The sequence below is a fragment of the Pseudoalteromonas espejiana DSM 9414 genome (assembly GCF_002221525.1).
GTDB lineage: Bacteria > Pseudomonadota > Gammaproteobacteria > Enterobacterales > Alteromonadaceae > Pseudoalteromonas > Pseudoalteromonas espejiana.
Map to the genome: position 1 here is coordinate 2,730,214 of NZ_CP011028.1, position 230,686 is coordinate 2,960,899.

Consider the following 230,686-nt stretch of genomic DNA (forward strand, 5'->3'; position numbering starts at 1 on the left):
AGCTCTGCACGTTGGGCGTTAATTTCTTCCGCTGCTTGGTCGCTAATATCAATTGCGGCTTGTGCCCCCGCTTGCGTAGAGATATTAATAGTTGAGATTACTGATGCAAAACTACCATCTGAAGGCGTGGTTGTTTGTGTGGTATTGGCATCAGGCCCTACTTGAAACGACACCGGCTGACCATCAAATAAAGGCTTACCGCCAAAAGACGCGTTTTCAAACGTCTCTGTGATTTGACTTTGTAGCTGAACTACCTCTTCTTGCAATGCTGCACGGTCACTATCATTAAGGGCTCCGTTGCCCGCTTGAATAGAAAGCTCACGGATACGTGATACCGCATCATTGACACCGGACAAACTTGAATCAGTGACTTGAGAGTATGAAATACCATCGTAAGCATTTCGTACAGCTTGGCCATAACCATCTTGTTGTGAGGTTAAACGGTCTATAATTTGCAAAGCTGCGGCATCATCCGCCGCAGAATTAACTTTTTTACCTGTCGCAAGTTGCTCAGCAAGCTTATTGGACGTTTGTTGATTTTGACTAAGTAAACTAGTGTTTGGTGATTGAATTTTCATGGCAGCCTCCGACAAACTAATCGTATAAATTATAGCTTAATTTGCCAATTTTTACACTTTGTACCATGTTTAAGCTAAATTAACTTGGCATCGAGCTTGCTAACATACTTAATAAGTATGTAAAGTATTGGAAATTGTGTCAAAATTCTCACAATGCGTACTTCATTTTATATACAGCTACGCCAATGATAAATAGCTTGGATAATCTTATGTTCGATAACAAAACAATTTTAATCACCGGTGGTACCGGATCATTCGGTAAAAAGTACGTAAAGACATTGCTTGAGCGATATAACCCTAAAAAAATCATTATATTTTCTCGGGATGAACTAAAGCAATTTGAAATGCAACAGGAGTTCGATCAACCCTGTATGCGCTATTTTATCGGTGATGTACGCGATAAAGACAGGTTACGGCGTGCAATGCGTGAGGTTAACTATGTAATTCATGCAGCTGCTTTAAAGCAAGTGCCTGCGGCTGAATACAACCCTATGGAATGTATAAAAACCAATATTAATGGTGCAGAAAACGTAATTGATGCAGCACTGGACAACAATGTTGAAAAAGTCATTGCACTATCAACTGACAAAGCGGCAAACCCTATTAATTTGTATGGTGCTACTAAGTTAGCATCTGACAAACTCTTTGTTGCGGCTAACAATATTGCCGGTGGTAATCGCACCACATTTTCAGTTGTTCGTTACGGTAATGTAGTGTGCTCACGCGGTTCAGTAGTGCCCATTTTCCAAAAATTTATTGACCAAGGCCGCGACCATATCCCTATTACCCATGAAGAAATGACCCGCTTTTGGATAAGCCTCCAGCAAGGTGTTGATTTTGTTCTAACAAACTTTGAGCGTATGCTTGGTGGTGAAATTTTTGTTCCTAAAATCCCCTCAATCCGTATTACAGATTTAGCCAAAGCAATGGCTCCTGATTTACCTATCAAAGTTATTGGTATTCGCCCTGGAGAAAAGCTTCATGAAGTAATGTGTCCGCAAGATTTATGCTTTGAAACTTATGAATATCAAGATCATTTTTTGATAGCTCCTGGAATTAAATTTAGTAGCCGCAGTAATGATTTCACTGTTAATGCATTGGGTGAAAAAGGCAAAAAAGTAAAACAAGGTTTTGAATATAACTCTTTAAGCAACCCACAGTATATGACGCTTGAAGAAATAAAAGACTTTAATGTGCAAGCATTGTTGTAAATACTGCTATGAAAAATAAAGTAATTCCTTACGGTAAGCAAAGTATTTCACAAGATGATATAGATGCCGTTGTTAATGTATTAAAGTCTGACTGGCTTACACAAGGCCCTAAAGTACCCGCTTTTGAGCACGCAACTGCTAATTACTGTGGTGCAAAATTTGCCTGTGCAACCAATAGCGCTACATCAGCATTGCATATTGCTTGCTTAGCGTTAGGCGTTGGCGAGGGTGACACCGTTTGGACATCCCCAATTTCATTTGTTGCCTCTGCTAATTGTGCTTTGTATTGTGGGGCAAAAGTAGATTTTGTCGATATAGACCTCGAAACAGGGAATATGTCTCCATTGGCTTTGGAGCAGAAATTATTAGAAGCAGAAAAAACAAACTCTTTACCGAAAGTTGTAATTCCTGTTCACCTTGCGGGTCAATCATGTGATATGCAGGCCATTGCAAATCTAGCCAAAAAGTACAACTTCAAAATAATTGAAGACGCATCTCATGCTATTGGTGCTAAATATCACAATAAACCTGTTGGCTGTTGCGACTACTCAGATATCACTGTATTTAGCTTTCACCCAGTTAAAATTATTACCTCAGCTGAAGGTGGTATGGCAGTATCCAACAGCGAAGAAATCGATAACAAGTTGAAGCGCTTGCGCAGTCATGGAATTACTAATAATCCTGATGAAATGACAGAACCAAGCCACGGACCTTGGTATTATCAACAAATTGAACTTGGCTTTAATTATCGAATGACAGAATTACAAGCCGCACTTGGGTTAAGCCAGCTAAATCAACTCGACAACTTTGTTAAGGTACGAAATCTAATTGCAAAACAATTCGATGTATTTTTTACTGAGCAAAGCATGCAATCGCTGTTAGTCACTGAAGAATGTTACAGTAGTTATCATTTGTATATTTTGCGCTTAGAGTTTAGCAATCAAGCGCTGCAAGCTATGATGATCAAACAACTTAGAGCTCAGGGCATACAAGCTCATTTGCACTATATTCCAATCTTTTTGCAGCCTTTCTATCAACAGCTGGGCTTTGCTAAATCAACCTTCCCAAATGCGATGAAATACTATTCTCAAGCTATTACTATACCTTTACACCCTGCACTTACAGAGCAAGAAATTAGCACGGTTAAAAGTACAGTTAAGAGTCTTTATCAACAACTTAGTTCTTCGAGTAAATCCACACCATCCCAATAATGATAAAATGTGAGCGCTTGCCCTAAAGAAACAGTTCTAATGGCAACAGCTGCAAGTTGATTTTGCTCACTGGCGTTTAATCCAAAACAACTAATAGTTTGTAATTTATCCGTTTTATTTAATTCTAAACGCTGCAGTTGATAAGACAAAATCAAACCATCACCTTGGTGATGTAATAGCATATCTGGTAAAAATGTCAGTAATTCACAACGCATAAATTCAGAGTATTTATCAATAGCTTGTATATTAATATTCGCAAGTAGAATTAACTGCTGTAAATGATATAAACGATTGGCTTTTGCGGTTTGGCTAAACTGTGATTCATCTTTACTAAGAGCTAAGCGAAGTGCCTGCCAAAATAACTGCTGTAACTCTAAGGATGTCTGATACCACAAGATAGCTTTGGGTGAAGAACAAGCTTGTTGAGAGAAAGCATTAAAGTCACGAATAAAACGTGTCACAGCAAGGTCAACATCGAGATTTGTCGAAAGACGAATGACAGCTAACGAGTATCGATCAGGGAAGCATACTTGGTGTTGAACATTGGCTTGTTGATTGATTTTTTCTATTGCATCATCGCCACCCCAGATGATCCGCATATCGCAATGCTCACTAAAATGCTCGGTGATAACCTGCGCATTACTTGGATAAGATACAATGGCACACAATGAGTTTAATACCGAGTATGGATGCAAGGATAAAAATTCATTCAGTAAAGCTATCAACTGATAAGTTTGCTCGCCACTGCGATCACTGATCCTCACAATATTACAGTTACCGCAGAGCATACTCAGTAGTAAACTATAAAAATACACTGTATCTACATTAGCCGGAGTAATATGAAACACCAATCCTCTTGGCTGACTATGATTTAACGCCATGTAGTGTTTTTTCATAGCAAGTATATTTGCCTTTCGACACCAAAACCCCAGTGCTGATATTGCATTCGATTGCTGCTTTTTCAACAAGAACTGTGAGAAAGCAGCAATATCAGCAACAGTATCATCTTGAAACGGCGCTGCCTGCGGTGATAACTGCGTAAAATTCCCCTGCAATTGCTGTAATGAGGTATGTTTAAATAAAGGTGTCACTACAGCCCCTAACTTGTGATTTAGCTAACCGCCCTTGTACCGTAAAGTATTTACCCAGTCGGCCGCATTGGCAATTATCTTCACCATGCAAAGTGCCTAAATCCTCGGTTAATAAACGGTGTCCTGGGTAGCTTTTAGCAAGCACTGACTCAACTTGGATCACCCCTTGCGTATTAGTAGGTAAAGGCTGCTGTGTGGCAGCATCAACAATACTAATATCAGACCAAGCTGGTGTATGTAAAAAACCATGCTCACATTCAATGTAAATTGTGCCCGTCTGTTCTACCATGCCATAGTAATCATGCACCTTAATAGCACCTAGTTGCTCAGCTACGGCTTGTTTAAATGCCTTATTGCTCACTGCGTGTTGTTGCATTTTTTTCCAGCCACCACCATGCAATAAGACCCCTTTTTCAAATTTCATGTTTTTATCGCATTTAGTCAATGCCTGAATAAATTGCTGCCAAACAATAAAAGTAAAACCAAACATAAACACTGGCGTTGCCCTGTACTTTTCAAAAAAAGCATCAATGACAGGCATGTTTAAAGTCATATCATCATTTAGGGCAAAATGCGGATCACGACCAAAAAACAACATGCCTTGTATGCCTGCTGCACGTGCTGACATTGTTGTTTTTTTTCGTATCGTCTGTTTCGCATCAATAATCAACATAGGTAAACGTTGTTTACCTAACCAATGCTGCAATGTTTTTGTCAGAATTTTACTTTGTAACTGCGCAGTCTGTGCATCTAATGATATCTTAGATACCGCGCCGCTGGTACCCGACGAAGTTAACAAACGATGTTGTTGATCTGCATTTATGCTGGATAATAAAAATTGCTTAAATAATGGTACAGCTAATGGCATTGTGTCTGCAAATGATTGCTGCAAACGCTGATAAGGCGCACAATGTTTCTTATGATGACTATCTAAAAAGGTAAGTTGGCTATGTAAAAAAGCTTGCTTTTCATTATTCGCTAAACCATATACGGGTAATTCTAGTAACTGTTCATCAGTTAAGTGCATGATAGTCTACCTTGCCGTTGCTAAGCCTAGGGATAGTTTGCAAGTAAATGACACTAATTAAACGACTGTGACATTTGAGCTTGTCGGCGAGCATTTTTTTTACATCAACATCCGTGCGTTCAGTGACATATACATTAAACGCATCTTCACTTCCTGTACAAATAACTTCTGATGCAAGCTCTGTGCTGATCCAGGCTTGTACTTCATCAAGATTAATACGCTTACCCGTAAGTTTACAAATACGTTTAGAGCGCCCTACTATTTGATAAAAACCATTCTCTAGACGCTGTGCAATATCACCTGTTTTTAAGGGTAAATTTTGCGTGAATGTATTCAGTTCAGCCACAGAGGTGGCATAACCCCCAAATACGTTATCGCCAACCACACACAACTCTCCAGGCGTATTACAGGCAGTAATTTCTTGCTCAACTCCATCAATGAGAGACAACTTTGTATTGGGAATAGCTTGACCTATTACCCCTGTATTTTCAGTAAAATTCTCGGCGGGCAAATAAGCAATTCGTGCAGTGGCTTCTGTTTGTCCATACATAGTATAAAACTCGACATCAGTAGCCTCTGTGAAATTAGCAAGGGTTTGCCACTGTTTCTCAAGCAGCTTTCCACCAGCTTGCGCCATGTAGCGAATTTGCTGTAAAGGTAGTTTGTCTAAACCCAGTCGCACCAACAACTGAAAACTAAATGGCACACCGTAAAAGCTATTTACTTTAAATTTTTGGAACTGCTGCCAAAAACTTGCTGACATTGGGCTCTCATTTTGTATAACTATCGAGGCGCCACACGCCAAGTGACTGTGCAAAATAGACAACCCGAATGAATATGAAAGCGGCAAAAATGTCATTGTTACATCGCTACTTTTTATCGGTAAAAACTCACAGATTGAAGCACAATTAGCCGCAATATTTGCTTTACTTAACTTCACCAGCTTTGGCGAACCAGTTGAACCGCTGGTAGATAAAAGCACACTGAGTTCAGCTGCAAGTTTATGTTTTATCTTGCTAAATGGCTGAATAGTTTGCTCTATAATTATAGAGTTAACTTGATAATGTTCGTATAAAACGTGTTTTTCGGTGTCACTTAATGATGGGTCAATTAAAAGGATAGCATGTTGCGTTCTTAATAATGCTAAATAATAAACTATAAAATTAAGTGAAGAATTTGCAACAAGAGCGATTAATTCGCGCTCAATTGGTAATACACTTTGGACACTGCTTACTTGCTGTTCAAGTTCTATGTAATCAATTGACTGAGTACCATAAAAAAGCCGTCCTTGAGAATTTTTTGCTGTTAGTTGCCAGAACATTCCAGCCATATTACAACCTTAATCCGCCATCAACCGCAATTGTTTGACCCGTAATATAAGCCGCTTGACTGCTTAACAAAAATGCCGCTACATTAGCGATATCTTCACCTTCTCCTAAACGTTTAAGTGCGGTACGTTGACTGAGTTGCTGTTTCTTTGCATCATCAAAATGAGCGGTTAACGGTGTTGCTATAACCCCTGGAGCTAAAGCATTTACACGAATATTATAACTTCCTAGTTCCTGCGCTAAACTTGTCACTAACCCTTTAATAGCGGCTTTCATACTTGCATAGACAACTTGACCGCTACTACCTTGCTCTGCAACAACTGAACTAACTAACACGATACTACCGCACTTTTTACGAAGCATCAGTTTACTAGCGCCTTGACAAAGTAATAGAGCTGCTTTTAAATGTATTTGATATTGTTGATCAATCTGCACATCACGGCTCATCATCAAAGGAGCTTCAAGCATGTCACCAGCACAATGCACGACCCCTTCAAGATTAATCTTCTGCTGAGAAATAGAACTAAACAGTTGTTTTATATCTGCACTATCACCTAAATCAGTAATCTCTGTGAGTATATTTGCCATGGGATAACTTAATAGTAATTGCTCGCGCGCCATGTTTAATTTTTCAGCATTTCGAGCAACCAAAATCACAGCTTTGTGTTGCGCCACAAGGTTACTCGCAGTGGCATACCCTATGCCGCTGTTAGCACCTGTGATCAACGTATAAGTTGCGGTCTTATTCAAATGACACTCCGTACTTAGCTAAGATTTTCTGGGCTTTTAAAAATGAGCTCATATCTATAATATCATCCGTATCAAGCATAATATCAAATTCGCCTTCGAGCTCTGCAATCAACATCATATGGCTCATTGAATCCCATTTAGGATGCTCAGAATAACTAAGTTCATTGCACACCTCTTCTGGTGTGATCTCTAATACGTTAACAAATGCAGTGGTGAGCTTTTCTAATGACACATTAACCTCGATTTAAAAAGTGCTTTATTTTAGTTGTTGCTTGCTCAAACTCTGATTGGTTGAGTGAAATGCTGAGCATATGATTATCACTTGGGTGTTCTTTGAGCTGATAGCCAAGTTGTTGATTATAGCGAATTGCAGCCTGATTCTCCCGCCTTACTTCTGAGTGTAAATATAACATATTCAAATCATTAAACGCATAATCCAGCATAACTAAAGACGGCGCAAAGGCCACTATATTATTTAGGTATTGTGTATCAGAAATATAAATACCAATACTCGCCGACTCGGCAATTTCAAGGTTGTGCTCTGCGTGAATATTAATTACACCAATTGCTGTGGCTTTATAATGAATAATAAAGTGCTGCTGCTTATCATCTACAAGCATCGAATTAAACCATTGTTGATGATGCTGCCACTCTATAGCACCCCTATTCTTCATTTGGGTTCGAACATGCTCAAGGTTTCGCCATTGCCAAACGCGCTCACAATCACTTTCTTTAACTTCCCTTAGCTGTACCGCATAACTTGCTAATCGAGAAAGACGCACGTTATTCTCCTAACTTTTTTTGTTTTACATCTTGATTGAGTAAAGCTATTTCAGGGTGGTGTTTTAAAAAATCTAAAATATCAATGTACTTAGCTACGCTAATATCTCTGGGATAAGCCGTCACTAATTGTGTAAACATCTGCAAATCTCTTGGCTCATCAATACATAATCGCGTATAGCCTTGATAATCACATGGTGCTTTATATTGACTAACTTTAAATTGCTTTGGATGCTGATACAAATAAGGCGTTACATGCTCTTTTTGATAATCTTCCACAGCATTTTTTGCAGCCATTTTTAACGCCTTAACCGACATTATCTCTGCATCAAAACCACGGATATGCTCGCCGATGTACAGGCTCGAATAATCGTCGCCTCGCTCAAGATGATAAGCGATTAATTGATCAACAAGTTGAGCATCTACTAACGGGCAATCAGCAGTCAAACGTACAATACGATCATCATCATCCAAACCAAGCACCCGCACAACATCAGTAAAGCGTTGCAACACATTAAGCTTACTCCCGCGAAAAACCCTGACTCCTAGTTTTAAACAATGCACAGCAACATCATCGTCATTATTATGATCACTCGTTGCAATTACATGTTCGGTAATATTTTTTGCCGATTTAAGACGTGTTATATGGTATTGCAACAACGATTGATCATTAACAGTTTGTAGCACTTTTCCTGGTAGCCTTTTGGAATCATACCGAGCTTGTGAGCAAGCAATCACTTTCATTTCTGAACATACTCCAGCTTCATCGCGCTACCTTTATTCAATGCTTTACTAGCAGGCTTACCTAGCATTGAGTTTAAATAACGTGGATGTAAACCAAGGCCGGGTCTAACTGAGCGTAAATTTGTTTCAGTAAATAACTCACCCTGTTTAATATCTTGCGCTATATACAAAGAACGTCTAAATGCGACATTATCTTGCTCGCTTTTCGCTAAGCGAAAGCTAGGCTCACCAAGCGCATAATACGCTGCAGTTGTTGCATCAACCATCGCTTTAAAACCACTAGGGTTTAATGAAAACGCAGCATCAACACTTGTTGTATCATCTTCTAATTTAAAATGTTTTTCTATAATACTCGCCCCCAGTGCAACTGATGCTATCGCAGCAGTATCGGCTAGGCTATGGTCACTTAAACCAACAGGAAGTGCTAAGTGTTGTTTTAAATAAGCAAGTGTTGATAAATTACAGTCATTGATTGGTGTAGGGTAACCGCTGACACAGTGTAAAACTGCCAACTGTTTACCACCAACTTCTTTTACCGCAGTCACAGCTTCTTCAATTTCATCAAGGGTAGCCATGCCAGTAGACATAATGATTGGCTTACCTGTTTGAGCCGCGTATTGAATCAAACCTATATCTGTAATTTCGAACGAAGCAATTTTATATGCAGGGCAATTTAAGTCTTCTAACAGATCAATTGCAGTTTTGTCGAATGGCGAAGAAAAAAGTGTAATACCATGTTGCTTTGCTCGTGCGAATAACGCTTCATGCCAATCCCACGGAGTATGTGCTTCTTCATATAAATCATATAAAGTACGGCCTTTCCAAAGTTTATCTTTAACAACAAACTCTGGCCCATCATGGTTAAGTGTAATCGTATCTGGGCGGTAAGTTTGTATTTTAATTGCACTTGCCCCCGTTTTAGCAGCAGCATCAATTAATTCAAGTGCTTTATTAATATCGCCACCGTGATTTCCAGAAAGCTCTGCAATAGTATAAGGCTGACAACCCTCACCAATTTTAATACCATCAATAATGATGCACTTCTGTAACTGCCCAACATCAAATTTTTTCATTATATTGCTTCGACCATTATTTGATTTAATTTAGCGCTTCAATTATGCGCTCTACTGCCAAACCATCAACTGCCTGCTGGCCAAGTAGTGACAACTTTTTCTTCATATCGGCTGATTTAAGCAAAAATAGGGCCTGTTGTCCCACATTAGTTAAGTCAGCGTGCTCATTTCTAAAATCAATGCATTGATAAGCACTATTATTTAGTGAAGAGTCTAATGCTTGAGATTGGTTATCAACTAAGACTAAAGCAATTGTTGGTACGCCTAGATACATCAATTCAAACAAGCTCCCCCCCGCGGACGTAATAGCAATATCAGCTTCACTCATTAATCTAGCTAGATTTGGGTGGTTAATGTGTAATTCAAATTTATCATTTTGCTGTAAACTGTTCAGCAAAGTCAGCGTTTTTTCTGAACAACCGCTACTTACTGCAACAACGAGCTTTGCAATATCACTGCTAGTAACAAATTGCTTGCACAGCTCTGGAGTCAACATTTTGACATCCGTACCACCTAAACTAATGAAGACACTCTTATCAATAACGCTTTCGCGAGTTCTATGCGATTTAAACTCACTTCTTATTAGCCGATAGGCTGGCCCTTGTAACACTTTAGAAGCTTTATGGATTGTCTCAACTACATCGCTAGGGTTCACGATTAAATCAAATTCTAATGGATTCAGATATGCACCATCATCAAAGAAAACCATTTTTTTTACAGTCAAATTTAACTTACTTAGTGTGTTTTCTGATAGTGCATAATCATCAACAATTAAAATATCGGTACTTGATAGCATGGTTACAAGAGCTGCTTCATCTACAACAAACTTTAGATCCACCCCCATATTGGTGAGTTTGCAATGCAATAGAGGAGCTAAATCACGGTAAAAAAGTGTGACTTCATGCTGTTTGCTAAGCAAAACTTCGATCAACGCGATTTGTCGCATTACATGCCCATAGCCAGTTTTCTGGCTTGCATTGGCATATATTGCTACATTTTTCCTATAGGTCACGGGGAACTACCTTTGAATAAAAAGCGACAAAGTCCCCATAATAAGATAGACAAAAAATAGTTCTTAGAAAAGCTATCATGTAGATATCTTAAACGAAAGCTTGTTATGTAACACAACAAAGAGACTTAGTATTAAAAATCCTATTCTAAGGATTTAATTTCTATAAAAAATTACATTACACATTCCTTTAAAATAGCCTTCTTTGAGAGTATCTTTTTGTACCTGCGCTTCACTATAAGAAAAACCATAACTCTTCAAAAAATCTATGATCTGACAATGCTCTTCAAGATTTAAATTTAGTTCGCAAAGGATACCTTTCAAACGCATATCATTCAAATGCTCTCCAAACCCTAAGATCACGAGATCTTCAAACCCATCTACATCAATTTTTACATAATTTGGAAATAATATTTCATGCTCATTAAGCAATGACTCCGCTTTAAAAGCAACTGCTCCCTGTATTATGTTGCTCTCTCTCTCATTAAGAAAAGGATCTAAATTTCTTCCATAAGAATTGCATGCCCACCCTTCATAGTCCCTAGCAAGGTGCAAACAGGAAATGCCATCTTTATCCATTAAAGCAAATGGATATGCAACAACAGTTTCAGATAAATCATTTAGTCGAATATTTTTATTTAGCTGATAGAAATTAGAGGATTCAGGTTCAAAAGAAATTACTCGAACTTCCTTAGTAAGTGAAGCATAAAGGGAAAAGACACCAATATTTGCACCTATATCCCAAAAGACTGCCGATTCATCAAACGAATCAATCCAAGCGATAGTTTCTGGTTCTTCTATGTCAAACGATTCAAACCTATTTCTTGATAGCTCATTTAATTCAATATAATTAATTTCAAACACATCTTTCTTTATAACTGAATTAGTATTCATATAATAACCTACTCATTAAAACAATTAAGGATTCTGTTTCTTTTTGATTCCACATTTAAATAAAATGTAACCCCATACCTAGGAGTTGACTTAACTTGACTTCCACTATGGATTACTCGTGAATTAAATATAGCAATTTCATCTCTATTAAGGGTTAAATGTTCAAAAGTTGCTCCCTTAGATAAAGCTTGAACAATATAGCTTTCTAGATGATTTAAAACTGATGTTTTATCATTGACTAATGAGAAGATGTTCATTATTTTTGACTTCATTTCTAACGGAAGAGTTTCAAATAGCTCTGTATTAGGGAAGAACACCATAGCCCCCTCCTCAGCTTTAACATCATGAAATGGCACAAAAACCTTAATTTGATCTTTTAAGTTATCAATATGCCAATTAAAAGAACTCCCTGTATAGCTATAACTAGGTAATACAACTTCAAAAAGCAGTTTTTCTAACTTAAATTTAAATGGAAAACTCAGATTATGAGCTAGCTTCTGCCAAAATATCTTTACTACTTGCTCATTCTCATTCAGCTGATCAAGCGAATTTAAAAATTCTCTTTCTCGTCGCTCTAATCTGTCTATAGAAGTAGCTGATAATAGTCTTGAACGATTAATCTGTTCAAAAACCTCTAACTCTACTTTAGTTAATGGATTTTTTATCTTAGCTATACTTGGGTAGTGAAGTGAGTACTGCTCAAGAGATTCGAAAAATGCATTAAATACAGCCAAGTTAGATGACATCAAAGTACGAAGAGACATTGCTCTTGACTTAACAATATCTTGTTCGTTAATGCAAAGTCTAATCAGCTCGTCAGCAAATTGACTCGGGCGGCTTAAAAAAATCGAGTCTTTAATAAGTGTATCAATTGCATTACCCACTATAGTTCCTTATATGATAGAGTTCTAATATTTTCTATTAATTGAAGTTACTCATTATTGAGCTGTGAAGAGCTGTCGAAGGTTCTTTATCACAAATAATAGCTGAGTTATATGCACGTTTAAATAATTATTTTTCATTACTGGTGTGGTACTAATAAACAAACCTATGAACTTACTTTATAATGAAAATATAAAGCAAAAAAACGACCTAAATCTTGCTACTTTAAATTTGAAAGCAACAAATAGGCATACTTTGTGCTTATTTATTTCAAAATACGCTAAAAAAAGAGAGAATTATGCTCAACGAAGCGACCAAAAGTAACCTTAGAAGAAAATCTTCTTATATCGACGATGTTCAATTTATTGATGATGTGCCTCTTTTTAGCTGGTTAGATATTAATATTACTGAGCTTTGCAATAGAAAATGTGAATTTTGCCCAAGAATTGATGATTCAATCTACCCGAATCAAAACCTACATATGTCCGTTGAAATAGCAAGAAAAATTGGGCAAGAGCTACTAGAGTTAAACTATAAAGGTGTTGTTGTATTTTCAGGGTACTCTGAGCCTACTTTATGTCCGCACTTTGACGAAATCATAGCCGCTTTTCCTAAAGAAATTCGCCTTGAAATGGTTACAAATGGCGATAAGTTAAAGCCTCGTTACATACAAAAACTAAAAGAGGCTGGGCTAAATTATTTCGTTGTAAGTATGTATGATGGCCCAGAGCAAATTGAACATCTTAAAAGTCTTTTTGCTGAATCAGGTTTATCTGAGAATGACTATATATTAAGAGACAGGTGGCATACTGGTGAGGATGACTTTGGTTTGAAGCTAACAAATAGAGCCGGCACGATTCAAACAGGAGATCAACCTGAAATAATCCCCAATCATCCATGCTATTACACGGCTTACTCAATGACAATCGACTGGAATGGAGATGTATTACTCTGCATGCAAGATTGGAATAAGAAAGTTAAATTTGGAAATGTTGCCGGTCAAAGTTTATTAGATGTTTGGCAAGGGCAAGCTTTCAATAACTATCGAAAGAAACTTCTAAAAGGATCAAGAACATGTGACCCATGCCATAAGTGCAACACGGACGGTACCCTTCACGGGTACAACCATAAAAAGCATTGGGAACTTAAACTATGACAAAAGAGCTTTCAAATAACATAACTTTTGACCAAGTTCACACCAAAAAAAAGCAAATAAAGTTAAAAGAAATGATGAGTCAGATTGCTGAGAGGATTTTAAATCAAACGAAAAATTCAGAGTCTATAAATTGCTGTCCTGTTTGTAACAGCAAAAATTTAGTTCATTTCACTGAGAAATTTGGCTTTAATCTTGATAAGTGCTCTAAGTGCTCGCATATTTTTTGTAATCCTATGCCTAGCGAAGAGCAACTAGAGATTTATTACAATAGTGAAATGAAGGAGTTCGAAAATGAATTTTTTGAAGAGTCTTTCGAAAATAGAGTTCCGATATTCACCAAACGTATTGAAAAAATTAAAAACTATATCTCGTCAGGTAAATTGTTAGATGTTGGGAGTGCAATTGGTATTTTTATTGAAGCCTTAAAAAGAAATGCTTCGCCCTTCCATATAACGTGTTGCGATCCCAGCGTAGACGCATGTAATAAATTAAAATCTCGCTATCCCGATATCGAGATATACACCACTCTAATAGAGAACTTGAATAACCCTCAGGCTTTTGATTTAGTTACAATGTGGGATACAATTGAGCATATACGTGATCCTATAGCTCTATCTGAAAGTATCAGTGAAGTACTTAGAGATGATGGCTTTTGGTTTTTTTCAACTCCAAATACTTCAAGTTTCGAGTGGCAAATTGCAGATACTAAGCATGTACAAATTTTGCCACCAGGACATATAAACCTATTCAATCTTGACTCTATTAATGTCTTACTTGAAAAATCAGGGTTTAAACTAGTCGATTACTTTACATTAAATGGCTCTTTAGATGTTTCATACGTACAAAAGTTTCTGTTAGAAAACTCCAGCAACTCTATTGGGGAGTTTCTACAAACCCAAATTTATAATGAACAATTTGCGTCAGGCTTTTCTCAGTTACTAAGTGACTGCAAGTTAGCTGGTAATATTTTTGTTATAGCTCAGAAAGTAAGATGATTATGAATTACACCCTTAGACACGCTGGCTATGAGTCAAACGAAGATTCAAATCAAATTGTAAAAGCTGAAGGTGCATACCTTTATACTAAAAGAGGGCAAAAACTACTTGATTTATGTATGGCTGCAGGTTCTCAACTTCTAGGTCATTCTAACCCTGAAATTGTATCTGCAATACAAAGTCAGGTGAGTAAAGGCACTATTTACCTTGCAAACAATCAATATATACATGAGACTTGTGAACTCCTATCACAAGTAGTTCCCTCTGAATATTCAGACTATATATTTAGTAATAGTGGAACTGAAGCAACTCAAAAAGCGATAAGAATTTCTAGGTTAGCTTCAGGCAAGTCATTAATCGCCTCATTTGAAGGCGGCTGGCATGGTTCAAATGAATGGACATTACATGATTCAGGGTCACGATTTGATTTAGATAAGCAAGCATTAAACTTTGGTATACCTACATCAATTAATAAAGATAGATTAATTGTTCCTTATAATTGTGATGAAACTTTCGAAATCCTAGAAAGGCACAAAGAAAAGTTAGCTGCAATTATTATAGAACCGATACAAGGCTCTAATCCACAAAGCAATATTTCAGGGTTTCTTAAAAAGTTAACAGCCTTTTGTTATCAACATAACATCTTAATAATTGCGGATGAGATCATTTCAGGTTTTAGAGTTTCACTCTCTGGAGCATCGCCTAAATTAGGCTTGAAACCAGACATTATTACATATGGAAAATCTTTCGCAGGAGGTTTACCGGTTGGGCTTACTGTTATAAATGAAAAAGTATCTCAAATGAGTTTTGGGAATCCTGAAAACGCAGTGATTACAGGTGGAACATATTCTGCAAACCCTTTGATGGCTGTAGCTGCAACGGCAACATTAAAGCAGCTAATACAAAAAAATTATACTTCTTTTAATACTGAATCGGATACCTTCAAAAACACTATAAATTCCGAGTTACTAAACAAAAACTTACCATTCAAAATAATTTCCAATGGCCCATTCTTGAGACTTGCATTCACAGATAAACCTTTTAAGTCTCGAGCTGAGAGAGATAAGCTTGAAATGCCAGCTACTTTACAAAAAACGTTTAGGGACATAATTAAAAAAAAGGAGATTTCCTGGCCAACAAACGGAATTGTTCTTCCTTCTTTTGAGCATAGAGAACCCGAACTCAGGTTAGCTAGAGAGGCCATAATATCAAGTTGTATTGAAACATCTGAGTTTTTGTAAAATGAAGAGCCTATCTTTCAAAACTAAGACATATCGAAAGTATGCACCTTTTTTATTTAAATCATATGGTGTGTTGTCAAAATTAAGCCTACTATTAGGTCAATATAAAAACATTAGTCATAAGCAGTTACAAGAAATCAAGTGGGATAGATTTCTTTCGAGAATGTTCTTAAAGGAGTCTAGGATTTTAAAAGGCGAAGAATTTAAGGATTTTGATAATATTACAAGCAAAGGCGATATTGCATATATACTTGGGTGTGGCGCAAGTATAAATGAGTTATCGGATAAAAATTGGTCACAAATAAAAGAAAACTATTCAATCGGTGTAAATTATTTCTATAACCACCATTTTAGCCCTGACATACATATGGTAGAACTAGGTAAATCTAGTGAAGCTTTCCGCTTAATTGAAAGCAAACTTATAAATAATTCTAAAAGGCACAATGAATCTGTGCTTGTCCATATACGCCACCTGCTACAGAACCAAAATAGCTTAGAGCCGAATAATGTCTCTAAAATAAAGTTCTATTCCCCTTTGGTGCTCAAATCTAGAGAAGAAAAATTTATAGAATCCTATTTAAAAAGACACTTCTTAGATAATAATCACCCGTTGATTCATCATGCTTCTAATTTAGACTGCGCTATACATTTTGCCTGTAAATTGGGATATAAAGACATTCGACTTTTGGGTGTAGATCTTGGGAATAGCGACTATTTTTGGAATCAACAAGATGACAAAGAGGACATATACTCAGACGTAAGAGAGGCTGTTCGCAGAGACTATGAAATAGCACAATGGAATCAAAATGTATCAAACATCCATGCCAGTGCTGATAGAAAGATCACTGAGAAGTTAAATTGCTTAGATATAGTTACATATATCAATCTTATCGATAGAGTGGTGTTAAAGCCAAATGGGATAAAATTAAGTGTTTGTAATGAACAATCACTTTTATCAGATTACCTCGCTACATCTTCAATTGAAAGTTAGGAAAATTATGGCTGATTCAAAGGATTACATTTTCAAAAATACTAATGGCAAACTAGACTTTATTGGTGATTTTGAAGGTTTTTATCAAGCAGATGAAGATCCTTGGTGCCAAAGTGGCCAAGGTGATATGGCAAGATACTACCAAAAATCAAGACAGAGAATTCTCAATAAAATTGATAATAAAGAAGAAAAAAGCTTTATTATAGAAGTTGGCTGTGGTTTAGGACATTTTACAGAGCAAATAAAAGTTCACCACCCTACATCAGAAGTCTTTGGTGTAGACTTAAGTCAAACAGCTATTACTAAAGCTAAAAAGTTATTTGCTGAACCTAACTTTTTCGTTTGCAACGCAAAGGAATTGTCTTCACAGTTTTCTATAAAATCTGTGGATGTTGTAATTTTGAACCAGTTATTGTGGTATATAGTCGACGATATAGAAGAAGCTTTAGCTTCTATTAGAGCAGTTCTTAAGCAAAATGGCTTACTTATTATCTCAAACGCCTTCGCTAGAGAACAGAAGTATGGGCTCGAAAAATTACCATATTTTGATGGAACTCAACGCTTCTTAACAAATATGAATGAATGGCAACTGATAAGCGCAGAGTATTATGATGATAATGAAACTCACACTGACGGCCATTTCCAAATGAGACCTTTGCATGGATAAAATTAATGGGCCTCATTTTTAGCTTAGGTCGCGTATATAACATTAATAACAGCGATATACCATCACAACTTTGCATGTAAAATGTTGGAAGAATTAGGCTTTACCTATGACAAAAACATCTTCTATATCCCATAAGTATACAATTGTAATATGTACAAGAAATAGGGTTAAGTATCTATCAAAAACGATAGAACAGTTACTAACATTAATTAACCAATCTAATGAATCTAAACTATTAATAGTCGATAATAACTCAACAGATAACACGGCTTCATATATAAAGTTTATTAGTGATAAAAATGAAAAAATTGATTCTATAAATTGTACTGAGGTTGGTTTAGGCAATGCAAGAAATGCTGCTATAAGTCATTGTGACACAGAATGGATTGTCTACCTAGATGATGATGCTCTGGTAGCTGATGATTGGCTTATTCAACTTAATCGCATTGCAAGTTCTTATCCGTTTGATGCTTTTGGGGGCTTATACACTCCTTGGTATGCCGAAGGAAAAAAAGTATGGTTTTATGATGAATTTGAAACCAACGTACACATGTTTCCAAAAGATGAGTCTGAAGGTATATTAAAAACTTCATATTTTTCTGGTGGTATTGCAGCTTACAAACTTTTACCTTTGAAGTCTGTTGGTGGCTTTCCTACTGACATAGGTATGAGCAACAATAAAATTAGCTATGGTGAAGAAGTACATGCCCAAAGAAATTTAGCTATGGCTGGATATAAACTTGGGTTTAGTAAGCTATGGAAAATGATACATCTTACACCTTTGAAAAAACAGTCTATAGTATGGTCATGGAAAAAACAGTTTGCCTTGGGAAGAGATTTCTGGGAAATATACAATAAGAAAAAAGATTATGAAAACTTAAAGAGATATTCTATTCAAAAATTACATAAACTCTCTCCTTGCGAGGATTTTAAAAAGTTTAGAAGCTGTAATGCATGTGTTTATAAAATGGCAAGTATTTCATTTGTATTTGGATTATTTTTTGGCTACATAAGGAAATAATATATTAGTTAAATTTAGAAATACTCTAATCTAGTTTTTGGCTGATAACTGCGAACATCAGCCGCCATACTTTCATGGTAAAGATCAGTTACAGTAATTACACATTGAACATCTTTAACTAAGTCAGTATTTAAAACATCATACCCTAATACATTTACTGAATTATGTGAGGATATGCGCTTATATTTATCAATAACACACACGACTTCTATCCCACTTTTTACCATCTGCTGTTCAATGTATCGGCTATAGCTATTCCAACCAACTAAAATTACTTTATTAAAATCATTCTTTTTACAAAGCCTTAGTATTCTAGAGTATCTTTTCCTAAACAAATAATGAGCTCTAAACTCAGAGATAAATTCAAATGGATAAAGAAAAAAAGCCAAAATTTCATATTTATTGATATATATCAAGGATTCATCTGAAAACATTTTTTTAGGTAAAAGAATATTAAGCGCATATGCAGCCATAGCCTTAATGCTAAAATAATTTTCTAGTTTTTTAATAAGTGAGCAGGAGAAATCATAAGCTAGACTGGTAGACACCTTACCTTCTTCAGAACCATCTACATGCCTTAAAGTTAGGGCTTCTTCTATAAATAAAACTTCATCACAGTTACTTAAAGCACGAATGGCAAAATCCCAATCTTGATGTCCTTTCAGGCTATCATTGAATCTTATAAGCTTTGCTAAATTACTTTTTATACAAATACAGCTAGATTGGATACCAGACTTTCCTCGATTACTAATGAAAGTATATTCAGCTACAGACTGATTCTTACAAATTCCTTTCACAGGCAAAGGTTGTTGAGCTTTGCCTGCTATGACATTTCGATATTGGTTATAAAAAAATTCACATCGAGGGTTATTTACATGTAATAACCTTATTTTATCGAGTTTATCTATTTCCCATTCATCATCAGAGTCCAAAAAGCAAATAAATTCAGCCTTAGCGTTATCAATACCTACGTTGCGCGCATATGCACCATTAACATTGTTTGGGTAAGATATCAGTCTAACATTTATCTCAGCATAGTTTTTTATTAAACACTTTATCTTTTTAGTATATTGCAGTTCAGAGCCATCATTTATGATTATTACCTCTTCAGGTTTATATGTTTGAGAAGCAACTGAATTTAAGGCCCTCTCAAGCTCTAAAACCCTATTAAATACTGGAATCACAACAGAGAATAGCATACTTACCTATGATTCCATTTTTCGACCAAGTAATAAAGAGAATACTCCACTATTACCTCTTTCTATTTTTCCGGTCTTGTTATCAAGCTGCATAAACTCATCGATAACTTCAAAGCCACAAGATGAAACAAGGCCACAGATTTCTTCGCTTGTGTAATGCTTTACATGGAAAGGAAACGTATGCTTATCAAAAGGCATGTATGTCTCATTGGGTGTTGAAACAATTAGTAGCCCACCAGGCCTTAAAAGTTGAAAGTATCTATTTAATAACCATTTATCAAAAGTGATATGTTCAATTGTTTCAAAAGATACAATTACATCAAAACTTTCATTGTCTACTTCTGACCACGTTTTGACATCTTCACATAAATACTTAATTTTCTCATGCTGATAATATTCTTTTGCATAGTCAATAGCTCCAGAATCTACATCTACAGATGTTACACTTGCATCTAGCGAGTTTGCCAAAATCCAAGAGCCGTAACCGATTCCACATGCTAAATCAAGAATATTTAGCATTGCATTTTTTTTAAGCAACAACTTGTTCTTCAGAAAGTCAGCTGCAAATTCATATCTATTGAGGTGGTCAGGTCTAATATTATCCAATGAGGTTGATATTTGACGCTCACCTTTATTCATTGTTTTATTAGCAATAGCGTTCAAGCAGCCAGCATTAGAAGTAACTTGCACATCAGTAAAGCCAACCCTCTCTAACAAAAACTTCAATCTTGCTTTAGAATAGCAAGAGTGAAAGCTATCCAACAATTTGTTGTCATAATTTTCTAGCATAGGATTAGTGTTAGGCTGCTCTCCAAAAATCCCTTTAATGCTGCTACTTGCTGCAGAATGTGGATTACGGATTTCGGCTTCCTTCCAAGTAGCCTCCAGCCATAAGCTGACTACATAATCAAAATCAGGGACATTTAACTCTAAAGTACCACCAATATTCAGTGCATTATGGAGATCATTTAGACACGAATCAGCTTCCATGTTAGTTAAATATTGTAAATGATTATCACTTATTACTCTCCCACAATTTGAGATATTTTTCGACACATGCCATGCTAGTGTTGTGAACAATTCAGTAGATTCATTTTTTATAATTGTAACCTTATTTCTTGAAGCATATTGTATAGTGATTGAATTCATTTTTAGCTCAACGTATTTCAGTAAAATTTGTAAACCTATCTAAATACTCAGCAGTGAATCGAGCATCTTTTATGTTTTTTTGTCTGCTTAGCATAGCAGCTACAACATCCTCCATCGTTGCAGATTTATGATTTAATAAACACTCGCCCTCAACAATTACCTTCTTTCCAAAAAGCACTGCTTCGAATAAGACCCCTGAGTTAATTCCATGTACAAAAGAAGAGTTTACGATTAATTCCTTTGTATCTAAATTAGAAAGGGTTCCATGGTTAAAACGATACTTATTTTTATACATATCTCTTGGGTGAGCTTTAAAAATCAATTTTTTTTGTGGATAAAGCTTTTCTATAAAATCTATAAATTCTTGCATTCCTGATTTAAATCTAGAGTAATTTTGTAGGTTAGAGTCTGACTCGATTTGCAATGGCACAAAAACATAGTCTTCATTATTGCCTTTATAACCCTTAAAAAAATGTTCACGCACAGTTTTCATAACTTTATAATCATGCTTATCAACCCAACTTAAATCATCATTTAATAATTGTGAGTTATAGTTAACGCCTCTTTTATCAAAATAGTAATTTTCATGTTGAGGAAAGTGACCGCATTCTGAATATGTAACCAATAAGCCTAGGCTGCTAATTTTAGACTTTAAACTTAAAAAATGAGGAGTTTCACCATTCCATAGAATAATAGCCTTAGCACTTTTTAATTCTTCTTCAGAAACGTACTCCATTGGATGCCTTGAAACTAAATGCACACCCTGAATATTTAACCATTGATAAAAGTTTCCCAGCCACTTTGTTAAAGGAAATTTAGAACCAACTGAAAAAAACAAAGCATAATCAGATGTAATTTTTCTCTCATGATTAAAACAATGTGTTTTGTTATTGAAAACCTGAACATCATTAGAAACATCTATAAAACTCACAAGAGTATTAAAGTGTGCATTAAATTTATCTATTAACTGAATCTGATAAACGTCAGATCCTAAAACTATATTTTTTGAAAGGTTGGAATCAAACTGCTCAAAACCTAAAACAGAAACACCATACTGTTTATCATGACGATGAGGTGTATTGAGGTCTAAAATTACATGTGGGCGAGGTAACGTCGTATTTTCTAATAACTTTAAAAAACACTCAGTAAACCCTCCAGTACCTACAAGTACATAGCTATCTGGAAGGTCATTAATACTAATTGATGTTAAGTACATCAGAGCTTCTCCTTCAGTATGCTAAATGTATCTAGAGAGTTCTTTACCGCATCATCCATATTAAAATATTTGTACTGAGCTAAGCGCCCTACTAACGTTAAATTTTTATACTTTTTTAATTTTTTCAAATACTTTTTATGCAAAAGCTCATTTTCGTCATTAAAAATAGGGTAATAAGGAATATTTTTACTAGGATTTTCTCTGCTATAGTCTTGCGGGTATTCTTTGACAATTGTGCTGCCAACGCTCAGATTCGTTTGCTCTTCTGGCATTATATGCTTAAATTCAGTTATTCTGGTAAACGCCTCGTCATTAGGGTAGTTTACGGTAGTAGTTGGTTGAAATTTTTCACAACTATGATGTTCAAACTTAAATTTGAGAGAGCGATAAGGAAGCTCCCCTAAAGTAAAATCAAAAAGCTCATCTAACATTCCAGTATAAATAATTGGGTCATTAAAGGGCTTACCATCAAATATAATAGTATTTTCACTAAATTTTAGCGAGAGAAGGTTTGTAGCATCTACACTGTTATCTACTTTAATATTTCCATGTGCCAATAGGTTTTCAACTAATCCAGTATAACCATTTGAAGGGACTGCTTGGTATTTATCGTGAAAGTACCTATTATCTCTTGAAATTACAACAGGCACTCTTGCTGTTACTTCTGGAGAGATTTCGTCAGGATTACAGCCCCATTGTTTACATGTATAATTTAAAAATAGCTTGTTATATATAAATTCAGATAGTTTTTTTAATTCTAAGTCATCTGTCCTTAATAACTCTAAAATTGGTACTTTTGCTCCAAACTCATACCTTTCTAGCAAACGGCTAATAAGCTCTTTAGCGTGACTTTCTGGAAAGAAGGCATCTATTGAGTTTAGGTTAAATGGAACGGGAGCTAATTTTCCATCAATAAAACCTAGAACTTGATGCTCATATGGGTGCCATTCAGTAAATTTATTTAAGTAGCTCCAAACATCTTCATGGCTAGTATGAAATAAATGTGGTCCATATTGGTGAATTCTAATGCCATTTCCATCTAATTTATCGTAACAATTCCCACCAATATGAGCTCTTTTTTCAAGAACTAAAACACGAAACCCTTTTTGTGAAGCGAACCTTTCAGCCATTACAGCACCAGAAAAGCCAGCGCCAATAACTAATACATCATACTCTCTGCCTTTCCAACTAAACATTACTATCACACATCAGTTCGGGGAATAATTTTTGTAAAACTAGTTCAGGATACTCTCTGTTAGCGAAAGCAAAAATATGTCTTTCATCAAAAAATATTGCTTGCTGACCTACTGGTCCTACATATTTTTGAAAACACACAAAATCATGAAGCTTTAAAAAATACAACGCTGCTGCAAACTGATGATGTGCAATACCTTTATCAATTACTTCTTGAGCAACTCCAAATTTCCTCGCGTTTTTGACGGCTAAGATTTGATCATTCATAGATTGAACCCTTCTCTCTGGGTTTCTTCTTGTTTGACCACCAAAACTTTGATTGTGAATTCTATATCGCCCATAAACTTCATCTATAAAATCTACTGAGCCACCGATATATAGTACGTTTAATATATGCCATGGATAATCTAAGATAATTTTACAGCTCTCTTCAATAGCATTTAACAAGCTTCCATGCCGGCGGAAAATAATTGAGCTTGCATTTGCAAAACAACCAAACTTTATGAAGTGCTCTACCGTCGCACGTTGAGGCACGTATTTAGCATTGTAAAAGCCTTTTGAATATAAGCCTAATGTATCACCAGTATCTGAATCAAATACCTCAGCTTCATGGTATGCCAATGCACATGAAGTGTTATCATCCATATAGTCAACTAATCCTTGTAGTTTTCCTGGTAATGCAACATCGTCACCATCTAGGTAAGCTATATATTCACCAGTTACAAGTTGAAGTAGCTCTTTTTGAGTTTTTGCTAACCCCAAATTTGAGCTATTTTTTATGACTTTTAAGTTTGTGTATTCTTTAGAATGCTTTTCTAATAGTCCCCATGTCCCATCACTTGAACAGTCATCTATACAAATAACTTCAAATGAAAATGAAGTAACCTGTTCTAGCACTCCGAACAAACACTCACTTATATATTTTTCAAGATTATACGCAGGTATAATAACACTTAATTTCAAAAAGCTATTCTCCAATAAACCTTACCATTATAAGCTTTAAATTTAAAAAATTTACTTGATAAAAAATAGCAAGGTATGACTTAAAAGATAAAAATATCTTTATGATTACTATAGTAAAGTTATCAACATTTCAAAAGGCATATTAATAATATCAGATTTTCACTGATTTATTTCCTCATATGATCATAAAAAGCCCAGTCACACTTCGCCATAGGTTCAGTCTTTAAATGCTCAATGATTTCGGATAAATACGCTTTCCAAAGCTCATTAACTTGCGCATATACACCTAGGCAATCAACTTCACTTTTGTACTTATACAATACAGTAACCATCGGGCAGTGATAATAAAGTAAACTACCTTTAAATATTTGAAAAATATGGCTGTATATGCTTCCTCTAAAAGAGTAAAGATATCTCTGTTGTCTTTTAATTAATTCGTTAGCTTCTTCGATTGTTGAAAAATCAGATTTTGCCAACCCAAGAAGCTCTTCCCCAACTTCTATGGCTTTATCGATAAGTACATCACTCTCTTTAATATTTTTTATAGGCAGTAACTTAAATTTTTCCTTGATTTCATTGATGTACTTCTCTTTCTCCAAATCACCGTGTAGCTCCATAAGATCTTCGACATATGTTTCATTAGCTCCTTTGATAACAGCTCCATTACCAACATTGTATATGGAAGCACCTGGTTTATACTCTATAAGATCTTCGAGTTGCTTCACTGAAGTAGCGTAAATGCTGTTACTGTTAACTGTTTTATTAAAGTTACCTGGAAGAACATGTTCACCTACTTTTGTTGGAAAGTATCTAAACTCAGTCTTTTTTTCGTAATTGTAGATACTGTATTTCGAATGATGCTCAGTTTCTACAACACCATTATCAACACCAAAGAGATATATATCTTTGAAGCCAAAGCATAAGGCAAAAGATAGTCCTGCATTTGCAACATTTGGATTCGAAAATGGAGCCGTCATATAGCTACCTAATCCATGTAATGCTAGCATTATATTTATAAAATCAGTTGCAGCCTCATTCCCTTTCAATGCAAGACCAGCCCATTTATACAAATCGACTGTATCAGGGTATACAGTATTCAGTGCCAATAAGTTTAGTTCTTTGAAAACATTTAAACTAGCCATATCAAGTACAGCTTGATAGTTTCTATATGGGCGTTCAACTAATATATGAAAATCAGCTTTAATACCCATACTGGTTAATGAGCCAAGAGCCGTACCACAGGCAAAAATAATTGCCTTCTTATGATTGTTTTTTAAAAACTCTTCTGCTTCATCAAGTGAAGGTCCATTACCTACAATAAACACGGGGATTTTTTTTAATGAATCAATTTTTGTTGCTTGAGCATCAAAGAATGATGTATTTTTTTTCAATAACTGAAATGAATGCGCTAAACCAGTAATTGCGTCGTTGTAGAAACCGAATCCAAATTGGAAGCGGAAATAATCTGAATAAAACTTCGCCATTAAAGCTGATAAAGTTTCATCCTTGTAATGTTGGAAACAAAAACTACGTACGATAGAATACGCACCAACATCTTCGACAATTGAATTTAAATCATTTATTAGCTCTTGTTCTGTAGAGCCTATATGCAAAAACAAACAATTTCGATTTTCATCAACTTTTTGAATAATAGAAAACCAATCTATGCAATAAAGGCTAGCATAAAAGACTTCAAAATCAGGCTCTACAATGAACATATAATCAAACGTCGTATGCTCCATTAGCAACTCAATTTGATAACCTAAACCAAGCCCAAATAGTAATGCTGTTGGAAATGTACTCGGTAAACTTTCCAATAATTCAGGCTCGCCTTCAACCTTCATCTCGTGCATAAGCTTTCCTAAGCTTTGCATATATCTAATATGCAACCTCAAGTCTGTATTATTTGGGTTGTACTTAGTGTACTCAGTCAAAGTAAAAACTGGATTCTTTATTTCTTCTGACACCTGCTTCCGAACCTGCTCGATTGGGTCATCCCCATACAAAGGAGCTTCTTTATCCCGCGGCACAAAATTGCCGTGTCCAGACTTGGTGACATGAATACAAAAATCTTCGCGAGGTTGAAACTCTTGAAGAGCTTTAAAAACGTCTGGGTAATAATGTTCAAATGCAGCTAAGTTTTTTGTAAAGCGCTCATTCGCCTCTATAGCAAATTGCTGTTCTCTCAACTCATGGGCTTGCGCCTCAGAAAGCTTTTGTTCTATATCGTTTATTTGCTCTTGAAAATTCGGAGGAAGAGTCATTGATAGCCTACTTAAGCTGGTTATATAATCCAACTTTCTTTTTGTTTTTCATTAGATTAGAAAGGTTACTTTTACTTGAGTCTTTTGCGCCTTGAAGCTGTTGACACAGTGTAATAAGTTGTTGGTTCATCTCTTGTAATCGCACTTGCTCTAGCTGATTAAGTTTATGAGGCTGACTAAATACATCTTTTAATGAATTAAGAAAAAGCTCAAGCTGAGCCGTTGACTTTTCTATTTTCTGTTCAGTTACTTGTCGCTTTAATAAATTTAATTGGCCTTCTAATTGCTCTAGCTTAGCTTGCATGAGCACTGTTTTCAGCAAATGTTTGGTTGCGTACTTCGGCAGGAATGGCATCCCACGCTGATTTGATTTCTTTCAACAGATTAGATACTTCATCTACAATTTTCACATCATTGTGAATACTAGCATCAATTAAGCGCTCAATCATGTAAGAATATAGTGAAAATAAGTTTTCGGTTACTTCACCACCAACTTCAAAATCTAAACAATCACGTAATGCAGCAAGAATTGCAGATGCCTTTGATAGATGTTCACTTTTGGCCTCTAGATGTTTTTTATCAATCGCCACTTTTGCAAGTACCATTTTTTCAATAGCTCCCGCCATCAACATTTGAATAATTTCATAGCGATCAGCCCCTGCCACACGTGTTTTGAGGGCTTCTTTTTGATAATTTTTTACTCTCGCGTTATACATGAGTCACCTATTTTGCGTGTTAAATATAATTAAAAAAGGTAGTTAAGAGGATTTAGTAAATCCTGGCAAACTTGATAATTGTGCACTTAAATAGCTTTGTGTTGATTGCATTTGAGCTAGCAGTACATCTAAGCCCGCATACTGCTCACGTAAACGAGCTTCAAGTGATTCCATTCGATACTCATGATTAATCACATCATCTTCTAATTCATCTAATTGCTCGTTTAAACTATTTTCACGCTGCTTCATAATCCCATCTGAATCAACATAATTACTCAGCAAAGCTTCAAACTTAGTTGCCAGACCATTTTCACCTGCAAAAGCCTTACCAATATCATCGAAGTTTTCATCCATAGCTTCACTTAAACTACGAACTAAAGATGATTTTTCCAAGTATCCATCTTTATCAATACCTAAGCCGATATCAAAAATACTTGAAAAAGGACCAGCATCCGTTAATTCGGTAGAAAGAGTTCCTACTAATTGAGCATCAAATGAACGTATCGTTGAATCTCCATTGAGAGGTTTATCAACACGGGTCTGCAAACCTATTTGCCCTATTAGGTTATTGTAATTTGTAACTAACTCATCAACGAGTGTAGTGACACTACTTTTATCGTATTCAACTGACAGTTTTGCTGTTTCATTATCCGCACTTTTGCGTTTAGCAACAATTGTCATGTCCTGAACTGCATCTTTAAATGTATTCGTATCATTTGTAATAGATAAACCATCGACTTTGATAACTGCACTGGTTGCTTCATCACCTGTTGCAATTACGATTCCGCCAGCTCCGCCGCCATTTGCAACTGTGGAAATATTATCGAGTTCAGCGTTATCATTAGTGATAACTAAATCGTTCCCTGCGCCACTTACGTTTGAGGTAAGTACAAGCTTTGCTTCAGTACCTGTATTAATAATATTAGCTGTAACACCAAAGTTATCATCAGAATCATTAATTGCATCTCGTAAATCAGCAAGTGTTGCTCCTGCATCTAGGGTCAAGTCAAAGCTTTCATCTCCTGCTGCAAAGGATAATGTACCACCTGAAGCCGAAACCACATCATCTGTAGAAGAAAATAAACTGTCATTAGAAACTGCTCGACTTCCTTGAGCCAAAGCAACTACTTCGACATTGAAGTTTCCTGGTGTTATTTTTGATGTCGGAGTTACAGAGATCAGGTCACCGTTATCACCAGAGGGTTGAGTGATATTCGCAATTCGCTTATCAAAGTTGTCTGGGTCTGCTAACTTCTCAATTGTTTCTTGAAGTTTTGACATGGCTGATTTTACTTCACCCAAAGACGATAATTCAACATTTAGCGACTCTTCTTTTGTGGCAAAAGCATTCATTTTAGGGGTATTTTCTGCAGCAACTGACGCCGAAATAATACTTTCTAAATCTAAACCAGAACCTATACCTGCAGATGTAATAAGTGGCATAACAATACTCCTAGTATATTAAATACTTTAAGCCGTTTTATTAAACAATAAACCTTTATTGGTAAGTTTATCGGCAAATTCATCTAAAGCTTTAGCTACTTCACGAAACTCTTTAGTAGGGATCTCACGTATTACTTCATTACTTTGTTTATCTAGTACTTTAATAATTGGCGGATCACCCAACTCATCAAATTCAAATATCAAATTTGTTGCAGTAACTGGAATAAAGTCACTGAGTTTTTCTAAGTTCTCTTTAACTTCAGCAATTAAATCTTTTTTATCCTGCTGCTCTTCTTTTCTAGTCTTATCGACATCTATCGCCTCCTTACCTGCAATTTCCGTGCCTTTATTCCGTTTATCTTCTTCTATTAGAGCTTTTACTTGGCCGGGTGCACTAGAAGAAGTAATGCCATCATTAGCCTTTTGCGTAGAATTAAAATCAATCATCACAATCCCCTTGGTTATAAGCTTGAGTATAAGCCACTATGAGAAAATTTCCTGCTTCGCTTAGTGGCTTATAAAACATTACTAAATTACCCTAGTAATGATAACGCAACTTGAGGACGTTGATTCGCTTGACTCAAGATTGACTGACTCGCCTGTTGCAAGATTTGCATCTTCGTTAAGTTTGCAGTTTCTTGAGCAAAATCAGTATCCTGAATACGTGAACGAGCTGCTGATAAGTTTTCAGAGATATTCGATTGATTACGGATCGTTGATTGGAAGCGGTTTTGAATTGCACCCAACTCCGCACGTTTTTTATCAACTACTGCTATCAACGAATCCATGCCAGCTAATACAGCTTGAGCTTTAGCTTGAGTTGATACACTGATATCACCGGCTGTAAACGTAGTGGCAAAATCTAACGACGCGGCTGTCGTTGTACCATCGATAGCACTGATACCTTCAGCTAATTCTGCTAGCGTATTACCAGTAACGCCCGCAGCTATACCTGCAATACCTGATAACGTAAAACCACCATTCGCTTCTACAGAATTCGTAGTTGCACCAACTGTTTGCATGCTGAAGTTAATTGTTTGTACTGCATCAGCACCTACTTGAAACTTAGCATCATAGGTACCGTCTAATAGATTTTGACCACCAAAGGTTGTATCCGCAGCAACTCGATTAACTTCTTCAGATAACGAACGAATTTCTTCTTGAACCGCTAATCGATCTTCATCCGTATTAGAACCATTTGAAGCTTGTTGAGCAAGAGTACGAATACGTTGAAACATTGATGTTACTTCATCAAGAGCGCCTTCAGCAGTTTGCGCTAATGAAATGCCATCGTTTGCATTTCGGTTACCCTGATTCAAGCCATTAACTTGGCTGGTTAAACGGTTTGCGATTTGCATACCTGCTGCATCATCTTTCGCACTATTAATACGAAAACCTGATGATAGGCGTTGGAATGAAGTATCGAGTGAATTACTCGATTTGCTTAGCTGTCTTTGTGCGTTCAATGAACTCACATTGGTATTTACATATAAAGCCATATTAGCCTCCGCTTTATCATTTTAATAGTAATACGGCGGGATACCCCTACCCTGCCATACTACCTGACTTAGAGTCCTAGATTTGTAGTTCTCTAAGTCTGTTATCGCCCGATAAAGTGAAAGCTTTAGTTTTATTTGTAAAACTTTTAGTTTTTAACCTTGTAGTAAACTCAATGCTGCTTGTGGCCGTTGATTTGCTTGCCCTAAGATCGTTTGGCTCGCTTGTTGTAATATTTGGTTTTTCGTTAAGTTAGCTGTCTCCGCTGCAAAATCAGCATCTTTAATACGTGATTTCGCTGCTGATAAATTCTCTGAAATATTTGCTTGGTTACGAATTGTTGATTGAAAACGATTTTGTACTGCACCGAGCTCTGCACGCTTTTTATCTACCACTGCGATTAATGAGTCCATACCAGCAAGAACAGCTTGTGCATTTGCTTGAGTTGACACACTGATACCAGAAGCCGTAAATGTTGTTGAAAAATCCAAAGAAGCAGCAGTAACTGAACTGTCGACAGAACTAATACCTGCGGCAAGCTCTTCTAGCGTATTCCCCGCTACAGCAGCTGCGATACCAGCTATACCAGAAATAGTAAAACCTCCATTAGCTGCTATTGAGTTTGTTGTTAAACCCACTGATTGCATACTGAAACCAATGACTTGCACTGCATCTGCACCGACTTGGAAACTTGCTGAATAGCTACCATCTAGTAAATTTTGACCACCGAATGTTGTATCAGAAGCAATCCGGTTAACTTCTGCTGATAACTGACGAATTTCTTCTTGAATGGCTAAGCGATCCTCATCTGTGTTAGAGCCATTTGCAGCTTGCTGTGACAGCGTTCTAATACGTTGAAAGCTAGACGTAATTTCATCAAGCGCCCCCTCCGCTGTTTGTGCCAGTGAAATACCATCATTTGCGTTTCGATTACCTTGATCTAGGCCCAATATTTGTGACTGGAGTCGATCTGATATTTGTAAACCTGCAGCGTCGTCTGCTGCACTATTAATACGTAACCCTGATGATAAGCGCTTAAAGGAAGTATCTAAATCATTACCAGTGTTTGTTAGCTGACGTTGTGCATTAAGTGCACTCACATTAGTATTTACGTATAAAGCCATAATAAACTCTCTTTTTATCTGTCAAATTAAAACCATGTTATAAACATGGGTGTTTGACAAAGTGACTCGTTACAGCGGCAAACTAAGTTGTCCGGGGCAAAAAACTGCCACTTTGCAAGTAATAAAAAACTTATTACCTAACCAGCAATCTTTGGGCCAATATTTTCTAAAACGAGAAAAGGCCCCTAAAAGGAGCCTTCGAAAGATAAGTTTGAGAGTGGGTTTCAAAGCATTAACTGTTGGCACAGTTAATGCTTTGAAATATATGTTCTTACAAATGTTAGAGCATTATAGGATTTTTAAGCTACTCCGCTTTATCAATCCGTTTCAGCGCCTTTGTTAATACCCCATTAGACAAAGGCGCTTTCATTATCAGTCAATAAATTGACTCTTCCTAAAGATTAACCTAAAAGACTTAGTGCAGCCTGTGGACGCTGATTTGCCTGGCTAAGAATTGTTTGGCTTGCCTGTTGTAAAATCTGCATCTTAGTTAAGTTAGCCGTTTCTTGAGCAAAGTCGGTGTCTTTAATACGAGATTGCGCAGCACTTAAGTTCTCTGAGATATTCGATTGGTTACGTATGGTAGATTGAAAACGATTTTGTACCGCACCTAGCTCTGCGCGTTTCTTATCAACTACAGCTATCAAAGAATCCATGCCTGCTAGCACAGCTTGTGCATTAACCTGTGTTGAAACACTGATCTCACCCGCAGTAAACGTAGTAGCAAAATCTAACGATGCAGCTGTCGTTGTGCCGTCAATAGCACTAATACCTTCAGCAAGCTCTGCTAGTGTATTCCCTGTTACACCCGCAGCAACACCAGCAATACCTGATAACGTAAAACCACCATTAGCTTCTAAAGAATTAGTGGTTGCTCCCACTGTTTGCATGCTGAAGTCAATTGTTTGTACCGCATCAGCACCTACTTGGAATTTCGCATCGTAAGTTCCATCAAGCAAATTTTGACCACCGAAAGTCGTATCACCCGCAACACGGTTTACTTCAGCCGATAGTGAACGCATTTCTTCTTGAATTGCTAGGCGATCTTCATCCGTATTAGAACCATTTGATGCTTGTTGAGCAAGTGTACGCATACGTTGGAACATTGATGTTACTTCATCAAGTGCGCCCTCAGCCGTTTGAGCTAATGAAATACCATCATTAGCGTTACGGTTACCTTGATCAAGGCCATTAATTTGTGACGTTAAACGGTCTGAAATTTGTAGACCCGCTGCGTCATCTTTCGCACTATTAATACGAAAACCTGACGATAAACGTTGGAATGATGTATCTAGTGAATTACCTGAATTCATTAATTGTCTTTGTGCGTTTAATGAACTAACATTTGTATTTACATATAAAGCCATGATTATCTCTCCCGAAGTAAACTTATCATTTACTCTCAAACTTACTTAAATTAAGCAGTGGCTGTTATTTACAACGCTTTGCTGGTTAATTAAGTTATCGGTCTAACCCAAAAATCCTTTAGCTTTTTTTTAAAAAAAACAACTAAATTTAGCTAAGCCATTGAAAATAAGACTCTTAAATTTAAAAAGCTATTGTTTTTTTTTCACAAAATATAAAAGCTAATGAGCTACTTGTTAACACGTAAATCATTATTAACTTTTAGAACAAGCTTATATAAATCAGTGAGATAGGCATGAAAAAGGTAAGTGTAAGCAGAGTTAGGCAAGGCTTTGCCTTACTCTGGGGTTATTTATAAGTAATCAAATAAGGAAAGATTAGCCAGTCGGCCAAAAGTTGCCTGTGATGCCTGTAAGGCCGTTTCTTGCTTTGTTAGCTCTGTAATGGCTTCAGCCATATCTAGTTCGACTAAATCAGCACGTGCAGCTTTATTGCTTATATCCAAATCTGCATTTGACTGTGAAATTTTATCTGCAGCATTAATTCGCCCACCTAGGCCAGCTTGCGTTAACGATACTTTGTTTTTCCCATTATCTAATTGCACTAAACCATCAGCAATGACTTGCTCAAAAGCATCTTGATCTAGGCTTGTATCTGTTAAACCCGCAATTAAATTGCTCATAGTATTGAGTACATTCTCTTTTTGAGGTGCCCCTAGAGTGAAATCCACTTGCCCCGTAGCGACAGGTGAAATACTTATTTCGAGCCCGTTAAATTTAATAAGTCCATCAGATAGATTACCACTGGCTAAAACATTCCCTCCTTGCTCAACTGTATAAGTTGCAGGGGACCCTGCTGTTGTTATCACATTGTAGGTATTATTAGCGCCTGAAGGATCATATTCAGCACTATGAAAGCTCTCAAACTGTCCTTGCTCTTTAACGTAAACTTTAGAGTCGAGTACTCCACCTGATACTACACCATCATTTGAGCTTACATTTAACCTAGCTTGTACTTTTTCAAAAACATCAAATCCATTATCACTTGATTTTATATCGATACCTTCGGCTATTTTTATTTTGTGCAGTCCTTGATCTCCACCATATTCATACTTCTGATGCGCGCTGTTATAACTATAAGCAGGTGTATTATCTTGATATCCAGAAAAAAGATATTTACCATCTTCTGTTTTAGCATTCATTAAATCGAGTACTGTCGATTGTATCGACTTTAGTTCTTCTGCGATTCCTTCACGGTCAACATCGGAATAAGCTCCATTACCAGCTTGGATAGTTAATGTATGCGCTCTCTCTAATGAGCTTTTTATATTATCAAGTACGGTTTCTTCATTAGTTAAGCGACTAGAAAGCATGGTTATGTTTTTTTCATACTGCTCATTTATTTGTATTTTATCAGAATAAAGTGATGCTTGAGACATAGCTGATGGATCGTCAGACGCTGTTAGGATCCGCTTCTGTGTATTTACTTGTTCTTGTGCTTTATTAACTCCTTGTTGGTTTTGAAGTATTTTATTAATATTGTTTTGATACATTAAGTTATTTGATAAACGCATAATTACCTCGCCGCACTTAATAAGGTGTTAAAAACTTCTTGAGCAGCAGCTAACACTTGAGCTGATGCTGAATATGATTGCTGAAAACGCAGTAAGTTGGCAGCCTCTTCATCTAGGTTTACACCCGAGAGCGACTCATACCACGCTTCTGATTGCTGAGCAAGCGCATCAAATGCACTTGCACTGGTAATGGCTTGGCCGGTTACTACGCCAATATCACTCACTAAGCCTGAATAGGCTTGATTAAATGTGTCGTGATTGTCGGCAGTGGATGTAGTTACTACATTTTTACGAACTAATTCGCCATTTTGTAAATCAGCTAGCTTTAAACCATTACGGTTATCATCAAAGCCGCCTTTATTAAATTCAAGAGTAAAAGTGTCGCCTGTTGCTGGTGTACCTTCTATATCAAAATCAAAACCATAATCGCTGTATGGCGTTCCTGCTTGAGATATAACATTATTACCTGGCGGTGGAATAATAATTGTTGTTGCCGCGTTATTCTCATCTGAAATTTGATATTCGTTTGCAGTGCCTGTTTTAACTAGGGTAATACTGCCATTGGTCAAACCAGGAGCTGTGCTAAAACCACCCGATGTTACACTTGTTACTTCTCCCGCTGAAATAGTAGCAGTACCTGTATTATTTATACTATTTGCTGTACGAATAGGCGATGCCAGTGCTAAGTCTTCTGCGCGCCCTGTTGCAAGCTTCAAGCTTGTTGATGCTTGAGAGTTAAGTTTGACCATAAATCGATCATCAACACTAGGTAGCTTAGCAATATCGAGCGTAATTTCTAATCCAAACAAATCTAAACCATCATTTGCCGGACTGTTGTCTTTTAAATTGACTTTACCTGTTGCTGTATCAACAGCTGCAGTAGTAAAAATTTCGTTGCCGCTGGCATCTTTAATCTTCTCACCTTTATTATCAATGGGGTAAATTTCAACTTCATTCGTGTCACTGTACTTTACAATAAAGTCACTAGCGGGTAGCTCACTGCCTTTACCGGCCTCAAGAGTGGCTGTTAAACTGGCACCGCCGGTATTAGCTTGGTACGCATAACCACCCACGGTAGGTATATTAAATATATCACCGCCTAGCTCGCCATTAGCATCCATACCGAGTTTATTTTGCTCGTTAAACGCATCGGCAATTGCTAACCCCATTTGGCCTATTTGATTTTGTGCCGGTACAAGCATGTCGTCTCTAAACGCCAATAAGCCGCCAATTTTGCCTTTAAGTTTGCTCGCATCTATTTCAAGCGGCACAGCTTTGCCGCCATTCACATCAAGTGTGAGTTCTTTAAAATTAGGATCGGGATCGCCCGACAGTGAAAACAAGTTAAAGGTCCCATTTTCCATAACTAACGACTCGCCAGTGCCCATAAAAACAAGCTTTTCGCCATTAGGGCCATCAAGAGTTTCTATATCAACGAGCTCTGATAGTTCACGAATTGCTAAATCTCGCTGATTGTAAATAGAGCTTGCGTCTGATGCGTTGTTTGTTCCGTTAACAACGGCTATTTCTTGGTTTAGCGTATTAATGTTTTGTATGAGCGAATTGGCTTCTTCAGAAAAAATCTCAAGTTGTTCGTTCACTATGCTTTGCTGTTCAAGCACAATCCCTGAAAGCCTATCCATTTGATCAACTAGGCTTTGCGCATCGGTCATTACTAATGAGCGAGCAACCGATGAAGAAGGCTGATTTAAAGCCTCTTGTACGTTGTTAAAAAGCGAATTGATACCGGTTGATAAATTATTAGACTCTTCAGAAAAAATGGTATCTACTCGATTTGCCTCTGTAACAAACTGATCAAAAAATGATTTATTAGAGGTGTCGCGATTTAATTGCGATTGGGCAAACTCGTTCAAAAGCCTATATGTTTCGCCCCGCCCTACTTGATTATCAACCATAGTGGTAAATTCAGTTCGCTCACGTACGTAGCCCTCTGTATTTACATTGGTGATGTTTTTACTGGTCGTTTGTAAAAGCTCAGAGCTTGAACGTACCCCAGCACTGGCAATATTTAATAAACTAAACGACATATTACTTCACTCCTTGGGCAAACGCGCTTGTTGCAATATTTTTAAGCTCACTGCTATTTAGCACTTTTTTTATTTTACTCGCGTAATTAGGATCGGTTGCGTAGCCTGCTTTTTGTAATGAGTCTAAAAACTCATGCGGCTTTGCGGTATTTTGAAGGGCCTCTTCGTAGCGTGGGTTTTGCATTAAAAAGTCAACAAAGTCGTTTACGCTTTCTTTAATTGAATCGTAAGCTCTAAAGCTTGCTTGCTTTTTAACAGGCGTACCTTGTTCAAATTCAAGCGTTACTTTACTGGCTTTATCACCATCCCAGCTTTTATCAGATTTAATATTAAATAAGTTATTTGAACTGCCGCCATCACTTTTACTAATAATGTGCTTGCCCCAGCCAGTCTCAAGTGCTGCTTGGGCAACCATAACGGCAGGGTTTAAACCTATTTTTTCGGCCGCTGTTTTAGCATGCTCCCACACTGTGCTTACAAATTCTTCGGCACTGTTAAATGCAGGTGCTTGCTCTGTAGGGGCTTTATTATTTGATACAACAGTACTTACTTTTGATTCGTCTGTATTAACTACAGTAGCACTTGATGCTTTTTCGTAAGGGAGCTCTGAGCCTGCGCGTTTATCACTGATAAAATCGCTCGTGGTTCTAAGTACCGAACCTGGCATAAAGTTTTCTGCCTCTGGTGAGAGCTGCTGAACAATTAAATCAGCCAACCCTAAAGACCCATTTGAAGAAAGCTCAGAAGAAAGTTGCTGGTCGTGCATTTCTTCAAAAAACTTTACACCACTTGAATTAAATGGGCTGTCTTCGTCTTCAAAGGCTTCGTTGGCTTTTCGCATCCCTTTTAGCAGCATTTGCGTAAAAATTGCTTCAAATTGTGCCGCTGCTTTTTTAAGCGCCGCTTTTGAGGCATCAGTAGATGCATCACCGCTATTTAAAGCGTCTTGACGTAAAGTATTTAGATTACTTAAATCAAAAAAGTTTTGCTTATCGAGGTGATTTGTTTCCATCAGCTTTTTGACACAACAATGAATAATACTTGATGAAATGCAAAAACTAAGCCAAAGGTATTTTAAAGGAGGGTTTTATTAAAAAGCTCGGCTACATTACTGTAATACCGAGCTTTTAATAATTTTAGATAACTACGAGCTGCCCGTTAATAGCGCCAGCCTCTTTAAGGGCTTCTAGAATAGCCATTAAATCACCAGGTGCTGCGCCTACTTCATTAATGGCCCTAACCAAATCATCAAGACTAACGCCCGGGTTAAAAACAAACGCACGAGAGTCATCTTGGTTTACATCTATAATGCTTTGCTGAGTTACCACAGTATCACCCTCAGCTAATGGGTTTGGTTGAGATACATTTAATTGCTCTGCAATAGTAACTGTTAGCCCACCATGAGTGATTGCCGCAGGTTGTAACTTTACGTTTTTACCAATAACAATGGTCCCTGTTCGCGAATTAACAATAATTTTGGCAGAGGTGTCAGCAGGTTTAAATTCTAGGTTTTCTAGGGTCGATAAATAAGACACTCTTTGTGATGCATCACGCGGTGCAATAACACGTACCGATGCGGCGTCAATAGCTTGTGCACTACTTGGGCCAACTAAATCGTTAATGGTTTTTTCTAACCGCTTGGCGGTTGTAAAGTCTGGGCGGTTTAAGTTAAACGTAATGTAGTCACCCTGCATAAAAGGGCTCTTAACTTCTCGCTCTACGGTTGCGCCATTTGGTACACGCCCTACCGTAGGTGTATTAATAACCACTTTACTGCCATCAAGTCCTTGGGCGCCTAAGCCACCTACAATTAAGCTACCTTGTGCAATTGCGTACACGTTACCATCAACCCCTTTTAAGAAGGTTTGCAACAATGTACCACCACGTAAACTGCCTGCGCTACCAATTGAAGAAACCGTAATATCGATTGTTTGACCAGGTTTTCTAAAAGGTGGTAGCTCTGCATGTACCGCAACAGCGGCTACATTTTTAATTTTAGGGCTTTGTGTTGAAGGTAACGTAATACCAAAGCTGTTTAACATGCCTCTAAAGCTTTGTTGCGTATATGAGTTTTGCTCTCCTGTGCCAGGTAAGCCCACGACTAACCCATACCCTACGAGTTGGTTAGCACGTACGCCTTCAACCATAGATACATCTTTAATACGCTCTGCACTGGCAGAAAATTGCCAGCCTAGCAGTATGATCAAAATAATTGCTTTAATGCTATTCATACTACTGTCCTCTAAAACGGAAATAATGAGCTACTAAAGAAGCGCGTTAACCAACCTGGGCTTTGTGCTTCTTGTGTTTGCCCTTTACCAGAATATTGAATTCGGGCATTTGCTATTCGGTTTGATTCTACCGTGTTGTCTGCACTTACATCTTGTGGGCGCACTAAGCCTTCAAGCCTAATAAATTCTTCACCGGTATTAAGTGTGAGCCATTTTTCACCGCGTATAACTAAGTTACCGTTTGGTAAAACACGCATAACGTTTACCGAAATATCACCCACTAAACTATTTGATTGATTAGATTTAGAATCACCCGTAAACGATGAATCACTACCAATACCAAATTGAATGCTATCGCCACCAATATTTACAGGTAAACCGCCTAAGCCAATAACGGGGTCGAGACTAGCGTCAGTTTCTTTGTCGGTTTCGGTTTTAGCGGCTTTTGTAGCTTGAGTTGACTCTTCAAGCTTAACGGTAATTATATCGCCGGTTCTGAGTGCTTTTTTATCTGAATACAAATCATTAAATGTATTAGTGTTAAACAGTGACCCTGTTGCAACAACAGGCTCTGCTACAGGCTCTGGGTACATAGGTGCGTAATAAGGATCGTCTTGAACCACCTCACTATTTTGAGTAGACACACAACCACTTAAAAATAAGGTGCCTGCTGCAAATAAAATAATATTACGCATAAATATCCCCTTGTATTCGGTTATAACTGCTGATTGATGTAACTCATCATTTCATCAACGGCTGAAATTACTTTTGAGTTCATCTCGTAAACACGCTGTGTTTCTATTAGGTTTACCAGCTCTTCGGTCACATTTACGTTTGATGTTTCAAGCGACCCCTGAATAATTGTGCCCAAGCCTTCAACTCCTGGATTACCTTGTACCGGCGCACCACTAACAGCGGTTTCGGTGTAAAGATTTTGTCCAATTGGCTCAAGACCCGATGGATTGATAAAGTCACTAATTGTAAGCTGACCAATTACCACGTTGTCGGCTTGCCCTGCTACACGCACCGACACTTCACCATCTTGAGAAACAGTGATTGACTGCGCATCATCTGGTACGTTCATTTCTGGTTGCACAACAAAACCAGCACCAGAGGTGACAATGCGGCCGTCTTCATCGGTGGTAAATTGCCCGTTTCGGGAGTAGGCAATATTGCCGTCAGGTTGTAATACTTCAAAAAAACCTTCGCCGGAGATCATCCAATCTAATGAGTTTTCGGTGGTAAGCATATTACCTTGTGTAAACTCTTTTTGGTTGGCAACGACTTTTGCACCGGCACCTAGCATTAAACCCGACGGCATCTCAGTATCTTGTGATGAACGGCCACCAGGTTGGTTAATATTTTGGTACAGTAAGTCTTCAAAAATAGCGCGGCTTTTTTTGTAACCTACTGTGCTGGCATTCGCCAAGTTATTTGAAATAACTGAAATATCAGTTTGTTGAGCGTCTAGCCCTGTTTTACTTATCCACAATGCAGGATTCATAATTATGCCCTCATTTTAAAGTTAAACTATGCGCATCAACTGATCTTGACGTTCGTCAATCTCTTCAGCTGTTTTCATTAGTTTTACTTGTAACTCAAATTGACGTTGGTGGTTGATCATATCGACCATTTCGTGAACTGGATTAACGTTAGACATCTCCAGTGCACCACTTAAAACTTTTACATTTGCTGAGGTATCGACGGTTTGCCCTGGTACAGGCCTAAATAGACCATCGTTGCCTTTTTCGAGCTGCCTGCTATTACCTTCAACAACGCGCAGCGTGTCTACTTCCTCTAAAAAATTTGCTGGTGCGCCTTGCGGGCGAACTTGTATGGCGCCATCTTCACTAAAGCCTATTTTTTCAATAGGGACTGGTAAAATAACAGGTCCACCTTCGCCAATTACTTGACGACCATGACTTGTTACCAACATACCTTGCGCAGTAATGTTGAGCGTGCCTACTTTTGTATATGCTTCGTTACCTGAGTCATCCTGAACGGCAAGCCATGCGTTATCGCTCATTGCAATATCTAAATCACGACCAGTTTCGATAATGCCGCCAGATGTCATATTTGAACCTGGGCGCTCTTGCATTGAAAACACACGCGTTGGCAACCCTTCGCCAAACGCTTGCATTGAACGCGCTTGTGCAAAGTCGGCTTTAAAACCAGTGGTGTTTGCGTTTGCCAAATTATTGGCTTTAAGGGCTAGCCCCTGCAGGCTTTGCTTAGCGCCAGAGGCCGCAATGTAGACCATTTTGTCCATAACATCGACTCACATAAAAAATCTCTAGACTAACAAATGCAAAATAGATGCCAGATTAAATTTGACGCAATTTATGAAGAATATTGAAAGGACTCAGCTACGATAAAAATAGCGGCATAGGCATAAAAAAGGCTGCAAAAATGCAGCCTAATAAAGTAAGTGAAAATTTGTTTAACTTATCGAATCTGCAATATACTTTGCTGGATTGTTGAGTTAACTTCAAGCGCTCGTGAGTTAGCTTGGTAATTACGTTGGGCAGTGATTAAATCAACTAACTCGTTTGTTAGATTAGTATTTGATTGCTCAAGCGCAGATGAATTAATACTACCAAAAGTACCTGAACCGGCTTCACCTGCTACTGGCTCACCAGAGTCAATGCTTTGTTTCCAGCTGGTATCGCCTACTTGTGAAAGGCCTTGAGAGTTTGGAAAACGCACCATAGCAACTTGGCCTAAGTACGTTGAGTCACCGTTGCTGTACGAGGCAACAATTTTCCCGTCTGTACCAATATCAATACCCGCTAAACGACCCACTGTTGAACCATCTTGATCAAGTGCTTTTACTTCAAAACCACTAGAATACTGTGTTGGTATTCTTCCTGCCGTGTTGTTTTCATCACGCCAGTTTAGTTCAATCCCTGGACTTGGGAATGTAGCTCCGTTATCAAGCATTGACGATAAACCAGTACCTGCACCTGCCGGTAAACTAACTTCATTAAATGTTGATGTAGTATTCACATCGACGCCTGTCGTTGCTGGTAAACCGCTTGAGTCAAATCCAAGTGTGGTAATAGGGTTATATGGTGTAGTTGTTTGCTCTGCACCAGATGTACCGTCTACCACTTTACCATCAAGCGTAGCGTATACTTCCCAGCTGTTGTCTGTACCACCTGCAGCTGCATCTTCTTTTTTAACAAAAAAGTACTGAAGAATGTGTGGCTCACCTAGTGAGTCATATACCGTTGTTGACGTAGATGAGTTATACGTACCGCTAGATGTAGGATCAAAAGCAAGGCCCGTAGCATCAGCTGTCGCATCTAAGTTAAACGATAAAAATACGTTCTCTGTAGCGCGAGGTGAACCTGATGAGTCCGGAATTTGAATCGGGTTTGTAGTACTTAAACTAACCGATGTGGTATCACCTGTAGACTCGTCGACTGGAAAAGCTTGTAAATAATTGCCTTTAGCGTCAACCATAAAGTTATCTTGGTTAAGCTTAAATGCACCTGCACGTGTGTAAGTTAAATCTTGTGACGAAATATCGTCGGTCATTGCAAAATAACCTTCACCGGTAATCGCTAAATCTAACGAGTTGTTAGTAAATTGCAGTGACCCTTGGTGAAATTGCTGCGCAACCATGGTTGTTTGCACACCATCACCGTTTTTAGTTTTGCCTGCGCTAAAAACAGATGCTGCATATACGTCTGCAAACTCAGCACGTGATTCTTTAAAGCCTGTGGTATTAACGTTGGCAATGTTATTTGCCGTTACGTCTAAATCTTTTTGTGCGGCTGCTAGGCCTGTAAGTGCAATATTAAAGCTCATAATTCACCTCTAACGTTTTAATCTAATAGCCTGCTAGCAGGCGAAATACTTTTAATTGGTTATGCGATCTCTGCGACATCCGTCAACCTAACCGCACCTTCTTTAGTGTTAATAATAATGCCGCTTGAGCCGTTAATATTAACGCTTTCAATATTCTTGAATGTTGCCACCGGTAAGCTTGAAAACTCGCCGTTGGTACTACCCTCTGCAGTAATGGTGTATTCACCCTCAGGTAAACGTTCGCCAGCCTCGTTATTGCCATCCCAGCTAAAACGAACAGCTCCTGCAGCTTGTGTGCCCATGTCGATAGTTCTAACTAATTGACCTGAAGCATCAGTGACTTTAATAGTAAGGTTATCTACTGCCTCTTCGGCAACTGCAGACCCTTTTGCCTCACCAGATTCACCTAATTCAAGCGTATTTGACTCTAACAGCGCTTGCTTGCCTACGAGCGTTGATGCTTGCAGGGCTGAGTTTGAAGTCATAGAAGATGCAAGCGATTCAAAGTTAGTATTTAAATCGGTGATCCCTTGGGCCATGGTAAAATTGGTCATTTGCGCAATCATCTGATCGTTATCAGCCGGATTACTCGGGTCTTGATACGATAATTGCTGAGTTAGCAAAGAGAAGAAGTCTTCTTGCGTTAACGCATCACTTTCTTCTTCCGTTGTTGCTACTTGGGTGTCTTGCCAAGTAATAGAGTCCAAATAGGATGAACTGGTACTAATATCGTTACTCATAACCTACCCTCGGTTATCGCTGCCCAAGTAACAGCGTTTTGCTTAACATTTGCTTCGCTGCATCGGCAACTTGCACGTTTGTTTGGTAAGAGCGAGAGGCTGAGATCATATTTGCCATCTCCTCAACAACATTAACGTTGGGTTTATAGATATAGCCATTTTCATCCGCACTCGGGTGATTAGGGTTATATTCAATTTGTAGTGGTTTGTTGCTCTCAACAATGCCCAACACTTTAACACCAACTGCGGAGCCCTGTGGGTTGCTAGCTGAGGCAGACGCTTTTGTAAGCTCAGCAGCAAATACAGGTTGGCGTGCTCGGTATGTTTTGTCTTGAGATGAACTAATTGTATTAGCATTCGAAATATTACTTGCAGTTGTATTTAAACGCACATTTTGCGCACTCATACCACTGCCTGAAATATCGAAAACGTTATATAAACTCATAATTATTATCCTTGACTACCGAGAGCTTTATTCAGGCCTTTAAACCTACTACTTAAAAATTGCAGACTGGCCTGATACTCCATCGCATTCTGTGTATACAAGTTCCGTTCCACCTGTATATCTACAGAGTTACCATCGCCTGTATCTCCTTGATTTGGAGTACGAAATAGTTCAGAGCCACCTACACTTCGGGTACCACCGGCAATGTGGTTTTCATTGGTTGTAACCATAGTATTGCCGCTTTGCTGCGTTGACCTTGCCGCTTTAAACGCTGAAGCAAAGTCGATATCTTTTGCTTTATAGCCAGGCGTATCAGCATTCGCTATATTTGTGGCAAGTACTTCTGCCCGCTGTGAACGGATCAACATTGCATGCGGGTGCACGCCTAATGCTTTATCAAAACTGATAGCCATAACTTTCTCCAAAAAATTGACTTACGTTAGTTAAAGCAATTAGTAAGCCATTAGTGTGGTATTAAAGTTATTTTTTATAAAGGTATGTATATTAATAAAAAAACGACGTAATGGACGCCGTTTTTAGTAGGAAGGAAGTGCTGTTATTTTTTTTGGTAGATAATTCCTGGGTTACAACGAACCATATCAAACTCGTTGCTTAATCCTGTCATTGATTCCGATGCACCTAAAAATAAGTACCCTTTAGGATTTAGCGCCTGCGCAAATTGACCTATTATTTTTGCTTTCACCTCTGGCGAAAAATAAATAAGTACATTACGGCAAAAAATGATATCAAATTTGCCCATTAACGCATAAGAATCAAGCAGGTTTAAGTGCCTAAAATTAACTTGTTTTCTAACTGAGTCGACAACTTTTGCCATACCATTGCCGCTATCCATAAAATATTTTTTACGACGTTCAGCAGATAAACCGCGCGCTAGCGCTAGTGCATCGTAATCTGCGTTTTTACACATATCGAGCATGGTATTTGAGATGTCAGTGCCTGTTATTTGAGCGCCCATGCGCAGCACACCTGGCTGATTTGCCTGAAACTCTGCTACCGACATAGCTATAGAATAAGGTTCTTGCCCTGATGAACTGGCGGCAGACCAAATTTTTAGTGGTCTGCGTAAGTCTTTAAACTCAGGAAATAACTTATTTTTTAAAAGCTCAAACGGGTATTGATCTCTAAACCAGAGTGTTTCGTTTGTGGTCATTGCATCGACAACGGCAGCTCTTAATTGACGCTCATGAGGCCCAAGCGTTTTACTCACCAACTGTGATAAAGATTCAACATTAAAGCGAGTCATCAGCGGGGCAAGTCTGCTTTTTACTAAATACTGCTTATTTTCGCCTAGTACAATGCCGCATTGCTGCTCTAAAAAAGAGCGAAATTGGTCGTATTCACTTTGCTGCAAATCTTTATTATTCAAGTTAATAACACCTATTTTGGTTTAATCACAATGAACCCATTTTTTTACTGCAGTTGCGAGCTCATCTGGGTTAAATTTTGCTATAAAGTCGTCTGCGCCTACTTTTTCTATCATTGCTTGGTTAAAAACACCACTGAGTGATGTATGCAAAATAACATGTAGTGGCGCTAATTTAGGATCCGCTTTTATCTCTGCTGTTAATGTATAGCCGTCCATCTCAGGCATTTCAACATCAGAAATAAGTAAGCCAACACGTTCGGTAATATCGTTTTGACAATCAAGCTCTGCAATTTCTTTTAATCTTATTAGGGCTTCTTTACCGTTTTTAGCCAGTTCTGTTTGTACACCAAGTGGTTCAAGAGCACGTTTTACTTGGTTACGAGCAACGGCAGAGTCATCGGCAATAAATACGATGCGCTCACCTAAATCTTTTTGTATTTCAGTATCGGCGGCTAAATCTGCGCTTACCTCAGTATTTACTGGGCAAATTTCATTCAATATTTTTTCAACATCGAGAATTTCAACAAGTTCGTTTTCTATTTCGGTTACGGCTGTTAAATATGAGTAACGCCCTGCACCTGACGGTGGCGGCATTATTTTTTCCCAGTTCATGTTAACAATTCGCTCAACACCGCCAACTAAAAAACCCTGCACTGAACGGTTATATTCAGCAATAATAATGAAGCTGTCTTTTACGTTTTCGATGGGGCGGCCACCTACAGCCATTGATAAATCAATAACAGAGATAGTTTGACCACGAATATGGGCAACACCACGTATGTACGTATTAGATTTGGGCATGCTAGTAAGTGGCGGACATTGCAACACCTCTCTTACTTTAAATACGTTTATACCAAAACGCTGACGCCCTCTGAGCTTAAATAAAAGTAATTCTAGGCGGTTCTGCCCAACCAACTGGGTGCGTTGGTTTACTGAGTCTAAAATGCCTGCCATTCAAATCTCCTAAAGAAAACAAGTAATGCGGAACGATAATTGCTTTCTGTTTATAAAGCATCATAACATCACGGGAGCGTCTACTTTTTGACGCAAAATATTTATACCCTGTTTGAAACCATAAGCATAGTCGAAACATTATGAGTTTGTTAAAAAAAGTCAGAAGATACAGTGTTTTTTATTTTCTTGCCAGCCTCTGCTTAGCAACACCTTTGCATGCAAAAGTGTTTAGCAAAGATTTATTGCAGGAAATTGCTATTTCTCATATTGAAGAACTCGTAACTGTACCATTAGAAAAAAATGTCGAAATAACAGCACTTCCTCTAGACAGTCGAATTCCAGATAGAGTATGTAAAAACGAGCCTGAGTTAATAGTACCTAACGAACCTCCATTTACGCGCCAAGTGACTGTGCAAATAAAATGTAATGATTCACAAAGTTGGACGCAGTACGTTCATGTCAGGATAGTCAAAATGGCACCTGTTGTTGTAGCTAATGCAAACTTAGCGCGCGGTGAAGTTATTACTAAGTCTCATTTGAGCGTGAAAATGAAGCCTTCGCAATTTGTAAGAGTGCAATATTTAGATGACCCTTTGATGCTAATTGGTAGTCGCAGTAAACGAAATATACGCAGCGGTATGCCCGTTTTGCTCAATCAAATTTGCATGGTTTGTAAGGGTGATGCTGTAAATATTTATGCTAGTATTAAAGGACTTAGGATTAAAACCACAGGTATTGCGCTTGAAGATGGCACTTTAGGTGAGCAAGTACAAATTAAGAATAAAAAATCAGGGAAAATTTTGAATGCACGGGTAGATGGTGTAGAGTCTGTGCAAGTAAATATTTAATTTCGATTTATACTAAAGTATCCTATGTATATGCCGATAACTTGGCATAAGTTGGGTAATATACAGGTTTATTATTATGGTTAATCAAGTTAATGGTAGTAATCAGCAAGCTAATGCGCTTTCAAACGCAAAACAGCAACACGTTGATATAAAAAAAGATACCGCTGCAAATACGCAAGCAGCTCAAACACCTTCGCCAAAAGCGGCGAGCGATTCTGTAAGCTTAACGCCTCAAGCACAGCAATTAAAAACACTGCAAGATAAAGCCCAACAATCGTCTGGCTTTGACAGCGAAAAAGTTGCTGAGCTTAAAAAAGCGATTACTGAAGGCAAATACCAAATTGACGCAGAAAAGCTGACTAAAAACCTAGCTGATTTTGAGTTTAACGTTTATGGCTGATCATAACGGTTTAATTAGCGTAAAATTGAATGAGCAAGTGAATTGCTTAGGCTCATTACAGGCGCTATTAAACGAAGAGCTTACCGTTATCGCCTCTCGCAGAGGTGAAGGTTTAAAAGAACTTGCCCAACAAAAAATGTCTTTTTTAACCAAGTTAACTAAGCTCGATAAAGAGTTGAATAAACTTTTTGTTGCTAATGATGAGAACTCTGCTGAAGTGAATGAGCTTGTTGCCCAAGTTAAAACAGAGTTAGCGCAGTGCCAAAAACAAAATAAAGTAAACTCTCATGCAGCTCGCCAAGCTCATTTAAGTGTTAAACAACTTAAAGAGATTTTAATTGGTGCACCAACTAGCATGACATACGACCAAGGTGGCAGCGTGGTAAATACAGATAACAAGTTAGTACGCAACTTGAAAGCCTAGCCTTACTTTATTCAAATTTTTTTATAGAAAAGCCCTTATTGAATGTTCAATAAGGGCTTTTTTGTTGATAGTTAATAAAGCATACTCTGGGTAATAAACCGCTTTTAAGTAATTACCTCTTGCGCTAATCGAGTTTACTTAATTGTAATAGCCTCAAGTACGCTAGTAGCACTACTTAAAATGTAAGTAAAATTTTGCTGCCCACTGCAATGTATAATTGCAGTGGGCCCTTTATTTAAATATCGGTTTGGTTATTACCGCTCTCTATTAAGTGCTTAATCATTTCCTCTGATTGATTTTGAACATCAACGGCTGGTGCAGCTTCATCGGCACTTCCGCCACTTTGTGCTGGGCTATAAGCAATTGCAGAGCCTTCTTCATCAAGTAAGTTATTTAATGCAAGCAATTGCTCTGTTTCAGAGTCAATAATTACATCGTTTATATTAAGTGGCTCTGTTTCGCTCACTTGTACAACTTGCTCTGATGAACTAGCCATGGCCCCTGCGTTTGCTAAGTTGATGGTTTCGGTGCTCAACAGACCTTCACCTTGCGTATCACCCAATGCTGACTCTTCACTAAATGACGCAGGCATAGTGTCACCAGCACCTGAGCTAGATTGTGAGGTATACATATTGCCGGACTGCTCTACCTCGTTACCCGTATTTTTGATTAAGTAGTTTCCTGCTTCATCAACAGTAACAAAATAATATTGCTCCCCTCCACCAATGTTTAGGTTGGCTAAGTTTAATACCCCTCCCCAATCTCCATTGCTATCTGAAGTAAAGCTGCTTGAAAGTTCTAATACATCTAAATCTAGACCGAGTAAGTCAACGCCCAACAGCGAAGAGCCAATAATGTATACTTCAGTATCTGGCTCTGTTGTCCCTTCAACTGATGGTAATAAAACGTTTAATATTCCTGGATCAAAATCTATAACCTCAAAACCTATTGGCGTGGTATCTATAATCAATCCAGATACGCTACCGCTTGACGTTGTATTTCCTGATGCATCAGTTGCTACTGCTGTTACAGTATAAGCACCATCCGCTAACCCCGTATCCGGTGAGGCACTCCATGCACCCGATGCATTAACAGTTTCTATTAATACAATACTTTCAGTTGGGCCACTAAAGGTAACAGTTACAGACTCGCCAGGAGCGGCAGTGCCTGTTACGACTGGACTTTGATCTGCTGTTAGTACTAACCCCGAGTCAATTGTAACACCTGAGTCAACTGTGCTACTTGTGGATTGCGTACCGATATTACCGGGACCATCAGCAATGCTTACATCTACAGTGTAATTACCTTCACTAAGCACCTCTTCAGCCTTAACACTCCAGGTTCCATCATCACCAACTGTTTTTTCAACACTGTGCGAAGCACCAGCTGAATCTGTAAACATGACTATAACCGCTGCACCCGCAAAGCTTCCAGTTACAGAGCCCGTAATGGTTGGTGTTGTTTCTTGACCAACTGCGATAGCATCTATAAATACAATAGGTGCTGTGTAGTCTGTGCTTGACACCATAGTATCGCTAGAAGAGTTACCCGCAGTATCACTTATGGATGCTGTAGCACTAAAGCTACCTTCACTTAATGGGGTGGTCGCTATTACTGACCATGTACCATTGCCTGCAACTTGGGCAGTAATAGTTTGTGAATCGTTATTAGCATCTGTAATAACCACGCTTAGCGTTGTACCTGCTGGTGCATCACTTGTACCTGTAATAGTTGGTAGTGGATTGTTAGTAACTGCTAACTGGTCAACTTCAATTGTTGGCGGTGTTAAATCAACAATACCACCTAGGCTTGTAGAACTGGTAAGTCCTAAGTTTTCGACCGTAGCATCTACTGTAAAGGCGCCTTCAGCTAATGGAACGCTAGGTATTAACGTCCACACTCCCGAAATAGCCTGTGTGTTGTAAGTAGTTGCTGTACCGCTACTATCGGTTATTACAACTTCTACATCGCCATTTAACACATCGGTAGTACCGCTAATGGTAGGGGTTGTATCGCTTGTATCTATTATTGGGTTGATTAATAGGCCCGGTAAAGTAGTGCTAACGGTGCCCGTTTGTGTCACTGTTGCTATATTTCCTGCATCATCAATACTAATTGCCTCAACGGTTAAATCACCTTCAGCTAGAACCGGAGTAACAATAAGCCATGTTCCATCTCCTAGTACCGTTGTGGTAACTTCATAAAGCGTGTTTGTAGAGTCGGTAATTTTAACCGTAATTAAGCTACCGGTTTCTTCGTCACTAGTGCCAGTAATAGTAGGCGTTAATGTATTAAGTACACCAAAGGCGTCTATTTCTAACGATGGCGGTATGGTATCGATGGTCACTTGCTCAGTAACAGACTGGCCTACGTTGCCTGCAGCATCAGTAATGCCTGCGAATACACTATATATACCATCAGGTAAGCTAGTTGTTAATAACGACCACGTGCCATCACTTCCTACAAGCGCATCAAATACTGTTTCATTGCCGTTACTACCAATTACAGTTACATCAATCTCTGTACCTGGTGCTTCTTCTGATGTACCTGAAATAGTTAGTATGTCAGTATTGCTGATGCTCAACGGTAAAATATCTACCACAGGCACTAGCGTATCAACTACAAACTCAAGCGTTTGTGTTACTACGTTGCCCGAATCATCTGTAATACTAACATTAGCAACGTGTTGCCCTTCAGATAATGCATCTAGCTGTAGCGTGAACAACCCTAGAGCATCGACAGTAGTCGTTAGTACAGTCCCGCCATCTAGTTGTATTTCTACTACACCATTAATTAAATCACTGACGCCTTGAATTATTGGCGATGAATCTGATGTTGTCCCAATAACATCTAAGACCAACGTTGGCGATATGGTATCTACAACATCTGTGATTAATTGTGTTGCAGTAATACCAACCTCACTAAGCACATTAACGGTTACACTAAATAAGCCTTCTGCAAGAGACTGAGGCACTTGTACAGACCATGATTGATCGGCTTGTACTATTGCAACTAGTTCTTGTACTACGTTATCGCTATCAATCACTTCAACTAGCACTTCAGTACCTGGTGCTTGGTCTGTTGACCCACTAATTATTGGTAAGTCGCCCTCGCCAGTTACAAAGTTAACCACCGCATTTAGTAATGGGGTTGAGGCATCTACATCAGCCGTAGTTATAGTGGTTGTATTACCAGCATCGTCAGTTGCAGAAGCTTCAACAACCGATAAGCCTACTACGTTCACAGCTAAACCCACTAACTCCCAATCACCATTTGCATCTGTAGTTACATCGTATGTTAAATCAAGTAAATCACCTGCAAGCTCTAGAGTAACCGTAACGGTTTTACCTTCGCCCAAATCGGATGTACCAGATAATGTAACTAACTGACCTAATAAGAACGTAGGCACAATTGTTAGTTCTGGTCCTACAGTATCAACCTCGCCACCCGTTTTACTGTCAGTAGAAATATTGCCTGCAGCATCGCTAATAGTTGCGCTTACACTGTAAACACCGTCAGCCAAAATATTATCAGCAGCCGCTTGCCAATCACCATTAGCATCGGTTTGAACTGTCATTTGATGAGAAGCCCCAGTAGAATCAGTAAAGGTAACAATCACATTAGTGTTGGCCTCGTTTGATGTGCCCGAAATCAGAGGTGTGTTGTCTTGTGTTAGTTCCAGTGAGCTTTGATCAATACTAATCTCTGGTGCGATAGTATCTATGGTCGCGCTTACAAGTGCATCACCGGTATTTCCTGCATTATCGGTAATAAACACCTCAACAGAATAACCTCCTTGTGAAAGGCTGTTAGTGGCCTCTACTGTCCATGTGCCACCGGCTTGCACGTTTGTGTTTACAGAGTGCTCGTTACCTTGTGCATCAATAAATACGACAACAACGCTATCACCTACTGTTGCTCCAGTAACAGTACCTGAAACACTTGGTGTTAAATCGATACTTCCAACAATATCGTTAATAGTTACTATTGGTGCTGTTATATCAAGCGTACCTGTTGCGCTCGTACTTACAGGGTTGCCTGCGGTATCTGTTGTTGATGCATTTACACTAAATACCCCTTCACTAAGCGCACTAGGTGCAGCAACTGACCAAGTGCCATTGGCTCCCACTGTGGCATTAACTGTTTGCTCAGCCCCTAAGCTATCAGTAATTAAAATTACAACTATTGCGCCTTGCGGTGCCGTTGTTGTGCCCGAAATAGTAGGGGTTGTATCGTTGGCTGTAATAAGCGTATTGATACTTAGTGCTGGTGCTGTTAAATCGATAACACCACTACTCGTAGCGTTACTTGTTAAGCCATCTTCAGTAACACTTGCAGTAACAGTAAACTCTCCCTCAGGAAGTATATCTGTCGCATCTACACTCCAAGCACCGCTTAGCACAGTAGTAGTAACTGTGTGTGAAACATTATCAATATCCGTTATAACTACTGTAATTTCAGTGCCATCAGCCGCACTGCTTGTACCCGAAAGTGTTGGGGTTTGATCGTTCGTATCAACAATGGTGTTTATATTAATAGTAGGCGCATTAGTATTAAGCGTTGCAGTCGCCTCTGCTGATGAAGTGTTTCCTGCCGTATCAGTAATACTTGCTGAAACTGTCACTTGTCCATCAGTTAGTGGGATCGTTACATCAAGGCTCCATCCTCCGTTGGCAGCAACTGTTGTTGTATATGTATCGACGCTATCACCATCAGTAATTGTGACGGTGATTGTAGTACCTTCAACCTCATTAGATGTACCTGAAATAGTAGGCGTACTGTTATTAATTGTACCTAAGGCATCAATAGTAATATTAGGCGCTTGGGTATCAACAAAACTTGACGCTGAATCTGAGCCTGTATTGCCAGCATCATCAGTAATACTTACTACAACATCGTAATTACCATCAGGTAAACTCGGTGCCGTAGCTTGCCAGTTTCCACTTGCATCAACCGTTGCTAATAGCGTGTGGGTATCACCATTACTATCTGTAATAACAATATCTACATTTGTGCCAGTAGGCTCTGTTGATGTGCCGCTTATAATTAGGGTATCTGTATTAAATACTGTGATATCAGCGAGTACTACAACCGGGACTTGCGTATCAATAGTTAAATCTATTGTTGTGTTAGTGATGTTATTAGCTTCATCGGCAACATTTATTTGCGCTGTATAGCTCCCATCAGTAAGTGCCGTAGGTACTTCTACTTGCCAGTTCCCCTCTGCACCAACTACAGCAAAGAACGTTTGCCCATCAATACTAATAATTACATCAGCACCAATTGCATCACTGGTGCCTGAAATAATTGGCGTCGTATCTGCTGTAGTATCAATAGGGTTAACACTAAGGGTTGGTGCAATACTGTCTATTTCACCTTGTGCTTGCTCAGTAGTTAAATTACCAACTTCATCTCTTACCTCAGCAGTTACAGTGTACTGACCTTGCGAAAGCTCGGTTGGAACTTCAACAGACCAACCCCCATTTGCTTGAACAATAGCCGTAAACTCTTGACTCTGCCCTGCACTATCTACAACGGTAAGTTTTACCTCTGTACCCGCTTCCATATCAGTGACACCTGAAATTACAGGCGTAGCATCGTTCGATAAGGCATCAACAGTCACAGTGAGCGCAGGTGCTTCGTTATCAAAATCAAGCGAGTTAACAGTAACAGCGTTACCAGCGGCATCACTTGCACTGGCTGTAACATAGGCAAGGTTAAGTAGAGGTACTGTTATATTTGCAACAACCCACGAGCCATCTGCATCAGTCGTCGCAGTGTACGTAGCTCCTAAAAGTCCACCTACTAAATGCTCTGTGATAGTAACCACTGACCCTTCAGGCAAATCAGATGTACCTGATAAAGAAACCAAATTACCGGTTGCGAATGCTGGAATAATTCTCAGATCTGGTGGGGTCACATCCACTTCGCCTGTATCACTACCTGTACCGGTGTTGCCCGCCGCATCGGTGATGCTGGCGCTAACACTGTAGTTCCCTTCTGCTAAGTCTGTCGCTGGGGTGGCACTCCAGTTACCGTTGATATCGGTTTGTACATCAATGGTTTGAACTGCATTGGCCGCATCCGTAAAGGTAACGGTGAGGGTGCTGTTTGGTGCATCACTGGTGCCTGTCACCGTTGGGGTGCTGTCGTTAGTGAGTACAGGCGCATCCACACTCACACTTGGTGCGGTGGTATCAATGTTACCGCTGGCGGTAATATCGTTGCTGTTGCCCGCTGCATCGCTAATAGTCGCTTCGATGCTGTAAGGGCCTTCGGCCAATGCGTTTGGCACTTCGACTGAGAAGTTGCCGCTGACATCCACGGTGGTGGTAAAGGTTTGCTCGACTCCTAAATCATCTGTAACAGTAAAGGTGATCACGGTGCCTTCTACCGCATCACTGGTGCCACTTAAGGTTGGGGTGACGTCGTTACTTGAACCTGGGCTGGTTAGCTCAAGCGTTGGGGCTATGGTGTCGACTTCCCCTGCGCCTGTGGCAGTCGCGGCGTTACCCGCTGTATCGCTTACGCTTGCACTTACTGTATAACTGCCTTCAGCAAGTACTTGTGAGGCGGCCACACTCCAGGTGCCATTAGCCCCAAGCGTAGTTGTAACCGTATGAGTGACGTTATTACTATCGGTGATTTCAACCGTCACGGTGCTGCCTTGCGGTGCATTCGCGGTGCCGGTGATAGTTGGTGTGGTGTCGTTTGTTACGCTCAGCGTATCAACTTCAATCGCTGGCATGGTGGTATCAATAATACCGGTTTCGGTCGCGCTGCCAATATTCCCTAGGCCATCGCCTACTTCGGCGGTGACCGTGTATTCGCCTTCAGGTAAATCACTCGGGGCATCAACACTCCATACACCACCCGTTACGGTCGTATCAACAGTCGTAATATTTCCTGCACTGTCTACAAACGTTAAGCTAATGGTGGTGCCATCGGCTGCATCGCTTGTCCCGTTAATGGTTGGCGTGGTGTCGTTGGTATCCACCAAGGCATTAATGCTAATACTTGGCGCAGTGGTATTCAGTGTCGCGGTTTCACTTAATGTGGTGGTGTTACCAGCGCTGTCGCTCACGCTTGCTTCAATGGTGAGCTCACCATCGCTTAAAGCGTTCGGTACATCCGCTGACCAGCTGCCATCAGCTTGTACTGTGGCGGTGAAGGTTTCGGTTGTGGTGCCATCGCTGACGCTGATACTAATCACCGTGCCCGCTGGCGCATTGCTGCTTCCGCTGATTGTCGGGGTGCTGTCGTTGGTCGCGCCTACGGTATCAAGCACAAGTGTTGGTGCTAAGGTATCAAGGGTGCCCACTTGCACGGCGCCCCCGGTATTGCCTGCTGCATCGGTAATGCTGGCTTGCACACTGTAACTGCCGTCTGGTAATTCAGGGCTGGTTGCTTGCCAGTTGCCGTCGGCATCGACGGTGGCGGTAATCGGTGTTTCATCGCCATTACTGTCGGTGATGACAATGTTTACAACGGTGCCTTCAGGCTCTGTTGAGGTACCACTAATAACTGGCGTACTGTCGTTGCCAAGGCCCAGTGCATCCACGCTCACAATCGGGGTGATGGTATCTACATTACCGCTGCTGTTTGCGGTGGTGTCATTGCCTGCGGCATCGGTAATACTGGCGCTCACAGTAAAGTCACCTTGTGCGAGCGCACTTGGCACTTCAATGTCCCAGTGGCCATCACTGCCAACGGTGGTAGTGATGGTTTGCACGGCGCCGTCGCTGTCGGTGACGGTGAGTGTGACCGTGCCACCAATTTCGTTACTGGTGCCTTGCAGTATTGGTGTTAAGTCGTTTACATCACCTACATTTTGTATCGTAAGCGTTGGTGCTTGCGTGTCGATAATGGTGGTTTCACTCACAGTGGTTTCGTTGCCCACGCTGTCGCGTACGCTCACTTCAATGGTGCTTTCCCCTTCGCTGAGTGGTGTACTTGGTGTCGCACTCCAATCACCATTTGCATCCACAAGCGCAGTGATGGTTTGTAGGTTGCCATCGCTGTCGGTCACCACAATGGTTACTTGTGCGCCTTCGCCCGCATCACTTGTGCCACTAATAACAGGGGTGTTGCTGTCGCTTTGTGCGTCAACCTCAACCGTCAGCGTTGGTGGGGTGTTATCAAAGTCATCTGAGCTTATTGTGCGTGTATTACCCGCTGCATCGGTGGCTGTGGCGATCACAGAGCCCACATCCAGCAAAGAAATATCTAAGCCAATAAGTGACCAATTACCATCGGCATCAGTTGTGGTGGTGTAGGTGGCACCAATACCACCGCCAACCAGTTGCTCGGTAATGGTGATTTCACTGCCTGCTGGCAAGTCAGAGGTACCACTTAAGGTAACTAATAAACCAAGCTCAAAGGTCGGCGTAAAGGCAAGCGCCGGTGGCGTTACATCCACTTCGCCCGTATCGCTGCCTATGCCGGTGTTGCCCGCCGCATCGGTGATACTGGCGCTAACACTGTAGTTCCCTTCTGCTAAGTCTGTCGCTGGAGTGGCACTCCAGTTACCGTTGATATCGGTTTGCACATCAATGGTTTGAACTGCGTTGGCCGCATCCGTAAAGGTAACGGTGAGGGTGCTGTTTGGTGCATCACTGGTGCCTGTCACCGTTGGGGTGCTGTCGTTAGTGAGTATTGGCGCATCCACACTCACACTGGGCGCGGTGGTATCAATGTTACCGCTGGCGGTAATATCGTTGCTGTTGCCCGCTGCATCGCTAATAGTCGCTTCGATGCTGTAAGGGCCTTCGGCCAATGCGTTTGGCACTTCGACTGAGAAGTTGCCGCTGACATCCACGGTGGTGGTAAAGGTTTGCTCGACTCCTAAATCATCTGTAACAGTAAAGGTGATCACGGTGCCTTCTACCGCATCACTGGTGCCACTTAAGGTTGGGGTGACGTCGTTACTTGAACCTGGGCTGGTTAGCTCAAGCGTTGGGGCAATGGTGTCCACTTCCCCTGAGCCAGTTGCTGTTGCTTCATTGCCAGCGGCATCGCTTACGCTTGCACTTACTGTATAACTACCTTCAGCAAGGGCTGTTGTAACAGGCACTGACCACGTGCCACTTGCGCCCACTGTGGCGGTAATGGTTTGCGCTGCACCGGCACTGTCTGTCACAACAATTGTGACTTCGCTGCCTTGTGGTGCATCGCTTGTGCCCGAGATAGTCGGTGTTGTGTCATTCCCCACGCCGTTATCTGTAATAGCAAGGCTTGGTGCGGTTAAGTCAATCTCACCGGTTTCGCTCGCGCTGCCAATATTCCCTAGGCCATCGCCTACTTCGGCGGTGACCGTGTATTCGCCTTCAGGTAAATCACTCGGGGCATCAACACTCCATACACCACCCGTTACGGTCGTATCAACAGTCGTAATATTTCCTGCACTGTCTACAAACGTTAAGCTAATGGTGGTGCCATCGGCTGCATCGCTTGTCCCGTTAATGGTTGGCGTGGTGTCGTTGGTATCCACCAAGGCATTAATGCTAATACTTGGCGCAGTGGTATTCAGTGTCGCGGTTTCACTTAATGTGGTGGTGTTACCAGCGCTGTCGCTCACGCTTGCTTCAATGGTGAGCTCACCATCGCTTAAGGCGTTCGGTACATCCGCTGACCAGCTGCCATCGGCTTGTACCGTGGCGGTGAAGGTTTCGGTTGTGGTGCCATCGCTGACGCTGATACTAATCACCGTGCCCGCTGGCGCATTGCTGCTTCCGCTGATTGTCGGGGTGCTGTCGTTGGTCGCGCCTACGGTATCAAGCACAAGTGTTGGTGCTAAGGTATCAAGGGTGCCCACTTGCACGGCGCCCCCGGTATTGCCTGCTGCATCGGTAATGCTGGCTTGCACACTGTAACTGCCGTCTGGTAATTCAGGGCTGGTTGCTTGCCAGTTGCCGTCGGCATCGACGGTGGCGGTAATCGGTGTTTCATCGCCATTACTGTCGGTGATGACAATGTTTACAACGGTGCCTTCAGGCTCTGTTGAGGTACCACTAATAACTGGCGTACTGTCGTTGCCAAGGCCCAGTGCATCCACGCTCACAATCGGGGTGATGGTATCTACATTACCGCTGCTGTTTGCGGTGGTGTCATTGCCTGCGGCATCGGTAATACTGGCGCTCACAGTAAAGTCACCTTGTGCGAGCGCACTTGGCACTTCAATGTCCCAGTGGCCATCACTGCCAACGGTGGTAGTGATGGTTTGCACGGCGCCGTCGCTGTCGGTGACGGTGAGTGTGACCGTGCCACCAATTTCGTTACTGGTGCCTTGCAGTATTGGTGTTAAGTCGTTTACATCACCTACATTTTGTATCGTAAGCGTTGGTGCTTGCGTGTCGATAATGGTGGTTTCACTCACAGTGGTTTCGTTGCCCACGCTGTCGCGTACGCTCACTTCAATGGTGCTTTCCCCTTCGCTGAGTGGTGTACTTGGTGTCGCACTCCAATCACCATTTGCATCCACAAGCGCAGTGATGGTTTGTAGGTTGCCATCGCTGTCGGTCACCACAATGGTTACTTGTGCGCCTTCGCCCGCATCACTTGTGCCACTAATAACAGGGGTGTTGCTGTCGCTTTGTGCGTCAACCTCAACCGTCAGCGTTGGTGGGGTGTTATCAAAGTCATCTGAGCTTATTGTGCGTGTATTACCCGCTGCATCGGTGGCTGTGGCGATCACAGAGCCCACATCCAGCAAAGAAATATCTAAGCCAATAAGTGACCAATTACCATCGGCATCAGTTGTGGTGGTGTAGGTGGCACCAATACCACCGCCAACCAGTTGCTCGGTAATGGTGATTTCACTGCCTGCTGGCAAGTCAGAGGTACCACTTAAGGTAACTAATAAACCAAGCTCAAAGGTCGGCGTAAAGGCAAGCGCCGGTGGCGTTACATCCACTTCGCCCGTATCGCTGCCTATGCCGGTGTTGCCCGCCGCATCGGTGATACTGGCGCTAACACTGTAGTTCCCTTCTGCTAAGTCTGTCGCTGGAGTGGCACTCCAGTTACCGTTGATATCGGTTTGCACATCAATGGTTTGAACTGCGTTGGCCGCATCCGTAAAGGTAACGGTGAGGGTGCTGTTTGGTGCATCACTGGTGCCTGTCACCGTTGGGGTGCTGTCGTTAGTGAGTATTGGCGCATCCACACTCACACTGGGCGCGGTGGTATCAATGTTACCGCTGGCGGTAATATCGTTGCTGTTGCCCGCTGCATCGCTAATAGTCGCTTCGATGCTGTAAGGGCCTTCGGCCAATGCGTTTGGCACTTCGACTGAGAAGTTGCCGCTGACATCCACGGTGGTGGTAAAGGTTTGCTCGACTCCTAAATCATCTGTAACAGTAAAGGTGATCACGGTGCCTTCTACCGCATCACTGGTGCCACTTAAGGTTGGGGTGACGTCGTTACTTGAACCTGGGCTGGTTAGCTCAAGCGTTGGGGCAATGGTGTCCACTTCCCCTGAGCCAGTTGCTGTTGCTTCATTGCCAGCGGCATCGCTTACGCTTGCACTTACTGTATAACTACCTTCAGCAAGGGCTGTTGTAACAGGCACTGACCACGTGCCACTTGCGCCCACTGTGGCGGTAATGGTTTGCGCTGCACCGGCACTGTCTGTCACAACAATTGTGACTTCGCTGCCTTGTGGTGCATCGCTTGTGCCCGAGATAGTCGGTGTTGTGTCATTCCCCACGCCGTTATCTGTAATAGCAAGGCTTGGTGCGGTTAAGTCAATCTCACCGGTTTCGCTCGCGCTGCCAATATTCCCTAGGCCATCGCCTACTTCGGCGGTGACCGTGTATTCGCCTTCAGCTAAATCACTCGGGGCATCAACACTCCATACACCACCCGTTACGGTCGTATCAACAGTCGTAATATTTCCTGCACTGTCTACAAACGTTAAGCTAATGGTGGTGCCATCGGCTGCATCGCTTGTCCCGTTAATGGTTGGCGTGGTGTCGTTGGTATCCACCAAGGCATTAATGCTAATACTTGGCGCAGTGGTATTCAGTGTCGCGGTTTCACTTAATGTGGTGGTGTTACCAGCGCTGTCGCTCACGCTTGCTTCAATGGTGAGCTCACCATCGCTTAAAGCGTTCGGTACATCCGCTGACCAGCTGCCATCAGCTTGTACTGTGGCGGTGAAGGTTTCGGTTGTGGTGCCATCGCTGACGCTGATACTAATCACCGTGCCCGCTGGCGCATTGCTGCTTCCGCTGATTGTCGGGGTGCTGTCGTTGGTCGCGCCTACGGTATCAAGCACAAGTGTTGGTGCTAAGGTATCAAGGGTGCCCACTTGCACGGCGCCCCCGGTATTGCCTGCTGCATCGGTAATGCTGGCTTGCACACTGTAACTGCCGTCTGGTAATTCAGGGCTGGTTGCTTGCCAGTTGCCGTCGGCATCGACGGTGGCGGTAATCGGTGTTTCATCGCCATTACTGTCGGTGATGACAATGTTTACAACGGTGCCTTCAGGCTCTGTTGAGGTACCACTAATAACTGGCGTACTGTCGTTGCCAAGGCCCAGTGCATCCACGCTCACAATCGGGGTGATGGTATCTACATTACCGCTGCTGTTTGCGGTGGTGTCATTGCCTGCGGCATCGGTAATACTGGCGCTCACAGTAAAGTCACCTTGTGCGAGCGCACTTGGCACTTCAATGTCCCAGTGGCCATCACTGCCAACGGTGGTAGTGATGGTTTGCACGGCGCCGTCGCTGTCGGTGACGGTGAGTGTGACCGTGCCACCAATTTCGTTACTGGTGCCTTGCAGTATTGGTGTTAAGTCGTTTACATCACCTACATTTTGTATCGTAAGCGTTGGTGCTTGCGTGTCGATAATGGTGGTTTCACTCACAGTGGTTTCGTTGCCCACGCTGTCGCGTACGCTCACTTCAATGGTGCTTTCCCCTTCGCTGAGTGGTGTACTTGGTGTCGCACTCCAATCACCATTTGCATCCACAAGCGCAGTGATGGTTTGTAGGTTGCCATCGCTGTCGGTCACCACAATGGTTACTTGTGCGCCTTCGCCCGCATCACTTGTGCCACTAATAACAGGGGTGTTGCTGTCGCTTTGTGCGTCAACCTCAACCGTCAGCGTTGGTGGGGTGTTATCAAAGTCATCTGAGCTTATTGTGCGTGTATTACCCGCTGCATCGGTGGCTGTGGCGATCACAGAGCCCACATCCAGCAAAGAAATATCTAAGCCAATAAGTGACCAATTACCATCGGCATCAGTTGTGGTGGTGTAGGTGGCACCAATACCACCGCCAACCAGTTGCTCGGTAATGGTGATTTCACTGCCTGCTGGCAAGTCAGAGGTACCACTTAAGGTAACTAATAAACCAAGCTCAAAGGTCGGCGTAAAGGCAAGCGCCGGTGGCGTTACATCCACTTCGCCCGTATCGCTGCCTATGCCGGTGTTGCCCGCCGCATCGGTGATACTGGCGCTAACACTGTAGTTCCCTTCTGCTAAGTCTGTCGCTGGAGTGGCACTCCAGTTACCGTTGATATCGGTTTGCACATCAATGGTTTGAACTGCGTTGGCCGCATCCGTAAAGGTAACGGTGAGGGTGCTGTTTGGTGCATCACTGGTGCCTGTCACCGTTGGGGTGCTGTCGTTAGTGAGTATTGGCGCATCCACACTCACACTGGGCGCGGTGGTATCAATGTTACCGCTGGCGGTAATATCGTTGCTGTTGCCCGCTGCATCGCTAATAGTCGCTTCGATGCTGTAAGGGCCTTCGGCCAATGCGTTTGGCACTTCGACTGAGAAGTTGCCGCTGACATCCACGGTGGTGGTAAAGGTTTGCTCGACTCCTAAATCATCTGTAACAGTAAAGGTGATCACGGTGCCTTCTACCGCATCACTGGTGCCACTTAAGGTTGGGGTGACGTCGTTACTTGAACCTGGGCTGGTTAGCTCAAGCGTTGGGGCAATGGTGTCCACTTCCCCTGAGCCAGTTGCTGTTGCTTCATTGCCAGCGGCATCGCTTACGCTTGCACTTACTGTATAACTACCTTCAGCAAGGGCTGTTGTAACAGGCACTGACCACGTGCCACTTGCGCCCACTGTGGCGGTAATGGTTTGCGCTGCACCGGCACTGTCTGTCACAACAATTGTGACTTCGCTGCCTTGTGGTGCATCGCTTGTGCCCGAGATAGTCGGTGTTGTGTCATTCCCCACGCCGTTATCTGTAATAGCAAGGCTTGGTGCGGTTAAGTCAATCTCACCGGTTTCGCTCGCGCTGCCAATATTCCCTAGGCCATCGCCTACTTCGGCGGTGACCGTGTATTCGCCTTCAGCTAAATCACTCGGGGCATCAACACTCCATACACCACCCGTTACGGTCGTATCAACAGTCGTAATATTTCCTGCACTGTCTACAAACGTTAAGCTAATGGTGGTGCCATCGGCTGCATCGCTTGTCCCGTTAATGGTTGGCGTGGTGTCGTTGGTATCCACCAAGGCATTAATGCTAATACTTGGCGCAGTGGTATTCAGTGTCGCGGTTTCACTTAATGTGGTGGTGTTACCAGCGCTGTCGCTCACGCTTGCTTCAATGGTGAGCTCACCATCGCTTAAGGCGTTCGGTACATCCGCTGACCAGCTGCCATCAGCTTGTACTGTGGCGGTGAAGGTTTCGGTTGTGGTGCCATCGCTGACGCTGATACTAATCACCGTGCCCGCTGGCGCATTGCTGCTTCCGCTGATTGTCGGGGTGCTGTCGTTGGTCGCGCCTACGGTATCAAGCACAAGTGTTGGTGCTAAGGTATCAAGGGTGCCCACTTGCACGGCGCCCCCGGTATTGCCTGCTGCATCGGTAATGCTGGCTTGCACACTGTAACTGCCGTCTGGTAATTCAGGGCTGGTTGCTTGCCAGTTGCCGTCGGCATCGACGGTGGCGGTAATCGGTGTTTCATCGCCATTACTGTCGGTGATGACAATGTTTACAACGGTGCCTTCAGGCTCTGTTGAGGTACCACTAATAACTGGCGTACTGTCGTTGCCAAGGCCCAGTGCATCCACGCTCACAATCGGGGTGATGGTATCTACATTACCGCTGCTGTTTGCGGTGGTGTCATTGCCTGCGGCATCGGTAATACTGGCGCTCACAGTAAAGTCACCTTGTGCGAGCGCACTTGGCACTTCAATGTCCCAGTGGCCATCACTGCCAACGGTGGTAGTGATGGTTTGCACGGCGCCGTCGCTGTCGGTGACGGTGAGTGTGACCGTGCCACCAATTTCGTTACTGGTGCCTTGCAGTATTGGTGTTAAGTCGTTTACATCACCTACATTTTGTATCGTAAGCGTTGGTGCTTGCGTGTCGATAATGGTGGTTTCACTCACAGTGGTTTCGTTGCCCACGCTGTCGCGTACGCTCACTTCAATGGTGCTTTCCCCTTCGCTGAGTGGTGTACTTGGTGTCGCACTCCAATCACCATTTGCATCCACAAGCGCAGTGATGGTTTGTAGGTTGCCATCGCTGTCGGTCACCACAATGGTTACTTGTGCGCCTTCGCCCGCATCACTTGTGCCACTAATAACAGGGGTGTTGCTGTCGCTTTGTGCGTCAACCTCAACCGTCAGCGTTGGTGGGGTGTTATCAAAGTCATCTGAGCTTATTGTGCGTGTATTACCCGCTGCATCGGTGGCTGTGGCGATCACAGAGCCCACATCCAGCAAAGAAATATCTAAGCCAATAAGTGACCAATTACCATCGGCATCAGTTGTGGTGGTGTAGGTGGCACCAATACCACCGCCAACCAGTTGCTCGGTAATGGTGATTTCACTGCCTGCTGGCAAGTCAGAGGTACCACTTAAGGTAACTAATAAACCAAGCTCAAAGGTCGGCGTAAAGGCAAGCGCCGGTGGCGTTACATCCACTTCGCCCGTATCGCTGCCTATGCCGGTGTTGCCCGCCGCATCGGTGATACTGGCGCTAACACTGTAGTTCCCTTCTGCTAAGTCTGTCGCTGGAGTGGCACTCCAGTTACCGTTGATATCGGTTTGCACATCAATGGTTTGAACTGCGTTGGCCGCATCCGTAAAGGTAACGGTGAGGGTGCTGTTTGGTGCATCACTGGTGCCTGTCACCGTTGGGGTGCTGTCGTTAGTGAGTATTGGCGCATCCACACTCACACTGGGCGCGGTGGTATCAATGTTACCGCTGGCGGTAATATCGTTGCTGTTGCCCGCTGCATCGCTAATAGTCGCTTCGATGCTGTAAGGGCCTTCGGCCAATGCGTTTGGCACTTCGACTGAGAAGTTGCCGCTGACATCCACGGTGGTGGTAAAGGTTTGCTCGACTCCTAAATCATCTGTAACAGTAAAGGTGATCACGGTGCCTTCTACCGCATCACTGGTGCCACTTAAGGTTGGGGTGACGTCGTTACTTGAACCTGGGCTGGTTAGCTCAAGCGTTGGGGCAATGGTGTCCACTTCCCCTGAGCCAGTTGCTGTTGCTTCATTGCCAGCGGCATCGCTTACGCTTGCACTTACTGTATAACTACCTTCAGCAAGGGCTGTTGTAACAGGCACTGACCACGTGCCACTTGCGCCCACTGTGGCGGTAATGGTTTGCGCTGCACCGGCACTGTCTGTCACAACAATTGTGACTTCGCTGCCTTGTGGTGCATCGCTTGTGCCCGAGATAGTCGGTGTTGTGTCATTCCCCACGCCGTTATCTGTAATAGCAAGGCTTGGTGCGGTTAAGTCAATCTCACCGGTTTCGCTCGCGCTGCCAATATTCCCTAGGCCATCGCCTACTTCGGCGGTGACCGTGTATTCGCCTTCAGCTAAATCACTCGGGGCATCAACACTCCATACACCACCCGTTACGGTCGTATCAACAGTCGTAATATTTCCTGCACTGTCTACAAACGTTAAGCTAATGGTGGTGCCATCGGCTGCATCGCTTGTCCCGTTAATGGTTGGCGTGGTGTCGTTGGTATCCACCAAGGCATTAATGCTAATACTTGGCGCAGTGGTATTCAGTGTCGCGGTTTCACTTAATGTGGTGGTGTTACCAGCGCTGTCGCTCACGCTTGCTTCAATGGTGAGCTCACCATCGCTTAAAGCGTTCGGTACATCCGCTGACCAGCTGCCATCAGCTTGTACTGTGGCGGTGAAGGTTTCGGTTGTGGTGCCATCGCTGACGCTGATACTAATCACCGTGCCCGCTGGCGCATTGCTGCTTCCGCTGATTGTCGGGGTGCTGTCGTTGGTCGCGCCTACGGTATCAAGCACAAGTGTTGGTGCTAAGGTATCAAGGGTGCCCACTTGCACGGCGCCCCCGGTATTGCCTGCTGCATCGGTAATGCTGGCTTGCACACTGTAACTGCCGTCTGGTAATTCAGGGCTGGTTGCTTGCCAGTTGCCGTCGGCATCGACGGTGGCGGTAATCGGTGTTTCATCGCCATTACTGTCGGTGATGACAATGTTTACAACGGTGCCTTCAGGCTCTGTTGAGGTACCACTAATAACTGGCGTACTGTCGTTGCCAAGGCCCAGTGCATCCACGCTCACAATCGGGGTGATGGTATCTACATTACCGCTGCTGTTTGCGGTGGTGTCATTGCCTGCGGCATCGGTAATACTGGCGCTCACAGTAAAGTCACCTTGTGCGAGCGCACTTGGCACTTCAATGTCCCAGTGGCCATCACTGCCAACGGTGGTAGTGATGGTTTGCACGGCGCCGTCGCTGTCGGTGACGGTGAGTGTGACCGTGCCACCAATTTCGTTACTGGTGCCTTGCAGTATTGGTGTTAAGTCGTTTACATCACCTACATTTTGTATCGTAAGCGTTGGTGCTTGCGTGTCGATAATGGTGGTTTCACTCACAGTGGTTTCGTTGCCCACGCTGTCGCGTACGCTCACTTCAATGGTGCTTTCCCCTTCGCTGAGTGGTGTACTTGGTGTCGCACTCCAATCACCATTTGCATCCACAAGCGCAGTGATGGTTTGTAGGTTGCCATCGCTGTCGGTCACCACAATGGTTACTTGTGCGCCTTCGCCCGCATCACTTGTGCCACTAATAACAGGGGTGTTGCTGTCGCTTTGTGCGTCAACCTCAACCGTCAGCGTTGGTGGGGTGTTATCAAAGTCATCTGAGCTTATTGTGCGTGTATTACCCGCTGCATCGGTGGCTGTGGCGATCACAGAGCCCACATCCAGCAAAGAAATATCTAAGCCAATAAGTGACCAATTACCATCGGCATCAGTTGTGGTGGTGTAGGTGGCACCAATACCACCGCCAACCAGTTGCTCGGTAATGGTGATTTCACTGCCTGCTGGCAAGTCAGAGGTACCACTTAAGGTAACCAATAAACCAAGCTCAAAGGTCGGTGTAAAGGCAAGCGCCGGTGGCGTTACATCCACTTCGCCCGTATCGCTGCCTATGCCGGTGTTGCCCGCCGCATCGGTGATGCTGGCGCTAACACTGTAGTTCCCTTCTGCTAAGTCTGTCGCTGGAGTGGCACTCCAGTTACCGTTGATATCGGTTTGTACATCAATGGTTTGAACTGCATTGGCCGCATCCGTAAAGGTAACGGTGAGGGTGCTGTTTGGTGCATCACTGGTGCCTGTCACCGTTGGGGTGCTGTCGTTAGTGAGTATTGGCGCATCCACACTCACACTGGGCGCGGTGGTATCAATGTTACCGCTGGCGGTAATATCGTTGCTGTTGCCCGCTGCATCGCTAATAGTCGCTTCGATGCTGTAAGGGCCTTCGGCCAATGCGTTTGGCACTTCGACTGAGAAGTTGCCGCTGACATCCACGGTGGTGGTAAAGGTTTGCTCGACTCCTAAATCATCTGTAACAGTAAAGGTGATCACGGTGCCTTCTACCGCATCACTGGTGCCACTTAAGGTTGGGGTGACGTCGTTACTTGAACCTGGGCTGGTTAGCTCAAGCGTTGGGGCAATGGTGTCCACTTCCCCTGAGCCAGTTGCTGTTGCTTCATTGCCAGCGGCATCGCTTACGCTTGCACTTACTGTATAACTGCCTTCAGCAAGTACTTGTGAGGCGGCCACACTCCAGGTGCCATTAGCCCCAAGCGTAGTTGTAACCGTATGAGTGACGTTATTACTATCGGTGATTTCAACCGTCACGGTGCTGCCTTGCGGTGCATTCGCGGTGCCGGTGATAGTTGGTGTGGTGTCGTTTGTTACGCTCAGCGTATCAACTTCAATCGCTGGCATGGTGGTATCAATAATACCGGTTTCGGTCGCGCTGCCAATATTCCCTAGGCCATCGCCTACTTCGGCGGTGACCGTGTATTCGCCTTCAGCTAAATCACTCGGGGCATCAACACTCCATACACCACCCGTTACGGTCGTATCAACAGTCGTAATATTTCCTGCACTGTCTACAAACGTTAAGCTAATGGTGGTGCCATCGGCTGCATCGCTTGTCCCGTTAATGGTTGGCGTGGTGTCGTTGGTATCCACCAAGGCATTAATACTAATGCTTGGCGCAGTGGTATTCAGTGTCGCGGTTTCACTTAATGTGGTGGTGTTACCAGCGCTGTCGCTCACGCTTGCTTCAATGGTGAGCTCACCATCGCTTAAAGCGTTCGGTACATCCGCTGACCAGCTGCCATCAGCTTGTACTGTGGCGGTGAAGGTTTCGGTTGTGGTGCCATCGCTGACGCTGATACTAATCACCGTGCCCGCTGGCGCATTGCTGCTTCCGCTGATTGTCGGGGTGCTGTCGTTGGTCGCGCCTACGGTATCAAGCACAAGTGTTGGTGCTAAGGTATCAAGGGTGCCCACTTGCACGGCGCCCCCGGTATTGCCTGCTGCATCGGTAATGCTGGCTTGCACACTGTAACTGCCGTCTGGTAATTCAGGGCTGGTTGCTTGCCAGTTGCCGTCGGCATCGACGGTGGCGGTAATCGGTGTTTCATCGCCATTACTGTCGGTGATGACAATGTTTACAACGGTGCCTTCAGGCTCTGTTGAGGTACCACTAATAACTGGCGTACTGTCGTTGCCAAGGCCCAGTGCATCCACGCTCACAATCGGGGTGATGGTATCTACATTACCGCTGCTGTTTGCGGTGGTGTCATTGCCTGCGGCATCGGTAATACTGGCGCTCACAGTAAAGTCACCTTGTGCGAGCGCACTTGGCACTTCAATGTCCCAGTGGCCATCACTGCCAACGGTGGTAGTGATGGTTTGCACGGCGCCGTCGCTGTCGGTGACGGTGAGTGTGACCGTGCCACCAATTTCGTTACTGGTGCCTTGCAGTATTGGTGTTAAGTCGTTTACATCACCTACATTTTGTATCGTAAGCGTTGGTGCTTGCGTGTCGATAATGGTGGTTTCACTCACAGTGGTTTCGTTGCCCACGCTGTCGCGTACGCTCACTTCAATGGTGCTTTCCCCTTCGCTGAGTGGTGTACTTGGTGTCGCACTCCAATCACCATTTGCATCCACAAGCGCAGTGATGGTTTGTAGGTTGCCATCGCTGTCGGTCACCACAATGGTTACTTGTGCGCCTTCGCCCGCATCACTTGTGCCACTAATAACAGGGGTGTTGCTGTCGCTTTGTGCGTCAACCTCAACCGTCAGCGTTGGTGGGGTGTTATCAAAGTCATCTGAGCTTATTGTGCGTGTATTACCCGCTGCATCGGTGGCTGTGGCGATCACAGAGCCCACATCCAGCAAAGAAATATCTAAGCCAATAAGTGACCAATTACCATCGGCATCAGTTGTGGTGGTGTAGGTGGCACCAATACCACCGCCAACCAGTTGCTCGGTAATGGTGATTTCACTGCCTGCTGGCAAGTCAGAGGTACCACTTAAGGTAACTAATAAACCAAGCTCAAAGGTCGGCGTAAAGGCAAGCGCCGGTGGCGTTACATCCACTTCGCCCGTATCGCTGCCTATGCCGGTGTTGCCCGCCGCATCGGTGATACTGGCGCTAACACTGTAGTTCCCTTCTGCTAAGTCTGTCGCTGGAGTGGCACTCCAGTTACCGTTGATATCGGTTTGCACATCAATGGTTTGAACTGCGTTGGCCGCATCCGTAAAGGTAACGGTGAGGGTGCTGTTTGGTGCATCACTGGTGCCTGTCACCGTTGGGGTGCTGTCGTTAGTGAGTATTGGCGCATCCACACTCACACTGGGCGCGGTGGTATCAATGTTACCGCTGGCGGTAATATCGTTGCTGTTGCCCGCTGCATCGCTAATAGTCGCTTCGATGCTGTAAGGGCCTTCGGCCAATGCGTTTGGCACTTCGACTGAGAAGTTGCCGCTGACATCCACGGTGGTGGTAAAGGTTTGCTCGACTCCTAAATCATCTGTAACAGTAAAGGTGATCACGGTGCCTTCTACCGCATCACTGGTGCCACTTAAGGTTGGGGTGACGTCGTTACTTGAACCTGGGCTGGTTAGCTCAAGCGTTGGGGCAATGGTGTCCACTTCCCCTGAGCCAGTTGCTGTTGCTTCATTGCCAGCGGCATCGCTTACGCTTGCACTTACTGTATAACTACCTTCAGCAAGGGCTGTTGTAACAGGCACTGACCACGTGCCACTTGCGCCCACTGTGGCGGTAATGGTTTGCGCTGCACCGGCACTGTCTGTCACAACAATTGTGACTTCGCTGCCTTGTGGTGCATCGCTTGTGCCCGAGATAGTCGGTGTTGTGTCATTCCCCACGCCGTTATCTGTAATAGCAAGGCTTGGTGCGGTTAAGTCAATCTCACCGGTTTCGCTCGCGCTGCCAATATTCCCTAGGCCATCGCCTACTTCGGCGGTGACCGTGTATTCGCCTTCAGCTAAATCACTCGGGGCATCAACACTCCATACACCACCCGTTACGGTCGTATCAACAGTCGTAATATTTCCTGCACTGTCTACAAACGTTAAGCTAATGGTGGTGCCATCGGCTGCATCGCTTGTCCCGTTAATGGTTGGCGTGGTGTCGTTGGTATCCACCAAGGCATTAATGCTAATACTTGGCGCAGTGGTATTCAGTGTCGCGGTTTCACTTAATGTGGTGGTGTTACCAGCGCTGTCGCTCACGCTTGCTTCAATGGTGAGCTCACCATCGCTTAAAGCGTTCGGTACATCCGCTGACCAGCTGCCATCAGCTTGTACTGTGGCGGTGAAGGTTTCGGTTGTGGTGCCATCGCTGACGCTGATACTAATCACCGTGCCCGCTGGCGCATTGCTGCTTCCGCTGATTGTCGGGGTGCTGTCGTTGGTCGCGCCTACGGTATCAAGCACAAGTGTTGGTGCTAAGGTATCAAGGGTGCCCACTTGCACGGCGCCCCCGGTATTGCCTGCTGCATCGGTAATGCTGGCTTGCACACTGTAACTGCCGTCTGGTAATTCAGGGCTGGTTGCTTGCCAGTTGCCGTCGGCATCGACGGTGGCGGTAATCGGTGTTTCATCGCCATTACTGTCGGTGATGACAATGTTTACAACGGTGCCTTCAGGCTCTGTTGAGGTACCACTAATAACTGGCGTACTGTCGTTGCCAAGGCCCAGTGCATCCACGCTCACAATCGGGGTGATGGTATCTACATTACCGCTGCTGTTTGCGGTGGTGTCATTGCCTGCGGCATCGGTAATACTGGCGCTCACAGTAAAGTCACCTTGTGCGAGCGCACTTGGCACTTCAATGTCCCAGTGGCCATCACTGCCAACGGTGGTAGTGATGGTTTGCACGGCGCCGTCGCTGTCGGTGACGGTGAGTGTGACCGTGCCACCAATTTCGTTACTGGTGCCTTGCAGTATTGGTGTTAAGTCGTTTACATCACCTACATTTTGTATCGTAAGCGTTGGTGCTTGCGTGTCGATAATGGTGGTTTCACTCACAGTGGTTTCGTTGCCCACGCTGTCGCGTACGCTCACTTCAATGGTGCTTTCCCCTTCGCTGAGTGGTGTACTTGGTGTCGCACTCCAATCACCATTTGCATCCACAAGCGCAGTGATGGTTTGTAGGTTGCCATCGCTGTCGGTCACCACAATGGTTACTTGTGCGCCTTCGCCCGCATCACTTGTGCCACTAATAACAGGGGTGTTGCTGTCGCTTTGTGCGTCAACCTCAACCGTCAGCGTTGGTGGGGTGTTATCAAAGTCATCTGAGCTTATTGTGCGTGTATTACCCGCTGCATCGGTGGCTGTGGCGATCACAGAGCCCACATCCAGCAAAGAAATATCTAAGCCAATAAGTGACCAATTACCATCGGCATCAGTTGTGGTGGTGTAGGTGGCACCAATACCACCGCCAACCAGTTGCTCGGTAATGGTGATTTCACTGCCTGCTGGCAAGTCAGAGGTACCACTTAAGGTAACTAATAAACCAAGCTCAAAGGTCGGCGTAAAGGCAAGCGCCGGTGGCGTTACATCCACTTCGCCCGTATCGCTGCCTATGCCGGTGTTGCCCGCCGCATCGGTGATACTGGCGCTAACACTGTAGTTCCCTTCTGCTAAGTCTGTCGCTGGAGTGGCACTCCAGTTACCGTTGATATCGGTTTGCACATCAATGGTTTGAACTGCGTTGGCCGCATCCGTAAAGGTAACGGTGAGGGTGCTGTTTGGTGCATCACTGGTGCCTGTCACCGTTGGGGTGCTGTCGTTAGTGAGTATTGGCGCATCCACACTCACACTGGGCGCGGTGGTATCAATGTTACCGCTGGCGGTAATATCGTTGCTGTTGCCCGCTGCATCGCTAATAGTCGCTTCGATGCTGTAAGGGCCTTCGGCCAATGCGTTTGGCACTTCGACTGAGAAGTTGCCGCTGACATCCACGGTGGTGGTAAAGGTTTGCTCGACTCCTAAATCATCTGTAACAGTAAAGGTGATCACGGTGCCTTCTACCGCATCACTGGTGCCACTTAAGGTTGGGGTGACGTCGTTACTTGAACCTGGGCTGGTTAGCTCAAGCGTTGGGGCAATGGTGTCCACTTCCCCTGAGCCAGTTGCTGTTGCTTCATTGCCAGCGGCATCGCTTACGCTTGCACTTACTGTATAACTACCTTCAGCAAGGGCTGTTGTAACAGGCACTGACCACGTGCCACTTGCGCCCACTGTGGCGGTAATGGTTTGCGCTGCACCGGCACTGTCTGTCACAACAATTGTGACTTCGCTGCCTTGTGGTGCATCGCTTGTGCCCGAGATAGTCGGTGTTGTGTCATTCCCCACGCCGTTATCTGTAATAGCAAGGCTTGGTGCGGTTAAGTCAATCTCACCGGTTTCGCTCGCGCTGCCAATATTCCCTAGGCCATCGCCTACTTCGGCGGTGACCGTGTATTCGCCTTCAGCTAAATCACTCGGGGCATCAACACTCCATACACCACCCGTTACGGTCGTATCAACAGTCGTAATATTTCCTGCACTGTCTACAAACGTTAAGCTAATGGTGGTGCCATCGGCTGCATCGCTTGTCCCGTTAATGGTTGGCGTGGTGTCGTTGGTATCCACCAAGGCATTAATGCTAATACTTGGCGCAGTGGTATTCAGTGTCGCGGTTTCACTTAATGTGGTGGTGTTACCAGCGCTGTCGCTCACGCTTGCTTCAATGGTGAGCTCACCATCGCTTAAAGCGTTCGGTACATCCGCTGACCAGCTGCCATCAGCTTGTACTGTGGCGGTGAAGGTTTCGGTTGTGGTGCCATCGCTGACGCTGATACTAATCACCGTGCCCGCTGGCGCATTGCTGCTTCCGCTGATTGTCGGGGTGCTGTCGTTGGTCGCGCCTACGGTATCAAGCACAAGTGTTGGTGCTAAGGTATCAAGGGTGCCCACTTGCACGGCGCCCCCGGTATTGCCTGCTGCATCGGTAATGCTGGCTTGCACACTGTAACTGCCGTCTGGTAATTCAGGGCTGGTTGCTTGCCAGTTGCCGTCGGCATCGACGGTGGCGGTAATCGGTGTTTCATCGCCATTACTGTCGGTGATGACAATGTTTACAACGGTGCCTTCAGGCTCTGTTGAGGTACCACTAATAACTGGCGTACTGTCGTTGCCAAGGCCCAGTGCATCCACGCTCACAATCGGGGTGATGGTATCTACATTACCGCTGCTGTTTGCAGTGGTGTCATTGCCCGCGGCATCGGTAATACTGGCGCTCACAGTAAAGTCACCTTGTGCGAGCGCACTTGGCACTTCAATGTCCCAGTGGCCATCACTACCAACAGTCGTGGTAATGGTTTGCACGGCGCCGTCGCTGTCGGTGACGGTGAGTGTGACCGTGCCGCCAATTTCGTTACTGGTGCCTTGCAAGGTCGGTGTTAGGTCGTTTACATCGCCCACGGTTTGTATGGTTAATGTGGGTGCTTGCGTGTCTAACGTAATTGTATCTGTAACTGTTGTTGTATTACCGGCTTCATCAGACACACTTACTTCTATGGTGTTATCACCTTCATTTAAATCTGTTTGTGGCGTTACTTCCCAGTTACCATTTGCATCTACTGTGGTGGTAAGTGTTTGTTCTAATCCATTTTCATCTGTAATAACAACCGTGATACTGGTACCAACGTCTGCATCACTAGTACCTGAAATAGTAGGCGTTGAGTCGTTGGTTATAGCTTCAAAGTCAACGGTTAAGCTAGGACCTGATGTATCTATGTTGCCGGTAGCCGTAGTTGAAGCGCTATTTCCTGCAGCATCAGACACTTCAGCTTCTACAGAGTAATCTCCCGAGGCCAGCTCTTGAGAAAGCTCAACACTCCAATTACCATCGACATCTGTTGTTGCGCTAAATGAGCGGACAACTCCTTGAGAGTCAGTAACCGTTAAACTTATAACTGTGCCTGAAACTACGCCTGTTGTGTTACCAGAAATAACCGGTGTTGTATCATTACTTGTTTCTAATTCATTGACTTGTATGGTTGGAGGCGTAATATCAATTACAGCATCAAGCTCTGCATTTGCGCTTCCACCACCTAGATCTGTTACTGTTGCACTAATTAAAATGGTGCCCTCAGCCAAATCGGCAGGCGGAGTAACACTCCATAGCCCGTTTTCATCAACAGTTGTCGTTAAAGTGATTACTGCACCCGCAGAGTCAGTGATCTGAACTTCAACCGATGAGCCGGCTTGTGCATTAAAAGTATCACCATTTATTTGAGGTGTTTGGTCGTTAGTTTCACCAATAACATCAATGGTTATAGTCAACGCGCTTGTATCAATTGTACCTGAAGCATTTGCAGTGCCTTCATTACCAGCGCTATCAATAATACTTGCATCTACAGAGTAGCTCCCTTCAGCTAAAGCCACAGGCACTTCAACTGTCCAACTTCCATCTGCAATTACTTGTGCCGTAATAGTTTGAACAGCACCATTAGCATCAGTCACAGTTAAAGTAATAGTTGAACCAGCAGGCTCACCGCTAACCGTACCTGAAATAGTAGGTGTTGTATCACTCGTATCACCTAACGCGTTAATAGTTACTATTGGCGCCGTGGTATCAACTTCACCGGTTGTAGTTGCTGTTGTTTCATTGCCCGCAGTATCGGTCACCGATACCTCAACCGTAAATTCGCCTTCACTTAATTCATTGGGTACATCCACACTAAAGGTGCCATCGGCTTGCACTTCAGTGGTGATGATTTGTGGGTTACCCGCTTCATCCGTAACTGTAATGGTAACAACGGTGCCTTCTGGTTCGCCCGTTGCGGTGCCTGAAACTGTCGGTGTGGTGTCGTTAGTATCGCCCACAGGGTCGATTATTACTGATGGTGCAGCCGTATCTACTTCGCCGGTTGTGGTTGCTGTGGTTTCATTTCCCGCGGTATCGGTAACCGATACCTCAACGGTGAATTCACCTTCACTTAATTCATTAGGCACATCCACGCTAAAGGTGCCATCGGCTTGCACTTCAGTGGTGATAATTTGTGGGTTACCCGCTTCATCAGTCACGGTAATTGTAACAACGGTGCCCTCTGGCTCGCCCGTTGCGGTGCCTGAAATTGTAGGCGTGGTGTCGTTAATATCGCCTACAGGGTCTATTATTACTGATGGCGCAGCCGTATCTACTTCACCTGTTGTGGTTTCGGTGGTTTCATTGCCCGCAGTATCGGTAACCGATACCTCAACCGTGAATTCGCCTTCGCTTAATTCGTTAGGTACATCCACACTAAAGGTGCCATCGGCTTGCACTTCGGTAGTGATTATTTGTGGGTTACCCGCTTCATCAGTAACTGTAATGGTAACAACGGTGCCTTCTGGCTCGCCCGTTGCGGTGCCTGAAATTGTGGGTGTGGTGTCGTTAGTATCGCCCACAGGGTTACCCGCTGCATCGGTGGCTGTGGCGATCACGGAGCCCACATCCAGTAATGAAATATCTAAGCCAATAAGAGACCAATTACCATCGGCATCAGTTGTGGTGGTGTAGGTGGCACCAATGCCACCGCCAACCAGTTGCTCGGTAATGGTATCACAGAGCCCACATCCAGCAAAGAAATATCTAAGCCAATAAGTGACCAATTACCATCGGCATCAGTTGTGGTGGTGTAGGTGGCACCAATGCCACCGCCAACCAGTTGCTCGGTAATGGTGATTTCACTGCCTGCTGGCAAGTCAGAGGTACCACTTAAGGTAACTAATAAACCAAGCTCAAAGGTCGGCGTAAAGGCAAGCGCCGGTGGCGTTACATCCACTTCGCCTGTATCACTGCCTGTCCCGGTGTTGCCCGCTGCATCGGTAATGCTGGCGCTAACACTGTAGTTCCCTTCTGCTAAGTCTGTCGCTGGAGTGGCACTCCAGTTACCGTTGATATCGGTTTGCACATCAATGGTTTGAACTGCGTTGGCCGCATCCGTAAAGGTAACGGTGAGGGTAAGGTCGGTGTAAAGGCAAGCGCCGGTGGCGTTACATCCACTTCGCCCGTATCGCTGCCTATGCCGGTGTTGCCCGCCGCATCGGTGATACTGGCGCTAACACTGTAGTTCCCTTCTGCTAAGTCTGTCGCTGGGGTGGCACTCCAGTTACCGTTGATATCGGTTTGTACATCAATGGTTTGAACTGCATTGGCCGCATCCGTAAAGGTAACGGTGAGGGTGCTGTTTGGTGCATCACTGGTGCCTGTCACCGTTGGGGTGCTGTCGTTAGTGAGTATTGGCGCATCCACACTCACACTGGGCGCGGTGGTATCAATGTTACCGCTGGCGGTAATATCGTTGCTGTTGCCCGCTGCATCGCTAATAGTCGCTTCGATGCTGTAAGGGCCTTCGGCCAATGCGTTTGGCACTTCGACTGAGAAGTTGCCGCTGACATCCACGGTGGTGGTAAAGGTTTGCTCGACTCCTAAATCATCTGTAACAGTAAAGGTGATCACGGTGCCTTCTACCGCATCACTGGTGCCACTTAAGGTTGGGGTGACGTCGTTACTTGAACCTGGGCTGGTTAGCTCAAGCGTTGGGGCAATGGTGTCCACTTCCCCTGAGCCAGTTGCTGTTGCTTCATTGCCAGCGGCATCGCTTACGCTTGCACTTACTGTATAACTACCTTCAGCAAGGGCTGTTGTAACAGGCACTGACCACGTGCCACTTGCGCCCACTGTGGCGGTAATGGTTTGCGCTGCACCGGCACTGTCTGTCACAACAATTGTGACTTCGCTGCCTTGTGGTGCATCGCTTGTGCCCGAGATAGTCGGTGTTGTGTCATTCCCCACGCCGTTATCTGTAATAGCAAGGCTTGGTGCGGTTAAGTCAATCTCACCGGTTTCGCTCGCGCTGCCAATATTCCCTAGGCCATCGCCTACTTCGGCGGTGACCGTGTATTCGCCTTCAGCTAAATCACTCGGGGCATCAACACTCCATACACCACCCGTTACGGTCGTATCAACAGTCGTAATATTTCCTGCACTGTCTACAAACGTTAAGCTAATGGTGGTGCCATCGGCTGCATCGCTTGTCCCGTTAATGGTTGGCGTGGTGTCGTTGGTATCCACCAAGGCATTAATGCTAATACTTGGCGCAGTGGTATTCAGTGTCGCGGTTTCACTTAATGTGGTGGTGTTACCAGCGCTGTCGCTCACGCTTGCTTCAATGGTGAGCTCACCATCGCTTAAAGCGTTCGGTACATCCGCTGACCAGCTGCCATCAGCTTGTACTGTGGCGGTGAAGGTTTCGGTTGTGGTGCCATCGCTGACGCTGATACTAATCACCGTGCCCGCTGGCGCATTGCTGCTTCCGCTGATTGTCGGGGTGCTGTCGTTGGTCGCGCCTACGGTATCAAGCACAAGTGTTGGTGCTAAGGTATCAAGGGTGCCCACTTGCACGGCGCCCCCGGTATTGCCTGCTGCATCGGTAATGCGGTGGTTTCATTACCCGCAGTATCGGTAACCGATACTTCAACGGTGAATTCACCTTCACTTAATTCATTCGGTACATCCACACTAAAGGTGCCATCAGCTTGCACTTCGGTAGTGATAATTTGCGGGTTACCCGCTTCATCAGTAACCGTAATAGTAACAACGGTGCCCTCTGGCTCGCCCGTTGCGGTGCCTGAAATTGTGGGTGTGGTGTCGTTAGTATCGCCCACAGGGTCGATTATCACTGATGGCGCGGCCGTATCCACTTCACCGGTTGTGGTTGCTGTGGTTTCATTACCCGCAGTATCGGTAACCGATACTTCAACAGTAAATTCACCTTCACTTAATTCATTGGGTACATCCACGCTAAAGGTGCCATCGGCTTGCACTTCGGTAGTGATGATTTGTGGATTACCCGCTTCATCAGTAACCGTAATAGTAACAACGGTGCCCTCTGGCTCACCCGTTGCGGTGCCTGAAATTGTGGGTGTGGTGTCGTTAATATCGCCTACAGGGTCGATTATGACTGATGGCGCAGCCGTATCTACTTCACCGGTTGTGGTTTCGGTGGTTTCATTACCCGCAGTATCGGTAACCGATACTTCAACAGTAAATTCACCTTCACTTAATTCATTGGGTACATCCACGCTAAAGGTGCCGTCAGCTTGCACTTCGGTAGTGATGATTTGTGGGTTACCCGCTTCATCGGTGACTGTAATGGTAACAACGGTGCCTTCTGGCTCACCCGTTGCGGTGCCTGAAATAGTAGGTGTTGTATCGTTAGTGTTGCCTACAGGATCAACAGTAACCGTTGGCGCGGCAGTATCAATAATGCCTGTAGTTGAAGCCGATGCTTCATTACCTGCTGAGTCAGTTGCCGTGGCTGTAATAGTAAACTCACCTTCAGCAATTGCATCCGTTGCGCCTACTTGCCAAGAGCCATCTTGTGCAACAACTGCAGTTAATGTTTGTGAATCGCCGTTTGAATCTGTCACTAATACGGTGATCAAACTTCCTGGCTCAACATCGCTTGTTGTGCCACTAAAGCTAGGGGTCGTGTCGTTAGAATCTGTAAATGGATTAACACTAATTGTTGGAGCCGTAAGGTCAATATTACCCGCTTGAGAATCTTGTGCAGTATTACCCGCGCTATCACTCACATTTGCTACAACAGTAAACTCACCTTCAGCCAGCGCTTGTGGCACATCAATATTCCATGTGCCATCGCCATTTATTGCAGTTACAAACTGTTGTTCAGCACCTGCACTATCGGTAACAATTACAGTCACTACACTGCCAGCAGATAACCCTTGGGTTGAACCTGAAATAGCAGGCGTTGTATCGTTGCTATCGCCTAAAGTATCTATGGTAACGCTAGGCGGTGTTAAATCAACGGTGCCTGTAACAGTTGCAGTACTGCTATTACCTGCTTCATCACTCACACTTGCAGTTACTGTAAAATCGCCTTCACTAAGCTCGTTTACAATATCGGCACTATAGCTTCCATCAGCATTAGTCACTGCGGTAATTGTTTGTTGATTACCGTTACTATCGGTAATTACCAGTGTTACTTCTGTACCTTGTGGTACATCCACTACACTGCCAGTAACACTTGGTGTTGTGTCGTTTGTATCTTCAATAGGATTAATAGTAATTGCAGGATCAGTTAAATCTATTTCGCCAACTTCGCTTGCAGAAGCCGTATTACCGGCCGCGTCAGTAACCGTTGCAACCACAGTAAACTGCCCTTCCACCAGCTCATCGGTTGCTTCTATTGACCAGGTTCCATCTGCATTAGTTGTTACTTGTACGGTTTCTGTTGCGCCATCGCTGCCTGTAAAGGTAACGGTAACTACCGCCCCGGCATCTACATCTTGTGTAGAACCGCTAATTGTTGGTGTGGTATCGTTTGTATCAATTATAAAGTTAATACTTACTGTTAAATCTACATTACCAACTGTACTTGCTTGTGCTTCATTACCTGAGTCATCAATTACTGCAGCAACAACGGTAAAATCACCTTCTGGTAGCGGCTGCGTAACCTGCGCAGTCCACGAGCCATCGTCTTGAGTTACCGCTAATAAAGTAAATGTGCTGCCATCACTTGCTGTAATAGTTAATGTAATGGTGGCGCCTGCAGGTACGTTACCGGTATTACCACTTAAAAATGGCGTGGTATCGTTTGTATCTGCAATCGAGTTTATTTGAATTGAGATAGGCGCAAAGGTCACTTCACCACTTGTTTGTGCTGATGCTTCATTACCCGCAGGGTCGCTAACCGTAGCTGTAACATTAAAGTCGCCACCAGGAATGGCACTGGGTGATTCAACACTCCATGTGCCATCGGCTTCAAGTGTTGTGGTCAATGTTTGTAGATTACCGTCACTGTCTGTTACTAAAACAGTGATTACTGAACCCTCTGGCGCACCATCAACACGCCCAACAAAAGTTGGAGTAGCATCGTTAGTATCAGCAATTGCTGTAACCGTGATTTCAGGGCTTGTTAGGTCAACTAAACCTTGTTCAATAGCTTGCGCTTGGTTACCCGCATTGTCAGTAACCGTTGCGTTTACATCAAACTCACCTTGCGCTAAAGGCGTCGATACACTGACAGACCAACTACCGTCATCGTTAGTTTGTGTTAAAAGCGTTTGGGTTTGACCATTAACATCAGTAATAACTACGGTAATTACTGAGCCTGCTGGCATATCTTGTACTGAACCTGTAATTACAGGTGTTGTATCTTGCGTATCTGCAATGGCATTAATTTCAACAATAGGTGCGGTTAAATCTATAATACCAGCATCACTTGCTAGTGCCTGATTTCCTACACTATCACTTACTTGCGCATCTACCGTAAAATCGCCCTCAGGTAATGCAGTTCCAACATCCACCGACCAGCTTCCATCTTCAGCGGTAACAGCAGTTAACAGCTGTACATCTCCTACGCTATTAGTAACCGTTATTGTTACCTCTGTGCCTTGCGGTACGCCACTGGTTGTACCGGTTAAAGGAGGCGTTGCATTATTCGTCTCTCCTGCAACCGTTACACTAATTTCAGGCGCTGTTAGGTCAACACTTGCAATAGCTTGGTCTATCGCTTGGTTACCAGCGGCATCTACTGCTACAGCATTTACACTAAACTCGCCCTCTGCTAATGGCGACGTGGTTGTAATGCTCCAATTGCCTTGTGCATCTACTTGCGTAACAACTGTTTGCTGAGTACCCGTACTATCTGTAAGCGTTACAGATACATTATCACCGGTATTTAAACCCGCAACAGAGCCTGTTACCGTAACCGTTTGCGATGCAGAGTCAGCAACTGGGTCAATATTAATAACAGGTGCTGTGGTATCAATTTCAATAGAAATAGCATCGTTAAACGCATTACCATCAGGGTCTACTGCCTCAACAACAACATCAACTGGGCCATCAGCTATTGGGTTTGGTAGTGTGATTTCAAATGTGCCATCGGGACCAATAACCGCAGTAACTACTTGCGAGTTACCATCTTCATCTGTCACCGTTATATTAACAGTTTCACCGATAAGGTTTTCACTAGTACCGCTAATAGTAGGTTGAGATGAGTTAGTTATTCCTAATTCATTTAATGATATAGACGCAGTGCTATCATCAGGCACAATCCCATCTGAAGTGTCTCGTAAATTAAATGCCTCGGTTGAATTAGGGTCAAAGCTAGAATCAAACGCCACACTGTTAGGGTCAACACTTTCAGAAATACGAGTGAGCTGTACAAAAGAATTACCACCGCCAGAACCCGCAGCACCACCGCCGCCGGCAGCCGTTGCTTCTAAGTTATCTAAAATGTCACCATCGCCCTCTAGGGCATCTAAAAAGTCGGTTACATCAGCATTTGCAGCTGTTTGACCTTCGTTATTATCACCTTGCTCTAAGCTCGCTATTGCTGCATCAAGGCTGTCATCAAATACAGTGGTTTCGCTGCTTTCTCGTGCTTCTTTAGCTATTAAATCTGGCGTAATTTTTACATTTTGATTAGCAGGGATTGAAAGTGTCTCGCCTTGCACATCAATCATTAACGATGAATTGTCGGCTGTTACTACTAAATCGCCAACAGAAATAGTATCGCCCACCTCAAGTGGTTTAATTGTGCCGTCTTCTAAAACAACACCTGCAGAACCTTTTAGGTCAATAACTAATAATTGATTAGATTCCATTGTACTTTCCTCAAACATAAAAATTAACAAACTATTAATTTAAATGTAGAACAACAAAGCACATTAGATACTGTACTCAGGTACAGTTTTTATAAAATCGCTAAAATAAAAAAGTGGTAGAAAAATTATTTTATGCTAGCCAAAACGATTATTTGCGAAAACGGGATTTTTTGACTAAACCATATGTAGGTATTGATAGCCAAAGACACTCTAAGAGGAAGAAATGATTACAAAAAATACTTTGCTAAAGCGAAAAGGCACGCTGCTTATAGGTTTAACGCTAAGTGCGCTTAGTGTTCCTAATGTTGTACTAGCGGATAACAATTCGGTAGCACCACTTACTTACGTTTCGAGTAAAGCTATTGAAAATAATCCGGAGGTGCAAGAAGCATGGCATGCATTTAAGTCGTCAATTTATGGCGTTGATGCTGCTCGCTCAGGTTACTTACCCAGTGTTGATGTATCTGCAAGTGCTGGATATGAGCGACGTAACTACGGCATAGAAAAAGAGTACAACCGTAACACGGCAGAGCTAAGCGTTACGCAAATGCTTTACGATGGTTTTAGAACCTCAAACACTGTTGAACGTTTTGAAAGAATTCAACTTATTAGATACTTTGAGCTGATGTCGCAAACAGAACAAACAGCACTCGAAGCCTCAGTTGCTTTTTTAGACGTACAAAAATTTAAAGAGCTTGTAATACTTGCCGAAGAAAACTTGCAAGAGCACGAGTCGGTATACCAACAAATAGAACAAAGTGTTGGGGCCGGTGTTGCCCGAGCTGCAGATTTAGAGCAAATTAGCGGGCGTTTATCTTTGGCGCAATCAAATGTACTTACAGAGTATGCAAACCTTCACGATGTAACAGCGCGCTATTTACGTGTAGTTGGAGAACTCCCAGTAAGCGATATTAAGCAAGCAAAGTTAGATGAGCAAAATGTGCCTATTTCAATTAATCAGGCATTAGATATTGCCTATAAAAACAGCCCTGAGTTTTACGCTTCGCTTTATAACATAGAAGCACAAAAAGCGAACGCTGAAGCACAAAAAGCAGCGTTTCATCCAAACGTTGATTTATCTGCCCGCTATGGCAGCCAAGACAGAGACGAGCTGGGCTTAAACGAAACCAGAACAGAAGCACGAGTAGGTATTGATTTAACTTACAACCTTTACAATGGTGGATTAGACAGTGCTAACCTTGAACAAGCCTACCAAGATGTAAATATAGCTAAATACCAGCGCGACCAAGCCTGTGTTGATATTCGCCAAAGTTTACAAATTGCTTATCACAACGTGAATATTATTGAGCAAAAACTCCCTACCCTAGATAACTACAAAAACTCATCTAACAGAGTAAAAGTAGCTTATCGCGATCAGTTCGATATTGGTCAGCGCACATTACTAGACGTATTAGATGCAGAAAACGAAGCGTTTCAGTCTAACCGCTCATACATTGTGGCCCAATACGACAGACAAACAGCCATATTAACTATGCTTAGCGAAATGGGTAAGTTATTGCCAGCGCTTGACGTTATGTCTGATAAATACCCTTCATTAAAAGAGTTAACAGACGACCCTATCGTGCATGACGCACAAAATATCTGCCCTAGCTACGATGTAGCTGCAACATTTAAACGCAAAGCATTTTTAGAAAAAAAAGCCAAACAAGATAATGCTTACATGAGCGTAACAGCAATGCCTAGGTACTTAGATATGCCTGCAGAAACAGACTTAACTAATAGCTTTGCAGATGATGACAACGACGGTGTACCCAATGAGCAAGATACCTGCCCAAGCACGCCTGCAGCAACTAACGTCGACCTTTCTGGCTGTACTTTATATAGCGAAGCAACTGACTCGGTTGAAATAGGTATTCCGTTTGCTGCCGATTCAAGCCAAGTGCGTCCTGAGTACATACGCGAAGTTGAAAAGCTTGCTGAGTTTTTAAAAAACAACCCTGATAAAAAAGTAGAAATACAAGGTCATGCATCTTTAGATGGAGACAAAATATATAACCGAAAACTCTCAGAGCAGCGTGCATTTTCGGTCGCACAAATGTTAATTGAGCAATTTGATATTCAAACCAGTCGAGTAACGTCGTTTGGATATGGAATAGACCAACCTAAAGTAAATGAAATTTCGGTGCGTGCCAATGCTGCTAATCGTCGAATTGAGGCGGTTATTACCGATAGCTAAGAGGTACTTCAAACACAAAATATAATTGTTCTACCTAACATTGGATGGTGTATGGAATTAAATGATGTACTTGATCATGGGGGCGCGCTGGTAGACTGCTTAGCAGTCCTGTGTCGCTTTCATGATAAAGATTTTTCAAGGGAGGCCCTTTTAAACGGCCTCCCTCTTACAGATGGAAAACTCACTCCTTCAGGGTTTGCGCGTGCCGCCAAACGTGTTGGTTTTAAATCTAAGGTTGTAAATAAGCCCTTAAACCAAATTAACACCGCATTACTCCCCGCTATTATTATTTTAGATAACAATCAAGCGTGCGTAATAAATGCAATTGATAACCAAAAAAAAGTGGCCCAAGTTACTTACCCTGAATTAACAGAGTCCGTAGTTGAAGAAGACCTTGAGCAACTAACCGAAAAATCTACAGGCTTAATTATTTATTCTCACCCTGAGTTTATTTTTGATGAGCGCTCTCCGGTACTCGAAAAACTCTCTAAAGATGGCTGGTTTTGGGGTGTTATTAAAGAGTGTCGTTCGTTGTACAAAGACGTAATTATCTCTGCTATTGCGTTAGGTGTTCTCTCTGTGGCCATGCCATTATTTGTAATGAATGTTTATGACCGAGTTGTGCCAAATCACGCCACCGAAACACTATGGGTTTTAGCAATAGGCATAATCATAGCACTAACTGCAGATTTTGTTTTGCGCTTAGTACGTAGCTATTTCGTAGAGCTTGCTGCAAGTAGAATTGACGTTAAAGTTTCAGCGGTAATAATGGAGCGAGTATTAGGAATGAAGCTTAAAAACAGGCCTTCATCGGCCGGTTCTTTTGCTAGTAATATTCAATCTTTTGAAGCTGTTCGTAACTTTTTTAGCTCTATTACACTTGTTGCTTTGGTCGACTTACCTTTTGTGGCCATTTACTTAATTGTAATTGCAATTATAGGTGTGCCTTTAAGCCTGCCCATTATTGCAGGTGCATTAATACTATTATGTTATGGCATTGCTGCGCACCGAAAACTAGAAGCGCTCTCTGAGCAGACAATGAAAGCAAGCTCTATGCGTAATTCTGTACTGGTAGAGAGCTTAACAAATATCGAAGATGTAAAAAGCTTTCACAGTGAATGTAAAACACAATCAACATGGGAAAAATCAACAATTTATATTGCGCAAGTTAACGCGCAAAGCCGATTAATTTCTAGCTCCATTTCAAATAGTGCTTCATGGATCCAACAATGTGTTGGCGTAATTATAATGATCATTGGAGTCCACTTGGTGATCGAAGGTGAACTAACTCAAGGCGGGTTAATAGCAGCTTATTTGCTATCTTCTCGTGCTATGGGTCCATTAGGACAATGTGCATCAGTACTTGCGCAATATCACCACTCAGCTATTGCAATGCAGTCACTTAATGAAATTATGGAAAAAGACGTTGAGCGCCCACCTAATAAGCATTGGTTAAGTCATCCTGTGCTCAAAGGTGAAATAGAATTTAAAGATGTATGCTTTAAATATGAAGACGACTCCCCATCGGCTCTTAACAATATTAGCTTTAAAATAAACGCCGGCGAAAAGGTCGCTATTTTAGGACGTAACGGTTCTGGTAAAAGTACCCTAGAGAAACTAATTTTAGGTTTATACGAGCCAACATCTGGCTCAGTTATGGTTGATAACAACAATATTCAACAAATAGACCCCGCCGAGCTTAGACACAACATTGGTTATGTACCTCAAAATATTGCGCTATTTTATGGCAGCCTAAAAGACAACCTAACCATAAGTGCGTGGCATGCAAGAGACGAGCAAATTATCAATGCCTGTGAAAAAAGCCAATTATTCGATTTAATAAACTCTCACCCTGATGGGTTTGATTTACAAGTAGGCGAGCAAGGAAGACTTTTATCTGGAGGGCAAAAACAAGCAGTAGGTATCGCTCGGGCGTTAATAAACGATCCCCCTATTATGTTGTTTGATGAACCGACGTCATCGCTCGATCACAACAGCGAAAATACAATTATTAATAACTTACAAAGTGCCACTAAAGATAAAACCTTAATTGTTGTAACACATAGATCATCGCTTCTTGCCTTAGTCGATCGCATCATTGTGCTCGATAAAGGTAAAATAGTAGCCGATGGACCAAAGCAAAAAGTAATTGCTGCACTTAATAACCAAACAGTGGGGCAAGCATCATGAGCGATAATAAAAAACCAATTGAACAAAGATCCTTCGAATCAGTAAGTAAAGCGATTGAATCAGCAAAAAAAGGCAAGCCATCTGTATTTAATCGCCTGTTTAAGGGGTGGTTATCTCCTCCTGAATCGCAAGATTGGGTAGTAGATGCACAATGGGAAAAAATGCAGCAAGAGCCTGCCAGTGCACGCTTTTTATTGTATTTAATCTGTATCGCTTTTATTGCACTTGTTGTTTGGGCAGGCTTTGCTCAGCTTGATGAAGTCGCTCGGGGAGAAGGGCGAGTGATCCCATCAAATAAACTTCAGCTTGTGCAATCGTACGATGGCGGCATGGTTGAAAAAATAAACATACGAGAAGGTCAAATAGTTGATGAAGGTGATGTATTAATAAAAATTGACCCTACTCGGTTTATCTCAAGCTTTAGAGAAAACCAATCAAAAGTACAGTCACTCACAGCAAAGGTAGCTAGGCTGCAGGCACTCACCCGAAAACAAGATTTAGTCTTCCCGGACGAACTCGTTACAGAAGTGCCAGAGGCGGTTGCTCATGAGCGCTCAATATACTTAAGTAACCGCCAAGAGCTAGAGCAACAAGTTGCTATTCATAAGCGTCAACTTGAACAGCGAAGACAGGATCACATCGAAGCCAAAGCGGCACTGCAACAACATACAAGCGCACTTAGGCTGACCAATCGCGAGCTAAAAGTAACGCGTCCATTGTTAAGAACCGGTGCGGTATCTGATATAGATATAATTAGATTAGAGCGCGAAATAGTCGATTTAAATGGTGAAATTAACCGTACAAAAGCTGTAATAAACCGCAGCTTATCGGCTATAAACGAGGCCAAAAATAAAGTAACTGAAGTAGAGCTTGCCATGATCAACCGATGGAACAACGAGCTTTCGGAGGCACTACTTAGGCTAGAGTCTATTAAAGAAACTGAATCAGGCCTTGCCGATAAAGTTACCCAAACAGAAATCAAGTCGCCCGTTAAAGGCACCGTACAGCGTTTATTAGTAAATACCGTGGGCGGTATTTTACAACCCGGTAGCGATGTACTAGAAATAGTCCCTTTGGACGACCAACTTATTGTTGAGGCTAAAATACCACCTAAAGACATCGCATTTTTACGCCCAGGACAACCTGCGATGATTAAATTTAGTGCCTACGATTTTGCCGTTTATGGCGGACTAGAAGCCGAAGTACTGCACATAAGTGCAGATACGATTACAGACGATAGAGATAACACGTTTTACCTAGTACAACTAAAAACCACTAAAAATAATTTTTCAGACGAATTAACTATAATTCCAGGGATGACTACTCAAGTCGATATCATCACAGGTAAAAAAACGGTACTAGAATATTTGCTTAAGCCTGTACTTAGAGCAACATCACAAGCGATGACAGAACGCTAAACTTGAATTTATTGGAGTAAATTAATGCGTCAAAGTATATTTATTACGCACCCAGAACTTGAATCGAGCCACTGGAGCAGTGCGTTTGCAGGGTGTGTAATATGCACAAAAGAGCCAAAACAAATTAATGCGTCAAGTATTATATGGGTTCTTGCGGGCACGCCGGGCTGGCTTGAGCTTGTAAAAAAGTACACCCAAAAACGCCTTCCCGTTATTGTAATGACCACAAACTTAGATATTGAAGAGTTGCGAGCTGCACTACAAGCAGGTGCTAGAGGCTACGTAGAGGCACTTGCATCTAAAGTAATACTTCAGCAAGTACTGGAAACTATTTGCTCTGGAGGCTTGTGGCTACCCGGTCAGTTGCTTTCAAATATTGTTGGTGCGCTGAGTCAGCAGCAAATTAATTACACTCATGCGTGCGACATTGAAAGCCTAACTAAAAGAGAGCGCCAAGTAGTTGATATTGTAATCACTGGTGCAACCAATAAACAGGCTGCAGAGTCGCTAAACATTACAGAGCGCACGATAAAAGAGCATATGAGCTCTATCTTTAGTAAATTAAAAGTTCGCGACAGAATTCAGCTTATGCTGGCTGTAAAAGGCAATTAAAACGGCTTTGCCCGTTAAGTAATATATGGTTATTTGAGCTTCATTTATAAATAAACCTATAACAAACTCTTAATTCATATATTGGTTAGTAACAGCACTCCCACGATAATAATTAATACCAATCCGTATTATTGGGGATTGGTATAAAGAGTCTTTTAAGACTCTTTAATTATTCCATCAAACCCAAGATTAACCAGTGTATCTATATCATCTTGGCTTGTTACACCCTGTGCAACTACTTTAATACCAATAGAATGCGCAAGTGTACAAACGCCACGTAGGAAGGTTTGGTTATCTTGGCTGTAGCTAATATTGTGACCATATATGCTATCTATTTTTAGCATCTCCAAACCAAACTCTTGAATATTTTTAATTTTGGTAAACTCGGGCCCTACTCGTTTTAAGGCCACTTTTGCTCCCATACAACGCACTTGCTCACAAAACTCTTTAAATATTTCTTTTTCGTTTACAGCTATATTTTCGCGTATATCAAAACAAATATTTTTAGCTAAATCAGGAAATGCTGAAACATAAGTGAGCACCGAAGCCAATGCCGTATCGTCCATTAGCGTCTGCGCCGAAAGCTCAACCGAAATCAATTCATTCGGTGGTGCTTCACCATATTGCATTACTATTTGCTTAATTAGCCCCCAATCTAAACGTGCTAAAAGCTTTAACCGGTTAGCCCATTGGTAGTAATAACTGGCTTTATAATGCTCCCCACCAAACTCTAAACTTAAACTCAGCTGATGCTGAAGTAAGCTGTCGTTAAAACTTCTTACCTCTAAACAATTTAATTGAATTGTTTTTTGCTCAAGCGCGTTTTCAATAGCCTGTTGCCAGCCTGTTGAGTCATCAAAAATTTCACTTTTTTGTTTGTTATCAATAACTTTAGCTTGAACACCCGGCTTGTTGCCAGCTGTTTTTAATAAACTATCTACACGGCGTAATAAGTCAAAGCGTGTGTCGTTTTTTTCTATATAAGTACAGCTATGTAAAATAGCCAAATCTATATTTTTATATTCATCAATAATCGATTTATGAAGCGCAGATACCTGTTCACTTAACGCCTGTATATCGTCTGTATCGCTAAATAATACGGTAAAGTCTGTATGAGATATGCGGGCAATGTAATTTTCAGAAAAGTGAGCCTGATTCGATTCTAAAAACTGTGTTAACACCTGAGAAAAACGACGTAAAAAATTAACCATTTCAACACGGCTAATTTGATCGCTTATTTTATCTAGGTTAACCACTCTAAATAAAAATAAAGCACCGTGGGCGTGGTCTTTCACTTTTTGCAAATGCGCCTCTAACGTAGCACTAAAATATTCGCGATTGGCAAGCCCTGTAAGCTCATCGTGCTGGGCTTTAAAACGCAGCTCCTCTAGGCGTTTGTTGTCTTCTTTTATAATGCGACTAAAACGGGTTGATAATAAGTTCATTGACTGCACAAGCCTTGCAAACTCAAAGGTATTAGGCACTTTCGATTTAATAAAACGTTTATCTCCAAAGGCATTGGCTTGATAAACCACATCATCGAGTGGGGTGAGTATTTTTCGTAATAGGTACGCACTAATAGCACAAGCAAAAAAAGCGACCACTAAAAAACTAAAAAATAGCTTAAGCGCACTTTCCCATAAAGCTTGCTCTGCATATTGGCTATGGCTTTCAACAAATAAAGTACCAAATTGTTGCCAACCATTATTAACCTGGCCAACACCCGGTTGTACTTTAAGCTGGTATAACGCCCTAAACCACGCAGGGGCTGTGTTATCTAACTTATCAGTAAAAATACGTTTTACGATAACTTCGCCATTAGGATCTTGTAGCTCTATACGCTTGTAATGGCCCGTATCAAACGTAGCAGATACCAGTAACTCAAGCTCAACAGGGTCTTTTTCAAGTTGGCTTATCATTAACGCAAGGGAGCTGGCATTATCGACATTTTTTAAGTACAGCTGCGTCGAAAAATAGTTCCGTGCAGAGTTTGTACTTATTAGTACACTACTTATAAAGCCAACAAAAATCACCACTAAAAGCGTAATCCACAGCTCTTGCCTTAAGGTGATTTTTCTTTTTCTAAAAAACTTAAATAAGGAAAATGACGCCATTACCACATAACCCCTTCTTGTGATGTTTGCTCCAAAATTTTACGCCAGCGCGATAACCTTGCCGTTGGACTGGCTACACTTTTGGTCGAGTTATTTGCCCATAAACCTTGGCTGTTAAAGCTAAATACAGGGCTTAAATCAACTCGTTTTGCTGCAGGTAACACCTTTGTTATTAAACTATCTAAAATAAGCGGCTGGGCATTAGGCGTAGCAAAGTAGCCTAAAACCATATGCGCTTGTGTTTTGTTTGTGCCAGCAAGTTTTGCTTTTACATATATCAGTCTGAGTTTGTCATCGCTAACGCCAAGGGCCCGCAAGCTAATGTACTTAGCAATGGCATAATCCTCACAATCACCTAAACCCCGGCCTAGGGTTTCAAGTGGTGTTGCCCAATAGTCATTTTGTTTCCATAACTGTATATCGGTTTGATAGCGTAAATTGCGTGCAAAAAAATCGTTCACAATTAAAATTTGTTGTTGTTCTGATTTACTTTGAGTTTGTACTAGCATTGCCTGCCAGTTGCGCGCCACTATAACGCGTGCAGGGCCATACTTTTGGCCCATTAACTCAATAAAAGTATTAAATTGAATGGTTAATCGGCTCGCAAACACACCGCTTGAGAGCAAAAAAAACAACAGCAAGTAGCGCAAATTATTTTTGCACCAAAGTAGTAGTTTGTTGTAGGTAAGAAAAGGCCTAAGCGTCATTCACAGGCCAAAAATATAAAGATTAAAAACATATACTAAGCGCTACACTACTTGTTTAAATATTATTCGTAACAACAGCATAGCACTCAATATAAGAGGGTGAGATATTTTTCAGTGTTTTTTAATGGCACTAACAATTTAGTAGTAGGTTACCTTTTTAACTTCTCGTGGTTTAATTTCGCCAATGTATAAATCGTGAACGCGTTTCATGTTTAGCTCAAGCTCGGTTACATACACATCATCCACTGAGTACGTTTTAATAATTTGAGCGCCTTTTATTATGCCTTGTACCTTACTTTCCATGTAATCATCTTGTGCTATTGCACCTGCCACAGAAGTACCTGCAGTAATTTTTTGGCCATATACTTGCTCAGTTAATTCGCGGTATGCCTCAAGCTTTGATGCCTTTATAGCCATTAATTGCTTTTGCGATTTATTTGCGCCCTGCTGCAAGCTAATAGGCGCATAACCCACCGCTTTAAGCGTTGGATAATTATTTGGCTCAACGTAGGTATATTCAACATGTTTATCAAACACACTACTGCAACCGCCAAGACCAAGGCTTGCCAAAGTAAGTAATATAATTGCTCGCATTTATTTGCACCCTCTAAACTAATTACAAAAATAAATGCAGGTTTAATGCCATTAATTACCTACAAGCTAACATAGAGTATTAATATTGGTGCACTCCTTGCTTAGCTAAAGCGTAATTAACTAATTTTATGTGGAGTACAGGTATGAACACGTTTTTATCATCACTATTTGCAGGTGTAACTAGCGCTGTTTTATTAACGTTTTCTACCAGTACTTACGCACAATGGTTTGAATCTACCGGCCATGCGCAAATTCAAAATGGTGACATTAGCAGTGCTAAATCGTCTGCAATTAAAGATGCAATTACGCAAGCACTGGTGTTTTCTGGGGCGCGGGTTAGCTCAGTACAAACCTTGGTAGATGGGGTATTAACACAAGATCAGCTTAAAATTAGTAGCCATGGCGAAATTCAAAAAATAGAGCTTGTTAGTGAGCAGCGCCAAAACGAGCAATTTGCTATTACCTTACGCCTCGATGTGTTTGCTCAAACAGAGCAATGCCCACAAAGTCACTTTAATAAATTTATAGCAGTAACCCAAAGTCAACTTGTACACCGAGAGCACGCGTTAATGGGTCAAATATTTGACATTAATAAAGTGGTAAGTAAAAGTTTATTTAACGCGCTTCAAAAAACAAAAATGAGCGCCCTACCTGTTGCTTATTACAATAAAGCTATCGATGTGGGTAGCTACTTCACACAACAATACGATTACTCAAACGCACAACTAGAAGAACTTTCAAACCGAAGCAACGCACAGTATGTATTACTAAGCCAAATAACTAACTTAGCACCCAGCGATAAGCTAAATAATGACTACGCCTTTTGGCAAGACGAAATCTACCAACGCAGCTATGCCGTTGAGTTTATGCTATTTGATGGCACCACCTACGAGCAGCTGTGGCAAAACAGCTACCGTACACAAGCAATTTGGCCATTTGAAAAAACAGCCATTATTGATGTAAACAGTGATAGGTTTTGGCAATCACCCTTCGGACAAAGCATTAGCGATATAAATCAAACTGTAAGTTACGATATTCAAGCCGCTATGGCGTGCTTCCCTACTAAGGGAAAAATAATGCACATGGAAAACAGTAAACTAGTAATTAATTTAGGAAAAGATCATGGCCTTAAAAAAGGCCAGTTACTTAGCATTGCCCATCATAACTATTTAACTGATGCAAAAGGCAATACCATGCCGCATACCATTACTACACTTAACACCATACGCGTTGAGCAACTTTATAACCAAAGTGCAATAGCCGTAAGCATTGACGATAAGCCGCTTCCTGGCGTGCAAATAAATGATGTGGTAGAAATTGTAAGCCAAGAACGTTAAATAGGGCGTGTTAACCTTTGGTGATTGAATTTGCAGCCGTGTGTTTGGTTTTTAGGCAAGGCAGAGCCTATGAAGTGTGGTTATTCCCCATAAATAGGCGATAACGTAGCATAAAGACCAAACATTCGCTGCCCAACGGGTTCTTTCTAGGGACGATTAACTCTTTGTTGTTCGCTTTTTACTTAGCCCACTAGGTTACAAACCTCACGCCGCGATTTAACCGCCCCTAGATTGAACAAATTTCAATCCACAAAGGTCAACACGCCCCAAGCGCCCGCTTTAAGTTTGGGTGCGCACTTAGCCATTCACCGAGTTGCTCCACACCCGACAAATGCGGGTAGTGCTTTCTACAAGCAAATACCACATTGCGTTGTTGATTTGGAAAAATAGGTAAATACTCAATACCCACGCGCTGAGTACACGCAAGTTTTGGTACAAATGTAACCCCATCATCTATTGCCACCAGCGCAAGCAATGTTTCTAAACTATTGCCTTGATACTGGTTAGAGACATCTACACCTGCAGAAAAACAAAACTTTTGGGCTTGATCTTTAAAGCAATGGCCATCACTTAACATTAATAGGCTACAACTTTGTAAATCGCTTACTGCCACTTTTTTATGATTAGCTAGCGGGTTATCTGTTGATACAGCAACAACAAAGTCCTCTTTATACAAATTAACCGTATGGTAATTTTTAAGCTCGGGAACATCAGCCAAAATAGCAAAATCGAGTTCGCCGTTATCAAGTGCATCTAAAATAGTCGCTGTTTGCATTTCGATAAATGAAAAGTGGCTTTGGGTAAACGCCGCCTTCATTGATGTAAGTAAAGCAGGCAGTAAGTACGGCGCAATGGTAGGAATAATTCCAATTTTTAATTTGCCCTGAAGTGGCCCATTTGAAGTTGCAGCCAGCTCTTTTAAGATTTGCGTTTGCTCTAAAATAAAATCAATTTGCGTCAACAAACGTTCACCTTGTGCTGTTAAGGTAACGTGCTTGGTGGAGCGGTCAAACAAAACGACGCCAAGCTCTTGCTCAAGCTTTTTAACTTGGCCACTTAAGGTAGGTTGGCTAACAAAGCAGGCGTCGGCAGCTTTGCGAAAATGCTTATAGTGCGCTATTGCTTTTACGTATTCTAAATCTTTTAAGTTCAAATTCATCTCCACCTGATAGGTTATACCTATTAGTTTAATACAAACAAACGATTGGAACTATATTTAAATTCTCGCCATAATGGCTCCAACAAATCAAGAGGAACAAACTATGTTAAAGAATATTGAAGGTCAAACAATCCCAAACGTTACATTTGCAACGCGTCAAAACGACGAATGGAAATCAGTAACTTCTGACGAAATTTTTAAAGGCAGAACCGTTGTTGTGTTCTCACTACCGGGTGCATTTACGCCAACGTGTTCGTCTACTCACTTACCACGCTATAACGAGCTAGCAGGTGTACTTAAGCAAAATGGCGTAGATGAAATTGTATGTTTATCAGTAAACGACACTTTTGTAATGAACGCATGGGCTGAGCACCAAGAAGCGCAAAACATCACATTACTACCAGACGGTAACGGCGAATTTACTGACGGCATGGGCATGTTAGTAGATAAAAACGATTTAGGTTTTGGCAAGCGTAGCTGGAGATACTCTATGCTAGTTAAAGATGGCGTAATCGACAAAATGTTCATCGAGCCAGACTTACCAGGCGACCCGTTTGAAGTATCTGATGCAGACACAATGCTTGACTACATCAACCCAAAACAAACTAAGCCGGAGCCAGTAACCGTATTTTCTAAACCTGGTTGCCCGTTCTGTAAAAAAGCAAAAGAGCTACTAACAGAAAAAGGCTACGCATTTGAAGAAGTTGTTATGGGCGCAGGCGCAACACTTACAAGCCTTAAAGCAATCACTGGTCGTGATACCGTTCCACAAATATTTATTGGCGGTAAGCACATTGGCGGCTCAGACGATTTAGAAAAATACTTTGCTTAATTAAGTAAAAATAGCTGGGGCCTGTGCGCCCCTCTATATCAATCTCATCGAATAGATTGAAATAATAAAGGAAACCACTATGAAAGAATTACAAACCGATGTTGTTGTTATAGGTGCAGGTACTGCAGGCTTAAGCGCATACCGTAACGCTAAACAATTTACCCCTAACGTATTAATGATTGAATCAGGCCCGTATGGCACTACCTGTGCACGCGTTGGTTGTATGCCGAGTAAATTACTAATTGCCGCAGCCGAAGCCGCGCATTCAATTGAAATGGCGCCTGCATTTGGTGTACATAGCTCAAAACCACAAATTGATGGTAAAGCAGTTATGGCACGCGTTAAAAGTGAACGAGATCGCTTTGCAGGATTCGTAGTAGAAGCCGTAGATGAATTACCCGATGAAGATAAAATTCGTGGTTACGCTAAATTTTTAGACGCTAACCGTGTACAAATAGATGACCACACAATTATTACTGCTAAACGCTTTGTAATTGCCACAGGTTCTCGCCCTTCATACCCTGGCGTTTTTAATAACTTTGGCGACAAACTTATTATTAACGACGATGTATTTGACTGGGATGACCTACCAGAATCAGTCGCCGTATTTGGCCCTGGTGTTATAGGCCTAGAAATTGGCCAAGCACTTAGCCGATTAGGCGTCAACGTAAAACTATTTGGTGTAGGCGGTGCAATTGGCCCACTTACAGACCCAGTAGTAAAAGACTATGCAAACACCGTTTTTGCTAAAGAATTTTTTGTAGATACCGACTCAAACGTATCTGACATGATGCAAGTAGGCGATAAAGCCCAGCTGACATACACCGATAAACAAGGTGATAAGCATACCGAGCAATTTAACTACGTGCTTGCAGCCACAGGCCGAGTACCCAATGTAGATAAATTAGCCCTAGAAAATACAGGTATAGAACTTGATGAGCGTGGTGTGCCACATGCCGACCCACATACAATGCAATGTGGCGAGTCAAATATATTTATAGCGGGCGATGCCAGTAATATGATCCCACTATTGCACGAAGCATCGGACCAAGGCGCTATTGCTGGCCAAAATGCAGGACGCTTCCCAGATGTTCGTATTGGCCTACGCCGCGCTAAAATTGCAGCTGTATTTAGCGACCCACAAATAGCAATGGTTGGTGAAAGTTATTCGCAAATTACAGAGCGCTTAGGTGAATGCGGTTGCTTTGAAGCAGGCGAAGTAAGCTTTGAAAATCAAGGCCGCAGCCGAGTTATGCTAAAAAATAAAGGCCACATGCGTGTTTACGCAGAGCAAGGCACAGGCTTATTTTTAGGTGCAGAATTTATTGGCCCACAAGCCGAGCATATAGCTCACTTACTAGCATGGGCTGTACAAAATAAAATGACCGTACCAGAAATGCTAGATATGCCATTTTACCACCCAGTAATAGAAGAAGGCCTACGCACTGCACTGCGTGATTTAAACGCCAAGCTAAAATTTGGCCCAGATATTATTAACAGCTGTATGGAATGTGGCCCAGGCGCTTAACGTTCATATAGCAAAAAACAAATACATACTTGCTAACAAAAAGCCAAAACACCTGTTTTGGCTTTTTTATGTGTTTTTTTTAAGCTAATACCAATTGTATTAAATTATGCGTTATTTATAGCGACAGATAAATAGAGTGAAATCAAGGCATAAATTTTGATATGTAGTTGTTCTACTTGATAAATTTATAACGCAGTTAGCGCTCTATTTAGAACGCTAGAATAACTAAATCTTTAATTCGATTGGTATAATCTCTCAAAAAATATATTTGCTGTTACACTCAATTGATTACTCAATTAAAAAAGATGGAATAGCCATGCCCAATAATAAATTTAGACTAGTCACCCGCAGCGATTTTGACGGCTTAGTGTGCGCCGTACTGTTAAAAGACTTAGACCTAATTGACGACATTTTATTTGTACACCCAAAAGACATGCAAGATGGCAAAATCGACATAACAGAAAACGACATCACCACTAACCTACCCTACGTTGCAGGCTGTCATATTGCTTTTGACCATCACTTAAGCGAAACCGTACGTAACGCAAGCGATATAAAAAACCACGTAATTGACCCTAAAGCTCCTTCTGCTGCACGCGTTGTTTATGATTACTATGGCGGCGCTGAAAAGTTTCCAAACATTAGCACTGATATGATGGACGCAGTAGATAAAGGCGATGCCGCACAGTTTTCAAAAGACGAAATATTAAACCCAACCGATTGGGTATTAATGAACTTTATAATGGATGCCCGCACAGGCCTTGGCCGATTCCGTGAATTTAAAATTTCAAACTACCAATTAATGATGAAACTCATTGATGCTTGTAAAGATCAAAGCATCGAAGACATTTTAAAAATGGAAGACGTAGCCGAACGTGTTGCGCTGTATAACGAGCATAACGAAAAAGCTAAAGCACAAATAACACAGTGTGCAACGGTACACAAAAACCTAGTGGTACTGGATTTAACCCAAGAAGAAACCATTTACGCCACCAACCGCTTTGTTATTTACGCCATGTACCCCGACTGCAATATATCAATTCACAAAATGTGGGGCCTAAAAAAACAAAACGTAGTATTTGCCATAGGTAAATCAATCACCAACCGCAGCTCAAACACCAATGTGGGCGAGTTATGCCTTAAATACGGCGGTGGCGGCCACTTGAACGCTGGCACCTGCCAAGTAGAAACCAGCAAAGCCGAAGCGGTGCTTGTTGAGCTGATAGATAAGATTACAAGTGATGGTTAAAGGTTAGTTTTTAACTATTAAGATCATAAAGCGAGTAGATTTATTTTTACTCGCTTTTTTGTTTGTAATTATAAATACATAGCCAAAAAAGTTATTTTCTCTACACCCCAACTGATTAGTTATTCGTACCTTAGCCTGTAGGGTTGCTTTGAGCGAAAGCCAGTCATTCAGATTGGTAAATATCATCGTTAATTGATTGGTTAAACTACTCTTTGCGCATATATTCATTAAAATGAGCGGCGCGCGCATATTAGCTCATTTAACTCTACCTAAAAGTTTTAGAAAACTTAGTGATAGTAATACCTTAGGCAATTTGTTAAAACTATATTTTTTACTAAGATATTTTTTCTTGAAGGGTTTTAATGATTATTGTTTTTATTATTTTTATAGTTTTATTGATGTTCGCCTTCGCTAATTATTTTGGAAAATCTACCTTGACTAGTGAGAATAGAATTAGCGAGTTGATGGAATTCTCAAATATTAGTAAGTTCAATTTTTATCTATATGATGAAGTTGTTGATTTTAAGTCTTATGAATTAAGCTCTGATTCTGTAGCACTTCTGGACTTTAGTAATGATGGTGTTTCATTAAATATTGATGATGGTTTTTCTCTTATCGAATTTGAATACAATATCCAATTTACAGTAGATAATAGAGTTTACTACTTTAGTCATTACGCTAATTTATCTGATGCTAAAACACCTGAAGTTTTGTACGAAAATTATTATTATGACGACGGCGAACTTTCAAAAAATATTGCTTACAGAAGATTTGAAATCGTTGCTTATTGGTCTATTTGTAAATTATTTGATAAATTTAATTCAGAATTTAATGAAGAAAAAGATTTTGTTGAATCGATAGGTTTGGAAATGTTAGATGAATTAAAATCAAAACTAACTTTTGTAAGAAACTTTAATTGCTAAATTTGATAAACAAGCAACATAACAAGAATCCAGGGGCTCCCGACTGCGGCGCTCCGCCATGATTCTGTCTTTACGAACTTCCGAAAACTGTACTCTCCAGCCATTCGACAGCATAAAATATTGATAATAATTGGCAAGGTATTTTACTGTGTCGGATGGCGCTTCGCTTATCCGGCCCACGCAGGCACAAAAGAGTTACTAATATTGCTTTAGGTTTTTGATTTTATTGGTAGCCCCTGCAGGAATCGAACCTGCAACTGCCCCTTAGGAGGGGGCCGTTATATCCATTTAACTAAGAGGCCACATCAAGCTTACAAAAATTATAACGGCATCTTGTTTTTCATATCAAGCTAAAATTAACTTAATTGCTTGATAAATATATATCTTCTTTGTTTAGTACATAAAGCGGGATAAGTTTTCGGCTAGTGGCAACCACATGCTTGCTATGCACATTTATAACACGGGTATTTACTGCTACGCCATTTGGGCGGTAGATTAAGGTGCCTGCTAGTACGTAGTTAGCCATACTGCTTTCACTCAGTTTTTCTATATCACGAGATAATACAAAGTCACCTCGGTTAGATACATCAATAGTACTCATGGTTTTAAAGTCAACAACACCGTAACCAAATTTTTGCAGCTGATGAATAAAGCTCTCAGCTATTTGATTCCCTAATTGGTTACTTTTATTAAGCGATGCGTCTAAATCAACGATGGTTGTTACCGCTATATTAATGCTGTTGTTATCTTGTGCTTCAGATTCGAGCGTGTCGACTAAATCAAGCGCCATTTGCTCTACGTAATTAACGAGCGTTTTATGGTGTTTAATCGGTGTAAAGTGCCTAGCTGTGTCGTACTCACTTTGTTGTTGTACAGATTGATTGGCATAAACGGGTGCAGGTTGGCTACTTTGCGTTACTACAGTGTAATCTGAACGCGTGTTAACGTTTTCGTTGTGCTCATTATTTTGTGTAATTGAGCATCCAGTTAACGCAAGGCTCGTGGTTAACCCCGCTATAGCGTATAGTTTGTTAAACATAATCAACCTCACTCGCTTGCTTGTTTAAGCATAATTCCATCTGTGCGATAACTACTATTTAACGCATCAACCACTGATTGTGGAATAAAACCTTGTGCACTACCTACCACTGCCTTGCTTTGTATGCCCACTATACGCGCATTTACTAATACGCCACCTTGGTGGCTTACTAACGTGCCTGCTAATACATAATTAAAGTTTTGATCTTGGTTTAGCTCTAAGTAATCACGGCTAAAAACAAAGTCACCAGCAGGCGTTACACGCATGTAATCGGTTGTTTTAAAATCGATTACCGGCACACCAAAACTATGTAGTTCGTGCATAAAGCTTTCGGCTATTTGATTTCCGAGTAAGCTGCCATCGCTATAGTCGTCGTCTAAAAATACAAAACTAGATACAGCAAGTGGTGTTTTGTCGTTTACGTATTGCAGGTTTTCGACCATGTCTTGCATTATACCGCGAACATAATGGTTTATATTTTTGCGTTTTGCAGGGGCACTTTTGGTGTAATTGCTTTGTTTGTTTAAATTAGACTGAAATAACGCCTCATTAGACTCTGGTGCTTTTACCATACGTTGCTCTGAAACAAGCTGGGCAGCATTGTCTTGTTCAACTGGCTTAGGCTCTGGATTTAGCGAATCTAACATTTGCGAACAGCCAAAGCCTAATGGCAAACAGAGGGTAATTAATAAGTTTCTCATGGTGTGCTCCTGATTAATATTCGCTACGGTACAAAGACCCGTCACGCTGCTGAATTTTTTCATTTCCCCACATTACATTTATAGGGATTTCTGTACTGCCCGCCGACAGTACTTGCTTGTTTTCAATATTAACTATTCTTGCATTAACTATATAAGCATGCTGCTGGCGCGTTACTGTGCCAGTGATCACTAAGTCAATATTTTGGCGATTGCGTAATTTACTTAAGTCGCGGCTTAAAATGCTGTCTGCATTTTGCGCTAAAATAAGGTTATTTCCGAGGCGGTACTCAACGGTATGATAACCAAGCTGAGTAAACTGGGTTAATAAGCTTTCTTGAATTTGCAAGCTTAAGCCCGATGCTTGCCCTGTTACTAGCTTTGTATCTAATGCATCAGCATAGTAAAAGCTGCTTACACCAATGCGCGCATTTGCATTTAAAGCCCCATTTACTTGGCCAAGTTGCGAGGTTAAATTAACCACGTACTCGTTAACCGTGTAAGGTGCCATTGCAGCTTTAGGCGCGTCAGTAGGTATGCTCGGCTCCGGGGGCGGTACCAAGTTACAAGCGGTTAAATTTAACAATATAAAAGGCAGTAAAAGGCGCATAGTTGCCGTCCTCTTTTAAACATAATGAGGATAAAGCAATTATTATGCCTAATTAGTATTTAGGCGTTTTGACGTAGTAAGTAACAAAGCAGTTATTATTAATTTTTAGTAATTTGCATGCTTTGTTTGCTTCTTCTTTTGTTTTAAACGCACCCAACTTTAATCTATAAAATATATGGTGGTTAACAAGCACTTGCTCGGTGTTAATTTCAAGCTTATTAGAGTCACTACGTTGCTTATACTGAATATCCTTTATAGCGGCCTCAAACATCGCTTTATTTTTATAGGCCCCTACTTGTACTGAAAATAACGCGTCTATATCAACTGATGACAAGTGGTTCGTTAGCTGAGTTTGCTCTGGTTCTGGGGGCGTATTAAGTTGCTTTAATTTATTTACGGCGTGCTGTAATTTATTTTCAAGCTTAAGCAACCTTTCTAATTCAGGCTTAGTTTCGTGCCATTGCTGCGCTGACTCTTTTAATGCAGCTAAATCCTCTTTATTAATTAGCACAGCCTGTTTTTGGGTTGTTGCTAGTGAATATGCACTGTTGGCAAATGCAAAGCCCAAAAACAATGTAACTAAAAAATCCTTGTAGTGCAGCATAAGTATGTTGTTAATTTGGGTAAGTGTGGGCGCTATTTTAACAGCCAATCAACGCTTAGCAAGTAACGTATTACTAGGCCTATCGTTCTGTTAGCTTTAAAGTTTAATAGGCTTATCGGTATAGTTACTTACTATGCAATCGAGCTTGTACATTTTAAACACTTCGCAATCAGCTTTGGCATTTTTAAGGTTTTGGTATGAGCCAAGCTTTAAACGGTAAAACGTTTTATCATTCACCTTTGCAGTTTCTACATTAGTTAAAATTTTGTCTCTAAATAATGGCGCTGCTTTGGTGTTTAACTCTTTCCATGCTTTAGCAACACCTTGCTGCGAGTCTACAGACGCAACTTGCAGTGCAAACACATGCTTTGGTGTATTTAGTTTTACTGATTGTTTATTTGTAGCAGTATATTTTTTATAAGACGAATGTCGACGAGGCTTATTAACTGGCGTTTTCGAAGATGTACGTGAGTAACGGTTACTGTAACCCTGGTTAGACTGCGCTATAGCTTTGCTATTAATTATATCGATATGATTTACAAGATAAGTAATTTCTTTTTCGAGTTTTAGAATGCGTTCTATTCCGGCGCGTGCTTGTTGCCACTGCATTGCGGCGTCTTTTAATTGGGCAAGCTCTAATGCTGTAATCGACACGTAATCAGGCGAAGTGTTGGGTGTTTCATTATCAATAGCAGGTTTAACACTAGGCGTAATAGAGCACGCCGTGCCAAACGTAAGCGTAAAAAGGCATACAAAAAAGTGTTTATAGTATTTTTTTAATTTAAGCATGTACCCGTTATCCTGAAAGCAGTGCTTTGCACTTACATTTCAGTTAAACATTCTCACAAGAAAGCGTTTAACTTTGCAATTTAAACCATGAGCAATTGCTTGCTCCTGCACGCTTCTTTACCTTCTATGGGTAAATTCAACGTGACCCTTCCATGAGTTTGACCTTTAATACAAATTTAATGCCAATTAACATAAACTTTACAACACAAATTACGTTATCTCTACTTATAACGCAAATCTTATTATTTATGTAATAAATTAGTTTATGCATTAATTAATAAATTACCACAAAAAAAGGCGCCAATTTAGGCGCCTTTATACTTTAATTTAATAAATCTTAAATTAACGATTTAATAAACGTTTTTAATTCACCTGCAAACTCTTCACGGCGCAGAGCAAATTCAATCGTTGCTTTTAAGTAACCTATTTTACTACCACAATCATGGCTGCGTCCTTTCATGGCGTAAGCGTCAACTTTTTCTTGCTGCATTAACATTGCAATTGCATCTGTAAGTTGAATTTCGTTGCCAGCGCCTTGTGGTGTTTTTGCAAGTAAAGGCCAAATATTTTCGCTTAATACATAACGCCCTACTACCGATAGATTTGAAGGTGCTTCATCTACTGGTGGCTTTTCTACCATGTTAATAATAGGCGAGCTTTCACCTTGGTGAAGCTCAACGTCGCCTAAATCAACTACACCAAACTTGTCTACTTCGTCCATTGGTACTGGCTCAACCATGATTTGGCTATGCTTAGTTTCTTCAAAGCGAGCAATCATCTCTGCTAGATTATCTTTTTTGAGGTCGCTTTCTACGTCGTCAACGATTACGTCTGGCAAAATAACTACAAACGGTTCGTTGCCAATAATTGGCGCAGCACAGTTAATTGCATGGCCTAAGCCTTTAGCTTCGCCTTGGCGTACGTGAATAATGGTTACGTCTTTAGGGCAAATTGCCTGCACTTCGGCAAGTAATTGCCGCTTTACGCGTTTTTCTAGTGTGGCTTCTAATTCAAAGCTGGTATCAAAGTGGTTTTCGATAGAATTTTTACTTGAGTGCGTTACAAGTACAATTTCTTTAACACCTGCTGCCACGGCTTCATTAACTACGTATTGAATAAGTGGGCGGTCTACCACAGGGAGCATTTCTTTAGGAATTGCTTTTGTGGCAGGTAACATACGCGTACCTAGGCCTGCTACTGGGATCACTGCTTTCATATTGTTCTCCTTAATCTTTTTATACTGAAAACGGGTATTGAATTGGTTCGTGGCATTGATAGCCTGTAACCTCAAAATCGTCTCGTGTAACCCATGTTTCGATGTCTTCTAGCGATTTAATATTTGGGTTTATTTTTAATTGTGGTGATGCAAATGGCTCGCGCTTTAATTGTACATCACGCATTAGCTCAAATTGATTTTCATAAACATGAGCATTCGCTATTTTGTGATAAGCTTTACCAGGCTTATGGCCAGTAATTTGAGCCACTAATGCAAGTAATACAAAGCATTGAATTTGGTTAAAATTAAGGCCAAGTGGCACATCACAGCTGCGTTGATACGATGTTAAATGCAATGTATCACCTAGCAGCGAAAACGTGTGTGTATGCATACATGGACGCAAACAGCCAAGTTCAAATTCACCCGGATTATAAAAGGTAATTATTTCACCTCTGTCATCAATACCATTTTTTAAGTTATTAATGACTTTAGCAAGCTGATCGAGCGTTGAGCCATCAGGTCGTTGCCAACCGCGTCCTTGTACGCCATATACGCGACCCATGTCGTCATCGCCTTTGCGATTAGGGTTATTGAGCCATGCGGTATTATCGTTGGCGTTTGCATCCCATGTTTTACACCCAATATCACGAAACTGTGCAGCGCTATCATAACCACGTAAGTAACCTAGTAGCTCTGCTATAGCAGCTTTGTAGTAACTTTTACGCGTAGTGATCATCGGAAACTGATTATTAGCAACGTCATATTCTAAATCAGCATTAATAACCGTTAAACAGCGTGTACCTGTACGCTTATTTTCTACCCATACACCCTCGTCAACAATGCGCTGACATAATTCTAAATATTGTTTCATGTTATGTTCTTACTAAGCCTTTGCTGCAGTTACAGGTTGTGGTTTTTTATACGCCCAAATTAGTAGCCCTAAGCCACCAATGATCATAGGTAGCGAGAGTATTTGCCCCATCGATATAAAGTCAGCAAACAGTCCAAGCTGCGCATCAGGTTGGCGGAAGTATTCAATACAAAATCTAAACACACCGTAACCGAGTAAAAACACACCGGCTACACTGCCTGCTGGGCGTGGCTTTTTAATAAACCATAATAAGATTAAAAATAGCACTAAACCTTCAAAAAAGGCCTCGTATAATTGCGAAGGATGGCGTGCAAGAGGACCACCGGTAGGAAACACCATTGCCCATGGCACATCGCTTACGCGACCCCATAGCTCACCGTTTATAAAGTTACCTATACGCCCTGCTAATAAGCCTACAGGAACAAGCGGCACTACAAAGTCGCCCACTGCAAATAATGATTTTTTACGTGTTTTAGCAAATAGTATAATAGCGGTTATTACACCTAACGTACCACCGTGGAAAGACATACCCCCTTGGTCAATTCTAAATAAATAAAGCGGGTTTTCTAAAAAATAACTAAATTGATAAAACAATACATAGCCAATACGCCCGCCCAGAATTACCCCTAGCATTCCGTAAAAAAGTAAGTCGCTTACTTGCTCTTTAGTCCAGCCAGAGTTGGGTTTTTCGGCTTGGCGATTGGCAAACCACATCGCAAACGCAAACCCAATTAAATACATTAAACCGTACCAACGTACGCTTAGCGGTCCAACAGAAAAAATAATTGGATCAATTTGAGGAAACTCAAGTGCCATAAAAATAAACCTTTAGCTAAAAACCATTTTAAGTGCGATGAGCACAAGCAACACCGCGAAAATTTTCTTTATTATATTAACAGGTAAATAGTGAGTTGCTTTGGCCCCTAAAGGCGCCACAAACCACGATGTTACTACAATACCAAATAATGCGGGTAAATATACAAACCCGGCAAATCCGTGGGCTAAATCGGTTACACGCCAACCTGCGCTTATATAACCAATAGAACCAAATAACGCGATAACAATGCCGCATGCTGATGCGCACCCTATCGCCTTTTTAATATCAACCGAGAAGTAGTTAAGCATAGGCACAATGAGTGCACCGCCGCCAATACCAATTAAACCCGAAAGTGCGCCCATCAGCGCCGAAATACCACCTAATATAGGCCCTTTAGGTAAAGGGTGGTCAACAATAGGCTTGTTACGTGTAGAGAGCACCATTCTGCCCGCAATAAAAACCACACTAATAGCAAATACGCTACGCAGTACTTGTTCTGGAATGAGGCTTGCTGCAAAGCCACTTATTAATGCGCCTAAGCCTACGCCCGTCATAACCCAAGGGGCTATTTGCCAAGGCACGTTATCATTTTTATGATGAGCCAATGCTGAAGACGTCGAAGTAAATAAAATAGAGGCAAGTGAGGTCGCAATTGAAACAACTAAAACGTGGGAAGCTGAGGTAACATCAAACACCAATAATAAGCTAGTTAAAACAGGGACTATAATTAATCCTCCGCCGATTCCTAATAAACCAGCTAAAAAGCCAACAATACAGCCAAGTAGCGCACAACTAGCCACCAGCAAACCTAAGTCATACATAGTGTTCTCAAATACCTTTTCGTGCGTCTATATTAAAGGATTATAAAGCGAATAGCATCTTTGCAACATGATTATTTAGGTGTATAAAACAAATCGCCTAATTGGTGTTCAATCATAAAGTTGCGCGTTAAACGCAGTACTTGCTTTGCATTAGATTGCACTAAACACTCTGCGAGTAATTGCTGCATATCGTTAATATTTAAACGCCTTAAAATCCATTTAACTTTGGTTAAAGACGATAAGTTCATACTTAGGTGCCTGTAACCCATAGCTATAAGTAAAATAGCCCCTTCGGGCTCACCGCCAAGCTCACCACATAAACTAAAAGGTAAGCTGTGTTTGCTACATTCATTAGCCACTTTATTTAATACTCTTAAAACACCCGGGTGATAAGGGTTAAACAACTGGGCCACGCGGGCATTTGCACGATCGACCGCTAATAAATATTGCGTTAAATCGTTACTCCCTACAGAGCAAAAGTCGACCTTTTTAGCCCACTCATCAAGCATAAATATACTTGATGGCACCTCAAGCATTATTCCTACCTCGGGGCGTTCTAACTTTTGATTTGGGCACTTTTCGCTTAATTCAAAATAAGCCTGTTCAAACAAAGCGAGCGCTTCGTCTACTTCTTCTGTGCCGCTTATCATTGGCAGCATAATTTTTAAATTACCCAAGCCCATGTTGGCTTTTAACATGGCTTTGAGCTGATCTAAAAACAGCTCTGGGTGATCAAGGCTTATACGTATGCCCCGCCAGCCTAAAAAGGGGTTTTCTTCGGTAATATTAAAATAATCTAAAACTTTATCGCCACCAATGTCGAGCGTACGCATAACAACCGGTGCTGGGTGGTAGCTTTTAAGAACTTCTCGGTACCAGTTTTCTTGCTCCGTTTGTGATGGAAACTGCCCCTTTTGCATAAACCACGCTTCGGTACGATATAGCCCAACACCATCGCAAATATGCGCACTACTTTGTTCGGTATTAAGTTCAAGCCCCGCATTTAACATTAAGTTTATTTGCTCACCATCTAAAGTAACTGACTGCGCGCTTTGCTCAGCTAAAAAGCGGTTATTTAAAAGGTTATCTTGATGCTTTAATTGTGCGTATTCATCGAGCAGCACTTGTGAAGGAGAAATATACAAACGCCCTGCAAATGCATCTAATATCATAGGTTTACCATCAAACTGTAATAATGGTAAATCTTCAATCCCCCAAATTGCAGGAATACCCATAGCACGGGTTAATATAGAGGCATGGCTATTGGCTGAGCCATTTACACTCACTACTCCGGCTAAATGGCCATTTGGCACTTCAGCAAGCATAGCGGGTGTTAACGTGTTGGCAATCAAAATGGTATTAGGTGGGTAATCTTTTACAGCATGCTCAGTATTAACAAGGTGATGTAATACCCTTAACCCAATGTCTTTTACATCAACGGCTCGCTCTTTAATATAAGGGTCTTGCATTGCGTTAAATTGAGAAATTAAACGCTCAATAACTATTTTTAAAGAGCTTTTAGCGCACCAACCTTCTTGTAACTGCACCTCAACATTTTGGCCCAAACTTTTAGCATCGAGTAATTGCTGATACACATCAAAAACAGCCAGCGCCTCTCGAGGGATCGAGTCACTTAGCGTCATAGACAGTGTATTAAATTCTTTGCGCGTCGCAGCTACAGCTTGAGTAAAAAGCCTTCGCTGCTCTGTACTATCGGCATCTTTTTTAAGCTCTATTGATTTAAAGTCAAGCTTTGGTAATACAACAAAGGCTTGGCCAATGCCAATACCAGGCGCACTTGATACCCCTTTTAATACAGAGGTTTGATGTGATGATTCATCTTGTCGTAGTAATTCTTTAATTTCTGCGTGAGCAAGTTGCGATGCAAGCTGTGCAGAGAGCGTTATTAAAAAAGACTCTTCGTCTTGGCTAAAAACACGGGCCATTTTTTGTTGCACAACAATAACGCCCAATACCTTTTTTTGATGTACCACTGGCACAGATAAAAAAGCATTGTAGCCTTCTTCGTTTACTTCGGGGGAGAGCTTAAAACGCGGGTGAGACTTAGCAAAAGCAATATTAATGGGCTCTTCTCGCTGCGCCACTAAGCCAACTAAACCTTCGGTAAAGCCAATTCTAAACTTACCTACCGCATCGGGGTTTAGCCCTTCGGTTGCCATAAGTACAAAATTGTCTTGGCTGTAATCTGCAAAATAAATAGAGCAGCACTGGGTTTTCATGGCGTCTTTCACCATTTTCACAAAGCACACTAAGGCACTGTCTAAATTCGCTTGTTGCGAAACAGACTCAGCAATAGTTCTGAGTGTAGCCAGCATTATCTGCTCCTTATTTTATAATTATGTTGCTACCTTTTATGTCGCCACTGATCTTTATGATGTTCTCTTTTATTAAAGGGCATTGCATAAGGTGCAAACTCTTTCATAACACGTCTGTATACATCGCGTTTAAACGATACAACCTGTCTAACTGGGTACCAGTAACTCACCCAGCGCCAATCATCAAATTCAGGATGATGGGTTTTTAATAAGTTTACATCTTCGTCTTTACAGCGCAGCTTTAATAAAAACCATTTTTGTTTTTGCCCAATGCACACCGGACTAGAGTCGCGGCGAATTAAGCGTTTGGGTAATTTATAGCGTAACCAATGTTTTGAGCTTGCGACTATTTCTACATCTTCTGGTCGCAAACCTACTTCTTCGTGTAATTCACGGTACATGGTTTGTTCTGGTGTTTCACCATCATCAACACCGCCTTGGGGAAATTGCCAAGAATGCTGACCATAACGTCTAGCCCAAAAAACCTGTCCCTGATTATTGCAAATTACAATTCCGACATTGGCACGAAAACCTTCGGCATCAATCACCTTAGTGCCTCATTTGTAAGTCGATTTTTAATGATTGTTCCACATTAGCTGCAATTCGGCAAACACTATTATCCCCAACTAGGGGCAAGTTTAATATTTATACTGTGCATAACTACTTAATATCAACACGTTAAATTAATGCTTTTGAACTTAAGGTATAAAATAACCCATAATTTACGCAACTTTTAATAAAAAAAGCAAAGCTATGTCTTGATTATTATGTTTAGTGCCATTTACTCACAGCTTGTGTATAACTTTTAGTAAACAAGGCTATTTTGCAAACAAGTCCACAATAGCAGATCTAAAACTTCGCTTTCTCCACAGATTCTGTGGATAAACATGTTTATATAGTTGTATTTATCCCAAATAGTATTTGTTAACTTAATTATAGCTGAACACTAAATTCAAAAATATCAATGCGAGTCAGTCACTTACGCCTTATTCGCTGCTTTTTCAGTTGTGTAAAATTGCACCGCACACACCAAGTACAAAAAACAACCAAAAGCAAAGATATCCACGTTCGTGCGATTTTGCTATCATGGCATTGTTAATAATTCAAGGTAAATCAGTAGCGTGCGACCAACAAAACCCTATTCAATTAATGACTTAATGCAGCGTGTAAATGCTATTGCTGGCTTAACACTTGGCCAATTAGCATCGCAATATAACTTTAAAACTCCCGATGACCTATTACGTGAAAAAGGCTGGACGGGGCAATTAATTGAATACGTGTTAGGCGCTACGGCAGGCTCAAAACCCCTTCCCGACTTTGAAGATTTAGGCATTGAGCTTAAAACCTTGCCTATTTCCTATAAAGGCAAACCACTAGAAACCACGTTTGTATCGGTAACACCCCTTATAAATGTAACGGGTATGACCTGGCATACGAGTGCAGTGCGTAAAAAGCTAAATCATGTTTTATGGTTACCCATACTAAGTGAGCGAGATATAGCCCCGTTTGACAGAACTATAGGTAGCGGCTTTTTGTGGCAACCAACACCTGAGCAAGATGCGCTATTACAGCGTGACTGGGAAGAACAAATGGAGTTAATTGCACTTGGGCGAGTAGATGAGATATCTGGTCACTTAGGGGATGCAATTCAAATAAGGCCAAAAGCAGCTAACAGCAAAGTGGTTACTGATGCTATTGGCCCAAATGGTCAAATTATAAAAACCCTACCCCGTGGTTTTTATTTAAAAACCAGTTTTACGGGTGAGATTTTAAAGCAGCAGTTTCAGCTTTAATTACACGTAAGTATTAAAAGCTTTAAGTGTGCTCATTTTACTAAATACGCACATTAGAAAGCCTACTCAGGTCTCCTATTATAAGAGTAACTGGCATAAAAAATCCCCGCCTGAGCGAGGATTTTATAACCTTAAAGTAAAGAGCAGTAATTACTGACCTTTAACTTCTTTAAGACCGTTGTAAGGTGCTTTTGAACCAAGCGCTTCTTCAATACGAAGAAGTTGGTTGTACTTTGCAACACGGTCAGAACGACTCAATGAACCCGTTTTAATTTGACCCGCCGCAGTACCTACCGCTAAATCAGCAATTGTTGCGTCTTCTGTTTCGCCTGAACGATGCGAAATAACAACTGTAAAGCCAGCATCTTTTGCCATTTTGATTGCTGCTAACGTTTCAGTTAGTGAACCAATTTGGTTAAATTTAATTAAGATAGAGTTAGCAATACCGTTGTCGATACCACGTTTTAAAATCTTAGTATTTGTTACAAATAAGTCATCACCTACTAATTGGATTTTATCACCCATTAGTTTAGTTTGATGCGCAAAGCCGTCCCAATCAGACTCATCTAAGCCATCTTCAATTGAAACAATTGGGTATTGCTGTGTAAGCTCTTGTAAGAAGAAGTTGAACTCTTCTGAAGTGAATTTTTTACCTTCACCTTTAAGGTCGTAAATATTTGCTTCTTTGTCGTAAAACTCAGATGCAGCACAGTCCATAGCAAGCGTAATGTCTTTACCTAACTCGTAACCTGCGTTTGCAACAGCAACTTTAATTGCAGCAAGAGCGGCTTCGTTTGACTCAAGGTTTGGCGCAAAGCCACCTTCATCGCCAACCGCTGTTGAATGGCCGTCTGCTTTAAGTACTTTTGCAAGGCTATGAAATACCTCTGCGCCCATACGTAGGCCTTCGCGGAAGTTTGCAGCGCCAACAGGTTGGATCATAAACTCTTGAATATCTACAGAGTTATCTGCGTGCTCACCACCATTGATGATGTTCATCATTGGAAGCGGCATAGAGTAAACACCTGGTGTGCCGTTTAAATCAGCAATGTGTTCGTAAAGCTCAACTTTTTTAAATTGTGCCGCTGCTTTTGCAGTAGCTAGCGATACCGCTAAGATAGCATTTGCACCTAGTTTTTCTTTGTTTTCAGTGCCGTCTAAATCTAGCATTACTTTATCTACAGCACTTTGCTCTAGTGCATTTTGGCCTTTAAGCGCTTCTGCGATTTCATTATTAATAAAACCAACTGCGTTTAATACGCCTTTACCTAAGTAACGGGCTTTGTCACCATCACGTAACTCTAATGCTTCACGAGTACCTGTAGATGCACCTGAAGGAGCAGCTGCTCGGCCCCAAGAACCATCAGCTAAATATACATCAGCTTCAACAGTAGGGTTACCACGCGAGTCCATAATTTCGCGACCAATTACTTTTACGATTTCTGACATCTTGATTCCTCTATATTCCCAAAATGGTGAGTTCAGCTAACTTTACTACGTTTTATATCTATTAGTCAGCCCTTTAGACAAAAAAGCCGTGCAATATGCACGGCCTTTTTTAATTACGAAGACGTTTTTTGATGAGTATGAGCGGCTGCTACAAACCCTTCAAATAACGGGTGACCATCGCGTGGCGTTGACGTAAATTCCGGGTGGAATTGCGCGGCAATAAACCATGGGTGATCTTTGTTTTCGATAATCTCTACTAGTTTTTTATCTTCTGATAAACCAGTAAAACTTAAACCTGCTTGTTCTAACTGCTCTACAAAGTTGTTGTTAACTTCGTAACGGTGACGGTGACGCTCAACAATTTCTGTATTGCCGTACACTTCATGCACCTTAGAACCCGGCGTTAAATGACATTTTTGTGCGCCTAAACGCATAGTGCCACCTAAGTCTGATTTTTCATCACGAAGCTCTACGTTACCTTCAGCATCTAGCCATTCAGTAATTAAGCCAACTACTGGCGCTTGAGAATTAGCATTAAACTCCGTTGAGTTTGCATCAGATAAACCTGCCACATTACGAGCGTATTCAATAAGTGCTACCTGCATGCCTAAACAAATACCTAGGTATGGTACTTTGTTTTCACGTGCGTATTTAGCCGCTAATATTTTACCTTCAACACCACGACCGCCAAAGCCACCCGGTACTAAAATAGCATCTAAATGAGATAGTAACTCAACACCTTTGCTTTCTAGGTCTTGCGAATCAACATACTCAATATTAATGGTCAAACGGTTTTTAAGGCCGGCGTGTTTTAGCGCTTCGTTTACTGATTTGTATGCATCTGGTAGTTCAATGTACTTACCAACCATACCAATAGTAACTTCACCAGTTGGGTTAGACTCTTGATAAAGAACCTGTTCCCATTCAACTAAATCAGCTTCTGGCGCGTCAAGATGGAAACGACGACATACAAAGTTATCTAGCTCTTGCGATTTTAATAGCGCAGGAATTTTATAAATGCTGTCTACGTCAGGAAGAGAAATAACCGCTTTTTCTTCTACGTTTGTGAACAATGCAATCTTTGCACGCTCATTGTTAGGCAATTTACGGTCTGAGCGACAAATAAGAATATCTGGCTGAATACCTACCGAGCGAAGCTCTTTAACAGAGTGCTGTGTTGGTTTGGTTTTTACTTCGCCGGCAGGGCCTAAAAACGGCACTAGCGTTAAGTGAATAAATAGCGCGCGTTCGCGGCCAATTTCAGTACCTAACTGACGAATTGCTTCAATAAATGGTTGTGATTCAATATCACCAACTGTGCCGCCAATTTCTACAATCGCAATGTCATGACCTTCAGCACCGTCGTATACACGTTGCTTAATGTCATTTGTGATGTGTGGAATAACCTGAATGGTTGCACCTAAGTATTCACCACGGCGTTCACGACGAAGTACATCTTCGTATACACGCCCTTGAGTGAAGTTGTTGCGGCTGGTCATTTTGGTACGAATAAAACGTTCGTAGTGACCTAAATCAAGATCTGTCTCGGCGCCGTCTTCTGTAACGTATACTTCACCGTGTTGAATTGGGCTCATTGTGCCTGGGTCAACGTTTATGTAAGGATCCAGCTTTAAAATGGTAACATCTAAACCACGGGCCTCTAAAATAGCTGCCAATGACGCTGCTGCAATACCTTTACCCAACGAAGAAACCACCCCGCCAGTAACGAAGATAAATTTTGTACTCATGCGAACCCTAGAATATCAGGAATTAAAAGGAATATAACACCCGAGAAAAAGACTCTGGGTATATCATCAAGACGGGGCGAAATTGTACCAAAACAGTGCTGAGCAATCCAGCTAAAAATAGCGATTACACGCACAAAAAATGTGCATTATTTAACATTAATCTTATTTCGCTTTTTTAATGGCTTCCCAAGCTTGGTCCATTTCTTCAAGTGTGGCAGTGTCTAAGCTTTTACCCTTTGCAATTAAGTAGCCTTGTACCTTTTCAAAACGCGCTGAAAACTTATCGTTTGCTTGTCTTATTAGTTGCTCAGGGTCACGTTTAACATGACGAGCTACGTTCACGGTAGCAAATAATAAGTCGCCAATTTCTTCTGCACTGTGCTGTGAGTAAGGGTCGCGTTCAAGCGCTTCTTTTACTTCAAGTACTTCTTCACTTACTTTATCAAGCGCGCCATGATAAGTAGGCCAATCAAAACCTAAACTGGCAACGCGTTGCTGAATTTTTTTTGCTTTGCTTAACCCAGGCATATTGGCAGGAATATCTTGCCAAAGCGGCGCATCTACTGGGTTTATTTTTGCTGCCCGTTCTTGTGCTTTAATAGCTTGCCACTGCTTTGCTAATTGTTCATCAGTTAATGTTTGCTTGTTATTAAATACATGAGGGTGGCGTCGCGTTAGCTTGCAATTAAGCTGCTCTACTACATCATTAAAATCAAACAAGTTTTGCTCTTTAGCAAGTTGTGCGTAAAACACTATTTGAAACAGTAAGTCACCCAACTCATTTTTAAGCTCTGGCAAATTACCCGATTCAATGCAATCTGCAACTTCATACGCTTCTTCTAATGTATGTGGCACAATAGATTTAAAGTCTTGTTTTAAATCCCAAGGGCACCCACCCTCAGGATCGCGAAGTGTTTGCATTATAATTAAAAGCTGCTCGAGTGCGTTGGTATCAGCCATTTTATTGGTTTCGCTTAGCACTATGAACACCTTCTATTTGGTGCAGTTTAGATAAAACACGATTAGTGCCTGATAAGTCATGCACCTCTATTTGCATTGTAAATACTGCGAGTTGATCGGCCCCGACTGTATTTACATTCATATTGATCACATTTACTTTTTCATTGGCAAGTACAGAGCTTATATCGCGAATAAGCCCTGAACGGTCGCTGGCTTCAATTCTAATGCTAAGCGCGTACGAGCCATTAATTTCATCAGACCAGCTCACAGAAATAACACGCTCTGGGTGTTGCTCTTTTAAGTTGTTAAACGCATCGCAGTCATCTCGGTGCACCCCAATACCGCGGCCTTGGGTTATATAGCCAATAATTTGATCCCCTGGTACTGGGCGGCAACACTTAGCCACGTGGCTCATTAAGCTACCTACGCCATCAACCACGATGCCGTTTTTATCGCCGGTTACTTTGCTTGGCGCTTTAAAACGAATAACGGGCTCTTCTTCAGTGCGGTCACTTACAAAATTAAGCATTTGGTTAAGGCGCACATCGCCTGCCCCTATCGCAACCATTAAGTCATCGAGCTCTTTAAAGTTAAAGCGCTTAATGGCTGGGTCTAAATCTTTATAGGTTAAATCGAGCTTTTGTAACTCATTGTCGAGAATTTCTTTACCCGCACTTAGGTTTTTATCGCGGTCGAGCTGCTTAAACCAGTGATGTATTTTAGCTCTTGCACGAGAAGATTTAATATAACCTAAAGATGGATTTAACCAGTCGCGGCTTGGATTTGGCTGCTTTTGAGTCAGTATTTCTACTTGATCGCCTGTTGTTAGCTGATGCGTAAACGGTACTATTTTACCAAATACCTTAGCACCAATACATCTGTGCCCAACGTTTGAGTGAATGTAGTACGCAAAATCAAGCGGTGTAGCCCCCAGTGGTAAGTCAATAATATCGCCACTTGGGGTAAATATATAAACGCGGTCTTCTACTACTTGGTTTTTAAGCTCTTCGGCTAAATCGCCCCCATCAACCACTTCTTCTTGCCATTGCAGTAATTTACGCAACCAGCTAATTTTTTGCTCATACCCTGAGCCACGCCCTGGTAATGCACCTTCTTTGTACATCCAATGCGCAGCTACACCTAGCTCAGCATCTTGGTGCATGTCGCTGGTGCGTATTTGTATTTCTACGGTTTTTCCCTCAGGGCCAAATACCACAGTATGAATTGACTGGTAACCATTTTGCTTAGGTGTTGCAACGTAGTCGTCAAACTCTTTATTAAGGTGGCGCCAATTAGTGTGCACAATACCTAGCGCGCCGTAACAGTCCTGCAGGCGCTCAACCACAATACGCATTGCGCGAATATCAAATAATTGGTCAAATTCGTAGTTTTTTTGCTGCATTTTTTTATAAATGCTGTAAATGTGCTTAGGGCGGCCATAAACTTGCGCGTCGATACCCGCTTCGCTTAAGCGCGTTTTTACTTGCTCAACCATATCTTCCATATAGGCTTCGCGGGCAAGGCGCTTGTCATCAAGCTGTTTTGCTATGCTTTTGTAGGTTTCTGGATGTAAGTACCTAAACGATAAATCTTCTAGTTCCCACTTTAGCTGGCCTATTCCAAGCCTATTAGCTAGGGGGGCAAAAATATCCGCGGTTTCTTTTGCGGCAATAACGCGCTCTTCTTCGTCGCCATCTTTTACGTTACGTAAATGACACACTTGCTCAGCAAGTTTAATAACTACAGCGCGTACATCTTCAACCATGGTAAGCAACATTTTACGAATGTTGTCTACTTGCATAGTGCCTTTACCTTGGTGCGACAAGGTGCTAATGGTCGCCATTTGCGCCACACCTGTTAAAAGCATAGCTACATTTTTACCCAGCTGCGCTTCTACGGTTTCAAGGTCCACTAAATCATTGAGGTAGTAATGGGTTAAATATGCCGTTGCAAGAGACTCGGCATCTAAATTTAGCTCAGCTAAAATCTCGACCATTTCTATTGCCGTATTTTGTCTGGCTTGGTTGTCACATTTAACACACAATGCTTGCGCTTTATTAAGTAACGTTATTTTGTCTTGCGATAACGCTAACTGTTTTAGGCTTGTAGCAAAGTCACCTGTGTCGTCCTGCTGATGTGATTGACGTGTAGCGACCATAAAACGCTTTACCTCCGTTGAAATAACGCCATTGTTTCTATGTGACCAGTATGCGGAAACATATTCATTAGCCCAATTTTTGTAAGTTCAAAACCTGCTTGCGAAATAATTGCACTGTCACGGGCTAAAGTGACAGGGTCGCAAGAGACGTATAAAATTGTTTTAAACTGTTTTAAAGGTAGTTGCTCTAAAACAGCCATTGCACCTGTACGAGAAGGGTCTAGTACCAGCACATCAAGTGCTTTACTAAACCATTGTGCTTTTTCGATTTTTTGTGTTAAATCAAAACAATGAAATTGTGCATTAGTAATAGAGTTAGTTTGCGCATTTTGCGTCGCCATTGCAACCGCCGATGCAACCCCCTCTACCCCAATAACTGATTTAGCTTGTTTTGCCAGCACTAATGAAAAATTACCAATACCACAAAATAAATCTAATAGTTGCTCATTTCCCTGTAAATTAAGCCAACTTACAGACTGTTGTAACATAGCTTGGTTTACCTCATCATTTACTTGAATAAAGTTACCAAGTCCAAACTCAAATTTTAAATTAAATTTAGGTAATAAATAATAAGGCGTTGGTAAGTGATTGTGTTCAATAACATCACTTTGGTCTTGCCATGTAATTAACCATTGCTTTGCATTAGCTATGTTATGTACATAACTTTTAGCTTCATCGCTTATCGCTTTAGTATGGCGAATAACAATAAAGTTCCCCGCCTCATTTTGGCACAGCTGCAGATGACTTATACTGTGCAGCGCTTTGTGTTGATTAATAAGCTCGTCAAACACGTTAAACACATCACTAAAGGCTTCGCTAAGTACATCACACTTATCAATACTAACAATACTTTTGGAGCCCGTTGCTCTGTAACCCACACGTACTTTTTTCATGGCTTTGTCATACATTACGGCAATACGGGCACTGCGCCTATAATGTGTGGGCTTACTTAATAACGGGGCTTGCCAGTTAAGATTGTCTAATTTAGCAAACTTACTAAACAGCTGCGTTACTGCATTTTGTTTTTCAATCACTTGCTGATTTATTTCAAGGTGTTGTAACTGACAACCACCACATTGGTGGTAATGTTTACAAAATGCAGTGGTGCGCGCATCACTGGGGCTAAGTACTTTAACAAGCTTAGCACTGCTGTACTTAGCTTTGTCTTCAATTAAGCTAGCCGTTACTTTTTCGCCCATTAAAGCACCGCTTACAAAGCACACTTTATTATTGTGTTTAGCTACACCGCGCCCTTGATGATCCATTGCAGTTATATCAAGTGTTAGCGTTTGCTGTTTGAGTGGCTTTTTCTTTGCTTTAAAAATTTGCGCCATGCGGCATTACCTTAAATTTAGTGTAACGTGTAAGCTGATCTGATGCTTTGAGAATAGGTGGTGAACCGTATATACTCGATGCATACTAATAATGATAATAACACTTCCATTATGACCAAATTAGGCTTACGCGATTCTGTTTTAACCTTAACCCTGATCCCAACGGTGATCATTGGTTTACTTCTTGGTGGCTATTTTACAATAAATCGTTACATTGAGCTTGATGAAATTTTATATCAGCAAGGGAGCGCTATTTCTGAGCCATTAGCTATTGCGTTAGAGCAGCCTCTGCTTGAAAAAAACAAAAAGTTACTTAACCGTTTAATTAGCTATACACACAATAAACACTCGCCAACAATTAAATCTATCGCCATTTTTGATACCAATAATCAACTCATCATGACCAGCAATTATCACCGCTCATTTGATGAACTAATAAAAAAAGAACAATTAGAAGACCTTCACACAACAAAAATTAATAAGACCGAAGAATTAATCACTTTTTATACCCCTATATTTAATCATTCAGCCCCTACATCTAAGTGGAATATAAATCAGTTTCAAACTCCCCTTGGCACTGTAATTTTACAACTTAATAAAGACCAAGCCATTATAGGGCAGCAGCGCGCGGTGTTAATTAGCGGCATTGTTATTTTGTTTTCGTTAATTCTTGCATCTATTTTAGCGCTAAAGTTAAGCCGCATGTTTATGAACCCGCTTAATAAGTTAGTACTTGCCACCGATAAACTAGTTGAAGGTAAAAGAGATACGGGCTTAAATGATAATATGATGGGTGAATTTGAGTTGCTCAGAGAAGGGCTTAATACCATTGCTCACACTATGGTGATGCAAAAAGATGAAATGCAAAAAAACATCGATCAGGCCACCAGTGACTACCGGGAAACCTTAGAGCAATACGAAACCTCAAATATTCAATTAACTATGGCCAAAAAAGAGGCGCAAGACGCAAACCGCGTTAAGTCTGACTTTTTAGCAAAAATGAGCCACGAATTACGCACCCCACTTAATGGGGTTATTGGGTTTACACGCCAGCTTTATAAAACGCCACTTAATAAACATCAAAAAGATTACCTTGATACCATAGAGCTTTCTGCAAATAGCCTACTAACAATTATTAGTGACATTTTAGACTTTTCAAAATTAGAAGCTGGGGCTATGGAGCTTGAGTCTATTCAGTTTCAATTACGCGATAGTGTTAACGAGGTAATGACCTTGTTGGCCCCAACAGCGCATGAAAAACAACTTGAGCTGTCTATTTATATCAATCCGCAAGTGCCTGATGATTTAACCGGCGACCCTACTCGCCTCAAACAAGTACTTATAAACCTATTAAGTAATGCAATTAAGTTTACCGAAAAAGGCTCAATTAAAGTTGATATAAGCTACCGCTTATTAGATGAAGAGCGTGCCTCTATTTTGGTTTCAGTGACCGATACTGGCGTGGGTATTCCTATGGATAAACAAGATGCGCTATTTACAGCCTTTGGACAGGCTGACTCATCTATTACACGTAAATTTGGCGGTACGGGCTTAGGTTTAATTATTACCAAGCACATAGTTGAGGCTATGAGTGGGCGAATTACATTAAACTCAGCACCCGGTAATGGCACCTGTTTTACCTTTAATGGCGTGTTTAGAATTCCTGATCATACTTTTAGCAGCGACCTGCCAACTAAGTCGCTCATTGGTAAACGCATATTATATTTAGAACCACACGAGCATACCCACCACTCAGTGCTTTCGGTGCTCAACGAATGGGAAGCGGTTGTAACCGCGTGTTTTAACGAAGCTGCGTTTTTAGATGCCATTAAGCATAAAGTGTTTAAGTACGATATTTGTATTATTGGTGATATGGCATCTGTTGACGATATGCAACGACTAAAAGGCTATGTAAAAACAGTTCGCGAATCATGCGACTATTTATACTTAATGCTTAATACTGTGTCACATAACATGCGTGAAGCCTTTATTGGCAGCGGCGCTGACGCGTGTTTAAGCAAGCCACTTAACCATCGTAAATTATGCGAAGTACTTGCCGCGCCTTATAGGCTTGATCACCCAACTTTAAATATTGAGCCTAGCGATCAAACCTTACTGCCATTAAAGGTACTTGTTGTTGATGACAACGATGCAAATTTAAAACTTATTTGTACATTATTAAAAGATCAGGTCGAGCAAATAGACACAGCATATAATGGCTCACAAGCCTACAGCCTATGTAAGAGCCATAAATACGATGTTATTTTTATGGATATACAAATGCCTATAATGGATGGCATTACCGCCTGTAAACTAATTAAAGAGTCGTCATTAAACGAAGACACTCCTATTATTGCCGTAACCGCCCATGCCTTGCACAGTGAAAAAGAGCAGCTTTTAAAAGATGGCTTTAAAGGGTATTTAACTAAGCCGATTGATGAGGATATGTTAAGCCAAATTATTTGCGACCATAGCCCGCAATCACCCGTAAGCCGCGATAAAGTAAAAAGTGAGGCACCGCAAAGCCCTGCTCCATTTAAAAGTAATTGTTTAGATTGGTCGCTTGCGCTGCAACGTGCCGGTGGCAAAGGCGAGCTTGCGCTTGAGATGCTTAATATGCTGCTTCAAAGCGTGCCGGAAATGCTCTCGCAACTAAATGAAGCCGTTGAAAGTAACGACTGTGAAAAAGTATTAAGTGTTGTCCATAAGTTTCACGGTGCTTGCTGTTATACAGGGGTACCTAAACTTAAATCCCTTGCAGAAACAATCGAAACATCGCTTAAAAGCGAATGTGTGCTTGATAACGTTGAACCTGAGTTATTTGAACTACAAGATGAGCTTGAAAACTTAATGGCTGATGCAAGCGTTACTGAGCAGCAAAGATAATATTTGTACGTTAGTAAACAAAAAGCGCAGTAATCACTGCGCTTTTAAAGTATTTAAGTAATAGTTGAAGGCTAGATTCTTGCTTCAATCATTAACCGCTTCATATCGCGTACGGCCTTATCAAGCCCATCTATAGCAGCGCGTGCAATTATAGCATGGCCAATATTTAGCTCGTAAATTTCCGGCATAGCCGCTATTGGTTTCACATTATGATAGTGAAGCCCGTGCCCTGCATTCACAATAAGGCATAAGCTTGCAGCGTATTTAACACCTTCGCGAATGTGTTCAAGTTCTTTGCTCAGCTCATCATCGTTGGTTGCATCAGCATACGCACCGGTATGAATTTCTACATAGGGTGCACCACATTCTTTCGCTGCATCTAGCTGAGTTTTATCGGCATCTATAAATAGTGATACTTTAATACCTGCATCAGTAAGCGTTTTAGTCGCGGCTTTAATTTTTTCAATATTACCGGCTACATCTAGGCCGCCTTCGGTTGTGAGCTCTTCACGTTTTTCAGGCACTAAGCATACGTATTCTGGTTTTACCTCTAGCGCTATGCTTATCATTTCATCGGTAACAGCGGTTTCAAGATTCATACGAGTTTGAATCGTTTTAGCCATAACATAAACGTCGCGGTCTTGAATATGGCGTCTGTCTTCACGTAAATGAATTGTGATACCGTCGGCGCCAGCATGTTCAGCAACGCTGGCTGCATGGGCTGGATCTGGGTAAGTTGTACCACGTGCTTGGCGAAGCGTTGCAATATGATCAACGTTTACGCCTAAAAGAATGTCTTTCATTTTGTTACCTGTAAAATTATGTTTATTGAGAGGCCATAAATAATTCACGGCTTTTTAATGGTTTATTACCCAGTAAAGGTTTTAATAAATAACGGCTTAATTGTTTAGCCATATAAAGCACATCACTTTGGCTAAAATCATGATTAGCAATAGCTTGTAGCTGCGCGCCGCTAAAGCCTGAGCGCGTATCTTGCTGCACTAAAAAACCCAGTTCAGGAAAGTAACTATACGTTTGCTTTTCGTCAATTGGCTCACCACTGGCATCATAACTAAAATCAACGCCATAACCTAAAAGCTCTAATAGTTGAAACTCGTACGAACGCAGCACTGACTGTAAATCAACATCGGTGTTGAGGTTTTCGAGGTGAGTTTTGTAAAGTTCGAATACTTGTTCAAGCGGCTCATTTACTGGCACTATACGATTAGTCAGCTCGTTTAAATAAAAACCACAGTAAAGCTTATCCTTGGTCAAATATAAAGGATTACCATGTAGTTCAAATTTATTAATATATTTTAATTCGTACTTGCCACTGTAATGAACAAGCAGTGCCTGAAACGGCTGAAGTTGTGCTTTATGTTTAGTGGCCTGGCGACCACTAGTTCGCGCCAGCATTCTAAGCTGGCCAACGCCTTCTACCAGCATATCAAGCATTACTTGGGAGTCACTATAAGGACGCCGATGTAACAAGTACGCAGTGTAGAAGTCGCTATCCATATTAATTGGCTAAATGGGGTTTAATCTTCGCCATAACCTAAGCTTCTTAGGGCACGTTCATCATCTGCCCAACCCGACTTAACTTTAACCCACAACTCTAAAAACACCTTATTATCGAGCATTTCTTCAAGGTCTTTACGCGCTTCACGGCCGATAACTTTAAGCTTTTCACCTTTATTACCAATTACCATGCGTTTTTGCGTTTCACGCTCAACAAGAATTAAACCATTGATATGCCATACCCCGTTTTCTTGCCATTTAAACTGCTCTATTTCTACAGTTACTGAGTACGGTAGTTCTTCACCCATAAAACGCATTAGCTTTTCACGGATTACTTCTGCCGCCATAAAACGCATTGAGCGGTCGGTTACATAGTCATCAGGAAAATAAAACTCGCACGGCGGTAAACGTTTGGTTACTTCTGCTTTAATTAAATCAACATTTTTACCTTGGGTTGCCGAAACCGGCATAATGCCAATAAAATCAAACTTATCGCCAAGCATTTTCATGTGCGGTAGTACGAGGTCTCTATCTTTTACTTGGTCAATTTTATTAATAACAAGTAAAACAGGCTTACCACTTTGCGATACTTTGTTTAGTACCATTTCGTCATCGGCATTCCAGTGAGTGCCTTCTACAACAAAAATAATAAGCTCAACATCACCTATTGAACTAGACGCTGCACGGTTCATTAAACGGTTAATGGCACGTTTTTCTTCAACGTGTAGGCCTGGTGTATCTATATAAACAGCTTGGTGCTGTCCTTCGGTATGAATACCCATAATACGGTGGCGAGTTGTTTGTGGCTTACGAGAAGTAATACTCACTTTTTGCTCAATAATTTCATTAAGCAAAGTTGATTTACCTACATTAGGGCGACCAACAATGGCAACCATGCCACAAAATGTATCAATTTCGCCTTCATGAGGCTGTATTAAGGTATCAAGATTCATTTTTAAGTATCTTCAATGCTTTTTCAGCAGCTTTTTGTTCGGCCTTGCGGCGCGAGCTACCAACAGAAATAATGCTATCCATACCTTCAACTATACATTCAACCGTGAACGTTTGATTATGCGCTTGGCCTTTGGTATCAACAACTGTGTAGCCTGGTAAAGATAATTTACGGGCCTGTAGATACTCTTGCAGCAGGGTCTTCGGATCTTTTTGATTAAGCCCTGGTGAAATAGCATCAAGTCGAGATTCGTACCACGCTAAAATTAAATCACCACAACGGTCGATATCTGAGTCTAAAAACACAGCACCAATAATTGCTTCTACGGCATCAGCAAGTGTAGATTCACGTCTAAAGCCGCCACTTTTAAGCTCGCCTGGACCTAAGCGTAAGTAATCGCCCAAACCAAACTCAAGCCCAAATTCAGCCAGCGTTTGACCGCGTACAAGTGTAGAGCGCATACGGCTTAAGTCGCCTTCTCTGGCTTTTGGGAATTTGTCGTACAATGCATTTGCAATAACAAAACTCAAAATTGAATCGCCTAAAAACTCTAAGCGCTCGTTGTGTTGACCTTTGTGACTGCGGTGCGTCATTGCCTGTTCAAGTAAACCTTGATCAGCAAATTCGTAGCCAATTCTGTTATATAATTCTGTTACATTTTTTTTCATTGTTACTGAATATTACCTAGGCGTTCAAAACGAACACCAGTTGGAACCCATCCTGGTAAAATATCATCTGGGCCATTTTCAAATTCAAAACTCATCCATATAAAGACAGCTTTACCCACCAAGTTTTCTTTTGGTACAAAGCCCCAAAAGCGACTATCTTGGCTGTTGTCGCGGTTATCACCCATCATAAAGTAATGATCAGCTGGCACAGTCCATTCATCCGAAGGTGTACCTGGTTGCTGATAGTAACGCCCTTTTCGCTCAGGGGCGCGTGGGTTGATTAAAATGTCGTGCTTTAGTGTCGTTAAATCTTCATTTACACGGGCAAGCGACATTTGGCCTTGTTTAAATTCATTATCATTAATTAATTTAAAATCAATTTTATTGAATTCATTACAAAGAAGATCACCCTGTTGGCTTTCTCCTTCTTTACAGTTAGGTTGAATATACAAACGCTTATCACGATAAACAATTTTATCGCCCGGTAAACCTATAGCACGTTTAATATAATCGACTCTTTCGTCTAGCGGGTATTTAAAAACAACAATATCACCACGCTCTGGCTCACCTACATCAACTAATTGGCTTCGCCATACAGGGTCTTTAACGCCGTACGAATACTTTTGTACTAAAATAAAGTCACCCACTAACAGTGTAGGCATCATTGAACCAGATGGTATTTGAAATGGTTCAAAAATAAACGACCTAAAAATAGTAATAGCTGCAATCATCGGAAAAATCGACTTAGCAGTTTCAGTAATTACAGGCTCAGGCGCTATTAAAGCCGCAGTATCTTCATCAAGCTGGCCACCGGCTGAGGTCTGTGCAAGTGCCAAACGTTCTTGCCTTTTTGGCGCATACATTAGGTGGTCAATTAACCATATTAAACCTGAGCCTAACGTTAATATCACCAATAAAACTGAAAAATAACCAGCCATCTATAATCCTTTGTTTTTATTTACCAACTTTCAAAATAGCTAGAAACGCTTCTTGAGGAACTTCAACGTTACCCAATTGCTTCATTCGTTTTTTACCATCTTTTTGCTTTTGAAGTAGCTTTTTCTTACGACTTACGTCACCACCGTAACACTTTGCAATTACGTTTTTACGTAGTTGTTTAACAGTAGTACGAGCAATAACATGTTGTCCTATTGCAGCTTGAATCGCAATATCAAACATTTGACGCGGAATAAGCTCTTTTAATGCATCAGCAAGCTGACGACCACGTGATTGAGCGCTATCTCTGTGTACAATAATAGCGAGTGCATCAACGCGTTCACCATTAATAAGTATATCTACACGTACCATGTCTGAGGTTTGGAAGTGCTTAAAGTTGTAATCAAGCGAGGCAAAACCACGACTTGTTGATTTTAACTTATCAAAAAAGTCCATCACAACTTCAGCCATAGGCAGTTCATAAGTTACCGCTACTTGCTTGCCGTGATAGCTCATTTTGGTTTGCATGCCACGTTTTTCAACACACAAAGTAATAACGCTACCTAAAAACTCTTGTGGTACTAGTATGTTAGCCTCAACTACTGGCTCACGAATTTCTAAAATATCATTTACAGCAGGTAAATCAGACGGGTTATCAATCTGAGTCGTACCTTCTTTAGTTACTACTTCGTAGATTACAGTAGGCGCGGTGGTAATTAAATCAATATCGTATTCACGCTCTAAACGTTCTTGAATAATTTCCATGTGCAGCATACCTAAAAAGCCACAACGGAAACCAAAACCAAGTGCCGTTGAGTTCTCTGGTTCAAAGAATAACGACGCATCGTTTAAGCTTAATTTATTAAGTGCATCACGGAACGATTCATAATCATCTGATGCGATTGGGAACATACCCGCATAAACCTGTGGCTTAATTTTTTGAAAGCCCGGTAAGCGCGCTGGCGCTGCATTTTTTTGATGCGTAATAGTATCACCAACTGGTGCACCGTGAATTTCTTTAATACCTGCAATAACAAACCCTACTTCGCCGGTACGTAAAATACCTGTATTAGTTTGTTTAGGGGTAAAAATACCTACGTGATCAGCAGTGTGAACATGCTCATTTGACATTATTTTAATTTTATCGCCAGCACGTAATTCACCGTGTTTTATACGCACTAGTGATACAACACCTTGGTATGGGTCAAACCACGAATCAATAATAAGCGCTTGTAAAGGTTCGTCTTTCTCGCCTTCTGGTGGCGGAATGTCCTTTACAATCATTTCAAGTACTTCAGCAATACCCACACCCGTTTTAGCACTACACTGCACAGCATCAAGGGCATCAATACCAATAATATCTTCAATTTCTTCAGCAACACGAAGCGGATCGGCCTGCGGTAAATCTATTTTGTTTAAAACAGGTATTACTTCTAGGTCCATTTCTATTGCGGTGTAACAGTTAGCTAGTGTTTGGGCTTCTACGCCTTGGCCAGCATCTACTACTAATAATGCGCCTTCACAAGCCGCAAGAGAACGCGAAACTTCATAAGTAAAGTCAACGTGTCCTGGGGTATCGATAAAGTTAAGCTGGTAGGTTTCGCCATCGTTCGCTTTATAGTTCAACGTTACACTTTGCGCTTTAATGGTAATACCACGCTCACGCTCAATGTCCATTGAATCTAAAACCTGCTTTTGCATTTCGCGGTCTGTTAAGCCACCACAAACCTGGATCAGACGATCAGAAAGGGTCGATTTACCATGGTCAATATGGGCGATTATCGAAAAATTACGGATATGCTTCATAAACTGGATTCTAAACTTCTATTTTAATGGACTAAGTACGAACACCTGAGTGACTTGAAAATACTTATTGAGCATCAGCATTAAGCTGCAAATGAGTGTTAAATTATTAAAAATAATTTATTGCCTCTACCCTGTATTTCCAAGTTACTCTGGTATAAAACGGCAATTTTACATTTAATTGGCCTTAATCACCATCTATTTGCGTTAAAGGAAGGCTAATTGGATGAATTTTTATCACTTTTATATCGTGCTGTAATGTTTTCACCTTGCTTTTAGCTAAAAAATAGCCAGCTACACCACCAAAAGCGGCGAATATTATCTGCCAACCCTGCGATAAAAGTAGTAATTCAGCACCTATAAACGCAAACATCAAACCCAAAAATAACGGCAGCATGTACACCGCAAAGGCATGTTTAACCAAATGAGAGTCATCTAATGAAAGTGTCACTTTTTGCCCTACTTCAACGGGCTTATCAAATTGATATGGAAAGGTTTTTTTGTCACTGCCAAAAAGTTTGGCAAAAACCTGCGAGCCGCAGCGACCATTGCAACCTTCACAGGCTTTTTTCTGCTGGGCTTCTAAGTGGGCAGTGGCTCCATCAAGGGCAACCACTGTAAGTGTTTGTTCAATCATAACAACCCTTACGAATTGTTTATAATGCGCGAGTGACCGACTCTGCAATCGCCTTAGCGGTTTGGCTTGGCACATTACCAACAACGGATACATCAAAGTTTCCGCCATTATGCACATAAATTGTCGTTGCACCAGAAGTTAATGACCCGCTCAAGCGTCTGCCTGGTAATGGGCGCTGCACAAAAACTGATATTTCAACAAAGCCGTCTGAGTATAAATAATAGTCGGTAAGTTCGTTGTTTAAATCAAGTTTATGGCGGTCTGATTTAAGTAATTTAAAGCCTTTAGGTAACCAACCTATCGTCCAATTAGTGGCAATTTTTTCTTCGCCATCTAGTGCGTTGCCAGGAAGTGGAGTTGGGAAGTTACGATTAAGCACTTCTAAAATCATAGGCGCGGGTTGCTCTGTTACGCTAATGTGCGTTAACTGCAGTTGCTCTAGCGCTTCGCCTTCATGATTAACATAAGCCGCTTTTAGTAGAAGTGATGATTCGGTATCAAGCCAAATCCAATAGTTATATTTGTATTCATCTTTTGATTCTATTCGAACTAACTGTGCAGCACGCCCTGCTATACGCCCTTTTCCGCCTAAAACAAAATCATAATGGGCACTTAAAGCTTCTATATCTTTAAATAGCACCTCAGGGATTGGCCCTGCAATTGAATCGGTATTAATAGAATAAGGTTGAGATTGTGGCTCAAAGTAGGTGACTTGGTCGTTAATTCTAACCATTTCTAAGCCGGCACCATTAAGTAAACTTAAATGCTCTAACTCTGTTTCACCTTTCTTTGCATGCACCCAACGGTAGGGTTCCATGGCTTTGCCTTTAACCACCACAAAAGAGGCGTCAAAGTTTCGGGTATGCACTGCATTCGCCATTTTAAGTAGTAAATCTTTGGCGGGGTTTGTGTCGTCAGCAAAAGCATTAACGCTTAGTACTAACGACAGAACAAAAGTGATTACTTTCATTTAATTAGTTTTTTTCCTCTGGCGCTTTGTCACCATTTTGCGCTGTTTGCAAAGAGTGTGCAACACGTGCTTGACGTTGATGCTCTAAAACTAATGCACCAATGCGCTGCTGTTGTAGCTCACGTAAGCCTTGTTCTGCATTTTCTAGTGCCGGCTCCGATGAATAACTTACCGGCGATGCCATACCTGTTAGCGGCGTAGTTTGTAAAAGTGGTATTTCACTTTCTTGCTCGCCCGCACCTTGCGGTAAAGTATTTACACCAACAATAGCAAACATCGCAACACTTGCGGCAATAGCTAGCTGAGCAACTGGTTTACGCCAGTTAAAAGCAACCACTTTGTTATCTTGCTGTACAGTGGTTTGCTCACTCTGTTTAGATGTTGATTGAGTAAAATCAGCATATACAGGCTCACTTTCAAGTGCCAAAGCAATGTTATCGCTTATATCAATGTGTATGTCGTTGTTATTTTTTTGAGCACGCATCGCATCACCAATTAGCGCATATCGACCAAACGTTGCAACATCCTGATCAGAAATTTTACCCTCTGCAAGTTGTTGTTCGCCGTCAAGTAATGCTGATAACGTTTCGCTATCCAACTTGTTAACGTGTGCTTTTGTCATACTAAGACTCGCCTATTAATGGGTTTAATTTATTATCTATTGCTTCTCGGGCTCTAAAAATACGCGAACGTACGGTCCCAACAGGGCAATCCATTACCACGGCTATTTCTTCATAGCTCATCCCTTCGATTTCTCTTAGGGTAATCGCGGTTTTCAGGTCTTCAGGCAAACTATCAATCGTATTAAAAATAACAGCGCGTACTTCATCGCTTAAAAGTAAGTTTTCAGGGGATGCATTTGAACGCATCGAATCCGCACCGTCATAAAATTCGGCGTCTTCAGCGTCTATATCATTCGCTGGCGGTTTACGACCCTGAGCTACTAAATAATTTTTAGCACAATTAACGGCAATACGGTATAACCAAGTGTAAAAGGCGCTATCACCTCTAAAGTTTGGAAGTGCACGGTAAGCTTTAATAAAAGCCTCTTGTGCTACATCTGCAATATCGCCTTGGTTAGACACATAACGTGATATTAAACCGGCAATTTTGTTCTGATACTTCTTAACTAATAGGTTGAAGGCGTTTTTATCTCCTTGCTGGACCCTTTTTACAAGCGCTAAATCTAATTCCTGCTCGCTCATTCGAGCCGGTACTCCTCTGTTTGATTCTTGCTGGTTATTCATAGTGTCGCCATTGTTCACAAATACTCTGACCTCTTTATGAATAAAAAGTTCTGCTTAATATTATTTTTTTATAAAATAGTCTCAATTAACGGCGCTAAGCCATTAAAATCACTACGTAGTAATATGACAAATATGATACAACTACATTATTAAAAACAAATATTGCTCTAATTTGAGCATTGTAACCGCAAAGTACCTCTGACATGAACCAAAATAAACATCATATTGCTGATGTCGCTATTATAGGTAGCGGCGCTGCGGGCTTATCTCTTGCATTGTCTTTAGCTAACTATTGTAACGTTACTGTGATCAGTAAAGGCGCCCTTACCGAAGGCTCAACTCTTTATGCACAAGGCGGTATAGCCGCAGTATTTGATAAAAAAAATGACAGTATAGAATCCCATGTTGAGGATACACTTGATGCCGGTGGCGGCTTGTGTGACCGCGAAGCTGTACATTACACGGCAAGTAATGCACATGAGTGCTTACAATGGTTAATTGACCAAGGCGTGCCTTTTGATATGGAGTTTGATAGCAAAGGGAAAGAACGTTTTCATTTAACCCGCGAAGGCGGTCACAGTCATCGCCGTATTTTACATGCCGCCGATGCCACAGGTAAGGCCGTTCAAACCACGCTAATTAGCCAAGTTAAAGCGCATAAAAACATTACCTTGCTCGAGCAATATAACGCCATTGATTTAATTAGCGATAAAAGTCTGGGCAGAGCGGGCTCACACATACACGGCATGCATGTATGGAATAAAAAAGCGAAAAAAGTAGAAACCATTTCAGCTAAATTTGTAGCCCTTGCTACAGGTGGTGCAAGTAAAGTGTATTTGTATACTTCAAACCCTGATGTTTCAAGCGGTGACGGTATTGCTATGGCTTGGCGTGCAGGCTGTAGAGTAGCTAATATGGAATTTAACCAGTTTCACCCCACCAGCCTTTATCACCCTGAGCTGCAAAACTTTTTAATTACCGAAGCAATGCGTGGCGAAGGCGCCTATTTAAAGCGCCCAGACGGCACTCGCTTTATGAAAGACTTTGACGAACGCGAAGAACTAGCGCCGCGCGATATAGTCGCCCGTGCTATCGACTTTGAAATGAAGCGGTTAGGCGCTAACTGCGTTTACCTAGATATTAGTCATAAAGATAAAGACTTTATTATTGAGCATTTCCCTACTATTTACGCAAAATGTTTAAGTGTAGGGCTAGATATAACCAAAGAAGCCATTCCGGTTGTACCGGCTGCCCACTATACGTGTGGCGGTGTAATGAGTGACTTTAACGGTAAAACCGACTTAGATAACTTATACGCGGTGGGCGAAGTAGCCTACACAGGGCTACATGGCGCAAACCGTATGGCGAGCAACTCATTATTAGAGTGTATAGTGTTTGCTCACGCAGCTGCCAAAGACATTTTAAGTAAAATAGAGCATGCGCCTGCGCCTTTAGCGCTACCAAGTTGGGATGAAAGCCGCGTTAGCAACTCTGATGAAGAAATAGTAATTACACATAACTGGCACGAACTACGTTTATTTATGTGGGATTATGTTGGTATTGTGCGCTCAACTAAACGTTTAGAGCGTGCGCTGCATCGTGTAGAATTGTTACAGCAAGAAATACATGATTATTACGCTAACTTTAGAGTAAGCAATAACTTATTAGAGCTTCGTAATTTAGTGCAGGTATCTGAGCTAATTATAAGAAGTGCAATGGAGCGTAAAGAAAGCCGCGGCCTGCATTACACTATCGATTACCCTGAGCAAAATGAAAACCCAACACCAACTATTTTGACTCCTCCTCGCCATTAATCGCAATAAGTGCTGCGCGCTTTAAGCGCGCATAGCTTTGCTCATCAACACCATTAGCTGAAATTATTAACCAGTGGTGTTGGTTAAACCCCTTAATATGCAGCCAAACAGCATTTGTGAGTATTAAGGTTTTAGCGGTTATTTTTCCTTGAATTTTAAAGCGCCCACTTTCAAAGCGAACTGATTTGGGCTCTAATATAATAACGCCGTTAACGGGATGAATGGCCATTATTTTTTGCCACACCCACCAAGCTGCAATACCATTTAAAATCACACAAATAATAATGCTAAAAAAAGAGCTTAAATAAAGCCCTAATAAAACACTTAATAAGCAGAAAAACAGCACAACAGGCCGATGATCTGCTTTGTTATTTACAACCGTAAATCTATACACGAACTCGGTCTAGTATCAGCGACACCATAGTGTTGAGCTCTTTATCTTTACACTCTTCATGGCCCATAAACCAAGCAAATAAATCAGGGTCCTCTTGGGTTAGCAAACGCTGAAATACAGCCTGCTGCTGTGCATTTAACGAATCATAAGCCTGCTCTACAAATGGCATAAACAAAACATCTAACTCTAACATGCCGCGGCGACAAGCCCAGCGTATACGTGCTTTACTATGAATTTCAGTCATTTTAAACCTCATACTTAATTGCCCTGAGTTTAACAAATACACGCATAATTAGCAGCTATTAATCAGCGTTGAAAATAATAAAAACTGCCCTCTTGGTGGCTGTACCATAGGTAGTAACTGCGTTATTATGTCAGCTCACTTGTATTGCACAGAAGGTTTTTATGTCGAGCGTTTATGCATGTCCGTTATCTCACCAACTTATTAGCCTAACCGGTGCGGATAAATTGTCTTATCTTCACGGACAAATCACTCAAGATCTCAATAAACTATCTAACAGCAATTATTTATGGGCTGGACACTGTAGCGCCAAAGGTAAGCTTTGGGGTGTTTTTAAATTATTTTCTCACCAAGATAGTTACTATTTAGCAGGCTCAGAGCCTGAAATTGAACAATCTCTTAGCGAACTTAAAAAATACGCTGTATTTGCAAAAGTAGATATTAGTGTTTCTACGAATCGATTAATTGGTTTGATCAGCGACGATTTAGCCCCAGTCCTTGAAAAGCTAAATATTCACTTTGCTGATGGTGAAACAGCTTGCGACTTTCCAAGTGGTAAAGCATTAAAACTTGCTGATAACCGTGTTTTGTTAATGGTTGATGGGCAATTTAGTATGCCTGATGACGTATCAACATTAGATAACTGTGCGCTTTGGCAAGAAGCCGCTATAAAAGCAGGCGAGCCCCAGTTAAATAACGACGCTATTGGCGAGTACGTACCACAAATGGTAAACCTGCAGGCCATTAATGGTATTAGCTTTAAAAAAGGTTGCTATACCGGCCAAGAAACCGTTGCCCGTATGAAATACCTTGGTAAAAACAAACGCGCAATGTATATCGTTACCGGTAAAAGTGATGGACTACTAGAACACCCTGAGCTAGAAACCCAATTAGGGGAAAACTGGCGCCGTGCGGGCAAACTGGTTGCACAAAGCTATAACGAAACGAGCCAAACTTTATCTGGCCTTGTTGTGCTGCCAAACGACACTCAAAGCACCCAAGTGCTTCGTGCAAAGCACACACCTCAGGTAGAGCTAAGCATTCTGCCTCTACCTTACTCTCTTGAAGATGAATAAATAGGAATGACTATGATCGTTGCACCAAACACAGTAGTAAAAATGCATTATTCAGTATTGGATAATGACGGCAATACCATTGATAACTCATTCGATGGCGAGCCACTTGTTTTTATTATTGGCACAGGCTACTTAATTCCAGGCCTTGAAAACGCACTACAAGGCAAACAAGCCGGCGATACATTAAATGTAAAAGTAGAACCTGAAGAAGGCTATGGCGAGCGCCACGATAACTTAATGCAAGCGGTGCCTAAGTCTATGTTTGATGGCATGGAAATCGAAGTGGGTATGCAATTTAGAGCCTCTACTGACGATGGCGATCAATCTGTAATGATCATCGAAATCCAAGATGAAGACGTTATTGTTGATGGTAACCACCCTCTTTCGGGCATTACACTAAATTTTGATGTGGAAATTTTAGAAGTACGCGAAGCCACTCAAGAAGAACTTGCCCATGGGCATGTTCACGGTGAAGGCGGTTGTGGACACGAACATTAATAAGTGTAAAAAACATATAAAAAAAGCGCCAAAGGCGCTTTTTTTATAACATATTATTGTAGCTCGCTTTTGCCTGTGATTTAGGCTCTGCCGGGGGAGGTATTTCACCTGGGGTTATTTTACCTTCTAGGGCTGATAAAACACCTTGCTGATCGTTAGTTCCTACCCGATAAACACTGCCATCTTTTAAGGTTAATTGCACCGCGCTAAACCCCGATACAGAATACACCCAACCATCGTGCGTTATACGGATACCAATACCGTGGCGATATGAATTTTGCACCGCCTTGGCTTCTATTATATCGCTTAATATCAATTTTTGCCCCGCAACACCTGGCCCAAATGCCCAGCTAATTGTTTCATCAGTTACTTTAACGGTTAAACCGTGAAACAAAAACCCGACTAAAATTAATACTCCAGCGAATACCATTAAGGGTACATCTGCTCCAATTAAATTCCATGCTAAGGCAACAAAACCACCTATCCAAGCTAAAACAAAAAATATAAACACCGCATATTGCTTATGCTGATACATAACACTCTCTTAATTATTAAAAACTATAAACCAACGTGGCGCTTAACTCTGAATCGTATTTAAGGTTGTCATCTTCAGGCTTAGAATTATAACGATACATATAAGCAAATTTAAGTGATACAGCACCTATTACTTGGCTTATTAGCGCGGTTTCTGATTTTAAGCGCGAATTTAACCCTGATAATGATTGCTCAATACTGACATCTTGGTTAAAGCGCGTACGCTTTGACACTAAGCGCTCCCATTGCATTGCAATACGCACCAAATAACCGGTTTGGTTTTCATCTTCATCAACAACTTCCGTTTCGTCATCTGCAACAGAGCGATATAAACCAGGGCCAATATCAATATCAACTTTATTTTTTACGCCTTGATACACTCTTGCCCCATAACCGGTTGCCAACGTGCTTTTATAATCTAGGCCGCTAAATTTATCTTCTTCGTAGTCGCCATAAATAAAAAATGAGGAGTTTTTTACACCTACCTTGTAGTTACCCTGGGCAGAGACAAAAATACGGTCTGCCGTTACATCTGTTTGCCCGGTGTCATCGTTTTGATCGCGTTTATACAAGGTGTCTAACTTAAATTGGTTACGCCAATTTTCAAAGTCTTGATATAAATTACCTCTAAACTTAAAGCTAGTGGAGTTAGTATTACCTTTACTTAAAATTAAACCAAATTCAGTATCGCCATAGAGCATTTCACCCTTATGTAGCTCATGAATTTCTTCATCAGAGAGTTGTCCATATTCATGAAAGTCTTCAAATGGATCAACAGCCCAGCAACGGCTGCTAATAATTAAAAACAAGAATAGTAAATACTTATGCACGGTAAACTCACTTGCATACACAAACAAAACTGCTTACTCAGCGTGCTCTGTTTCTTTCCATAAAATATGACAAAACGGCGCGTCTTTATCACGGCTAATTAAAATCTTTGCAAATAACACATCATCGCTTTCAAACTCTAAACCCACCAGCACTTGCACAAACAGCTCTGGTTCTATTTCAAGGGCAACAAAATCTTGCCATTGGTCGTCAGGCTCGCCTTCTTCAATAAAGCCAAGCTCTTCTCGGTATTGATTAAAGTCCTCTACATCTTGTTCGCTTAGATTATTTGGCGCTAGCTCTAAAAAAATATCGTACGCCTGATGAGTAACTTCTTCTTCGCTGTATAAACGTGGGCCTGACATAGGTGGAACCTCAATGCTTGTAAAGTGCGCACATAATACCAAAAGTCACCTGCGTTTTGAGAAAAAACAGTTAAAAATAATGACTTTTTTGTTACCGGCTCATGTGTGGTTAAGCTTAATCAGTTACGACCCTGTAAGATAAAAATAATTCAATTTATTTTTTATTGTAAAACAAACCGTTACTTTACATAGTGCGCTGTACATCATAAGCTCAAATAGTTATTTACAGGAGTTAGCAATGATAAAACTAGAAAAACAACAAGGCATTGCCACCGTTACTTTAAGCCGCGCAGACAAACAAAACGCGCTTAGCTTTGATATGTTCATCCAATTAAATAAAACAATTAAAAATATAAAAAAGGATCGCGCCATACGCGCGGTAGTTATTAAAGGTGAAGGTAATCATTTTTGCTCTGGGCTTGATGTAGCGGGCGTTATGGCATCCCCCTTTAATATTGTAAAACTGTTATTTAAATGGCTACCCGGAAACCAAAATTTAGCCCAAAAAGTCGTTTTAGGCTGGCAATCTCTAAGTGTACCGGTTATTGCACAAATAGATGGCAACTGCTTAGGCGGTGGATTACAAATAGCCCTAGGAGCGGATTACAGAATAGTTAACAACAACGCCAAGCTTGCCATTATGGAAGCGCGATGGGGGCTGTGCCCTGATATGGGAGCAAATGCTGTTATTGCAGGCTTGGTTAAACGCGACCAAGCATTATGGCTTGCAAGCCATGCAAACCCAATTAGTGCGCAACAAGCAGAGCAGCTTGGCTTAGTGACGCAGCTTACAGGCGATACACAAACAGCCACGCAAAGCATGCTAAATACATTGCTTGAACGCTCACCAGATACCCTAGCTGCTATTAAACGTGTAACTCAGCAAAGCTATAAGCTTAATCAACGTAAAATATTAGCTAAAGAAACATTTAGCCAAATACGATTACTACTAAACCCAAACACTAAGAAAGCAATCGCTAAAGCAAAAGGTAAAACAGAAGTTACCTACAATAATGCAAAACGTTGGTAAGACTATCGCCCAATGCATGACCTACGCAAATTTGCTAAAGTTACCTTCTCATTTTATTTAAAGTTACTTAAATGAAGTACTTACTCAGCAGCGCTATTATTTTATTGTGTTTAGCTTTAGCTAAATTGATTATGCATATTATTGGCGGCAGCTTTCCTGCGCCGCTTCTTGCTATGGTTATTTTACTCATTTTACTGTTATCGGGCATTGTAAAAGAGCATCAGGTAAAACCCTTTGCATCACCTATTTTAAATATAATGCCAATCTTTTTTATTCCGGCGGGTGTTGGCTTTATAGAGCACTTGGGCCTTATAAAATTACATTGGCCATTTTTAATCTTTGTTATTTTTTTGGTGCCTACCAGTACGCTGTTACTGGTAAGTGCAGTTATGGCCTATTTTAAAGGTAGGAAAAATAATGACTGACCTGCACCTAACCTTATGGTGGCTAACCACCCCATTCATTATTGCCTTATTTTTAGCGCTTAGAGCGTTGAATAATAATTGGCAGCATAGCGTATTAAAATCACTAACAAATCCGGTGTTTTTAAGTATTGCTATTATTGCTTTGCTGCTCGTTAACTTAAACCTGCCTTACACGCAATTTGCTTCTCACAGCCAGCTACTTAGCTGGTTATTAGAGCCCGCAATCGTGGCATTAGCACTGCCTTTATACCAACAATTTATTCATATTCGCAAAAACTTATTACTCATAGTAAGTACCTGTAGCTTAGGAATAATTAATGCCACATTTGTCGCGTTTATACTGAGTGTGTTATTTGACGTGCCAAACAACTTAAGCGCTTCCGTTGCTGCTTTAAGTGTAACTACGCCTATTTCATTAATTGTCACTGACTCACTAGGGGGTATTAGCTCACTTGCCGCCGCTTTAGTTATTTTCATAGGGTTGCTTGGGGCGTTATTTGGCCTAATACTTTTTAAGTTGGTGGGCATTTACAACCACCAAGCACAAGGTACCGCAATGGGCACAGCTTGCCATGCTATAGGCACGGCCGCAGCACTTGCTGAGCATCCAAAAATAGGTGCGTTTTCATCTGTTGCTATGGCTTTAAGCGCTTTATTAACAGCCATTATAGTGCCTATGCTCTATCCATTTTTAGTCAACACTTTGCTATAGTTAACAAAAAATAGCATTACCACCATTTAAAGAGCCCACTATGATCAGTTCTGAGATAGAACAATTTGAAAAATACTACACCATGCTCACTGAGTATTTAGTTACCTACAGCATGCAAATTGTAGGCGCTATTTTTATATTACTACTGGGTTTGTGGGTAGCTAAAAAAATAGCCAATGTAGTTGCCAGCTTAATGACTCGTCATAATATCGACGTCACTTTAACTAATTTTGTAAGCAACGTAGTTAAGGTATTGCTTATTGTTATGGTGGTTATTATAGCGCTGGGCAAAATAGGGATAAGTGTTACCCCATTTGTGGCAGCCATAGGTGCAGCGTCTTTAGGTGCTGGTTTAGCACTACAAGGCATGCTATCTAACTATGGTGCAGGCCTTGCCATTATAGCTACACGCCCTTTTGTAGTTGGCGATACCATTGAGGTTAAAAATGTAAGCGGCCAAGTAAAAACGATTGAGCTTGGTTACACCATTTTAATAGATGAAGAAAAAGTAGAAATCACCATTCCTAACAAACATATAATGGGCGAAATAATTCATAACTCATTTAGTTACTCATTAGTTAAAGGTGAAATAGATATTGCCTATAGTGCATGTGCTGATACAGCTATTAGTCTTATTGAAGAAGTACTCAAATCGCACGAGTTAGTAGCTCAAAACCCTCACTCACAAATAGGCATAGAGCGCTTTGCCGATAGCGGTGTTACTATTAGTTACAGGTATTGGGTGCCTACTACCAAAATAATCGAAACAAAACTCGCTATTAACGGTGGTGTTTATAAAGCTATTAACAACGCTGAAATTGAAATACCGTTCCCACAACGCGTAGTGACCATAAATAAAAACGATATTTAACCTTTAAACTTAGTAGGTAATGCAGTATTGCATTACCTACATCACTAGGGCGTGTTGATCTTTGCGGATTGAAATTTGTTCAATCTAGGGGCGATTAAATCGCGGCGCGAGGTTCGTAACCTAGTGGGCTAAGTAAAAACCGAGTAACAAAGAGTTTATCGCCCCTAGGCAGAACCCGAAGGGCAGCGCATGTTTGGCATTTATGCTGCGTTATCGCCTATTTATGGGGAGTACTTCATAGGCTCTACCTTGCCTAAAAACAAAACATACTGCTGCAAATTCAACCATCAAAGATCAACACGCCCTAAACTTCCCTTTCTTAGCAAAAACTCTTTTTGTGTTTGTTGTTTATTCTGTAATATAAATAATTAGTTAAATAACTATTTATTCTCTCGCTTTAATCACACAATAACAATAATGAGCCATTATGAATCGCAGCCCCTTTTACTTAGGTGATTGGCAAGTCAATCCCCAGTCAAATACCGTTCAGCGAGCAGGTAAAACTAAGCAATTAGAACCTAAAGCCATAAATGTATTAGTGCACCTATGTTTGCAAAAAGGTGAAATAGTCACCAGCGATGAGCTATTAGATCATTGTTGGAAAAATATTGAAATTGGCGATAACCCGCTACATAAAATCATTACTCAGCTACGAAAAGCCCTTGGCGATAAAGCAAGTGAGCCCACCTACATAGAAACTATTCGCAAACGTGGTTACCGGATTATTGCAAAACTTGAGTTTCCATTAGCCGATGACATAACAGCAACTGAAAACACGTGGCAAGGCGGCTCTCCTTTTTTAGGTTTAAGCGCATATAATCCAACGGATACACACTTGTTTTTTGGCCGAAATAAATCAGTATCTACCTTGCTTGAAAGAATATCGAGCCAAGTTAATTTTGGACGCGCATTTTGTTTAATCCTAGGCCCTAGTGGCACAGGTAAATCATCATTAGTTAATGCAGGTATACTGCCAAAGTTACTCGACGAGCGAGGCTATAACGGCATCGGAGTTCTTTCTTATTGTCAGCTCGATTTTGCAGATGTACATAAAGATAGGCTTTTTTTAGATTTAGCCTCTGCGCTACTCGACTGGGATATAAACAATCAACCTGTGTTCGAAGGATTAAGCGCGCAAACACTTGCAGAACAACTAGAATTGGCAATAGATGGCGTAATTAACGCCATACAAGCTGCACTAAGCAAAATCTCTACACAACTTAAAACACCGCAATTATTTTTATTTATAGACCGTTTAGAAGTACTACTTTCCTCGCCACTATTTAGTAACGAAACACGTAGCCACTTTTTATCAGTTATTGAGCACTTAGCAACGTCTAAAGCGGTGATTGTATTTAGTGCGTGCAGAAACGATTTTTATCCTTTAGTGGTAGAGCAACCAAGCCTAATGGCTGGCAAAGCTAATGGCGCGCATTACGACTTAACACCACCTAACAGGCACGAGCTTCAACAAATTATTCGCCTGCCAGCAATAACCGCTAATTTAACGTTTTCACACGACCCGCAAACCCAAACACCACTGGATGAAATATTATGCGCCGATACCGCCAATAACCCCGACGCACTACCCATGCTGCAATACACACTGCAAGAGCTGTATTTACAGCGCAGTGATAATAACGAACTGTTACACAGTGTGTATGAAAAACTTGGCGGTATTGAGGGCGCCATAGGCAAAAAGGCAGAAGATGTATTTATAGGACTTTCTAAAGCGCAACAACAGCAACTAAAAAGCGTGTTATCACAATTAATAACGCTAAACCCTGATGGTAAAACTATTACTAGCCGCGCAGCGCGCTGGAAGGCATTAACTAATACCAACCAAAAAGAGCTTGTTCAAGCCATGGTCGATAGCCGCTTATTTGTATCGCACTTACAAAACCAAGAGGCCTGTTTTAGCCTTGCGCACGAAGCATTATTACGTCAATGGCCGCGCGCAAAACAGTGGATAAGCGATCACAAAGATGCATTAGCAATAAAAAGTCGCTTACAACACCAAGCGCAAAATTGGATAGATGAAGGTAAAAGTAGTGCTTACCTTCTTGCGCCAGGTAAACCGCTACAAGAAGCGCAGCTATTGCTTAGCGACAAACTGTTTAAATTAGATGATAACGAGCACGCTCTTATTAAAAGCTCTGTAAAAAAAACAAAAACAAAAATAAGAGTAAAGCGAGTGACCCTTGCTCTATTATGCTTGCTTACATTTACCGCGTCATTAATGAGCTTCACTAGCTTTAAAGCCCAACAACATGCGCAAAAAAAACAGCTTGAGGCAGAAAGCTTGCTGGGGTTTATGGTCGGCGACTTTGCCGACAAACTACGCAGCGTTAAACGTATGGACTTACTTGATGGCATTAGTAATAAAGCACTTGAGTATTTTACAAATCAAACTGACGAATCAGGTTCAGTCTTTAGCTTTAGCGATGATAAAGCACAATTTAACAACCGTTTTCAGTACGCACAAACCCTTGAGGCCATGGGGGAAGTGGCCTATTCCCGCGGTAAAACCGATGAAGCCTTCACCGCCTTTAAAAACGCCCGCATTCGCCTTGAGGCATTATTAAAAATCCAGCCAAGCAACTTAGAGTTACTAACGCTTGCCGGTGCCAATGCCTTTTGGCTCGGCCAGCTCCATTATGATAAAAGTGATTACGCTGCCACTGAGCCATTATTTAAAAAGTACCACTCTTACAGTGAAACCATGTATGCGTTAGCACCGAATGATTTTAACTCGATTATGGAGCTATCGTATTCGCATAATTCGCTGGGTTCTTTATACACAGAGAAATTTGACTACAGCGCTGCAAAACAAAGCTTTACAAAGTCACTCACCCTTAAAAACAAAGCGCTTATGCTTAAACCCAATAATAAAAACTTATTGCGCGATAAAGCAGATACCATTAGCTGGCTTGCTAAAACCGAAGAAGGGCTCGGTGATTTTAATGCCGCGCTAACCATGTATGTAAATGCCTCAAGTGAATTGTCAAATATGCTATTGAATTATCCCGATGATGCAAGTTTATCAAGCAGTTTAGCTTATACTTATATTCAGCAAAGCTATCTTTTAAGTTATTTACCCAATAGACAACCTGCTTACGAAAAAGCACAGCAAGCCACTAATACAATTAATAACGCTATATTGCAGGATCCAAAAAGTAAGTACTTTCAAGATTCATACTATCGCTTTTTAGCCTATCAATTGATGCTTTCAGCCGATAAAAATATTAATGAACAAGTAAATGAAATTATTAAATTTGTCAAAAATCAATACTTCGACAATAAATTTATTATAAATACACAAGTAAGCCTTATACACTATTTTATTGATAGGTTGTCACAGCACAAAGCACAGGAGTTATTAATTGCGCTGGAGAGTGATACAAACTATCAAGAGTACATAGCTAATCAAATGAAAATTGGCGATAACATAATACCGATACGGGTTAATTTACTTAAAGCTAAGTTAAGTACAACCAGCAAGCAGCGAGAACAGTTTTGCTTAAATGCGCTTCAAGCCATTATTAAAAAAGCAGAAAAAGATCAAAGTGTTCATATCACATACCCGCTGGTACAGGTGTACACTTGCTTAAATCGAGCTGACGAAATCCCCAAAATAAAAGCAAACCTAGTAAAACTAGGTATTACTAATTTTAAACTATGACTATGAATAAAAGGGAAACAATATGAATAACACTCAAGAACAAATTCACTTTACAGTTAAAATTGTACTAGATAGTGACAACGAAGCTAACTTTACATACTCCATAGATGGTAAAGAAGTGACTGGCGGCGGAGTTGTAAGAACCGAGACCGCGGGCATTTATAGTTTAGATGAAGCCACGTTTGCTAGAGGCTTTTTATTTACTGGCGCCACTATCACCAATGTTAATAAAGAAACACCTTGCGCCCAAGACTTTAGCTTTAAAGTAAGCGATAACGGCCGCACAATTACTATTATCGATACCGATGAAAACCCAGGTACTGCCTGTTTGATATTTAATGTTGAGTGCAACGGCACAGCCTATGAAAGCACTGATCCGCAAGTTGAAAATAGAGGAGAACATTAATTAACAACAATTAATTTCTAAATTGCACAGGGCTGATTTACTCCTGTGTAATTAATTTATAACAAAACCGCCTTTTAGCTATCAGCCAAAAAAACATAATAAAATAAGCAACTTAAACCAGAAGGTTACCGAAAGGTTTAAAACCCATAAATTGAATAAACTGCTAGACATCAAGTTTCATTAACAATAAAAAATGAGCAAAACCATGTCTAATAATAATGAAAATAGCAGAGAAAATAACACCGACAACGCTGTATCTGCATTAATGAGCAGCATTTCTAATACCGTTAACAATGAAAAAATAAGCGCGATTATTAATGTTACTAATGTGATGGCCGATGCTATTTTTATTGTAAATGCACACGGTGTATTTGAGTCTGTAAATCCGATTGCTGCAAAGTTTTTTAATATGCCACTTGAGGCCTTAATTGGTAAAAAGTGGCAATCGTTTTTACAAGAGCAATATAGAGACGATTACAATTACATGTTTGAAAGTTGGAAAAACAATTATCAAACGCCGCTTAACCATGGTCCTAAAGAAGTAAAAATAATTAAAGCAAATGGTAACTTTTTAGATGTTGAGTTATCTATATCATGTTTACCCGAATCGGTAGTCGCAAATACCCCACTTTTTATTTGTATAATGCATGATATTTCAAAGCACGTTAAAAAGTATAAAGTACTGGAAAATGTAGCCAAGCTCGATCATCTCACTGGCATTGCTAATCGTTGTACTTTAGAAAAAACCATCATTAAAAATTGGCAAGAGTGCATAGTTAACAAGCAGCCTCTTAGCTTTATACTTATTGATATTGATTACTTTAAATTATTTAACGACAACTTTGGCCATGTAAAAGGTGATAAGTGCCTTCAAAAAGTCGCACGTACAATAGAAGAATGCCTCCCCTCTAAAGACAGTTTAGTTGCTAGGTATGGCGGTGAAGAGTTTGCCGTTGTACTACCTCGTTCGCACATTTCAAATGCACAAATGATTGCTAAGCGCATCCAAGATAAAACTCTAAATATTAACTTTAGAGATATTGGTCTACCTGCAAGCGTAAAAATAAGTGTAAGCCAAGGTCTCGCATGTGAATATAATAATCAATATAGAACATTTGAAGCTTTGATATCGGCTGCAGATACGGCACTGTACAGAGCAAAGTCAGAAGGTAGAAATAAACTATGCATTAGGTAGGTCTGGGTAACGTTTTGCGTTAAAAGAAACATTACCCAGACTTTCATATTAAGCATATTACACGGAGTTACTTATAACAGTAATAAACTACCTAACCCTAAAAAGGTCACAAACCCAACTATATCGGTAACGGTGGTTAATATTACAGAGCCTGAAAGCGCAGGGTCAATTTTCATTTTATCTAATATAGACGGGATCACTACGCCCGCTAACGATGCTGCCACTAAGTTTAGTAAAATAGCGACCGTTATAGTAATACTTAGCATTATGTCGCTAAACCATACAAATGTTAGCGCACCAATCACAATAGCCCACACTAAGCCATTTACCGCCCCCACACGCAGTTCTTTTTTAAGCAACGCATTACGGTTTGAGTCAGTTACTTGGCCAAGTGCAAGGCCACGCACTATAACGGTAAGTGTTTGACTACCAGCTATTCCGCCCATAGAGGCAACCACAGGCATTAACACAGCAAGTGCAACAACTTGCTCTATTGTTGCACCAAATAAACCGATAAACCATGAGGCTAAAAAAGCGGTGGCTAAATTTATACCTAGCCAAATTCCACGGTTTTTGGCACTTTTTTTTACGCTTGCAAATAAATCCTCATCTTCGCGTAAACCACCCGCTTTAGCTGCTGCTTCATCGGTAATTTCTTGGCGTAATTCGTATGCTGATGCAATAGTTAAGCGCCCAACGAGTTTATTGTCGGAATTGACTACTGGCATGGCCATTTGCTCAGAATGAATTACAACCTCTGCTGCTTCGTATAAATCATCATCCGCATGCAACAAAGGAAAGTCATGATTTGCAAGTGCCAGTAAACTATCACCCTCTGAGGCTTTAATTAAATCATTTATGGCAAGCTCACCAATTAAACTCCCCTGTCGGCTTACTAAATAAATCACTTCGCTGTATTGCGGTAAGCCTTTGTGTAGCAGCTTTTTAACACTTGCAATGGTTGCTTTTTCACTCACTTTTAAAAAATCAAAACCTACCCAGTGGCCTAATTGCTCTGGCGGGTATTGCTGCGCAAGGTCGTATTGCTTTGTTTGTGCTTCATCAAGCTGCCTTTTAGCATAATCAACAAAGCGCTCAGGTATAACCTCTTCAAGCTCAAGTAACTCTTCAACGTTAACTTCATCTAATAGTTTATAGGCATCGCTATCGTCTAAGGCTTGCAGTAACCATAAACAGCTATCTTCACTGAGTGTTACAAATATTTCATGCTGGGTATCTTGTGCTAAAAGCTGCCAAATTTCGAGTCGTTGCTCTTTTGGTATTGCCTCAAAAAGCAACGATAAATGCTCACTAGAGAGATTAAGCTGTGCATCGGCTAAAAGCTGGCTTTTTTGCTCGCTCGTTTCGCATTGTAATAAATCATTTATGAGCTGTTGAAGTTGGTCAACTGGGTATTCAATCATCTTAAAGCCTTAAAAACTATAAAAAGTTGCTATGTTAAGAGTGTACATTAGCTGGAATAAATTGTACTAAAAGAACAGCGTAAAACTAATTTTTGCGCATTGTAGAGACAAAAAGAAACATGCCCTACAATTAATTTAAAAATAGTTAAAAGTAATTTATTTAACCCCATTTAAATTACTCGTTTACCTATTAAAGAAAACTAATTTAACTTTATTATTAGCTAAACTTTGTGCAAATAATGTACATAGCAAAGCTTGCTATTAAACATAAATTAAGCCTATTTAGCGTTTAACACTAAAGCCTAAAACAAGGTTACTTTATAAAGCTATGAGTAGGTGTTTAGGCATAAAAAAAGCCCATAACAGCACGCTATTATGGGCAAAGTCACACAATGAAAAAGAGAAATTAGAACCTATCTGTAAAGCTGCGAATTAAATCAGAATCAATAAGCTGTGTTACAAGTGCAGCGCCCCACGCATAGGCACGTTGAACGGGGTACCCTTTAAAAATCCAACGTTTACGTACATGGTTAAAGCGCTGTAAGTAATTCTGCTTAGCTTGTGGTAGTGGTGTATCGCTAAGTTTATCCCATGCCTTATATACGCCCGACATGTCGCAGCCGCGCATAAAACGCTGTAACCAACGCGGAAAACGAGAAAAGCTAATCGTTGACTGAAAGTCGATAATATAAGGCTTACCATCGCTGCCGCACAAAATGTTACCCATATTACGCAAGTCTAAATGTACGATGCCTTGGCGATGCATTTTGGCTACTTGGCGCTCTAGATCTGCAAAAAAACTAGCCGGTAAAGTTTTACCTTGATGCATTAAATTTCTCAGTAGCGTGCCTTCAATATAATCGTACGCAACAGCAATGGGTGATAAACGACTAAAACGATTAGCAACCGCATCAAGGTTTGCTAAACGGCTTAACCCCTTGTACTCCTGATTTACTGAAAATCGTGCAAAAGTTTTACGAACAAACCATGGGCTTTGGCTAAAGTCCTTAACTATTAAATCAAATTTGTCATCTTGGTATCTGTATACAATTGCGTTCGCAAAACGGCCTTTATGTACAACACTTAAATGCTGTTGCATAAATTCGTGTTCTACAAACTGCCGCTGCAATTGCGTTAACAAATTACTCTCAACCACAACAAATCTAACAAGCTGATAACACTAATTACCTAGGCAACTATATAACCAAGGTTAGATTTCTCGTACAATACGATTCAGTACTTAGCAGGCTAACTTTTTATTGAAACAGTATCGCTTAAATGTTGATAATCTATTTGGCAGGTGAATCTAAATTGGTTATTGCTTTAAATAATAAATCTATAACTTGCTGTTTTTCATCATCAGAGAATCCATTAAGCGCTTTGGCATATACCTCATTTACCAAAGGCATTATTTGCGGGTACAACGCTTTGCCCTTTTCACTTAAACCTAAAATGGTAGAGCGCTTATCGAACTCGCTCTGAGTCTTTGCAATAAGATCTTTTTCTTCAAGGCGCTTTAGCAAGCGGCTCATAGCACCTTTATCGTAAACCATGTGCTCACACAGCCCAGCTAATGTATTTACCGACCCTTTTGCTAACAACACCACCACAATATATTGAGCCGACGTTAAACCCATTGGCTGAAGTTGGGTGTCGATATGAGCAGAAAGCTTTGAGCGTAAAAACGAAATTACTCGCCCTAAATCTTGCTCAGGTATTAACTGTTCTCGGTTACAGCTATTCATCGAAGGCATATTTTGCATATATACGGGTACTCTATTTAATCAAATGCGTGTAATAGACTACACAAAAATAATAAAATTCCATAGGTTACTTAGTTTTTTAAACTAAAAAGCCACAACGTTAGCTGTGGCTATATATGTTTAATAATTAGATTACTGACTAAATCTTAAATTGCCCTACCAGTTGCCCAAGGCTTTCACCTCGCCCTGCTAAATGCTGACTAACCGACGCCGTATCTTTACTTGCCTGGGTTAGTTCATTAACTATTTCTTGAATAGCAAATATATTACGATTAATTTCCTCTGTTACTGAGCTTTGCTCAGTTGCAGCCGTTGCTATTTGGGTACTCATATCATTAATGGTGGTAACCGATGTAGTTACAGCGCCTAAGCTTTGTGAAATATCACGCGATGACTCAACAGAACGATTACAACTTAATTGACTTGCTTGCATAGCCTCTACTGCGGCACTCACTAAGTTATGTAACTCGCTTAGCATTTCACTTATTTCAAGTGTACTTACTTGAGTTCGACTCGCTAAGCTTCTTACTTCGTCGGCTACAACTGCAAAGCCACGACCTTGCTCCCCTGCACGCGCGGCCTCAATTGCGGCATTAAGAGCAAGTAAGTTTGTTTGCTCAGCAATACCACCTATAACACTCAATACACTATTAATTTTTTTAGATTGGTCACTTAATGAGTTAACCTGATCCGCTGCAACATTAATTTCGCCCATTAATTTTGATACTTCACTTAGTGATATATCTACACACTCTTGCGCTTTTGCAACCTCTAACGTGGCCGCTTGTGTAGACTCTGCTACTTGTGTGGTGTTTTGCGCAACCTCATGTGATGTTGCCGACATTTCAGTAATTGCTGTGGCTACTAAGACAGTTTCATGATTATGATTAAGTAATTTATTTTCAAATAATTTAGTTTGTTTGTTTATATCACTTGAAGCTATTTTTACATCTTCTGTCACATCGGCCACATTAGTAATAATACTTTGTAGTTTACTTACAAACACATTGAACGATTCACCTAACTGACCTATTTCATCGTTAGTATCTATGGTTAATCGTTTTGTTAAATCGCCTTCGCCTTTAGCGATATCATCTAAGTTTTGGCCCATTCTCAAAATTGGCTTAACCATAGTATTTGAAGCAATTAACGCACCCACTAAAGTAAGCGCTAACCAAAAAAAGGCAATGAGTAAAAGTGTCGTTATTTTTTCTCGAGTATGGGATTTCATTGTTTGTTGATAATTTGCAAGCTCAGCTTCTATATCATCCATATAAGCGCCGGTACCAATCATCCAGTTGGTCCCCGGAATCATTGCTGCATAGCCAATTTTTTCTACCAAGCCTGATGTATTCGGCTTTTGAAAATGATAACTAAATGCTCCTCCACCTTTTCGCGCTTGCTCAAGCAATCCTACAATTATTTTTTTACCATTAGGGTCTGTCATCCCTATTTTATTTTTACCTTCAATGGCGTCGCCTAACAGGGCATGAAATACACTCACGCCGCTAGTGTCGTAAATAAAAAAATAACCATCGTCACCAAAGGTAAGTTTCCTTAGTGTATCTTTAGCTATTTGTGCCGAGGCGTTATCAAGCTGATAGCGCACTAACTTACTTGCAATCTCTACTTCAGTAGCAAGCAAGGTGTGTTTATCTTTAATTAATTTAGATTTAATTGTATGAAAATTTTGCTGTTGGTTTTGCGACTCTAAATAATATGAGCTGGCCATTAAACTAATTAATAATAATGTTAGTGGCAAAATAGCGAGTAGTAACAATTTGTTTTTTAAGCTTAAGTTACTCATTAAATCTCCGGCATAAGTGCTTAATTTTTTTAACTGCTTACTTATAAAATGCCTGAAATTTGGGTGATTTTTATCGTGTGTAAAATTTCACTAACTAGCAGCTTTACCCGCAAAAGTTTGTATGCAGGCGATTAATTTTATAAGTAAAAGATAGTGTCAAAGTACTGACAAAGAGGCGAGTATTATAATTTTAAAAATGCAATTTAGATACACATTATAACGCGACATTAGTCTTATTGATGCGTCCAAAATTCATTCAATTTAGCCGCTTAAACCCACAGTTAACTTAGCTTTTAAGCTTAAACCTACTAACGGTACACACGCTTATTTTAGCTATAAATAAAATATTAAAGAATAACTTATGCTGTAGCATTAACTATAAGGTATGAGCGGCTCTTCAATAGAAACAATTAAGTAGCCATGTATTTTTATTTAACATATAATCATCACAATTCTAATAATAAATACCTACACCCAAAGCGGTACAATGTTTAACGTTAATGATGGTTTTATAAAATAATAATGAAATACTTTTTATACTTAACGTTGTTCATCTGTTCGAACGTATTTGCTCAGCCTAGCAAAAATAGTATTGCCTTTTACTACTCATCTCCTATGCCTTTGGCTGAAATGACTTTTTATTCTCGGGTTGTTGTACAGCCAGAGCTTGTCACTAAATTTGAGCTTGATTGGTTTAAACAGCGCAACATAGCTGTATATGCTTATTTAAGTGTGGGTGAGTCGTTTAATGAAAGTGAATCATCGCTTGCATTAAATCCTCATTGGAATAGCCATATTTCCGATTTAACAGCAAAGCATTGGCAAGAGCACCTACAAACTCAAGCTAAACAGTTACAACAGCGCGGTTTTAGTGGTTTATTTTTAGATACTCTTGATAGCTATCAGCTATTAAAACCCGACTATGATAAACCCGCTCAGCAGGCAGGTTTAGTAAACATCATAAAAGACTTATCAAATACCTTTAATAAGCACCTTATTTTAAACCGAGGGTTTGAGCTACTACCAAAGCTAAGTGGGTATGCTCACGACTTAGTCGCCGAGGGTTTACTTAGCCACTTTAACCCCAGCGACAACAGCTACAAACTAACCACTAAAAGCGACCAAGATTGGCTGAATGCCCAACTCAAAAAGGCGCAACAACTCGGCTTCAATGTACAAGTTATAGATTATGCTAAGCCAAAACAACGCCTAGCAATGGCTGAAAAAATTATCGCCGCGGGCTACGCTCCGTGGGTAACAGACGGCCACTTACAAACTTGGGGAACATCGGCTATTCAACCTGTCCCCAGGCGCATTTTAATTCCGTACAATAGTGACGTGAAGCCACTTATATATACAACCGTGCATTTAAAGCTTGCAACCCTTATTGAATATTTAGGGTATATACCTGATTACATTGATATGGCGACCACTCAGTTACCAAAGGTTGATACCGCCTTACATGCTGGAATTATTTCTTGGACTACGAGTGATGTATTTTATGATGTTACGGTAATAAAATGGCTAGAAGATAACTTAGGAGTTGTACCGCAACTTGTATTAGGTGAGTTACCATCGTCAAATAAACTATTACAAAGTTTAGGCGTAGAAATAATTAGCACAGCGCCACAAGAGCCTTTTTCGTTGTCATATATGGCGCCGTGGCTTAAAGGTGAGTCGGCAATGCCTCCACCTATAATAAAACCATACTTATTAAAGCTGACAGCACAAGCAAAAGCGCTTATCTCTATAAGATCAGCAGATGATCAAACTATTATCCAAGCAAGTAAAACCAAGTATGGAGCATTAATATCAGCACCTTGGCTTATTGATACTTTACCAATGGAAGGAAATCGCTGGGTGGTAGACCCTAAAAATCTATTAACTCAAGCTATGGGCCTGCCGCCTATACTTGCGCCAGATACAACAACATCAAGCGGCCGCCGTATGTTAACCCTGCATATTGATGGTGATGGCTTTACAAGTATTGCTCACTTTGCGGGTAAACCTTACGCTGCAGAAGTTATTCGTGATGAAGTGATTAAAAAGTATAAATTACCTCTTACCTCGTCCGTTATTCAGGCCGATATTGAGCCTAACGGGCTACATGCAGGAGATAGCCCAAAGCTTGAAAAAATAGCAAAAGAAATTTTCGCACTGCCGTATGTTGAAGTTGCCTCACACACTTATAGCCACCCTTACTTTTGGACTGCGCTTTCTGGACGCAAGGAAATAAACATAGATGATACCGACTACGGCTTTCACTTAAATATACCAGGCTACAACGAGATAGATTTAAATAAAGAAATAACTGGTTCAATAAATTATATTAATGAGCGGCTAGTCCCTAAAAACAAAAAAACAGTGATGATGCTATGGTCGGGCGATGCAACACCAGGTCCAAAAGCGCTTGAGCTTGCGCGTGATGCTGGCGTTTTAAATGTTAACGGAGGCAATACCAACGTTAATGCAGATAACCCAAGCCTTACACATATATCGCCCATTGGTCGCCCTGAGCGTGATTTGCTGTATCAAATATACGCCCCAATTTTGAACGAAAATGTTTACACCAACTTGTGGCATGGGCCCTACTATGGCTTTAAACGTTTGGTAGAAACCTTTGAAATAACCGAAAAACCATATCGGCTCAAGCCTTATACTATTTACTACCATTTCTATTCTGGCGAAGTACTCGCAGGCCTTGATGCCCTGCATTACAATATGGATTACGTGTTAGCGCGCCCTAATACTCCCGTGCATTTAAGTCATTATGCAAAAATAGCTAAAGATTTTTATTTTTCGGCTTTAGCAAAAAACGCTACTGACGAGTGGCTGTACAGCTCTAAGTATATAAAAACACTTCGCTTACCTGATGTATTTGATGTACCAAACATAACCAGCAGTAAAGGCGTTTCTGGCGTTACAGCTAAAGGTAACTACATTCATATTACAGATGACATAGCACATATTAACTTTGATCACTCACAGCCCGACACACAACCTTATTTAATCTCTGCAAATGTGGCATTCACTAATTGGCAGGTAAATGGTGCGGTAAGTTTTAAAGCATGGGTTGAGGCTAAAATAGATCTTAAAAATGCCCAGCGTTGCCAATTTATATCCCATTTAGGTAAACGTTATAAAGGCAAAACGTATGCAGGGACTACACAATTTACAATCCCAGAAGGCGACTTTTACGGCTACTTAAATTGTAATGTAGAGGCACAATAGTGATTAATAAAAAACGCCCTCACTTAGTCTCGCTTAAAACTATTTTAATCATTTTAGCGGTAAGTTGCTTTGCACTTTATGCGCTGTTTCCACATACGTTGTTTTTTGAAGACGATTCACTTTCGCAAGATTATACCTTTGAAAAAACATACTTAAATGCCGCTTTAAGTACCGACCCTAATAACGAAAAGTTACGCGCTAAAAAAGTAGCTATTCACCTTGGTTTAAATGAGTATTCAGAGGCAACCACTGAACTTGAAAAACTGCCTAAAAACGATAAAAAAACAGAACTTGAAATTAAACTTTTGTATGCACTGTGGGTTGATAGCGGCGCAAAAAAAGATGATCGCTTTGAAGAGCTCACCCTTAAACTTGCGGCTTTTAAACACTGGGATAACGAATTATTAAATATAGCAAAAGCAACAGGGTTAAATGCAAGCGTTGCCCGCTATTATGAGCAAAATAAACAGCCTTTATTAGCGGCTGATTTTTGGCTAGGTGCAGGGGAGCCCGCTAAGGCCCTAGCTATTTATAAAAAGCATATTAATGCTGATGTTGCAAAAAAAGCGATAGACACCGCACTTGGCGCTAACAACCCAAAACAAGCGTACACCTGGTGGAAAAAATACGGCGATATAGCCAACGCAGAGCGTACCTTATATTTTGCAAATCTTACTGGTGATGACGAAGCGGCGTTAAAAGCCGTAGAAAAACTTTTAAAAGCACAACCTAATAACACTGAGTATTTAACTAAAGCCATGCATTTACGCTTAGCCAACGGTGATGCAAATGGTGCCGAGCAATTAATAAGTAAACTATTAGCTAAAAAGCCAAACGATAAAGAATTGAGGCTCCTAAACTGGAAAATTATGCGCTGGCAAAATAAGCCTAAACAAGCGCTTAAAGAATTTAAATGGTTAATGGCCAACAAAGCCGTAGATGTAGCCATGTTAACCGACAGTATTAATGACGCCAATGCACTTTACTTGTACCAAGATGCAAACGACATTTACGAATACAAAGCGCAAAATAGACAGCTAAAAGGCAACGGGTTTGCTAATTGGATGCAAACCAACGAATTTATTGGTAACGCCAAACAAGAGCTCAACCACATAGAGCGCTATGAGCAAATTAACGGTAAAACGTCACTTTCGCAATTTTGGAAAGCCAAAGTACTCCACGATACAGGTAACCTTGCAGGTTTAAGAGCCTTGTGGCCAACTTACCAAGGCCCTAAAAATGAAGAAGATTTACTTTGGCTTGCTAGAGCGCACTGGCTGCATAACGACTTCGCGACCGCATTAGCTATTTTAAAACAAAAAAAACAGAGCACTGATGATGAGTTTTGGAGTGCGCGCATTGATATGGCAATGCGCGTAAAAGATAAACAAGAAGAACTGTTTGCGCTTGAGCAACTAAAGAATATTACCCCGCTTAGCGTTGGCGATATGCTGCATTACCAGCAACTAAAATTTGCAGGCAACCCAACAGGCTTGTTAGATTATTTATGGCAACAAACGCCACTTACCGATAGGCAACTTATACAAATAACCCTATTAAGCACCCAAATAGGTGATGAGCAGCATGTAACGCGTGCACATCAAGCTCTTGAAAAGCAGCGCTACAATAAAGCGCTTTACCCAGCGTGGCTGGTATTATCGAGCTGGTATCAAAATCAAAGTGACTTAAATTATGCCTACACCACGCTCAACCGTGCTGCAAAACTTAGTGAATACAACCCTGATGTAGTGTTGGCCCAAGGCTGGCTTGCATTACAAATGCACGACACCATTATGATTGAGCGCATACTAGATAAATACTCAACTAATGAGCCAAGCCGAGATTGGGCGCAGCTGTTAGCTAGCTTATCTATTCATCAAAAAGCGTTTAATAGCGCATACTTTTACTTGCGACAATTAGCAGTTAGTAACCCCAAAGATTTAACTACTTTAGTCAATTTAGCGGATGTAATGAATCAGTTAGGTTATTACGCAAATGCGACAGAGCTTAAACACTATTTATTAAACCATTTACCAAAAGATAAATACGCTTACAGAGGCTTAATGATCCAGTGGGCTGGTGCAATGGCGATACCCCACCTGCGCCAATTTAGCAGCTTAGATGAAATAGCCCCAGATGCCGTAAACAACGATACAGCCAACTGGTGGTTGGCAAGGCGTGCCGCGCAAAAACTAGAGCCTTGGCAAAAACTGCAACTGTATATGACCAACGGTGAGTTTAATAAAATTAAAGCGCTCGTTAATACCAACACCCTAGGTAAAGTAGATGAGCTGAGTGCATTACTCTATTTAAAACAACCCTATGCCACTATGCAGCGTTGGTATGAAGAATTAACACAATCTCCCACTGAGGCAGAAACCGCTTTAATGCGAAATGCCCGTAATAGTTACTTTAGAGCTTTAGAAATTAACCTATCTCCAGAGGCAGGTTTAAACAGCAGTCAGTATGACATAAACGTATACTTCCCTTATGCAAATGGACAGTGGAAGCTCAGTATAAGTAACCAACAAAACCTTAATAACAACGGTTTACTATTTGCTATTGAAGATAAAATAACTTGGGGACGTTGGTACTTTGACGCCAAAATAGACTCTCACCAAGGGAGTTTAGCAAGCCGCCAAGGGTTTAGTTTAGATAGCCGCTATCAATGGGATTCACGCACTCAATTAGGTGTAAAATTAGAGCATAACGTTGAAAACCGTCAATCAGAGGCCCTGCTTAGCTTTGCCAAGTTAGATAAAGCAACCGCCTATGTTAATTACAATATTGATGCTCGCCAAAATCTGCAATTATCGGCAGCGGCAATGGCATTTAAACGCCGCAGTAATAGCTCAACACTTGTGAGTGGGCAAGAATACAATGCACGCTACCAATATACTATTTTAAGAGACCGCCCAATTTGGAGTGCTTATTTTAGTGCACAATGGCAAGAGTTTGACCGCACACTCGCTCCCATTGACGTTGACAGGCCAAGGCCTCTTTTAATTGACCTACAGCCCTTTAGACGCTTTGCGCTAGGCACTTCTATTTCATCAACTGGTAACTTAGCGCCCCCTTATTTAGGCGCTAGCCCATCGTGGTTATTTGATATAAGCACAGGGTATCAAACACTAAACGACACAATAGATGTTTCGGTATCAAGTGGAGCTGGCTGGTCGGTACTAGGCGATGATTTATTTAAATTACAATTGGGTTACCAAAGCAGTAATAAAGTGGGTAACTCAGATACACAATTACAATTAGGCTATTACGTACATTTTTAATGTTAGGAGAGAATATGTTTCGTTTAATCATACCGTGTTTGGTATTAATGCTCAGTGCATGTACCACCAGCCGTGTGGCAGATGATGTAGAACTAGGGCCATCAACCACGGTTGCCCTACTACCTTTAGTAAATCATGCACAAACACCTTTAGCTGGTGAGCGCGCTGAGGATATATTAGCAAGTATTTGGCAGCAAAATAAGCTTCCAACCTTGCTGCGTGCTCCTCGAAATAATAACAAAGAGTTACCCCCACTTGACGATCAATACCGCCTTGATAACGCCATGCAGTGGTTAAGTACTCAACAAGCAGATTACGTATTAACAGGTAGCATTGAAGAGTGGCGCTATAAAGCAGGCCTAGATGGCGAGCCCGTGGTTGCGTTAACACTTACGCTTAGTGCAAACGGTGCCACTACACCTATATGGACGGGCACGATTGCTAAAAGTGGCTGGGGCCGCGATAGCATTGCCGCTACTGCGCAAGATGTTATTGCCGATTTAATTTCGTACATAGAGGTTAGTGAGTGAAAACACATTTTTTCCGACCAAGAGAGGTTCCTGAGCTACAAATATGGGCTGAGGTAATTGTATTTACAGCCTTAGCGCTTGTATTACCGGTATTATTTAATGCCGAGGATCCTTTTTGGACGGAAAGTGGGTTTTCATGGCCTGTACTTGGGCCGTTACTCGTTGCTTTACGCTATGGCTTTTCAAAAGGCTTTATAAGCATTTTAAGCTTACTGGTTGGTCAATTACTGCTAAGCCAATCTAACTTACTGGCTATACAAAATGAATTTAATATAAATGCCATGATTGGTTACCTAATCGTAATTATGATTGCAGGTGAATTCAGAGATGTGTGGGAGCGCACCAATCAGCAACAAAGTATTGAGCTTGAGTATGTTACCAACAGACTAGAAACCTTTACTCGTCAATACCATTTAATAAACTCATCACACGATCGCATTGAGCAAATGCTTGCAGGGCATACATTAAGCCTACGCGAATCATTACAAGCAGTAAGAGCCGCTATAGGCCAACTTAAAGAAAGACGATTAGACAGTGCTGCCAGTAGCATTTTAAATTTATTTGTTGAATATGGCTCGTTTGAAAAAGCAGCGCTTTATAGGGTTGAAAACAACATTTTAATTGAGCCCCCTTTAGCAAGTGTGGGTAATATGAAAACGCCAAATATAAACGATCCTTTAGTACAGGCCATGTTTGAAGAAAACGAGTTAGTGTCGGTAAAGGACGTTAAAAGCAATATAAGCCAGTACCATATTGCCATTCCACTTATTGATGTAAACAACACAATATATGGCGTTATTTTAGTTGAAAACATTCAGTTTTTTGCTTTAAAAAATACCACACTGACTTTACTAGCGGTAATGGCCGGGAACATTGGTGATTTATTGCGCCATGAAATAACGAACCCGGTAATGACCCGCGAAGAAGCGCCTTATTTTGCAAGACAAGTTAAGCGCGCAAATAAAGAAGCGCACAGATACAATATTCCCTCGCAGCTTCTCAAACTTAAAGCGCTCAATATTACAGACGAATCACGCCAGTTAATGGAATATTTAAGCGAAGCCCGAAGAGGGCTAGATATTTACCTCTACGACAGCGAAAAACAAACTTTACTGCTGTTAATGCCTTTAGCCAACGAACTTGATAAAAGCGGCTTTATCGCCCGTATCAATACATGGTGTATTGAACATTTTGGTAAAAACCTTGAGCAACTACAAATAAAATTTGAAGAGCAAGTTGCACTGCCTATCAGCAGCGATCACATTTCGCGGTTAATTAAATTACCATGATTAAAATTATTATAGCCGCCTTTATTGGCTGTCTTTGTGAATACTTTGCTTTTGCCCACATTTTAGATGCGCCAAACTGGCTGTGGATTATTTTTTTACATGGCATTGCTAGTGCGTGCTTTACGTTTGTAAGCCATGTATTTATTCCTGCTAAGTATAAAACCACAGTAAAAAGTGGCTCTGCGTTATTATTTTTACTGCTTTTTACACTACCTGTATTTGGTATTTTAGGCGTAGTATTTGCGATAACGTTTGCATTAAGTAAACCCCTTAAAAATGACGACATAGATATCATTGAGCATAAAGTTCCTGCACTTCCTTTTGAGGCACGAACGGTTTCTGCCACGCCAATCTATTCAATAGGTGGCTTAAGGGCCATTTTAAAGCACGCCAGCGAACCGAATAAGCGTTTAAGCGCAGTTATGGCTGCTCGTCATATGAGCGACAATCAAGCAATTCCTATATTAAAGTTAGCCTTAAAGGACTTAGAGGACGATATTCGCTTACTCGCCTACTCTACCTTAGATAGTAAAGAGACCAAATTAAACGAAAAAATTAGCGATATTCAACACGCTATAGAACGCACAACACAACAGCCAAAACTAAGCCATCTGCAACGCCAACAGGCCGAGCTGTACTGGGAATTAAGTTACTTAGGTTTAGCGCAAGGTGCGTTAAAAAAATATGTGCTTGAAAAAGCAGAAAACCTTACTTTAAAAAGTATGAGCTTTAGCAAAATGCCTGCTAGTTATATTTTTTTAGGGCGTATTCAATTAGCTTTAGGAAAATTTTCTGCGGCGCAACAAAGCCTGATGACCGCCACACAATTAGGTATGGCAAGGCGCCACGTACTGCCATTTAAAGCAGAGGTTGCCTTTGAGCTGAACAATTACACCGACTGCCAACGCTACCTTGAAGAACTAGAATTACAACCTAAAGGTACAGAGCTGCGCCATTTACAGGAGTATTGGCATGAGCGATAAAAAAGCCGATATTTTACTTTTACTTGAAGGCACATACCCTTATGTACGCGGCGGTGTTTCAAGCTGGGTACATCAAATAATAGAGGGCTTACCTCATTATAACTTTGAGCTTATATTTGTCGGTGGTGCACCTGAGCACTATGGCGAGATTCAATACACTTTACCAAGCAATGTAACTAAGCTACATGTGCACTACTTAGTGCAAGAGCACAACACAAAAATAAAGGCTAAGCATGGCGTAAAGTATAAAAAAGAGTTATTTGAATTTTGGCAGCAACTACAAGGTTATTTTCGCGACTCTAAAGAGCCTATTCCTACAGAGCTTGTAAAATTTGCCTTTGAAACCCTTGCAAAAAGAGACGGCATAAACGAAGCCGATTTTTTATATAGTGAGTCATCATGGCAGGTATTAGCAAAATACTATTTAACCTATTGTGATGAATCATCGTTTATCGACTTTTTTTGGTCGTATCGAAATTTATATAAGCCGTTGTTTAAAATTGCCGAAATAGCGCGGGAGCTGCCAAATGTTAAACTTATACATTCTATTTCTACAGGCTATGCAGGCATTTTAGGGGCTGGGGCCAGTGTTATTCACAACACCCCATTTTTACTTACCGAGCACGGTATTTACACCAAAGAGCGAAAAATAGACTTAATACAAGCCAGCTGGATTAAAGAGTCTGAACAAAGCTTAGGCAAAAATTTAAATACCGAAATGGGCTTTATTCGCCGTATGTGGATAAGCTTTTTTGAACAAATTGGCCGCACTACTTACCAGCAAGCCGATAAAATAATATCCCTTTATGAAGGGAACAGACAAAGACAAATTAAAGACGGCGCTGCGGCTAACAAATCGTTTGTTGTACCTAATGGCATTAAAACAAAGCGCTTTGTAGAATCACTCAATACCCGCCCTAAAACGGTGCCTATGGTTGTTGGTTTAATTGGCCGCGTTGTACCAATTAAAGATATAAAAACCTTTATAAGGGCTATTAAAGAAGTACAAGCCGAGCTGCCTCAAATAGAAGGCTGGATCATCGGCCCCTATGAAGAAGACCCGCAATACTACAAAGAGTGTCAGCTATTAGTAAGTAGCCTAGATTTAGATAGCAATATTAAATTTACGGGTATGCAAAATATTGCCGAAATACTCCCTAAACTTGGTTTAGTCGCGTTAACCTCTATTTCTGAAGCTCAACCACTTGTACTTCTTGAAGCGATGGCTGCGGGCGTCCCTGTACTTGCCAGTGATGTGGGTTCGTGCCGAGAAATAATAGAAGGCGCCACCGATGAAGATAAAGCGCTTGGTAAAGCCGGTGAAGTGGTTTCTATTGCATCACCAAGCGAAACAGCCATGCAAATAGTGACTATATTGCAAGATGAGCAAACGTGGTATCAATACCAAAAAAGCGGTTTAGATCGCGTTAATACTTATTACGATGAAAGCCATATGTTTTCCCGCTACGATAAACTTTATAAGGACACAATCGCATGGCCGGAATAGGTTTTGAGATACGTAAAATCCTCAAAAAAAATACCCTACTTTCTGTTTTTGAAGCCTATGGTTACGCGGGGTTAATTGGCTCAGGGCCATGGCTGCTTTCTATTGTTGCGCTTATGCTAATAGGTATACTTAGCCTTGGTGTAGTGCTTCCTAAAGTATTAATTATTCAGTTTTTAACGCTTGTTACCTACATGATGGCTGCATCACTGATATTAACGGGCGGCTTACAGTTATTGTTGACTCGATTTGTTGCCGATTTATTTTTTCAAAAAAATGATGAGCAAGTACTACCTAATTTACTTGGTGCACAGCTTGTAACTACGATTGCAGCTTTACTTATTGGTTTAGCTGTATGGCCTATACTCCCCCTCCCTGTAGTAACCAAAATCATAATACTTGGCGCATTTATAAGCTTATGTAATCAGTGGCTTGGCGCAATATTTTTATCAGGCATGAAAGAATATCGGCTTATTTTGGTTACCATGCTTAGTGGCTACAGCTTTATGGTATTGCTTGCATTTTTATTGCGGGATTGGCAAATAGATGGGCTGTTTTTTGCTTTTTTTGCCGGAGAAGCTCTACTCTTTTTTAGCTTCTTATTTATGATTATTCGCCGCTACCCAGGCGGTAAATTAATTAGCTTTGACTTTTTAAACAATAAAAAAGTGTATTACAGTTTGTTTTTTTGTGGGCTTTTTTACAACATAGGTGTGTGGGCCGATAAAATTATTTTTTGGTATTCCCCTGCCACCTCTATTCAAATAATAGGAACACTCAGAGCCAGCCCTATTTATGACTTACCCATATTTTTAGCCTACTTAACTATTATTCCGGGTATGGCGGTATTTTTAGTGAGAATGGAAACCGACTTTGTAGAGCAATACAACCGCTTTTATAGTGCAATAAGAGAAGGCTCATCCCTTGAGGAGATTTTTTACTTAAAAGATAAAATGGTACAAACAGCGCAAGGCGGCCTCTACGATATATTTAAAATTCAAGGGATAACTGTTGCGTGCTTATTACTATGGGGCGAGCAAATACTCACTTTTATTGGCATAGATCCTAACTATAAAACACTGCTATTTATTGATGTGGTAGGCGTAGGTGTTCAGGTAATATTTTTATCTATTTTAAATATTTTATTTTACTTAGATAAGCGCTCTACAGTGTTATTTTTGTCTGGGTTATTTTTGTTTATCAATATTGTGTTAACTATTGCCTCAATAGCGCTGGGGCCACAATTTTATGGTTACGGTTTTGCGCTTTCAACCATAGTTACTTCGGTGGTTGGCCTATTTTGGCTCTCAAAGCAATTTGAAGAACTTGAGTACGAAACTTTTATGCTGCAATAACCTATTATAAAAGCGCTATAAAAGTCGCCTTCTTTTAAGTGGCTGTAAACGTACAGGGTTTCTCTATATTTAATGGAAGATATTATAGAAATTAATTATTTAAATTATTCACTTCAAGAGTTGCGTGAAGCTTGGATAACAGTTGATGATTACACATATCCGGAGCGTGCAATTGAAGTTTATAAACTTTTAAAAAAATCGGAGATTAAAGCTTCAGAAGAAAATCATTGTGATACATCATCTACTTGGGTTCTCTCGATGCTGCGCAACTTCAATAAGCCTAAAAAACTTGACCCAACCTTTAGCGATGTATTACTAGAAGAAAGTAGTGCAACGATGAAAGAGCAACGAGTTATTAAACTCATAGCAGAGCGAGAAAATATTGATCACATGTAAGTGATCAATATTTTAAGTTAGGAGCACCATCAGCCAAATTTACCGTGCCAGAAGAGTTTTGGCTTTTTACTCTCATCATTTTTTACCAAGACGAAAAGCGATAGGGTTACTTACTTACCCAGCGCGCTTTAAAACCTCGTGTATCAACATGTATAAATGCACCGCGGTGCGATTTTGGCCCGTAAATACCTAAACCACCGAGTAACCCCTTGAATGATTCACGCTTTGCTAACGACTCTACTATGTTAGCCATAACTTTTGCATCGCCTATAGAGTGCTTGCCGTCGTTATTAATATCATCCATGCGGTAGTTACCATCGTTATCAATAAAAATATCAGCTGCATCACCAAACACATGGCGGCTAAGCTTAACGTTACCAATAGACTTATTATAATAAGGCGTGCGGTAGCCACTCATTACCACCATATTTTTAACCGGTATGCCTTCTAAAATCAGCTCTTTACGAATTTTTTCAAGCTTAAGAAGCAATTTGCTTTGTAAAAATAAATATTTAGGGTGTTTGCTGCGTTGTTTGCTAACAAATTCTTTTAAAGAAAAGTGAGGCGATATTTTAACACTTTCGTTCTCTGGAGTTACTTTAACAAAGCCATCGGGCACAATGTAATGCTCTGCATCTTTAATTTGTGAAGGCTTAGGGTAATGCCCTATGTGATAATATTTGAGTTTACCGCCTTCTACTTCATCTGCCGGAACTTTAACAAAAACATTAATTGTCATGCGCTGCTTTTTATCAGGTGATTCAATAAAAACGCGGGTTAATCCTAGCTTTTTTGGTGCTTGCCATTGCCAACGGTTGGTATTGGTAAGTGTTGCTTTACCATCATTGTTGTTGAGTATGTAGGACTGCTCTGATTGCGCGTAAAGCACCTCAAACTCAACATTTTCTTGGGGCATCACAAAAACAGAAAATACAGAATATGACATAACTAAATCGTTAATTTTAAGGCTAAACTCAGCATCTTCAAAGTTTGCTTTATTTGAAATATCGACCGTTGGGTGTGCTTTTTTAGTAGGCTGAGCTGCGTGTGCATTAATACTTAATACAAAGCTAAATATGCACACTAAAGTAGAATAAATAAACTGCATAAACCCTCTCACTATTTATTTTTTAATAAAGCTGCAATAACCGATTGCTCGTTATTGTTAAGTAATGCTTTTTGGTCGTGCTGATAAATATCATCCCTAAAGTTTACTAACATGCTCTCATCAACCCATGCCGTCCAATACACTAAATGAATAGGTAACGGCTCATCTAAATGAAACGTTTGCGTGGTGTCGGTTGCTCTTGCTTTATCTACCTGTTTAAGCGTGCGCTCTTCACCTTGGTGCTTAATAATTTCTCGTGCCAATGAAAATGGTTCTTCAACCCTAATGCACCCATGCGATAAGGCCCGTCGAGATTGGCTAAAACGCTGCTTTGCAGGGGTGTCGTGTACGTAAATGGCTTCTGCATTAGGAAATAAATACTTAACTTCTCCTAGCGGATTTTCATCCCCTGCACGTTTAACTAAAAAGTGATCAAACTGATAAGGTTTGATCTCCTCCCAATCAATATTGTTTGGGTTAACTTTTTTGGTATCTAAGTAACTATTTTTTCTAATCTCGATGTCATTTTTAGCGAGGTAATCTGAATCTTTTGCTACTTTAGGGGCAATTTCTTTGGTTGCAATAGATACGGGTATACGCCACTCAGGATTGACAACAAACTTTTCTATTTCGTCACTAAAAGCAGGGGTTTCCCAACTAGGTTTACCCACTATTACATTATTTTGTAATTTTACATTACCCGCTTTAACGTAGCGCAATTTATACTCTGGTATATTCACATAAACATACTGCTCATCGCTTGAGCCGGCAAAGTTAGTAATACGATAAAAATTTAGCTTTAACTTATTTAACTTAACCTTTGCAGGTATATTTAATCTAGCAACAGTGCGTTTGCCAACTCGTCCATCAACCTTTAAGCCATGGCGGCGCTGAAATTGCTTTACGGCCTGTTCAATTTGTTGATCAAAAGTACACTTTGCATCGGTACAAGCATTATTTTTTAAATCACGCTCTTGGTATAAACGCTGTGCAAGCAAGTTTACCTCTTCATTTGTGCTGCCTAATTCAAGCAGTTCACCTATTTGCAGCGGAATAAAACCACCATTGCTAACAATTTCTTTGTACCAGTTAATTGCTTTTTCAGTACGTTCTATTAGTTGTGCTGCATTTTGATCGAAGTAGTAGTCTTGATTACTTTTAAGGTGCTGCTGCGAGCTATAGGTGGTTAATGAAGAGCCTGCTAATGCAGTACTTTCAAGCTCAGAGGCGGCCAAAGCAGGTAAAGAGCTCATGCAAGCTCCCCCTATAAAAGCGGTGCTTAATGTAATGCTTTTTACCTTTTTAGACACCTGGTTTGAAAATAACCCCTTCATTGTGTACCTCCTCGCTAAATATCGTTGATAAATGCTTTTGTACTTACTGCTAATCAGTAACAAGAAGGTGCAACGCCAGTGCCAAACTTAAATTAAAATTTAATTAATTGATATTAAAGAACTTTCAGTGAGTTTCTGTTTTAATATAAATAGGTTTAGTACATCTCATTGTGTAATTAATTTGCTGTAGTGTGTAAAGTTGCCACAGCAATTAATCGTTTAAAAAGGCTAAAAAGCCTCGTTCAAAACGACTAAGGTATTTTGTTTTTCGTGGTAATGAGAGCGTTTCTCGCCATGCAGTTTGAGTCTCTTCATCTTGCTTACAAAGTGCGATTAAATCAGGGTGTACATATGACTTACGCGCAATTGCCGGAGTATTACCTAACTGCTCAGACACGCTATCGAGCATACTTTTTAACGTAAGCGCCCCTTTTGCTTTAAAAAGCTGTTTAAAAGCGATAACACTGGCGCGCCATGTTCTAAAGTGCTTTGCACTAAATTCCTCGCCCATTATTTGTTGAATGTATTGATTAATTTCACTGGAAGTTACATTAGTACGCTCACCATCACTTATGTATTGAAACAAGTGCTGACCAGGTAGGTCTTGTAAGTCTTTAATTACATGGCTCAATACCCTATCAGTAATATTTACCTCGCGCTCTTTACCCGATTTAGCACGGTATTGTAGCTGTATATTTTTACCTGTTAGCTTTGCATGGCGAGTACGCAGCGTGGTGGCGCCAAAACTTTTGTTTTGTTTTACATTACGCTCATTTCCAACGCGCAGCGCTCCTAAATCCATAAGTCTAACAACTGCAGCTAAAGTGCGTTCAACATTAAGTTCATCGCCCTGTAAATCGGTTTCTAAGCGTGCACGTAAAAGGGGTAATTTATTTCCAAACACACCACAGGCTTGATATTTTTTAGCCTCTTGCTGCGCTCTAAACTCAGGGTGATAACGATACTGCTTTCGCCCTTTACTATCGTAACCAGTTGCTAAAATATGGCCGTTTTCTTCAGGGCAAAACCAGGCATTTTTATATGCGGGTGGAAATGCCAAGGCGTTTAATCTATCAATAACCTCCTGCTCTTTTATTTGCTTACCTATAGGGTCGTAGTAAAGCCAGCTTTTACGCTTAAGTTTTCGGGATATACCGGGTAAGTTGTCATCAACATAAATTAGCTTCATTTATCCTCCTACAGTGCGTTAAACCTCTTGTGAGTAAATAAAATGTACCATTATAAAATAACCTTAAACTGAACAAGATTATTGATATATAATCAAAAATTAAGCAACACCATAAAAAATCGTATAAATTAAAACCGAATTAGGTTTGTAAATTGCACTTAGCTGTCAATTTATTAATGCTAAGGATGGCGCTAAATATATGCGGATAATAATAATTCCCCCTTCAATAATTTTGCTATTTAAAAGGAGCATACAATGGCATTTGATTATGGTTCGATTGATCTTGGATTAAAAAACCCCTTCAAACTAGAGGGTAAAGTAACCGCTGTAAGAGGTATTATTGAGTCAATTGCGGGCGTTACTTTACTCGTAATAGCATCAGGCTCGGTAAAAGAAGATACCATCGCAGGCTGGGTCTTAATGATCTTTGGCATGTTCATTTTAGCACTAGGCATTCGCTCTTTATCTGGCGGGATTTATGCAACACTAAAATACTTTGTAGGACGAAACCACCCAACGTCATTAGCATATAACTTCAGTAAATCACAAAGCTCAACGGCTCAAGAAGAAAAAAAAGAAGTGGCGTATTCAGCCCAAACACTTGAAGAAATGCTTGTTGGGCGAAAAAACAGTACATTTAAAGAGCCTAATGGTTTTTTATCTCGCCTGTTACACAGCCTAATTCCTAAGTTACTGTTTTTACCTTATCCTATTCGTAATGTGGCTCAGCGATTATTTGGCTCATGGGTCAGTACACTTGTAGCATTAATTGCTTATGGGCTTGTTGCGTTTGTTTCTCTTTCTGGTTTTACGGGTGAGGCAGGCGAGTTAGCCTTTCCTATTTATAGCGCCATACTGATGTTTTATGTACTTTTTTCGTGGCGCTCTAGCAGTAAGCCAATTTCCCGCAATGCTGAAAAAAATATTGAAGCACTAGGCGGTGGCACATTAGCTAAAATTATTTCTTTGTCGTTCATTTTACCTATTGTTATTGGCCTTTCTATGTCGTGGCTAATGCAAGAGCAGCATATTAGTAAACTGCAAATAGATAGCTGGCTTGAGCAACTACCAAACTTACATGCTGGCATATACTTAATCGCCATTATTTTACTCGCTACATTAAGCTGTGCTTTAGTTTTTACTATGATCAAAGCTCGCTTAAATGCTGTAACGCCATCGGCTGAAGTATCTGAATTACGTGAAAACTGGCAAGAATCTGTTCATCCGGATGAAGTGTTTATCAACCTAGATAATCTAGTAATGGCTAACAGACGCTATAAAGAGGTCCCTAATAGAGTATACCGTGAGCTAGACCCTAAACTTCAGGAACAAATAGAAGGTAAAGGCGGCTTTAAAGGAGAGATGATTCAAGAGGTACAACCTAAGTTACACCCTACCGATTTAGGCAAAAACTTTACGCTTGCAAGACTTGTGGCGTTAATAAGCGGCAACCTGCTTTATTTAGTTGCTTTAGCTTTTACTATACTTTTAGCATATTCCCTTATTAACATTTACTACTACGTTGATAGCGCAAATATTACCTCTGTAGAGCAAGCATTTAATAACCAACATATTATTCAATTTAGTGAGCTGCTAATGAGTAGTTTTCATTTATTAATAATAGGCGTAATTATCAAAGCATTTGCCCGCTTACTGGCTAACTGCGCTCATTTATTTTTTGCTGAAATGCAGTTTGAATCACTGCTTGTTTACTTTAAATGCGAAGGCACATTTACAGAATCTAAAATATCTACTGGTACAGGTATTCACGACAGTACTCGCTCAGAAAATACGTTAGTGCGTAGTAGCATAACCCCTTGGATTATTGTATCTCGCGTGGTTTCAAGCACATTTGCAGCAACAGGTATGAAAAACCTTGAGCACCCTCGCCACATTATGGAAATGCATAAAGACGAAGGGCAATTACAAGCCATTAAAAATGATGTCATTGCGTTTCTAAAAGACCGCGAATCTATTGCCTCTATTACTAGCGAGCGCGATTTAGGTAATGCATCTCAAATACATCAATTAAATCAACAGACCCGCGCAATGCCTACTCAGCAAGCAATAACTAAAGATGATGAAGAGGCTGCTGGCTACCTAAGGCAAGAAGAAAACCTAACACCAGAGCCGAAAGCGTAATAGTGTTAACACGCCTTATTAAAAACAAGTAAAAACGCTCAATTTGCAAGCTACATTGCCAGGTTGCAAATTGAGCAATAAAACAAAAACTCATTTATACAATAATCCGCCATACATACTACCTTGTTAAATTGCTGGTATTTACCTCCCTTCTTATTAACTTATTTTTAATTGTTTTTCACTTAATTAAATCATTTATACCTATTTGCATGATTAATTCTGAATTTACGCATAAACCCCTTGCTTTATGCGCTAAAAAACAAATAATGAAGCAATTAGAAACTGGGTAAGAATGAGGAAAATGAGCTATATACTAACCACCCAATGTGCCGATGATGTAGGCCTAATAGCCAAAATTACAGGGCTTTGCCACGAGCACAACTTAAACATTACACGTAATAACGAATTTGTAGATAAAGACGCTAAACGCTTTTTTATGCGCACTGAATTAACCGGTGAGCCGCAAAGTGATTTTTTATCGCAATTACGCGCTTTATTACCTGAGGGTGCACAACTTGCTCTGCATGACGATACAAAAACAAAAGTAGTACTACTGGCAACTAAAGAAGCACACTGTTTAGGCTCTGTGTTACTTAAACAATTTGAGCAAGCATTAAATATTGAAGTATTAGCTGTTATTGCCAATTACCCTGACTTAGAGCCACTGGCAAAAGGCTTTGATGTGCCTTTTCATGTTGTATCGCACGTAGGATTAAGCCGCAGCGAGCACGACCAACAAGTTGGTGATTTAATTCAAAGCTACAACCCAGATATTATTGGCTTAGCTAAATACATGCGTATTTTAAGCCCTGAATTTGTAGGTCGTTTTGAAAATAAAATAATTAATATTCACCACTCATTTTTACCAGCATTTATTGGTGCAAAGCCGTATCATCAAGCATTTGAACGCGGCGTAAAAATTATTGGCGCAACAGCTCACTTTGTTAATAACGAGCTTGATGAAGGGCCTATTATTTTACAAGATGTAACCAGCGTAACCCATGCAAATACCGCCGAAATGATGGCTAAAATGGGTAAAGACGTAGAAAAAACAGTATTTAGCAAAGCACTTCAGCTTGCCTCTGAGCACAAGTTATTTATTAACGGTAATAAAACCGTGGTTTTTAGCTAAAATACTTTTTGTACACTTTATAAAGCCAGCAACAGGGTCTGCCCTGCTGCTGGCTTTTTTATACCAAACAATTTATGGCGTGTAGTAAATAGGTGATTCAGGCCCGACTGGCAAACCTAACGCAAACACCCATACGTAAAACAAAATTACCCAGCCAATAAAAAACACAATGCTGTAAGGCAACATCGTCGCCACTAAAGTCCCTATTCCCATGTCTTTTTTATACTTAACCGCTACCGCTAAAATTAAGCCGAAGTAGCTCATCATCGGCGTTATTAGGTTAGTTACTGAGTCACCTATACGATAAGCTGCTTGTATGGTTTCAGGTGCGTAGCCAATTAGCATTAACATTGGAACAAAAATAGGAGCAGTAATGGCCCACTGTGCAGATGAAGAACCTAAGCTCAAATTAACCATTGCACACATTAAAATAAACAATACAAATACTTCAGGACCAGTTAGGTTTAACGCTTGTAAAAGTGCGGCGCCGTTTATTGCTAAAATAGTGCCTAAGTTTGTCCATTTAAAAAAGGCCACAAACTGGGCTGCAAAAAACACTAATACAATATATAAACCCATAGAGCTCATGCTTTTGCTCATTGCGTTAATAATATCTTTATCGTTTTTCATGCTGCCAACAACGCGCCCATACACAAAACCAGGTACGCTAAAGGTGACAAATATAATTGCGACAATCCCTTTTAAAAAAGGCGACCCCGCCACTTGGCCTGTTTCAGGGTGACGTAAAATGCCATCGGCTGGAATAATCGTCCAAGCAAATAAAGCTAACACCACAAATAAAGCAACGCCTGCCCACTTTAGCCCTAACTTTTCTTTTGCGCTAAGTGTATCTATATTGTTTTGTGATAAGTCGATACTGGCTTCATCTGGGTTATATTTACCTAAACGTGGCTCTACTATTTTTTCGGTCACTAAGGTACCAAGTGCGGCAATAAGTAATACCGATATCATCATGAAATACCAGTTAGCCTCGGCGCCTACCTCGTAAGTTGGGTCAATCATTTGTGCTGCAGGTGTTGTTATACCCGCTAGTAATGGGTCTATTGTACCTAACAGTAAATTAGCGCTATAACCACCAGACACGCCGGCAAACGCAGCCGCTAAACCCGCTAATGGGTGGCGCCCTAAACTATGAAATATCATCGCAGCAAGCGGAATTAAAACCACATAACCCAGCTCTGATGCGGTATTAGACATAATTGCCGCAAACACCACCATAAAGGTTACTAATCGCTTTGAAGCGCCCATAACCATGCCACGCATAGCAGCAGAAAGTAGTCCTGAATGCTCAGCAACACTCACACCAAGTAGTGCAACGAGTACAGTGCCTAACGGCGCAAAACCGGTAAAGTTAGTGACAAGGCCTGCCATAATGCGCTGCAGACCTTCTGCACTAAGTAAACTAACAACTTCAATAACGCCATCAGGTGCACGCCCTGCTGCGCCAATCGGTCTAGGATCAATAGCGCTTAATCCAAACCAATCGGCAATACCACTGATCAACACAATTGAAACGGCAAATATGGCAAATAAGGTGATGGGGTGAGGTAGCATATTACCTAAAAACTCAACGGTCGCTAAAAAGCGATTAAATAAGCCGTTATTGCCTTTAGGTTGATTAGGAGAGTGTGTGGAGTCGGTCATACTTAGCTCTATAAATTACAAAATTGCGCTAACCTAGCATTGTTTGTCAAAGAGATCATGTATAAAAGGTAAATAACGTGTAGATTTTAAGTATAAGATTAAGCCGCGTTGAGATGTACAGGCTTTTAAATTAAATATGTGCAAGCTAAGGGCGATTTAATAGCTAAAGATAAAAACGCCCTTACTTTTTTATTAAACTTTATGCTTGCTCTATTGGCTCTAACTGTAATTTAGCGGCGATTAAAACAGCCTGCGTACGGTTATAAACCCCTAGTTTTCTAAAAATGGCAGTAATGTGTGCTTTTACTGTTGCCTCTGAAATATGTAATTCATAAGCTATTTGCTTGTTTAGCAAACCTTCGTGTAGGTATTGCAATACGCGATATTGCTGTGGTGTTAGCGATGCAACTTGCGCTGCTATTTCTCTGTCTTCGCCTTCTATTTCAGCTACTTTATTTTTAAGCTCTTTTGGTAGCCACGTATCGCCTTCTAGTATTTGGTTTATAGCATTAGCAATATCATCTGAAGATGATGACTTAGGAATAAACCCCATTGCCCCATAACCCATAACCTTCGACACTATGTTTATGTCTTCACTCCCTGATACAACCGCAATAGGTAAGCTAGGGTAATCTTCGCGAATGCGAATTAGGCCATATAAATCGCCATTTCCTGGCATGTGTAAATCTAGCAGTAATATATCAAGATCTTCTTGTTCGCTAAGTACTTGCAATGTGCTGTCAAAATCTGATGATTCAAATACTTCTAAATCGTCAAACTTAGCACTTAATGCCCCTTTTAGTGCTTCGCGAAATAACGGATGATCATCCGCTATTAAAAACTGACTCATGGTTCGCTCCTAATAAATTCGGCCGCCAGTAATGTATAAAATACTTACTGACAGCCGATATACTACGTTTAGAATCAACTTGTAATCAAGTTTTTAACGCGCATTTAACGATTTAATCGGTTTTCTATGAGCTCATCAACTACGGTTGGGTCTGCAAGTGTTGATGTATCGCCGAGCTGTTGATGCTCATTAGCGGCAATTTTACGTAAAATACGGCGCATAATCTTACCAGAGCGTGTTTTAGGTAAACCAGGTGACCATTGAATCATATCGGGAGAAGCAATAGGGCTTAGCTCTTTACGCACCCAATTACGCACTTCTTTAGTAAGCTCATCACTCACTGTAATGCCTTCATTTGGCGTGATGTATACGTAAATGCCTTGGCCTTTAATATCATGTGGGTAACCAACTACTGCGGCCTCTGCTACCGCTTCGTGTGCTACTAGCGCACTTTCTATTTCAGCAGTACCTAAGCGGTGACCCGAAACATTAAGCACATCATCTACACGCCCTGTGATCCAATAGTAACCGTCTTCATCACGGCGACAACCGTCACCTGTAAAGTAAACACCAGGGTAAGCACTAAAATAGGTTTGCTCAAAGCGTTCGTGGTCGCCATAAACAGTGCGTGCTTGTGAAGGCCAGCTATCTAAAATAACTAAATTACCATCAACCGCACCTTCTAATGTATTACCCTCTGCATCAAATAGCGCCGGTGCAATGCCAAAAAACGGATGAGTTGCAGAGCCAGGTTTAGTTTGCGTAGCGCCCGGTAGTGGCGTGATCATAATGCCACCCGTTTCGGTTTGCCACCAAGTATCAACTATTGGGCAATTTGAATTACCAATATTTTCGTAATACCACGTCCAGGCTTCTGGATTAATTGGTTCGCCCACTGAGCCTAAAATACGTAAGCTTTCACGCTTTGAAGACGCTGTAGGTTCATCCCCTTTAGCCATTAATGCGCGGATAGCGGTGGGCGCTGTGTATAAAATGGTTACGCCATGTTTATCAACCACTTCGCCCATACGTCCTGCAGTTGGGTAAGTCGGTACGCCTTCAAATACAACTTGTGTACAACCATTAACAAGTGGGCCATAAGCAATGTAACTATGGCCTGTGATCCAACCTACATCGGCACTACACCAATACACGTCGTCCTCTTGTAAATCAAATACATATTCGTGCGTCATTGATGAATACACTAAATAGCCGCCAGTCGTGTGTACTACGCCTTTTGGCTGACCCGTTGAACCCGATGTATATAAAATAAATAATGGATCTTCTGCCTTCATTGGTTCCGGTTCGCATTGCGCTGGTAAGTCAGCAACAAGGTCGTGCCACCAAATGTCGTGCTCGTTCCAATCAACTTCGCCACCCGTCAGCTGATGTACAACAACGTGTTCAATTGTTGTAACAGACTCTTGCGCTACCGCTTCATCTACGTTGGCTTTTAATGGTACACAGTTGCCCGCACGGCGACCTTCATCAGAAGTGATCACCACTTTAGCACCCGAATCTTTAATGCGATCAGCAATAGCTGAAGGAGAAAACCCCCCAAATACAACCGAATGAATAGCACCAATACGCGCACACGCCTGCATAGCGTAAATGGCCTGTGGTGTCATAGGCATATAAATAGCTACACGGTCACCCTTTTGTACGCCCAGTTTTTTTAGGCCATTGGCAAATTTAGCGACTTCGTTGTGTAATTGTTGGTAGGTAATGTTTTCAGTTTGGTTTGGGTTATCACCCTCCCAAATAAGTGCAACTTTATCGGCTTTAGTTTTTAAATGGCGGTCAATACAGTTGTAAGATGCGTTTAAGTAGCCATCTTCGTACCATTTTATGTCTATATGGCCTTTATCAAATGAGGTGTTTTTAACTTTGGTATAGGGAGTAAACCAATCTAAGCGCTGGCCATGTTCACGCCAAAACCCTTGTGGGTCATCAATCGACTGTTTGTAGAGTGTATTATATTTTTCGTTATCAACTAACGTCGTTTTTTCAATGTGTGCAGGAACAGGATAGATACTTTGTGACATCTCAGTCTCCATTTTAATAACTTGCCATGAATTAAGGATTACTCAGCAGTACTTTATTAAGTATTAGACCTTAGTTGTACAACCCTTCTAATTGCCGGTTTGTGGTTTATAATCTCGCGGCTCATGACTTTTTTACATAGAAATACAATATGTTAAATATAAGTAAGTGGTCACTAAATTACTCTTAAACCTTCGTCTTATAGACCAATAGTTAATTGAGTAAATTTCACACATATTTAAAAGTAAATTTCGAGAAAATAGAATAATGACGCAGTAGTACTGCTCACGTTTTATTTACCGAATAAAATAAATAGTGTAACGCCAATAATGAGCAATAATTTTTTATTCGTAAGTAATACCTGTAGCAAGTAATACATTTAAGCGTTTAAAAAAGTAACAAACAACAAGTAGCCTTTAAAGGACACCATAATGAAATTTACCCCATTAAAAACATTGGCAGCAAGTGCTGTACTATGCGCACTAACAAGTACGGCATATGCAGCAACTGCAGCAAAAATCGGCGATACAGAATTTACTTACGGCGGATACATTAAGTTAGACACTATGTGGAGCGATTACTCTGCAGGCGCCCCTTCGGGCTCTAGTGTTGGTCGTGATTTTTATGTGCCAAGCACGCTGCCTGTTGGTGACGATGACGATTCTGATGCTGTATTTGACATGCACGCACGCGAATCGCGCTTTAATTTTGGTACATCAACGTTAATGGATAACGGTAAAACGGTAAAAACTAAAATTGAGTTAGACTTTTTAGCATCAGCACCAGGTGGTAATGAGCGCGTTTCAAATTCATACGCGCCGCGTATTCGCCATGCTTTTGTTACTTACGACGGTTGGTTATTTGGTCAAACATGGTCAAACTTTCAAAACGTGGGTGCACTTGCTGAAACGCTTGATTTTGTAGGCCCAGCCGAGGGCACTGTATTTGTGCGCCAAACACAAATTAAATACACTACAGGCGCATGGTCGTTCTCATTAGAGAACCCAGAGAGCACTATTACCACTCAAGGTGGCGCGCGTGTAGAAACAGACGATGCATCACTTCCTGATTTTACAGCACGTTACACACATAACGCCGACTGGGGTAACTTTGTTGTTGCAGCACTTGCTCGTCAACTTACTTATAAAGTGGGCGATGTAGATGCAGATGAGACCTCATTTGGTGTTAGCGCATCTGGTCGTGTAAATTTTGGTGAAGACTACCTTAAATTTATGCTTACTCAAGGTAAAGGTTTGGGCCGTTATGTAGGTTTGAATGTAGCACACGGTGCAGTACTTGATGGTGATGAGTTAGATGCAATTGACTCAACCTCGGGCTTTGTTGCTTATCAGCATAAGTGGACAAGCCAGTGGCGCTCAACTTTCTTATATTCTTTTTTTAGTGCCGATAACAACACTGATTTACTAACAATCTCTGGCGATCCGGTTGAATCTAGTCAAAGCTTTAGCGCAAACATTTTATACTCACCTGTTAAACGTTTAACATTTGGCGCTGAGTTTAAACACGCAGAGCGTGAAACTGAAAGCGGCGTAGATGGTGATTTAGAACGCTTGCAGTTCTCTGTTAAGTACAACTTTTAATTAAGCAATATTGATCACTTTAAAGCGGCTTCGGCCGCTTTTTTTATTTAAGTTTTAAATATTGCTAATAAAGGTAAATAGGCCTTATACCAATCCGCAATAATACTTAATCATTTCTAGGGGCTAAACGTGTCGATATCTGCGTTAAAAAATTCTCATTTACGACTGCATGGATGCAGAAGGTAGGGCAATGCAGGAGCATTTGCCGAGAACAACTAAATAGCGAATTTTTTGCCTTGCTATCACCACGTTTTTCCATCCTCAAATAGATCACTTAATTATGCGGATTGGTATTACACACTTTTGTTAAACTCAGCTGCAATTTAGTTGCTAAAATCCACTAACTACCTCTATCAGCTTCTAATAATGCAAAGAAGCTAAAAACGCTATTGAAAATAAATCTCATTTAGATTATGTTATGCACTTCTTTTTTGAACCTATTGGAAAAACACATGTCGTCCCCACAAATTTTGCGTTTATCTAAGCTAAGTCTTATTACATCACTCGTTTTATCTGGTCATGCATTTGCACAAGAAACAAATACAAAAGATGACTCACTAGAAAAAATAGCTGTATACGGCCAGCACCATAAAAACTACATCACAGAAGATGCGCAATCTGCTACTAAGTTAGGCCTAACAATTAAAGAAACACCGCAAAGTATTTCTGTTGTTTCTCGTGCTCTAATGGATGATTTTTCACTAGACGATATTAACTCTGTACTTGAAAGCACGCCAGGGGTAACCGTTGAGCAAATAGAAACAGACCGTACTTACTTTAAAGCCCGTGGTTTTGAAATCACAAACTTTCAAGTAAATGGTTTAGGTATCCCGCAAAGCTCAGGATCAATTCAGGGAACCTTAGATACTTCTATTTATGACCGAGTTGAAATTGTTCGTGGCGCTAATGGTTTAATGACCGGTGCGGGTAACCCATCTGCCACGGTAAATATGGTACTTAAAAAACCAACTTACATAACGCAAGCACATGCATCTTTATCTTACGGCTCTTGGGATAACAAACGCTTAGAGCTTGATGTTTCAACACCCATTAATGAGAACCACGCTGTACGTGCAGTATTTACAAAACAAAAATCTGAGTCATACCTAGATCGTTACGAAACAGATAAAACAATTGGTTACTTAGCCTATGAAGGCAAACTAACTGACGATACAACGTTAAGCATCAACTATGTTAATCAACAAAAAGATGCCGACAGCCCTCTTTGGGGAGCATTACCTCTTTATTATACCGATGGCACAGCAACAGATTACGATGTATCTACAAGCACTGCAGCTGATTGGTCATATTGGGATAACAGCGCAGAGCAAGTATATGTAACACTTGAGCAAAACTTATCTGCTACTTGGGTAGCTACAGCGCGTTATGCACACATAGAAAACGAGCAAGACTCAGAACTATTTTACGTATTCGGTACACCAGATAGCGAAACTGGCCTTGGTTTAACAGGTTACGCAAGTCGTTACGACTACGAAGATAAGCACGACCTGTTTGATTTATACGCTAGCGGAAAATTTGATTTATTTGGTCAAGAGCACGACTTATCATTTGGTGTAAGCCAAGCTAAAATGGATTATAACGAACAGTCGCTTTTCGATTACACCACAGGTAACGGCTTTCCTCCGATGCCATCGCTTGACTCGTGGGATGGCGTAATACCTGAAGCAACCCTTGTTGATGCCTTAAGTGGCAGTGACATAAAAAATAAGCAACAATCAGCCTATGTATCTACACGTATAAAGTTAGGTGAACCATTAAGCGTACTAGCCGGTGTGCGTTACACTGATTGGGAAACTTCTGGCAGTGCTTATGGTGTTGAACAAACGCGTGATGATAGCGAAGTTATTCCATATTTCGGTGCTGTTTATGACTTTACTGAATCGTTTTCAGCGTACGCAAGCTACACAGAAACGTTCGTACCGCAAAAAGAGCTAGATATCAACAATGAGCAACTTGCACCAATAACAGGTAAAAGTAGCGAAATTGGCGTAAAAGCACAGCTTTTAGATGACCAAGTATTTGTCACCTTTGCTTACTTTGATGCAAAACAGGAAGGACTTGCCGTTGAAATAGCAAACACAGCACCAAATTCTCGTTACTACGCCGCTGACGGTATTAACAGTGACGGTTTTGAAATTGAGCTAAGCGGTAAGATTACAGATGATTTAAGTGCAAGCATTAGCTTTAGTAACCTAAGTATTGAAGGTGACGATGAGGTAGAAAATTACACACCAGAAAATCAGCTTAAATTAGCAGCTACTTACCAAGTACCGTTTGTTGAAGGCTTAACATTTGGTGCAAACTACCGCTGGCAAGACTCTACAACTCGTGACCAATATGATGAAAATGCTGAGCCTAGAGTATATGTAACAACCACGAATCAAGATGCTTACGGCATACTCGATTTAATGGCTAACTATAAAATCACTAAAAACGTAGGTGTTACTTTTAACGTAAACAACACCACAGATGAAAAATACCTACACAGCCTATACTGGGCGCAAGGTTACTATGGCGCGCCACGTAACTACGCGCTTTCAGTTAACTGGCAGCTATAATCAGCTAATTTATTGTTAGCTGAAATAAATTAAAAACGGCACTTTATGTGCCGTTTTTATTTTAAATTTAAATACAAAAAGGCGCTAACCATTACTGGTTAGCGCCTTTTAAAGCTCGGGTCAAATCAAGCTTAGAGAACGTTGAATAGCTTAAAGGTCAGATTCATCACCTAATACGTCTTCACCATCTTCTGGCTCAACGGTTGCTTTTAGTAGCAACATATCACGTAACTTGCCTTCAATTTCATCTGCAATTTCTACATTTTCTTTCAAAAACTTAATTGAGTTTGATTTACCTTGGCCTACTTTGTTGCCGTTGTAACTGTACCAAGCACCTGCTTTTTCAACAATTTTGTGCTTAACACCTAAATCAATTAACTCACCTTGCTTAGAAATACCTTCACCATACATGATGATAAATTCAGCTTGTTTAAACGGAGGTGCAACCTTGTTTTTAACCACTTTAACGCGGGTTTCGTTACCTACAACCTCATCGCCCTCTTTTACAGAGCCAATGCGGCGAATATCAATACGAACTGACGCGTAAAATTTAAGTGCATTACCACCAGTTGTGGTTTCAGGGTTACCAAACATTACACCAATTTTCATACGAATTTGGTTAATGAAAATACATAACGTGTTAGAGCGCTTAATGTTACCGGTAAGCTTACGTAATGCTTGCGACATTAAACGTGCTTGTAAGCCCATGTGCGAGTCGCCCATGTCGCCTTCAATTTCAGCTTTTGGTGTTAATGCTGCTACTGAATCGACAATAACTACGTCAACCGCGCTTGAACGTACTAACATGTCACAAATTTCTAGCGCTTGTTCACCTGTATCTGGCTGAGATACTAAAAGCTCATCAATATTTACGCCTAGTTTTTGTGCGTATACAGGATCTAGAGCATGCTCAGCATCAACAAAGGCACATGTTTTACCTTCTTTTTGAGCTTGCGCGATAACTTGCAAAGTAAGCGTTGTTTTACCTGATGACTCAGGACCATACACTTCAACAATACGACCCATAGGTAAACCGCCTATGCCTAAGGCAATGTCGATCCCAAGTGAGCCTGTAGATACAGCATCAATGTTTAGGGCTTTGTTATCGCCCAACTTCATAATTGAGCCTTTACCAAATTGACGCTCAATTTGTGATAGTGCAGCGTCTAACGCTTTTTGTTTATTATCGTTCATTCTGTTCTCCAAATCCGGCTAATGCGAACAAGTATACTGTATGAAATCACAGTATCAAGTGAAATTTATAACTTTATCTGCTCTATTGTTTTTTTCAATGCAAATTCAATAGCTTGAGCCCTAACCTGCGCTCTGTCACCACTAAATATTTGCTCAAATGTAAATTGTTTGTCGGCAATTTGCAGGCAAAACCATACAAACCCCACAGGTTTGCCAGCTGTAGCGCCGCCCGGCCCTGCAATACCAGAAATAGCAATAGCCACATCGGCGTTAGCCACACTTTTTGCACCAAATGCCATCTCTTTTACAGTTTGCTCACTCACCGCACCATATTGTTCAAGCGTAGTATTAGCTACATTTAGCAGTTCATGCTTTGCTTCGTTGCTGTATGTCACAAAAGCGCGGCCTAAATAAGCTGAGCTTCCAGGGGTATCTGTAAGCGCATAACTCACTCCGCCACCAGTACATGACTCAGCGGTAGTGATCCATAAGCGTTTATCCGTTAAAATAACGCCCAATTGCGCAGCAAGTGTTTTAATCTCTTGATGTAATTCCATATTCAGCCTTTGGGTAAATACATGTCGTTTGATCTTTATGCACCGCACACTATAAAACAACAAACCCCTATGATGCAGCAGTATCTAAAAATAAAATCAGAGCATCGCGATATTTTATTGTTTTATCGTATGGGGGATTTTTATGAACTCTTTTTTGACGACGCTAAACGCGCAGCTCAATTACTCGATATTTCACAAACTCATCGTGGCAAAGCTGGTGGCGACCCAATCCCTATGGCGGGCGTACCTTATCACGCGGTAGAAAACTATTTAGCGCGCTTAGTACAAATGGGCGAATCAGTTGCCATTTGTGAACAAGTTGGCGACCCCGCTACCAGTAAAGGTCCGGTTGAGCGCAAAGTAGTGCGTATTGTAACACCAGGTACTATTTCAGATGAGGCGCTTTTACAAGAGCGACAAGACAACCTACTTACCAGCGTGTGGCAAAATAAAAAAGGCCTGTATGGGATTGCCTACCTTGATATAAACTCGGGGCGATTTAATGTTGTAGAGGTTAACACCGACGAAGCATTTAGCTCAACCTTACAGCGCTTAGCACCCGCTGAGCTGTTATATTGTGAAAGCTTTGAAAATACACATTTAATTGAGCACATAAAAGGTGCTCGTCGCCGTCCTGAATGGGAATTCGACCTAGACACCGCACAACACCTATTATGCGATCAATTTGGTACTAAAGACTTAGTGGGTTTTGGGGTAGATAAAGCACATGCAGCCCTTGTAGCCGCAGGCTGTTTAATGCAATACGTAAAAGACACCCAACGTATAGCGCTACCGCATATCCGTGCCATTACCCTTGAGCATAACGAACATGCCGTTATACTCGATGCGGCAACGCGTAAAAACTTAGAACTGACTGTTAATCTGTCTGGCGGGTTTGAAAACACACTTGCCCAAGTACTTGATAAAACCGCCACGGCTATGGGCTCGCGTTTATTAAAGCGCCGTATTCATACGCCCGTTCGTAATAAAGATGAGCTTAACTCTCGTCTAAATGCAATAAGCGCAATTTTAGATGCTCAGCTATACGGCGAGTTACACGACTCATTAAAAGAAATTGGTGATATAGAGCGTGTAATAGCACGCCTTGCTTTATGCACTGCACGCCCACGAGATTTAACACGCCTGCGCAGTGCCCTACAAGCACTCGCCCCGCTGCACGCATTATTAAACGATGCTAATGATGAACGTATCGCCAGCATTGTTCGCCATTCACCTGAACTACCAGAACTACAAGCTTTACTTGAGCGCGCAGTGATTGATAATCCACCAGTGCTAATACGTGACGGGGGCGTAATTGCATCAGGTTATAACAGCGAGCTCGATGAATGGCGTAATTTAAGTAAAGGCGCAACCGACATACTCGATCAGCTTGAGCTTCGCGAACGTGAACGCACCGGTATTAGTACCTTAAAAATTGGTTATAACAAAGTGCATGGCTTTTTTATCGAAGTTAGCCGAGCAAACGCCCACTTAGTACCTGCCGATTATATTCGTCGTCAAACACTTAAAAATAACGAACGCTATATTATTCCAGAGCTAAAAGAGCACGAAGACAAAGTACTTGGTAGCCAATCAAAAGCGCTTGCGCTTGAAAAACAGCTATATGAAGAGCTATTTGAATTTATAGCTCCGCACATTGAGCAATTACAAATGATGGCTAGCGTATTGGCCGATTTAGATGTACTCAATAACTTAGCCGAACGTGCTCAAACACTTAATTACGCTAAACCAGAGTTATGCGATAACGACAATATTAGCATTAAACAAGGTCGTCATCCGGTTGTTGAACAGGTAATGAAAGAACCTTTCATTGCAAACCCCGTAGAACTTAATAGCCAACGTAAAATGCTGATTATTACAGGGCCAAATATGGGTGGTAAATCAACCTATATGCGCCAAACTGCTCTAATTGTATTAATGGCACACATTGGTTGTTACGTACCCGCCGACAGCGCGCACATAGGAAATATTGACCGTATATTTACGCGTATTGGGGCAAGTGATGATTTAGCATCTGGCCGCTCAACTTTTATGGTAGAGATGACCGAAACTGCGACTATATTAAATAACGCAACAGCTCAGTCGCTTGTGTTAATGGACGAAATTGGCAGAGGAACAAGTACCTACGATGGCTTGTCGCTTGCTTATGCAACAGCCGATCATTTGGCTCAAAAAATATCGGCTAAAACATTATTTGCTACGCACTACTTTGAGCTTACTGAACTTGCAGAGCAAAAAACGGGGCTGGTTAATGTGCACCTTGATGCCATAGAGCATAACGATACCATTGCATTTATGCATACCGTGCTTGATGGCGCAGCAAGTAAAAGCTTTGGTTTGCAAGTAGCCGCCCTTGCAGGTGTGCCTAAAGCGGTGATTACCCAAGCAAAACAAAAGCTTAAATTACTCGAAAATCACCAAAGCGTTACTGCCCCAAATACTGAGCAACAGGCATTTTCATTTAATAGTGAATTACCTGCGGCTGAGCCCTCTGAGGTTGAAGAGCAGCTAAGCGCAATAGACCCAGATAACCTCTCACCGCGCCAAGCGCACGATTTACTTTATAAATTAAAAGCACTGCTTTAAATTTTGTCAGGCATAAAAAAAGCTGAAGGTTTTACCCTTCAGCTTTTAACACATAGGCTGTATTAAATCTGTTACGAGAACTGGTCAAACAAACTTTCAGTGCTTAACCCTTCTTGCTGTAAAATATCTTTTAAACGACGCAGCGCCTCTACCTGAATTTGTCTTACACGCTCACGTGTTAAACCAATTTCACGACCCACATCTTCAAGGGTGGATGGCTCGTAGCCTAGTAGGCCAAAACGGCGCGCTAATACTTCACGCTGTTTAGGGTTTAGCTCACCTAACCAATCTACAATGTGCTTATTAATATCGTTATTTTGAACTTCACCTTCGGGACCTGCACTTTTTTCATCAGCGATAATATCAAGCAGTGCACTGTCGTTTTCGCCACCAATTGGCATATCAACCGAGGCAATTTTTTCGTTCAAACGCAGCATTTTTGTTACGTCTTCTACAGGTCTATCTAGGCTTTGGGCAATTTCTTCTGCAGTTGGCTCGTGGTCAAGCTTTTGAGTAAGCTCGCGTGCTGTACGCAAGTAAACATTTAATTCTTTAACAACATGAATTGGCAAACGAATCGTACGAGTTTGGTTCATAATGGCGCGTTCAATTGTTTGACGTATCCACCATGTTGCATAGGTTGAAAATCTAAAGCCGCGTTCTGGGTCAAATTTTTCAACAGCGCGAATTAAACCAAGGTTGCCTTCTTCAATTAAGTCTAAAAGCGCTAATCCGCGATTATTATAGCGGCGAGCAATTTTAACAACTAAACGTAGGTTACTTTCTATCATCCGTTTACGTGATGCTTCACAGCCACGTAACGATTTGCGGGCAAAAAATACTTCTTCTTCTGCGCTAAGTAGGGGAGAAAAACCAATTTCTCCTAAATAAAGTTGGGTAGCATCGAGATTTTTAGTGACTTCCTCTTTTGCAAAAATCTCTTCTTCGTTATCTACCTCTTCAAGTAGTGCTGCATTTTCTTCTACTGCGGTGTCATCAAATTTTTCGTCGGTGGTGTTTTTGTCAAGTTTTGCTGCGCTAGCCATAAGCCTTCTCCCGAGCAATTATCAATACCTAGAAATTAGGGAAGGTATTTAGCAGGGTTGACAGCTTGCCCACGGTAGCGAATTTCAAAACGAAGCGCAGTGACCGAAGATTCCGACTTACCAATTTCTGCTATTTTTTGTCCTGCCTTAACTTTCTGCTTTTCTTTAACAAGTAATTTCGAATTATGTGCATAAGCACTTAGGTAATCATCATTATGTTTCAATATGATTAAATTACCGTATCCTCGAAGCGCATTACCCGCATACACCACCGTTCCTTGTGCTGCGGCTAAAACTGAAGCCCCTGTCCGATTAGTAATCTGTAAACCTTTATACCCGTTTTCCTTATTAGAAAAGCGTTTGGTTACCTTGCCCTTTGCAGGCCAAGACCAAATAACCTTGCCATTCGGTACAGGTTTAGCATTACTAACTAAATCATTGGCTTGTTTTTGAACATACTCTCGTTGTTTCGGCTGATCAAGATCTTTCTTTAATTTTTTGTTAGTTTTTTGTGGGTTTTTATTCGAGTTACTAGATTGATTAGCTGCAGCTTTGGCCTGCCATACTTTTTGGGGAGATTTTTTTAAAGATATAGTTTGCCCAGGAAATATTACATAAGGTGCTGAAATTGAATTATTTTTTGCAAGTCTTCTAAAATCCTGCCCTGCACTAAACGCAATGGAATAAAGCGTATCCCCTTTTTGGACCTTATAACGCCCCCCGTTAATGTTAACACCACGTTGAAATTCATTAACATTACTATTTAAGCTGCTCACAGGCGCAGGAACATGGCGAGATGAACAACCTTGAAGTAAATATACAATAAATACAATTACATAAAATATAAATTGTTTATTCAACGAGTTTTACTCCAAAGTTCTTAAAGTGCTGTTTTTAGCAATTAGCGTAGTAAAAAGTACGCTATTACTATTAATGCAACTAATCCCCAGCCAAGTACTTCAACATACTGACGTAATTTTTGTTCCATTTTAACTCCGCCCCACTTCATTAAAGCAGAGACTAAAAAGAAACGCGCGCCACGACCAATCGCCGATGCAATTAAAAATGGTAAAAACGCCATCTGTAAAACGCCTGCACCTATGGTAAATACTTTATAAGGAATTGGCGAAAAACCCGCTAAAAAAACGACCCACACACCGTATTCTTTAAACCATGTTAAAGCTGTTTCAAACTTTTCTTGCCAATGCATTTGCTCTATTAACGGTTGAACAACGGGTTCAAATAACCAGTAACCTAAAAAATAACCGACGATCCCCCCAAGCACTGAGGCAACGGTAGCAAAGCTTGCAAAGCGCCATGCTTTACTTGGTTGAGCAAGCGACATAGGCGCAAGCATTACATCTGGTGGCACCGGGAAAAAAACAGATTCAGCAAAGCTCATAGCTGCAAGGTAGCGCTCAGCAAAGCGGTGTTTTGCCCACACTAGGGCCATATCGTATAACTTAGTAAACAATTTCAACGTGAATTCCTATTCAATATCACCAGGTATAAGGGGTACAAACCGTACTGGTGCAATAACATGCTCTGTAAAGCTATCGCCTTTGCGAATAACCATTGTTAGTTTTTGATTTTGCTCGCCAATAGGGGCTAGTAGCACGCCGCCATCAGCTAATTGTGCAAGTAAATCTTGCGGTACTTTAGAAGCCGCAGCCGTGACAATAATACCATCAAACGGGGCTTGCGAGTGCCACCCTCGCCAACCATCACCATGCTTCATAGCAACGTTGTATAAATCAAGTTGATGCAAACGTCGCTTGGCCTGCCATTGCAATGCTTTAATTCGTTCAACCGAAAATACCTTGGTAAAGCACTTTGCTAATATCGCGGTTTGATACCCAGAGCCCGTGCCAATCTCAAGTACCTTGTCGCGCACACCTGCTAAATGCAGCAGCTCAGTCATTCTAGCCACAATATAAGGCTGTGAAATTGTTTGCCCTTGCCCAATGGGCAAAGCGGTATTTTCGTAGGCTTTGTGCTTTAGCACATCATCAATAAATGCATGGCGTGGTGTTTCGGCAATAGCTTTTAGTACTTGCTTGTCTTCTACGCCTTCTTGCGCTAATAAACTAGAAAGCGCATTAGCACTGCGCGAGTAATTAGCCAGCACGGTTTATCTCCATGTCGGCTAACCATTCACCTACCGCATTTATGCTTTCTTTTGCTGTCATATCAACACTTAATGGCGTTACTGATGCAAAGCCATTGTTGATAGCATAAAAGTCAGTGCCTTCGCCTGCATCGCTTTCTGTTCCCAACGAGCCATACCAAAAAATATCGCGGCCCCATGGGTCGGTTTGCTTAGTCATGGTTTCTGCTTTATGACGAGCACCTAATCGCGTTACTTGTACGCCTTTTAATTCACTTAATGGAATATCAGGCACATTCACATTTATAATTTGATCTTTAGGCAGCGGGTGCGAGGCAAGGCCTTTAATTATATTTACAGTAACCGCAGCAGCTGTTTCAAAATGTTCACCATGGTGCGAACAAAGCGATACTGCAATAGCGGGTAAACCTAAATGGCGGCCTTCGGTTGCAGCAGCAACTGTGCCAGAATAAAGGGTATCGTCGCCTAAGTTAGCGCCATGGTTAATACCAGCTACAACTAAATCAGGAGTTTCATCAACCAATTGATTTACGCCTAAATGTACACAATCCGTGGGCGTTCCATTAACTGATATAAAGCCATTTTCAAGCGTAGTGGCACGCAGTGGGTTTATGAGCGTTAATGAATTACTAGCACCACTGCAATTACGATCTGGCGCAACCAGCGTTACATCAGCAATTTGCGTGAGTGCTTGGTACAAAACAGCAATGCCTTTTGCATTAACACCATCGTCGTTACTTAGCAGTATCTTCATCTTGGCTATCCTTTTCTTTTCGCTCGCGAGGGCTTGCATCGGTGTAATCCACCAGCTCACGTAAAAGAGCGGTAGCAAAACAACCTTTAGGCAAGCCAAAGCTTAATTTTAATGTGGTTGTATCTAGCGTTTCTATGGTTAAGTTTTCTGGAATAAGGCGCAGCATCCGGCGCTCGTTTTTAAGGCCTAATTCGCCTAAGTCATCGCACCAAGCTTGATATGGTTTTAGCCATATTTTTTCTTGCTCGGTTAAGCCTTTTTCGCTTTTTCCTACCATAGGTGCCGACATAACAATATCGCCAGAGGCTAAACGGGCAATGTTTTCGTCGCTTATAGCGTCTTCAAAAAATGCATTACTACCGCTGAGCATAAACACTTCGCGGTGCATTGTTTTAGCAAGGCCATGTTCTTTTACTCGCAGGCTCACTATTTGGTTAAATACATGTGAGCGCGCAGCTGAGATAATAATACCGCGTAGCTTTTTATCGCGAATACGCTCACCTGCAAACATTTTTTCGGCCATTACTAAATTATGCCCGTCGCGACCAAATCGTTGCTCGCCAAAGTAATTTGGTACGCCAGCACGCACAGCATTTATACGACATAATATATCAAGCGGCTCGCTAACATTACGAAGCGTAATAGTAAACCTGTTGCCCTTGTGGCAACCTGTGCGTAATTTACGCTCGTGGCGCTGCTGCGAAACCACAAAAATGCTATCGCTATTTAGCTCGCTAAAGTCAATGTGCTTTTTAATAGGTACTTTAACGCTAAACCATTGGCTACATACGCCATGTCGGTCTTTCATACCGGCATAGCTTACTTCTCGCGGCGATACTCCCGCTTTTTGCGCAATTAATTTAGCAACGTACTGAGTGTTTTCACCTTTTTTAACCACCTGTAAACATACATGCTCACCGCTGCCGGTAAACTCTATGCCTAAATCTTCATCCACCATAAAGTCTTCAGCGGTGGTTTTAAAATCGGCTTTTGAAAGTGGCGCACCGTATAAATAATTTAAGTCGCTCATGCGTTGGTTGTACTCGTAAGCGCTTTATTCATAATAACCACCGCATGGCTAGAAATACCTTCTTTGCGCCCTTCAAACCCAAGTTTTTCGGTGGTGGTGGCTTTAACGTTAATTTGGCTAAGTTCACAATTTAAATCGCTGGCTAAATTAGTGCGCATAGCTTGAATGTGCGGCAACATTTTTGGCGCTTGAGCTACAATAGTGACATCACCGTTACCCAATACATAACCTTGCTCTTTAGCAAGGCCTACAACGTGGCGCAGTAAAATACGGCTGTCGATATTTTCAAACTCGCTCGCTGTATCAGGAAAGTGTTTACCAATATCTCCCATAGCTAGCGCACCTAAAATAGCATCGCACAATGCATGAATAGCTACATCGCCATCAGAGTGTGCTAAAAAGCCTTGTGGGTAATCAATTTTTTCACCACAAATAGTTAGCGGGCCTTCGCCGCCAAACTTATGTACGTCAAAACCATGGCCAATTCGAATCATAATGCACGCTCGTTATGTTGTTTGTTTAATAAAAACCCCGCCAAGTCTAAATCCTCCGGCGTGGTTATTTTAATATTGTCGCTGCGCCCTGCTATTAATTTAACGGGTTTGTTAGCCCACTCTATCGCACTGGCTTCATCGGTAATTGTAACGCCTTGTGCCAGCGCACTGTGAAGCGCATTTTTAAGCTCATCGTATTTAAAAAACTGGGGCGTTAACGCTTGCCATAAATCATCACGAGGAACCGTTTGTTCGCTGTAAGTGTGTCCGCGCTTTATGGTGTCTTTTACTTTGCTGGCTAAAATACCGCCTTCATCATCATTGATACACTGCGCTATTAACGTTTCAATATCGTTAATGCTCACTAAAGGGCGTGCAGCGTCGTGAACCAACACCCATTTAGGCGGGTTACTTTCTAAAAACAATAAGCTATTAAGTACTGAGTCGGCACGCTCTTGCCCGCCATTTGCACGTATAATACGCGAATCAATAGGTGAAAGGGTGTCAAAGTAAGGGTCGGTTTGGCTAACAGCTACAACTATTTGGCTTAAGCTTTTAAGCTGCGAAAGCTTACTAAGCGTATGCTCTAAAATAGTTTTACCCGCAAGTTGAATGTACTGCTTAGGCGTATTGTGCTGCATTCTGCTACCTACACCGGCAGCGGGTACAATGGCAGCAATAGTATTATTAGTTTTCATGTTGTTTGCCCGGTAAAACACGTATAAATGTTTCGTCCGGTTTTATCATTCCTAATTCGTTGCGTGCACGCTCTTCAATACCCTCTTGGCCTAGTTTTAAATCTTCTATGTCGGCGGTGAGTACTTTATTGCGCTTTATTAGTTTTTCGTTAGTTTGCTGGTGTGAAGCAACGGCTGTTTTTAACCGTGAGTAGTCTTGTACACCGTTGTGACCAAACCAAAGTCGGTACTGTATAAACAGTGCTAAGCACAACAGGCCAAGCTGAAAAAAACGCATTTAACACTCCCTATTTGTTTTTAATTTTTAAGTATAACGTTAGGCACGTGGCCGCTTTATGTTACGCCAATTTATATTACCCGCTAATAGCATTTCTCTAAGCGAAAGTACTCGAGGCGTACTACGTTTTGAAAACTGCCACTGATGCCCACAACAGGCAGCCGTTAAACTCATTTTACTGGGCTTAACTAATTGTGCAGTTTGTTGCTCTAAGCCTTGCCCTAAAAAGTTAAACCAGCCTAATTCATTACAATGCAGTTTATTGTCGCTTACTTGATCTATGCTGTCTATTCTTAGTCTAACGTGGTCGTGGCTATTTAATAATACAGGTACTATTAGCCCCACTTTGGCATATGTTTGATAAAAAAGTTCATTTGCTTGAGCGTTAACTTCTGGTGGCGTTGGCCTTTGTTTTTCAAGCCACGAGCCATTTTGCGAATCAAGCGTAAAAGGCGAGCTACCATTAGCAACCAATGTGGCCGCGCGCTCTATGTAATACGGTAAACTTTTTAATTGGCGACGAAGTTTATCAGCATTAGGCTCAGCAACTAGGCGCTGCACCTCACGCTGATAAAACGCATTACACAATTGTGCATACAGCACCTTTTGCGCATCACTTTGCCATATTTCTTGCTGCTGAGCTGCAAGTGGCTGATTTTTCGCGACCAATAGTTGTACTCAAAAAACAAATAGGTAGCTGTTTTATAGCACACCGACGATTATTTTTTAAGCACACACTACAATTTAAGCGCTTGGCTTTTCACCTAACTTAGCAATGCCCGTTTCTAAAAACTGCACCACGGTATTGCGCTTTTTACCAATTAATAAACTGCCATCGGCTAAAAACATAAAGTTTTGCCAATTGCGTTTAAATACATCAAAGGTGGTTTCGATAACGTTATCGCGCGCCATACAAAAATAAACCGTGGTGTTAGCCTGCCAATCTAAATGTTCTAAAATAGCGTGTGGTAGGCTTTCATCGCCGTTTTCCCAAGCGTCTTCCCAGTTTACTTCATCGCTAAAGCTTTCTTCTTTGCCACACCAATCGGTTTTATCAAAAAAGTCGGGGTGATCAAACTCACGGCTTACCATAGTACTCCAAAGTACTGCAGCACGTTCGCTGGTCATAGGTTTTATGCGCGCAGCGTCTTCATCAGATACTGGTATATCTTTATGACGAAAAACCCAGGCTTTTTTGTGATCATCGAGAGAAATATAATTCATAGTGTTGGTGTATTCTTTGGCATAATAAAAAGCAAACGTAATTATACAAGAGATCAAAACATGACTACAGCAATAAAACCACTTTCCCTCAAACCAGGCATTTACCAACACTACAAAGGGCCGCAATACAAAGTATTTTATGTGGCCACCCACAGTGAAACCGATGAGCAACTAGTAATTTATCAAGCACTTTACGGCGAGTACGGCATGTGGGCTCGCCCACTAAGTATGTTTACAGAAACCGTAGAAAAAGAAGGCCAAACCATACCTAGGTTTGCATACCTTGGACCTGCAGATTAACTATGGCATTATAAACACATTCAACACTGCTCAGACCAGATAAGGGTAACCCGTGCAATTTAATTCTACCGACAATTACATCGCAAGCAGCTCACTAAAACAGGCTGTAAATGCCGCCATTATGCTCGAAAAACCATTATTAATTAAAGGTGAACCAGGCACGGGTAAAACCATGCTGGCTGAGGAGCTTGCAAAAAGTTTAGATACCGAGCTTATTCAATGGCATATAAAATCGACTACCAAAGCGCAGCAAGGCTTGTACGAATACGATGCCGTATCGCGCCTGCGCGACAGCCAATTAGGTGACGAACGCGTACACAACATTGGCAACTACATTGTTAAAGGTAAATTGTGGCAAGCATTTAACTATGCCGAGCTTAACGGTAAACGCCCAGTACTTTTAATTGATGAAATAGATAAAGCCGACATCGAGTTTCCAAACGATTTACTGCTTGAGCTTGATAAAATGGAGTTTCATGTTTACGAAACCAACGAGCGCATTGTAGCCAAAGAGCGCCCTATTGTGATCATCACTTCAAACAATGAAAAAGAATTGCCAGATGCCTTTTTACGCCGCTGCTTTTTTCATTATATTGATTTTCCTAGCAGTGACGAAATGCAGCAGATTATTGATGTACACTACCCCAATGTTAAGCAAGATTTAGTACGCCAAGCGCTAGAGGTATTTTTTAACTTACGTGAAGCCAATGGCCTTAAAAAGAAGCCCTCCACCAGCGAATTACTCGATTGGTTAAAGCTTTTAATGGCAGAAGACATAGACGCAAAAACGCTGCACGACAAAGCGCAAAAAGGCGGATTAATGCCAATGTTTGGCGCCTTACTTAAAAACGAGCAAGACATAAGCCTAATCGAAAAGCTCGCCTTTATGAGTCGTCGCTAGGGCCTGTTGACCTTTCAGGATTAAAATTTGTTCTAACTAGGGACGATTTAATCGTGGCGCGAGGTTTGTAACCTAGTGGGCTAAGTAAAAGCCGAGCAACAAAGAGTTAATCGTCCCTAGGACGAACCTTCGGGCAGCGCGTGTTTGGTATTTATGCTGTGTTATCGCCTATTTATGGGGAATAACCACACTACATAGGTTCTGCCTTGCCTAAATACCAAACACACTGCTGTAAATTTAACCTCGAAAGATAAACAGGCCCTTATATGCTAGTACAGTTTTTTTTCACGCTGCGTAAATACCGCCTACCGGTGAGCCTGCGCGAACTACTCGATTTAATTAGCGCCTTAAAAAAAGGCGTTATATTTGCCGATGTAGACGCCTTTTACCATTTAGCACGCACCATAATGGTAAAAGACGAAACCCATTTTGATAGGTTTGATAAAGCCTTTAGCGACTATTTTAGCGGCATTGCCGACTTAGACCTGCTCGAGAGTTTAAAGCAACAGCACAACCTACCTGAAGATTGGCTGCGCAAAGAGTTTGAAAAACACCTAAGCGATGAAGAAAAAGCCCAGCTAAAAGCCATGGGCGGGCTCGACGAGCTTATGAAAACCCTAAAAGAGCGTTTAGAAGAGCAACAAAAACGCCACGCTGGTGGCAATAAATGGGTGGGCACAGGTGGTACATCTCCTTTTGGTGCATACGGCTATAACCCAGAAGGCGTGCGTATAGGGCAAGACGGTAACCGTAATCGTCAAGCGGTTAAAGTGTGGGATAAACGCGAATACCGTAACCTCGATACCGACAGAGAAATTGGTTCGCGTACTATTAAACTTGCCCTTAAAAAGCTGCGTAAATTTGCCCGCACAGGCGCAAGCGACACCCTAGATTTAAATGAGACCATTCGTGCAACTGCCAAACAAGGCGGCATGCTAGATGTAAAAATGGCACCCGAGCGCCACAATGCCGTAAAAGTATTGATGCTGTTTGATATTGGCGGCTCAATGGATGACTACATTCATACCTGCGAAGAATTATTTAGCGCCGCCCACGGCGAGTTTAAACACCTAGAGTTTTACTACTTTCATAACTGTTTATACGAACACGTTTGGCAAGATAACGCGCGCCGCCATTCAAACGTAATCGACACCATGACGCTGATTAATAAATTTACCAGCGACTATAAAGTAATATTTGTTGGCGATGCCACTATGGGCCCATACGAAATTGCCTACCCAGGCGGCTCGGTAGAGCATTACAACGAAGAGCCCGGCAGCGCATGGTTATCACGAATCACCAATCACTTTGATAAAGTCGCTTGGCTCAACCCACAACCGGTTGAACACTGGCCGTACTATCAATCAATTGATTTTATAAAGCAGCTGATGAGTAACAGAATGTACCCGCTGAGTTTAGATGGAATAAGTAGCGCGATAAAAGAGCTGAGTTAAAGTGAATAATAGAAATATATTAAAATTAGTTTTGTTTGCATCACTTATTATAAATTTAGTTTTTATTACTATCTTTATAAGTGACTCTAAAAAAAATGAAAGCATTTATTTATTAGCAAGCAATGTTGAAGCTAAATGCTTGAATGATTGGAAGTCACAAGACTCTAGGGTGCTTTTTATTACCTCTCATCAAATCTTAGGACCAGATCCTTTTACTAAATATAACCTTTTAGAGCTGGGAGGTTATGATCAATCAACATCTTTCACATACGAGTTTTCAGCATGTTTTAAAGATAAATTTTCTACCGTAAGAGCAATTGAAGAGATGAAATATGCTATTGACTTCATGGGTAAGCAATCAAAAAATGTTGGATTTTATAAATTACCAAATTCTAATGAAATTATTGTTTATTCAAATGAATAGCACTTAGGCTAGATTGGCTTAGCTCATAACTCCCTGAGCATTGGCAGTACTATCAATCAATTGGCTTTATAAAAGAGCTAATGAAAAGCCACATGTATGCGCTGAGCTTGGATAGGATAAGTAGAGCGATAAAAGAGCTGAGTTAAAGTTTGACTCAGCTATATTTGTATTAGAGCAGTTTGAATCATCAATTTAAAAAGTAATAGTAGCTTGAGTTATTTACATCAAAAAGAAATACCAACATTACAATTATCTGCAACACATCCAGACAGCTCTGAAGAACCTCCATCAGGAAAGGTTACTTTTAAATAATCACCATTAGCTTCAAAATAGAAGCCTGCAAAAACCATATCCAGACGCGAAACCAAAATATCACACTGCTCTGTGATAGTTAGTACAAGATGTATTTTTCGATGCCTTTCTCTAATAGTTATACAAGGGCCTTTAACTTCTACATCCCAGAGAGAAGAATTAGCTTTCCACTCATTATCTTTAATTTCTAGTGAGACTTCTCCATTAGAGTCTGTAAATAGACCAGATAGCAAAAATGGTTGGCCTAAGTACTCAGGTTTTTTTAATTGAAATAATGCGTAATTTGCAACTTGAATAGGGATTTTACAGTTGCTTAACTTTACACCACCAAAAATTAAAGAAGGATTACGCTCTGGGAAATCAAAAAACTCATTAGAATAACCTTGTTGTAAACACTTTGGCATCCGCATTGCTAACTTTACACGTGACTTTGACCACATTTTTGTAGTTACCTTTGAATGGCATTGTGGACATAGGAGGGTCATATTAGCCGGGTCATGTTTTTTTGCATCTTTAAACTCAGGGTCTACATGTTCGTATTGAATTATTCCTAATCCACAAATAACACAACCGAACCCACATTGCTGACGAATATCCCGCTTTATTTCTGCTGGAATTACTCTACTCAAACCAAATTTATTAACTTCCATATTATTCTGATCCAGTTAAATTATTATATTAAAAACATTTTATTTTTTTGTAGACGTTTATTAAATAAACTTACACATTCCAAACCCTAAACTATCGCCATCACGTTTTACATAACCATAATGTGTATAAAAGCTTTCTTTACCGTGAGCACTTAATAAACCTACTGTAGCGCCATTAGAGCAAGTGTTGGTGAAGTAGTTTTCAATGTGGGTCATTACTAAACGACCAATACCTTGTTTTTGATAACTAGGCGCAACAATTATATCTTGAATATAAAAATACATTGCGCCATCACCAATCACTCTCCCAGTGCCTACCAACTTATCAGTGTCGTATACAGTGACCCAAAAAAGTGAGTTCTCGATGCTTACTTTTAATACTTCATCGTCAGGATTTTGCCACTTTACTTGTGTACGTAAATTAGCAAACCCATCCAGTGCTGGGGCTTCAAATTCAACTTTATAAGCCATAATATCCCTTACTCACTTTTAAAGCACTTTACCCATAAACAAGCTGTACGGATCTAGCTCATAATCACCAAACGGTTCGCACTCTTTAAAACCAAATTGAGAATAAAGTTTTTGTGCGGGTAAAAATGCTTTTGCAGTGCCGGTCTCTAAACTTAACTTGTTATAACCTCGCTGTGCTGCTTCCCCAATAATGTGCGTAAGTAACTTAGCGGCTATGCCTTGGCGTAAATAGTTGCTTGAGGTGCGCATTGATTTAATTTCGCCATGAGTCGCATTGAGCGCTTTTAATGCGCCAACACCCGCCAAATTATTATCAATCCATAAGCTATAAAAGGTTATATCGGGCTGAGTAAGTTTAGTTACATCCAGTGCGTGTACGCTTTCTACAGGTGAGTGCTTTAACATATCGTTATGGTGCGCTTGTAGTAGTTTTATGATGTGTGGGTTTGAAAGCTCGCCTGTTCTTATATCCATTTATGCCTCATTTAAATTTTATGCTTTAGGGCTTTAACTAATGCACTTAAGTAAAGCCCTTAAGTAAATGGCTAATTTAGGCTGCTAGCTTCCACACTACAAACGCAGCAGCAAAACCAACCAAATACACTAGGCCTAGCCACGTTAAGCTGCGTAGTAACACGCTGTGTTTAATAGCGGGTTCTGAGCGTACAAGACTAAAGTTAAGCCATGCAAAAACAGGGGTGGTTACAAAAGCAAGCGTCATGGCAAAGGTAAGCATGGGGCCAAGGGCTGATTTAAAAAATAAAATAACGGCCATGCCAGCTAGTGCTTGCAGTACAAGCCAAATATTTAAGCTGTGTTTTGACTGCTTAAAACCAAGTAATTTGTGTGATTCGTTAAGTGTGCGCGCGTAGCCGTCAAGTACAGTGAGTGTGGTACCGAACATACATAAAAAAGCAATGGCTGATACAAGCGGCCTTGCCCACTCGCCTATTGTGAGTGCGTACATATCGATAAGTTGTTTAGCAAAAGCAACCCCGCCAAGTTCTATATTGCTGCTTTGCCCATATTGCACCAGCACTCCTAAGCTAAAAAATACTAATGCTAAGCACGCTGTTAACCAATACCCTACGTTAAAATCAAATAGGCCTTGGCTTTTAGTGACTGTTTGCTGCGCTTGTTTTTCTTTTAGCCAAAGCGAGCTAAGCGCTGATATTTCTATTGGTGCTGGCATCCAGCCCATTAACGCGACCATAAAGCTCAACATAGCAAGCTCGTATGGCGATGGACCCACATAGTCAGCAGGCGCCATTGGGCCGTTACTGAATGCAATAACCAGCGCAATAACAGTAGCAAGCGTTAATAGCCCCATTATGGCTTTTGCAACGCTGTCGAGCGCTTTAAAGTGCCCTAACAATAATATGGCTAAACACACACCGAGCAATATCCAACACAGTAGCGTTACTTCTATTACTATTGGCAACGCGTAATGCAGTAAGCTTGCTGTAAGCAGTAATACACCGGCGGTATTTACAATGGCAGCAAGTATGTTAAGCCCTATAAAACTATAAAAATAAACAGGGCCTTTATTTTTATAACCTTCTACTAGGCTATTTTTGGTTACTAATGTGTACTCCATACCAAAACGGAAAAATGGGTATTTTAATACGTTTACCGCTAATATAAGCCAAAACAATTGCCAGCCAAATAATGCGCCTGCTTGAGTGGATGCGACTAAGTGAGATCCCCCTATTGCGGCGGTTGCCATTAATATACCAGGGCCTAGGGCGCCCAATCGAGATTTCCAAGATGTGTGTGTTTGCTGCATTAATTTCTCAATATGTGTACGTTATATATTCAAAAGATTAGGTTTTATAATTAAAAAACATAAAGAGAGAATAACTTACCTAAAATCAAGGCAATAAAAAAGAGCCATAAGGCTCTTTTTTATAGTACTTTGGGACTAAACTTTATTTTAACTCCATCTCTTGGATGATTTCGTGTGCTATTTCTGGAGTCGTGCTAACAGGCTTTTCGTGTAAGTTTGCTTTTATTTGCCCTTTTCGATGTTTTAGTGCCGCATCGAGTTTTTTAGTTGCGCTTGCAATAGCTGGGTACATAACTTCGTTTTCCCCTTTTACCGATATACGCGCACCTTCGTAATTTGTGCTAATTTCTACTTGGATTTTATGATGTTCTTTAGACAAAATAATATCGAGTGCAATAAGTGATGGAAAGTGACTCTCGATTTTTGAAAACTTCTCGTTAATGTGTTCTCTAATAGAATCAGTAACGTCTACATGGTGACCAGAAAGATTAATTTTCATAGGGTATCCTTTTATTTGTTACCTCATAAATAGTATTGGGGGCTATTTAGATTAACACAAGGAAAAAGCAGATAATTTTGAAATTAATTTGTTACTAAAGCTGATTTAAATCATAGGTTGTGCAAAGTTTATGCAAAGCCCATAGGGTATGGGCTTTCAGACGTCTAGCCTTTAAGGTTTAGTCTGTATATGAGCAGCAATAATCGGCAAAATCACTCACTTTTACTTTAAAGCTTACGTTAGCATCTACGTTGAATGATTCACCCGCGTTAAATGTTTTCCATTCACTCTCGCCAGGTAATAGAATATCCCACTGGCCACCTAAAAGCTCCATTAATTCTTTTTTGCTGGTATCAAATACAAATTCGCCTGGCTGCATAAAGCCTAATGTTTTTGTAGTGCCGTCGCTAAGCACAACGGTACGGCTTGATACTTTGCCCTCAAAATACACGTTAGCTTTTTTTATCACACTTACATTATCAAACTGAGACATCCTCACTCCTGTTTATATTATTTTTAAAAATCAGCCACCACCTTGCCTGATAGAAAAATACCTTGCAAGGAAAGTACATTGAAAGTTACTCACTTGCGGTTTTAAAGCAGTGTTTTTAAGTATTAGTCGCTGCGCTTTTTATGCGGGCAGGCATAGCCAAAAGCTGAATCTGTATTTCCTGAGTAAACACCAAGCTTGCTTTCGTTTACAGCAACGCTTTTATGTTCGCTCCAACAAAAAAGCCCGCCCTGTTTAACACAGGGCGGGCTTTTAAATATTAAAGCTAACGATTAAAACAATGCGTTTGCTTTCTTTACAATGTTTTCTACTGTAAAGCCAAAGAACTCAAACAGTTCGCCAGCAGGTGCAGACTCACCAAAGGTCGTCATACCTACTACTGCGCCATTTAGGCCTACGTACTTGTACCAGTAATCAGCAATACCTGCTTCTACTGCTACGCGGCGTGTTACAGATGCCGGTAATACGCTTTCTTTGTACTGTGCGCTTTGCTCTTCAAATACATCAGTACACGGCATAGATACAACACGTACCTTTTTACCTTGGCTGCGAAGCTCTGTTGCTGAATCTTGTGCAAGCTGCACTTCAGAACCTGTAGCAATAATAATTAGCTCTGGGTTGCCGTCACAGCTAAGGATGTAACCACCTTTTTTAACATCAGCTAATTGCTGTGCGTCACGTGCTTGTTGCTCAAGGCCTTGGCGAGTAAAGATAAGCGATGTAGGGCCGTCTTTACGTTCAATAGCTTGTTGCCATGCAATTGCCGACTCAACTTGGTCACATGGGCGCCAGTTGTATAAGTTAGGCGTTAAACGCATGCTAGCAATTTGCTCTACCGGTTGGTGAGTTGGACCATCTTCACCTAGGCCGATTGAATCGTGTGTATATACAAAAATACTTGGTTGCTTCATTAATGCAGCCATACGTACCGCATTTTTTGCGTACTCAACAAACATTAAGAACGTTGCACCGTAAGGAATGAAGCCTTTATGAAGGGCAATACCATTCATAATTGCCGACATACCAAATTCACGTACACCGTAGTAAATGTAGTTACCGCTTGCATCGTCTGCAGTTAAACCTTTAGAGCCATCCCAAATTGTTAGGTTTGAGCCAGCTAAATCGGCTGAGCCACCCATGAACTCTGGTAAAATAGGACCAAATGCGTTTAATGCATTTTGTGATGCTTTACGAGATGCAGGGTTTGCAGGGTTTGCTTGTAGTTGCTCAATGTACTCTTGAGATTTTGCAGCCCAATCATCCGGCAGTTCGTTGTTAATACGGCGTTTGTATTCTGCTGCAAGCTCTGGGTATGCGTTTGCGTATGCTGCAAATTTTTCATCCCAGCTAGATTCTTGTTGCTGGCCTTTTTCTTTGCTATCCCACTGCGCGTAAATATCAGCAGGAATTTCGAATGCTTCGCCAGTCCAACCTAAAAATTCGCGAGACGCTTTAATCTCGTCATCACCTAGTGGTGCACCGTGACAGTCGTGGCTACCTGATTTGTTAGGCGAGCCATAACCAATTACTGTTTTACAACAAATTAGTGATGGCTTGTCGGTAACGCTTTTAGCCTCTGCAATTGCAGCACTTACTGCATCGCTATCGTGGCCATCAACGCCGCTTATTACGTGCCAGCCATACGCTTTAAAACGCGCTGGGGTATCGTCGCTAAACCAACCTTCTACTTCACCGTCGATTGAAATACCATTGTCATCCCAAAATGCAACAAGCTTGCCTAGGCCTAATGTGCCAGCAAGTGAACATGCTTCATGAGAAATACCTTCCATTAAACAGCCATCGCCTAAAAAGGCATAGGTGTTGTGATCTACAATGTCGTGGCCTTCACGGTTAAACTGTGCAGCAAGTGCTTTTTCAGCAATCGCCATACCTACGGCATTTGTGATCCCTTGACCTAGTGGGCCCGTAGTGGTCTCGATACCTGGTGCGTAACCATATTCTGGGTGACCTGGCGTTTTAGAATGCATTTGACGGAAGTTTTTAATTTCGTCCAGTGGTAAATCGTAACCAGTTAGGTGTAGTAAAGAATAAATAAGCATTGAACCGTGGCCGTTTGAAAGAATAAATCTGTCACGGTCAGCCCACTCTGGATTAGTTGGATTATGTTTTAGATAATCGCGCCATAATACTTCTGCGATATCGGCCATGCCCATAGGGGCTCCAGGGTGACCAGATTTGGCCTTTTGTACTGCGTCCATTGACAAGACGCGAATAGCATTTGCAAGTTCTTTGCGAGATGGCATGAATTCTCCTACCTTTATGTGTATTTGCGCGGGTACTTATGTGTTCGTTAATGCGCTTAAATAAGTTGAGCGCTGTTATAGCAACCATTCTTACTTAATGTGGGTGCACTGTGCAATTAAAAACCCCATAAATATGGGGCATTATGAATATTTTTTAAGACCAATAAGTTATTACACATTTTATTTAGACGTCTAGGCGTAAAAACACTATGCAAGCAGTTTCGTTTTAGATAAAATACGCCCCTTAATTTTTTAGCGCTAATACCGACGTTTGTGAAGCGCAATATTTGTGAGCAGAAATACAATGGCAAAACATTTATTTACTTCTGAATCTGTTTCTGAAGGTCATCCGGATAAAATCGCCGATCAAATCTCTGATGCGGTACTTGATGCTATCCTAGAGCAAGACTCTCATGCCCGTGTTGCGTGCGAAACTTACGTAAAAACCGGTATGGTTATGGTTGGTGGTGAAATCACGACTAGCGCATGGGTTGATATTGAAGAAATTACACGTAAAACAGTACGTGAAATTGGCTACACACATTCAGACATGGGTTTCGATGCAGACTCATGTGCAATTTTAAACACTATTGGTAAGCAGTCTCCTGACATTAACCAAGGTGTTGACCGTACTAGCCCAGAAGAACAAGGCGCTGGCGACCAAGGCCTAATGTTTGGTTACGCATGTAATGAAACAGAAGTATTAATGCCAGCTCCAATTACTTACTCACACCGTTTAGTACAGCGCCAAGCGCAAGTACGTAAAAGCGGCGAGCTTAACTGGTTACGCCCAGATGCAAAATCTCAAGTTACTTTTGCATACGAAAATGGCAAGCCAGTAGGTATTGATGCAGTTGTACTATCTACTCAGCACGCTGAAGAAATTTCGCAAAATGATTTAGTAGAAGCGGTGATGGAAACTATCATCAAGCCAGTACTTCCTGCCGAGCTTATTACAAGCGCAACTAAGTTTTTCATTAACCCAACGGGTCGTTTTGTAATTGGCGGACCTATGGGCGACTGTGGTTTAACAGGTCGTAAAATCATTGTAGATACATACGGTGGTATGGCGCGTCACGGTGGCGGTGCTTTCTCTGGTAAAGATCCATCAAAAGTTGACCGCTCAGCTGCATACGCTGCACGTTACGTAGCTAAAAACGTAGTGGCTGCTGGCCTTGCTGATAAGTGTGAACTACAAGTGTCTTACGCAATTGGTGTTGCAGAGCCAACTTCAATCAGCGTTGAAACGTTTGGTACAAGCAAGCTAGAAGAAGGTCGTTTAATCGAGCTTATTCGCGAGCACTTTGACCTACGCCCTTATGGCTTAATTCAAATGCTTGATTTAGAGCGCCCAATTTATCAGCCAACAGCGGCTTACGGTCACTTTGGTCGTGACGAATTCCCTTGGGAACGCACAGATAAAGCAGATGCATTACGCGCAGCTGCTGGCCTTTAAGCCAACGCATTAAATTAAAAAACGGCCCTTTTAAGGGCCGTTTTTATATCTAAAGCAAAAGTTAGTAATGAGTTTTAGCTAGTCCTCGAATTACTTGCTGTTTTAGGTATATACTCTTTGCATAATAAAAGCTTAAGGGATAAGTAAATGGCCAATAATTTTCGCGTTATGTTTGTAGGGTTTGCCCAAGGCATTGAACCTAAAACAGCCTGCGTAAATTTAGCAGGTAAATTAAAAACTTCTGAAGATAAAGTTACTCAGTTTTTTAACGGCAAAGCTTTATTTGCACCTAGCAACAAAGACAAAGCACTCAAGCAAGCTAAGCTACTTGCTAGCCTAGGAATTAAAAGCAAAATTCAAGCATTGCCTAGCACAGTAACTACCGCAAGCAGTACAGCAGAAAACCAGCGCGATGAAAGAATTTTTGACGCACTAGATTACATTACTAGCAGCTTAATTCGCCTTGAAGAAAAACTAGAAGAACTTGAGCAAAAACTGCCTGAAAGCGAACTAAAAAAGCCAGCAGATGATAACGATGGTTGGCAAGATGACGACCTAATGCTTGATGAGCAACTTGATGAGCCGGTAAAAAAGCGCAGTAACACACTGCTATATTCGCTTATAGCTACCGCCGTTTTGTTGTTGCTGGTGCTTGCTGTTTACTTAGCTTTTCCTAATTTGGTTTCTATTTAACGTTGGGCGCGTAATTTTAATGAGCAATAAACGTACACACATACGCCAATCTATTCGCCAATTACGCAATAATTTATCAAAAAAGCAGCAAAAAAATGCAGCTGCCCAGCTAAAGTTGAATTTTACTCAACAGTTAAATAGCGATAAAACAGCCTCAAAAAAACATATAGCCATCTACTTTAGTAACGATGGAGAATTAGATACCTCATTGTTAATTAATGAATTATGGCAACAAGGCCACACCCTTTACTTACCCGTTATACACCCATTTAATGGCGCTACTTTACTGTTTCAGCGCTATGAAAAAAACTCACCCATGAGAGCAAATCGCTATGGTATCTTGGAGCCTAAGCTGAACTGCTCTCAAATATGCCCATTACCCAATTTAGATTATCTACTTATGCCGCTTGTAGCATTTGATAACCAAGGTAACCGATTAGGAATGGGGGGTGGATTTTACGACAGAACACTGGCGCAATTACACGCATACAATTGGCAAAAACCACAACTTATTGGCTTAGCACATAGCTGTCAAAAAGTAGATGCTCTGCCAATTGAATCGTGGGATGTACCACTTAAAACCATTATTACTCCCGATAAAATTTATCAATGGTAATAAACACCCACTACACATTTGATATATGAGCATGACAATGACGCAAGACGAATTAAAAAAAGCAGCTGCGTGGGCTGCACTCGAGTTTGTAAAAGAAAACACCATTGTTGGTGTAGGCACAGGCTCTACCGTTAACCACTTTATTGATGCCCTAGGCACAGTAAAAGACACCATAACGGGTGCGGTATCTAGCTCTGAAGCTTCAACAGCGCGCCTAGAAGCGTTAGGTATTGAAGTATTTGAGCTAAATAACATTGATGTACTTGATGTATACGTAGATGGCGCAGATGAAATAAACGCGCAAAACGAAATGATTAAGGGCGGCGGCGCAGCACTTACCCGTGAAAAAATTGTCGCAGCGGTAGCAAAACAGTTTGTGTGTATTGTTGATGACACAAAACTAGTAGATACATTGGGCGACTTCCCGCTTCCGGTAGAAGTTATACCAATGGCACGCAGCTACGTTGCACGTGAATTATTAAAACTTGGTGGCGACCCTGTTTACCGCCAAGGCGTAGTAACAGATAACGGGAACGTTATTTTAGATGTACACAATTTAAGTATTAGTAATGCCAAACAACTTGAAACACAGATTAATTCAATTGTTGGCGTAGTTACCAACGGCCTATTTGCAATGCGCGGCGCTGATAAGGTAATTATCGGCACTAAAAATGGGCCTCAAATTAAATAGGATGAGGTTATGAGTAAGGTATCGTTAGCAAAAGACAAAATTAAAATTCTCTTGCTTGAAGGTGTTCACCAAAGCGCAGTAGAAACGCTTAAACGTAATGGTTACAGCAACATCGACTACGTAAAAACATCCTTACCTGAGGACGAGCTAAAAGAGCGCATTAAAGACGTGCACTTTGTAGGACTTCGTTCTCGTACTCATATTAACCAAGCTGTATTAGAGTCGGCTGAAAAACTAGTAGCCATTGGTTGTTTTTGTATTGGTACAAACCAAGTAGATTTAAGCGCAGCACGTGAGCGTGGTATTGCGGTATTTAACGCACCGTTTTCAAATACTCGCTCTGTAGCAGAGCTTGTACTTGGCGAAATACTGTTGTTATTACGTGGTATTCCAGAGCGTAATGCAGCAGCGCACCGTGGCGGCTGGTTAAAAACAGCAACTGGCTCGTTTGAAGCGCGTGGTAAAACGCTCGGTATTATTGGTTACGGCCACATTGGTACGCAACTAGGTATTATGGCTGAAAACATAGGTATGAACGTAGAGTATTACGATATCGAAGATAAACTCTCTTTAGGTAACGCAACACAAGTACATAACCTAACACAGCTTTTACAACGTGCTGATATTATTAGCTTACACGTTCCAGAAACACCGCAAACTAAAAACCTGATTGGCACTGCTGAACTTGCCGTAATGAAGCAAGGCTCTATATTAATCAACGCTTCACGCGGTACTGTGGTAGATATTGATGCACTAGCCGAAGCGCTTAGCGAGAAAAAACTAAGCGGCGCTGCTATTGATGTATTCCCGGTTGAACCAAAATCTAACGAAGAAGAGTTTGTATCGCCACTGCGTGAATTCGACAACGTTATATTAACGCCGCACATTGGTGGTTCAACCCAAGAAGCGCAAGAAAACATTGGTATTGAAGTAGCCGGTAAATTAGCTAAATACTCAGATAATGGCTCAACTATTACCGCTGTTAACTTCCCTGAGGTTTCGCTGCCAGAGCTTGCTAACCGTAGCCGCTTATTGCACGTGCACCACAACCGCCCTGGCGTACTTACGCAAATTAACCAAGCGTTTGCCCAGCACGGTATTAATATTGCAGCTCAGTACTTACAAACTGATGAATCAATTGGTTATGTAGTTATTGACGTAGATACCGATCAATCAGAAGTTGCGCTTAAAGAGCTAAGCGCAGTAGAAGGTACAATTAGAGCGCGTATTCTTCACTAAAATAGCTATCAGCTGAAAAAATAAAAGCCGTACTTGATTAATCAAGTACGGCTTTTTTGCTTTAAACAGACAGATGATAATGTATAGCTTATCGCTATTATTCGCCTTTAACTTCTAAGTTAATAAATTTAACTAGCTCTTCTGGCTGGCCAGCTAACATCATTATTTGCTGGTTTACTTCCATCATGGTTTTACCTTCAGGCAATTTTGCCGATACGCTTAAAGAGTTTAGGCCTTTGGCAAAGTCAGTAAGCGATTGTGCAATTTCTTCAGTTACGGGAGCTTGCTGCAATTGTTGCTGTAGCGTCATTTGCATTTGCTCAAGCGTCATACCTTGTTTTTCAAGCTCACTCACAAATAGCTCTTTTAATTTGCCTTGGTTATTAAGTACTAAATTAATTTTACGAGGCTCAAGCTTGCTCATAGCTTGCATCACTAAGGTTTGCTGTTGTAACTCTTGCTCGTAAGTAAGTGGCGTGTCACCTGCTTCTTGCTGCGCTTTGCTTATAGCAAGAGACGCGTCCATTAATGCTTTAGCATTGGCAAGGCCTACATCCATATTAAAACTAACAATATCTTTTGCATCGAGCTTTAAAACCACATCGCTGTCGCCAGATTGCTCATCGTAATCAAGCGATGAGCTTAAGTCGTAACTTGCTGAGGCGAGCATTTCGTTTGTATCAGCTGGCAGTTTTGCTACAAAGTCTTTATCAAACTGAAAACTTTTAACTTCAAACGATGTATGTGGCGATATTTTATCGGTTTCGTAACCAGTGACTTCTATACTTTGAATATGCGCTACATTTTCGCCCTCTGGGCCAATTACTTCCATGTTAGTGATTTCAACACTTTGAGAAATAACACTTGCCGATAAACCCGCATATTTAAACGTTGCACCAGTTTGATCGCTTACTAAAGCTAGCTGCTTATCTACTTCAATACGTACTTCTTGGGTTGCTACATAGTTTGCGTAGCTAATGCCACCCACACCTGCTGCAACAATGGCTATGGCTATTACGAGTTTTTTCATGTTATTTCCTTATTCTGTTCTTTGTATAAATTGTGTTGGCTCAAGAGTAACATTGCATGGCAATCCCTGTAAGCGTTAATTAATCAAACTAAGCAGCTCATGCACTGTTTTTACAGGCGTAATTTTAGCGCCTAAGCCTTCCATAGATTTATGGTAATTACGAAATGGAATAAATATTTCGGTAAAACCATGCTGCGCCGCTTCTTTAACTCGCGGTACACCACTGTCGATTGGGCGTACGTCGCCGTTTAAGCTAAGTTCACCCATAATGCAGGTTGTACGCGGTACTACAAATTCGTTTAAGCTACTTAAAAGCGCAGTCACTAACGCTAAATCAATACAGGTTTCGGTTTCATCAATTCGTAAGCCGCCCACAATATTAAAAAACGTATCGTGGAATATTTTGGTTTTGGTGTGTTTACGTAAAATACCAGTAAGCATTTTTATTCGGTTCATGTTTAAACCTACACATACTCGCTGTGGGAATTCAGCTTCGGTTTCGGTAGTTAAACATTGTATTTCGAGCAATAAGTTACGGTTACCTTTACGAATACAGGTAATGGTAGAGCCTGGCGATTCGGTACTTGAACCCGATAAAAAAATCTCGCTTGGGTTATCTACACTCAACATCCCCCGTTCGCACATTTTAAAAATACCTACGGTATCAATGTCGCCAAAGCGGTTTTTATTTGCCCGAAGCGTTCGCACCTGCCCATCGTTAGTATCTATATGCAAAAGCGCATCAACGATATGTACTAATGTTTGCGGCCCTGCTATTTCGTTATTTTTATTTACATGGGCAATAATAAACATGGTGACATCGTTTTGCTTACAGTATTGTGTAAGCGCTTGCGCAGCACTTTTCACTTGCGAAGGCGAACCTGGGCTGCCATTGGCGGTATCGGTAACCACTGCTTGAATAGAGTCTATTACTGCAAACTTAATTTTGTTTTTATCAAGCTCTTCAATAATGGTTTCTACGCTGGTTTCGGACAGTAAATAGAGTTCATCGGCGTTGTAGTTAAGCTTTAGTCTGTTTACACGGTTTTTAAACTGCGACAGCGACTCCTCTGCCGTACAATAAAGCGATGGCATACGCTGCGACATTCTGGCTACTAAGTCAGATAAAAGCGTTGTTTTACCCGCACCCGGATCGCCGGAAATAATATTAACCGAGCCTGTAGTAACACCACCACTAAGTACACGGTCAAGCTCACCAATTTCGGTCAGTTGTTTTTCTGCTTCAGTGGTTGCAACGTCATCAATTTTTTTAGACCCACCACCAATACCCCCCGCATAACCGCCAACGGTTGCACGTGCTGCTGCTTTTTTACTTTGCCCTGCTGAGGGTTTAAATTCAGCCAATGTGTTCCACGCACCGCAGCGACACTGACCCTGCCAACGTTGATAGTTCATACCGCATTCTGTACAAACAAATTCTACTTTTGCCGCTTTAGCCATTTATAACCTTACCTACTATTCTTTAAATTTAAAATGCGTGCCCTTGGCAGCATACTTTATCTTTGGGGATGATTTGCCAAGCAGTATCACTTTACTAATACTGTTTATTGGCTCTACTATCGAAACAAGCTCGTACAGTTTTCTCTTTTACTATAAGTTAGGGCATACTTATTGCTTTTAAATACTTGAAAGTAACTTGCCAACAAATTGGCATTTAACACATAATAACAAGAGTTAAACTGTACTTATACGAATAATCGTACCTATATTAATAACATAGCACGATGTTACGTTTATTGAATTTTCAAATAAATGGACTTTACAGTATACCTACTTTTCAATTAGACGGTGACGATTTATAAATGGCTGAAGACATACTGCTCAAACACGAAGACCTCGTTAATGAGCTCAAAACCTATTTAGGTAACGCGAAGTTTGACCTAATTTTCAAATCTAAAACCGCTGGGTTAACTAAGCCCGAGCAGTTTTTGATGAAAATGGAAATGTCGCGCTTATCTCAGCCTGTTGCCCGCTTTGTAGACCTTAGAGGGTTAGTTACTGGACAAGTGCGCCCATACGAGCACAATGGTAAACAACACTTTATGGACGATACAGCAATAGAAGTGTTTGAAGCTGCGCTTAAACAACACGGAGGATACACCTTAGCTGTTTACGAAGCTGTAATGAACACCGAAAACAACCACCGCGTATTACAAAAACAAGCCCAAGAACAAAATGAAGATCAAGCCCCAAATGATTCTCTAACTACTGAAGTAGTAAAGTTTGCCGCGTATGAAAGTCGCTGTGAAGAGCGCATGAACTACTCAATTAAAGTTAAAGTTGAGTACAATGATCATAAAAATATTGCCGCTAGCACATCAGACATTTCTTTAAGTGGCTGTAAAATTAAGCTTTCAACACGCCAAGTTATTAAAAAAGGGCAACTTATTGCCATGCGTTTAGTCGGCCTTGAGCAAGACTTTGAGCTAGGCCTTAAAAATGGTATTCAATACGAAGTGGTTGCAGTGGAAAGTATTTCTCGTGAATATAACCATATTCGTTTAAAGCGCACCTACATTGAAAACAATGAACAATTTGACGACTTTTTAGAAAGCTTTATCCATGGCAATAAGCGCCGCTATAAAGTTAATTTAGATAACACCTTGGATGCGGTTGTATCTAAAGGTTATGAGCAATATTACATTCCACGTGTTACCTCTTTATATGTGTTTTTAAGTCAAAAAGAGGAGCAAATTGTTCCTAGCTTAAGCCTGACCACTGAAAATAATATTTTTATTCAACGCTATTTTACCGATGAGCGCAAAGTACCTTGTTTATACAGCATCTTAAATAACAAGCGTATTAGCCTAATGCTTAAGCAAGCGACCGCAGTAAAAGAAGATTACCTATATACGTTTACTCATGTCTCTGCTGGCAAAATTTATTTTTACTCAGCAACGCGAAGTGAGCTTAATAATAACCCTAAACTAAAAAATTTATTTTTAGGCTTTGGTAGTCAAAAAGACAGCTGGCAATGTTTTAAATTACAAATAATGCCAAGCCACCCTGATGATTCGTTCATTCCTTTATCGCTGCCCAATTCGGCAGGTAAAAACGTAGAAAAATTAAATAAGCCACCTTCACCAAGGGTTTCTGGGTTAATTAAGGATGTGAAGTACATTGCTGTTTTAACCGCTATTGGTAATAAAGAAGAGCAGCTTAATTACAAAAAAATGCCTTATCAAAAAGAGCTTGTAAATCAGCTTAAGCATTTTGGCCATGCCAAACATAACAAGCCACCCTACTTAGACAGTGTGGCGCTTGAGTATGTAAATTTACGCTCGCATAAGCGTTATTTATATAAAACACCAGCAGAGCTTACTATAAACGATAGCCAGTATAGCGCTCATACCCGCGATTTTTCAGTGATGGGGCTACAACTAGAGTTAGCAACGCCTGCAAAATTTAAAAAAGGCGATATTGTTTTATTGTCGTTCCCTGATTTACAAAAAATAACTAAAAAGCATAATCTTAGCGAATTAAAATACGAAGTAATGGCAATTAGTAAATCGTTTACCACTATTAATTTAAAAGCAAACAGAGTGGCTGATTTACCACATGCTGGGGTTAACTTTTTTACTCAGCTAATTGAAAGTAACAAAGACAAATTAAAAGTATCGGAAGAGACACCTAAAATAGAGGGGCTATCTACCGCACTTAGAAATATGGTGACGAAAAGTGTTTGCCAATTCCCACTTTATTTACACAAAGAGGCAAGCCACTTTACTCCTGGTGCCATTGGCTTTGGCTTATATGCCAGCCCTATCCACGTAATTTTGCAAAACTTTGGCTTATTAAGTAATAAAACAGATTTAAGCCATGTTTTAACATCGCAGCAAATTATTGATGTGATCACCCCAAATATTAAAGACCGAAGCCGCCAAGACCCACCGCTCGCATTTACTCTAGCAATTAACTTTAACCCTAAAGAAGACACCATTGATAAAGCGATAACTAGTCAGTGTATTTTAGGTGAAGACTATACAGCCTTTAAAGAGCAAATTAGCAGCGCAGTAAAGTCACAGTTAGTATTTGTAATGCGTTTGTATTTATCACGTACTGGGCGCCCAGATACCGATTATTTATCTAACGAGCTAAAGTATGTAAGCCAATACGCCATGCACAAAGCTAAAGATATAGAAGAAGCGCTTTGGGCTGTATCTGGGGTGGGCGATATTGTAGATATTACTGAGGAAGCCCTTAGTCATTTAGCGCTTGATCAAAAGCAAGTAGAGCAAATGGGTCGGCGCAAGCTATTATGGTTAAACCGCTTACGCTAAACCCTATTTAAATGTTTTATTGCTTATGTAATGGAATTGCCAGCATATAAAGCAATTGTAGTAATGAGCCTTGGCATATAGCCGCTTGAGCTTGTTCAACTACTTTTGGTTTACCATGTACGGCAACCCCTAACCCTGCTTGTGCCATCATGACTAGGTCATTTGCGCCATCGCCAATGGCGACAGTTTGCTCCTTTTTAAGCTGAAGTTTTTGTTGAAGCGATTCTAGAATAAGCGCTTTTTGCTGCGCATCAACAATACCCCCTAACACTTTTCCAGTTAGTTTATCGTCTTTAAATTCCAGTATATTTGCGTGTACTTCATCTAAATTTATAAGCTGCTGAACACGTTCTGCAAACGGTACAAAACCGCCCGATGCTATGGCTAAATACCAATGATGCTGCTTTAAAATTTGGCACAACGCTTTAATGCCCGGCATTAAAGGTAAGCTCGTTTTTAAATCTTCAATTAAGCTTTGTTCAATCCCCGCTAATTTAGCAACACGCTGATTAAGACTTTCGCTAAAATCAAGCTTGCCTGCCATAGCAAGCGCAGTAACTGAAGCTACTTCGTCGTAAACATTGGCTAAGCGAGCAATTTCGTCAATACACTCAATTGTAATTGCCGTTGAGTCCATATCCATAACCAATAAGCCTGGCTCGTATAAGTTAGGGGGTGTGCTAACTTGCACTAATTGGCAATCAAGTGTGTTTGCAAACTCTTGTAGTATTAGTGGATTAAGTGTTTGCTGTGCATCTTGCGCATAAAAACACAGTGCTGGCGCTAAACCAAGATCGGGTTGATATTGGCACACGGCTGTTACTTTATGCTCATGTTTAGCTAAAAAATCAATAATGCATGCAACATGCACAACTTCAAAATCCCCAGCAAACGCAATACTAAATAACCCTAATTTTTTATCTGGGATAGTATCAGCGGGTATAAAATTTCCCTTATTGTAGCTAAACCACGTGTTTAGCGTTAACGGGTATAAGGCTTGCTCAGCAGCTGGCTGTGCCATGTTCGTTTGCGACATGGGATCTCCGTGTTTATTATTTATTTTTCCTGATATGGGCGTTTAAAAAAGTATTATTAGCGCTAAATTCGCCATCAGGTGGGATTTAAGGTTATAGTTACAGTAGTTGTAACATCAAATCAAAATGCTGTCAGCAGCATATACGGTGACTATGAAAAATAACCATATAAAAAGCCCTTTATCTGCATCACAAAGAAAGCGAATCGTTCGTTTATTGTTAGCTGCGGGCTGTTTTGTATTACTAAGTTTTGTAGGTGTGAATAGTAGCTTTGAGAGCCACCAGCTACTTTATAATAGCGCCGATGATACCGCCAAGAGCTTAACCCGCTTTATGGCGCTCAATGCTAAAGAACCATTACAGGCAAAAAATAAGCCTCAACTAAATGCGCTGTGCAACGATATAAGCAAAGACGAATTTGTGCTCTCTGCTACTATTTACGATCAACAAGGTGTGCTTATAGCTAGCAGCGACCATTGGCAATCGCATCATGTATTTGGTCAATTACCAGAGTCGACTCCAGGCATAAGTAAATTAAAAACCCCGTTTGTAGAGCCTGTAGTAAGCGATTTAGACAAACCCCTTGGTTTTGTTTCTATTACGTATTTAACGCGGGCTGCAATTTCAGACAGCCACAATCATTTTCATGATTTAGGTAGGCAAGTTTTATTGATGCTCGTTATTGCGTGTATTTTTACTTGGCAGCTAGGGCGTGGACTCAAGCGTTGGCAGGTAAACCGCTATATGCAAAAAACCTCTGAGCAAGAATCATAAAGCGCTTTAGCAAGCGCCTCTTTATCGCCACATTGTTTTAAACTACATAGTACGTTGAACACATTTGGAATGTGTAGCGGCGTATTAATTTCACCTTGGTGACCGCTCAGTGGCATTGAGGGTGAGTCGGTTTCGAGCACTAAATGTTGTGGCTCAATTTGAGCAATGACATTACGGGTTTTAGCTGCACGCTCGTAAGTTATTACCCCACCTACCCCTAATTTAAAGCCCTGTTTAATATAATAGTGCGCTTGCTGCAGTGACCCCGAAAACGCATGTATTACGCCACCACATTTTGGCTTACAGCGTTTAAACGATTGCGCAATTAAATCATGACTTTGCCTATGGTGGACAATAAGTGGCAAATTTAGCTCATTAGCAATAGTTATTTGCTGATCAAACAATCTCGTTTGTTTTGCAAGGTTTTCAATATTTCTATCGAGCCCACACTCACCTATTGCCACCAGCTGGTTAATGTTTGCTTTTGCAAAATCAAACAGCTGCGCTAGGTGAGCGTCTTTATGATCAGCTAAAAAGTAAGGATGAAGCCCTGCGGCAATGTGTATTCGAGGGTATTTACTTTTAAGCTCAATTAATTGTTTAGATTGCGCCAAGCTAATCCCCGGCACAACAAAGCGCTCAACGCCCTTTGCCACACATGCTTTTATAAGTGATTCGCGCTCTGCGTCAAACTCATTAAAATCAAGGTGGCAGTGGGAATCCATAAACTTCATAGCGTAAAGCGCTTAAGGGTTTAAGCGTGTTATTTGCCAGCTATTATCATCTTGGCGCTGGTACATAAAGCGGTCGTGCAAACGGTGTGCGCCGCCTTGCCAAAACTCAATTTTAGTAGGCATTACGCAGTAACCGCCCCAAAAATCAGGAAGTGGGATTTCACCTTTGGCAAACTTGCTTTTCATATTAGCAAAGGTTTCCATAAGTACTTTTCGCGACGATACTGGCCTGCTTTGCGCTGAAGCCCATGCAGCTAATTGGCTTTCTTTAGGGCGTGATAAAAAGTATTTTGCCACGGCTGATGTAGGTAATGGTCTAGCCTCGCCGTACACAATTACTTGGCGCTCCATATGGTGCCACGGAAAATGCAGCGATATTTTATTATTACCTTTTAGCTCTTGTGCTTTACGAGAGCCTGTATTAGTAAAAAATACAAACCCGTTATCATCAAGGTGCTTTAATAGCACAATACGCTGCGAAGGTTGTCCGGTTTCATCAACCGTTGCCACAACCATAGCCGTTGGGTCTGGAATATTACTGCCCACAGCATGTTCAAGCCACGTTTCAAATTGTTTGAATGGGTCATCTTGCAACGTATCTTCGCTTAGCGCGTCTTGCAGGTATTCACGGCGGATATCTTCGAGTTTCATAAACAAATCCTTCTCTGTTTATTAAAGCGTATGTGGGTAAGTAGGGTCAGGCAATTAATCGTTATAAGAGCAAAAATGAAAGTGTTTTGTTTAATATTAGTTTAATGTTGGGTTTAGTTTCACTCAACCCAACCTACGGTGCAAACCTGCCATCTGCAAGTGTAGGAGTGCTGACAAGGCGAAGTGCTTTTTTATGCCAAGGAGCATACGATTAGTATGTGACTTAGGCTAAAAAAGCACGACAACGCAGTCAAAGCGAGCTACACGAAGCAGAAGGTGATTACATTTGCTCCATGACTTCAATGCCAAGTAAATCCAATCCAGTTTTCAGCGTATCTGCCACTAAATTACACAACACTAAACGGCTGTCACGTACGCTTGGCTCTACGCCTTCTTTAAGTACTGGGCAGGCTTCGTAGAATGTCATGTATAGGCTAGCTAACTCGTATAAGTAACCACATAATACGTGCGGAGTGGCCTCGTTGATCATTAAATCAAGCACTTCTTCAAGCTGTAGCAGTTTAAGTGCGAGTGCTTTTTCTTGCGGCTCTGTAATAGCTACATCGGCATTTAGCGTAGCAGCATCTACACCTGATTTACGGAAAATACTACGCACGCGAGTATAAGCATATTGCAGGTAAGGTGCTGTAGCGCCTTCAAAGCTTAACATGGTGTCCCAGTTGAATATGTAATCGCTGGTACGGTGCTTAGAAAGGTCAGCATATTTAACTGCGCCAATACCTACTTTACGCGCAATTTCTCTGCGATCATGATCAGACAAATCAGATTCACGCTCAGCTAGCTTTGTTGCTGCACGGCTAATTGACTCTTCTAATAAATCGGCAAGTTTAACAGTGCCACCGGTACGGGTTTTAAATGGTTTACCATCGGCGCCCATCATGGTGCCAAATGGGCAAAACTCGTAACTTGTTTCATCGCGTAAAAGGCCTGCTTTACGTGCGGTAAGCTCTACTTGATTAAAGTGAAGGCTTTGGCGCGCATCAACAAATATTAAAATACGTTCAGCACCTAAGGTGTTTGAGCGGTAGTTACACGCGGCTAAATCGGTGGTTGCATATAAAAAACCACCGCCAGATTTTTGCACGATAAACGCAGATGGCTCGCCATCTTTATTGGCAAGCTCATCTAAAAACACCACTTGTGCGCCTTGCGACTCTACAGCAATATTTTTATCTTTTAATAGGCTAATAATATCGTTAAGTTCGCTGTTGTAAGCACTTTCAGCCATAATATCATCTTGAGTAAGCGTTACATTTAGACGTTTGTAAACTTCTTCAGAGTGCTTAACAGAGGTTGCTATAAATAGTTTCCATAGCTTTTCACAGTGCGCATCACCGCCTTGTAGTTTAACGACGTAATCACGAGCTTTATCGGCAAAGCCTTCTTCATCGTCAAAACGTTTTTTAGCATCGCGGTAAAACGTTTCTAAATCAGCAAGCGCTACCGACTCTAAGTCTACGCCTTGGCTAATTTGATCTTCTAAATGTGCAATCAGCATCCCAAATTGTGTGCCCCAATCGCCCATGTGGTTTTGACGAATTACTTTATCGCCTCTAAATTCAAGGGCGCGTACAATGGCATCACCAATAATGGTTGAACGTAAATGACCTACGTGCATTTCTTTTGCAAGGTTAGGCGATGAGTAATCTACCACAACAGTTTGTGGGTTAGCGTGCTCGTTTACGGCAAGCTTTGCATCGCTGTTAGCTGCTTTTACACTGTTGGCTAAAAACTCAGGCTTTAAATGAATATTTATAAAACCAGGGCCGGCAATTTCAGTTTTTTCAGCAATGTCGGTTACATCTAGGTTATCAATAATTTTTTGCGCAAGCTCACGTGGGTTGCTTTTCATTTTTTTAGCGGCGCCCATTGCACCATTAATTTGGTAATCACCAAACTGTGGGCGTGTGCTTTGTGTAACAGCTGGGTTTGTATCTTCAGGTAGGCCTGCTGCGATCATAGCGGCAATGGCTTTTTCTACTAAAATAGTACGAATGTTCATTATATTATTTACCTTTGTAAGCCCGCCTAAGCAGGCTTTCAGTTAACTGTAGTCAGTTGATTCTAGTTTTCGCGAGTATGGTTAAAGGTTACTTCTGGGTAACGCTCTGTCGATAAATTAAGATTTACACGGCTCGGTGCTATGTAAGTTAAATTATCGCCACCATCAAGTGCTAAGTTGCTTTCGCACTTGCGTTTAAACTCTTCAAACTTTTTAACGTCAGTTGAGCTTACCCAGCGCGCTGTATTTACGTTTACACCTTCGTAAATAGCATCTACGTTGTACTCAGCTTTTAAGCGCGCTACAACTACGTCAAACTGTAGTACACCTACCGCGCCTACAATTAAGTCGTTATTAATAAGCGGTCTAAATACTTGTACTGCACCTTCTTCAGAAAGCTGTACTAAACCTTTTAATAGTTGCTTTTGTTTAAGCGGATCGCGCAAACGAATACGACGAAATAGCTCAGGCGCAAAGTTAGGAATACCGCTAAATTTAAGCTTTTCGCCTTGCGTAAAGGTATCACCAATTTGAATTGTGCCGTGGTTATGTAGGCCTATAATATCGCCTGCGAATGCATCTGCTGCACGCTCACGATCGCCCGCCATAAAGGTTACCGCATCAGAAATGCTAATTTGCTTACCTAGGCGTACGTGGTTCATTTTCATGCCTTGGCTGTATTTGCCCGACACAATACGCATAAAGGCAATACGGTCACGGTGTTTAGGGTCCATATTGGCCTGAATTTTAAACACAAAACCGGTAAAATTTTCTTCGGTAGCAATTACTTGGCGGTCTTCTGTTTCACGTGGTAATGGCGTAGGCGCCCACTGCGTTAAGCCATCAAGTACGTGATCAACACCAAAGTTACCAAGAGCAGTACCAAAGTACACTGGTGAAAGTTCACCCGCTAAAAATAGTTCAAGGTCAAACTCGTTTGACGCACCAATAACAAGCTCTAGCTCTTCACGTAATTGCTCGGCGAGTTCTTCACCAATGGCGGTATCAAGCTCTGGGTTATCAAGGCCTTTTACTGTACGAACTTCTTGAATAGTATGACCTTGGCCTGTTTTGTATAAAACTGCTTCGTCGTTATGAATGTGGTAAACACCTTTAAACTCTTTACCACAACCAATTGGCCACGTAATCGGTGCACAGGCAATGTTTAGCTCTGTTTCTACTTCATCAAGTAGCTCCATTGGGTCACGAATATCACGGTCACACTTATTCATAAAGGTAACAATAGGGGTAGTACGTAAGCGCGTAACTTCCATTAGCTTACGGGTACGTTCTTCTACACCTTTTGCGGCATCAATAACCATTAAGCACGAATCTACCGCAGTTAGCGTACGGTAAGTATCTTCTGAGAAGTCTTCGTGTCCAGGAGTATCAAGTAAATTAACCAGCGCATTGTTATACGGAAATTGCATTACAGAGGTCGTAACCGATATACCACGCTCTTTTTCCATTTCCATCCAGTCAGACTTTGCATGCTGATTAGAGCCACGGCCTTTTACTGTTCCGGCTTTTTGAATCGCTTGTCCGAACAAAAGTACTTTTTCGGTGATGGTGGTTTTACCAGCATCCGGGTGCGATATGATTGCAAAAGTCCTTCGCTTGCTAATTTCGTTGATAATATTCTGGTCTGCCATTAATAAGTTCTTTTAGTTTGATGCCAAGTTACATGCATAACATTAAGCGTATGCAAGGCAACCCGTTAAGTTGATCGTTATTAACTGGGCTTTGAGCAATTTAGTGTGAATAAATTGACAACAATTAACGCCATATAGCTAATTTTTTAATAGTGGCAATTGTAACAGGAGTCGGTATAAAAGTGTGCTATCTAACTCAAAAATATCTTGGCTTTATATGTAAAGTGGAGGGAGTAACTAATTTAAAGGGCCAGCAACACGGTTACTGGCCCTGTAATTAAGGCAATGCGTTACTGCGTTATTGAAATGCTTGGTACAACCGACATTCCTACACGTAATTGCTTAAGCGCTGGCTGGTTTGCATCTAGGCTAATTTTAACTGGTAAGCGCTGCACAATTTTAGTGAAGTTACCCGTGGCGTTGTGTGCACCAATAGCTGAATAGCTTACTCCACTGGCAGGGCTTAGGCTATCAACGTGGCCGCGTAAAATTTGCCCTGGTAGTGCATCTACTTTTATTTCAACTTCTTGACCTACTTTTACGTTAGCTAGTTGAGTTTCACGATAGTTTGCACTAACAAACACTTTATCAAGTGGTACAACAACCAATAGTGGGCTACCTGGTTTTACATATGCACCTACACGCACCGATTTTTGGCCAATTATGCCATCAATAGGCGCTGTAATTTGGGTGTACGATAACTTAAGCTCTGCATCAACTACGCGCGCATTCGCTTGCACTAGCACAGCTTTGGCTTTTTCAATATCGGCACGTAAAATTTCAATCTGCTGCTGTGCAGCATTAAGGCCTGCTTGGTTTTTATGCAAGTTTGCTTTTTGAATAGCCAGCTTTGCTTGTGCTTCTTCTCGTGCTTGTACAGTGCCTGAGCCATCAGTTGCTAGGTTGGTATAACGCTTTAAATTTAACTGCGCTAATTTAAGCGATGCAGTGTCGGCCTCTGCAGCAGCTTGCGCTTGTTGTACCAGCGAATCTTGATAAGTTAACTTAGCTTGCAAGCTAGTTATACTTGCTTTAGCACTATTAGCTTGGGCTTTAGCAGCATCTAGAGCCACAACAAAATCGCGATTATCTATGGTGGCAATTAAATCGCCTTTTTGTACTTGCTGATTATCTTTAATTAGTACTTGCTCTACCGTGCCAGGTATCCGCGGTGCCACAAAGGTAAAGTCGGCTTGCACGTAAGCATCGTCCGTTGTTTGAGTTGCACTTTGCGACTGATGTTTATTTAGATAAATAATACTGCCCGCAATAACGACAAGTATTGTTGCTGCAACGGTTAATTTAACTACTTTTGGTAAGGCCATAATATATTACTCAACGATTAAAATTTAAGATTTACTAAGATTCGGGGCTGGTACAAAGTTCATACATAGCGCCAGCGGAATTAATACAAGCGCTAACACACCAAGCACTAAATAGGCATCGCCTAAGGACATCACTAACGATTGCTGGGCAATAACGCCGCCTAATTGTTCATTCGGTATGGTGTTTGCCAATGCGTTACCCACCATAGAGGCGCGGTCTAATAGCATTTCGTTATGAAAATGACTACGAACCGTTAATAGCTGCCCTACAACAGCACCACCAATGAGCGAGCCAAATACACGTAATGTGTTTATGGTTCCCGAAAAAAACGGCCCTTCGCTTGGGTCTAGTACACTGGTCATTAAAAATAAAATAGAGACCACCGCCATTGGCTGTCCAAATGCTTGCAGTAGCTGCGCTGTTAAAAATTGCTCGCGATGCCATAACGGCGTAATTTGCGCGCCGCTAAAACAAGCCAATGCAATTAAAAATAGCCCTATTGCCATTACAATGCGGGCATCTACCCATTTTTTATATAAAAGTAGCGCCACTACCGAGCCAAGCACTAGCTGCGGCAACGCTATTAATAATCCTACTGGCGCTAGCTGTAATGCTCTATAACTGTGCAAACTGGCTAAATGGGTTGAGGGCAATATTGAGCCCGACATCAACACCACTAACAACATAGTAAGCATTACAGAGCCAATCCCTAAATTGCGCCTGCCTATTAATTGCGGTTTCATAAACGGTGCTTTGTGATGCCATTCGGTTAATACGTAACAGCCAAATAAAATAAGCCCACCAAATAAGCACACACTAATAAGCGATGAGTTAAACCAATCTAAGCGCACACCTTGATCAAGCGCGATAGCAATTAACGTTAACGACGATACGCCGCACACTAGGCCTAACCAATTTCCTTCTTTAAAGCGCGCATATTTAACGCCCTCTTTTGGCAGCCCCCACGCAGTCAATGAGCCTGCAATAACACAAAGCGGAATAACTTGCCAATAAATCCAGCGCCAATCCGATAACACATCAGCCCACTGCCCGCTTAGCCAAATAGCTAAATTTGGAGCGAATGTGGCGGTCATGGCGTAAAGCGCTAAACCGTGTAAACGTATGTTAGGTGGTAAAAATTTAAGTGCAGCCATCATCAATATAGGAATGAGCGCGCCACTACTTACCCCTTGCACAAAACGCAGTGCAATTAATAAGTTTAAATCATAAATAAATGGCAAAATAGCCGCAATAACGCCACATATAGTCACCATAGAAATATGAAAGCGTCTAACCGATAACGTAATGGCAAACCATGAGGCAAAGGGCATAGCAATAAGCTCCCCAACGGTATAGGCGCTTGAAAGCCAAGACGCATCATCTAAACTAGCCCCTAATACACCTCTCACATCAGCCAAACTCAGTGCCCCTACTAGGTTATTTAAACCCGCCATCATTGCGGCAATAAAAATACCTAATAGACCAGCAAGTGCTTGTTTTGATGGGCCTGCGGGCTTAGCAACAGGGGCAGCCTTTTGCACAGGCACATTAACCGTGACTACATTCATTACTCGCCCTCCGCCTTGACTGACATTGTCTCAAACCCACTTTTAGCTAGCGCGTCTGGGTTCCAACCCCCACCGAGAGATTTATATAAATTCACTAGTGCAATAGAGGCATTCGTTGCACTGTTATTTAACTTAGTTTGACTGGTTAGTAAGTTACGCTGCGCCGTTAATACACTAAGGTAGTCGGCCACCCCTTGCAGGTAGGCTCTTTCAATGGTTTGTAAAGCCTGCTTATTAAAGTTGTGGGCAATTTCAACTTTGTGGTGGTGGCTTTGCTGCGCAGCCCAACCATCTACTGCGTTATCAACTTCGTGCCACGCTTTTAGTACGGTTTGACGGTATGTTAATGCCGCATTTTTCTCGCGCTCTTTAGTAAGCTTAAGCTGTGACTTTAAACGTCCTCCCTGAAAAATAGGCAAGTAAACATTTGGCCCTACTGAAAAAACACGTGAATCCCAGGTTGATAAATCACTTTGTGCATAGCCTTCAACTCCTAATGAGCCTGTTAAAGTTATACGGGGGTAAAAATTAGCTTCAGCCGCGCCAATAGCCGCAACAGCACTGTGCAAGTTTGCTTGCGCTTGTAAAATATCTGGCCGGCGTTTAACAAACTCCGATGGAATAGCCGCAGGAATTTCGCTAGGCATAACAGGCGAAGCAATACGCTCGGCCAATAAAGCATTTAACGCACGTGGTTTTTCACCTACTAGCAACGCAAGCGCGTTCATTAATACATTACGGCGCTGTGTTTGTTCTGGCAGCGCAGCGTTAATTGTTGCCAATTCTGCTTTTGCACTAATTGTTTCAAACCGTGTACTTACACCGTTTTTTTCACGGCTTTGAGCAAGCTTTAACACACGCTCTGCAATGGTTTTATTTTCGAGTGTTATATTGAGCTGCGTTTGTACACTACGCAGTAATAAATACGTTTTTGCCACCTCGCCCGCTAAGCTAACACGCGCTGCTTCACGCGCATAAACAGAGGCCTGCAATATAGCAACTGCGCCTTCTTCAATACGTTTATTACGACCCCATAAATCAAGTTCCCAGCTGGCATCAAAACCCAGCTGCCAAAAGTTATCAGGGTCTGAGGGCGCGCCTAATGCTACAAATTTACCGTTCTCGCTAAGCCCTTCTCGCTTGTAGTCAAACCCAGCAGATACGCTCGGTAAACGATCTGCTGATGCAATACCCAATGCTGCACGGCTTTGGTCAATTCGACTTGATGCTAGCTGTAAATCAAGATTGCCTAATTGTGCTTTTTGCTCAAGTTTCGTTAAAATAGGATCGTTTAAAATACTCCACCAATTCCAGGTTGATTCACTGTGTTCGCTCTGTGATTCTTGAGCGAAATATGCTGTGGGCTTTATATTTTCGCTATTAATATTTATATTCGGCTCTTTAAAACTAGGGCCTACAACGCAACCGGCTAAAACAGCTGCAGATACAAGCGCAACCGCGGTGTGCTGTGAATATTTAAAAAGCTTTTTACTAATATTTTGAACTGGCATATAAAATCCTAAATTAACGTTACAACAACGTGTACTGTACCGCTCGGTTTGACTTATTGATAAATATAAACTCGAGCAAACCAACATAGGCACGCTCTCAGAGGCAAATATACTTACAACACGTAACTAAAATACAAAACGTAGCTACAACAACTCAATATTATAGTAGCTATTTAAAATTGAACTGTACCGCTCGGTTTGATATAGTGTATTTAATTTAAACTTATGTCAAGGTAAATGTAATGGCTAAAGAGCTTAATGCCACCTCTCCAAGTGAGTTAGAGCTAACCGCAAAAGCAAGAACGGTTTTAAAAGCAGCACGAAAAATATTTTTAACCCACGGCTTTAACGGAGCAACGACTGACATGATTCAGCGTGAAGCAGGGGTTTCTAAATCGACTGTTTACGCTCATTTTTCCACTAAAGAAACTTTGTTTTTAGCGGTTATAAAAAGTGAATGCGAAATATTTACCGCTTCTATTCATAATATTTCTTTTGAGCCGGGCAACTTAACTGAAAATTTACGCCATTTAGCCTACGCCTATTTAGAGGTCGCTCTATCTGAGTCCGCAGTCGCTTTATATCGAGAGGTTGTAGCTCAAGCACCTCGCTTTCCAGCGCTTGGCCATATGTTTTATAATTCAGGTCCATTAGTTGTTAAAAACAAAGTAGCCAAATACTTAGAAGATGCTGTTACCTCAGGCGAGCTTGATTTTAAAGGTTTAGAGATTGACGAAGCTACCGGCGCATTTGTTGCGCTAATGCGAAGTGAATTACAGCTAATGCATTTAACTCACCCAGATAAGCCTATTACAAAAACATCTATAGACCGCTGGATTGAAATAGCCATTGATTTTTTAGTACGCTCCTACGGGACTCACAATACTAAAAATGCATAATTTTCATACTACAAATGAGCCATTTTATTGCCACAGTTTGTAAAACTAGCGCGTGGCAATAACTTATTAAACTAATCGTTTATTTTAAGAGCGAATTTTTACTCTAAATTAACCCTAATCAGCTTATCCTTCTTGAGAATTAAATCTGTAACGCATATCATTGATAGATTGCACGGAGGATAAGTAGTTTGGTCATGAAAACCAGTAAGTTAAGCATTCGATTATTATGGTATATAACACCTTTAGTGATATTGCCTTTGTTATTTTTAGGGGGTTTTACACTTACTAACGTAACAAACTCGACCCAAAAGCAAGCCGACCTAATAATGAGCCGCTTTGTTGAGCAACAGCAACAAAAAGTGTTTAACTATATTGATTCATTTCATTCAACGGCAAAACTACTCTCTACGTCCCCTGTTTTAAACGACTTTTTATCAAACGACATTCATGCTGATGGCAGTTACACTCGCCGTTTAGGCGCATTAATGGATGTATTTGCCAGCTACAGTGAAGCCTACCCCGATATAATTAGTATTAATTTGATTTCGGCCAGCGGTAAAAGTGATGCGTATTACTCTAATAACTTAACAACCGCGCCTCAGTCATACCCATTTTTTAAACAAGTTTTGCAAAGTAACCTACGACAACAACAATTTATGGTGCAAAACAGTGACGGCACCACCAACCTCTTTTTTGTACAACGTGTGCAAAGTGTTGATTACTATTTAAAACGCCCTCAGCAACTAGGATTTATAGTGTTACAAGTTGAGCCTTCTATTTTAAATACCAGCATTTTAGAAGCACCTTATAACAATACCTTAAACCTACTTTTAACTAACGATGGGCAAATTTTATTTAGCTCAGATTACAGCATGCGCGGGCAATATATTACTGAGCACGAACTTGAACAGGTTCACGATTTAGCCGATGTAGGTACGCTGTCTACCATTGAGCTTTCGAGTATAGATAAAATTGAACGAATGATATTTGCCGTACAAATGAGTGGGGGTTACTACTTTGTATCGACTATTCCTAAGGGTGTACTTTATCAATCGGGTAAGGCGATTAGTTTAATTACTGGTTTAATTGTAATTATTTCGGTGATCACCTTACCTATTTTAATTTTTGTTGTTGTACGTAATTTACTTTTAAACCCTATTGAGCTTTTAGGCGCAGCCAGTCACCGTGTTGGTGATGGTGACTTATCGGTAAACTTACCTGCACACACTAACGATGAAGTGGGCGTTTTATTTAACGATTTTAACCACATGATCAACCAAATTAGGCACTATCAAGAGCAACTTGAAGAATATAAACACCATCTTGAAGACAAAGTAGAGAGCCGTACCAAAGCGCTTGAAGCCATGAATAGCCAACTTGAGCTTGCCATAGCGCAGGCTGAACAAGCAAATCAGCTTAAAAGCCGCTTTTTAGCGAATATGAGTCACGAAATACGCACTCCGCTTACGGCGATTATGGGCTTTACCGAGCAATTACTTATTAGCGATAAAGTCGTAAATGACAAACAGCATTTAAATACTATTTTACGCAATTCTAAACACTTATTAGAGCTTATAAACAACATACTCGATTTATCTAAAATTGAAGCCGAAAAACTAGCGGTAGAGCAAGCACCGCTTAATGTAGTGCAATTAGTGCATGACATAGAGTCAATAATAGAGCCGCTCGCACACGAAAAGCAGCTAGATTTTAGTATTCATTACGAGCTGCCTTTACCGCGTACAATTTACAGCGATATGACTCGCTTAAAGCAAATTTTAATTAACATAGCCAGTAATGCGGTTAAGTTTACAGAGCAAGGTAAAGTGTCTATTTGTGTGCACTACTTACAAAACAAAGAGCAGCTTGAGTTTGTAATTAAAGACACCGGCATTGGTATGTCTGCGCATCAAATAGAGCGAGTTTTTAAGCCGTTTGAACAGGCGGATGCCACTACGACTCGCCGCTTTGGCGGCACAGGCTTAGGCTTATGTATTTCTAAAAACTTGGCACAGCTACTAGGTGGCGATGTAACACTTAAAAGTGAAATTGGCGTTGGTAGCCATTTTGCCATTACCGTTGATTGCCATATAAATGAGCCTAAACAGCCACTTGAACTATTGACCGAAAAAGCACAACTTATACCAGAGAAAGACCCATTCTTGTCGTTTGCAACATCAAGCTTTGATGCAAACATTTTAGTCGCCGAAGATAACCCAGATAACCAATTACTTATAAAACTACTGTTACAAACTTGGGGGCTTGAACCTGATATGGCAAATAATGGCGCACAAGCAGTAGAAATGGCGCTAGTAAACGACTACCAGCTGATCATTATGGATATGCAAATGCCCGTAATGGGCGGCCTTGAAGCGACTAAAATGCTGCGCCATGCAGCCTATGACGGCCCTATTATTGCGCTAACTGCCAATGTTATGAACCACGATATAGACACCTACATTGAAGCCGGTTGTGATAAAGCATTAGCAAAACCAATCGATAAAGACGCGCTTGAAAACGTATTAGTAAGCTATCTAAACCTTGAAAAAGATAATCAAAACAAGTGGGATAGCTTATTAAAAAGTGAAAAATTCCAGCAAATTAACGACAACTATGTAGCCAATTTGCCAAGCTATCTTGAAAGAGTAAATAATTTAAAAGCCAGTAACGATGCAGAAGCACTACGCGCTGTAGCACATAGCTTAAAAGGTAGCGCAGGGTGTTTTAATTTTGATGATATTTATCACAGTGCGGCATTACTAGAAGAGAACTTACTCAGTAACGACCAAGCACAACGCCCTACTTTGATTGTTAACTTAATCAATGCAATAGAGCAAACTATCGTTAAAAGTAAGCAGTCGGCTTAAGGCTTACGAAAAATCTAAATTAAGTGCCATGCCCATAAGTATGGCATCTTCAAACCCATTTTTAGTTTCATCGTCGCTTGGGTAGTAATTTTTACGCACCGACATTTGCGTAAAACCCGCAAGCTCGTATAGTTTAATTGCTCGCGCGTTTGTTTCACGTACTTCTAAAAATAGATTTTCAGCGTTTTGCTGCTCGCCATATTCAATAAACTGGCTAAGCAACTGCCTAGCAATCCCCTTACCTTGCTCGCTAGGTGTAACGCAAATATCCATAAGAGTAAAATCAGGCCCTGCTTTTTCCCCAATGTAAAAACCCACTAAGGTGCTTTCATTAAATGCAGCTAAATTAAAATAGCGCCCGCCCATACATGAGCTCATTGTTTTAAGGGTCCAAGGGTGGCTATGGCATGCTGTCTCAATTGCCATTAATTGCTCAATAGCGCTTTCATCTACTGCTTTAAAGTTTATCAAGGTGTGTGCTCATTAAGGCCCATAAAGCGCGCTTATCATTAGCACTGAGCTGTGAGGTTGGTAAAGTAAGTTTATCATCGTCAATATGCATTTGCTCGCCATGTAGCACATTATTAATAACAATAGGCTTAGCACTTAACTTAATATCGTTAAGTAACTGGCTACTAACTGTTAATGGTACAGCTTGCGTATGAGTAGCCGTAGCTAAAGTAGAATGAGTATTTTTTGGACGAAAATGCTGATTTAGTTCGAGGTTTTCAATACCAAAAATAGCTGCGTAACGTGGATGCATAACAACTCAGTAGATTAAACACTTGAACAATATAAGAAGTAATAAAAACGATGTAAAGAAGAAATGGCAGGGGCGGAGAGATTCGAACTCCCAACCGTCGGTTTTGGAGACCGCTGTTCTACCAATTGGAACTACGCCCCTGCAATGTCGACGAATTATAGAGACCTTTGAGAAAAGGTAAAGTAAAAAATCACTTTTTTAGTTCAACTGCTTTTAAAACATACAAAACGATGAATTAGCATGCTAATTTGCTATTTTTAGTCACTTTTACTTGTACTATTTCGTGAGCATAACCAGATATTGTGCAGGTATTACTTTTTATGTATTTGCTGATTTTTGTAATTTACAAAACAAAGATGGCTATAAAACAACCAATCTTTATTTTTAACTGGCTATCGTTTTGCGCAGCGCCAAACACATAAACAAATCAATAACATTGGCATCAATTATGATACAATTTTGCGCCTAGGGGATCCGCGCCTTACCACCCAATTGCATATTTCATCATGTATCTTACTTACGCGGATCATTCACAATGCAAATATGGAGGAGCTTTACTATTGGCTTTTGCCGATAGTTCACGCCAGTTATATGAAGTTTAAATCAAAAAAATACAGTATTGACTCAACCGATTACCAAGTAGGCCAAGATAACGTTAGTAAATGGGGTATGGATATACACAGTAACGTGTTTTCTGTTTCTGTTGGCTTATCTCTACTTTTTATTATAACGCTACTCGCGCTGTCACCTAGCGAAGCAAAAGAAGCAATTAACTCTATAAAAAATGCTGCACTTACAAACTTTGACTACGTATTTATGTGGGGCGCAAACATATTATTGTTATTTGCTATTGGTATAGCAGCCTCACCACTTGGAAAAATTCGCTTAGGGGGCGACAAAGCAACAACCGATTACTCTACCCTCTCTTGGGTTTCAATGCTGTTTGCCGCAGGTATGGGTATTGGCCTTATTTTTTGGGGCGTAGCCGAACCTACTGCATTTTATACCGACTGGTTTGGTACACCGCTTAACGCTGAAGCCTTTACCGAGCAAGGGCGAGAAATGGCCTTAGGAGCAACGGTATTTCACTGGGGTCTGCATGCATGGGCTATTTATGGCATGACCGCATTATGCCTAGCGTACTTTGTATATAACAAGGGATTACCACTTTCAATGCGCTCAGTATTTTATCCGCTATTTGGCGATAGAGTATGGGGCAAGCTGGGTGATGTAATAGATGTAATGGCCGTTTTAGTTACCTTGTTTGGCCTTGCTACATCGCTTGGGCTTGGTGGCTCACAAGCAGCCAGTGGTATAAGCCATGTGTTAGGCTTTGAAAACTCACTATTTCTGCAACAAGCTATTATTGTGTTAATTATGGGCTTGGCTATTTTATCTATTGTACGCGGTATGGATGGCGGCGTTAAATTGCTAAGTAATATTAATATGGGCATAGCATTTGTGTTTTTAGCGCTGGTATTTATTTTAAACTTTACCACTGTACTCGATTCAGCTTACACAGCAATAATAGGCTATGTTAAAAATATTATTCCTCTAAGCTCAAGCACCGGCCGAGAAGATACGCAGTGGCTACACGGCTGGACAGTATTTTACTGGGCTTGGTGGGTAGCGTATGCACCTTGCTTTGGTATGTTTGTAGCGCGCATTTCTAAAGGGCGTACTATTCGCGAGTTTTTAGTGTACGTTTTACTTATTCCAACCTTAGTGACCACTGCGTGGATGTCAGTGTTTGGTGGCGTAGCAATTGATCAGGTTATAAATGAAATTGGCGTACTGGGTGCCGATCAAGGTATTACAGATGTATCTCTTAGCTTGTTTTATATGCTGGATGCGTACTCTTTTGGCACAGTGCTTTCGCTTTTAGCAGTGGCATTAATTATTATATTTTTTGTAACTACACTCGATTCTGGTTCTATTGTAATTGATAGCCTTACATCTGGCGGAAAGCTAGAAGTACCTATTAAGCAAAAATTAGTATGGGCTAACATTGCCGGTATAATTGCCATGCTAATGCTATGGATTGGCGGAACTGAGTCTATTCAGGCACTACAATATATAACAATTATTGCAGCGCTCCCTTTTACGTTTATTTTACTGCTTGGCAGCGTAAGCCTTGTAAAAGGCCTACTTACTGAGTTAGAGCCAAAAGCTAAGCGTTAAAATTAAGAGCTAAAATTAGCACGTAAAAAAGCCCGTTTAAAAACGGGCTTTTTAATGCGCAATAATAAGCTTAACAAAGTAAGCTTATTTGCTTAGGTTTATTCCCACTCAATTGTGGCTGGTGGTTTACCAGAAATATCGTAAACAACGCGTGAAATACCGTCAATTTCGTTAATGATACGGTTAGAAACCACACCTAAAAACTCATACGGTAAATGTGACCAACGCGCAGTCATAAAGTCGATAGTTTCAACACAACGAAGTGACACAACCCAATCGTATTTACGTGCATCACCCATAACCCCTACCGATTTAACTGGTAAGAACACAGTAAACGCTTGGCTTACTTTATGATAAAGGTCGGCTTTGTGTAGCTCTTCAATGAAAATAGCATCAGCACGGCGAAGTAAATCACAGTACTCTTTTTTAATTTCACCAAGTACACGTACACCTAAACCAGGACCAGGGAATGGGTGGCGGTAAAGCATGTCGTACGGTAAACCTAGCTCTAAACCAATTTTACGTACTTCATCTTTAAATAACTCACGAAGTGGCTCAACTAGACCCATTTTCATGTCATCTGGTAATCCGCCCACATTGTGGTGAGATTTGATAACGTGTGCTTTACCGGTAGCAGATGCTGCAGATTCAATAACGTCTGGGTAAATAGTACCTTGGCCTAACCATTTAGCATTTTTAAGCTTTTTAGATTGCTCATCAAATACATTAATAAACGTGTGGCCAATGGCTTTACGTTTATCTTCTGGATCTGATTTACCGGCAAGGTCAGCTAAAAATTGATCTTCAGCATCAACTTTCACGATGTTTAAGCCAAATTTATTGCCAAACATGTCCATTACTTGCTGGCCTTCGTTTAAACGAAGTAAACCGTTATCAACAAATACACATGTTAACTTATCGCCAATAGCACGGTGAATAAGCATAGCCACTACAGATGAATCAACACCACCCGATAGACCTAAAATAACTTCGTCATCGCCAACTGTGTCTTTGATACGCTCAATGGCATCGTCAATAATTTTTGCAGGCGTCCACAGCTTTTCACATCCACAAATATCAATTGCAAAGCGCTCTAATAAACGTTGCCCTTGATGAGTGTGCGTAACTTCTGGGTGAAACTGTACACCGTAAAAACGTTTTTCTTCGTTAGACATAGCAGCATGCGGACACGTTGGTGTTTTAGCTGTTGTACTAAAGCTTGCTGGTACTTCCATAACTTTATCGCCGTGGCTCATCCATACGTCTAAAACGCCGTTACCGCCATCGGTAATATGATCTTCAATTGCATCAAACAATGCACAATTGCCTACCTTTTCAACTTGCGCGTAACCAAACTCTTTTTTGTCAGAGCTGTGTACACTACCACCAAGTTGAGCTGCCATTGTTTGCATGCCGTAACAAATGCCTAATACAGGAACACCTGCATTAAACACATACTCAGGAGCGCGCGGGCTGTTTTCAAGTGTTGTTGATTCTGGGCCACCAGAAAGAATGATACCTTGTGGGTTAAACTCGCGGATTTGCTCTTCAGTCACATCCCATGCCCACAGTTCACAGTAAACACCAATTTCGCGTATGCGGCGTGCAATTAGTTGAGTGTATTGTGAACCAAAGTCTAAAATGAGAATTCGTGAATCGTGAATATCTTTGCTCATGGAGTATCTCGTAAAGTAGATGCTAAATGCCGTTTGTTAATGTAAACGACTAAAAAGAGGGCTTGCAAAGCAAGCCCAATAGATTATTAATTACGCGCTTAACCTAAGCGGTAATTTGGTGCTTCTTTGGTAATTTGCACATCATGTACGTGCGACTCACCCATACCTGCAGATGTAACACGTACAAACTGAGGTTTTGTATTAAGCTCTTCAATCGTTGCACAACCGGTTAAACCCATTGCACTACGAAGCCCGCCCACTTGCTGATGAATAATCGTTGCAATAGGCCCTTTGTAAGCTACGCGACCTTCAATACCTTCTGGTACTAACTTGTCAGCTTGGTTAGATTTTTGGAAGTAACGATCTGATGAACCTTCTTTTTGATCCATCGCACCTAAACTACCCATACCACGGTATGATTTGTAGTAACGGCCTTGATATAACTCAACTTCGCCCGGCGCTTCTTCAGTACCTGCAAGCATAGAGCCCACCATTACACACGATGCACCGGCAACAAGTGCTTTAACAATATCGCCAGAAAAACGAATACCGCCATCGGCAATTACTGGAATATCACGGCCTTGTAAGCCATCTACCGCATCAGAAATAGCGGTAATTTGTGGTACACCACAACCAGTTACAATACGTGTAGTACAAATTGAACCTGGGCCAATACCTACTTTAACTGCATCAACACCTGCATCAGCAAGGGCAATAGCACCTTCGGCTGTTGCAACGTTACCGGCAATAATTTGTAAGTCTGGGTAAGCTTGACGAGTTTGCGAAACACGGTCGATAACACCTTGTGAGTGGCCATGAGAAGTATCAATTAGTAATACATCAACACCGGCTTCTACTAATGCTGCAATTCGCTCATCAGTACCTGCGCCAACACCTACAGCAGCACCTACACGTAAACGGCCTTGCTCGTCTTTACATGCATGTGGTTTGTCTTGTGCTTTTTGGTAATCTTTTACGGTGATCATGCCTTTAAGTTTAAACGCATCATCAACCACTAGGATTTTTTCAATGCGGTGTTCGTGCATTAAACCTAAAATCTCTTCGCGCGATGCGCCTTCTTGAACAGTTACTAGTTTGTCCTTTTTGGTCATCACGCTAGAAACTGGCTGTTCAAGCTTAGTTTCAAAACGCATATCACGACCAGTAACAATACCGAGTAAGTTATTTTCGCTGTCGGTTACCGGGAAACCCGAAAAACCTTTTTCTTGCGAAAGAAGCGTTGCATCGGCAATCGTTAAATCGGCAGATACAGTAACAGGGAATGAAACAATACCTGCTTCGTAGGTTTTAACTTTACGCACGTTTTTCGCTTGTTCTTCAATAGTCATGTTTTTATGAATAAAACCAAGACCACCTTCCTGCGCGAGGGCAATAGCTAAACGAGCTTCTGTAACAGTATCCATAGATGCTGAAATAAGCGGCAAGTTAAGTTTGATACCACGCGTTAAGCGAGTTGAAATATTTGCCGTGTGTGGCAAAACAGTAGAATGACCAGGTACTAAAAGTACGTCATCAAAGGTAAGAGCTTCTTTAGCGATTCTAAGCATTTTGGCAACTTCTCACATGTGGATCTAAGATAAGGAATTGCGGCCAAATTTTAACAGCGTTGTGGGCATTCGTAAATAATATTTCGCAAATATTTATGATAAACTTATCTTATAACTTGCCTCATAAATAGTTTTAGGTTGTTTTTTATGTTTTCAGCGCCTTCGCAGACGGTTTATACCGTTTCACGCCTTAATAGAGAAATTCGCACAGTGCTTGAGCAAGGCTTTGCTTCATTGGTATTAACGGGCGAAATTTCTAACTTTATTACCCCCGCCTCTGGGCATTGGTATTTTTCGTTAAAAGACGATAAAGCGCAAATTAAAGCCGCTATGTGGCGCGGCAACAACCGTAATCAAAGTTACCGCCCTGCAAATGGCGCGCAAGTTACCGTAAAGGCACGTGTATCGCTTTACGAACCTCGTGGTGATTATCAGCTTATTGTTGAACACATGGAACCCGCAGGTGAGGGCCAGCTTAAACAAGAATTTGATGCCTTAAAAATGCGTTTAGCTGCCGAGGGATTATTTAGCTCTGCCTACAAAAAACCATTGCCGCAAAATATAAACCGCATTGGTGTGGTTACCTCAGCCACCGGCGCTGCAATAAAAGATATTTTAACTGTACTTAAACGCCGCGCACCGCAATTAGAAGTCGTTATTTATCCTGCCATGGTGCAGGGTAAAGAAGCCCACATACACTTAATTAATCAAATAGAGCTGGCAAATGCACGCAATGAGGTCGATGTACTTATTGTGGGCCGTGGTGGTGGCTCATTAGAAGATTTATGGTGTTTTAACCACGAACAACTCGCCCGCGCTATTTACCAAAGTGAATTACCTGTAGTAAGCGCGGTAGGCCATGAAATAGACACAACCATAAGCGATTATGTTGCCGATGTACGGGCAGCAACGCCATCAGCAGCTGCCGAGCTTGTAAGCCCTAACACACAAGAGCTACACAACAAAGTAACGCAACTTATTAACCGTTTAAACAATGCCTTTAAGCACGATATTGCAGATAAGCGCGCACTTGCTACGCAGCTTCAACACCGTCTTAATTTGTGTCACCCGCGTAATCAACTTAATCAAAAGGCGCAGCGATTAGATGAGCTAAGCATTGCCTTGCAACAAGCGATGCGAAACCGTTTATATCAACAAGAACGCACGCTTAATAATTTAACGCCGCGTTTAATGCGCCAATCACCCGATAAAAAGCTCGCACAGGCAAATCATCAGCTAATGCAATTACAAGCAAAGCTTGAGCAAGCAATGCAGCAGCAGTTGCAACAAGCGCAAAATAGCCTTGCGCTGCAAGCCAGTAGGCTCGACTCAGTAAGCCCCCTAAATGTTTTAGCCCGCGGTTATAGCATCACTAAAACACAACAAGGCAAAGTGGTTAAATCGGTAAATCAAGTTAAAACAGGCGATGTGTTAATAACTGAGCTGGCTGATGGCGCAATACAATCTACAGCCTCGTAAAACACATACTCAATTAAAGCTCTGTTGCCATTAATAAGGTGAGCTCGGTGTCGCTTGAGGTTGAGGTTGTTCTTTTAAATTGCAGCCAAAACTCTTGCTTTAATAACTTATCGTTTAGCTCTCGCCATTGGGTATGGTCAAACGAATCGTTATCAGTAGGTGCGGCTAGTTCAAATTTACACACAGTAGCTTTACATTCTGCACTAACAACCTCTGGGGTAGCGCTTAAATCAGAGGTAAGTAAAAAGTCTTG

The 230,686-nt window shown here is 41.2% G+C and carries 182 protein-coding genes and 2 tRNA genes (2 of these 184 running past the window's edge); 60 read left to right on the forward strand and 124 right to left on the reverse strand.

From position 1 onward, the window contains the following. Positions 1–578, reverse strand: partial view of a flagellin N-terminal helical domain-containing protein gene (locus tag PESP_RS12475; protein WP_089348303.1) — the 5' portion only. The gene continues 208 nt to the left of window position 1, outside the view; 578 of the gene's 786 nt are visible here — the first part of the coding sequence; its start codon is at positions 576–578; its stop codon lies off the left edge, out of view. A gap of 209 nt (positions 579–787) precedes the next feature. On the opposite strand from PESP_RS12475, the gene pseB reads away from it, so the two are divergent. Together pseB and pseC are read left to right on the forward strand one after the other, a co-directional pair. Beyond that, positions 788–1,789: a UDP-N-acetylglucosamine 4,6-dehydratase (inverting) gene (gene pseB, locus PESP_RS12480; RefSeq protein ID WP_087530891.1), complete on the forward strand. Its 1,002-nt coding sequence runs from the start codon at positions 788–790 to the stop codon at positions 1,787–1,789. Positions 1,790–1,797: 8 nt separating this feature from the next. Then, a complete protein-coding gene (gene pseC, locus PESP_RS12485; RefSeq protein WP_089348304.1) occupies positions 1,798–3,000 on the forward strand; it encodes a UDP-4-amino-4,6-dideoxy-N-acetyl-beta-L-altrosamine transaminase in 1,203 nt (400 codons plus the stop codon). On the opposite strand, the gene PESP_RS12490 is transcribed toward pseC, so the two are convergent. The 11 genes from PESP_RS12490 to PESP_RS12540 form a co-directional block, all read right to left on the reverse strand. After that, on the reverse strand, positions 2,958–4,091 hold the full coding sequence (locus tag PESP_RS12490; protein ID WP_089348305.1) for an aldehyde dehydrogenase family protein: 1,134 nt from the start codon (positions 4,089–4,091) through the stop codon (positions 2,958–2,960). The genes pseC and PESP_RS12490 overlap by 43 nt on opposite strands. Then, on the reverse strand, positions 4,075–5,118 hold the full coding sequence (locus PESP_RS12495) for a LuxE/PaaK family acyltransferase (protein ID WP_089348306.1): 1,044 nt from the start codon (positions 5,116–5,118) through the stop codon (positions 4,075–4,077). The genes PESP_RS12490 and PESP_RS12495 overlap by 17 nt, the downstream gene beginning before the upstream one ends. Next, entirely contained in the window at positions 5,105–6,448 is a 1,344-nt protein-coding gene (locus PESP_RS12500) for an AMP-binding protein (RefSeq protein WP_087530895.1), read from the reverse strand. The genes PESP_RS12495 and PESP_RS12500 overlap by 14 nt, the downstream gene beginning before the upstream one ends. A gap of 1 nt (position 6,449) precedes the next feature. Next, positions 6,450–7,196 carry an SDR family NAD(P)-dependent oxidoreductase gene (locus PESP_RS12505; RefSeq protein WP_089348307.1) on the reverse strand — a complete coding sequence of 249 codons (747 nt, stop codon included), beginning with the start codon at positions 7,194–7,196 and terminating at the stop codon, positions 6,450–6,452. Then, positions 7,189–7,428: an acyl carrier protein gene (locus PESP_RS12510; RefSeq protein WP_089348308.1), complete on the reverse strand. Its 240-nt coding sequence runs from the start codon at positions 7,426–7,428 to the stop codon at positions 7,189–7,191. The genes PESP_RS12505 and PESP_RS12510 overlap by 8 nt, the downstream gene beginning before the upstream one ends. Before the next feature lies 1 nt (position 7,429). Beyond that, on the reverse strand, positions 7,430–7,978 hold the full coding sequence (locus tag PESP_RS12515; protein ID WP_089348309.1) for a GNAT family N-acetyltransferase: 549 nt from the start codon (positions 7,976–7,978) through the stop codon (positions 7,430–7,432). Position 7,979: 1 nt separating this feature from the next. Next, positions 7,980–8,720 (reverse strand): cytidylyltransferase domain-containing protein, encoded by a 741-nt coding sequence (locus PESP_RS12520; RefSeq protein WP_089348310.1) that lies wholly within the window; start codon positions 8,718–8,720, stop codon positions 7,980–7,982. Then, complete coding sequence (pseI, locus tag PESP_RS12525) at positions 8,717–9,793, reverse strand: pseudaminic acid synthase (RefSeq protein ID WP_089348311.1); 1,077 nt, start codon at positions 9,791–9,793, stop codon at positions 8,717–8,719. Before pseI ends, PESP_RS12520 begins: the two co-directional genes overlap by 4 nt. 25 nt (positions 9,794–9,818) lie before the next feature. Beyond that, complete coding sequence (locus PESP_RS12530) at positions 9,819–10,805, reverse strand: hypothetical protein (protein ID WP_089348312.1); 987 nt, start codon at positions 10,803–10,805, stop codon at positions 9,819–9,821. A 153-nt stretch (positions 10,806–10,958) separates the two neighbouring features. Continuing rightward, positions 10,959–11,696 carry an FkbM family methyltransferase gene (locus tag PESP_RS12535; protein WP_089348313.1) on the reverse strand — a complete coding sequence of 246 codons (738 nt, stop codon included), beginning with the start codon at positions 11,694–11,696 and terminating at the stop codon, positions 10,959–10,961. Between the two features lie 8 nt (positions 11,697–11,704). Beyond that, positions 11,705–12,580: a hypothetical protein gene (locus PESP_RS12540; RefSeq protein WP_089348314.1), complete on the reverse strand. Its 876-nt coding sequence runs from the start codon at positions 12,578–12,580 to the stop codon at positions 11,705–11,707. A 296-nt stretch (positions 12,581–12,876) separates the two neighbouring features. On the opposite strand from PESP_RS12540, the gene PESP_RS12545 reads away from it, so the two are divergent. From PESP_RS12545 to PESP_RS12570, 6 genes are all read left to right on the forward strand, one after another. After that, a complete protein-coding gene (locus PESP_RS12545; protein ID WP_089348315.1) occupies positions 12,877–13,734 on the forward strand; it encodes a radical SAM/SPASM domain-containing protein in 858 nt (285 codons plus the stop codon). Beyond that, positions 13,731–14,729, forward strand: a complete 999-nt coding sequence (locus PESP_RS12550) for a class I SAM-dependent methyltransferase (RefSeq protein WP_089348316.1) — start codon at positions 13,731–13,733, stop codon at positions 14,727–14,729. The genes PESP_RS12545 and PESP_RS12550 overlap by 4 nt, the downstream gene beginning before the upstream one ends. 2 nt (positions 14,730–14,731) lie before the next feature. Continuing rightward, complete coding sequence (locus PESP_RS12555; protein ID WP_164504424.1) at positions 14,732–15,970, forward strand: aminotransferase class III-fold pyridoxal phosphate-dependent enzyme; 1,239 nt, start codon at positions 14,732–14,734, stop codon at positions 15,968–15,970. Position 15,971: 1 nt separating this feature from the next. After that, on the forward strand, positions 15,972–16,961 hold the full coding sequence (locus PESP_RS12560; RefSeq protein ID WP_089348318.1) for a hypothetical protein: 990 nt from the start codon (positions 15,972–15,974) through the stop codon (positions 16,959–16,961). Between the two features lie 7 nt (positions 16,962–16,968). Beyond that, positions 16,969–17,628 (forward strand): class I SAM-dependent methyltransferase, encoded by a 660-nt coding sequence (locus PESP_RS12565; RefSeq protein WP_164504425.1) that lies wholly within the window; start codon positions 16,969–16,971, stop codon positions 17,626–17,628. A gap of 106 nt (positions 17,629–17,734) precedes the next feature. After that, the gene (locus tag PESP_RS12570) at positions 17,735–18,649 is read left to right on the forward strand and encodes a glycosyltransferase family 2 protein (RefSeq protein WP_089348320.1); all 915 of its coding nucleotides are present in this window, start codon (positions 17,735–17,737) and stop codon (positions 18,647–18,649) included. 14 nt (positions 18,650–18,663) lie between these two features. Here the strand turns inward: PESP_RS12570 and PESP_RS12575 are convergent, their stop codons facing one another. From PESP_RS12575 to PESP_RS12700, 26 genes are all read right to left on the reverse strand, one after another. Next, positions 18,664–19,848 (reverse strand): glycosyltransferase family A protein, encoded by a 1,185-nt coding sequence (locus tag PESP_RS12575; protein ID WP_089348321.1) that lies wholly within the window; start codon positions 19,846–19,848, stop codon positions 18,664–18,666. A 6-nt stretch (positions 19,849–19,854) separates the two neighbouring features. After that, entirely contained in the window at positions 19,855–20,997 is a 1,143-nt protein-coding gene (locus PESP_RS12580) for a class I SAM-dependent methyltransferase (RefSeq protein ID WP_089348322.1), read from the reverse strand. A gap of 7 nt (positions 20,998–21,004) precedes the next feature. Continuing rightward, positions 21,005–22,213 carry a capsular polysaccharide export protein, LipB/KpsS family gene (locus PESP_RS12585; RefSeq protein WP_089348323.1) on the reverse strand — a complete coding sequence of 403 codons (1,209 nt, stop codon included), beginning with the start codon at positions 22,211–22,213 and terminating at the stop codon, positions 21,005–21,007. Next, positions 22,213–23,409: a UDP-galactopyranose mutase gene (gene glf / locus PESP_RS12590; RefSeq protein ID WP_089348324.1), complete on the reverse strand. Its 1,197-nt coding sequence runs from the start codon at positions 23,407–23,409 to the stop codon at positions 22,213–22,215. The genes PESP_RS12585 and glf overlap by 1 nt, the downstream gene beginning before the upstream one ends. Next, entirely contained in the window at positions 23,402–24,370 is a 969-nt protein-coding gene (locus PESP_RS12595; RefSeq protein ID WP_089349169.1) for a glycosyltransferase family 2 protein, read from the reverse strand. The genes glf and PESP_RS12595 overlap by 8 nt, the downstream gene beginning before the upstream one ends. 167 nt (positions 24,371–24,537) lie before the next feature. Further along, positions 24,538–26,634 (reverse strand): motility associated factor glycosyltransferase family protein, encoded by a 2,097-nt coding sequence (locus PESP_RS12600; RefSeq protein ID WP_089348325.1) that lies wholly within the window; start codon positions 26,632–26,634, stop codon positions 24,538–24,540. Between the two features lie 7 nt (positions 26,635–26,641). Next, positions 26,642–26,938: a hypothetical protein gene (locus tag PESP_RS12605; protein WP_089348326.1), complete on the reverse strand. Its 297-nt coding sequence runs from the start codon at positions 26,936–26,938 to the stop codon at positions 26,642–26,644. Further along, a complete protein-coding gene (fliS, locus tag PESP_RS12610; protein WP_002959405.1) occupies positions 26,928–27,350 on the reverse strand; it encodes a flagellar export chaperone FliS in 423 nt (140 codons plus the stop codon). The genes PESP_RS12605 and fliS overlap by 11 nt, the downstream gene beginning before the upstream one ends. Before the next feature lie 42 nt (positions 27,351–27,392). Continuing rightward, on the reverse strand, positions 27,393–28,793 hold the full coding sequence (fliD, locus tag PESP_RS12615) for a flagellar filament capping protein FliD (protein ID WP_089348327.1): 1,401 nt from the start codon (positions 28,791–28,793) through the stop codon (positions 27,393–27,395). A gap of 27 nt (positions 28,794–28,820) precedes the next feature. Further along, a complete protein-coding gene (locus PESP_RS12620) occupies positions 28,821–29,240 on the reverse strand; it encodes a flagellar protein FlaG (protein WP_089348328.1) in 420 nt (139 codons plus the stop codon). A gap of 86 nt (positions 29,241–29,326) precedes the next feature. Beyond that, on the reverse strand, positions 29,327–30,292 hold the full coding sequence (locus tag PESP_RS12625; protein ID WP_089348329.1) for a flagellin N-terminal helical domain-containing protein: 966 nt from the start codon (positions 30,290–30,292) through the stop codon (positions 29,327–29,329). Positions 30,293–30,445: 153 nt separating this feature from the next. Then, positions 30,446–31,414 (reverse strand): flagellin N-terminal helical domain-containing protein, encoded by a 969-nt coding sequence (locus tag PESP_RS12630; protein ID WP_089348330.1) that lies wholly within the window; start codon positions 31,412–31,414, stop codon positions 30,446–30,448. Between the two features lie 401 nt (positions 31,415–31,815). After that, a complete protein-coding gene (locus PESP_RS12635) occupies positions 31,816–32,781 on the reverse strand; it encodes a flagellin N-terminal helical domain-containing protein (protein ID WP_089348331.1) in 966 nt (321 codons plus the stop codon). A gap of 350 nt (positions 32,782–33,131) precedes the next feature. Next, a complete protein-coding gene (gene flgL, locus PESP_RS12640) occupies positions 33,132–34,352 on the reverse strand; it encodes a flagellar hook-associated protein FlgL (protein WP_089348332.1) in 1,221 nt (406 codons plus the stop codon). 2 nt (positions 34,353–34,354) lie between these two features. Beyond that, positions 34,355–36,400 carry a flagellar hook-associated protein FlgK gene (gene flgK / locus PESP_RS12645; protein ID WP_089348333.1) on the reverse strand — a complete coding sequence of 682 codons (2,046 nt, stop codon included), beginning with the start codon at positions 36,398–36,400 and terminating at the stop codon, positions 34,355–34,357. A 1-nt stretch (position 36,401) separates the two neighbouring features. Then, positions 36,402–37,412, reverse strand: coding sequence for a flagellar assembly peptidoglycan hydrolase FlgJ (flgJ, locus tag PESP_RS12650; RefSeq protein WP_089348334.1), 1,011 nt, complete (start codon positions 37,410–37,412; stop codon positions 36,402–36,404). Positions 37,413–37,536: 124 nt separating this feature from the next. Beyond that, complete coding sequence (locus tag PESP_RS12655) at positions 37,537–38,631, reverse strand: flagellar basal body P-ring protein FlgI (RefSeq protein ID WP_089348335.1); 1,095 nt, start codon at positions 38,629–38,631, stop codon at positions 37,537–37,539. An 11-nt stretch (positions 38,632–38,642) separates the two neighbouring features. Continuing rightward, positions 38,643–39,326, reverse strand: coding sequence for a flagellar basal body L-ring protein FlgH (gene flgH / locus PESP_RS12660; protein ID WP_089348336.1), 684 nt, complete (start codon positions 39,324–39,326; stop codon positions 38,643–38,645). Between the two features lie 20 nt (positions 39,327–39,346). Continuing rightward, positions 39,347–40,135 (reverse strand): flagellar basal-body rod protein FlgG, encoded by a 789-nt coding sequence (gene flgG / locus PESP_RS12665; protein ID WP_089348337.1) that lies wholly within the window; start codon positions 40,133–40,135, stop codon positions 39,347–39,349. 21 nt (positions 40,136–40,156) lie between these two features. Next, positions 40,157–40,900, reverse strand: coding sequence for a flagellar basal body rod protein FlgF (locus tag PESP_RS12670; RefSeq protein ID WP_089348338.1), 744 nt, complete (start codon positions 40,898–40,900; stop codon positions 40,157–40,159). Between the two features lie 176 nt (positions 40,901–41,076). Then, the gene (flgE, locus tag PESP_RS12675; RefSeq protein ID WP_089348339.1) at positions 41,077–42,444 is read right to left on the reverse strand and encodes a flagellar hook protein FlgE; all 1,368 of its coding nucleotides are present in this window, start codon (positions 42,442–42,444) and stop codon (positions 41,077–41,079) included. Positions 42,445–42,503: 59 nt separating this feature from the next. Beyond that, the gene (locus PESP_RS12680; protein ID WP_089348340.1) at positions 42,504–43,184 is read right to left on the reverse strand and encodes a flagellar hook assembly protein FlgD; all 681 of its coding nucleotides are present in this window, start codon (positions 43,182–43,184) and stop codon (positions 42,504–42,506) included. 13 nt (positions 43,185–43,197) lie between these two features. Then, on the reverse strand, positions 43,198–43,629 hold the full coding sequence (gene flgC, locus PESP_RS12685) for a flagellar basal body rod protein FlgC (protein WP_004588016.1): 432 nt from the start codon (positions 43,627–43,629) through the stop codon (positions 43,198–43,200). Positions 43,630–43,634: 5 nt separating this feature from the next. After that, complete coding sequence (gene flgB / locus PESP_RS12690) at positions 43,635–44,042, reverse strand: flagellar basal body rod protein FlgB (protein ID WP_089348341.1); 408 nt, start codon at positions 44,040–44,042, stop codon at positions 43,635–43,637. Positions 44,043–44,185: 143 nt separating this feature from the next. Further along, positions 44,186–45,016 carry a CheR family methyltransferase gene (locus PESP_RS12695; RefSeq protein WP_089348342.1) on the reverse strand — a complete coding sequence of 277 codons (831 nt, stop codon included), beginning with the start codon at positions 45,014–45,016 and terminating at the stop codon, positions 44,186–44,188. 21 nt (positions 45,017–45,037) lie between these two features. Then, positions 45,038–45,970 (reverse strand): chemotaxis protein CheV, encoded by a 933-nt coding sequence (locus tag PESP_RS12700; protein WP_089348343.1) that lies wholly within the window; start codon positions 45,968–45,970, stop codon positions 45,038–45,040. Between the two features lie 140 nt (positions 45,971–46,110). On the opposite strand from PESP_RS12700, the gene flgA reads away from it, so the two are divergent. The 3 genes from flgA to flgN all read left to right on the forward strand — a co-directional run bounded on the left by flgA (position 46,111) and on the right by flgN (position 47,642). Continuing rightward, positions 46,111–46,818, forward strand: coding sequence for a flagellar basal body P-ring formation chaperone FlgA (gene flgA / locus PESP_RS12705; protein WP_089348344.1), 708 nt, complete (start codon positions 46,111–46,113; stop codon positions 46,816–46,818). Positions 46,819–46,894: 76 nt separating this feature from the next. After that, complete coding sequence (gene flgM / locus PESP_RS12710; RefSeq protein ID WP_089348345.1) at positions 46,895–47,218, forward strand: flagellar biosynthesis anti-sigma factor FlgM; 324 nt, start codon at positions 46,895–46,897, stop codon at positions 47,216–47,218. Further along, a complete protein-coding gene (gene flgN, locus PESP_RS12715; protein WP_089348346.1) occupies positions 47,211–47,642 on the forward strand; it encodes a flagellar protein FlgN in 432 nt (143 codons plus the stop codon). Before flgM ends, flgN begins: the two co-directional genes overlap by 8 nt. A gap of 235 nt (positions 47,643–47,877) precedes the next feature. On the opposite strand, the gene PESP_RS12720 is transcribed toward flgN, so the two are convergent. Genes PESP_RS12720 through PESP_RS12735 form a run of 4 tightly spaced genes read right to left on the reverse strand, consistent with a single transcriptional unit; the run spans position 47,878 to position 81,120 of the window. Beyond that, positions 47,878–74,937 (reverse strand): Ig-like domain-containing protein, encoded by a 27,060-nt coding sequence (locus tag PESP_RS12720; protein ID WP_342744497.1) that lies wholly within the window; start codon positions 74,935–74,937, stop codon positions 47,878–47,880. 17 nt (positions 74,938–74,954) lie between these two features. Then, positions 74,955–75,398 carry an Ig-like domain-containing protein gene (locus PESP_RS20615; RefSeq protein WP_245852070.1) on the reverse strand — a complete coding sequence of 148 codons (444 nt, stop codon included), beginning with the start codon at positions 75,396–75,398 and terminating at the stop codon, positions 74,955–74,957. Then, complete coding sequence (locus PESP_RS12730; protein ID WP_125939512.1) at positions 75,347–76,891, reverse strand: Ig-like domain-containing protein; 1,545 nt, start codon at positions 76,889–76,891, stop codon at positions 75,347–75,349. Before PESP_RS12730 ends, PESP_RS20615 begins: the two co-directional genes overlap by 52 nt. Beyond that, positions 76,864–81,120, reverse strand: coding sequence for a beta strand repeat-containing protein (locus tag PESP_RS12735; RefSeq protein ID WP_164504426.1), 4,257 nt, complete (start codon positions 81,118–81,120; stop codon positions 76,864–76,866). The genes PESP_RS12730 and PESP_RS12735 overlap by 28 nt, the downstream gene beginning before the upstream one ends. Before the next feature lie 223 nt (positions 81,121–81,343). Between PESP_RS12735 and PESP_RS12740 the strand changes: the two genes are divergently transcribed. From PESP_RS12740 to PESP_RS12755, 4 genes are read left to right on the forward strand one after another with little or no spacing between them, the layout of a single operon-like run. Next, positions 81,344–83,317: a TolC family outer membrane protein gene (locus PESP_RS12740; RefSeq protein WP_089348351.1), complete on the forward strand. Its 1,974-nt coding sequence runs from the start codon at positions 81,344–81,346 to the stop codon at positions 83,315–83,317. Between the two features lie 51 nt (positions 83,318–83,368). Then, entirely contained in the window at positions 83,369–85,507 is a 2,139-nt protein-coding gene (locus PESP_RS12745; RefSeq protein WP_089348352.1) for a type I secretion system permease/ATPase, read from the forward strand. Further along, a complete protein-coding gene (locus tag PESP_RS12750) occupies positions 85,504–86,925 on the forward strand; it encodes an HlyD family type I secretion periplasmic adaptor subunit (RefSeq protein ID WP_089348353.1) in 1,422 nt (473 codons plus the stop codon). Before PESP_RS12745 ends, PESP_RS12750 begins: the two co-directional genes overlap by 4 nt. A 24-nt stretch (positions 86,926–86,949) precedes the next feature. Continuing rightward, entirely contained in the window at positions 86,950–87,537 is a 588-nt protein-coding gene (locus PESP_RS12755) for a LuxR C-terminal-related transcriptional regulator (protein ID WP_089348354.1), read from the forward strand. Positions 87,538–87,692: 155 nt separating this feature from the next. On the opposite strand, the gene PESP_RS12760 is transcribed toward PESP_RS12755, so the two are convergent. The 3 genes from PESP_RS12760 to PESP_RS12770 form a co-directional block, all read right to left on the reverse strand. Then, positions 87,693–89,651, reverse strand: coding sequence for a bifunctional diguanylate cyclase/phosphodiesterase (locus PESP_RS12760; protein ID WP_089348355.1), 1,959 nt, complete (start codon positions 89,649–89,651; stop codon positions 87,693–87,695). Next, positions 89,651–90,214 (reverse strand): transglutaminase-like cysteine peptidase, encoded by a 564-nt coding sequence (locus tag PESP_RS12765; RefSeq protein WP_245852072.1) that lies wholly within the window; start codon positions 90,212–90,214, stop codon positions 89,651–89,653. The genes PESP_RS12760 and PESP_RS12765 overlap by 1 nt, the downstream gene beginning before the upstream one ends. A 282-nt stretch (positions 90,215–90,496) precedes the next feature. Further along, the gene (locus PESP_RS12770; RefSeq protein WP_089348357.1) at positions 90,497–90,952 is read right to left on the reverse strand and encodes an LPP20 family lipoprotein; all 456 of its coding nucleotides are present in this window, start codon (positions 90,950–90,952) and stop codon (positions 90,497–90,499) included. A 143-nt stretch (positions 90,953–91,095) separates the two neighbouring features. Between PESP_RS12770 and PESP_RS12775 the strand changes: the two genes are divergently transcribed. Next, the gene (locus tag PESP_RS12775) at positions 91,096–92,289 is read left to right on the forward strand and encodes a flagellar assembly protein FlgT (RefSeq protein WP_089348358.1); all 1,194 of its coding nucleotides are present in this window, start codon (positions 91,096–91,098) and stop codon (positions 92,287–92,289) included. 256 nt (positions 92,290–92,545) lie between these two features. Here PESP_RS12775 and PESP_RS12780 read toward each other — a convergent pair whose 3' ends face one another. Continuing rightward, entirely contained in the window at positions 92,546–93,442 is an 897-nt protein-coding gene (locus tag PESP_RS12780; RefSeq protein WP_174694396.1) for a LysR substrate-binding domain-containing protein, read from the reverse strand. Between the two features lie 109 nt (positions 93,443–93,551). Between PESP_RS12780 and PESP_RS12785 the strand changes: the two genes are divergently transcribed. The 4 genes from PESP_RS12785 to PESP_RS12805 all read left to right on the forward strand — a co-directional run bounded on the left by PESP_RS12785 (position 93,552) and on the right by PESP_RS12805 (position 97,980). Beyond that, positions 93,552–94,280 carry a glutathione peroxidase gene (locus PESP_RS12785; RefSeq protein WP_089348360.1) on the forward strand — a complete coding sequence of 243 codons (729 nt, stop codon included), beginning with the start codon at positions 93,552–93,554 and terminating at the stop codon, positions 94,278–94,280. Between the two features lie 79 nt (positions 94,281–94,359). Continuing rightward, positions 94,360–95,808, forward strand: a complete 1,449-nt coding sequence (locus tag PESP_RS12790) for a dihydrolipoyl dehydrogenase (RefSeq protein ID WP_089348361.1) — start codon at positions 94,360–94,362, stop codon at positions 95,806–95,808. A 316-nt stretch (positions 95,809–96,124) separates the two neighbouring features. Further along, complete coding sequence (locus PESP_RS12795) at positions 96,125–97,057, forward strand: DHH family phosphoesterase (RefSeq protein ID WP_089348362.1); 933 nt, start codon at positions 96,125–96,127, stop codon at positions 97,055–97,057. Positions 97,058–97,419: 362 nt separating this feature from the next. Next, positions 97,420–97,980 (forward strand): hypothetical protein, encoded by a 561-nt coding sequence (locus tag PESP_RS12805; protein WP_164504428.1) that lies wholly within the window; start codon positions 97,420–97,422, stop codon positions 97,978–97,980. A 227-nt stretch (positions 97,981–98,207) separates the two neighbouring features. Here the strand turns inward: PESP_RS12805 and PESP_RS12815 are convergent. The 12 genes from PESP_RS12815 to rppH form a co-directional block, all read right to left on the reverse strand. Then, positions 98,208–98,282: transfer RNA gene (locus PESP_RS12815), tRNA-Arg, on the reverse strand. A 59-nt stretch (positions 98,283–98,341) separates the two neighbouring features. Further along, positions 98,342–99,019 carry a FlgO family outer membrane protein gene (locus PESP_RS12820; protein ID WP_089348366.1) on the reverse strand — a complete coding sequence of 226 codons (678 nt, stop codon included), beginning with the start codon at positions 99,017–99,019 and terminating at the stop codon, positions 98,342–98,344. Positions 99,020–99,027: 8 nt separating this feature from the next. Then, positions 99,028–99,720 carry a FlgO family outer membrane protein gene (locus PESP_RS12825; protein ID WP_089348367.1) on the reverse strand — a complete coding sequence of 231 codons (693 nt, stop codon included), beginning with the start codon at positions 99,718–99,720 and terminating at the stop codon, positions 99,028–99,030. 13 nt (positions 99,721–99,733) lie between these two features. Further along, a complete protein-coding gene (locus tag PESP_RS12830) occupies positions 99,734–100,327 on the reverse strand; it encodes a FlgO family outer membrane protein (RefSeq protein ID WP_089348368.1) in 594 nt (197 codons plus the stop codon). Between the two features lie 52 nt (positions 100,328–100,379). Next, a complete protein-coding gene (locus PESP_RS12835; RefSeq protein ID WP_089348369.1) occupies positions 100,380–100,979 on the reverse strand; it encodes an SPOR domain-containing protein in 600 nt (199 codons plus the stop codon). 48 nt (positions 100,980–101,027) lie between these two features. Beyond that, positions 101,028–101,720 carry an SPOR domain-containing protein gene (locus tag PESP_RS12840; protein ID WP_089348370.1) on the reverse strand — a complete coding sequence of 231 codons (693 nt, stop codon included), beginning with the start codon at positions 101,718–101,720 and terminating at the stop codon, positions 101,028–101,030. Between the two features lie 337 nt (positions 101,721–102,057). Further along, the gene (galU, locus tag PESP_RS12845; protein ID WP_089348371.1) at positions 102,058–102,936 is read right to left on the reverse strand and encodes a UTP--glucose-1-phosphate uridylyltransferase GalU; all 879 of its coding nucleotides are present in this window, start codon (positions 102,934–102,936) and stop codon (positions 102,058–102,060) included. A gap of 19 nt (positions 102,937–102,955) precedes the next feature. After that, the gene (locus PESP_RS12850) at positions 102,956–103,807 is read right to left on the reverse strand and encodes a thymidylate synthase (RefSeq protein ID WP_089348372.1); all 852 of its coding nucleotides are present in this window, start codon (positions 103,805–103,807) and stop codon (positions 102,956–102,958) included. Positions 103,808–103,819: 12 nt separating this feature from the next. Further along, on the reverse strand, positions 103,820–104,623 hold the full coding sequence (gene lgt / locus PESP_RS12855) for a prolipoprotein diacylglyceryl transferase (protein WP_004586242.1): 804 nt from the start codon (positions 104,621–104,623) through the stop codon (positions 103,820–103,822). A 12-nt stretch (positions 104,624–104,635) separates the two neighbouring features. Further along, the gene (locus PESP_RS12860; RefSeq protein WP_089348373.1) at positions 104,636–105,445 is read right to left on the reverse strand and encodes a sulfite exporter TauE/SafE family protein; all 810 of its coding nucleotides are present in this window, start codon (positions 105,443–105,445) and stop codon (positions 104,636–104,638) included. A 71-nt stretch (positions 105,446–105,516) separates the two neighbouring features. Continuing rightward, positions 105,517–107,781 carry a phosphoenolpyruvate--protein phosphotransferase gene (gene ptsP / locus PESP_RS12865; protein WP_089348374.1) on the reverse strand — a complete coding sequence of 755 codons (2,265 nt, stop codon included), beginning with the start codon at positions 107,779–107,781 and terminating at the stop codon, positions 105,517–105,519. A 29-nt stretch (positions 107,782–107,810) separates the two neighbouring features. After that, positions 107,811–108,329 (reverse strand): RNA pyrophosphohydrolase, encoded by a 519-nt coding sequence (rppH, locus tag PESP_RS12870; protein ID WP_089348375.1) that lies wholly within the window; start codon positions 108,327–108,329, stop codon positions 107,811–107,813. A gap of 573 nt (positions 108,330–108,902) precedes the next feature. Here rppH and mutH point away from each other — a divergent pair. After that, a complete protein-coding gene (mutH, locus tag PESP_RS12875; protein WP_089348376.1) occupies positions 108,903–109,574 on the forward strand; it encodes a DNA mismatch repair endonuclease MutH in 672 nt (223 codons plus the stop codon). 150 nt (positions 109,575–109,724) lie between these two features. Here the strand turns inward: mutH and eno are convergent, their stop codons facing one another. From eno to rlmD, 5 genes are all read right to left on the reverse strand, one after another. Then, complete coding sequence (eno, locus tag PESP_RS12880) at positions 109,725–111,023, reverse strand: phosphopyruvate hydratase (RefSeq protein WP_089348377.1); 1,299 nt, start codon at positions 111,021–111,023, stop codon at positions 109,725–109,727. A gap of 113 nt (positions 111,024–111,136) precedes the next feature. Next, the gene (locus PESP_RS12885) at positions 111,137–112,771 is read right to left on the reverse strand and encodes a CTP synthase (RefSeq protein ID WP_089348378.1); all 1,635 of its coding nucleotides are present in this window, start codon (positions 112,769–112,771) and stop codon (positions 111,137–111,139) included. A 162-nt stretch (positions 112,772–112,933) separates the two neighbouring features. Next, on the reverse strand, positions 112,934–113,731 hold the full coding sequence (mazG, locus tag PESP_RS12890; protein WP_089349170.1) for a nucleoside triphosphate pyrophosphohydrolase: 798 nt from the start codon (positions 113,729–113,731) through the stop codon (positions 112,934–112,936). Position 113,732: 1 nt separating this feature from the next. Next, positions 113,733–115,889 carry a GTP diphosphokinase gene (gene relA / locus PESP_RS12895; RefSeq protein ID WP_089348379.1) on the reverse strand — a complete coding sequence of 719 codons (2,157 nt, stop codon included), beginning with the start codon at positions 115,887–115,889 and terminating at the stop codon, positions 113,733–113,735. A gap of 8 nt (positions 115,890–115,897) precedes the next feature. Continuing rightward, positions 115,898–117,223 carry a 23S rRNA (uracil(1939)-C(5))-methyltransferase RlmD gene (rlmD, locus tag PESP_RS12900; RefSeq protein WP_089348380.1) on the reverse strand — a complete coding sequence of 442 codons (1,326 nt, stop codon included), beginning with the start codon at positions 117,221–117,223 and terminating at the stop codon, positions 115,898–115,900. A 111-nt stretch (positions 117,224–117,334) separates the two neighbouring features. Here rlmD and barA point away from each other — a divergent pair, with 111 nt between their 5' ends. After that, the gene (barA, locus tag PESP_RS12905) at positions 117,335–120,109 is read left to right on the forward strand and encodes a two-component sensor histidine kinase BarA (RefSeq protein ID WP_089349171.1); all 2,775 of its coding nucleotides are present in this window, start codon (positions 117,335–117,337) and stop codon (positions 120,107–120,109) included. A gap of 71 nt (positions 120,110–120,180) precedes the next feature. On the opposite strand, the gene pdxJ is transcribed toward barA, so the two are convergent. The 10 genes from pdxJ to rpoE form a co-directional block, all read right to left on the reverse strand. Beyond that, positions 120,181–120,912 (reverse strand): pyridoxine 5'-phosphate synthase, encoded by a 732-nt coding sequence (pdxJ, locus tag PESP_RS12910; protein WP_089348381.1) that lies wholly within the window; start codon positions 120,910–120,912, stop codon positions 120,181–120,183. Positions 120,913–120,934: 22 nt separating this feature from the next. Then, the gene (gene recO, locus PESP_RS12915) at positions 120,935–121,627 is read right to left on the reverse strand and encodes a DNA repair protein RecO (RefSeq protein WP_089348382.1); all 693 of its coding nucleotides are present in this window, start codon (positions 121,625–121,627) and stop codon (positions 120,935–120,937) included. A 20-nt stretch (positions 121,628–121,647) separates the two neighbouring features. Next, positions 121,648–122,580: a GTPase Era gene (gene era, locus PESP_RS12920; RefSeq protein ID WP_089348383.1), complete on the reverse strand. Its 933-nt coding sequence runs from the start codon at positions 122,578–122,580 to the stop codon at positions 121,648–121,650. Then, positions 122,570–123,247 (reverse strand): ribonuclease III, encoded by a 678-nt coding sequence (gene rnc / locus PESP_RS12925; RefSeq protein WP_089348384.1) that lies wholly within the window; start codon positions 123,245–123,247, stop codon positions 122,570–122,572. Before rnc ends, era begins: the two co-directional genes overlap by 11 nt. 2 nt (positions 123,248–123,249) lie before the next feature. Continuing rightward, positions 123,250–124,185 carry a signal peptidase I gene (gene lepB, locus PESP_RS12930; protein WP_089348385.1) on the reverse strand — a complete coding sequence of 312 codons (936 nt, stop codon included), beginning with the start codon at positions 124,183–124,185 and terminating at the stop codon, positions 123,250–123,252. 16 nt (positions 124,186–124,201) lie between these two features. Further along, positions 124,202–125,989 carry a translation elongation factor 4 gene (lepA, locus tag PESP_RS12935; protein WP_089348386.1) on the reverse strand — a complete coding sequence of 596 codons (1,788 nt, stop codon included), beginning with the start codon at positions 125,987–125,989 and terminating at the stop codon, positions 124,202–124,204. Between the two features lie 184 nt (positions 125,990–126,173). Next, the gene (locus PESP_RS12940) at positions 126,174–126,623 is read right to left on the reverse strand and encodes a SoxR reducing system RseC family protein (protein WP_089348387.1); all 450 of its coding nucleotides are present in this window, start codon (positions 126,621–126,623) and stop codon (positions 126,174–126,176) included. Positions 126,624–126,642: 19 nt separating this feature from the next. Beyond that, positions 126,643–127,593, reverse strand: coding sequence for a MucB/RseB C-terminal domain-containing protein (locus tag PESP_RS12945; RefSeq protein ID WP_089348388.1), 951 nt, complete (start codon positions 127,591–127,593; stop codon positions 126,643–126,645). A 4-nt stretch (positions 127,594–127,597) separates the two neighbouring features. Next, the gene (locus PESP_RS12950) at positions 127,598–128,215 is read right to left on the reverse strand and encodes a sigma-E factor negative regulatory protein (RefSeq protein ID WP_089348389.1); all 618 of its coding nucleotides are present in this window, start codon (positions 128,213–128,215) and stop codon (positions 127,598–127,600) included. A gap of 1 nt (position 128,216) precedes the next feature. Continuing rightward, positions 128,217–128,798: an RNA polymerase sigma factor RpoE gene (rpoE, locus tag PESP_RS12955; RefSeq protein WP_004586222.1), complete on the reverse strand. Its 582-nt coding sequence runs from the start codon at positions 128,796–128,798 to the stop codon at positions 128,217–128,219. A gap of 245 nt (positions 128,799–129,043) precedes the next feature. Between rpoE and nadB the strand changes: the two genes are divergently transcribed. After that, entirely contained in the window at positions 129,044–130,654 is a 1,611-nt protein-coding gene (gene nadB, locus PESP_RS12960; protein ID WP_089348390.1) for an L-aspartate oxidase, read from the forward strand. Here nadB and PESP_RS12965 read toward each other — a convergent pair. Next, entirely contained in the window at positions 130,629–131,048 is a 420-nt protein-coding gene (locus PESP_RS12965; protein ID WP_245852074.1) for a hypothetical protein, read from the reverse strand. The two genes, nadB and PESP_RS12965, sit on opposite strands and share 26 nt — an antisense overlap. Beyond that, positions 131,041–131,292 carry an FAD assembly factor SdhE gene (locus PESP_RS12970; protein WP_089348391.1) on the reverse strand — a complete coding sequence of 84 codons (252 nt, stop codon included), beginning with the start codon at positions 131,290–131,292 and terminating at the stop codon, positions 131,041–131,043. The genes PESP_RS12965 and PESP_RS12970 overlap by 8 nt, the downstream gene beginning before the upstream one ends. 161 nt (positions 131,293–131,453) lie before the next feature. On the opposite strand from PESP_RS12970, the gene ygfZ reads away from it, so the two are divergent. Further along, complete coding sequence (gene ygfZ, locus PESP_RS12975) at positions 131,454–132,365, forward strand: CAF17-like 4Fe-4S cluster assembly/insertion protein YgfZ (protein ID WP_089348392.1); 912 nt, start codon at positions 131,454–131,456, stop codon at positions 132,363–132,365. Between the two features lie 12 nt (positions 132,366–132,377). Continuing rightward, positions 132,378–132,863 (forward strand): FKBP-type peptidyl-prolyl cis-trans isomerase, encoded by a 486-nt coding sequence (locus PESP_RS12980; protein ID WP_089348393.1) that lies wholly within the window; start codon positions 132,378–132,380, stop codon positions 132,861–132,863. Between the two features lie 43 nt (positions 132,864–132,906). Here the strand turns inward: PESP_RS12980 and PESP_RS12985 are convergent, their stop codons facing one another. Genes PESP_RS12985 through PESP_RS12995 form a run of 3 tightly spaced genes read right to left on the reverse strand, consistent with a single transcriptional unit; the run spans position 132,907 to position 134,590 of the window. Next, on the reverse strand, positions 132,907–133,398 hold the full coding sequence (locus PESP_RS12985; protein WP_089348394.1) for a hypothetical protein: 492 nt from the start codon (positions 133,396–133,398) through the stop codon (positions 132,907–132,909). Positions 133,399–133,414: 16 nt separating this feature from the next. Then, positions 133,415–134,227, reverse strand: a complete 813-nt coding sequence (locus PESP_RS12990) for a DUF481 domain-containing protein (protein ID WP_089349173.1) — start codon at positions 134,225–134,227, stop codon at positions 133,415–133,417. Between the two features lie 33 nt (positions 134,228–134,260). Further along, entirely contained in the window at positions 134,261–134,590 is a 330-nt protein-coding gene (locus PESP_RS12995; protein ID WP_089348395.1) for an HI1450 family dsDNA-mimic protein, read from the reverse strand. A 238-nt stretch (positions 134,591–134,828) separates the two neighbouring features. On the opposite strand from PESP_RS12995, the gene PESP_RS13000 reads away from it, so the two are divergent. From PESP_RS13000 to PESP_RS13035, 7 genes are all read left to right on the forward strand, one after another. Continuing rightward, positions 134,829–135,620 (forward strand): crotonase/enoyl-CoA hydratase family protein, encoded by a 792-nt coding sequence (locus tag PESP_RS13000; protein ID WP_089348396.1) that lies wholly within the window; start codon positions 134,829–134,831, stop codon positions 135,618–135,620. 71 nt (positions 135,621–135,691) lie between these two features. Continuing rightward, positions 135,692–136,045, forward strand: coding sequence for a CidA/LrgA family protein (locus PESP_RS13005; protein ID WP_089348397.1), 354 nt, complete (start codon positions 135,692–135,694; stop codon positions 136,043–136,045). Further along, complete coding sequence (locus tag PESP_RS13010) at positions 136,038–136,757, forward strand: LrgB family protein (RefSeq protein WP_089348398.1); 720 nt, start codon at positions 136,038–136,040, stop codon at positions 136,755–136,757. The genes PESP_RS13005 and PESP_RS13010 overlap by 8 nt, the downstream gene beginning before the upstream one ends. A gap of 40 nt (positions 136,758–136,797) precedes the next feature. Beyond that, positions 136,798–137,628: a mechanosensitive ion channel family protein gene (locus PESP_RS13015; protein ID WP_089348399.1), complete on the forward strand. Its 831-nt coding sequence runs from the start codon at positions 136,798–136,800 to the stop codon at positions 137,626–137,628. Between the two features lie 427 nt (positions 137,629–138,055). Beyond that, positions 138,056–141,310, forward strand: coding sequence for an nSTAND1 domain-containing NTPase (locus PESP_RS13025; protein WP_089348400.1), 3,255 nt, complete (start codon positions 138,056–138,058; stop codon positions 141,308–141,310). Between the two features lie 22 nt (positions 141,311–141,332). Then, positions 141,333–141,716 carry a DP-EP family protein gene (locus tag PESP_RS13030; protein WP_089348401.1) on the forward strand — a complete coding sequence of 128 codons (384 nt, stop codon included), beginning with the start codon at positions 141,333–141,335 and terminating at the stop codon, positions 141,714–141,716. 205 nt (positions 141,717–141,921) lie between these two features. Next, positions 141,922–142,911 (forward strand): sensor domain-containing diguanylate cyclase, encoded by a 990-nt coding sequence (locus tag PESP_RS13035; RefSeq protein ID WP_089348402.1) that lies wholly within the window; start codon positions 141,922–141,924, stop codon positions 142,909–142,911. 71 nt (positions 142,912–142,982) lie between these two features. On the opposite strand, the gene PESP_RS13040 is transcribed toward PESP_RS13035, so the two are convergent. The 4 genes from PESP_RS13040 to PESP_RS13055 all read right to left on the reverse strand — a co-directional run bounded on the left by PESP_RS13040 (position 142,983) and on the right by PESP_RS13055 (position 147,905). Then, positions 142,983–144,335, reverse strand: coding sequence for a magnesium transporter (locus PESP_RS13040; RefSeq protein WP_089348403.1), 1,353 nt, complete (start codon positions 144,333–144,335; stop codon positions 142,983–142,985). Between the two features lie 406 nt (positions 144,336–144,741). Further along, positions 144,742–145,491 carry a serine/threonine-protein kinase gene (locus PESP_RS13045; RefSeq protein ID WP_089348404.1) on the reverse strand — a complete coding sequence of 250 codons (750 nt, stop codon included), beginning with the start codon at positions 145,489–145,491 and terminating at the stop codon, positions 144,742–144,744. Between the two features lie 133 nt (positions 145,492–145,624). Continuing rightward, entirely contained in the window at positions 145,625–146,098 is a 474-nt protein-coding gene (locus PESP_RS13050; RefSeq protein WP_089348405.1) for a MarR family winged helix-turn-helix transcriptional regulator, read from the reverse strand. A 139-nt stretch (positions 146,099–146,237) separates the two neighbouring features. Then, positions 146,238–147,905 carry a methyl-accepting chemotaxis protein gene (locus tag PESP_RS13055; RefSeq protein ID WP_089348406.1) on the reverse strand — a complete coding sequence of 556 codons (1,668 nt, stop codon included), beginning with the start codon at positions 147,903–147,905 and terminating at the stop codon, positions 146,238–146,240. 522 nt (positions 147,906–148,427) lie between these two features. Here PESP_RS13055 and PESP_RS13060 point away from each other — a divergent pair. The 8 genes from PESP_RS13060 to PESP_RS13095 all read left to right on the forward strand — a co-directional run bounded on the left by PESP_RS13060 (position 148,428) and on the right by PESP_RS13095 (position 160,477). Further along, positions 148,428–151,136 (forward strand): bifunctional glycoside hydrolase/polysaccharide deacetylase family protein, encoded by a 2,709-nt coding sequence (locus PESP_RS13060; RefSeq protein WP_089348407.1) that lies wholly within the window; start codon positions 148,428–148,430, stop codon positions 151,134–151,136. Next, on the forward strand, positions 151,136–154,420 hold the full coding sequence (locus tag PESP_RS13065) for a tetratricopeptide repeat protein (protein ID WP_089348408.1): 3,285 nt from the start codon (positions 151,136–151,138) through the stop codon (positions 154,418–154,420). The genes PESP_RS13060 and PESP_RS13065 overlap by 1 nt, the downstream gene beginning before the upstream one ends. A gap of 14 nt (positions 154,421–154,434) precedes the next feature. After that, positions 154,435–154,950, forward strand: coding sequence for a protein PelC (locus PESP_RS13070; RefSeq protein ID WP_089348409.1), 516 nt, complete (start codon positions 154,435–154,437; stop codon positions 154,948–154,950). Continuing rightward, positions 154,947–156,239 carry a PelD GGDEF domain-containing protein gene (locus PESP_RS13075; RefSeq protein WP_089348410.1) on the forward strand — a complete coding sequence of 431 codons (1,293 nt, stop codon included), beginning with the start codon at positions 154,947–154,949 and terminating at the stop codon, positions 156,237–156,239. Before PESP_RS13070 ends, PESP_RS13075 begins: the two co-directional genes overlap by 4 nt. Next, positions 156,236–157,222 carry a protein PelE gene (locus PESP_RS13080; protein ID WP_089348411.1) on the forward strand — a complete coding sequence of 329 codons (987 nt, stop codon included), beginning with the start codon at positions 156,236–156,238 and terminating at the stop codon, positions 157,220–157,222. Before PESP_RS13075 ends, PESP_RS13080 begins: the two co-directional genes overlap by 4 nt. Next, positions 157,212–158,729 carry a GT4 family glycosyltransferase PelF gene (pelF, locus tag PESP_RS13085; RefSeq protein ID WP_089348412.1) on the forward strand — a complete coding sequence of 506 codons (1,518 nt, stop codon included), beginning with the start codon at positions 157,212–157,214 and terminating at the stop codon, positions 158,727–158,729. The genes PESP_RS13080 and pelF overlap by 11 nt, the downstream gene beginning before the upstream one ends. Further along, on the forward strand, positions 158,717–160,081 hold the full coding sequence (pelG, locus tag PESP_RS13090) for an exopolysaccharide Pel transporter PelG (RefSeq protein WP_089348413.1): 1,365 nt from the start codon (positions 158,717–158,719) through the stop codon (positions 160,079–160,081). Before pelF ends, pelG begins: the two co-directional genes overlap by 13 nt. Positions 160,082–160,153: 72 nt before the next feature. Further along, positions 160,154–160,477 carry a hypothetical protein gene (locus tag PESP_RS13095; RefSeq protein ID WP_089348414.1) on the forward strand — a complete coding sequence of 108 codons (324 nt, stop codon included), beginning with the start codon at positions 160,154–160,156 and terminating at the stop codon, positions 160,475–160,477. A gap of 106 nt (positions 160,478–160,583) precedes the next feature. Here PESP_RS13095 and PESP_RS13100 read toward each other — a convergent pair whose 3' ends face one another. The 3 genes from PESP_RS13100 to PESP_RS13110 form a co-directional block, all read right to left on the reverse strand. After that, complete coding sequence (locus PESP_RS13100; RefSeq protein WP_089348415.1) at positions 160,584–161,585, reverse strand: D-Ala-D-Ala carboxypeptidase family metallohydrolase; 1,002 nt, start codon at positions 161,583–161,585, stop codon at positions 160,584–160,586. An 11-nt stretch (positions 161,586–161,596) separates the two neighbouring features. Then, complete coding sequence (locus tag PESP_RS13105) at positions 161,597–162,919, reverse strand: L,D-transpeptidase family protein (RefSeq protein WP_089348416.1); 1,323 nt, start codon at positions 162,917–162,919, stop codon at positions 161,597–161,599. A gap of 211 nt (positions 162,920–163,130) precedes the next feature. Then, positions 163,131–164,108: a DNA topoisomerase IB gene (locus tag PESP_RS13110; protein ID WP_089348417.1), complete on the reverse strand. Its 978-nt coding sequence runs from the start codon at positions 164,106–164,108 to the stop codon at positions 163,131–163,133. 255 nt (positions 164,109–164,363) lie between these two features. Here PESP_RS13110 and PESP_RS13115 point away from each other — a divergent pair, with 255 nt between their 5' ends. After that, a complete protein-coding gene (locus tag PESP_RS13115) occupies positions 164,364–166,250 on the forward strand; it encodes a hypothetical protein (protein ID WP_089348418.1) in 1,887 nt (628 codons plus the stop codon). 301 nt (positions 166,251–166,551) lie between these two features. Beyond that, positions 166,552–167,382 carry a formyltetrahydrofolate deformylase gene (purU, locus tag PESP_RS13120; protein WP_089348419.1) on the forward strand — a complete coding sequence of 277 codons (831 nt, stop codon included), beginning with the start codon at positions 166,552–166,554 and terminating at the stop codon, positions 167,380–167,382. 72 nt (positions 167,383–167,454) lie between these two features. Here the strand turns inward: purU and PESP_RS13125 are convergent, their stop codons facing one another. From PESP_RS13125 to acs, 3 genes are all read right to left on the reverse strand, one after another. Further along, positions 167,455–169,047, reverse strand: coding sequence for an AbgT family transporter (locus PESP_RS13125; protein ID WP_089348420.1), 1,593 nt, complete (start codon positions 169,045–169,047; stop codon positions 167,455–167,457). A 199-nt stretch (positions 169,048–169,246) separates the two neighbouring features. Continuing rightward, positions 169,247–169,897, reverse strand: coding sequence for a response regulator transcription factor (locus PESP_RS13130; protein ID WP_004586197.1), 651 nt, complete (start codon positions 169,895–169,897; stop codon positions 169,247–169,249). 104 nt (positions 169,898–170,001) lie between these two features. After that, positions 170,002–171,942 (reverse strand): acetate--CoA ligase, encoded by a 1,941-nt coding sequence (gene acs, locus PESP_RS13135; RefSeq protein ID WP_089348421.1) that lies wholly within the window; start codon positions 171,940–171,942, stop codon positions 170,002–170,004. Between the two features lie 429 nt (positions 171,943–172,371). On the opposite strand from acs, the gene PESP_RS13140 reads away from it, so the two are divergent. Both PESP_RS13140 and PESP_RS13145 read left to right on the forward strand, forming a co-directional pair. After that, positions 172,372–173,541: a DcaP family trimeric outer membrane transporter gene (locus PESP_RS13140; RefSeq protein WP_089348422.1), complete on the forward strand. Its 1,170-nt coding sequence runs from the start codon at positions 172,372–172,374 to the stop codon at positions 173,539–173,541. Between the two features lie 452 nt (positions 173,542–173,993). Beyond that, on the forward strand, positions 173,994–176,120 hold the full coding sequence (locus PESP_RS13145; RefSeq protein WP_089348423.1) for a TonB-dependent siderophore receptor: 2,127 nt from the start codon (positions 173,994–173,996) through the stop codon (positions 176,118–176,120). A 150-nt stretch (positions 176,121–176,270) separates the two neighbouring features. Here PESP_RS13145 and recA read toward each other — a convergent pair whose 3' ends face one another. Then, positions 176,271–177,314 (reverse strand): recombinase RecA, encoded by a 1,044-nt coding sequence (recA, locus tag PESP_RS13150; protein ID WP_089348424.1) that lies wholly within the window; start codon positions 177,312–177,314, stop codon positions 176,271–176,273. 65 nt (positions 177,315–177,379) lie between these two features. Continuing rightward, a complete protein-coding gene (locus tag PESP_RS13155) occupies positions 177,380–177,871 on the reverse strand; it encodes a CinA family protein (RefSeq protein WP_089348425.1) in 492 nt (163 codons plus the stop codon). Positions 177,872–177,892: 21 nt separating this feature from the next. Here PESP_RS13155 and mutS point away from each other — a divergent pair, with 21 nt between their 5' ends. Then, positions 177,893–180,478 (forward strand): DNA mismatch repair protein MutS, encoded by a 2,586-nt coding sequence (mutS, locus tag PESP_RS13160; RefSeq protein ID WP_089348426.1) that lies wholly within the window; start codon positions 177,893–177,895, stop codon positions 180,476–180,478. 71 nt (positions 180,479–180,549) lie between these two features. Here mutS and rpoS read toward each other — a convergent pair whose 3' ends face one another. The 11 genes from rpoS to PESP_RS13215 all read right to left on the reverse strand — a co-directional run bounded on the left by rpoS (position 180,550) and on the right by PESP_RS13215 (position 188,129). Then, the gene (gene rpoS / locus PESP_RS13165) at positions 180,550–181,524 is read right to left on the reverse strand and encodes an RNA polymerase sigma factor RpoS (RefSeq protein WP_089348427.1); all 975 of its coding nucleotides are present in this window, start codon (positions 181,522–181,524) and stop codon (positions 180,550–180,552) included. Between the two features lie 35 nt (positions 181,525–181,559). Further along, complete coding sequence (locus PESP_RS13170) at positions 181,560–182,384, reverse strand: peptidoglycan DD-metalloendopeptidase family protein (RefSeq protein WP_089348428.1); 825 nt, start codon at positions 182,382–182,384, stop codon at positions 181,560–181,562. A 41-nt stretch (positions 182,385–182,425) separates the two neighbouring features. Then, positions 182,426–183,004, reverse strand: coding sequence for a YqaA family protein (locus PESP_RS13175; RefSeq protein WP_089348429.1), 579 nt, complete (start codon positions 183,002–183,004; stop codon positions 182,426–182,428). Between the two features lie 9 nt (positions 183,005–183,013). After that, complete coding sequence (locus PESP_RS13180) at positions 183,014–183,652, reverse strand: protein-L-isoaspartate(D-aspartate) O-methyltransferase (protein WP_089348430.1); 639 nt, start codon at positions 183,650–183,652, stop codon at positions 183,014–183,016. After that, positions 183,642–184,406, reverse strand: a complete 765-nt coding sequence (surE, locus tag PESP_RS13185; RefSeq protein WP_089348431.1) for a 5'/3'-nucleotidase SurE — start codon at positions 184,404–184,406, stop codon at positions 183,642–183,644. Before surE ends, PESP_RS13180 begins: the two co-directional genes overlap by 11 nt. Next, positions 184,387–185,436, reverse strand: a complete 1,050-nt coding sequence (gene truD, locus PESP_RS13190; RefSeq protein WP_089348432.1) for a tRNA pseudouridine(13) synthase TruD — start codon at positions 185,434–185,436, stop codon at positions 184,387–184,389. Before truD ends, surE begins: the two co-directional genes overlap by 20 nt. Next, on the reverse strand, positions 185,433–185,930 hold the full coding sequence (gene ispF, locus PESP_RS13195; protein WP_089348433.1) for a 2-C-methyl-D-erythritol 2,4-cyclodiphosphate synthase: 498 nt from the start codon (positions 185,928–185,930) through the stop codon (positions 185,433–185,435). The genes truD and ispF overlap by 4 nt, the downstream gene beginning before the upstream one ends. Then, on the reverse strand, positions 185,927–186,628 hold the full coding sequence (gene ispD, locus PESP_RS13200) for a 2-C-methyl-D-erythritol 4-phosphate cytidylyltransferase (protein WP_089348434.1): 702 nt from the start codon (positions 186,626–186,628) through the stop codon (positions 185,927–185,929). The genes ispF and ispD overlap by 4 nt, the downstream gene beginning before the upstream one ends. Beyond that, on the reverse strand, positions 186,618–186,905 hold the full coding sequence (gene ftsB / locus PESP_RS13205) for a cell division protein FtsB (protein ID WP_089348435.1): 288 nt from the start codon (positions 186,903–186,905) through the stop codon (positions 186,618–186,620). The genes ispD and ftsB overlap by 11 nt, the downstream gene beginning before the upstream one ends. A gap of 39 nt (positions 186,906–186,944) precedes the next feature. Further along, complete coding sequence (locus tag PESP_RS13210) at positions 186,945–187,574, reverse strand: hypothetical protein (protein WP_089348436.1); 630 nt, start codon at positions 187,572–187,574, stop codon at positions 186,945–186,947. 75 nt (positions 187,575–187,649) lie between these two features. Continuing rightward, positions 187,650–188,129: a DUF2947 domain-containing protein gene (locus PESP_RS13215; protein WP_089348437.1), complete on the reverse strand. Its 480-nt coding sequence runs from the start codon at positions 188,127–188,129 to the stop codon at positions 187,650–187,652. A 60-nt stretch (positions 188,130–188,189) separates the two neighbouring features. Here PESP_RS13215 and PESP_RS13220 point away from each other — a divergent pair, with 60 nt between their 5' ends. The 4 genes from PESP_RS13220 (at position 188,190) to PESP_RS13235 (ending at position 191,208) form a co-directional block, all read left to right on the forward strand. Beyond that, positions 188,190–188,429, forward strand: coding sequence for a DUF1653 domain-containing protein (locus PESP_RS13220; protein WP_089348438.1), 240 nt, complete (start codon positions 188,190–188,192; stop codon positions 188,427–188,429). Between the two features lie 52 nt (positions 188,430–188,481). Then, positions 188,482–189,330, forward strand: coding sequence for an AAA family ATPase (locus tag PESP_RS13225; RefSeq protein ID WP_058550874.1), 849 nt, complete (start codon positions 188,482–188,484; stop codon positions 189,328–189,330). 266 nt (positions 189,331–189,596) lie between these two features. After that, complete coding sequence (locus PESP_RS13230; protein WP_089348439.1) at positions 189,597–190,784, forward strand: vWA domain-containing protein; 1,188 nt, start codon at positions 189,597–189,599, stop codon at positions 190,782–190,784. A gap of 1 nt (position 190,785) precedes the next feature. Next, positions 190,786–191,208 carry a hypothetical protein gene (locus tag PESP_RS13235; protein ID WP_089348440.1) on the forward strand — a complete coding sequence of 141 codons (423 nt, stop codon included), beginning with the start codon at positions 190,786–190,788 and terminating at the stop codon, positions 191,206–191,208. Positions 191,209–191,432: 224 nt separating this feature from the next. Here the strand turns inward: PESP_RS13235 and PESP_RS13240 are convergent, their stop codons facing one another. The 7 genes from PESP_RS13240 to tkt form a co-directional block, all read right to left on the reverse strand. Continuing rightward, positions 191,433–192,170 (reverse strand): HNH endonuclease signature motif containing protein, encoded by a 738-nt coding sequence (locus PESP_RS13240; protein WP_089348441.1) that lies wholly within the window; start codon positions 192,168–192,170, stop codon positions 191,433–191,435. 60 nt (positions 192,171–192,230) lie between these two features. Continuing rightward, the gene (locus PESP_RS13245; protein ID WP_089348442.1) at positions 192,231–192,641 is read right to left on the reverse strand and encodes a GNAT family N-acetyltransferase; all 411 of its coding nucleotides are present in this window, start codon (positions 192,639–192,641) and stop codon (positions 192,231–192,233) included. A gap of 18 nt (positions 192,642–192,659) precedes the next feature. Beyond that, a complete protein-coding gene (locus tag PESP_RS13250) occupies positions 192,660–193,115 on the reverse strand; it encodes a GNAT family N-acetyltransferase (RefSeq protein ID WP_089348443.1) in 456 nt (151 codons plus the stop codon). 76 nt (positions 193,116–193,191) lie between these two features. Beyond that, positions 193,192–194,427, reverse strand: a complete 1,236-nt coding sequence (locus PESP_RS13255; RefSeq protein WP_089348444.1) for an NRAMP family divalent metal transporter — start codon at positions 194,425–194,427, stop codon at positions 193,192–193,194. A gap of 142 nt (positions 194,428–194,569) precedes the next feature. Then, positions 194,570–194,926: a ribosome hibernation-promoting factor, HPF/YfiA family gene (gene hpf, locus PESP_RS13260; RefSeq protein ID WP_089348445.1), complete on the reverse strand. Its 357-nt coding sequence runs from the start codon at positions 194,924–194,926 to the stop codon at positions 194,570–194,572. A gap of 178 nt (positions 194,927–195,104) precedes the next feature. Beyond that, on the reverse strand, positions 195,105–195,419 hold the full coding sequence (ppnP, locus tag PESP_RS13265) for a pyrimidine/purine nucleoside phosphorylase (RefSeq protein WP_089348446.1): 315 nt from the start codon (positions 195,417–195,419) through the stop codon (positions 195,105–195,107). 290 nt (positions 195,420–195,709) lie between these two features. Further along, positions 195,710–197,701, reverse strand: coding sequence for a transketolase (gene tkt, locus PESP_RS13270; protein ID WP_089348447.1), 1,992 nt, complete (start codon positions 197,699–197,701; stop codon positions 195,710–195,712). Between the two features lie 304 nt (positions 197,702–198,005). Here tkt and metK point away from each other — a divergent pair, with 304 nt between their 5' ends. The 5 genes from metK (at position 198,006) to serA (ending at position 202,396) form a co-directional block, all read left to right on the forward strand. Further along, positions 198,006–199,157: a methionine adenosyltransferase gene (gene metK / locus PESP_RS13275; RefSeq protein WP_004586168.1), complete on the forward strand. Its 1,152-nt coding sequence runs from the start codon at positions 198,006–198,008 to the stop codon at positions 199,155–199,157. A 147-nt stretch (positions 199,158–199,304) separates the two neighbouring features. Beyond that, a complete protein-coding gene (locus PESP_RS13280; protein ID WP_089348448.1) occupies positions 199,305–199,850 on the forward strand; it encodes a hypothetical protein in 546 nt (181 codons plus the stop codon). 19 nt (positions 199,851–199,869) lie between these two features. After that, positions 199,870–200,466 (forward strand): 5-formyltetrahydrofolate cyclo-ligase, encoded by a 597-nt coding sequence (locus PESP_RS13285; protein WP_089348449.1) that lies wholly within the window; start codon positions 199,870–199,872, stop codon positions 200,464–200,466. A 37-nt stretch (positions 200,467–200,503) separates the two neighbouring features. Then, entirely contained in the window at positions 200,504–201,157 is a 654-nt protein-coding gene (gene rpiA / locus PESP_RS13290; protein WP_089348450.1) for a ribose-5-phosphate isomerase RpiA, read from the forward strand. A gap of 9 nt (positions 201,158–201,166) precedes the next feature. Further along, positions 201,167–202,396, forward strand: a complete 1,230-nt coding sequence (serA, locus tag PESP_RS13295; protein ID WP_058547196.1) for a phosphoglycerate dehydrogenase — start codon at positions 201,167–201,169, stop codon at positions 202,394–202,396. A 97-nt stretch (positions 202,397–202,493) separates the two neighbouring features. Here the strand turns inward: serA and PESP_RS13300 are convergent, their stop codons facing one another. Both PESP_RS13300 and radA read right to left on the reverse strand, forming a co-directional pair. Beyond that, on the reverse strand, positions 202,494–203,426 hold the full coding sequence (locus tag PESP_RS13300; RefSeq protein WP_089348451.1) for a hypothetical protein: 933 nt from the start codon (positions 203,424–203,426) through the stop codon (positions 202,494–202,496). A 75-nt stretch (positions 203,427–203,501) separates the two neighbouring features. Next, on the reverse strand, positions 203,502–204,887 hold the full coding sequence (radA, locus tag PESP_RS13305) for a DNA repair protein RadA (RefSeq protein ID WP_004586161.1): 1,386 nt from the start codon (positions 204,885–204,887) through the stop codon (positions 203,502–203,504). Between the two features lie 362 nt (positions 204,888–205,249). Between radA and PESP_RS13310 the strand changes: the two genes are divergently transcribed. Further along, the gene (locus PESP_RS13310; protein WP_089348452.1) at positions 205,250–207,727 is read left to right on the forward strand and encodes a PilZ domain-containing protein; all 2,478 of its coding nucleotides are present in this window, start codon (positions 205,250–205,252) and stop codon (positions 207,725–207,727) included. A gap of 16 nt (positions 207,728–207,743) precedes the next feature. Here the strand turns inward: PESP_RS13310 and serB are convergent, their stop codons facing one another. Beyond that, a complete protein-coding gene (gene serB / locus PESP_RS13315; RefSeq protein WP_089348453.1) occupies positions 207,744–208,763 on the reverse strand; it encodes a phosphoserine phosphatase SerB in 1,020 nt (339 codons plus the stop codon). A 151-nt stretch (positions 208,764–208,914) separates the two neighbouring features. Here serB and PESP_RS13320 point away from each other — a divergent pair, with 151 nt between their 5' ends. Further along, a complete protein-coding gene (locus PESP_RS13320; protein ID WP_089349174.1) occupies positions 208,915–209,535 on the forward strand; it encodes an AhpA/YtjB family protein in 621 nt (206 codons plus the stop codon). On the opposite strand, the gene PESP_RS13325 is transcribed toward PESP_RS13320, so the two are convergent. The 7 genes from PESP_RS13325 to PESP_RS13355 all read right to left on the reverse strand — a co-directional run bounded on the left by PESP_RS13325 (position 209,502) and on the right by PESP_RS13355 (position 219,000). After that, positions 209,502–210,269, reverse strand: a complete 768-nt coding sequence (locus tag PESP_RS13325) for a TatD family hydrolase (RefSeq protein WP_089348454.1) — start codon at positions 210,267–210,269, stop codon at positions 209,502–209,504. The genes PESP_RS13320 and PESP_RS13325 overlap by 34 nt on opposite strands. A 12-nt stretch (positions 210,270–210,281) precedes the next feature. Then, complete coding sequence (pdxH, locus tag PESP_RS13330; protein WP_089348455.1) at positions 210,282–210,920, reverse strand: pyridoxamine 5'-phosphate oxidase; 639 nt, start codon at positions 210,918–210,920, stop codon at positions 210,282–210,284. 280 nt (positions 210,921–211,200) lie between these two features. After that, positions 211,201–212,943 (reverse strand): arginine--tRNA ligase, encoded by a 1,743-nt coding sequence (gene argS / locus PESP_RS13335; RefSeq protein ID WP_089348456.1) that lies wholly within the window; start codon positions 212,941–212,943, stop codon positions 211,201–211,203. 62 nt (positions 212,944–213,005) lie between these two features. Beyond that, a complete protein-coding gene (gene prfC / locus PESP_RS13340; protein WP_089348457.1) occupies positions 213,006–214,595 on the reverse strand; it encodes a peptide chain release factor 3 in 1,590 nt (529 codons plus the stop codon). Between the two features lie 290 nt (positions 214,596–214,885). Then, positions 214,886–215,920, reverse strand: coding sequence for an HlyD family secretion protein (locus PESP_RS13345; RefSeq protein WP_089348458.1), 1,035 nt, complete (start codon positions 215,918–215,920; stop codon positions 214,886–214,888). Positions 215,921–215,944: 24 nt separating this feature from the next. Beyond that, positions 215,945–217,489, reverse strand: a complete 1,545-nt coding sequence (locus PESP_RS13350; RefSeq protein ID WP_089348459.1) for an MFS transporter — start codon at positions 217,487–217,489, stop codon at positions 215,945–215,947. Then, positions 217,489–219,000, reverse strand: a complete 1,512-nt coding sequence (locus PESP_RS13355) for an efflux transporter outer membrane subunit (protein ID WP_089348460.1) — start codon at positions 218,998–219,000, stop codon at positions 217,489–217,491. The genes PESP_RS13350 and PESP_RS13355 overlap by 1 nt, the downstream gene beginning before the upstream one ends. A gap of 242 nt (positions 219,001–219,242) precedes the next feature. On the opposite strand from PESP_RS13355, the gene PESP_RS13360 reads away from it, so the two are divergent. Both PESP_RS13360 and PESP_RS13365 read left to right on the forward strand, forming a co-directional pair. Then, the gene (locus tag PESP_RS13360; protein ID WP_089348461.1) at positions 219,243–219,899 is read left to right on the forward strand and encodes a TetR/AcrR family transcriptional regulator; all 657 of its coding nucleotides are present in this window, start codon (positions 219,243–219,245) and stop codon (positions 219,897–219,899) included. A gap of 194 nt (positions 219,900–220,093) precedes the next feature. After that, positions 220,094–222,766, forward strand: a complete 2,673-nt coding sequence (locus PESP_RS13365) for an ATP-binding protein (protein WP_089348462.1) — start codon at positions 220,094–220,096, stop codon at positions 222,764–222,766. Positions 222,767–222,769: 3 nt separating this feature from the next. On the opposite strand, the gene rimI is transcribed toward PESP_RS13365, so the two are convergent. The 3 genes from rimI to PESP_RS13380 all read right to left on the reverse strand — a co-directional run bounded on the left by rimI (position 222,770) and on the right by PESP_RS13380 (position 223,670). Continuing rightward, positions 222,770–223,237, reverse strand: coding sequence for a ribosomal protein S18-alanine N-acetyltransferase (gene rimI, locus PESP_RS13370; RefSeq protein WP_089348463.1), 468 nt, complete (start codon positions 223,235–223,237; stop codon positions 222,770–222,772). Continuing rightward, positions 223,224–223,529, reverse strand: coding sequence for a BRCT domain-containing protein (locus PESP_RS13375; RefSeq protein WP_089348464.1), 306 nt, complete (start codon positions 223,527–223,529; stop codon positions 223,224–223,226). Before PESP_RS13375 ends, rimI begins: the two co-directional genes overlap by 14 nt. 64 nt (positions 223,530–223,593) lie before the next feature. Then, positions 223,594–223,670: transfer RNA gene (locus tag PESP_RS13380), tRNA-Trp, on the reverse strand. Between the two features lie 450 nt (positions 223,671–224,120). Here PESP_RS13380 and PESP_RS13385 point away from each other — a divergent pair. Beyond that, complete coding sequence (locus tag PESP_RS13385) at positions 224,121–225,710, forward strand: BCCT family transporter (RefSeq protein WP_089348465.1); 1,590 nt, start codon at positions 224,121–224,123, stop codon at positions 225,708–225,710. Between the two features lie 98 nt (positions 225,711–225,808). On the opposite strand, the gene guaA is transcribed toward PESP_RS13385, so the two are convergent. Both guaA and guaB read right to left on the reverse strand, forming a co-directional pair. Then, a complete protein-coding gene (gene guaA, locus PESP_RS13390) occupies positions 225,809–227,386 on the reverse strand; it encodes a glutamine-hydrolyzing GMP synthase (protein WP_089348466.1) in 1,578 nt (525 codons plus the stop codon). Between the two features lie 98 nt (positions 227,387–227,484). Further along, positions 227,485–228,954: an IMP dehydrogenase gene (gene guaB, locus PESP_RS13395; protein WP_089348467.1), complete on the reverse strand. Its 1,470-nt coding sequence runs from the start codon at positions 228,952–228,954 to the stop codon at positions 227,485–227,487. A 147-nt stretch (positions 228,955–229,101) separates the two neighbouring features. Here guaB and xseA point away from each other — a divergent pair, with 147 nt between their 5' ends. After that, a complete protein-coding gene (gene xseA, locus PESP_RS13400) occupies positions 229,102–230,433 on the forward strand; it encodes an exodeoxyribonuclease VII large subunit (protein ID WP_089348468.1) in 1,332 nt (443 codons plus the stop codon). Positions 230,434–230,446: 13 nt separating this feature from the next. Here the strand turns inward: xseA and PESP_RS13405 are convergent, their stop codons facing one another. Next, positions 230,447–230,686: the 3' portion of a hypothetical protein gene (locus PESP_RS13405; RefSeq protein ID WP_089348469.1), read on the reverse strand. Its footprint extends 441 nt past the window's final position; the window shows 240 of its 681 coding nt (coding positions 442–681); its start codon lies beyond the right edge, outside the window; it ends in the stop codon at positions 230,447–230,449.

Coding starts and splice junctions, on each gene's coding strand:
- PESP_RS12795 (WP_089348362.1), top strand. CDS start 96,125: ATGCCCAATAATAAATTTAGACTAGTCACCCGCAGCGATTTTGACGGC.
- hpf (WP_089348445.1), bottom strand. CDS start 194,926: ATGAAAATTAATCTTTCTGGTCACCATGTAGACGTTACTGATTCTATT.
- pelF (WP_089348412.1), top strand. CDS start 157,212: ATGAGCGATAAAAAAGCCGATATTTTACTTTTACTTGAAGGCACATAC.
- PESP_RS13355 (WP_089348460.1), bottom strand. CDS start 219,000: ATGCCAGTTCAAAATATTAGTAAAAAGCTTTTTAAATATTCACAGCAC.
- PESP_RS12625 (WP_089348329.1), bottom strand. CDS start 30,292: ATGGCTTTATATGTAAATACCAATGTGAGTTCATTGAACGCACAAAGA.
- PESP_RS13215 (WP_089348437.1), bottom strand. CDS start 188,129: ATGAATTATATTTCTCTCGATGATCACAAAAAAGCCTGGGTTTTTCGT.
- PESP_RS12785 (WP_089348360.1), top strand. CDS start 93,552: ATGTTAAAGAATATTGAAGGTCAAACAATCCCAAACGTTACATTTGCA.
- ftsB (WP_089348435.1), bottom strand. CDS start 186,905: ATGCGTTTTTTTCAGCTTGGCCTGTTGTGCTTAGCACTGTTTATACAG.
- barA (WP_089349171.1), top strand. CDS start 117,335: ATGACCAAATTAGGCTTACGCGATTCTGTTTTAACCTTAACCCTGATC.
- PESP_RS13005 (WP_089348397.1), top strand. CDS start 135,692: ATGAAGTACTTACTCAGCAGCGCTATTATTTTATTGTGTTTAGCTTTA.
- PESP_RS12560 (WP_089348318.1), top strand. CDS start 15,972: ATGAAGAGCCTATCTTTCAAAACTAAGACATATCGAAAGTATGCACCT.
- rlmD (WP_089348380.1), bottom strand. CDS start 117,223: ATGGCGCAAATTTTTAAAGCAAAGAAAAAGCCACTCAAACAGCAAACG.
- PESP_RS13040 (WP_089348403.1), bottom strand. CDS start 144,335: ATGATTGAATACCCAGTTGACCAACTTCAACAGCTCATAAATGATTTA.
- PESP_RS13220 (WP_089348438.1), top strand. CDS start 188,190: ATGACTACAGCAATAAAACCACTTTCCCTCAAACCAGGCATTTACCAA.
- lepA (WP_089348386.1), bottom strand. CDS start 125,989: ATGAAGCATATCCGTAATTTTTCGATAATCGCCCATATTGACCATGGT.
- PESP_RS12775 (WP_089348358.1), top strand. CDS start 91,096: ATGAACACGTTTTTATCATCACTATTTGCAGGTGTAACTAGCGCTGTT.
- PESP_RS12820 (WP_089348366.1), bottom strand. CDS start 99,019: ATGTTTAACAAACTATACGCTATAGCGGGGTTAACCACGAGCCTTGCG.
- PESP_RS12940 (WP_089348387.1), bottom strand. CDS start 126,623: ATGATTGAACAAACACTTACAGTGGTTGCCCTTGATGGAGCCACTGCC.
- PESP_RS12950 (WP_089348389.1), bottom strand. CDS start 128,215: ATGACAAAAGCACACGTTAACAAGTTGGATAGCGAAACGTTATCAGCA.
- lgt (WP_004586242.1), bottom strand. CDS start 104,623: ATGGCACTTGAGTTTCCTCAAATTGATCCAATTATTTTTTCTGTTGGA.
- recA (WP_089348424.1), bottom strand. CDS start 177,314: ATGAACGATAATAAACAAAAAGCGTTAGACGCTGCACTATCACAAATT.
- pdxH (WP_089348455.1), bottom strand. CDS start 210,920: ATGAAACTCGAAGATATCCGCCGTGAATACCTGCAAGACGCGCTAAGC.
- PESP_RS12580 (WP_089348322.1), bottom strand. CDS start 20,997: ATGAATTCAATCACTATACAATATGCTTCAAGAAATAAGGTTACAATT.
- PESP_RS12790 (WP_089348361.1), top strand. CDS start 94,360: ATGAAAGAATTACAAACCGATGTTGTTGTTATAGGTGCAGGTACTGCA.
- PESP_RS13140 (WP_089348422.1), top strand. CDS start 172,372: ATGAAATTTACCCCATTAAAAACATTGGCAGCAAGTGCTGTACTATGC.
- PESP_RS12765 (WP_245852072.1), bottom strand. CDS start 90,214: ATGGGCCAAAAGTATGGCCCTGCACGCGTTATAGTGGCGCGCAACTGG.
- xseA (WP_089348468.1), top strand. CDS start 229,102: ATGTTTTCAGCGCCTTCGCAGACGGTTTATACCGTTTCACGCCTTAAT.
- guaA (WP_089348466.1), bottom strand. CDS start 227,386: ATGAGCAAAGATATTCACGATTCACGAATTCTCATTTTAGACTTTGGT.
- PESP_RS13245 (WP_089348442.1), bottom strand. CDS start 192,641: ATGGCTTATAAAGTTGAATTTGAAGCCCCAGCACTGGATGGGTTTGCT.
- PESP_RS12745 (WP_089348352.1), top strand. CDS start 83,369: ATGGAATTAAATGATGTACTTGATCATGGGGGCGCGCTGGTAGACTGC.
- rpoS (WP_089348427.1), bottom strand. CDS start 181,524: ATGGCTAGCGCAGCAAAACTTGACAAAAACACCACCGACGAAAAATTT.
- ygfZ (WP_089348392.1), top strand. CDS start 131,454: ATGTCGAGCGTTTATGCATGTCCGTTATCTCACCAACTTATTAGCCTA.
- PESP_RS13115 (WP_089348418.1), top strand. CDS start 164,364: ATGGCATTTGATTATGGTTCGATTGATCTTGGATTAAAAAACCCCTTC.
- serA (WP_058547196.1), top strand. CDS start 201,167: ATGAGTAAGGTATCGTTAGCAAAAGACAAAATTAAAATTCTCTTGCTT.
- tkt (WP_089348447.1), bottom strand. CDS start 197,701: ATGCCATCTCGCAAAGAACTTGCAAATGCTATTCGCGTCTTGTCAATG.
- PESP_RS12500 (WP_087530895.1), bottom strand. CDS start 6,448: ATGGCTGGAATGTTCTGGCAACTAACAGCAAAAAATTCTCAAGGACGG.
- PESP_RS12750 (WP_089348353.1), top strand. CDS start 85,504: ATGAGCGATAATAAAAAACCAATTGAACAAAGATCCTTCGAATCAGTA.
- PESP_RS12740 (WP_089348351.1), top strand. CDS start 81,344: ATGATTACAAAAAATACTTTGCTAAAGCGAAAAGGCACGCTGCTTATA.
- PESP_RS12605 (WP_089348326.1), bottom strand. CDS start 26,938: ATGCAAGCTAAGCTAGAGCAATTAGAAGGCCAATTAAATTTATTAAAG.
- PESP_RS12585 (WP_089348323.1), bottom strand. CDS start 22,213: ATGTACTTAACATCAATTAGTATTAATGACCTTCCAGATAGCTATGTA.
- PESP_RS13010 (WP_089348398.1), top strand. CDS start 136,038: ATGACTGACCTGCACCTAACCTTATGGTGGCTAACCACCCCATTCATT.
- PESP_RS12670 (WP_089348338.1), bottom strand. CDS start 40,900: ATGGACAAAATGGTCTACATTGCGGCCTCTGGCGCTAAGCAAAGCCTG.
- PESP_RS13080 (WP_089348411.1), top strand. CDS start 156,236: ATGATTAAAATTATTATAGCCGCCTTTATTGGCTGTCTTTGTGAATAC.
- PESP_RS12570 (WP_089348320.1), top strand. CDS start 17,735: ATGACAAAAACATCTTCTATATCCCATAAGTATACAATTGTAATATGT.
- flgG (WP_089348337.1), bottom strand. CDS start 40,135: ATGAATCCTGCATTGTGGATAAGTAAAACAGGGCTAGACGCTCAACAA.
- lepB (WP_089348385.1), bottom strand. CDS start 124,185: ATGGCTGGTTATTTTTCAGTTTTATTGGTGATATTAACGTTAGGCTCA.
- PESP_RS13095 (WP_089348414.1), top strand. CDS start 160,154: ATGGAAGATATTATAGAAATTAATTATTTAAATTATTCACTTCAAGAG.
- PESP_RS13280 (WP_089348448.1), top strand. CDS start 199,305: ATGGCCAATAATTTTCGCGTTATGTTTGTAGGGTTTGCCCAAGGCATT.
- PESP_RS12805 (WP_164504428.1), top strand. CDS start 97,420: ATGATTATTGTTTTTATTATTTTTATAGTTTTATTGATGTTCGCCTTC.
- eno (WP_089348377.1), bottom strand. CDS start 111,023: ATGTCAGAAATCGTAAAAGTAATTGGTCGCGAAATTATGGACTCGCGT.
- flgJ (WP_089348334.1), bottom strand. CDS start 37,412: ATGGAAACAAATCACCTCGATAAGCAAAACTTTTTTGATTTAAGTAAT.
- PESP_RS12655 (WP_089348335.1), bottom strand. CDS start 38,631: ATGAATAGCATTAAAGCAATTATTTTGATCATACTGCTAGGCTGGCAA.
- PESP_RS12555 (WP_164504424.1), top strand. CDS start 14,732: ATGAATTACACCCTTAGACACGCTGGCTATGAGTCAAACGAAGATTCA.
- mutS (WP_089348426.1), top strand. CDS start 177,893: ATGTCGTTTGATCTTTATGCACCGCACACTATAAAACAACAAACCCCT.
- PESP_RS13300 (WP_089348451.1), bottom strand. CDS start 203,426: ATGAAAAAACTCGTAATAGCCATAGCCATTGTTGCAGCAGGTGTGGGT.
- radA (WP_004586161.1), bottom strand. CDS start 204,887: ATGGCTAAAGCGGCAAAAGTAGAATTTGTTTGTACAGAATGCGGTATG.
- PESP_RS12970 (WP_089348391.1), bottom strand. CDS start 131,292: ATGACTGAAATTCATAGTAAAGCACGTATACGCTGGGCTTGTCGCCGC.
- flgC (WP_004588016.1), bottom strand. CDS start 43,629: ATGAGTTTATATAACGTTTTCGATATTTCAGGCAGTGGTATGAGTGCG.
- pseI (WP_089348311.1), bottom strand. CDS start 9,793: ATGAAAAAATTTGATGTTGGGCAGTTACAGAAGTGCATCATTATTGAT.
- PESP_RS12635 (WP_089348331.1), bottom strand. CDS start 32,781: ATGGCTTTATATGTAAATACAAATGTTAGTTCATTAAACGCACAAAGA.
- ptsP (WP_089348374.1), bottom strand. CDS start 107,781: ATGCTGGCTACACTCAGAACTATTGCTGAGTCTGTTTCGCAACAAGCG.
- PESP_RS13320 (WP_089349174.1), top strand. CDS start 208,915: ATGAAAAATAACCATATAAAAAGCCCTTTATCTGCATCACAAAGAAAG.
- PESP_RS12495 (WP_089348306.1), bottom strand. CDS start 5,118: ATGCACTTAACTGATGAACAGTTACTAGAATTACCCGTATATGGTTTA.
- PESP_RS12600 (WP_089348325.1), bottom strand. CDS start 26,634: ATGACTCTTCCTCCGAATTTTCAAGAGCAAATAAACGATATAGAACAA.
- PESP_RS12545 (WP_089348315.1), top strand. CDS start 12,877: ATGCTCAACGAAGCGACCAAAAGTAACCTTAGAAGAAAATCTTCTTAT.
- flgM (WP_089348345.1), top strand. CDS start 46,895: ATGGTTAATCAAGTTAATGGTAGTAATCAGCAAGCTAATGCGCTTTCA.
- serB (WP_089348453.1), bottom strand. CDS start 208,763: ATGTCGCAAACGAACATGGCACAGCCAGCTGCTGAGCAAGCCTTATAC.
- fliS (WP_002959405.1), bottom strand. CDS start 27,350: ATGTATAACGCGAGAGTAAAAAATTATCAAAAAGAAGCCCTCAAAACA.
- PESP_RS13345 (WP_089348458.1), bottom strand. CDS start 215,920: ATGGCCTTACCAAAAGTAGTTAAATTAACCGTTGCAGCAACAATACTT.
- PESP_RS12700 (WP_089348343.1), bottom strand. CDS start 45,970: ATGGCAGGCATTTTAGACTCAGTAAACCAACGCACCCAGTTGGTTGGG.
- PESP_RS13325 (WP_089348454.1), bottom strand. CDS start 210,269: ATGAAGTTTATGGATTCCCACTGCCACCTTGATTTTAATGAGTTTGAC.
- PESP_RS12565 (WP_164504425.1), top strand. CDS start 16,969: ATGGCTGATTCAAAGGATTACATTTTCAAAAATACTAATGGCAAACTA.
- mazG (WP_089349170.1), bottom strand. CDS start 113,731: ATGGCTGATACCAACGCACTCGAGCAGCTTTTAATTATAATGCAAACA.
- PESP_RS13000 (WP_089348396.1), top strand. CDS start 134,829: ATGATAAAACTAGAAAAACAACAAGGCATTGCCACCGTTACTTTAAGC.
- PESP_RS12680 (WP_089348340.1), bottom strand. CDS start 43,184: ATGAGTAACGATATTAGTACCAGTTCATCCTATTTGGACTCTATTACT.
- PESP_RS13285 (WP_089348449.1), top strand. CDS start 199,870: ATGAGCAATAAACGTACACACATACGCCAATCTATTCGCCAATTACGC.
- PESP_RS12630 (WP_089348330.1), bottom strand. CDS start 31,414: ATGGCTTTATACGTAAATACTAATGTGAGTGCACTTAATGCACAACGT.
- pseC (WP_089348304.1), top strand. CDS start 1,798: ATGAAAAATAAAGTAATTCCTTACGGTAAGCAAAGTATTTCACAAGAT.
- PESP_RS12770 (WP_089348357.1), bottom strand. CDS start 90,952: ATGCGAGCAATTATATTACTTACTTTGGCAAGCCTTGGTCTTGGCGGT.
- PESP_RS13130 (WP_004586197.1), bottom strand. CDS start 169,897: ATGAGTCAGTTTTTAATAGCGGATGATCATCCGTTATTTCGCGAAGCA.
- flgN (WP_089348346.1), top strand. CDS start 47,211: ATGGCTGATCATAACGGTTTAATTAGCGTAAAATTGAATGAGCAAGTG.
- PESP_RS13105 (WP_089348416.1), bottom strand. CDS start 162,919: ATGAAGGGGTTATTTTCAAACCAGGTGTCTAAAAAGGTAAAAAGCATT.
- glf (WP_089348324.1), bottom strand. CDS start 23,409: ATGTTTAGTTGGAAAGGCAGAGAGTATGATGTATTAGTTATTGGCGCT.
- PESP_RS13350 (WP_089348459.1), bottom strand. CDS start 217,489: ATGAATGTAGTCACGGTTAATGTGCCTGTGCAAAAGGCTGCCCCTGTT.
- PESP_RS12735 (WP_164504426.1), bottom strand. CDS start 81,120: ATGGAATCTAATCAATTATTAGTTATTGACCTAAAAGGTTCTGCAGGT.
- PESP_RS12825 (WP_089348367.1), bottom strand. CDS start 99,720: ATGAGAAACTTATTAATTACCCTCTGTTTGCCATTAGGCTTTGGCTGT.
- PESP_RS13250 (WP_089348443.1), bottom strand. CDS start 193,115: ATGGATATAAGAACAGGCGAGCTTTCAAACCCACACATCATAAAACTA.
- PESP_RS12620 (WP_089348328.1), bottom strand. CDS start 29,240: ATGATTGATTTTAATTCTACGCAAAAGGCTAATGATGGCATTACTTCT.
- prfC (WP_089348457.1), bottom strand. CDS start 214,595: ATGGCAGACCAGAATATTATCAACGAAATTAGCAAGCGAAGGACTTTT.
- nadB (WP_089348390.1), top strand. CDS start 129,044: ATGAACCAAAATAAACATCATATTGCTGATGTCGCTATTATAGGTAGC.
- PESP_RS13230 (WP_089348439.1), top strand. CDS start 189,597: ATGCTAGTACAGTTTTTTTTCACGCTGCGTAAATACCGCCTACCGGTG.
- ispF (WP_089348433.1), bottom strand. CDS start 185,930: ATGATTCGAATTGGCCATGGTTTTGACGTACATAAGTTTGGCGGCGAA.
- PESP_RS13015 (WP_089348399.1), top strand. CDS start 136,798: ATGATCAGTTCTGAGATAGAACAATTTGAAAAATACTACACCATGCTC.
- purU (WP_089348419.1), top strand. CDS start 166,552: ATGAGCTATATACTAACCACCCAATGTGCCGATGATGTAGGCCTAATA.
- PESP_RS13050 (WP_089348405.1), bottom strand. CDS start 146,098: ATGCAAAATATGCCTTCGATGAATAGCTGTAACCGAGAACAGTTAATA.
- PESP_RS12535 (WP_089348313.1), bottom strand. CDS start 11,696: ATGAATACTAATTCAGTTATAAAGAAAGATGTGTTTGAAATTAATTAT.
- flgB (WP_089348341.1), bottom strand. CDS start 44,042: ATGGCTATCAGTTTTGATAAAGCATTAGGCGTGCACCCGCATGCAATG.
- PESP_RS13240 (WP_089348441.1), bottom strand. CDS start 192,170: ATGGAAGTTAATAAATTTGGTTTGAGTAGAGTAATTCCAGCAGAAATA.
- flgH (WP_089348336.1), bottom strand. CDS start 39,326: ATGCGTAATATTATTTTATTTGCAGCAGGCACCTTATTTTTAAGTGGT.
- truD (WP_089348432.1), bottom strand. CDS start 185,436: ATGAGCGACTTAAATTATTTATACGGTGCGCCACTTTCAAAAGCCGAT.
- rpoE (WP_004586222.1), bottom strand. CDS start 128,798: ATGAGCGAGCAGGAATTAGATTTAGCGCTTGTAAAAAGGGTCCAGCAA.
- pseB (WP_087530891.1), top strand. CDS start 788: ATGTTCGATAACAAAACAATTTTAATCACCGGTGGTACCGGATCATTC.
- PESP_RS12945 (WP_089348388.1), bottom strand. CDS start 127,593: ATGAAAGTAATCACTTTTGTTCTGTCGTTAGTACTAAGCGTTAATGCT.
- PESP_RS13365 (WP_089348462.1), top strand. CDS start 220,094: ATGAAAACCAGTAAGTTAAGCATTCGATTATTATGGTATATAACACCT.
- PESP_RS12850 (WP_089348372.1), bottom strand. CDS start 103,807: ATGAAACAATATTTAGAATTATGTCAGCGCATTGTTGACGAGGGTGTA.
- PESP_RS13100 (WP_089348415.1), bottom strand. CDS start 161,585: ATGCAGTTTATTTATTCTACTTTAGTGTGCATATTTAGCTTTGTATTA.
- acs (WP_089348421.1), bottom strand. CDS start 171,942: ATGTCACAAAGTATCTATCCTGTTCCTGCACACATTGAAAAAACGACG.
- era (WP_089348383.1), bottom strand. CDS start 122,580: ATGAATCTTGATACCTTAATACAGCCTCATGAAGGCGAAATTGATACA.
- PESP_RS12860 (WP_089348373.1), bottom strand. CDS start 105,445: ATGTATGACTTAGGTTTGCTGGTGGCTAGTTGTGCGCTACTTGGCTGT.
- guaB (WP_089348467.1), bottom strand. CDS start 228,954: ATGCTTAGAATCGCTAAAGAAGCTCTTACCTTTGATGACGTACTTTTA.
- PESP_RS12550 (WP_089348316.1), top strand. CDS start 13,731: ATGACAAAAGAGCTTTCAAATAACATAACTTTTGACCAAGTTCACACC.
- argS (WP_089348456.1), bottom strand. CDS start 212,943: ATGAACATTCGTACTATTTTAGTAGAAAAAGCCATTGCCGCTATGATC.
- PESP_RS13060 (WP_089348407.1), top strand. CDS start 148,428: ATGAAATACTTTTTATACTTAACGTTGTTCATCTGTTCGAACGTATTT.
- PESP_RS12885 (WP_089348378.1), bottom strand. CDS start 112,771: ATGAGTACAAAATTTATCTTCGTTACTGGCGGGGTGGTTTCTTCGTTG.
- surE (WP_089348431.1), bottom strand. CDS start 184,406: ATGAAGATACTGCTAAGTAACGACGATGGTGTTAATGCAAAAGGCATT.
- PESP_RS13375 (WP_089348464.1), bottom strand. CDS start 223,529: ATGCATCCACGTTACGCAGCTATTTTTGGTATTGAAAACCTCGAACTA.
- PESP_RS13145 (WP_089348423.1), top strand. CDS start 173,994: ATGTCGTCCCCACAAATTTTGCGTTTATCTAAGCTAAGTCTTATTACA.
- PESP_RS12830 (WP_089348368.1), bottom strand. CDS start 100,327: ATGCGCCTTTTACTGCCTTTTATATTGTTAAATTTAACCGCTTGTAAC.
- PESP_RS13030 (WP_089348401.1), top strand. CDS start 141,333: ATGAATAACACTCAAGAACAAATTCACTTTACAGTTAAAATTGTACTA.
- PESP_RS13110 (WP_089348417.1), bottom strand. CDS start 164,108: ATGAAGCTAATTTATGTTGATGACAACTTACCCGGTATATCCCGAAAA.
- pelG (WP_089348413.1), top strand. CDS start 158,717: ATGGCCGGAATAGGTTTTGAGATACGTAAAATCCTCAAAAAAAATACC.
- flgL (WP_089348332.1), bottom strand. CDS start 34,352: ATGCGTTTATCAAATAACTTAATGTATCAAAACAATATTAATAAAATA.
- relA (WP_089348379.1), bottom strand. CDS start 115,889: ATGGTCGCTACACGTCAATCACATCAGCAGGACGACACAGGTGACTTT.
- PESP_RS13125 (WP_089348420.1), bottom strand. CDS start 169,047: ATGACCGACTCCACACACTCTCCTAATCAACCTAAAGGCAATAACGGC.
- PESP_RS12980 (WP_089348393.1), top strand. CDS start 132,378: ATGATCGTTGCACCAAACACAGTAGTAAAAATGCATTATTCAGTATTG.
- PESP_RS12755 (WP_089348354.1), top strand. CDS start 86,950: ATGCGTCAAAGTATATTTATTACGCACCCAGAACTTGAATCGAGCCAC.
- PESP_RS13255 (WP_089348444.1), bottom strand. CDS start 194,427: ATGCAGCAAACACACACATCTTGGAAATCTCGATTGGGCGCCCTAGGC.
- PESP_RS13035 (WP_089348402.1), top strand. CDS start 141,922: ATGTCTAATAATAATGAAAATAGCAGAGAAAATAACACCGACAACGCT.
- PESP_RS12575 (WP_089348321.1), bottom strand. CDS start 19,848: ATGCTATTCTCTGTTGTGATTCCAGTATTTAATAGGGTTTTAGAGCTT.
- rpiA (WP_089348450.1), top strand. CDS start 200,504: ATGACGCAAGACGAATTAAAAAAAGCAGCTGCGTGGGCTGCACTCGAG.
- galU (WP_089348371.1), bottom strand. CDS start 102,936: ATGAAAGCAGTGATCCCAGTAGCAGGCCTAGGTACGCGTATGTTACCT.
- PESP_RS12520 (WP_089348310.1), bottom strand. CDS start 8,720: ATGAAAGTGATTGCTTGCTCACAAGCTCGGTATGATTCCAAAAGGCTA.
- flgE (WP_089348339.1), bottom strand. CDS start 42,444: ATGAGCTTTAATATTGCACTTACAGGCCTAGCAGCCGCACAAAAAGAT.
- ispD (WP_089348434.1), bottom strand. CDS start 186,628: ATGAAAACTAATAATACTATTGCTGCCATTGTACCCGCTGCCGGTGTA.
- PESP_RS12840 (WP_089348370.1), bottom strand. CDS start 101,720: ATGCTTAAATTAAAAAAATACTATAAACACTTTTTTGTATGCCTTTTT.
- recO (WP_089348382.1), bottom strand. CDS start 121,627: ATGGATAGCGACTTCTACACTGCGTACTTGTTACATCGGCGTCCTTAT.
- PESP_RS12985 (WP_089348394.1), bottom strand. CDS start 133,398: ATGTATCAGCATAAGCAATATGCGGTGTTTATATTTTTTGTTTTAGCT.
- PESP_RS12760 (WP_089348355.1), bottom strand. CDS start 89,651: ATGGCGTCATTTTCCTTATTTAAGTTTTTTAGAAAAAGAAAAATCACC.
- PESP_RS13070 (WP_089348409.1), top strand. CDS start 154,435: ATGTTTCGTTTAATCATACCGTGTTTGGTATTAATGCTCAGTGCATGT.
- fliD (WP_089348327.1), bottom strand. CDS start 28,793: ATGCCACTTATTACATCTGCAGGTATAGGTTCTGGTTTAGATTTAGAA.
- PESP_RS13385 (WP_089348465.1), top strand. CDS start 224,121: ATGAAGTTTAAATCAAAAAAATACAGTATTGACTCAACCGATTACCAA.
- PESP_RS12995 (WP_089348395.1), bottom strand. CDS start 134,590: ATGTCAGGCCCACGTTTATACAGCGAAGAAGAAGTTACTCATCAGGCG.
- flgK (WP_089348333.1), bottom strand. CDS start 36,400: ATGTCGTTTAGTTTATTAAATATTGCCAGTGCTGGGGTACGTTCAAGC.
- rnc (WP_089348384.1), bottom strand. CDS start 123,247: ATGAAAAAAAATGTAACAGAATTATATAACAGAATTGGCTACGAATTT.
- PESP_RS13155 (WP_089348425.1), bottom strand. CDS start 177,871: ATGGAATTACATCAAGAGATTAAAACACTTGCTGCGCAATTGGGCGTT.
- PESP_RS13360 (WP_089348461.1), top strand. CDS start 219,243: ATGGCTAAAGAGCTTAATGCCACCTCTCCAAGTGAGTTAGAGCTAACC.
- ppnP (WP_089348446.1), bottom strand. CDS start 195,419: ATGTCTCAGTTTGATAATGTAAGTGTGATAAAAAAAGCTAACGTGTAT.
- metK (WP_004586168.1), top strand. CDS start 198,006: ATGGCAAAACATTTATTTACTTCTGAATCTGTTTCTGAAGGTCATCCG.
- PESP_RS13310 (WP_089348452.1), top strand. CDS start 205,250: ATGGCTGAAGACATACTGCTCAAACACGAAGACCTCGTTAATGAGCTC.
- PESP_RS13055 (WP_089348406.1), bottom strand. CDS start 147,905: ATGAGTAACTTAAGCTTAAAAAACAAATTGTTACTACTCGCTATTTTG.
- flgA (WP_089348344.1), top strand. CDS start 46,111: ATGAGTTTGTTAAAAAAAGTCAGAAGATACAGTGTTTTTTATTTTCTT.
- pdxJ (WP_089348381.1), bottom strand. CDS start 120,912: ATGAAAGACATTCTTTTAGGCGTAAACGTTGATCATATTGCAACGCTT.
- PESP_RS13025 (WP_089348400.1), top strand. CDS start 138,056: ATGAATCGCAGCCCCTTTTACTTAGGTGATTGGCAAGTCAATCCCCAG.